A 230,686-nucleotide genomic window follows, 5' to 3' on the forward strand; every position below is an offset into this window, starting at 1 on the left:
CGTCGCGAAGCTGCTCGATCCACAGCTCGCGCTGTACGTCACCCGGCTGCGGGCCGCCCAGGAGGCCGGGGAGCTGCGCGCCGACGCCGACCCCCGGATCGCCCTGGAACTCCTCATCGGCCCGCTGATGCACCGCTGGCTGCTGCGGACCCTCCCGCTCACCCACGCCTACGCCGACGCGATCGTCGACTACACCCTCGGCGGGCTCACCCCGCGCCCGTGACCCCCGGGGGCCCGGCGAGAGTCCCGGGGTGCGCCGCCCATGGCCGGAGACGTCCGATATGGGGTGACATCGGGCGTGATGGTGCTCACTCGGTGCGGTGGTACACGGCCCCGCTGGTGAACTCTGGCCACCCGAACCGCAGGATGGTGCGACCATGGACAGGCAACGCTGAGGTGAACTGCTGAGGTGAGGGGATAGATGGGCGCCGATTCCGGCCGTTTCCGCGGCACAGAGAGCAGGATCTCCCAGTGGCTGCGGCGACGTCCCAAATCACCGGGGGCCGACACCGACGAGTCGGCCAGGGTCGGGCTGCTCCTGGCGGTCGCCGACGCGGGCATGCCCATCGCCCCCGCCGCCCACCCCCTCGGATACCGATGTTCGTGCGAACGCATCGGCTGTCCCACCCCCGCCCGACACCCCGTCTCCTTCGCCTGGCAGACGCAGTCGACCACCGACCGCGGCCAGATCGAGCGCTGGGCCGACAGCCAGCCCCTGGCCAACTTCATCACCGCCACCGGCATGATCCACGACGTGCTGGACGTCCCCCTCACCGCGGGACGCGGCGCCCTGGAGCGCCTTCTCGACGCCGGCATCGACGTCGGCCCGGTCGCCCAGTCCGGCGAGGACCGGATGCTCTTCTTCACCGCCACCCGGGGCACCCCCGAGGACGAGGACGAGTGGTGGCCCTGTGAGCTGGACTGCCACCCCGAGACCATGGACGCCCATCCGGGCCTGCGCTGGCACTGCCGGGGGAGCTACGTCCTGCTGCCGCCCGCCCGCCTCCCCGGTGAGCTCGACGTCCGCTGGGTGCGCGGCCCCGAGCACGAGCTGCCCGATCCGCTGACCCTGCTGGAGACCCTCACCGACGCCTGCGCGCGGTACGCGGGCAGCGCCGAGCAGAGCGAGCTGGACCACGACGCGATCGCCTGGCCGCTGAGCCGCTGAGCCGCTGTCCGCGTGCGACGGCGCCCGGGCCGGAGCCCGGGACCGTTTCGAGAGCGGGCCCGGAGTCCCGGACCGTCGGCGGCGTGGCGGCCCGCGCCGCTACTCGCCCTTCGCCGCGACCAGACCCGGCAGCCGGTTCAGCATCCGCACCTTGCCGCCGGAGCCGGAGCCGGACTCCGAGCCCGCCGCCCCCGCGCGCGGCGGGACGTGCACCAGCTGGCTGGAGATCCGCTCCTTGGTGAGACTGCTGTTCACCTCGCCGGTGAGCAGCGCCTTCACATCCGCGTTGACCTCGGGCCGCAGCCCCTTCGCCGCGGTCTGCCGCTCGAAGTGCTTGCTGCTGAAGAAGACCAGCGCCCCGCCGTCCTCGGTGCGCAGCCCGAGCGGCGCGAACGCCGCACGCGTCAGCGGCTGGTCGACGTACTGGTACGAGAACCCCGCCCGCCGCGTGGTGCGGCGCGTCTCGCGCCAGCCCGAGGTCGACGTGGAGGGCGTGAACACGTCGGGGGAGCCGTTCTGCAGATAGCCCGTGTACGAAGCGCTCAGCTCCGCGGGCGCCACGGCCAGCCCGTCGTCGTCGGGCTCCACCGGCGTGGCGAACCCGTCCTCGTCCCGGGCGAACTCCGGTACCCCCGACGACGGGACGACCGCCAGGTACGACGCCTTCCACAGCGCGTCGGGGCCCGACCGCACGAACACCACCAGCCAGCGGGTGTCCAGCTTCCCGCCGTCCTCGTCCCGGTTGGAGTCGGTGTCCGCGAGGAACCAGCGCGGCCAGCCCGCCTTCTTGGGAACGACGTACGTCGCGTCGTCCAGCACCAGCGGCTCGTGCGCCTTGTTGCCGTCGGGGTTGTACGTCCGGCGCGCCTTCAGCCCGGCCTGGTTGATCGCACCGAGCGAACCCGTCACCCGGTCCGCGTCCAGCGCGGGATCGAACGCCTTGTCCGCCGCGTTGTAGGCGTCGGTGAAGTCCTTCAGCGCCTGCGCGGCCTCCGGCTTCTTCGCCCCGGGCAGCACTTCCAGCTCCCCGTGCACCGTCACACAGCCGCTCGCCGTCAGGCACAGCACCGTCGCCGTCGCGAGCCCCGCCGTCAGCCGGCCCAGCCCAGGGTGTCTCGTCATCCGCTGCTTCCGCGCCTTCTGATCCGTCGCCCGCACTGACCGTCGAAACCCTACCGGGGGCGGCGGACGGCGTGCGGACGGGGACCGATACAGCGTCCACACCGTGACCTGGCGGCCGAGGCCGCGTCAGACCCCGCGCACCGGCACGATCAACGGCCTGCCCGTACGGGGGTGCGGGAAGACCTCCACCGGCTGGCGGTAGACCTCTCCGAGCAGTTCGCCGCTGAACACCTCGTCCGGCGGACCCAGTTCGGCGATCCGCCCCTCGTGCAGGACGGCGACGCGGTCGGCGTACGCCGCGGCGAGCCCGAGGTCGTGCAGCACGACCACCACCGCGTCCCCGGCGGCGGCCCGGTCCCGGCAGATCCGCAGCACCAGCTCCTGGTGGCGCAGGTCCAGGGCGGCGGTCGGTTCGTCGAGCAGCATCAGCGGGGCCCGCTGCGCCAGCACCCGGGCCAGCGCCACCCGGGCCTTCTCGCCGCCCGACAGCGCGGAGAACGGGCGGCCCGCGAACCGGGTCACCTCGGTGGCCGCCATCGCCGCAGCCACCGCGGCGTCGTCCTCGCCCTCCCGGTCCGTACCCGTCCAGGGCGCCCGCCCCATCCGTACGACGTCCTCCACCGGGAACGGGAAGGACAGCACGGCCGACTGCGGCAACACCGAGCGGCGCAGAGCCAGTTCGGGCGCAGACCAGCCGCCGGCCGGACGCCCGTCGATCCGCACCTCGCCGCTGCCGGCGGGCAGGTCGGCGGCCAGCGCCGCCAGCAGCGTCGACTTGCCCGCGCCGTTCGGCCCGACCAGCGCGACCACCTCACCGGCGTGGGCGGTCAGGTCGACGGAGTCCAGCACCAGCCGCTGCCCGAGCCGGACCGAAAGCCCGACCGCCGCGACGGCGGGGGAGCCGGGCGCCACGGGCGCAGGCAGCTCCCGGGGGCGTACCGCGAACAGGTCTCTCAGCGTCCTCATGCCCAACCACCTTGCTTACGACGGGTCCTGCGCAGCAGCCAGAAGAAGAACGGGCTGCCGAAAAGCGCGGTCAGCACCCCGAGCGGCAGCTCGGCCGGGGCCGCCACCGTACGGGCCGCGAGGTCGCCCGCCACCAGGACCAGGGCGCCGCCGAGCGCGCTGCCCGGGACGAGGAAACGGTGGCCGGGGCCGTTGGCCATCCGCAGCAGGTGCGGGACGAGCAGCCCGACGAAGGAGATGATCCCGGCGACGGCGACCGCGGCGGCCGTCAGCAGCGCCACCACCAGCACCAGCACGATCCGCAGCCGCTCCACGTCCACGCCCAGGTGCCGGGCCGGCCGCTCGCCGAGGGCCAGCAGGTCCAGCTTGCGGGCGTAGAACGGGGCGATGAGGAGCCCCGCCAGCGCGCACGGCAGTACGGCGAGCACCTTGGGCCAGGTCGCCTGGGAGAGCGAACCGAGCTGCCAGAAGGTGATCTGGGTGATCTGCGCGTTGTCCGCGAAGAAGATGAACAGGCCGATCAGCGCACCCGCGAAGGCGTTGACGGCGATGCCGGTGAGGATCAGCGTGACCACTTCGGTCCGGCCGCCGGACCGCGAGAGGGTGTAGACGAGCAGCACGGTGATGAGTCCGGCGACGAACGCGCAGACGGTGATGGTCCAGTTGCCGAAGAAGCTCAGGCCGAGCGCGATGGAGGCGACCGCGCCCACGGCCGCGCCCGCCGAGATGCCGATCACGCCGGGCTCGGCGAGCGGGTTGCCGAACACGCCCTGCATCAGCGCGCCCGCACAGCCCAGCGACGCGCCGACCAGCAGCGCGAGGGCGACCCGGGGGAGCCGCACGTTCCACAGGACGCTCTCGCCGACCCGGTCCAACTCCTGGCCGCCGAGCCCGATCCGGTGCTGCACGGAGGACAGGACGTCGCCGAGCGGAATGGAGTACGCGCCGATCGCCGCGGACAGCAGACAGCCGACGAGCAGGGCGAGGGCGAGTGCGGCGGTGAGGACGAAGGTCCTGCTCCGGGGGGACCGGGGCGCGGCGCCGTCCGCTCCGTCGCCCGGGGACTTCGGGCCGGTCCCGGCGCGTGCCTCGTGCGAGGTGGTCACCGGTCCGTCGTACGAGGTGGTCACCGGCCCGTGCCGCCCTTCGCGTACAGCTGCTCGACGATCTCGGCGAGCACCCGGTCGGTGCGCGGCCCGTAGTTGAGCAGCACCCCGTCGTCGACGGTGACGATCCGGCGGTCCATCCCGGCCGGGGTCTCCGCGATGCCGGGGATCTTCACCAGACCGTCCATGCCGCCGACCGACTCGAACCCCTTGGTCATCAGGAGGATCGCGTCCGGCGCGGCCTTGGCCAGCGCCTCGCTCGTGATGGCGGTGAAGTCCTTGTCCAGCCCCGACTCCTTGCCCGCGTCGACCGCGCCCGCCGCCTCCAGCAGTGAACCGGCCCCGGACTCGGCACCGCCCAGCAGATAGACGGAGGCCGAGCCGCGCAGATAGAGGAAGGCGACCCGGGGCTTCTCGCCGTCCTCGTGGTCCGGGATGGACTTCTGGACGGCGGCGATCCGGGCCTCGGTCCGCTCCTTGAGCTCCGTGCCCGCGGACGGTACGCCCAAGGCCTCGGCGACGGTGTCGATGCGGCGGCCGACGTCGGCGAGCTCCTTGGCGGGTTCGACGACGAGGAGCGGGATGCCCGCGTCGCGGATCTGGTCGATCGCCTCGGCCGGCCCGGTGGTGGTGTCGGCGAGGACGATCGTCGGCTTCAGCGAGAGGACGCTCTCCGCCGACACGTCGTGGGCCCGGGTCACCACGGGGAGCTTCTCGGCCTGTTCGAAGGTGGCGGTGATGTCCCGGGCGACCACCTGCTTGCCGAAGCCGAGGGTGAAGACGATCTCGCTCAGCGACCCGGTCAGCGGCACGATCCGGTCGGTGGAGTCGATGGTGACCTCCGTGCCGTCCGCCGAGCCGACCGTCACCGGCAGCTTCGGCGCGGGCGCCGCGGCCAGCGGCTCGACCCGGTCGACGTCGGCCTTGCTCCCGGCGGACTTCGGCGCCGAGTCGCTCCCTCCGCCTCCGCCGCAGCCGGTCAGGACCAGGGCGAGGGCGACCGCGGCGGTGAGGGCGGCGGTCGCCCTGCCCCGGGCCGTGCGACGGGGAGGAGTCCGTCCGGCGTCCGGGCCGTCGGAGCCCTGGGGGCTCCTCGTGGCGAAGGCCTGCGAGATGTGCACGGGGCACCGTCCTGTCGTTCTGCGGCGTGCGGTCGGCCGTTCGCCGGCAACGGCGTGACCGGAGGGGGTTCCGGCCGGGGCTGGGAATACCTTAGGTTAGCCTTACCTGAGCATCCAGTCCTCGGAGGGGTCCTCATGCCGTCGTCCAGATCCACCCGCGCGCTCGCCGTCGCGCTCCTCGCGGTACTGCTGGGGGCCCTGCTCCCCGCCGCCACCGCACAAGCGGCCGGCCGCACGGTGCAGGGCGGCCGACTGGACTGGGGCATCAAGTCCTCCTTCCAGAGCTATGTCACCGGGCCCATCGCGAGCGGCAGTTGGAGCCTGACCGGCGGCGCCGCCACGGTCGGCGGCAGCCAGTTCCGCTTCCACTCGGCCACCGGCTCCTACGACCCGGCCACCGGCGCGTTCGACTCCGGCTTCTCCGGCGGCGTGCACTTCACCGGCCACAAGAAGGCCGACGGCAGCAACGAGCTGGACCTCACGATCAGCCGCCCCACCATCCGGATCAGCGGCGGCAGCGGCATGCTCCACGCGGACATGGTCAGCAAGGAGCGGGGGACCGGGAAGGTCTCCAACCGCTCCCAGGTGCCGCTGGCCAGGCTCGGCCTCGGCGGGATCGACATGAAGGGCGGTTCCACCCCCATCGCCCTCACCAACGTCCCCACCACGCTGACCGCCGAGGGCGCCTCCGCGTTCGCCGGCTACTACACCGCGGGCACCCCGCTCGACCCGATCAGCCTCTCCGTCGACACCCGGGGCGCGGCCGCCCAGCCGAAGCCGTCCGCCCCGGAGAAGAAGAAGGACGAGGACGGGAAGGAGAAGGCGGCGAAGAAGGACGAGCAGAAGGCCGGCCGCTTCGAGGACGCCGCTGTCGACTGGGGCGTACGCCGCACCTTCCGCGAGTACGTCACCGGCTCCATCGGCCAGGGCGAGTGGACGCTCGCCGACGGCGCCCAGGACGGCGGCGCCCTGTTCCGCTTCCCCCGGGGCACGGGGACGTACGACGCGAAGAAGCAGACGCTGGACGCCGACTTCGGCGGCAGCATCCGCTTCACCGGCGCCCACGACCTCGACCTGAAGTTCGCCGGCGTCACCGTCGCCGTCGCCAAGGGCGAGGGCACCCTGTCGGCCGACGTCACCAGCGCCGGCACCACCACCGAGGACGTCCCCCTCATCACCTTCGCCGCCGAGGACTTCGCACCGAAGGACGGCCTCGCCGCCCTCACCGAGGCCCCCGCCACCCTCACCGCCGAGGGCGCCAAGGCGTTCGGCTCGATGTACAAGGCGGGCACCGCGATGGACCCGGTCTCGCTCGCCGTGGCCGTCGACGACCAGGCCCGACTGCCCGCGCTGCCGGACCTCGGCAGCGAGCCGACGGCCGCCGCCGAGCCCACGGAGAAGGCCGTCGAGGAGCCCTCCGCCGCACCGTCGGCGGCCTCCTCCGACTCCGGCCCGGGCGCCGGCACCTGGGCGGCCGTCGGCGGCGGTGTGCTGCTGCTCGTCGCGGCCGGGGCCTTCTTCGGCCTGCGCCGCCGCGGTGCCGCGCAAGGCCCCGACGCCACCCCGGGCCCCGACGCCCCCAAGACCTCCTGACCCGGCACCCATGAGCGCCTTATGGGTCGTCACCCCCTCCCCCCACGCCTCTCTTCCCCCTCCCCCCGTTCCGCAAGGAGACCCACCGACATGGCAGCAACCCGCCGCCCCATAGCCCTCGCCGCGGCCGTCGCCACGGCCGCCGTCCTGGGCGCGACCTTCGCCCTCCCCGCCCTCGCCGCCGACAACGCCTCCGGGGCCGCGCCCACGGCCGCCCCGAAGCTGGACCTGGTGGACGGCACGCTGGACTGGGGCATTCACGCGGACTTCCGCAAGTACGTGATCGGCCCCATCGCCCACGGCAGTATCACGGTCACGGACGGCGCCAAGCAGGACGCCGGGAACGGTGTGTTCACCTTCACCGGGGGCACGGGCACCTACGACACCGGGACGCACGAATCCCGGACCGCGTTCAAGGGCGGCGTCCGGTTCGAGGGCCACGAGGGCGTCCTCGACGTCAAGCTGAGCGACATCAAGGTCGGCACGGGCCGCCAGACCGGCACCATCACCGCCGACTTCAGCAGCAAGAAGCGGGACGGCTCCGTCGTCACCAAGAACGACGCCTCCATCGCCGCGCTCGACATGACGGCCGCCAAGCGGGGCGGCGGCGCGGGCGGTGCGATGGTCTTCTCCGACATCCCCGCCAAGCTGACCGCCGACGGCGTGGACGCCTTCGGCGGCTTCTACGCGGAGGGCTCCGCGCTCGACGCGGCGACCCTGACGGTCAAGACCGCCGCGCCCGACCCGGACCCGTCGAAGGACCCGAGCAAGGACCCGAGCGACGACCCGTCGAAGGACCCGTCCAAGGAGCCCTCCAAGGACCCGTCCAAGGACCCGAGCAAGGAGCCCTCCGAGGACCCGTCGAAGGACCCGTCCAAGGAGCCGACGACCGGCCCGTCGCCGTCCGCCTCCGAGACCGCCGCGCCCGTCAGCGGTCCGGTCGTCGACGGCACCCTGAACTGGGGCGTCAAGGAGAAGTTCCGCTCCTACGTCGTCGGTCCGATCGCGCGCGGCAAGGTCGAGACGAGCGGCGGCGCGACCACCGCGGGCGACGTCTACCGCTTCAGCGGGGCCACCGGTCACCTGGACGCCGACAAGAACACGCTGAACGCCGCGTTCCAGGGCCAGGTGCGCTTCCTCGGCCACGAGAAGGCCGGCGCGTACGAACTCGACCTCTCCCTCAGCAACCTGAAGGTCGACGTCGAGGGGACCTCCGGCAAGCTCGTCGCCGACGTCTCCTCCAAGGCGCTCCCGACCGGGACGAACCCGAACCCGAAGGTCAACAAGGCGACCGGCGTGGACTTCGCCGACCTGAAGGTGCCCGCGGGCGCGCTCGCCGCCAAGGGCGGCATCGTGAACCTCAAGGACATCCCGGTGACGCTCACCGAGGGCGGCGCCAAGGCGTTCGGCGGCTTCTACCAGCAGGGCGAGCAGCTCGACGCCCTCAACGCCGTGGTCTCCCTCGACAAGGACGCCCAGCTTCCGGGCGGCTCCACCGGTGGCTCCGGTTCCACGGGCGGTTCGGGCTCCACCGGCGGCTCCGCGGCGGGCGGTTCGACCACCGGCGGCGGTGGCACGGTCGGCGGCGGCTCCACCGGCGGTACGGTCGGCGGCTCCGGCGCCCTGGCCGCCACCGGCTCCGACGTCCCGACCGGCGCCCTGATCGCCGCCTCCGGTGTCGTCGTCGCGGCCGGCGCGGGCGTCGTGATCGCGGCGCGCCGCCGTCGCGACGCCACCGCCTGATCCACCCCGCACCACCCGCACGGCCCGGGGCCGTACCGGAAGCTCACCTCCCGGTACGGCCCCGCCGCCGTACCGCCGACTCCCGTCCCGCCGTCCGGCAGTGCTTGAATGCCCCCGTGAGCGACTACGACGTACCCCGGGGCATCGACGTCCTGCGCGTGTTCTGCGGACCCGACGGCCGGTACGGCAACGCGCTGGGCGTCGTACGCGACGGACGCGACCACCCCGACGAGGCCTCCCGGCAACTCCTCGCCCGGCGGCTGGGTTTCGCCGAGACCGTGTTCGTCGACGACCCGGAGCGCGGGCGGGTGGACATCCACACCCCGGGGCTCCGGCTGCCGTTCGCCGGACACCCGCTGGTGGGCGCCGCCTGGCTGCTGGACCTGGAGATCCTGGAGCTGGCGGTCGGGGACGTGTTCGCGCGCCAGGACGGGGAGTTCACCTGGATCACCGCCCGCCCGGAGTGGGTCCCGCCGCGCACGCTCCAGCAGTACGGGAGCGCCGCCGAGGTCGAGGCGCTGGAGGGCCCGCCGCCCGGCGAGGGATGGCTCTACGCCTGGGCGTGGGAGGACGAGGCGGCCGGGCGGGTCCGGGCGCGGGCCTTCCCCCGGCGCGGGCAGGAGGGCGGGATCGTCGAGGACGAGGCGACGGGCGCGGCGGCCCTGCTGCTCAGCGCGCGGCTCGGCCGGGCCCTGAACATCACCCAGGGCCGCGGCTCCCAGATCCTCACCGCCCCCGCGCCGGACGGCACGGTGGAGGTCGGGGGCCGCGTCCTGATGGCGGTCCGAGGCTGATCCCGCCACGGGAACCGGTCCCGGGGCGGCCCGTCCCGGGTTCGGACCCGCCGCGGCCCGGTCCCGCCGCGGAGCCGCCGTCCGTGCCCCGGACACGCGTGCGGCTCCACCGGAAGCCGGTGGAGCCGCAGGTTCAGGGGCGTGCGCGCCCGCGCGCCGTCACGCGCTGAGCGGGAAGACCTCGCCCAGTTCGCGGAAGACCGCGGTGTTCAGCGCGAAGGCCCGCTTGCACTCCTCGATGATGCGCTGCTTCTCCAGGTCGTCCGCGTTCACCGCGTCCAGCAGCTCGCGGTAACCCCGCTTGAACGCGGCCGGGTTGGTGATCTCCTCGAAGACGTAGAAGCGCACGCCGTCGCCCTTGCGCTCGAAGCCCCAGGTCTTCTCCGCCTTGTCGCGGATGATCTGACCGCCCGAGAGGTCGCCGAGGTAGCGGGTGTAGTGGTGGGCGATGTAGCCGGCGGGCCAGGTGCGCGCGCACTCCGCGACCCGGGCCGCGTACGCGGCGGTGGCGGGCAGCGGCTCGACCCCCTCGCGCCAGTCGGCCCCGCGCAGGTGTGCCAGGTCGCGCTCCAGCTCGGTGGAGCGCATCAGCTCCGGCTGTATGAAGGGACCGGCGACCGGGTCGTCGCTCAGCGCCTCCGCGCCCTCCTCCAGGGCCCGGTACACGAACCACAGCTGCTCGGTGTAGCGGGTGTAGGCGTCCACTCCCAGCCGTCCGCCGAGCAGGTCACTCATGAAGGTCGAGGTCTCGGCCTCGGTGTGCTGCTCGTGCGACGCGGTGCGGATGAGCGTCGAGAAGGGAGTGACGGTGGCGGTTGCGTCCAAGGCGGGCCTCCGGGGACCGAGGGGGACGGGAAGTCCAGAAAGAGACGGATATATCGGCAGAGGCCGCCGCAGCGGTGCGGCGGCGCGTGCCGATACGCCGATCCTCCTACTTAGGCTTACCTAAGTCAACTGGTTCCCGACTGCCTGTCGGTAAAAGGTTAGACGCAGGGAAAGGGGAGGGTCCTGTTATGTGCGTTATGGGGTGATTACGGGAGGGTGAGGATCTCCGCTCCGGTCTCCGTGACCACCAGCGTGTGCTCGAACTGCGCCGTCCGCTTGCGGTCCTTCGTCACCACGGTCCAGCCGTCCTCCCACATGTCGTACTCGTGGGTGCCCAGCGTCAGCATCGGCTCGATGGTGAACGTCATGCCCGGCTGCATCACCGTGGTGGCGTGCGGGCTGTCGTAGTGCGGGATGATCAGACCGGAGTGGAACGAGGAGTTGATCCCGTGCCCGGTGAAGTCGCGCACGACCCCGTAGCCGAACCGCTTCGCGTACGACTCGATGACCCGCCCGATCACGTTGATCTGGCGTCCGGGCCGGACCGCCTTGATGGCGCGGTTCAGCGACTCGCGGGTGCGCTCGACCAGCAGCCGGGACTCCTCGTCGACGTCGCCGCAGAGGTAGGTGGCGTTGTTGTCGCCGTGCACGCCGTTGATGTACGCGGTGACGTCCAGGTTCACGATGTCGCCGTCGCGCAGCACGGTGGAGTCGGGGATGCCGTGGCAGATGACCTCGTTGAGCGAGGTGCACAGCGACTTCGGGAACCCCCGGTAGCCGAGCGTCGAGGGGTACGCGCCGTGGTCGACCATGAAGTCGTGGGCGACCTTGTCGAGCTGGTCCGTGGTGACCCCGGGGGCGATGTGCTTGGCGGCCTCCTCCATCGCCTGCGCGGCGATGCGGCCCGCGACGCGCATCCGCTCCACGGTGTCGGCGTCCTGGACCTCCGGGCCGGTGTACGGCGTCGGGGCCGGCTTCCCCACGTACTCGGGGCGCCGGATGTTTCCGGGGACGGAACGGACGGGAGTGATCTCCCCTGGTACGAGAAGCGACTGGCCAGACATGCCAGCGAGTCTAACCAGCGGCCCCGGGGGCACTATGGCGACAAGGAAAGGAGCAGTCGATGGCCCTGTTCAAGAAGCGCACGGTCGGCAAGCCGGGCGAGTGGTACTACTGCCTGGAGCACAAGAAGGTCGAGGAAGGCCCGGAGTGCCCGGCGCAGAACCGGTTCGGCCCCTACACCTCCCGCGAGGCGGCCCAGCACGCGATGGACACGGCGCGCGACCGGAACCTGGAGTGGGACACCGACCCCAAGTGGCACGACGAGGACAAGGGCGACCGCTCCGGCCCGTCCGGCGATTGAGGACGTCCTTTCCAGCCCCCGCGGCGCTCGAGGAGCGGGGCGCGGGGCGGAGCCCCGGACCGGGTCACCCCTCCACCCGGGCCTCCCGCCTCCGCACCGCGTCCTCGTCCGTCTCCGAGTCGTACCGCACCAGCTTCGGCAGCGCGGCCGTCAACAGCACCACCGACGCCACGCACGCCACCCCGCCCGTCCAGATCGCCGACCGGGTGCCCGTCCAGCCCGCCATCGCCCCGGCCCGCACCTGGCCCAACTGCGGACCGACGCTGTACGAGAGCACCTCGATGCCCGCCAGCCGGCCCCGCAGCTCCTCCGGGATCGTCTGGTTCCAGATGGTCGCCCGCCCCAGCCCGCTCAGCATGTCGCCCGCCCCCGCGACGGCCAGGCAGAGCAGCACCACCCACACGCTGGAGAACCAGCCCGCCGCGGCGATGGCCAGCCCCCACGCCGCCGCACCGAACACCACGAACAGCCCGTGCCTGCGCACCCGGCTCGTCCATCCACTGGTCAGCCCCAGCACCAGCGAGCCGACCGAGCCCGCCGCGTACATCAGGCCCAGCGACCACTCCGCGTCCAGATCGTCCGCGAGGAACGGGAAGATCGTGTTCGGGAAGGCGAAGAACATCGCCGCCATGTCGATCGCGTACGTCCCCAGCAGCACCGGCCGGCTCCAGGCGTACCGCGCCCCCTCGACGATCCCGCGCAGCGACGGCTTCTGCGCGTCCCGCGCCGGCGGGGCGGGGGAGAGCCGCAGACAGAGCACGACGGAGGCGGCGAACGTGCACACCGTCACCCCGTACGCGGTGCCGTGCCCGGCGTACGCCACCACCAGACCGGCCAGCGCCGGTCCCGCGATGGCCCCGATCTGCCAGCGCAGCGAGTTCAGCGCGGCCGCCGCCGTCTGCTGCTCGTGCGGCACGATCCGGGCCATCAGGGAGTCCAGCGCGGGCCGCTGGAGCCCGGCGAGCGCGGACACCCCGCCCGCCACCACGTACAGCGGCCACAGCAGGGGCTCCGGGAGCAGGGCGTTCACCAGCAGGATCGCGGCGAGCACCCCGAGCCCCGCCTCGGTCAGCAGGATGACCCGGCGGCGGTCCACCGAGTCCGCGAGCGCCCCGCCGTAGAGCCCGAAGACCACCAGCGGCACCAGCTCCACCGCGCCCATCGCCCCGACCGCGAGCGGGGAGCCCGTGAGGTCCTTGATCTGGAGCGGCAGCGCGATGAGCGCCATGAAACTGCCGAAGTACGTGATCAGGCCCTGGACCCACAGCAGCCGGAAGTCCGGCGACGAGCGCCAGGGGGAGAGGTCCGGCAACAGGGCCCGGAACCGTGCCGACGCCGGTGAGGGGGACGGCGAGGGGGGCGAGGAGGGGGAGGGCGGGGGAGGTGCTGAGGTCACGAAGGGCCATGATCCGCACTGCCGGGCGTTTCGGGCAAGCCGATATTCCCCGACGCCCGCCGGGCCGGGCGCAGGGCCCGCCGACGCCCGCCGCCCGACGGCCCGCGCCCCTCCCTCACCCGAACGGAGGACCGCGCGGGGGCGGGTGGGGCGCCGGTGGCCGGTGGACCGGGAACGGCACCGGGACCCCGCAGCGACGGCCTCCCCGCGGCTACCTGGCAGTAGGGTCGGGCCCATGACTACACAGGACAGCGGCAGCGCGCCCAAGCCCCCCGCCAAGGACCCCTGGGACCTCCCCGACGTCTCCGCCCTCAGCGTCGGCGTGCTCGGCGGCACCGGCCCGCAGGGCCGCGGCCTCGCCTACCGGCTCGCCCGCGCCGGACAGAAGGTCACCCTCGGCTCCCGGGACGCCGGACGCGCCGCCGACGCGGCCGCCGAGCTCGGGCACGGTGTCGAGGGCACCGACAACGCGGAGTGCGCCCGGCGCAGCGACATCGTGATCGTCGCCGTGCCGTGGGACGGCCACGCCAAGACCCTGGAATCCCTGCGCGAGGAGCTGGCGGGCAAGCTCGTCATCGACTGCGTCAACCCGCTGGGCTTCGACAAGAAGGGCGCCTACGCCCTCAAGCCGGAGGAGGGCAGCGCCGCCGAACAGGCGGCCGCCCTGCTGCCGGACTCCCGGGTCACCGCCGCCTTCCACCACCTCTCGGCCGTACTGCTCCAGGACGAGTCCATCGAGGAGATCGACACCGACGTCCTCGTCCTGGGCGAGGCGCGGGCCGACACGGACATCGTGCAGGCGCTGGCGGGCCGCATCCCCGGAATGCGCGGCATCTTCGCGGGCCGGCTGCGAGGCGCCCACCAGGTCGAGTCGCTGGTGGCGAACCTGATCTCGGTCAACCGCCGCTACAAGGCCCACGCCGGACTGCGCGCCACCGACGTCTGACCGGCCCCGCCGGGCCCGTTCGGGGCACAACGGGGCATGGGGGACACTGGACGGGACCGCGACCCGTTCCCGACAGGAGCCGACCCCCATGCCCCGCATCGCTCTCTACGCCCTCGTCGTCTGCGTCCTCGCCGTCGTGGCGGCCGTGGTCTCCTTCACGCAGGGCAGCCTGCTCGGGATCGTCTGGGTGCTCGTCGCGGGGCTCTCGTCGAACATGACCTGGTTCTACATCCGCAGGCACCGGCTGGCCGTCGCCGCCGACGCGGGCTGAGCCCCGGGCCGCCGCACGGTCAGCCGACCGCGCAGCCCGGGTCCCGCTCCCCGAAGAGGCCACGCCAGAAGCGGTACAGGTCGTCACCGCAGTACCGCTGGTACTCCTCGACGCCCAGCCCGCGCAGCAGCGCGTGGACGGCGTCGAAGAACACGATGTTCACCTCCGGGATCCAGAGCAGCGCGAACACCGCGATCAGCCCGAACGGCGCGATCGGCTCCACCTGGCGGCGGACCTTGTACGACAGCCACGGCTCGATCACCCCGTACCCGTCGAGACCCGGGACCGGCAGGGAGTTCAGGATCGCCGCCGTCACCTGGAGCATCGCCAGGAACGCCAGCGCGTAACGGAAGGCGCGCGGCACCCCGTCGAGCGCGTCCAGCCAGAACGGCGCCGTGCACACCACCGCGAACGCCACGTTCGTCAGCGGGCCCGCCGCCGAGATCAGACTGTGCCTCCACCGGCCGTGGATCCGGCCGCGCTCGATGTACACCGCGCCGCCGGGCAGCCCGATCCCGCCCATGATCACGAAGATCACCGGCAGCACGATGCTGAGCAGCGCGTGCGTGTACTTCAGCGGATTGAGCGTCAGATAGCCCTTCGCCCCCACCGACAGGTCCCCGCTGTGCAGCGCGGTCCGGGCGTGCGCGTACTCGTGGAGGCAGAGCGAGACGATCCAGGCCCCGGTGACGAACAGGAACACCGCGAAGCCGGTGGCGTCCGCGAAACCCGTCCAGACCGCCCAGCCCGCGACCGCGGTGACGGCGGCGATGCCGAGGAAGACCGGGCTGACACTCCGGTCGCCGCGGGTGGCTGCGGTGGTCATCGGCGCTCGACTCCTGAGGTGGGGGCCGCGGAGCTGGCCGCAGCGCGTGATCGTACGGGTCCGACAGGGCTGGAACGCCGGAGACCGCTTGTGGAGTTCCACCCGGTCAACGCCGCGCGCCCCTCCGTCACGGACAATGGGCCCGTGCGCTACTGCATCCTCGGCACCACCCGGGCACTCCGCGACGACGGCACGGCCGTCTCCCTCGGCGGAGCGCGGTTGCGCGCCCTGCTCACCGTGCTCGCGCTGCGCCCCGGCCGGACCGTCCCCGCCGGAGTCCTCGTCGACGAGGTGTGGGACGGCGACCCGCCCGCCGACGCGGCCGGGGCCCTCCAGGCCCTGGTGGGGAGGGCGCGGCGGGCCCTGGGCCGGAGCGCCGTCGAGTCCGTGGCGGGCGGCTACCGGCTCGCCGCCCCGCCGGACGCCGTGGACCTGCACCGTTTCGACCGGCTGGCGGGGGAGGGCAGCCGGGCGCTGGAGGACGGCGACGCGCCGCGTGCCCTCGCCCTCCTGGGGGAGGCCCTCGCCCTGTGGCACGGGCCCGCCCTCGCCGATCTGCCCGACCGCGCGGCGGAGGCCTCCCGCTGGGAGGCCCGCAGGCTCGACGCCCGGCGCGCCCGGTTCGGAGCCCTCCTCGCCCTCGGGAGAGCGGGCGAGGCGCTGCCGGAGCTGGCCGTGCTCTGCGACGCCCACCCGCTCGACGAACCCCTCCAGGTCCTGCGCATCACGGCCCTGCGGGACGCCGGGCGGCCCGCCGAGGCGCTGGCCGCGTACGAGGAGGTCCGCGCCCTGCTCGACGACCGCCTCGGCACCGCCCCGGGCCCGGGGCTGCGCGCCCTGCACACCGAACTGCTCCACCAGGAGCCGCCGGCGCAGCCCGTGCCGTCCGCGCCGGGCCCGGCGCCCCGCCCGGACCCGGGCCACCCGCCCGCCCCGGGCACGGGCCGCACCCCGGCGACCCCGGCCCCCACCGGTCGGGACACCACCGGGGACACGCCCGTCACCGGGAACCTCCGGGCCCGGCTCACCAGCTTCGTCGGCCGCGACACCGACATGGCCGCCCTGCGCGAGGACCTCGGCCGCGCCCGGCTCGTCACCCTGCTCGGCCCCGGCGGCGCGGGCAAGACCCGGCTGTCCCAGGAGACCGCGGAGGCCGCCGCCGCGTCCTGGCCCGACGGCGTCTGGCTGGCCGAGCTGGCCCCCGTCGACGACCCGGACACCGTGCCCGAAGCCGTCCTGACCGCGCTCGGCGCCCGCGAGACCGTGCTGCGCGGGGCCGGCGCCGAGGAACTGCGGGCCACCGACCGCACCGCCGCCGACCCCCTCGTACGCCTCACCGAATACTGCGCCCCGCGCCGGATGCTGCTGCTCCTGGACAACTGCGAGCACGTCGTCGGGGCGGCGGCCGTGCTCACCGACCATCTGCTGGCCCACTGCCCGCACCTCACGGTCCTCGCGACCAGCCGCGAACCCCTCGGCGTGCCGGGCGAGTTCGTGCGCCCCGTCGACCCGCTGCCCGACCCGATGGCGCTGCGGCTGCTCGCCGAGCGCGGGGCGGCGGCCCGCCCTGGCTTCCGTACCGACGCCGACGAGGCGACCGCCGCCGCCTGCGCCGAGATCTGCCGCCGGCTGGACGGGCTGCCGCTCGCCATCGAGCTGGCCGCCGCCCGACTGCGGATGCTGACCCCGCGGCAGATCGCCGACCGCCTCGACGACCGCTTCCGTCTCCTCACCAACGGCAGCCGGACCGTGCTGCCCCGCCAGCAGACCCTGCGCGCGGTGGTCGACTGGTCCTGGGACCTGCTCGACGCCGCCGAACGCGCCGTCCTGCGCCGCCTCTCCGTCTTCGCCGGGGGCTGCACCCTCGGCGCCGCCGAAGAGGTCTGCGCCCTGCCCGCACCGCCCGACGGCACCGTCGTGGACCCCCTCGACGTCGCCGCGCTGCTCGGCTCCCTGGTCGACAAGTCGCTCGTCGTCGCCGCGCCCGGCGGGGACGGGGAGATGCGCTACCGGCTCCTGGAGACGGTCGGCGAGTACGCCGCCGAGCGCCTGGCGGAGGCCGCCGAACGCGACGCGGTCGCGCGCCGGCACCTCACCCACTACCGGGAACTGGCCCGGATCACCGGGCCCCGGGTGCGCGGCAGCGGCCAGAGCGGGGCCATCGCGCTCCTCCAGCGCGAGTACGAGAACCTGCGTTCCGCCCTCCGCCACGCCGTCGCCGTCCGGGACGAGCAGGAGGGCCTCTGCCTGGTGCTGTCGATGTCCTGGTACTGGATGATGCGCGACCTGAACGCGGACGCCCGCCACTGGAGCGCGGCGGTGGCCGCGCTGGGACCCGACCCCTTCGCCCCGCCCGGCGTCCGGGCCCCGTCGCTGCTGGAGCGGGCCACCGACCGGCCGCCGCCCTGGGCGCCGGAGCAGGTGGCGGAGGCCCGGCGCGGCGTGGGACTGATCCAACTGGTCAGCATGGACCACGCGATGGACGAGTGGCTGACGCCGCAGGGCCAGGAGCGGCTGCGCATCATCAGCCGCACCTACCGCCCCGGGCAGCCGCAGACCTGCCGTGCGCCCGGCTCGCTCTGGATGTTCTCGGTCCTGCTCACCGGTGAGCTGGACGAGCTGCGCGAACTGATGGACGAGACGGTCGTGGCCGCCCGGAAGTTCGGCTACGAGTGGGAGCTGGCGGCCGCGCTGGAGATGCGCGCCAAGATCCTCGCCAACCGTTCGGACTGGGCGGGCGACGCGCTGGCCGACGCGGACGAGAGCCTGGCGATCTTCACCCGGCTCGGTGACGACTGGGGCGCCGCCGAATCGCTCTCCTCCCGGGGCGAGGCCAACGAACGGGCGGGCCTCTTCACCGCCGCCACCGACGACTACCTGGCCGCGATCGGCTACGCGAAGAAGCTCGGGGCCCGGTCCCAGGTGGCGGTGTTGCGCGCCCGGTACGCGGGGGTCCTCACCGAACTCGACCGGTTCGACGAGGCCGAGGCCATCCTGCGCGAGATCGTCGACGGCGGCCGGTTCTCCGGCCACGAGGCGATGCCGACCGCCCGGCTGCACCTGGGCTTCCTGCTCGGACGGCAGCGGCGGGTGGCCGAAGCCCGTGAGCAACTGGTGCTCCTGCGCAAGGAGTTCAGCTCCCGCACGGTCGGCATCTTCGACGGGTTCGTGCTCGCGGTGCTGGCCTGGCTGGACAACCTCGACGGCGCGTACGCCTCCGCGCTCGACACCGCCATCACCGCGATGGGCCGCTCCCAGGACCGGCTCTCGGCCATGATGGCCCCGTACATGGCGTCCATGCAGCTCGTGACGATCGCGCGGGCCCTGGCGGGCCTCGACGCCGAGGGGGCCCCGGAGGCCGCCGCCCGGCTGCTCGGCCTCCAGGCGGAGCTGCTGCCCGCCGAACACGTACCGACCTCCCTGGAGCGCCAGACCCTCGTCGAGGCCGAGCAGGCCGTTCGCGCCCGGATCGACGACGCGGCGTACGCGGCGGCGTACGCGGAGGGCGGTGGCCTCACTCTCGACGAGGCCACCGCCCTGGCGGAGTCGTACCGGGGCGATCCTCCGGCCTAGGCCTGTCGTCGGACTGCCGTCGTCGCCCGAAGGGCCAGGCGGCAGTCCGACGGCAGGGCCTGGCGGCTCAGGACTTCTTGCGGAACTTGGCCACCGCCAGCGGAGCCATCACCAGCGTGATCCCGGCGGCCCAGGCGAGCGTCAACCAGACCGAGTTGCCGACCGGGTCGCCCTGCATGAGCGCCCGCGCCGCGTCCGCGAGGTTGGAGAGCGGGTTGTAGTCGGTGAAGGCCTGGAGCCAGCCCGGCATGGTCTGGGTCGGCACGAAGATCGAGGAACCGAACTGCAGAGGCATCAGCACGATCATCGCCATCCCCTGGACGGCCTGGGCCGTCTTCATGGTCAGCCCGAGCAGGATGAAGATCCACATGATGGAGGCGCCGAACACCGCCGACAGCGCGACGGCCCCGAGGAGCCCGAACACCGAGCCGTGCAGCTCCATGCCGACGACGAACCCCATGCCGAGCAGGATGAGCATGGCGACCATCAGCCGGCCCAGCTCGACCACGATCTTGGCGATGAGCACCGAGGACCGGGCGATCGGCATCGTCCGGAACCGGTCCATGACCCCCTTGCGGAAGTCGTCGTTGACGCCGGTCCCGACGGCCATGGCGATGTTCAGCCCCATCATCGCCATCAGCCCCGGCACCAGGTAGTTCACGTACTCCTGGCGGTCCCCGCCGAGGCTGGCGCCGACCGAGCCGCCGAAGACGTACACGAACAGCAGGATGAAGATGATCGGCATCAGAAGGACGTCGAACATCGACTCCGGGTCCTTCTTGATCTGGAGCAGATTGCGCCGCGCCAGGGCCCCGATGTGCCGCAGATTGGCCCGCAGGCCGATCCCGCCCTCGTCGGCCGCCGCCGGCTTCGACGGTGCGGAGCCCGCGGCCCCGGCGGGGGCGGGGGGCAGTGTGGTGGTGCTCATGCGGCGACCTCCTGGGGAGCCTGGTCGGACAGGGACGTGGTCTTGTCGCCGGTGATCGCGAGGAACACCTCGTCGAGGCTGGGCAGGGCGGTGGCGACATGGGCGAGGGAGAAGCCCCGGACGCCCAGCAGCCCGATGACGGCGGTCAGCTGCTCGTCGCTGAGGATCGGCACGTACAGCAGCCCCTCGTCCGGCACCGCCTGCGCACCGGCGACGCCGTCGAGGCCCGCCTCCCGGATCGCCTGCGCCATCGCGGCCAGCTCCGCCGGGTCCGAGGGCCGGATCTGGAGGGTGCGTCCGCCGACCTTCGCCTTCAGTTCGTCGACCCCGCCCCGGGCGATGATCTTCCCGCGGTCGATCACGGTCAGCTCCTTGGCGAGCTGCTCCGCCTCCTCCATGTACTGGGTGGTCAGCAGGACGGTCGCGCCCTCGGCGACCATCCGCTGCACCTCGTCCCAGACCTCGTTGCGGGTCCGGGGGTCGAGCCCCGTCGTCGGCTCGTCCAGGTAGAGCACGGCGGGGCTGCCGATCATGGAGGCGGCCAGGTCGAGCCGGCGGCGCATCCCGCCGGAGTACTCCATGCAGGCCCGCCTGGCGGCCTCGGTGAGCGAGAACCGCTCCAGCAGCTCGTCGGCGCGGGCCCGCGCCTTCTTCCGGGGCAGATCGAGCAGCCGCCCGATCATGTAGAGGTTCTCCCAGCCGGAGAGCTTCTCGTCGACCGAGGCGTACTGCCCGGTGAGGCCGATGGTGCGGCGGAGCTGCCGGGGCTGGCGCACCACGTCGAAGCCCGCGACGACCGCGTGACCGGAGTCGGGGGTGATCAGGGTGGACAGGCAGCGTACGAGGGTGGTCTTGCCGGCGCCGTTGGGGCCGAGCACCCCGAGGACGGTGCCCTCGCGGACGTCGAGGTCCACGCCGTCCAGAGCTTTGGTCTCGCCGTAGTGCTTGACCAGCCCCCGCACCTCGACGGCGTTGCGGCCGCTGCTGGGGTTCTTGTCGATTCGTTCCATGCCCACCAGCAGACCAGCGCCCACCGACAGCTCGCCGACAGGCCGCCGACACGGCCCCGAGCCGGGCGCCGGACGGGCGACAGCCCGCCGATGGGGGATGTCGGCGGGCTGTCGGTGGTGCGGGAAATGGCTGGTGGGCGCGGGTCGGACGCGCGCCGGAGGACCCGGAGGCCCGCGGGCCTGCCGGGGAGCGTCAGTGGAAGGTGTGCTCCGGCGCCGGGAACGTGCCGCCGACGACCTCGTCCGCGAACTCCTTCGCGGCGTCGCCGAGCACCTGGCGCAGGTTCGCGTACTGCTTGGTGAAGCGCGGCACCTTGCCGCCGGTCAGCCCGACCATGTCGGTGTAGACGAGCACCTGGGCGTCGGTCCCGGAACCGGCGCCGATGCCGACGGTCGGGATGTGCAGCGTACGGGTGACCTCGTCGGCCAGCTCGGCGGGGACCAGCTCCAGCACGACGGCGAACGCCCCCGCGTCCTGTACGGCCTTGGCGTCGCGCAGCAGCTGCTGGGCGGCCTCCTCGCCGCGCCCCTGGACCCGGTAGCCCATCGCGTTGACGGACTGCGGGGTCAGACCGATGTGGCCCATCACCGGGATGCCGGCCTCGACCAGCAGCCGGATCTGCTCGTGGGACCGCTCGCCGCCCTCCAGCTTGACCGCGCCGACACCCGCTTCCTTGATCAGCCGGGTGGCGTTGCGCAGGGCCTGGACGGGGCCCTCCTGGTACGAGCCGAAGGGCAGGTCGGCGACGACCAGGGCGCGCTTGGTGCCCCGGACGACGGCGGCGGACAGCAGGGCGATCTCGTCCATCGTGACGGGCACGGTGGTCTCGTAGCCGAGGTGGCAGTTGCCCATGGAGTCGCCGACCAGCATGACCGGGATGCCGGCCTCGTCGAAGACGGACGCGGTCATCGCGTCGTAGGCGGTGAGCATGGGCCACTTCTCGCCGCGCTCCGTGGCGGCGGCGATGTCGTGGACGGTGATGCGGCGGGTGGACTTCCCTCCGTACAGCGCCTTGCTGCTGTCGGCGGACGCACCTGCGGGGGAGGAGGTGCCCGTGGGGGAAGCGGTGGCGCCCGTGGGGGAGGGCGGATTCTGTGCAGCCTGAAGCGACATGGCCGGTGGCTCCTTCGTCATCTCGAGGCGCCCTGACGGCGTCCCCGGATCCCTTCCATGGTGGCATCCCGCCCGCCCGCTCGGGAAGTGGGCCCGCACGCGTGTCCGAACGGCGGCCACGGGGGAACCGGTGGGGAGCCGGAGGGGAAACCTTTAACAATACGAGACGGTCTCGTATCGAAATGAGGTTAGGATCGTCCCCATGCCCATACCGTCCGGCGCTCCCGCCGCCGCGCCCCGTGTTCCCGAGGCGATCCACCGCCGCCGCTGGTGGATCCTCGCCGTCCTCATGTTCAGCCTGCTCATCGTGGTGCTGGACAACTCGATCCTGAACGTCGCGGTCAAGACGATCGCGAGCCCCGCCCCCACCGGCATCGGCGCCACCCAGAGCGAGCTGGAGTGGGCGATCAACTCCTACACGCTCGTCTTCGCCGGGCTGCTGTTCACCGCGGGCCTGCTCGGCGACCGGATCGGCCGCAAGAAGGTCCTCCTCGCCGGCATCCTGGTCTTCGGCGTCGGCTCCGCGCTGGCCGCCTTCTCCACCTCGCCCGGCGAGCTCATCACCTGGCGCGCGCTCATGGGCTTCGGCGCCGCCTTCGTGATGCCCGCCACCCTCGCCGTCCTGATGAACGTCTTCGAGCGCGACGAGCAGCCCAAGGCCATCGGCATCTGGGCGGGCAGCGTCGGACTGGGCATCGCCATCGGACCGATCACCGGCGGACTGCTCCTGGAGCACTTCTGGTGGGGCTCGATCTTCCTGGTGAACGTCCCCGTCGTCGTGATCGCCCTCGTCGCCATGGTGATCCTGGTCCCCGACTCCCGTGACCCGAAGCCCGGCAAGGTCGACCCCGTGGGCGTCGCACTCTCCATCGTGGGCCTGGTGCTGCTGGTGTACGGGATCATCCGGGGCGGCGAACTGGCCGACTTCACCGACACCACCGTGCTGGTCGCCATCGTCGGCGGACTGCTGGTGCTGGCCGGATTCGTCTGGCACGAGAAGCGCAGCAGCCACCCGGCCATCGACATCACGTATTTCCGCGAGCCCGCGTTCGCCGCCGCCGTCGCGGCCATCGCCCTGGTCTTCTTCGCCCTCATGGGCGTGACCTTCTTCTCCGCCTTCTACCTCCAGAGCGTGCGCGGGTACACCGCCCTGGAGTCCGGCCTGCTGATCGTTCCGCTCGCCGCCGCACAGATGATCTTCGCGCCCCGGGCCCGGCTGGTCGTCGACCGCTTCGGCGCCCGCGCCGTCTGCACGGCCGGCATGCTGCTGGTGGCCGCCGGACTGGCGTCGTTCGCCCTGTTCGACGCCGGTACGCCGGTGTGGGTGATGTGCCTCGTCTTCTTCGTCCAGGGCACCGGGATGGCGCACATCATGCCGCCCGTCACCGTCGCCGTGATGCAGGCGCTGCCCCGCGAGAAGGCCGGTTCCGGTTCGGCGATCAACAACACGTTCCGCCAGGTCGGCGGCGCGCTCGGCATCGCGGTCCTCGGCTCGGTGCTCTCCACCGTCTACCGGGGCGACATCGAGGGGCACCTCGGCGCGGTCCCGGCCGGGGCCAGGGACGTGGCGGGCGAGTCCATCGAGGCCACCCTCGGCGTCGCCGAGAAGCTCGGCCCGGTGGCCGGAAAGCCTCTGGTGGCCGCCGCCAACGACGCGTTCATCGGCGCCATGCACGTGACCGCGCTCGGCTCGGCGGCCGTCGCCCTGATCGGCGCCGTCGTGGTCGGCCTGTTCCTGCCCGGCCGGACCCCGGCGGCGACCGGCGCCCCCGGGGCAGCGGAGGCCCCGCCGGTGAAGGAGAAGCTGCACCGCTGACGCGCGCACGGGGGGCCGGGGCGGGCGCGGGCACCGGGGCGGGCACACTCGCCCGCCCCACGGCGGCCGGCCCCACGGCGGCCCGCACCGGGGCGCTCCGCACCACGCTCGCCCGCCCCACGGCGGCCGGCCGGTGCGGCCGTCGCTCCGGCCGGTCGCCGGGTCGGCGAGAATCGGGGCGACGCGCGTACCGGGGCGACGGTCGCGGGCGCGGACGGGACGACGGCGCGGCGAGAGGCGGCTTCAGGTGCAAGGCCAGGACGGCGAGCGGGACCGGTGCGAGGCACGGGACGGTGACGGGCCGGGGGCGGCGGATCCGGAGCCCCGCCGCGGACGGCCCCGTTCCGCCGCCGCGGAACGGGCGATCCTGGACGCCGTGATCGCCCTCCTGGAGGCGGGCGAACCACTGGCGGGCCTCTCCATCGAGCGCATCGCGCGCACCGCGGGCGTCGGCAAGGCCACCATCTACCGGCGCTGGAGCGGGAAGGAGGAACTCTTCGTCGACGTCGTACGCGACATGGAGCCCACCGACCCGCCCGTCTCCGGCACCGCCGGACTCGCCGACCTGCGCGTGATGCTGGAATCGATGCGCACCCGGGGCCTCGCCCAGCGTTCCTCGGTGCTCCTGGTCAACATCTTCGCCCAGATGAAAAGCCACCCGAAGCTGTGGCAGGAGTACTCCGGCACGGTCATCGCCCCCCGGCGCGTCGCGATGCTGGAGGCGGTGCGCCGCGCCGTCGCCGCCGGTGAACTCCGGGACGACCTCGACGTGGAGCTGATCGACGACCTCTTCGTCGGCCCCATGCTCGTCCGCACGGTGCACCGCCCCGAAGCGCCGCTCCCCGAGGATCTCGTGGACCGCGTCATCGCCGCCCTGCTGGGAGGACTCGCCCCCGTACGAGTGTGACCGTTCTGTCACAGGCCCTCCCGCCCGGCCCCGCTCCGGAACCCGCCGTCCCGCCCCGGTCGTCCTGGTTTCCGTACGGTCGTGGGGACGTCGGGCGGGTCCCGGGGCCGAGGGCCGGAAAGACGCCGCTCATCGCCTAGGGTCGGGGGCGCGGCGATGTGCAGGGCAAGGCAGTGAGGACAGCGCGATGGTGCAGGCGTACGGAGCGGACACGGACCACGGCGGCGCGGAGCGGCCGGAGCCCGGCGGGTCCCGCTTCCGGAGCCTGCGGGACCGGCTGAGGAACGACCGGGGCGTCTGGCGGCGCGGGATCGTGCTCGCCCTCTGCTCGGTGCTGCTGACTCTGCTGATGGTCGTCCACGCGCAGATCCCCAACCGGCTCGGCAACCTCGGCAGCCTCGTCGAGACGTTCCTGCCGTGGGTCGCGATCTTCATCCCGGTGCTGCTGCTCCTCGGCCTGCTGCGGCGCTCGGCGACCGCCGTGATCGCCCTGCTGCTGCCGATCGTGGTCTGGCTCAACGTCTTCGGGGGCCTGCTCACCGACAAGTCCGGCGGCGGCGGCGACCTCACCGTCGCCACCCACAACGTCAACGCGGGCAACCCCGACCCCGACGGCACCGCGCAGCAGGTCGCCGGTTCCGGGGCGGACGTCGTGGCCCTCCAGGAACTCCCGGGCCGGCAGGTCTCCACGTACGAGAAGTCGCTGGCCGACCGCTACCCCTACCACTCGGTCCAGGGCACCGTGGGGCTCTGGAGCAAGTACCCGCTGGCCGACACCAAGCCCGTCGACATCAAGATGGGCTGGACCCGGGCGATGCGCTCGACGGTCGAAACCCCGCAGGGCGAGGTCGCGGTGTACGTGGCCCACCTGCCGTCCGTCCGGGTGAAGCTGCACGCCGGGTTCACCGCCAACCAGCGCGACGCCAGCGCCGACGCGCTCGGCGAGGCCATCGCGGACGAACGGGTGGAGCGCGTCGTCCTGCTCGGCGACCTGAACGGCACGATGAACGACCGCTCGCTGAACGCCGTCACCGCGCAGATGCGCTCCACCCAGGGCGCGGCGGGCGACGGCTTCGGATTCAGCTGGCCGGCCTCGTTCCCGATGGCCCGGATCGACCAGATCATGGTCAAGGGCGTCGAGCCGCTGGCCTCCTGGACCCTCGCGGCGACCGACAGCGACCACCTCCCGATCGCGGCCCGCGTGGAGCTGTGACCTGCGGGGGGCTGTGACCCGCGGGGGGCTGCGACCCGTGGGGGGAGGGGCTGCGACCTGCGGGGCGGGCCCGGTGGGGCGCCCGCAACGAGCCGTTCACCTGCCGGTGGGCGTCCCGGCACAAACGTCTGCGAGAATTTGTTCCGGTAACTTACATATGGCGTGAGCCGTTGTCCGGCACCCCGGGTGCCCTGGCAACGGCTTCCTGCTGCCCCGCCGCCGCGCGCCCCGGACCCCACTCGCACGAAAGGCCCCCTCCCCATGCCCCTGGCCCTCCTCGCCCTGGCCGTGAGCGCCTTCGGCATAGGCACGACGGAGTTCGTCATGATGGGGCTGCTGCCCAACGTGGCGGACGACCTGGGGACGTCCGTGCCCACCGCCGGACACCTCGTGTCGGCGTACGCGATCGGCGTCGTCCTGGGTGCGCCGCTGCTCACCGGCCTCGGCTCGCGGGTCCCGCGCAAGCGGATGCTCCTGCTCCTGATGGCGGTCTTCACCCTCGGCAACCTGGCCTCCGCGCTCGCCCCGGACTTCGGCTGGCTGATCGCGGGCCGCTTCCTCGCCGGCCTGCCGCACGGCGCGTTCTTCGGCGTCGGCGCGGTCGTCGCCGCCCGGCTGGTCACCGAGGGCCGCCAGGCGCGGGCGGTGGCGACGATGTTCCTCGGCCTGACCGTCGCCAACATCGTCGGCGTCCCCGCCGCGACCCTGCTCGGCCAGCACCTCGGCTGGCGGGCCACCTTCCTCGTGGTCGCGGCGATCGGCCTCGCCGCGATGGCGGCCCTCACCCGTCTGGTGCCCCACATCCCCGTCGAGGAGCACCAGGACGTCCGCCGCGAACTGCGCGCCCTCGGCAACCGTCAGGTGATCCTCGGCCTGCTCACCGCCGTCTTCGGCTTCGCCGGCGTCTTCGCGGTGTACGCGTACCTCTCGGCCATGACCACGAAGGCGATGGGCTTCGGCGAGTCCTCGGTCACCCTGGTCCTGGCCCTCTTCGGCATCGGGATGACGCTGGGCGCCCTGGCCGCGGGCCCCCTCACGGACCGGGCACTGCGCCCGACGCTGTACGGATCGCTCGGCGCGCTCGCGGTGGTCCTGGTGGTGTTCCCGTTCACGGTGCACGTCCCGTGGGCGGCGCTGGTGATGGTGGTGCTGCTGGGCGGAGTCGGCTTCATGACGACGACCCCGCTGCAGATGCTGGTGATGAACAAGGCGAAGGACGCCCCGACGCTGGCCTCCGCCTCCAACCACTCCGCGTTCAACCTGGCCAACGCGGGCGGCGCCTGGATGGGCGGCGTGGCGATCGCGGCGGGCTGGGGCTGGACGTCCCCGGCCCTGGTGGGCGCGGTGCTGGCCGTGTCCGGCCTGGCGATAGCGGCGACGGCGGGATTCCTGGACCGAGGAGAGGGGAAGGCGTCGCGGGTGGTGGCGGCCCACGGGGCCGGTGCGGCGTCCCAACCCACCCCGTCGGCCCACTCCAGCTAGCCCGGCACCCTCTTCAGTCCGCCCGGCGGCCACTCCAGCCCGTCCGGCGCGTGAGGACGGAACCGACACGCCGGACGGGCCGGGCACCCCACAAGGGAACCCGGCCCGCCCGGCGGGGCGGCCACCGGACGTCCCCGATAACCGCCTGCTCCGCTACGACGACTCGCGCCACCGATTGGTGATCGGCAGCCGCCGGTCCTTCCCGAACCCCTTGGGCGAGATCTTCGTCCCCGGCGGATACTGCCGCCGCTTGTACTCCGCCGCGTCCACCATCCGCAGCGTCTTCGCCACCAGCTCCGCGTCGAACCCGGCCGCCACGATGGCGTCGAGCCCCTGGTCCCGGTCGACGTACAGCTCCAGGATCGCGTCCAGGACCTCGTAGTCCGGCAGCGAGTCCGTGTCGACCTGCCCCGGCCGCAGCTCCGCGCTCGGCGGCTTGGTGATCGAGGCCTCCGGGATCGGCGGCGTCTGTCCCCGCTCCTCCGCCGCCCGGTTCCGCCACTTCGCCAGCCGGAAGACCGACGACTTGTAGACGTCCTTGATCGGCCCGTACGCGCCGACCGCGTCCCCGTACAGCGTGGAGTAGCCCACCGCCAGCTCGGACTTGTTGCCCGGCGCCAGCACGATCTGCCCCTCCTGGTTGGAGATGGCCATCAGCGTCGTGCCGCGCAGCCGCGCCTGGAGGTTCTCCTCGGCGAGCCCGGTGAGCTCCAGCGACTCCATGTACGCGTCGAACATCGGCTCGATCGGCACCGTGCGGAAGTTGAGCCCGGTCCGCCGCGCCAGCTCGGCCGCGTCGCCCTTGGAGTGGTCCGAGGAGTACTTCGACGGCATCGAGACGCCGTACACGTGCTGGGCGCCGAGCGCGTCGCAGGCGATGGCCGCGCAGATCGCCGAGTCGATGCCGCCGGAGAGCCCGATCAGCACGCTGCTGAAACCGTTCTTCGCGGCGTACGCGCGCAACCCGACGACCAGCGCGGAGTAGATCTCCTCCTCGTCGCCCAGCCGCTCCGCGTACCCGCCCGCCAGCTCCGGCTCGTACGCCTCCACGGGCCGGTCGGACAGCACCACATGGTCGATGCGCAGACCGTCGTCCACCACGCCCGAGGGCGCCTCGGCCCCGGCGGCCGGCAGCTCCAGATCGAGGATGACGCTGCCCTCGGAGAACTGCGGGGCGCGGGCGATGACCTCGCCCTCCTTGTCGACGACGATCGAGTCGCCGTCGAAGACCAGCTCGTCCTGGCCGCCGATCATCGCCAGATAGGCCGTCGTGCAGCCGGCCTCCTGGGCCCGCTTGCGGACCAGCTCCAGCCGGGTGTCGTCCTTGTCCCGCTCGTACGGTGAGGCGTTGATCGACAGCAGCAGCCCGGCGCCGGCGGACCGGGCGGCCGGGACGCGCCCGCCGTCCTGCCACAGGTCCTCGCAGATCGCGAGGGCCACGTCGATGCCGTGGACCCGGACGACGGGCATCGAGTCGCCCGGCACGAAGTACCGGAACTCGTCGAAGACGCCGTAGTTCGGCAGGTGGTGCTTGGCGAAGTTGAGCGCGATCCCGCCGCGGTGCAGCACGGCGGCGGCGTTGCGCGGGGAGCCGGCGGGCTGCCCGTAGCGCGCCGCGGCGTGCTCGGAGCGGTCCAGGTAGCCGACGACGACCGGCAGTTCGCCGAAGCCCTCCGCGTCGAGCCGGGCGGCCAGCGCGCGCAGCGACTGCCGCGAGGCCTCGACGAAGGACGACCGCAGGGCCAGGTCCTCGACGGGGTATCCGGTCAGCACCATCTCGGGGAACGCCACGAGGTGGGCGCCCTGCTCGGCGGCGTGCCGGGTCCAGTGGACGATCGCCTCAGCGTTGCCGGCGAGGTCGCCGACGGTGGAGTCGATCTGATTCAGTGCGAGGCGTAGTTGAGGCACGCCGCCCAGTGTAATCGTCTTTCTGACGCGATGTCCCGGCGGGCCGGGCAAAATCTGCCCGGCCCCACCGGAACCGCAGGTCGGCGCGGGTCACCGCGACGACCCGCTGGGTCAGCCGCGCGGCTCAGGCCCGGTAGCCGAGGACCGTCATCATCCCCGCCTCCGCGTGGTAGACGTTGTGGCAGTGGACCATCCACAGCCCCGGGTTGTCCGCGTCGAACTCCACCGTCAGCGACCGGTGCGGCAGCACGATCGCGGTGTCCTTGCGGGCCCCGGCGGCGTTCCCGCCGAGCGCGAAGGTGTGCCCGTGCAGATGGAGGGGGTGCCACATGGCCGTCCCGTTGTCGAAGACGACCCGTACCCGCTCGCCCGCCTCCACCGGCCGCCGGTGATCCGCGCTGTACGGCTGCCCGTCGAAGGCCCAGTCGTACCGGGCCATCCCGCCGGTGAGCCGGATCCGGATCGTCCGGTCCGGCGCGCGGGCGGCGAGCGCCACCGACGGGTCCGGCGCCAGCCGCCCCGCCTCCACCAGCTTCCCGTCCAGCTCCTTCGGCCGTACGGAGGCGCCGGGCGCGGCCCCGCTCCCCGTCCGCAGCACGGCAAGCGCCGACGCCTCCCTCTTCCCGGCCTTCTTCCCCTCCGCCAGCGCGGTGAGTGGGAAGACGCCGTCGCCGGCGGTGACGAGGACGTCGTACCGCTCGCCCATGCCCAGCAGCAGCGCGTCCCCGGTGGTGTGCCGGACCGGGAACCCGTCGGTGTGCGTCACGGTCATCCGGTGCCCGCCGAGCGCGACCCGGAAGGCGGTGTCGCCACCGGCGTTGATGATCCGCAGCCGGATGCGGTCGCCGGGCCGCGCGGAGAAGGACGACGGGTCCCGCGGCACCCGCCCGTTGACCAGGTAGTGCGGGTAGGCCACATCACCGGCGTCCCCGCCGAGCAGTTCGCTGGTGGCCCCCATCATCATCCGCGAGGGCCCGTCGCCGCTCGCGTCACCGTTCCCGTCCCCCTCGTCCTCCTCGCCCGACATGGTGTGCGCGCCGTGGTCCATCCCGCCGCCCATGCCCCCGGACAGCTCCTTGAGGACGGCGTCGGGAGTGGACCCGTCCACCCCGTCGACCCAGTCGTCGAGGACGACGACCCACTCCTTGTCGTACGCCAACGGCTCCTTCGGGTCCTCGACGATCAGCGGCGCGTACAGCCCCCGGTCCTGCTGGACGCCGGAGTGCGGGTGGAACCAGTACGTCCCCGGGTGCGGCACGGCGAACCGGTAGGCGAAGTCGGCCCCGGGCGCGATGTCCCGCTGGGTCAGCCCGGGGACCCCGTCCATGTCGTTGCGCAGGGCGAGGCCGTGCCAGTGCAGGGAGGTGGGCTGCGGAAGGTGGTTGGCCAGGGTGAGGGCGAGGGTGTGCCCGGCGGTCACCCGCACCTCGCGCCCGGGCAGCCGGTCCCCGTAGACCCAGGAGGCGACGGTGGTGCCGCCGCCCAGATCGAGCCGGGTCCGGGTGGCGGTGAGGGAGACCTTGCGTACGGGACCGGAGCCGCGCGCCGCCTCGGCCGCCTCGACCTCCTTGCCGTCGGGCGAGACGTACGTCCCGGAGTCCTGCGCGCCGCCGGGGGAGTGGCCCCCGCCGTGATCGCCGCCGGCGTCGGAACAGGCGGCGAGGGCTCCGGAGCCGGCGACGGCGAGAGCGGCGCCGAGCACGGCGCGTCGAGTGGGTTGCGTGGGCATGCCTGATACACCTCTGAAGAACGGAAGGGCTGTCGTGACCGTCCCCGTCACGGAGAACCTGACGGGGTGCGTCACGGGTGCGTCACGGGAAGGAGGGCGGAGGTGAGACGCCCACTCCTAAATACGCAGCACCGAAACGCTGGCCAGCACCGATATCCGGGGCGGCGGAATCGGCCGCAGGGCCCGCAGCGCCCCCGCACCCACCGGCGTACCGAGGGGCCGCCCGTCGGCGCGCAGCCCGAGCAGCCAGGAACCGAGGAGGGCGAGGCCCCAGGCGCCGAGGACGGCGAGGCAGACGGAGAGCGGATCCATGCCGCTCATGGGGACGCCGGAGCCGGGGGAGTCGTGCGACGGCTGCGACCGCTGGACTTCGCCGTCCATCACGGTCGGGGCCTGACCCGGGGCCGGTTCCTGGACGGGGCCCCGGGCCGTGTGCTCGCTCGCGGCGGGGGCCGAGGGCGCCGGGCCGGTGTGCTCCGCGGGATGCCCGACCGTATGCATGGTGACGATGCCGAACAGCAGAGCGGCGAGCAGCATCAGCTGCCCGTACGTTCCGCTCCCGCTCGTCCTGCCCGCCATGCCGGCCACCCTACCCCTGGCGGGTATACGACCGAGGGCGGGGGCGGCCCGGCACCGTTCCCCCACACCTCCGTCACTCCGCCGAAGCAGGGGCGGGGCGGGGTGCGGGGCGGCGCGGGTGCGGGAAGGACGCCGGGCAGCCTGCCGTACGGGTGCTCAGCCGCGCGCGTAGACCTTCTCGGCCCAGCCCGCGATCTGCTCCTCGGTGAGGTGCTGCGCGAGGTCGGCCTCACTGATCATGCCGACGAGCTTCTTGTTCTCGACGACGGGCAGCCGGCGGATGCGATGGGTCTGCATCTCCTCCAGGACCGCGTCCACATCGGCCTCCGCCTCGATCCAGCGGGGCGTGCCCTGCGCGAGATCGCCCGCCGTGACCTTCGCCGGGTCGTGCCCCTTGGCCACACAGCCGACGACGATGTCGCGGTCGGTGATGATGCCGACCATCCGGTCGGAGTCACCGTTGGCGGACACCGGAAGCGCGCCCACGTTGTGCTCGCGCATCAGCTGGGCCGCACGGTCGAGCGTTTCGTGGGCCGGGATCCAGCGGGCCCCGCTGTGCATGATGTCTTTGGCGGTCGTCATGGGGGATTTCCTCCTGCGTGCCGATGGCACTGCCGTACGGCCCCGAGCGCAACCCATCGTCACCGGCCCGCCGGGGCCGCGCGACCGCAATCACCCGTTCGGGTGTGCCGCCGCAAGGACGAAAGCTGACGTGCTTGCAGCCGGGACCGTTGCCCGGGACTGCCGCCCTGGGCCGGACCGCTTCCCCGTCCTGGTCCCGGGAACCCGCTCCTGGCGCAGGGTTCCCGGTCCGGGCCAGGTCGAGGGCCGCGGTTCCGACTGCGGCCCGGCCCGGCCCTGCCCGGCTTCGGCTCGGCTCAGGACCGGGGCGCGGCCTTCCGTTCGGCCAGCATGTCCCGCATCAGCCCCAGCTCGGACTGCTGGCCCTCGACCATGCCCCGGGCGAGCCGCTGCTCGGCCGGGACCGTGCACAGGGAGGCACAGGCCTCGGCCATGTCGACGCCGCCCTTGTGGTGGTCCGTCATCAACTGGAGGAAGAACACCTCGGCCTCCTCTCCGTCGAGACGGCCGAGCCGGGCGAGCTCGGAGCGGCTCGCCATGCCGGGCATGAGTACCCCGTCCGCGCCGGAACCCGCCCCGGCACCGGCGGAGCCGTGCCCACCGTGCTCGTGCCCGTCCTCGCCGGCCATCCACGCCATGGGCCGCTCGCCGCCCGGGGCGACCTTCGGCAACTCCCACAGGTCGAGCCAGCCCAGCAGCATGCCGCGCTGGTTGGCCTGGGTGTTGGCGATGTCGTAGGCGAGACGGCGCACGTCCTCGTCGTCCGTGCGGTCGCGCACGACGAACGACATCTCGACGGCCTGCTGATGGTGGACGGCCATGTCCCGGGCGAACCCGGCGTCGGCGGACGAGGCTCCCGGAACGGCGGCGGGTCCGCCCCCTGCCGCCGGGCCGTCCTCGTCGCCGCGCGCGGAGGCGACGGTGGCCGCCCCCGCGAAGACCAGGGCCAGGGCCACGGCGGCTCCGGCGGCCCGGCGGACACGCCGGGTCTTGCGCCGCTCCACGAGGGAGCGAGGATCCGCGCCCCCGACCTGGGGTTCCCCGGCCTCCGGCTTTCCGACCTGGGGTTCCACCGCCGCCCGTTCCCCGCCCGCCCGTTCCCCGCCCGCCCGTTCCCCGGCCGTCACCGCGGCACCGTGGCCAGCCCGCCGGTGCAGGGCGCGCCGGGCTCGGGGGTCTGCGCGCCCTGGACGTACTGGGCGAGGAACCGGTCCACCCGCTCGTCGTCGGCGGAGTCGACGGTGACCTGCTTGCCCCAGGCGCTGAGCATGATCGCGCCCTCCTGGCCGGCGTACGGGCTCATCAGCGTGAACGGGGTCTTCTTCACACGCTCGGTCAGCGCGGCGACGTCGGCTTCGGCGGCCTCGCCGTTGTAGGTGACCCAGACGGCTCCGTGCTCCAGGGAGTGCACGGCGTTGACGTCCGGGAGGGCCTTTTCGTATACGTCGCCGTCGCAGTTCATCCAGGACGGGTTGTGGTCGCCGCCGACCGGAGGCTTCATCGGATAGTCCACCGAGCCCGCCACGTGGTTGCGGCCGAGCTTCGCCGCGTCCCAGGACTTCAGCCCCTCGATGGCCCCGCCCGTGGCGTCGCCGTGGGAGTCGCCGTGCCCGCCCGGGTGCTTGCCGTCCTGGGCCGCCGAGGCGTTGTCGGACTTCTCGTTCGCCTCGGAGTTCTCCAGCAGCAGGTACGAGCCGAAGGTGACGAGACCGGCCACGACGGCGGCGCTCAGCCCTATGGCGATGGCCCGGTTGCGGGTGGCGCGGGCGCGCGGGTCGGGGGCCTGCGGCTGGGGGTACCGGGGGTCGAAGCTCATGTCGTCGAGTCCTTCTGCGAAGGGGCCGGGAGGAGCGGGACGGTCCGTGGACCGGGGCGCGTGGACGGGCGGAAAGCCGCGAGGGAAGGCGGGCCGAAAGCCGGCCACGGCTCGGCTGCCGCCCGCGTGCGCCACGGTCGCCGATCGTAGTGGGTGGCCGAGTGCTCTCTCTCACACCGTGTGCGTAATCTGGGGGAAATCCCGGGTCGCGATACTGGAGTGTCCCCCTACCCCGGGCGGTGGTGCACGGACCGTCTGAACTGCAAGGATGTGGCAATGGACAAGCAGCAGGAATTCGTCCTCAGGACCCTTGAGGAGCGCGACATCCGCTTCGTGCGGCTGTGGTTCACCGACGTCCTCGGGTTCCTCAAGTCCGTCGCCGTGGCCCCGGCCGAGTTGGAGCAGGCGTTCGACGAGGGCATCGGCTTCGACGGCTCGGCGATCGAAGGCTTCGCCCGGGTGTACGAATCGGACATGATCGCCAAGCCGGACCCGGGCACCTTCCAGATCCTGCCCTGGCGCGCGGAGGCCCCCGGCACCGCGCGGATGTTCTGCGACATCCTGATGCCGGACGGCTCCCCGTCCTTCGCGGACCCGCGCTACGTCCTCAAGCGCATCCTTGCCAAGACGTCCGACCTCGGCTTCACCTTCTACACCCACCCCGAGATCGAGTTCTTCCTGCTGAAGAACAAGCCGGTCGACGGCACCCGCCCGACCCCGGCGGACAGCTCCGGCTACTTCGACCACACGCCGCAGAACGTCGGCATGGACTTCCGCCGCCAGGCGATCACCATGCTCGAATCGATGGGCATCTCGGTCGAGTTCAGCCACCACGAGGGCGCCCCGGGCCAGCAGGAGATCGACCTGCGGTACGCGGACGCGCTCTCCACGGCGGACAACATCATGACGTTCCGTCTGGTGATGAAGCAGGTGGCGCTGGAACAGGGCGTGCAGGCGACGTTCATGCCGAAGCCGTTCTCGGAGTACCCGGGTTCGGGCATGCACACCCACCTCTCCCTCTTCGAGGGCGACCGCAACGCGTTCTACGAGTCGGGCGCCGAGTACCAGCTCTCCAAGGTCGGCCGCTCCTTCATCGCGGGCCTGCTGACGCACGCGGCGGAGATCTCGGCCGTCACCAACCAGTGGGTCAACTCCTACAAGCGCATCTGGGGCGGCTCGTCCCGCGCGGCCGGCGCGGGCGGCGAGGCCCCCTCGTACATCTGCTGGGGCCACAACAACCGCTCCGCCCTCATCCGCGTCCCGATGTACAAGCCCGGCAAGACCGGCTCGGCCCGCGTCGAGGTCCGCTCCATCGACTCCGGCGCCAACCCCTACCTCACCTACGCGGTCCTGCTCGCCGCGGGCCTCAAGGGCATCGAGGAGGGCTACGAACTCCCGGCCGGCGCCGACGACGACGTCTGGGCCCTCTCCGACGCCGAACGCCGCGCGATGGGCATCGAGCCCCTCCCGCAGAACCTCGGCGAGGCGATCTCACTGATGGAGAAGAGCGAACTGGTCGCCGAGACGCTGGGCGAACACGTCTTCGACTTCTTCCTCCGCAACAAGAAGCAGGAGTGGGAGGAGTACCGCAGCGAGGTCACGGCCTTCGAGCTGAAGAACCTGCTGCCGGTGCTGTAGCGCGCACGCACGTGACTGCGGGCCGCCCGGGGCCGTCCGGCCCGGATGGGCGGCCCGTGTGCACGGGAGGATGAGGGGGGCGGGGATCCATGGCCTGTTACACAGTCCCGAGGTGGCTCCCGGGGACCTTTGTGCCCGCCCCCCTTGACCGCGGACCTCGAAGGTTCTCTGACCGGCCTTCAACCACCGGACAACCTAGCAAGCGGCACTGACAAGGGCGGACGGCACGGGAATCGGGGTGGGGCGTCGGCCGAGGGAGTCGGCCGCGACAGTCGGTTCCCAGCAGCCTTCCGGGGAAGGTCACCCGCACCGGACTCCGGGCCCGATCAGGGTGCCGCGGCCCAGATGTGGAGGGGGCCGCTGACCGAGACGTCGTCCACCGCGCCGCCGGCGATGTGCTCGATCACCGCCATGGACACCGTGCCCTTGTCCGTCACGGAGCACAGCGCGGCACCCTCGACGAATCCGCGTTCCTCCCGGTCGGTGCGCTCCGACAGGGCCAGCGCGCCGAAACCGGTGCCCGCTGCGGCCCGGGAGGAATCGAACGACTTCGGGGCGTCGGCCCGGAGGAGGCCGACCCGGGTGTTGGGCAGCGCGCGCAACTGGTAGTCACCCAGGCCGGTGCAGGTGTCCGGCCAGTACAACAGCTCGGCCCCGCCGGGCTCCTGGACCGCGCCGTTGTTCTCGTCCTCGGTCCGGCTGGTGCCGTCGTCGAGGTCGACGAGCTGCTGTTCGTGCTGCGTGCACGGGACGGGCGCGAGGCCCCACATCGTGCTGAGGGCCTGCGCGTACCCGTCCGGCGCGGTGAGGTCGGCCTCCGGAGAGGCGGACGCGGAGGCGGATACGGAGGGTGCCTCGTCCGACGGGGCCGGCGGCCCAGGCTCCGGCTCCTTTGACGACGGCGTTCCGGACGCGCTGGGCGAGGCGGGCCGCGTGACACGGTCGGCGGTGTCGGGGGCGGGCGCGGCGGCGGGTCCGGAGTCGTTGCCCCCGAAGACCACGGTCACCAGGATCCCGACCAGGGGGATGGCTATGCCCCCGACCCACCAGGCCCACCGCGGAGGGTCGGTGCGCGGCGGTGAGGGAGGGTACGGGGGTGGTGGAGGCGTCCCCGGAGCTGCTGGTGTACTCATGTCCCCCTCCGATGAACCGACTTCGCGCTGCGGGCCAGCCTATCGATCAGCCGGTTCGCCGCACTCGGGTTTCGCATCGGTCCGGAGACGGTCATGGACTTCACGCGGTCACTCGCCATCGACAGGGGGAACGACGGGGCGGGTCCGGCGCGACACCGCCCGTGGTCGGCCCGGTCGGGGCGCGAGGGTGCGCCGGAGGAGAGGCCCGGTCGAGGAGGCCGCCTGCCTCCGCCGTTTCACGCGGGTGCCGCCCGTGTCGACGGGGTCGTTCCGGGCGGCCCGCGTCCCGGCGGCCCCGCCCGTTCCCCCCGTACAGGTCGAGCGTGACCTGGGGCGCTACACCGGCGGAGTCCCCCGCGGCGACGGTGCGGGGGGTGGGTTCGGGAGGGGAGGGCCCGGGTTCGGCGGTGTTTTCGGGGGGCCGCTGCCGTGTTTGCCGTCGTTCAGGACCTTGCGGGCCGTCAGGCCGTAGACGCCGAACGGCGGGAAGAGGTCGACGCGGCGCGGGTAGTCGCCCTCCGCGCACTCCTCGCAGAGCAGGTCGCGGCCGGCGGGGGTGTGGCGGGCGGCGGTGACCGGGGCGTTCCAGCAGGCCTCGCAGTCGAGGACGTCCTTCGTGGAGAGGGCGATCATCCGGTCCTCCCGGGTGGTGGTGGCGGTAACGCCCGGTGGGTCCTGCGCATCAGGTGCCTCCGTCTCGGATTGATGGGTGGCGACCCGGCCCGGCCGCGGCCCTGCCGAGGAATCGACGGCCGGGGCGGGGGTCCAGGGGTCCGCCCGGCCGTACGCCGTCGGCCCGCCGCCGCGCCGGCACGGTCCCGCGGAGCCCCGCGCCGAACCGGAGGAAGCCCCCGCCGACCCCGCGGGAGCCGCACCGGCCCCGCGGGATCCGGTAACGACCCCGCAGGAGCCCGCACCGTGTCTCATCGGCGGGTCTCCCGCCAGACGCGGACGAGCTTCGTGGCGTCGGGGCAGATCGTGCCGGTCCGGCACGCGGTGCAGGTCATGGTGTGGCCGAGCAGGGCGCGGTACGCCGTGTCCGGGGATTCGGTCGTGGTCACGTTCGCCTCTCCGCTGATCTCGGCCCACACGTATTCGGCGGTGCGGGTGCGGGTGTGCCCGTAGCGGTCCGCCGTGGCCAGGGCGGCGAGGACGGCCGCGTGGGCGGTCGTGCTCAATCCGGCGGGGAGATCGGCCTCGACGCGGAAGGCGTCCAGGTCGGCGGCCACACGCGGTTCGGTGCCCGTGGCGGCGGCGAGCATGCCGGTCAGCGCAGCGACCCGCGCTTGTGCAGAGCGCACACTTCTCCCCTGGTGGACCGAATGTCACTCCATGTAATGCTGAGTATTCAGCTTCAACCTGATGGGTTAGCTTTGTCAACAGCGACGCCCATATCGACGCCGAACACACGGAGCTGCTCAAATGCCACGTGATACGCCGTACTTGCAGGTGGCGGACAAGCTGCGGGCTCGCATCCGAGCCGGTGAATGGGCCGTCGGCGACAAGCTGCCCTCCCGGGCGCGGTTCGCGGAGGAGTACGGCGTCGGTCAGTCCGTGGCGCAGCGGGCCATGGAGCGCCTGATCATCGAGGGCATCCTCGAAGGCCGCGCCGGCTCCGGCACGTACGTCCGCCGCGCCCGCGAGCGCCGCCGCATGGTCCGCTCACGCCACCGCGAGCAGCGAGGCAAGAGCCCCTTCGCCTCGGACATGGCCGAGCTCGACCACGAGGCCGACTGGGAGTGCACCAGCACGGCCCGGGTCCCCGCCCCCGAAGACATCGCGGAACGCCTGGCGATCGAACCCGGCGACCTCTGTGTCGTGACCGACTACGAGTTCCTCGCCGACGGCCTGCCCGTACAGCTCGCCAAGAGCTGGGAGCCGATGGCCATCACCGACGGCACCCCGGTCCTGCTCCCCGAGATGGGTCCGCTCGGCAAGATCGGCGTGGTGGAGCGGATGCGGTCGATCGGGGTGGACATCGCCACCGGCATCGAGCTTCCCCGCCCGGCCCGCGCGACGCGGGAACAGGCCAATCTGCTGGGGATCTCCATCGGCGACCTCGTCATCGAGGTGGAGCGCACGTACTTCGACCGCGAGGGGCGTCCCGTGGAGACGGCCGACATCACCGTGCCGGACATCCGCTGGGAGATCGCCTACGAAATCCGCATCGACCAACCGGACCCCGACCAGCCGGACTCCTGAGCCGGGTGCCGAGGGGGCTCGAGGGGCGCCGCGCACGGACCGGCGGCGGGGTGCTCGGCGCCGGGGCGCGGTCGTGCGCGGCCCTCACGCGAACCCCCGCCCCATCTCGTCCAGGATCTCGTCGATCACCGCCGCCGGCTCGCGGGTCAGGTCCTCCTCGATCCACATGCGCATCGCGATCCGGAGCGAGGACAGGAAGCCCGCCGCCAGGACGATCGGGCGGACCGGGGCCGACGGCGGGCCGGGGCGGGCGGCGACCGCCTCGGCCAGGTCGCGCTCCAGGGCGGCGTGGTTGGCCAGCTGGCGGGCCAGCAGGGAGGGGTGACGCATCGCCAGGCGGGTGCGCACCGCCCACTCGCGCTCCGGGGGCGCCACGCGGTCCGCGAACTGCGCCACCGCCGCGCGCAGGGCCGGCCAGGCCGGCTCGTCGGCGGGGCGGTCCCGCACCGTGCGGACCAGGGCCCTGATCTGCTGCTCCTCGCCGTAGAGGAGGGCGTCCTCCTTGTTGGTGAAGTAGTTGGAGAACGTCCTGCGGGAGATCCCGGCCGCGTCCGCCACCGCCTCGACCGTCACCTGGTCGAAGCCGTGCTCCACCGTCAGGCGCAGGGTCGCCTCGTGCACGGCCTGGCGGGTGGCTTCCTTCTTGCGTTCCCGGAGTCCCGGTCCCGCGGTGCTGCTGTCCATGCGGGCATTATCCCCCGGAGGCGAGATTGTTGCGCAGTGGGCAAAATTGCCCAGTGTGCATGTATGGTGAAGTCTTCTCCCTCCCGTACCCGGCGCGCGCGGAAACCGTGACGACCGCCCCGTACGGGCCTCTCGTACGAACTTTCCGGAGGTTGCGCGTGAGCGCAGCAGACACCGCCACCGCCCCGGCCGGGGCCCCCGCCGCCGCACCCATGGACCACCGGCACGTCCTGCGGGCCCTGAGCGGACTGCTCATCGTGCTGTTCGTGGCGATGATCAGCAGCACCGTGGTCTCGGTCGCGCTCCCGCAGATCATCGGGTCCCTCGACGGCACGCAGTCGCAGTACACCTGGGTCGTCACCGCGACCCTGCTCGCCTCCACGGCCTCCACCCCGATCTGGGGCAAGCTCGCCGACCTGTTCAGCAAGAAGCTGCTGCTCCAGATAGCCATCGGGATCTTCGTCGTCTCGTCGGTCGCCTGCGGATTCGCCCAGTCCACCGAGCAGCTCATCGCGTTCCGCGCCGTCCAGGGGCTCGGTATGGGCGCGCTCCAGGTGCTCGTCCAGGTGATCATCGCCGCGATGATCAGCCCCAAGGAGCGCGGCCGGTACAACGGCTACCTCGGCGGTGTCATGGCCGTCGCCACCGTCGGCGGGCCGCTGCTCGGCGGGTTCATCACCGACGCCTCCTGGCTCGGCTGGCGCTGGTGCTTCTTCATCGCCGTGCCCTTCACGCTGGTCGCCTCCCTGATCCTCGCCCGCACCCTGCACCTGGCCGAAGTCCGCAGGCCCGAGACCAAGGTCGACTACCTCGGCGCGTCGCTGATCGCCGCCGGGGTCAGCCTCCTGCTCCTCTGGGTCACCTTCGTCGACACCGACTTCGACTGGATCTCCTGGCAGACCGGCCTGATGGTCGGCGGGAGCGTCCTCATCCTCGGCGCCGCCGTCCTCGTCGAGACCCGGGTCAAGGAACCCGTCGTCCCGATGCACGTCGTCCGCCGCCGCGACCCCGCCCTCGCCATCGTCGCCAGCCTCGCCGTCGGCATGGCCATGTTCGGCGGTGCGGTCTTCCTCGGCCAGTACTTCCAGATCGGACGCGGCTACTCGCCCACCGAGGCCGGACTCCTCACCATCCCGCTGATGGCGGGCGTCCTCGTCTCCTCGACCGTCGCCGGCCGCCTCGTCTCGAAGACCGGCAAGGTCAAGCCGTTCATCGTCGCGGGCGTGATCGTCCTCGCCCTCGGCTTCCTCGGGCTGTCCTTCATCGACCACCGGACCTCGCTCGTCCTGGTGTCGCTGGGGATGCTCGGCGTCGGCGTGGGCGTCGGCATGTCGATGCAGAACCTGGTGCTCGTCCTCCAGAACACCGTGCCCCTCAGCGAGATCGGCGCGGCCAGCGGGGCGATCACCTTCTTCCGCTCCCTCGGCGGCACCATGGGCGTCTCGGTGCTCGGCGCGGTCCTCGCCCACCAGGTCGCCACCAGGATCACCGACGGGCTGACGGCACTCGGCGTCGACCCGGCCGCCTCCGGCTCCAGCGGCTCCACCCTCAACGTGGCCGCCATGCCGCCCCAGGTCCAGGACATCGTCCGGGCCGCGTACGGGGAGGCGACCGGCCACATCTTCCTCATCTCGGCTGGCATCGCCGTGATCGGGGTGATCGCCTCCCTGTTCCTGACGCCCACCAAGCTGCGGGACAGCGTCGACCTGTAGCAGACGGCGAACGGCACCGGCATCCCGGACGACAGCCCGCTCCCGCGCCCCGTACGGGTGCGGGAGCGGGCTGTTGTAGGGTTACCACCCCCGTACGCCACGTGGTCACCCACCCCGTGTCCCACGGGGCCGACGAGATCGACCGAGGAGGTGAGCCCCATCACCGCTGGATCAGGCTGGGTGCTCACCCCGCGCGATCGCGTCGTACGACCGGCAGCAGCCGACCGGACGGCATAGGCCGGTCGCGGAGCGCCCATCGGTTTTCCCGAAAGGCTTCGCTCGTATGCCGGTTCACCCGTCGAGTCCCCTCTCCGCCACCGTCCTCGCCCTGCGCCGCGCCGGCTGCGTCTTCGCCGAGGACGAGGCCCGCCTCCTCCACGAGACCGCCGCCTCGGCCGACGAACTGTCCTCCCTCGTCGAGCGCCGCGCCGCCGGACTGCCGCTCGAACACGTCCTGGGCTGGGCGGACTTCCACGGCCGTCGCTTCGCCGTGGACCCCGGGGTGTTCGTGCCCCGCCGCCGTACGGAGTTCCTGGTCGCCCGGGCCGCCGCCCTCGCGCCCCGCCGGTCCGTCGTCGTCGACCTCTGCTGCGGTTCGGGTGCGCTCGGCGCGGCCCTCGCCGCCGTCTCGGACGCGGCCGAACTGCACGCCTGCGACGTCGAACCCGCCGCCGTGCGCTGCGCCCGGCGCAACATCGGCGACCTGGGACACGTCTACGAGGGCGACCTGTTCGCCCCGCTGCCCGCGACCCTGCGCGGCCGCGTCGACGTACTGCTGGCCAACGTGCCCTACGTCCCCACCGACGACGTCGAGCTGCTGCCCGCCGAGGCCCGCGTCCACGAACCGCGCGTCGCCCTGGACGGGGGCGGCGACGGCCTCGACGTCATGCGCCGGGTCGCCGCCGAAGCGCCCGCATGGCTCGCGCCCGGCGGCAGCCTGCTGGTGGAGGCGAGCGAGCGGCAGCGGGACACGGCGGTCGAGGTCCTGCGCGCCGCCGGGCTGAGCCCCCGGGTCCTGGTCTCCGAGGAGCTGTACGCCACGGTCCTCGTCGGGACGGCGGCGAACAGCCCCTCGGAGGATCGCCCGAAGCGGTAGCGCGTCTGGCCGTACGGCTCCCCCTTGCCGAAGCCGAACGCCGTACGGGGGTGGACCGCGAACACGTGGGCGTGGCCGCCCCCGCCCCGAATGCATCGGCACAGGACTAGGCTCAAAGAGCTGTGACGCCGGTACACGAAGCGGCCGAGCAGTTACGCAGATCGGTTCGGCTGGCAGGAGAGCACGGGATGACGACCGCGCCGGGGCGCAGAAGCAGTACGTTCACCAGGCTGCTGCGGCACGGATTCACCGACCCGTCCGCCGCGGACCAGCTCCTCGGCCTGGACGCCCTGACCTCCGTACGGTCCGACCCGGTCCTCCTGGAGGCGCTCGGGGCGACCGCCGACCCGGATCTGGCCCTGCGCGGCCTGGTCCGGATCGTGGAGGCCGAGGAGGAGAGCGAGCGCCAGGTGCTGCTCGACACGCTCATCACCGCCAAGCCCCTGCGCGACCGGCTCCTCGGCGTCCTCGGCGCGTCGGAGGCGCTCGGGGACCACCTGGCCCGGCACCCGCGCGACTGGCAGGCGCTCGTCACCTACGAGGCGGTCGACCTGCACCCCGGGGTCGCCGAGTTCGAACGCGGGCTCGCCGAAGCCGTCGACCCGGACTCGCTGCGGGTCGCCTACCGCAGGTGCCTGCTCACCCTCGCCGCCCGGGACGTGTGCGGGACGACCGGTCTCGCGCAGACCGCCGCCGAACTGGCCGACCTCGCCACCGCCACCCTCCGCGCCGCCCTCGCCATCGCCCGGACGGCCGCACCCGAGGACGCGGCCCGGTGCCGGCTCGCCGTCGTCGCCATGGGCAAGTGCGGCGGGCGCGAACTGAACTACGTCTCCGACGTCGACGTGATCTTCGTCGGGGAGGCGCGCGACGGGGTCGACGAGACCAAGGCCATGCAGGCCGCCACCCGGCTGGCCGCCCACATGATGCGGATCTGCTCCGAGACGACGGTCGAGGGCACCATCTGGGAGGTCGACGCCAACCTCCGCCCCGAGGGCCGCAACGGGCCGCTCGTGCGCACCCTCAGCTCCCACCTCGCCTACTACCAGCGCTGGGCCAAGACCTGGGAGTTCCAGGCCCTGCTGAAGGCCCGCGCGGTGGCCGGGGACCCCGAGCTGGGCGCGGAGTACGTCGCGGCGGTGTCGCCGCTCGTGTGGGGGGCCGCCGACCGGGAGAACTTCGTCCCCGACGTGCAGAAGATGCGCCGCCGCGTCGTCGACAACATCCCCGCCGACCGGATCGAGCGCGAGCTGAAGCTGGGCCCCGGCGGGCTCCGGGACGTCGAATTCGCGGTCCAGCTCCTCCAGCTCGTGCACGGGCGGAGCGACGCCTCCCTGCACAGCGGCTCCACCCTGGAGGCGCTGCGGGCGCTGGCCGAGGGCGGGTACGTGGGGCGCGCGGACGCCGCCCAGCTCGACGAGGCGTACCGCTTCCTGCGCGCCATGGAGCACCGCATCCAGCTCTACCGGCTGCGCCGCACCCACCTCGTCCCGGACGACGAGGCTGATCTGCGGAGGCTCGGCCGGTCGCTCGGCATGCGCACCGACCCGGTGGCCGAGCTCAACAAGGCCTGGAAGCGGCACGCCTCCGTCGTACGGCGGCTGCACGAGAAGATCTTCTACCGGCCGCTGCTGGACGCCGTCGCCCAGCTGGCCCCCGCCGAGTCCCGGCTCAGCGCCAAGGCCGCCGCGATCCGCCTGGAGGCCCTCGGGTACGCCGACCCGGCCGCCGCCCTGCGGCACCTGGAGGCCCTCTCCTCCGGGGTGACCCGCAAGGCCGCCATCCAGCGCACCCTGCTGCCCGTGCTGCTCGGCTGGTTCGCGGACTCCGCCGACCCGGACGCCGGGCTCCTCGGCTTCCGCAAGGTGTCCGACGCGCTCGGCAAGACCCCGTGGTACCTGCGGCTCCTGCGCGACGAGGGCGCCGCGGCGGAGAACCTCGCCCGGGTCCTGTCCGCCGGCCGCCTCGCCCCGGACCTCCTCATGCGGGCCCCGGAGGCGGTGGCGATCCTCGGCGACCCGGAGGGGCTCACGCCCCGCACCCGGGCCCACCTGGAGCAGGAGGTGCTGGCCGCGGTGGGGCGTGCCGGGGACGCGGAGTCGGCCGTCGCGGTGGTGCGCGGGGTGCGCCGCCGCGAGCTGTTCCGCACGACGGCCGCCGACCTCATCGGTTCGTACGGCACCGAGGACAACCCCGCCGAGCAGGACCACGGGGCCCTCGTCGACCGCGTCGGCTCGGCCGTCAGCGACCTCAACGCCGTCACCGTCGCGGGCGCGCTGCGGGCCGCGGTCCGCGAGCAGTGGGGCGACACCCTGCCGACCCGGTTCGCCGTCATCGGCATGGGCCGCTTCGGGGGGCACGAGCTGAGTTACGGCTCCGACGCCGACGTCCTCTTCGTCCACCGGCCGCGCGAGGGGGTGAGCGACGAGGAGGCGTCCCGGGCCGCCAACACCGTCATCGGGGAGATGCGGAGACTGCTCCAGCTGCCCACCGCCGATCCGCCGCTGCTGATCGACGCCGATCTCCGCCCGGAGGGCAAGAGCGGGCCGCTGGTCCGGACGCTGAAGTCGTACGAGGCCTACTACCGGCGCTGGTCGCTGGTCTGGGAGAGCCAGGCGCTGCTGCGGGCCGAACCGGTGGCGGGCGACGAGGAGCTGGGGCGCGACTTCATCGAGCTGGTCGACCCGCTGCGGTATCCGATGGAGGGGCTGGGCGAGGACGCCGTACGGGAGATCCGCCGGCTCAAGGCGCGGATGGAGTCCGAGCGGATGCCGCGCGGCGCGGACCCCACGCTCCACACGAAGCTGGGGCGGGGCGGGCTGAGCGACGTCGAGTGGACGGTGCAGCTGATGCAGATGCAGCACGGCTGGGCGGAGCCGGGGCTGCGCACGACGCGTACGCGCGAGGCGCTGGCCGCCGCGTGCGCGGCGGAGCTGATCCCGTTGGAGGAGGCGCAGACGCTGGACGAGGCGTGGGTCCTGGCGACGCGGGTCCGCAACGCGGTGATGCTGGTGCGGGGGCGGCCGGGCGACACGTTCCCGTCGGACCCGCGGGAGATGGCGGCGGTCGGGCGGTACCTGGGGTACGAGCCGGGGCACGTCGGGGACATGCTGGACGACTACCGGCGGATCACGCGGAGGGCTCGGGCGGTGGTGGAGGAGCGGTTCTACGGGGCGGCGACCTGAGGGTGTGCTCCCGGGGCCCGGCCCCGGGGCCCCTCGGGGCGCTGCACCGGCCCCGTTCCTCGGGCGCCGGAGGGGCTGGGGGGTGGGTGCTGCGACGGGGTTGCGTTCCCCGGGCCGCGGAGGGGTGTTTCGGGGCGCTGCCCCGGGCCCCGTTCCTCAGGCGCCGGAGCGGCTGGATTCGGGGGTCTTCTCCGGGTGCGGGACCGGTTCCGATGCCGGGCGTGGGAGTCTGGCGGCGCGCAGGGCGGTCAGGCGGCCCGGGCGGTCCGGTACCCACTTCGGCAGGCGGTGCGGCAGCGCGCCGTACCAGACGCGGGAGACCCCGTAACCGAACGCCAGACAGGCCATGCCGCCCACCGCGTCCAGCCAGAAGTGGTTGGCGGTGGCCACGATGACGACCAGCGTGAGCGTCGGGTAGAGCAGGCCCAGGATGCGGGCCCAGGGCGCACGGGCCAGGGCGAAGATCGTCAGGCCGCACCAGAGGGACCAGCCGATGTGCATCGACGGCATCGCCGCGTACTGGTTCGACATGTTCTTGAAGTTGCCCGAGGCCATCGAGCCCCACGTCTCGTGCAGGAGCACGGTGTCGATGAAGTTCGCGCCGTTCATCAGGCGGGGTGGCGCCAGCGGGTAGAGGTAGTAGCCGAGCAGGGCCACCGCCGTCGTCGCGAAGAGGACCAGCCGCGTCGCCGCGTAACGGCCCGGGTGGCGGCGGAACAGCCAGATGAGGACGCCGATGGTCACGACGAAGTGCAGCGTCGCGTAGTAGTAGTTCATCGACACGATCAGCCATGTCACGGAATTGACCGCGTGATTGACCGTTTCCTCGAAGGCGAGGCCCATGGACTTCTCCGCCGACCAGATCCAGTCCGCGTTGCGCAGTGCCTGGGCCTTCTGCTCCGGGACGGCGTTGCGCACGAGCGAGTACAGCCAGTAACTGACCGCGATGAGCAGGATCTCGAACCAGAGCCGGGGGCGGCGGGGCATCCGCAGGGCGCGGAAGCGGGCGAGCAGCCTGCCGGTCTTCCCGGAAGCCGGGGGAGTGGTGGGGGCGGGGGCGGTTTCGGAGGCCGCCCGGGCCGCGATGGGTGAAGGATCGGCCGTTGACCGGCCTTCGTGCGATGTCACCTGTGTTTCACCCATAGGCACAGAGTCTTCCATAGTGGTTCCCCTGCCCCCGATCATCCTCCGGTCGGGTTCGGGGCGCACATCCTGCGTCTCAAGGACGAGGGGCCGACCCTGAGCCGCCTGCGGGGCCCGAGGCCGTCGAGCCGCGAACCACCAGCTCAGGCATGAAGACGAACTCGCTGTGCGGTGCCGGGGTTCCGCCGATCTCCTCCAGGAGGGTCCGGACGGCGGCCTGGCCCATGGCCGTCACCGGCTGCCGGATCGTGGTCAGCGGCGGGTCCGTGAACGCTATGAGCGGCGAGTCGTCGTACCCCACGACCGAGAGGTCGCGCGGCACGTCCTTCGACAGCCGGCGCGCGGCCCGGATCGCCCCGAGCGCCATCATGTCGCTCGCGCAGACGACCGCCGTGCAGCCGCGCTCCATCAGGGCGGAGGCGGCGGCCTGACCGCCCTCCAGCGTGTACAGGGAGTGCTGGATCAACTCCTCCACCTCGTCCGGTGCGAGGCCCAGCTGCTCACGCATCGTGGCGTGGAAGCCCTCGATCTTGCGGAGCACCGGCACGAAGCGCTTGGGGCCGACCGCCAGACCGATACGGGTGTGGCCCAGCGCCACCAGATGCGTCACCGCGAGGCGCATCGCCGCCCGGTCGTCCGGTGAGATGAACGGCGCCTGCACCTTGGCGGAGAAGCCGTTCACCAGGACGAAGGGGACTCCCTGGCCGCGCAGTTGCTCGTAGCGCTGCATGTCGGCCGAGGTGTCCGCGTGCAGCCCGGAGACGAAGATGATGCCGGAAACGCCCCGGTCCACCAGCATTTCGGTGAGTTCGTCCTCGGTGGAGCCGCCGGGGGTCTGGGTGGCCAGCACCGGGGTGTAGCCCTGCCGGGTCAGCGCCTGTCCGATCACCTGCGCCAGCGCCGGGAAGATCGGGTTCTCCAACTCCGGGGTGATCAGGCCGACCAGTCCCGCGCTGCGCCTGCGCAGCCGCACCGGGCGTTCGTACCCCAGCACGTCGAGCGCCGCGAGGACGGATTCGCGGGTGGTCGCCGCCACTCCGGGCTTGCCGTTCAGGACCCGGCTGACCGTTGCTTCGCTGACCCCCGCCTGAGTTGCGATATCGGCAAGCCGTGCGGTCATGGGATGGGACTGTACCGGGCCCGTGTCGGATTGCCCACTGTGTGCGGGGTGGCGCCGGGGCGGGGGCCGGAGGGGGTTTTGGCAACGTCTTGCAAGGACTTGCGGCTGTGGATCGCGGGCTGCGGTCGGATCGTCGCACTGCGGATATCCCGTGCCCCGCCTGCCCCTGCCAGGCGTGAGTGACCCTCGTCAAGAGGCTTGACGGCAACCTTGAGGACACGCGAATGTAACGATCACCAGGGCTTGCAGAAATCTTCCGCAAGGTCTTTCGGTCGTCTTTCATCCTTGTTACGTTCACGTCGACCCGGCGCCGCGACGGAGCGGTACGGCAGTTGAAGGAGTTCAGATGCGACGTGGCATAACGGCCACCGCCCTGGTCGCGGCCCTGGCGCTCGCGGCGACCGCCTGCGGCAGCGACGACGAGTCCGGCGGCGGCAAGAGCTCGGGCGAGCTCTCCGGCACGGTGACCTGGTGGGACACCTCCAGCGTCGGCAGCGAGGACAAGGTCTTCAAGAAGCTGGCCGAGGGCTTCGAGAAGAAGCACCCGAAGGTCGACGTCAAGTACGTCAACGTGCCCTTCGGCGACGCGCAGAACAAGTTCAAGAACGCGGCCCAGGCCGGCGACGGCGCCCCCGACGTGATCCGCTCCGAGGTCGCCTGGACGCCGGACTTCGCCAACCTCGGCTACCTGGCCCCGCTGGACGGCACCCCCGCCCTGAAGGACCAGGACGACTTCCTGGAGCAGGCCGTCGCGTCCACCAAGTACGAGGACAAGACCTACGCCGTCCCGCAGGTCATCGACTCCATGGGCATCTTCTACAACAAGAAGCTGCTCAAGGAGGCCGGTGTCGAGGCGCCCGCCAACCTGGACGACCTCAAGGCCGCCGGCAAGAAGATCAAGGACAAGACCGGCAAGACCGGCCTCTACCTGCGCGGCGACGACCCGTACTACTTCCTCTCCTTCCTGTACGGCGAGGGCGGCGACCTGGTCGACGCCGGCTCCAAGTCCGTCTCCGTGGACAAGCCCGAGGGCGTCAAGGCGTTCAAGGCGGTCAAGGCCCTGGTCGACGACGGCACCGCGAAGACGGATGCCTCGGACGGCTGGGAGAACATGATGCAGGCGTTCAAGAACGGCGACGTCGCGATGATGATCAACGGCCCCTGGGCCGTCGCCGACACCCTGACCGGCAGCCAGTTCACGGACAAGGGCAACCTGGGCATCGCCCCGGTCCCGGCCGGCTCCGCCGCCCAGGGCGCCCCGCAGGGCGGCCACAACCTCGCCGTCTACGCGGGCTCCAAGAACCTCGACGCCTCCTACGCCTTCGTCGAGTACATGACCTCCGTGGAGTCCCAGGCCACCGCCGCCGGCGAGCTGAACCTGCTGCCCACCCGCACCTCCGCGTACGCCAAGAAGGAAGCGGTCGACAGCGAGATCGTCGGCTTCTTCAAGCCGGTCGTCGAGACCGCCGTCGAGCGCCCCTGGATCCCCGAGGGCGGCAGCCTCTTCGCCCCGCTCGGCATCGAGTACACCAAGGTCCTCACCGGCCAGACCACGCCGGAGAAGGCCGCCAAGGCCACCGGCGACGAGTACCGCAAGCTCCTGAAGGACTGGAAGTAACAGGAAGGTTGGCCGACTGATGGCTGTCCACACCAGCCAGTCGGTGGTGAAGGCCGCGGGCGGGAACACCGCCCGCGGCCGGAGCCGCGGTACTGGCACCCCACCACCGAAGCCCGGCCGGATCCGGCGGGCGCTGTCGGTCCACTGGTACGCCTGGGCCATGGTCGCCCCGGTCGTCGTCGTGATCGGCGTGATCATCGGCTACCCGCTGGTCCGCGGCATCTACCTCTCGATGACCGACGCCGACGAGCGCAACGTCGCCCGCTCCATCGGGGTCAACGAGATCCCCGCCACCTACGAGTTCGTCGGCGCGGACAACTACGTCGACGCACTGACCGGCTCGCAGTTCCTCGGCACGCTCGGCTGGACGCTGGTGTGGACCGTCTCCTGCGTGAGCATCACGTTCGTCCTCGGCATGGCCCTGGCGAACATCCTCAACCGCCGCATCGTCGGACGCTCCGCCTACCGCATGGCCCTCATCCTGCCCTGGGCCATCCCCGGCTTCGTCTCCGTCTTCGCCTGGCGCTTCCTCTACAACGAGGAGCGCGGTCTGCTCAACAAGATCCTCGGCGGCGCCGGCTTCGACGCCGTCCCGTGGCTCAACGACCCGACCTGGGCCAAGTTCGCGGTCATCGCCGTCAACGTCTGGCTCGGCATCCCGTTCATGATGGTGGCCCTCCTCGGCGGACTCCAGTCCATCCCCTCCGAGCAGTACGAGGCGGCCGAGATGGACGGCGCCTCCGCCTGGCAGCGCTTCCGCCACATCACGCTGCCCGGACTGCGCCCCGTCTCCACCACGGTGATCCTGCTCTCCACCATCTGGACCTTCAACATGTTCCCGGTGATCTTCCTGCTGACCCGCGGCGGACCCGGTGAGGCCACCCAGATCCTGGTGACCCAGGCGTACAAGTTCTCCTTCGAGATCAGCCCGCGCGACTACGCGCAGTCCTCCACCTGGGGCGTGCTGATCCTCGTCCTCCTGATGGTCTTCGCCGTCGTCTACCGGCGGGTCCTGCGCTCCCAGGGAGACAACTGGTGACCACCGCGACCGACACCCCCGCCCGGCACGCCGCCCCCGCCCGGAACGGCGCCCGCAAGGTCCGCCTGCGCGGCGAGCGCTCCCCGCTCGCCTCCGTGGCCCTGCACCTCACCCTGATCATCGCCTCGGTGATCGCGGTCTTCCCGGTGCTGTGGGTCCTGCTGACCTCGCTCAAGCCCGCCAAGTTCGCGACCACCACGGACTTCTTCCGCGAGACGACACTCGTCAACTACACGAACCTGATCCGCGACACGGAGTTCCTCAACTGGTTCGCCAACTCCGTGATCATCTCCGCGCTCTCCACGGTGATCGGCGTCTTCGTCGCCGCCACCACCGGATACGCGGTGAGCCGCTTCCGCTTCCCCGGCAAGCGCGGGCTGATGTGGACGCTGCTGATCACCCAGATGTTCCCGGTCGCCGTCCTCATCGTGCCGATCTACAACATCATGTCGAGCCTCGGACTGCTCAACCAGCCCACCGGACTCGTCATCACCTACCTCACCATCTCGGTGCCGTTCTGCGCCTGGATGATGAAGGGCTTCTTCGACACCATCCCGCGCGAGATCGACGAGTCGGGCGAGGTCGACGGCCTCACCCCGTTCGGCACCTTCTGGCGGCTCATCCTGCCGCTGGCCAAGCCGGGCCTCGCGGTCACCGCGTTCTACTCCTTCATCACCGCCTGGGGCGAAGTGGCGTACGCCTCCGCGTTCCTGGTCGGCGACGAGAACCTCACGCTGGCCGGCGGGCTCCAGAAGTTCGTCAACCAGTACGGAGCCCAGTGGGGCCCCATGACCGCGGCCTCCGTGCTCATCGCCATCCCGGCCGCCCTGGTTTTCCTCTTCGCCCAGAAGCACCTGGTCACCGGCATGTCCGCCGGAGCCGTCAAGGGCTGACACCACAAGGACGCCCAGCACCCGCACGCACCACCGCACCCGTCACGGCGGCGCCGGAAACCCCGACCCGGTCACCGGCGCCGCTCCCCACCCAGACACCCCAGGGACGACATGACCCAGCACCTCGCTGCCCCCTCCACCGGCACGTCCGACGACGCCCCGGGCCACCGCACCGGCTGGTGGCAGGACGCGGTGATCTACCAGGTCTATCCGCGGAGCTTCGCCGACGGCAACGGCGACGGCATGGGCGACCTCGCCGGCGTCACCGCCCGCCTGCCCCACCTGAAGGACCTGGGCGTCGACGCTGTCTGGCTCAGCCCCTTCTACGCCTCCCCGCAGGCCGACGCGGGCTACGACGTCTCCGACTACCGCGCCATCGACCCGATGTTCGGCAACCTGCTGGACGCCGACGCGCTGATCCGCGAGGCCCACGGCCTGGGCCTGCGCGTCATCGTCGACCTGGTCCCCAACCACTCCTCCGACCAGCACGAGTGGTTCAAGCGCGCCCTGGCCGAGGGCCCCGGCTCCGCCCTGCGCGAGCGCTACCACTTCCGCCCCGGAAAGGGCGCGGACGGCGAACTGCCGCCCAACGACTGGGAGTCCATCTTCGGCGGCCCCGCCTGGACCCGCACGGTGAACCCCGACGGCGCCCCCGGCGACTGGTACCTCCACCTCTTCGCCCCCGAGCAGCCCGACTTCAACTGGGAACACCCGGCCGTCGCCGACGAGTTCCGCTCCATCCTGCGCTTCTGGCTCGACATGGGCGTCGACGGCTTCCGCGTCGACGTCGCCCACGGCCTCGTCAAGGCCGAAGGGCTGCCCGACCTCGGCTCCCACGACCAGCTCAAGCTGCTCGGCAACGACGTCATGCCCTTCTTCGACCAGGACGGCGTGCACGCGATCTACCGCACCTGGCGCACCATCCTCGACGAGTACCCCGGCGAGAGGATCGCCGTCGCCGAGGCCTGGACGCCGACCGTCGAGCGCACCGCCAACTACGTGCGCCCCGACGAGATGCACCAGGCGTTCAACTTCCAGTACCTCGCCACCGCCTGGGACGCCGCCGAACTGCGCGAGGTCATCGACACCTCGCTCGCCGCCATGCGCCCGGTCGGCGCGCCCGCCACCTGGGTGCTCTCCAACCACGACGTCACCCGGCACGCCACCCGCTTCGCCAACCCGGCGGGCCTCGGCACCCAGATCCGCACCCCCGGCGACCGCGAGCTGGGCCTGCGCCGCGCCCGCGCCGCCTCCCTGCTGATGCTCGCCCTGCCCGGCTCCGCCTACGTCTACCAGGGCGAGGAGCTCGGCCTGCCCGACGTCACCGACCTGCCCGACGAGGCCCGCCAGGACCCCTCGTTCTTCCGCGCCGAGGGCCAGGACGGCTTCCGCGACGGCTGCCGCGTCCCGATCCCCTGGACCCGCGAGGGACGTTCGTACGGCTTCGGCGACGGCGGCAGCTGGCTCCCGCAGCCCGCCGGCTGGGGCGAGCTGTCCGTCGAGGCGCAGACCGGCGTGGAGGGCTCCACCCTGGAGCTGTACCGGGCCGCCATCGCCGCCCGCCGGGACCACCCGGGCCTCGGCGCGGGCACGGACGTCGAATGGCTGGACGGCCCCGAAGGCGTCCTCGTCTTCGCCCGCCCCGGCTTCGTCTGCACCGTCAACACCACCGGCGTCCCCGTCCGTATCGCCGCCCGCGGCCGGGTGCTGCTCGCCAGCTCCCCGGTGACCGTGGACGGCGCCGAGGCCGAGCTGCCCGCCGACACCACGGTGTGGTGGACGGTGTGACACTCCCCGCGCCCAGGACCACGGCAGCGCCCCGCCTCTCCGACATCGCCGGACAGGCGGCGGTCAGCGAGGCGACGGTCAGCCGGGTCCTGAACGGGAAGCAGGGCGTCGCGGACACCACGCGTCAGCGGGTGCTCGCGGCGCTCGACATCCTGGGCTACGAGCGGCCCGTACGGCTGCGGCAGCGCAGCGCCGGGCTGATCGGCCTGGTGACGCCCGAACTCACCAACCCGATCTTCCCGGCCTTCGCGCAGTCCGTCGAACAGGTGCTGGCCGGGCACGGCTACACCCCCGTGCTCTGCACCCAGCTCCCGGGCGGGGCCACCGAGGACGAACTCGTCGAGCAGCTCGTCGAGCGCGGCGTCGGCGGCATCGTCTTCCTGTCCGGGCTGCACGCGGACACCTCCGCCGACCCGGGACGGTACGCCGCGCTCACCGAGCGCGGTGTGCCGTTCGTCCTGATCAACGGCTACAACGAGCGCATCAGCGCCCCGTTCGTCTCGCCCGATGACAACGCTGCCGTACGGATGGCCCTCCAGCACCTCGCCGACCTCGGCCACCGCCGGATCGGGCTGGCCATCGGGCCGCAGCGCTACGTCCCCTCCCGCCGCAAGCGCGACGGGTTCGTGGAGGCGGCCGTCTCGGTGCTCGGCATGGACCGCACCGAGGCCGAACCGCTCGTCTGCTCCACCCTGTTCAGCGTCGAGGGCGGCCAGGTGGCGGCGGGCGCCCTGCTGGACGCGGGCTGCACGGGCATCGTCTGCGGCAGCGACCTGATGGCGCTGGGGGTGGTCCGCGCCGCCCGGGGGAGGGGCCTCGACGTGCCCCGTGACGTCTCGGTCGTCGGCTTCGACGACTCGCAGCTCATCGCGTTCACCGACCCGCCGCTGACCACGGTGCGCCAGCCCGTGCAGGCGATGGCGGCGGCCGCCGTGGGCGCGCTGCTGGAGGAGATCGGCGGGAGCCCGGTGCAGCGCACCGAGTACGTCTTCCAGCCGGAGCTGGTCGTACGGGGCTCGACGGCGGCGGTACGCAACGGCTGAACCGCGTGACGGTGGCGCGGGCGCCCGTACGGGAACGGACACGTACAGGAGAGGCACCAGGAGTCGGCCCAGGAAGGGCCGGCGGGGAGTTGTCGCGACTCCGGGTGCCTCTCTTGCCGTGACCGGCCCGGCCGGCCGGGCGCGTGGGGTCCGACGACGTGAAGCGGTGCCGGATCCCCCGGCCGACCGGACCGGAGTCGGGATGAAACGTAACAGGCTCGCAATATCTTGCGAAAGACCTTGCAGCGAGAAATCGTGAAGGGGTCGGCAAGAAATCTCCGCTGTTTCGCGGATGTGAGCGGGGGATGTCCAAAGGGTTGACCGGCGACGGGAGGGCTCGTACGGTCTGCTCCGCGGCAAGGTTTGCATTCTTGCAGCAAGAACCTTCACGAGCCTTGAGGGCACGGCGCGTTGCCGACTGAGGCTGCACCGTCATCCCCGCTTCCCCCACCCGCAGGAGGAAAGACATGGCCCGCAGATCCCTGTCCGCCGCGCTCGCCCTCGTGGCCGCCGCCGCGGCCGCCCTCGTCGTCCCCACCGGATTCGGCGCCGCCGGCACCGCGCGGGCCGCCGCCCCGGGCGACAAGGACGTCACCGCCGTGATGTTCGAGTGGAAGTTCGCGTCCATAGCCAAGGCCTGCACGGACACCCTCGGTCCGGCGGGCTACGGCTACGTCCAGGTCTCGCCGCCCCAGGAGCACATCCAGGGCGGCCAGTGGTGGACGTCCTACCAGCCCGTCAGCTACCGGATCGCCGGACGGCTCGGTGACCGGGCCGCCTTCGCCGCCATGGTGAACACGTGTCACGCGGCGGGCGTGAAGGTCATCGCGGACTCCGTCATCAACCACATGTCGGCGGGCAGCGGCACCGGCACGGGCGGCTCCTCGTACACCAAGTACGACTACCCGGGCCTCTACTCCGGCGCCGACATGGACGACTGCCGGTCCCAGATCGGGAACAACTACAACGACCGCGGCAACGTCCAGAACTGCGAGCTGGTCGGCCTCGCCGACCTGGACACCGGCGAGGAGTACGTACGCGGCAGGATCGCCGGGTACCTCAACGACCTGCTCTCGCTCGGCGTCGACGGCTTCCGGATCGACGCCGCCAAGCACATGCCCGCCGGCGACCTCGCGAACATCAAGTCCCGGCTGACCAACCCGAACGTCTACTGGAAGCACGAGGCGATCTACGGGGCGGGTGAGGCCGTCTCGCCCTCCGAGTACCTCGGCAGCGGAGACGTCCAGGAGTTCCGGTACGGGCGGAGCCTCAAGCAGGTCTTCCTCAACGAGAACCTCGCCCACCTGAAGAACTTCGGCGAGGGCTGGGGCTTCATGGAGTCCGGGAAGTCCGCCGTCTTCGTCGACAACCACGACACCGAGCGCGGCGGCGACACCCTCAACTACAAGAACGGCTCCGCCTACACCCTGGCCGCCGTCTTCATGCTGGCGTATCCCTACGGCTCCCCGGACGTCCACTCCGGCTACGAGTTCAGCGACCACGACGCCGGCCCGCCGAACGGCGGCCAGGTGAACGCCTGCTACAGCGACGGCTGGAAGTGCCAGCACGCCTGGCGCGAGATCTCCTCCATGGTCGGCTTCCGCAACACCGCACGCGGCCAGTCGGTCGGCAACTGGTGGGACAACGGGGGCGACCAGATCGCCTTCGGCCGGGGGAACAAGGCGTACGTCGCCATCAACCACGAGGGCTCCGCGCTCACCCGGACCTTCCAGACCTCGCTGCCCGCCGGCGACTACTGCGACGTCCAGTCCGGCAAGGGCGTCACCGTCAACGGCTCCGGCCAGTTCACCGCCACCGTCCCGGCCGGCACCGCCGTCGCCCTGCACACCGGCGCCCGCACGTGCGGGGGCGGCGGCTCGAACCCCGACCCGGGCCCCGGCAACGGCACCTCCGGCGCCTCCTTCGGCGTCAACGCCACCACCCAGCTCGGCCAGAACATCCACGTCACCGGCGACCAGGCCGCCCTCGGCAACTGGAACCCGGCGACCGCGCCGAAGCTCGACCCGGCGGCGTACCCCGTCTGGAAGCTGGACGTGAACCTGCCCGCCGGGACCACGTTCGCCTACAAGTACGTCCGCAAGGACGCGGCCGGAAACGTCACCTGGGAGAGCGGCGCCAACCGCACCGCCACCGTCCCGGCCTCCGGGAAGGTCACGCTGACCGCCGACGTCTGGCGCGGCTGACCACCCCTGGGGCCCGTCGTCGAACTCACGCCCTCCGGGCGATGACGGGAGTTCGACGACGGGCCCCGACCCCCAACGGGCCGGCGGCGACCGCCGCCGGCCCGCCCCTCGCCGGCCGCCCACCGCTCGGCCCCTGCCCGGCCGGCCGACCGGCCCGCCGCTCGACCCCCCGACCAAGCCCCAAGGAGCACCCTCCGTGTCCCGAACCATCCTCGGACGATGGACGGTGGCCGCCCTGTGCGCGGCGCTGCTGCCCGTCGTCCCGGCGGCCACCGCCGCCGCGTCACCCAGGCCGCCGGCCCCGCCCTCGGACGCCGAGCTGGCCCGGGAGCCGGCCCGGCACGACCTCACGCGCGAGCAGTTCTACTTCGTGCTGCCCGACCGCTTCGCCAACGGCGACACCGCCAACGACCGGGGCGGGCTGACCGGATCACGGCTGGAGCACGGCTACGACCCCACCGACAAGGGGTTCTACCAGGGCGGCGACCTCAAGGGCCTGACGCAGAAGCTGGACTACATCAAGGGCCTCGGCACCACGGCCATCTGGATGGCGCCGATCTTCAAGAACCGCCCCGTCCAGGGCACCGGCAAGGACGCCTCGGCGGGCTACCACGGCTACTGGATCACCGACTTCACCCAGGTCGACCCGCACTTCGGCACCAACGCCGACCTGGAGAAGCTGATCGACAAGGCCCACGCCAAGGGCATGAAGGTCTTCTTCGACGTCATCACCAACCACACCGCCGACACCGTCGACTACGCGGAGAAGGCCTACGGCTACAAGCCCAAGGGCGCCTTCCCCTACCTCGACAGCACCGGCCGCCCCTTCGACGACCGCGAGGGCGTGAAGAAGGTCGACCGGGACTCCTTCCCGTACACGCCGGTGCAGACCCCCGGCACGGGGAAGAAGGTGCCCTCCTGGCTGAACGACCCCACCATGTACCACAACCGGGGCGACTCGACGTGGGCCGGCGAGTCCAACGAGTACGGCGACTTCTCCGGGCTCGACGACCTGTGGACCGAGCGTCCCGAGGTCGTGGAGGGCATGGCGAAGATCTACGAGAAGTGGGTCCGCGACTTCGACATCGACGGCTTCCGCATCGACACCGTCAAACACGTCGACCTGGACTTCTGGACCCAGTGGGCCACCGCCCTCGACGACTACGCGGCGAAGCGCGGCCGGGACGACTTCTTCATGTTCGGCGAGGTCTACTCCGCCGACACCGAGGTCACCTCCCCGTACGTCACCCGGGGCCGCCTGGACTCCACGCTGGACTTCCCGTTCCAGGACGCCGCCCGGCAGTTCGCCTCCCAGGGCGCCCCCGCCGACAGGCTCGCCTCGGTGTACGGCAACGACTACCGCTACACCACCGACAAGGCCAACGCTTACGAGCAGGTCACCTTCCTCGGCAACCACGACATGGGCCGCATCGGGACCTTCCTCAAGCAGGACAACCCGAAGGCCGATGACGCGGAGCTGCTGAAGCGGGCCCGGCTCGCCAACGAGCTGATGTTCCTCGGCCGCGGCAACCCGGTGATCTACTACGGCGACGAGCAGGGCTTCACCGGCGCCGGCGGCGACAAGGACTCCCGCCAGACCCTCTTCGCCTCGAAGACCGCCGACTACCTCGACGACGACCAGCTCGGCACCGACCGGACGCACGCCTCGGACGCCTACGACACGCAGCACCCGGTCTACCGCTCCATCGCCGCCCTCTCGAAGCTCACCGAGGAGCACCCGGCGCTGCGCGACGGCACCCAGATCGAGCGGCTCGCGGACGGCTCCGTCTACGCCACCTCGCGCATCGCGAGCGAGCGCCCCCACGAGTACCTCGTCGCCTCCAACAACGGCACGACCCCGAAGGAGGTCCAGCTCGCCACCGAGTCGGCGGAGATGAACTTCCGCACGGTGTACGGCGGTTCCGGCACGGTCCGCAGCGGCAAGGACAAGAAGGTCACCGTCACCGTGCCCGCCCTCTCCAGCCTCGTGCTGAAGGCGGACCGGACCGTCGGCGCCCCCGCGGCCAAGCCCGCCCTCACGCTGAAGGCCCCGGCCGCCGGCGCCACCGGCACCGTCGAGATCGCGGCCGACGTGGACGGCGGCCGGCTCAACCGGGTCGTCTTCGCCGCCCAGGTCGGCAACGGGAAGTGGCAGACCCTCGGCACCGCCGACCACGCCCCGTACCAGGTCACCCAGTACCTCGACGAGACGGTGAAGGCGGGCACCCCGCTGCGCTACAAGGCCGTCGTCGTCGACCGGACGGGCCGCACCTCCAGTGCCCTCGCGGAGACCACCGCGGGAGCGACCCCTCCGAAGCCGAAGCCCGTCGCCGTCGAGCGCGACCGGGCGATCGTCCACTACCAGCGCCCCGACGGCGACTACGCGGGCTGGCAGCTGAAGTCCGGCGGCAGGACCGCCGAGTTCATCGGGCGGGATGCCTACGGCGCGTTCGCCTGGCTCGACCTGGAGAAGGGCACCGACTCCGTCCCGTACACCGTCGAGAAGAACGGCACGGCCGACGGACCGCCGCGGACGATCGACCTCGGCGCGACCGGACAGGTCTGGATCGAGCAGGGCGAGGACGGGCAGACGACCGAGGCTCCCGAGACCCCGCCGCAGGACACCACCAAGGCCGTCCTCAACTACCACCGCCCGGACGGGAACTACGACGGCTGGGGGCTGCACACCTGGACCGGCGCCCAGGATCCCACCGACTGGTCCAAGCCGCTGATGCCGGTGAAGAAGGACGCCTACGGGGTCACCTTCGAGGTGCCGCTCGTGGACGGGGCCACCACACTCAGCTACATCCTCCACAAGGGCGACGAGAAGGACCTGCCCAGCGACCAGTCCCTCGACCTCGCCACCTACGGCCACGAGGTCTGGATGCTCGGCGGCAGGCCCGGCTACCTCCTCCCGCAGACGGGCGGCGGCGCGGCCCCCGACCTGTCCCGGGCCGAGGCGCAGTGGATCGACGCGAACACCGTCGTCTGGAAGGTGAAGACCACCGACGCCACCAGCCAGCAGCTCGTCTACGCGCAGAAGGGCGGCATCTCCGTCGTGGACGGGGCGCTGTCCGACGAGGGGCGGTGGCTGCGGCTCCAGCAGGGTGAACTCAGCGACGCGCAGCAGGCGAAGTTCCCGCACCTGAAGGACTATCCGGCGTTCACCGTCGACGCCCGCGACCGCGACCGCGTCCGCGAATCCCTGCGCGGCCAGCTGATCGCGACCCAGCGCGCCGCCAACGGGGCCCTGCTCGCCGCCACCGGCGTACAGACAGCGGGAATTCTGGACGACCTGTACGGGAAGAAGGCGGCCTCCGCCGAACTCGGCCCGGTCTTCAGGAAGTCGACGCCCACCCTCTCCGTGTGGGCGCCCACCGCCCGGACCGTCTCGCTCGAACTCGACGGCCGCACCCACCCGATGAAGCGCGACGACCGCACCGGCGTCTGGTCGGTGACCGGGAAGAAGGACTGGCGCGGCAAGCCCTACCGGTACGCCGTGACCGTCTGGGCCCCCGCCGTCCAGAAGATGGTCACCAACAAGGTCACCGACCCCTACTCCACGGCCCTGACCGCCGACTCCGCCCGCAGCCTCGTCGTCGACCTCACCGACCCGAAGCTCGCCCCGCGCGGCTGGTCCGGTCTGAAGAAGCCCGCCGCCACCCCGCTGCGGGACGCCCAGATCCAGGAGCTGCACGTCCGGGACTTCTCCGTCACGGACCGCACGGCGAAGCACCCGGGGGAGTACCTGGCCTTCACCGACACCGGTTCGCAGGGCATGAAGCACCTGAAGAAGCTCGCCGACTCCGGCACGAGCTACGTCCACCTGCTGCCCGTCTTCGACATCGGGACGATCCCGGAGAAGAAGAAGGACCAGCAGAAGCCCGCCTGCGATCTCCACGTCTACGCCCCCGACTCCGAGGAGCAGCAGGCCTGCGTCTCCGAGGCCGCCGCCAAGGACGGGTTCAACTGGGGCTACGACCCCCTGCACTACACCGTCCCCGAAGGCTCGTACGCCTCCGACCCCGACGGCACCGAGCGCACCGTTGAGTTCCGGCAGATGGTCCAGGGCCTCAACCAGGCCGGGCTGCGCACGGTCATGGACGTCGTCTACAACCACACCGTCGCCTCCGGCCAGGACGACAAGTCGGTCCTCGACCGCATCGTCCCCGGCTACTACCAGCGGCTCCTGGAGGACGGCACCGTCGCCACCTCCACCTGCTGCGCCAACACCGCCCCCGAGAACACCATGATGGGCAAGCTCGTCGTGGACTCGATCGTGACCTGGGCGAAGGAGTACAAGGTCGACGGCTTCCGCTTCGACCTGATGGGCCACCACCCCAAGGACAACATCCTGGAGGTCCGCAAGGCGCTGGACCGGCTCACGCCCGCCAAGGACGGCGTCGACGGCAAGAAGATCATCCTGTACGGCGAGGGCTGGAACTTCGGCGAGATCGCGGACGACGCCCGCTTCGTCCAGGCCACCCAGAAGAACATGGCCGGCACCGGCATCGCCACCTTCTCCGACCGGGCCCGCGACGCCGTCCGCGGCGGCGGCCCCTTCGACGAGGACCCCGGCGTCCAAGGCTTCGCCTCCGGCCTCTACACCGACCCCAACTCCTCCCCGGCCAACGGCACCCGCGCCGAGCAGAAGGCCCGGCTGCTGCACTACCAGGACCTGATCAAGGTCGGCCTCACCGGCAACCTCGCCGACTACACCTTCACCGACACCTCCGGCCGCACCGTCAAGGGCTCCGAGGTCGACTACAACGGGGCGCCCGCCGGATACGCGGCCGCACCCGGCGACGCGCTGGCCTACTCCGACGCCCACGACAACGAGACCCTCTTCGACACCCTCGCCTTCAAGCTCCCGGCCGGCACGACGGCCGCCGAACGGGCCAGGGCCCAGGTGGTCGCCATGGCCGCCTCCGTCCTCTCCCAGGGCCCCTCGCTCTCCCAGGCGGGCACCGACCTGCTGCGCTCCAAGTCCCTGGACCGCAACTCCTACGACAGCGGCGACTGGTTCAACGCCCTGCACTGGGACTGCCGCGACGGCAACGGCTTCGGGCGGGGCCTGCCGCCCGCCGCCGACAACCGGGACAAGTGGGCGTACGCGAAGCCGCTCCTGGCCGCCACCGGCGCCATCGCCCCGAAGTGCGCCCAGATCGAGGGGGCTTCGGCCGCCTACCGCGACCTGCTCACCATCCGCTCCACCGAGAGGGAGTTCTCCCTGCGCACCGCCGGCCAGGTGCAGTCCGAGCTGTCCTTCCCGCTCTCCGGCACCACCGAGACCCCCGGCGTGATCACCATGCGCCTGGGCGGACTGGTCGTCGTCCTCAACGCCGCGCCGACCACCGCCGACCAGCGGCTCGCCGCGCCGGCGGGGAAGACGTACGCACTGCACCCCGTCCAGGCCGAGGGCGCCGACCCTACGGTCAAACGAGCCAGGTACGACGGGAAATCGGCCACTTTCACCGTCCCGGGGCGTACGGCGGCCGTCTTCACGCTGCGCTGACCTCCGACAGCACTACGGTGACGGCAGACGTCGGCAACGGAGCCGCGACAGCCGTCCTGGTGCACCGGGCCGGTCCCGCTCTCCCTCCCCGGGAGGCGGGGCCGGCCCGGTGCGTGCGGCAGGAGCCCCGCCCGGGGCGGCCGGCTCGCCGGCGCACCCTGCCCCAGCGCCCGGACGGTGATGATGACCACGGTGGGATACCTTCCCGACGAGACGAGCAGCTTCGTCGGGAGGCGGGCCGAACTGGCCCGGCTGGGAACCGCGTTGGCCACCCGGCGGATGACCACCCTGATCGGCCCCGGCGGCGTCGGCAAGACCCGGCTGGCGCTCCGGGCCGCCCGCGCCGCCGCCGACCGCTACGCGGACGGCGCCTGGTGGGCCGACCTCTCCCCGCTCTACGACGACGGGCTGTTGCTCCCCACCGTCTCGGACGCGGTCGGCCTCGCCGACCACACCCTGCGGATGCCCGTCGAGGCCCTCTGCGAATGGCTCGGCGACAAACGCCTCCTGCTGGTCCTCGACTCCGCCGAACACCTCCGCGCCTCCTGCTCCCATCTGCTGGCCGAGATCCTGACCACCTCGTCGGGGCTGACCGTCCTGGTCACCAGCAGGCAGCCGCTCGGCACCCGGGGCGAGTACGTCGTCGAGGTGCCGCCCCTCCCGGTCGACGGCGCACCCGACGCCCTCCAGCTGTTCGCCGACCGGCTGCGTGCCAGCGACCCCGGGGCCGGCCTCGACGCCCCGGGCGACGAGGCGGCGGCCACCGAGATCTGCCGCCGCCTCGAAGGCATCCCGCTCGCCATCGAGCTGGCCGCCGCGGGCATCGGACGGCACAGCGTGGCCCAGCTCGCCCACCGCATCGGCAGCCGCTTCGACGCCCGCAGCGCCGGCTTCGGCGTGCCCGGCCGGGGCGGCGGCCTCGCCCTCGCCCCGGGCCTCGGAACCCCCGGTCCCGGCGCACCGGGCGCGATCGGGGCCGACGGGGCGGAGGGCGGCCCGGACACGGCCCGCCTCGACCTCCTCGCCGACGCGACGGTGTGGCCCCGCCGCCACCGCACCCTGCGCACCGCCATCGGCTGGTCCCACGAGCTGTGCACCCCGCTGGAGCGCCTCCTGTGGGCCCGCCTCACCCCGCTGCGGACCGACTTCGACGCGGCGGTCGCCCGCGAGGTCTGCGCGGGCGGCCCGCTCACCCCGGACGAGGTGGACCGGGCGCTCCAGGGACTCGTCGCCCAGTCCGTCGTCCAGCGCGACGGCGACCGCTACCGGATGCTCGACACGCTGCGCGAGTACGGCCGGATGTGGCTCACCGAGCTGGGCGAGGCCCGCGCCGCCGCCGACCGGCACGCGAGCAGCTTCCTCGGCCTCGCCCGCCGCGCCCACGACGGCTGGACCGGCCCGGACCAGGTGTCCTGGTACCACAAGGTGTCCGACACCCACCTCGACCTGTGCGCCGCCCTGGAGCACCTGCTCGTCCACGACGTCGGCGGGGCCCAGGAGATGGCGGGGCGCGTCGGCTTCTTCTGGGCCTGCTGCGGCCACCTCTCCGAGGCCCGGAGCTACGCCCAGCGCGCCCTGGACGCCGGCCCCGTCGACGGCCCCCACCGGACCAGGCTGCAATGGGTCCTCGGCGTCGCGGCCCTGCTCCAGGGCGACTTCGCGACCGCCGAGAAGTACGGCGCGCTCTGCACGGCCACCGCCGTGTACGACCGGGACGAGGAGGGCATGCTCGGCGCCGCCTATCTCTCCGGCCTCACCCAGCTGATGACCGGGGAGCCCGAGGAGGCGCTGGAAGCGGCCGGGCGGGTGCTGCGGATGACCTCCGGCGTCCCGGTGGACTCGGCCCACCGGCTGCGGTGCCGCCTCATCACCGTCTTCGCGCTCACCGCGCTCGGCCGGCTCACCGAGTCCGAGGCGGCGGCCACCGCGCTGCGCCGGGCCTGCGAACGGGGCGGCGAGTTCTGGACCCGCTCCTACGCGGACTACCAGCTCGCCCTGATCGCCCTGCTCCAGGGCCGGCCCGCGGCCTCCGCCGCGCACGCCCGGTCGATGCTGGCCGGCAAGCACCGGCTCCGTGACAGCTTCGGCATCGCGCTGGGCCTGGACATCCTGGCGGCTGCCATCGCCGCCCAGGGCGCGGGCGCGCAGGCCGCCCGGGTCTACGGCACCGGACACGCGTACTGGCGCATGGTCGGCCATCCCCAGCGCGGTACCCCCGAGCTGGGACCGGTCCGCGAGAGGTGCGAGCTCCAGGCGCGGGCGGCCGTCGGCGACGAGGCGTACCAGCGCGCCTTCGAGCGGGGCCAGTCGGACAACGCGGAGGTCGGTCTCGCCGCCGCGCTCCGCACCGAGCTACAGCTCTGACCCCCGGCGCGGGCCGGGGCCGCCGCACGGATGGAGTCCCCGGACTACCCACACCCCGGACCATGTGAGTAAGGTTAGGCATACCTAAGTAGTTGCTTGGGTTCCGCCGACCCTCCTGGAGAACTCGGATGCGTCTTTCCCGCCCCCGCGCCACGCAGCCGACCCGCGCCGAGCGCGTCCGGTCGATCCTGACCGTCGCCCACTCCATGACGGTGGTCAGCGACGGAGTGCACACCGAAGTCCGCCGCCTCGACGGCACGGGCGCGATGGGCCACATCCACCTGCACGCCCCCGACGACGGCGGCCACGCGCCCAGCGCCGAGCGCGTCCCGGCCCGCCTGGAGTTCACGGACATCGCCCCCACCCCCGTACGCGACCGGCTGCGCGCCCGCGTCACGGTCACCGGGCTGCTCGCCGCCCCGTACGCCACCGACACCGAGCAGTCCACCTGCATGGAGTTCGGGCAGGCCGTCCTGGAGGACGCCGAGGGGCGCACCTTCGTCACCCTGGAGGAGCTCGAAGAGGTGGAGACCGACCCGATCGCCGCCTGCGAGGCGGGCATGCTCACCCACCTCGTGGACGACCACGCCGAACTCGTCCCGCTGCTCCTGCGCCTCGTCCACCCCCGCCCGGAGCGCGGCATGACCCGGGCCGTGCCGCTGGCGATGAACCGCTACGGGGTGACCCTGCGGCTCGAATACCCCAGCACCCACGAGGACGTCACCCTGCCGTTCCCCCGCCCGGTCACCGAGATCGACCAGGCGGGCCCGCAGATCCACGCCCTGCTGGCCGCCGCCCGCCGCGTCTCCCACCGCAACGGCCTGCCCGCCTGAGCGGTCCTACGGTTTCGGCAGCCGCTGGGCCGGGACCGCCGGCACATCCGGCGCGAACGCGGAGAGCCGGGCGAGCAGCTCCCCGAACGGGCCGTCCGCCGGCTCCTGGGACAGCACCCGCAGCACGATGCCCGCCATCTCCCGGTCGTACGCGGCGCTGACCGCGGCCAGTGCCGCGAAGTCGTGCACGAGCTGCGTCTCCAGCTCGGCGCGCGGGATGCGCCGCCCGTCCAGCCAGATCAGCGCCGTCGACTCGGCGAGCGACACCCAGGAGCGGACCACCAGCTCCAGCCGGGCCGGCGGGTCGCTCACGCCGAGGTGCGTGATGATCTGCTCGTACGCGGCCTGCCGCACCTCGTCGATCATCGCGCTGGCCGTCGAGGAGCCGACCGCCGGACCGCCCCGCATCAGCGCCGAGAAGCCGGGGCCGTGCTCGTCGACGAAGTCGAAGAACCGTCCCATCACCCGGAGCAGCCGCGCGCCCAGCGGCCCCTCCAGCGGCTCCAGGAAGCGGGCCGCCAGCTCGTCCGCGGCCCGCCGCAGCGCCGCCTCGTACAGGCTCTGCTTCCCGGGGAAGTAGTGGTACACCAGCGGACGGGAGATGCCCGCGGCCGCGGCGATCTCGTCGATCGACACCTCCTCGGGCGAGCGACGGCTGAACAAGTCCAGCGCGACGCCGATCAGTTGCTGCCTGCGCTCGTCGACGCCCATCCTGCGCCGCACCCCGGTCGTCATACGGACAGCCTATCCGGGGCGCCCGTGCGGGGCGGGTGCGCGTGCGGTCGCCGGCCCGGCCCGGGCGCGAAGTCCCCCTCCCCCCCCCCAACCGGTTACCGACCGGGCGGTCTTGAACGACGGGTCCGGCCGCCCGTCTCCTCCCGCCGAGCCGGAAGAGGTCTTTTCGGCCGACGGGCCGCGCTCCCCGTGCCCGGGTCCAGCCGGTGAACGGCGATATCGCGCCCCGCGTTGAGGGATCCGCGAGGAACACGGGGCCCGGGGCCGGTCTTTGCGTAGGCTGTACACCGGACCAGCCGGTCTGTTTTCTCGTGTGCGCGGTCGCTGTCGTACTCCTGGAGCACGGTCCCGGGACGCGGGCGGCACGGTGTGCGGTGGAGGGGCGAGATGTCACGGTCAGTGGGATGCGGATGAACGGCCGCGCGGGGGCGGCGGCATGGGTGGACGAGAGCCTCGGCGACCGGGAAGGCTGTCAACGCCGGGACGGCACTGCCGGGTCCGAGGGGCGAGAGCGGCGCTGTCGGCTCCCGTGACCCCGTACGGCACCCGGGACTGAACTCCTGCCCGCCGCGGAGCGAACCGCCCCGGCGTGGCACCGCGGTCGCCGCTCCGACGCGCGCACCACACAGGCCGATCACCATCAGACTTCGCCGGGCCCTGACGAGGGACCGGCGCTCCCTACCGGGCGAGGCATGAACACACAAGACACCGAAACCGAAGCGGTGCCCGCGGAAGGCGGACCGCGTTTCCGGATACTCGGTCCGCTGGAGGCGTCCGTCGACGGACGCCGACTCGCGCTCGGCGGGGCGGTCCAGGAGCGCGTGCTGTCCGTACTCCTCCTGGAGTCGGGCCGCGTGGTCCCCCTGCCCCGTCTCGTCGAGGCGGCCTGGGGCGAGGACCCGCCGACGACCGCCTCCCACCAGGTCCGCAAGGCCGTCTCGGAGCTGCGGCGACGCATCCCCGGGGACGCGGTCATCTCGACCGAGGGCAGCGGCTACCGCATCACCCTGGCCACGGCACAGCTCGACCTGCTGGAGTTCAACGACCGGATCCAGGCGGCCGAGCACGCCCTGCGGGAGAACCGGCGCCCCGACGCCGTCCGCGAACTGGAAGCCGCCCTGGCGCTGCGGCGCGGGGCGGTCCTCTCCGGCCAGGGCGGCTCGGTCATCGAGGCGGCGGTCACCGTGCTGGAGGAACGTTGCCTGGTGGCCACCGAGGAGTGCTTCACCCTGCGACTGGAGTCGGGCGCCGGCGGCGAACTGGTCGCCGACCTGCGGAACGTCGTCGCGGAGCACCCCCTGCGCGAGACCTTCCACGGCCACTTGATGCTCGCCCTGTACCGCAACGGGCGCAAGGCCGAGGCGCTGGGGGCCCACGCCCGGGTCCGCGAGATCCTCGCCGACCAACTCGGGGTCGATCCCGGCCCCCCGCTGACCAGGCTCTACGAGAAGATCCTGCACGACGACCCCGGACTGATGCCGACGGAGCGCCCCCGGCCCCCGGCCGAACGGCAGGACCGGGGAACCCCGGCCCCCCAGGTCTGCACCCTGCCGCAGGCGCTGCCGGACTTCACCGGCCGCACCAGGGAGGTGACCGAACTGCTGGACTGCGTCGACGTGGCCGGCGCCTCCGACGACCGGTCCGCGCGGGTCGTGGCCATCGACGGCATGGGCGGCTCCGGCAAGACCTCGCTCGCCGTGTGGGCCGCCCACCGGCTCGCCGACCGGTACCCCGACGGCCAGCTCTACGTGGACCTGCGCGGCTTCACCCCGGGGGAGCAGGCGCCGATGTCACCCGGCACGGCGCTCGGTCAACTGCTGCGCGCGATCGGCGTCGACGACGACCGCATCCCCGGTGACGTGGAGGCCAGGGCCTTCCTGTGGCGCGCCACCGTCACCGGCCGCCGACTGCTGCTGCTCCTGGACAACGCCGCCCGGGCCGAACAGGTCATGCCGGTGCTCACCGCGTCCCCGGGGTGCCTCGTCCTGGTCACCAGCCGTTCCCGGCTGGTGGACCTCGACGGCGTCAGCTGGGTCTCCGTGGGACTGATGACCCCCCAGGACAGCGCGGCCCTGGTCGCGGCGACCCTCGGCGCGGACCGGGTCGAGGCCGAGCCCGAGTCGGCCGCCGAACTCGCCGAACTCTGCGGGCATCTGCCCCTGGCCCTGCGCATCGCCACCGCCCGGCTGCGCAACCGGTCCTCGTGGACCCTGCGCTACCTCGCGGAACGCCTCCGCGACGAGACCCGAAGACTCGACGAGCTGCGCTCACCCCAGCGCAGCGTCGCCGCGACCCTCCACCTGTCCTACATGGCGCTCGACGAGCGGCAGCGCGCCGCCTTCCGCACCCTCGGACTCCACCCGAGCACCGGCATGGACGTCCACTCGACCGCGGCCCTGCTCGGCACCGACCTCCACGACGCCGAGTCGACCCTGGAGTTCCTGCTGGACATGAGGCTGGTCCAGCAGCCGGTGGTCGGCATCTACACCCTGCACGACCTGGTGCGCAGCTACGCCCGCAGCCTCTCCGACACCACGACGGCGGGGCAGGACGCGGCGGCCGCCGAACGGCTGCTCGGCTACTACCTCGCGGCGACGGACACCGCCTGCCAGGTCCTCTTCCCCGGCCGGGAACAGCGCGACACCGGCATCCCCGCCCACGAGGGCGCCCTGCCGGGCTGGCCGGACGGGGAAGCGGTCCGGGCCTGGTTCGACCGGGAGCACAGCGGACTGCTGGCCGCCGTCTCGCTGGCGGAACTGCACGGCCTGCACCGCCACACCGTGTGCCTCGCCCGCAACCTCAGCTTCCACCTCAACGCGCGCGGACAGTTCGACGACCTGTGGGACGTCGGGCGGACGGCGCTCGCCGCCGTCCGGGGGCTCGACGATCCCCAACTGCTCTGCGTCACCCTGTCGAACCTCGGGGTGGCCTGCTGGAAGGTGGGCCGGTTCGAGAGCGGCCTGGAAGCCGCCCAGGAGGCCCGGGAGGTCGCCGTGGCCCTGGGGGACCGGCACATCCAGGCGCACAGCGAATCCATCATCGGCCTCCTCGCCTCCATGCTCGGCCGCTACGAGGAGGCGCTGGTCCTGCTCGTGGCCGCCGTCTCCCGGTCGGCGGCCCTGGGCGCCAGCCGGGCCGAGGCCGAGGGGCGGTCCACCCTGAGCACGCTGTACGGGAACTGGGGCCGGTACGCCGAGGCCGCGGAGGAGGCCGCCCGCGCCCTGGAGATCAGCCGCGCCATCGGCTACCACGGCAACCAGGTCATGTCGCTGACCGATCTCGCCTTCGCCCAGGTCGGTCTCGGGGAACTGGCCGCGGCCGACGCGAACCTGGCCGAGGCGCGGCGGCTGAGCGAGACGCGGACGGCCCAGGGAGACGTCGGCCTGGTGCTCGCCCTGTCCGCCCGGGTGGCACACGCCCGGGGAAGGACGGCCGAGGCCGAGGAGTTCGCGGTCCGCGCGCTGGAGTTGGCCCGCTCCGGTGCGACGCCGGTGCGCCTGACCGAGGTGGAGAACCTCGTCGGGCACCTGCGGTCGGAGGCCGGGGCGTACGAGTCGGCCCTCGAACTGCACCGCCACGCCCACCGGTCCGCCGTGAACATGGGCTTCCGCTCCGAGGAGGCGTCCGCGCTGACCGGCCTCGCGCGGGCTCTGGAGGCCCTCGGCGACGAGGAGTCCGCCCGGGAGCACCGTACGGAGGCGGCCCGGCTCTACGCGGCCATGGGAGTCCGGGACCCGCTGATCGTCGCCGCCTGAGCACCGGGGGGTCAGGGCTTGACCGGCGGCGTGGCGGGACCGGCGTTGTTGGCCAGGACCACCGTGGCGCCGGCGGGTCCGGCCTCGGGCGCGTCGTGCACGGCGGCGACGGTGAGCGCGAGCCCGGTCATCACGAGGGCCGCGAGGACACCGGCGGCGTGGCGGGCGGTGCGGGCCTGGAAGCTGTTCTGGTTCGCGTTCACGGCTGGCTCCTACGGTGTCGGGAGGTCGGGGAGAGCGGCCCGGGTACCGGCCCGCTCTCGATGAATCCCAAGGTGCCGGGAGCCGCTCCCGGAGCGTTACCGCCTCATTCCCGGGCCCAGGGAAGCGACCAGGAACGGCGTCCGGGCCATCTCCACCGGACGGGGACCCGCGGCGGTGAGCGCCACGCTCGTCCGCATTCCTCCCGACTCCTGCCCGATCAGATCGAGGGCGCCGCGGACCCTCTCCCGTACGTCCGCCCACAGCGTCTCCCCGACCGGGGCCGCGGACGCGGGCCACGCGATGTCGAGGAGGAGGTGCATCCCCCCGACGGACACCGTGTCGACCCGGCACACCGGGGCCGCCGTCACGTCCGGCGGGCCGGGGCGCCGATCGACGTCCTCGCCCAGGAGCCGTCGCAGTTCGGTCCCCGCCGGCGGCCACGCCCCGGCGTGCGCGGGCGGCGGGGCGAGGCCCCGCACCACGGCGAGCAGGGCCGGTTCGGCGTCCTCGCCGGACAGGACGAAGTCGAAACCGGAGCCCTCGTCCGCGGCCAGCTCCCGCAGGGCCCGCACCGGGTCCCGGCGGACCAGGGTCCGCTCCGGCGGCACACAGCCCCGGCCGCCGGAGGCCGCGCCCGCTCCGGCGCGGCGCAGCGCCCACGGTTCCAGCCCGGTGTCCGCCACGGCGCGGACGAGCTCGGTGTGGGGAGTCAGCACGAGGACTCGACAGGGCTTACGCATCGGGGAGTTCTCCTACGGTGTCCGGCCGGGCCGGACGGATGGGGGGTACCGGCGCGGTGGCCGCCGGCGGGCCGTCGGCGGGGCGGGCGGTCATCGGGCCATCGCCTCGACCGGGCGGGCCGCGCGCCCCCGGGCCGTCTCGGCCCGGACGACGTCCGACAGCCGCCGGACGCCCTCCCCGACCCGGCTCACGGAGGGGTAGGAGTAGGAGAGCCGCAGATGGCGCTCACCGCCCCGGGTGTGGAACCCGGTCCCGGGTACGTAGGCCACCCCGCCCTCGACCGCGCGGGGCAGCATCGCCCGCGCGTCCACGCCCTCGGGCAGGGTCAGCCAGACGAAGAAGCCCCCGGCGGGCACCGTCCACGACACCCCGTCCGGCATGGTCGCCGCCAGCTCGGCCAGCATCGCGTCGCGCCGGTCGCGGTACAGGGCGCGGGCGGCGTCGATGTGCCCCCGCCAGGACGTCGTGGTCAAGAAGCGGCTCACCGCGCGCTGGGCGAGCTGCGAGTGGGAGAGCATCGCGCTCTCCGCGGCGAGCACCAGCTTGCCCGTGACGGTGCGCGGGGCGCGGACCCAGCCCACCCGGAGGCCGGGCGCGAGGGTCTTGGAGAACGAGCCCAGATAGACCACCCCCTCCGGCGCGTCGGCGCACAGCGCCCGCTGCGGCTCCGCGTCGAAGTGCAGCAGCCCGTACGGGTTGTCCTCGACGATCAGCACCCCGGCGCGGCGGCAGACCTCGACGACCTCCCTGCGCCGCTCCGCGCCGAGGACCCGGCCGGTGGGGTTCTGGAAGGTCGGCACCGTGTAGTAGAATGCGGCCGGCCGGCCCTCCGCGGCGAGCAGCGCGAACGTGTCGGCCAGCGCCTGGGGGACCACCCCGTGCGCGTCCATCGCGACCTCCACGACCCGGGCCTGGTGGGCGGCGAAGGTACTGAGCGCCGTCACGTAGGTGGGGCCCTCGGTCACCACGCTGTCCCCCGGGTTCACGAAGACGCGGGTCACCAGGTCGAGCGCCTGCTGCGATCCCATGGTGACCAGGACGTCGTCCGGCGACGCCTCGACGCCCTCGGCCGCCATGACCGCGCACACCTGCTCGCGCAGCTGCGGATCGCCCTGCGCGGAGCCGTACTGCAGGGCGCTCGCCCCTTCGGCGGCGATGACGTCCCCGAGGACCGCGCCGAGGGCCGCCACGGGCAGGGCGTCGGGGCTGGGCATGCCCCCGGCGAGGGAGACGACGTCGTCCCGGGCCGCCATCGAGAACAGCGCCCGGGTCTCGGAGGGCACCATGGCGTGCGCGCGGTCGGCGAAGCGCGGGGGCGGCCGGTGGGCCGGGTCGGTCGCGGGGAGCGGCTGGAAAGAGAGCATGACGTCTCCTGGAGAGGGCGGGGTGGGGCGGGTCGGCAGTCCTTCGGCGGGGCGGCCGTCCTTCAGACGGATGCCAGCTCCTGGCGCGGTTCGGCCGTGTCCGGCGCCGGGTCCTCGGTCCGTGGACGGAAGCGGAGCGCGGCCCAGACGCCGCAGGCCGCGAACGGCACCATCAGGGCGGCGATGGTGAGGAAACCCGCCTCGACCGACTGCCGGGAGGCCAGCCCCACGGCGGGCATCAGCGCGGCGGTGCCCAGGCCGATCGCGAGGAGTCGCAGGGAGGCCATCTTCGCCTTGTCCAGCGGGCCGGCCTGCTGCTGGAGGAGGGTCAGCAGGGTGGTGATGCCGTTCAGGTTGGCGACGCCGGCCAGGAAGAAGCCGGCGTAGTACGCGGCCGGGGCGGTCGTGAAGGCGAGCCCCAGGGCGATCGCCACCTGGAGCGACATCCAGACCGGCAGCAGGGACGGACGGACCGTCCAGCGGGTGAAGAAGGTCGCCGCGATCATGCCGACGCCCAGGGACCCCTGAAGGGTCGACGCCGCCCAGGACTGCCCGCCGGGCCAGGCTTCGACGAGCGGCACGACCAGGGTGGAGAGGCCGTAGGAGTACACGAAGTCCCCCGCGCACATCAGGACCATGCCGAACACCACGGTCTCGTGGCGGTGCCGGCGGAACAGGCCCGCCCAGTCCCGCAGCAGGTCCGGCAGGGCCGAGCGCAGGGTGGTGTTCCGCAGCCGTCCCGCCGACTCCCGGCGCGATGTCCGCAGCCGGGAGACCACCAGGGCGGCCGTCAGGGAGACGGCCACGTCGACCAGCAGGGCCTGGGTGGCCGTACCGACCATCAGGACCAGCCCGAGCGCGGCCATGCCGGTCAGGCTGCCCGCCTGGAACGCGATGCCGATCAGGCTGTTGAAGGCCACGGCGCGACCGCCGGCGATGTGGTGCGCGGTGAACTTGAAGAACGCGGTGCGCTGCACGTTGTCGAAGACCGCGAGGAAGACGGCGGCCGTGCCGACCACGGCCACCAGGCCGTCGTCGCTGACGGTGAGGGCGACCATGATGACGCCGACGGTCGCGGCCCGCAGGACGCTGCACAGCACGTAGACGGATCTGGAGTCGAAGGCGTCGACCAGCGGCCCGGAGAAGGGGAGCACCGCCACCGCCCCGAGCCCCTGGAGGGCGAAGATCATGGCGAACGTCTGGGAGTCGCCGGTCTGCTGGAACAGCGTCTGCCCCAGCGCCAGGGTGTACAGGCCCACACCGACGCTCGACAGGAGCATCGAGCCGAGCATGGTGCGCGCCGTGGTGTCCCGCAGGATCATGACGCCACCACCCGGACGGTCGCCTTGCCGGTGTTCCGGCCGTCGAGCATGCCCAGGAAGGCGTCGACGACCCCGTCGAACCCCTCGGTGACCGTATGCCGGTCGATGACCGTCCCCGCGGCGAGCGCGGGCAGCAGAAGCCGCTCCAACTCCTCCTGCGCGTCACGGTGGTTGCGGACGAGGAACCCTTCGAGCCGGATACTCTTCCCGACCAGGTCGAACAGGTTGCGCGGGGCCGGCGGCGGCTCGCTCGCGTCGTACTGCGCGATCGCGCCGCACCAGGCGATCCGGCCGTACTCCCGCATCGCGCCGATCGCGGCCTCCAGGTGCTCACCGCCCACGTTGTCGATGTACACGTCGATGCCCTCGGGCGCGGCCTTCGCCAACTGCTCGGCGAGCCGGCCCTCACGGTGGTCGAACGCGGCGTCGAAGCCCAACTCCTCCACGAGGAAACGCACCTTGGCCGGGGACCCGGCGCTGCCGACCACGCGGCCCGCGCCCATCAACCGGGCCAACTGCCCGGCCGCGCTGCCCACGCCGCCGGCCGCCGCGGAGACGTACACCGTCTCGCCCGGCTCGATCCGGGCGATGCGGGTGAGCGCGACGTACGCGGTGAGACCCGTGCCTCCGAGGATGCCCAGATAGGCCTCGGCCGGAACGCCGGGGGCCTGCGGCAGGACGCGTACCTCCTCGGGCCGGACGACCGCGTGGGTACGCCAGCCCTGGCGGTGGAAGACGAGGTCGCCCTCGGTCAGACCGTGCGTCCGGGAGGCGGTCACCCGGCCGATGGACCGGCCCTCCAGGGGGGCCGCCAGCGCCCAGTCGCCGTCCATGTTCTCCCGCATGTAGGGGTCGACGGAGAGCAGGACGTTCTCCACCAGGGCGGTGCCCGGGCCGGGGGCGGGAACCGGCCCGTCGACGAAGCGGAACTCGGCGCCGGTGGGCCGGCCCGACGGGCGGCTCACCTGCTGAACGGAACGTGCGGTCTGTGGCATGGGGTGCTCCAGGGTGACGTGAACGCGGGGGGAGGGCGGAGAGGGGGCGGGGGCGGTTCAGTTCAGTCGGCGGTCCAGCGTGGTCCGGATCTTCCCGCTGACCGGATTCCGTGGGAGCGCCCCCTCGGGGTGGCACTCGACCACGAGCTCGAACATCCGAAGCCCGTCGTCGTACAGATGGGAGTCCCCGAGTACCGGGAACGCGGCGACCAGGGCGGACCGCACCACATCCTCGTCCAGGTCCTCCCGCGACTCGGTGCGCAACACCAGCGTCTCGGTGCCCGAACGCGTCACCAGCTCCGCCTGGAGCTGCGACACCCGGAACTCCTCCAGCGCGGCGAGGAGGTCGCCGTGGTAGACCGTCGCCGACTTGAACTTCAGGAGCCCGTCACTGCGGCCGAGGTACTCCAGCACCCGGCCCGGGATCCCGCAGGGGCAGTCGTACGACGTCAGCCGGCCGATGTCCCCGATCCGGTACCGGATGAGCGGGCCCTCGAACTTCTGCATCGCGGTGATCAGCAGGTGTCCGGTCTCGCCGTCGGGCAGCGGGACGCCGTCCTCGTCGACGACCTCGACGAGGTTGTAGTCGTCGTTGACGTGGTGCAGCGTCCCGCCGAGCCGGTCGCACTGATAGCCGATCTGCGCACCGTCGTTGGCCGCCAGGATGCTGGTGATGGACCGGGTGCCGAGCTCGTCGCGCAACCACTGCTTGTCGGACTCGGTCATGGGAGTGCCGCCGTAGACGACCTTCTCCAGCCGCAGGGAGGGATCGCGTCGCCGCGCCTCCCGGAGCAGCGGGAGCACCAGGGCGGGCTGGCCCAGCAGGACGTTCACCGAGAAGTCGCGGACCAGCGTCAGCATCAGGTCCGCGGTGACCTGCTGCCCGGCGGAGAAGGCCTCCACCGGCATCCGGGACAGCTCACTGGCCGTCGTCATGAGGCCGCCGTAGAGACCCCCGCCGACCAGGGCGTTGAGGACCCGGTCCCCGTTGCCGATGCCGAGCGCCCGCAGCAGCGGGATCGCCTCGCGGACCATGTTCTCCCAGTCGGTGCGCGCGTACACGATGTACCGCGGGTCCCCGCTGGAGGCCCCGCTGCGCAGCACCTCCCCGCTGGGCAGCGCCCCGCTGGACAGCTCCGGGCTCCGCGGCAGCGACTTCGCCTCCAGGGTCTCCTTCTCCAGTACGGGCAGCCGTCCCAGGTCGGCGACCCCGTCGATCCGCGGCAGGTCGCGGTAGTGGGGCGTGCGGCGGGCCATCCCGACCAGGTAGCGGAGCCGGGCGTCCCTGCGGGACGCGCTCTCGGGGTCCGCGCGGCGCGCGGCGTCCAGCGTGGTGCCGGCCAGGTAGGTGGAGGTGAACAGCTCCCGGAACCACGGCGCGCGGCAGTCGATGTCCGCCACGGGCGCCCGCGGCCCGTCCTGCCCGGACGCCGGCCGGATGCGGACGGACGGCGTCCCGGGACGCCCGGCCGCCGCGAACAGCTCCCCCGAGGGGGCCGTCGCGCCGTCGGAGGACACCACCAGATCGGGGACCCGGACCACGACGCCCGCGACAGCGGCGCCGGGCATCGCCGTCGAGGCCGCGGGCAGCGGGAACCCCGGCCCGCGCACCACCTCGAACACGGCCTGCCACAGGGCGGGCCGCGAGGTCCGGACCGTCACCGCGTTGCCCGTCGCCCAGGACAGCAGGAGCCCGCGCAGGGTGTTGCCGGCCCGGTCGTCGTCGAGGACGACATGGCCCACCGGCTCGTGCTCCCAGACGTCGTCGGTGTCGACGAGCGGTCGCCAGGGGAACTGGCTCAGCCCCCCGAGCCCCTCGTCGAGGGCCTGGGCCAGGGCGTCGCCGTCCAGCAGCGGCCCCAGTTCGAGCAGGTCGGCCTCCTTCAGCAGCCGGGCCACCGGGGAGGAGGCGTCGTCGGCCAGATCGCGCTGGAGGCTGCTCACGGCCAGCAGCAGATCGGTCGGGTAGTGGCGCGTCATGCCGCACTCCCCGACCCGGCCGGGACGCGGGCCGCGGTGGTGACGGTGATGCCGGCCGCGCAGGCCCGCAGGAAGCGGCCCAGCTCCTCGGCATCGTGGTGCGAGGCCTCGATGAACACGGGGCACTCCCATTCCTGGTAGGTGATGTGATCGGGCAGCGGACGATCGGCGGGCAGGACGTACAGCCGGTCGACGCACGGGTGGTCCGCCAGGCCGTCCGGGAGGACGATCTCGGCCGGTCCGGCCGGGAGATGGTGGCCCGGGAAGGCCAGCCAGCCGTGGTAGCGGCCACTCGGCGCGGACGTCGGCGGAGGCTCCAGCCCCAGGCGTACGGCGATCTCGTGGGAGGGCAGGTGGACGCCGTGACGCCGCTCGTGGGCCGTGACCACACCGGCTCCGCCGACCCGGTTGGCGACCTCCAGGAAGACGAGCTCGTCGTCGGCGGTGTGGAACGCCTCCAGGTGGACACAGCCGTCCTCGATGCCGAGGGCGAGCGCCACCTCCCGCGCGAGAGCGCGGTGCGCTTCGGTCAGCGCCGTCTGGTGCGAGCCGAGCGGTGTGCCGTCGGCGTACTCGACCGGCTTGTTGACGTACCGGCTGGCCGACAGCTCCAGGAACCTTCCGTCCCGCATCAGCCCGTCCAGGTGCAGGATGTCGCCCTCGACGTACTCCTCCAGCTGGTAGGCCGCCGGGTCGGGCAGCCTGCGGTACGCGCTGAGCGCCGCGCGGGCGGTCTCCAGCACCACGACCCCCTCGCTGGAGGCGCCCGAGCGGGGCTTGAGCACCGTCTTTCCGCTCCACGGCAGCGGGCCGCAGGCGGGCGGCGCGCTCACGAAGCGCGGGTGGCGGATCCCGGAGCCGACCAGCGCCTCCTTCATCCGGACCTTGTCCCGGACGAGCTCGACCCGGGCCTCCGAGGGGCCGGGCAGCCCCAGGTGGCGGCGGACGCGCACCGCCTCCAGGATCCCGAACTCCGAGAGCGACAGCACCTTCTCGTAGCCGTCGGACGGATGGACCCGGGCCGTCACCCCGGCCACCAGGTCGTCGTCCTCACCCAGCGGGACCAGCGTGCACCGCAGACCGCCGGGGACCTCCCGCAGCGCCGCCGGCCGGCCGATGTAGGTCACGTCGTGCAGAGCGTGGTCGATGCCGCGGTGGTAGGAGATCTTGCGGTACGGCACCTGGTGGATCACGAGAATTTTCATCCGGAATACTCCAAGGCTGTGATGCCCCAGCTGAACCCCATGGCGCTGGTGGCCAGCAGGATCAGGTCCCCCTCGCGGAGCTTCTTCTCCGCCAGCAGGTCGTTCAGGGCGATCAGGGTGTCGGCTCCGCCCATGTGACCGAGCCGTCCGTAGTTGAAAACGCTGCGTTCCGCGGGGATGCCCAGGGTCGCCAACAGGCGTTCGTGCATCCCCTTGTCGCCCTGGTTGATCAGGAACCAGGCGACGTCGCCGACCTCGCGCCCGGCCGCGGCCAGCGCCTCGCCGGCCAGCCGGCCGAAGTTCTCCACGTAGGCGGCGCCGAGCCCCCGCCGGTGCGGACCGCGCCGGATGACGACCCGGCCGTCGCGCCACTCGCCCCGGTAGTAGTCCGACCAGCTGGGATCGGTGCGCATGGCCGAGTGGAGGACCCGGAAAGCGCAGCCGTCATCCGCCAGCAGAACCGCCGCGCCCGCATCACCGAAATTGAACAGCGCCTTGGAATCCGGGTCACCGTAGTCCACCATCCTGCTCAGCCGGTCGCCGAGGAGAACCAGCGTGTACGTGCCCGGCGAGGCCGCGACGGAGTCGGCCGCGAGGCGGATCGCGGTCAGGCCGGCGTTGCAGAAGTTCGTGATCTCGTAGCAGTGCGCGTTCCTGATGCCCAGTTCGTCGGCGACCGAGGCGGCCGGCGACCAGAACGGGGTGTCCCAGACGCCGGAGCCCGCGTAGATCACCTCGCGGACGGCCGAGCGGTCGGTCCCCAGCCGCTCCAGCAGCCGGGCGGCGGCCCGCGACGCCAGCCCCGCCGACGTCTCGTGCTCGGCGAGGACCGGGAACGACCGCGTGTGGGTGATGGCCGCGAGGTCCGCGACCGGGACGCCCGACACCTGGTGCATGTCCCGGACGTCCACCGTCGCGGACGGGAAGCAGACGTCGAAGTCGACTATGCCGCCCACGGTTCCCTCGCCCCGATGCTCACGCGGTGCACGGTGCGGTCGACGCCGGGCTCCACCGCGGTGGCCGCGTGGTAGGTGAGCTCGCACTTCCAGATCACCAGGTCGCGCGGGGTCCACCGGTGCTCGTAGACCCGTGCGGGGTCCTGGATCAGCCGGTCCAGGAGGGCGAAGAACTCCTCGTTCTCGTTCGCGTCGAAGCCGATCACCCGCTCCATGTACTCCGGCGCGCCGTACACGTAACGGCGGCCCGTGGTGGGATCGGTCTTGATCAGCGGGTGCTCGACGGGCGGGTGCTGCTCCTCCACCAGGGCCTTGAACTCCGCTATGGACAGTCCGGCGTGCTCGGGCGAGATCCGCTGGCGCTTGGCGACGGTGTGCACCGCCGTGCGGCCCTCGACCTTCAGCTTCCACTCCTTTGGCAGCCGGTCGTAGACGTCCGCCGCGTTGGCGTAGAGGGTGTGGCCGCTGGTCCCGGGGACATCGATGCCGTGCAGCATCGTGTAGGGCGGCGCGGACCGCTGGTAGGAGGAGTCCTGGTGCCAGAAGTTGCCGACCCGGGCGACGCCGATCGCCAGGTTGTTCTTCTTGGCGTTGGAGGAGATCATGATCTCCTCGTGGTCCGGGTGCCGGTACTTCGCCATCAGGAACGGCACGGGGCGCCCGAGCCGGCCGGCCAGGTCGATCTGCTGCTCCGGGGTGATGTCCAGGGAGCGGACGACGACCAGCTCCCGCTCGTGCAGCAGCGTGGTCAGCTGCTCCCAGAGCGCGGGGTCCCGGAGGTCCTCGAAGGTCGCGCCGGTGACCTCGGCGCCGATGAAGGGCGTGAGCTCGCCGATCCGGATGCCGGTGGCGCCGTCGGTGGCCGTGTGGGTTCGGGTCATGGTCATGCGACTCGTGTCTCCTTGAGGTCGAGTTGAGCGTCGTGGGGGAGGGGCGTTCAGCTGGGGTCGTCCGCGAGGCACCGCGCGAGCGCCTCGACGAACCCCTCGATCTGCGCTTCCGTACGGAAGGGCGCGACGGTCACCCGGAAGCGCTCGCCGCCCTTCGGAACGGACGGGAAGTTGATGGGCTGCACGTAGACGGAGTGCTCGTCGAGCAGCCGGCGGGAGACGCGTTTGACGCGGTTCCCGCCCGGCACCAGGATCGGGACGAGGTGGGTGGGCGCCGGGACGTGGGCGATGCCCGCCTCGGTGAGCCGCCGGCGCATCAGTTCGGCGTTGGCGTGCAGCCGCTCCCGCATCCCGGCGCCCTCGGGGCTCCGGATCACGGACAGGCTCGCCAGGGCGGCGTCCAGGGAGGCCCGGGGGATGGTCGTGGTGAAGATGAAACCCGGTGCGTGGGAGCGCGTGTAGTCCAGCGGCACGTCCGGGCCGGCCACGTACCCGCCGGTGGCGCCCACCGCCTTGCCGAACACGCCCTGGACGAAGGTGGCCCGGCTCTCGCCGATCTCCTCGCAGACACCGGCTCCGGTGGGCCCGAGGACGCCGATCGCGTGGGTCTCGTCCAGATAGGTCTGCGCGTGGTACCGCTCGGCCAGGTCGCAGATCTCACGGATGGGCGCCACATCGCCGTCCATCGAGTACACCGACTCGAAGACGATCAGCTTGGGGCGGTCCAGGGGCTGTGCCGCGAGGGCGAGTTCGAGGTCGGTCAGGTCGTTGTGCGCGAAGACGTACTTGTCGTTGCCGGATGTCCGCACGCCCTCGATCAGCGAGCGGTGGTTGAGCGCGTCCGAGAACACCATGGTCCTGGGCTCGGCGCGCAGGAGGGTGGTCAGCGTCTCCACGTTGGCCACGTAGCCGCTGTTGAAGACCAGCGCCCGCTCCTTGGCGTGCCACCCGGCCAGCAGCGTTTCCAGCTCCACATGGGCCTCGCTCGTCCCCGCGATGTTGCGGGAGCCGCCGTTGCCGGTGCCGTGGCGCAGGGTGGAGGCGATCTGCGCCCGCATCACGTCGGGGTGCTGGCTCATGCCCAGGTAGTCGTTGGTGCACCACACCTGGATGCGGCGCCCCTGGTGGAGGGCGTGTCCCCGGTCCTCGGCGAGGTAGGAGCAGGCGACGAAGTCGCGGTACAGCCCATCCGCCCTGAGCTTGTCGAGACCGGCCCGGAGGCCGGCGTAGGTATCCGCGGTACTCGTGGCGTCCGCGGGAGGAGGGGCGAGAGTGGAGATCACGGTGGTGCCCTCTCGGGTCGGGTGACTCGGTTGAGGAACACCATGAAGGCCACCGTTCCCGATCCGTTCCCGGCCCGCTCCTGCCCGGTCTCCCGACCCGCCCCCGCCCCTGCCGCCCCCGCCTCCCCGTGCCCGTCTCCGCCCGGCCCCGGTTCCGTTCGGTCCCGGTCCAGGCCCCCGGGCCCTCAGCCCCCGGGGAGCCCGACGGCCGTACGGCGTGGGTCAGAGGTCCAGGACCAGCCGTCCGCCCCGGCACCGCGAGACGCAGATCAGCATCGAGTCGCCCCGCTCGTCGTCGGTCAGCAGATCGTCCCGGTGGTCGATCTCGCCCTCCAGGACCCGCTGTTGGCAGGTCCCGCAGAACCCCTGCTCGCAGGAGTACGCGACATGGGGCGCCGCCGTGCGGACGGCGGCCAGCACCGACTGCCCGGCCGCCACCGGCACCGTGCGCCCGCTGCGCCGCAACTCCACCTCGAACGGCCCGGATCCGGGGCCCGCCGCGTCCCCCGCCGCGGCCGAGAACCGCTCCAGGTGCAGGGGGCGCCCCGCCGGGAGCGCGGCGGCCACGGCGTCCGTCAGCAGTTCGGGCCCGCAGCAGTAGACCGCCGTGCCCGGAGCGAGCTCCGCCAGCGCCCCGGCCACATCCGGGTGCCCCGTCTCGTCCTGGGCGACGACCGTGACCCGGTCGCCGTCCGCGCCGAGCTTCTCGATCTCCTCCAGGAACGGCATCGACGCCCGCGACCGGCCCCCGTACAGCAGCCGCCAGTCGGCCCCCGAAGCGGCCAGCGACCGCAGCATCGGCAGGACCGGGGTGATGCCGATCCCGCCGACGACGAAGACGTACGCCGGAGCCTCGGTCAGCGGGAAGCGGTTGCGCGGCCCGCGCACCTCGATCTCCAGGCCCTCCCGGAGCTGTTCGTGCACCTCCCGCGAACCGCCCCGGCCGTCCGCCACCAGCCGGGTCGCCACCGTGTACGCGCCGGTGTCCTCCGGGTCGCCGCAGAGCGAGTACTGCCGCACCAGGCCGGACGGCAGCACCAGGTCCAGGTGGGCCCCCGGCTCCCAGCGCGGCAGCCCGGCCCCCTCCAGCCGGAGCCGTACGACCCCCTCGGCGACCTCGCTCCGTTCGGTGATCAGCAGCCGGCGGACCGCGGTCGCGCGCCGCTGCGAGTGGCCCGATACCGGCTCGGGCAGGGCGGGCAGCGGCCACAGCGGTGACCGGGCGATCCGGCGCTTCAGGGCCCGCCGGGTGAGCAGGGCGGCGCCGGACACCAGCACGACGGTCCGCAGACGGGGCAGTGCCACGGTTCAGGCCCCCTTCGTGGTCTCGGTCTCGGCGGCGAGCGCGGCGGGGGAGCGGGTCAGGTACTCCACGGCCTGGGCCGTACTGCCCTCCTGCGAGGGGTGGTAGGACCGGCTGAGATAGCTCGGCACGGACCGCAGGATCGCGCCGGTGCTGGGCAGCGTGCCCCGCTTCCCGCTCGCGTGGAACGCCTTGAACGAGGCCTTGCCGTCCAGCAGGGTGGGGTCGTTCTCCATGAAGAAGCGGGTGCCGCGCTGCCAGAGGAACACCAGCGCGGAGAAGGCCGCCGCCCAGGTGCGCACCCGCCGCCGGTACCCGCCGTCCACGTGCATGAAGACGTCGAAGGCCACCGATCGGTGCTCGACCTCCTCCGCCCCGTGCCAGCGCAGCAGATCGAGCATCGTGGGATCCGCCCCCCGGCGGTCCAGCGCGTCGGCGTTGAGGATCCAGTCGCCGAGGAACGCGGTGTAGTGCTCGATCGCCGCGATCGTCGCCACCCGCTCCATCAGCCACCACTGGGAGGCCCGTCCCGGCGGCAGGGTCCGGTCCCCGAGCAGCTTCTCGAAGAACCAGTCGACCTGCGCGGTGTACGGGGTCGGGTCGAGGCCCAACTCCCGCAGATGCGGGAGCACATCGTCGTGGGCCTGCGAGTGGACGGCCTCCTGGCCGATGAACCCGATGACGTCCTCGCGCAGTCGGTCGTCGTGGATGTACGGGAGTATCTGCCGGTAGACGTGGATGAACCAGCGTTCCCCGGCCGGGAGCAGCAGATGGAGCACGTTGATGGTGTGCGTGGTGAACGGGTCGCCCGGCACCCAGTGCAGGGGGGTCTTCTCCCAGGCGAAGGACACCTTGCGGGCCTTGAGGGGCGTCCGCTCCGACGCGACCGCCGCAGGCTGCGTGTTAGACATGGTGTCAATGTACTGACGGGTATGCGGCGGGACCAGAGGCGTGCGGGGATTTCCGCACCGCTCCGGAACGCCGCGCGCGATGATCGGTGGATGACGAAACCCGTGCAGGCCAGGTCCTTCGACGCCATCGCCGCCGCCTACGACGCCCACCGCCCCTCCTACCCGCCCGCCCTGTTCGACGCCGTCGAGGAGCTGGCGGGGCTGCCGCTCGCCGGGGCCCGGGTCGCGGACGTCGGGGCGGGGACCGGCCTCGGCACGGCGCGGCTGTGCGAGCGCGGGGCCCGGGTCACGGCGGTGGAGCCGGGCGACGGGATGGCCGAGCAGTTCCGCCGGGGGCTGCCGGACGTCTCCCTGGTCCGGGGCGACGGGAACGACCTGCCGCTGCGGACCGGTTCCATGGACCTGATCACGTACGCCCAGGCCTGGCACTGGACCGATCCGGCGCGTTCGATACCCGAGGCCCGCCGGGTGCTGCGGCCCGGCGGGGCGCTGGCGCTCTGGTGGAACGACGGCGACCCCGCCGTGGAGTGGCTCGTCGACCAGGAGAACCGGATGCGGGTCTTCTTCGGGGTGGAGGTTCCCGCCGCCCCGTCCCACCGGGCCCGCTTCCGGGCCGCGCTGCCCGACGGGCTCGACTTCCGCACCCGGCAGGTGGCGTGGAGCCGCCGCGTACCGGTCGACGCCCACATCGCCAACCTCGCCACCCACTCCGACTTCCTGATCGGCGACCCGGTCGAGGTCGGCGACTTCTTCGACCGCGAACGGGCCCTGCTGACCGCGCTGTTCCCGGGCGGCGAGGTCGAGGAGGCCTACCTCGTGAGTCTGGCCGTAGCCCATCCCTGAGCCCGTTCCCGGGGGCGGGAGGCGCGACGTCCCGCGCGGGCGGGGCGGCCGGCCGCCCTGGAGCAGCTCTCCGGGCGACGGCCCCCGGTGGTGCGTTCCGGCCGGACGCGGCGGGCTGGTTCACGGGCCGACCGGAGCCGGGGGTCCCGGCCGCGTGCGACGGAGCCGGGAAGCCTCGGCCCCGTACGCGGATACGCTCAGCCGCGGTCCAGATACGCCAGCACCGCCAGCACCCGGCGGTTGTCGTCGTCCGACGGCGGCAGGCCGAGCTTGCCGAAGATGTTCGACGTGTGCTTGGCCACCGCCCGCTCCGTGATCACCAACTGCGCGGCGATGGCGGCGTTCGACCGGCCCTGGGCCACCAGCTCCATCACCTCCCGCTCGCGCGGGGTGAGGACGCCCATCGGCCTGTCCTGCGAACGGCGCGACAGGAGCTGGGAGATGACCTGCGGATCCATCGCCGTACCACCGGCCGCCACCCGCCGCACGGCGTCGATGAACTGGTCCGCGTCGAAGACCCGGTCCTTCAGCAGATATCCGATGCCGCCGTCGCCGTCCGCCAGCAACTCCCGCGCGTACAACTGCTCCACGTGCTGCGAGAGCACCAGCACCGGCAGACCCGGCCGGGCCCGGCGGGCGGCCAGGGCGCACTGGAGGCCCTCGTCCGTGTGCGACGGCGGGAGCCGGACGTCGACGACGGCGACGTCCGGCTCCAACTCGGCCAGGGCCTTGCTCAGTTCGGGTCCCGTCTCCACAGCCGCGGCGATCTCGAAGTCGTACGCCTCCAGCATCCGCACCAGGCCGTCGCGCAGCAGGAAGAGATCTTCGGCTAGGACAACTCGCAAGGAATCTCCATGGTCACCATGGTGGGACCGCCCGCGGGACTGCTGACGGCCAGGACGCCGTCGAATGTACCCAGTCGCCGTTCGATTCCGCTCAGCCCCGAACCCGACCCGACGACGGCACCGCCCCCGCCGTCGTCCGTCACGGAGATCCGGAGCATCCCCTCCGCGTGGTGCAGGTCCACGTACACCCGCTCGGCCCGCGCGTGCTTCACCGCGTTCGTCAGGGCCTCGCTGACCGCGAAGTACGCCGCCGACTCCACCGGGGCGTCCGCCCGGCCCGGCAGCTCCACCGTCACCTCGGAGGCGACCGGCAGCCGCAGGGCCAGCGCCTTCACCGCGTCGCCGAGGCCCCGCTCCGCGAGGACCGGCGGGTGGATGCCCCGGACCAGGTCCCGCAGCTCCGTCAGCGCCTCCGCCGACGACTCCCGGGCCATCGCCAGCATCTTCTTCGCCCGCGCCGGGTCCTTCTCGATCAGCGCCTCGATCGTGCCCAGGTTCATGCCCATCGCGACCAGCCGGGCCTGCGCCCCGTCGTGCAGGTCCCGCTCGATGCGCCGCAGCTCGGACGCGGCGGTGTCCACGGCCTCGTGCCGGGTCTCGGTGAGCCGCCGGACCCGCTGCGCCAGCTCCTGGTCCCGGGTGGGCGCCAGCAGGGTGCCGGCGAGCAGGAAGTGTGCCCGCAACAACGGCCCTGAGGTCCGCAGCCCGATGTGGAAGATCGCGATCCCGAGTGCGAGGGCCGCGATGCCCGAGGTCTGGCTGTCCACCGGGACGACCCCGTACCAGTACGGATCGTCCCGGAACACCCGCCACAGGCCCGCCGCCAGGACCAGCCCCTCGACCGGGTAGATCATCAGGGCCGCTGCCAGGATCGCGAGGACGGTACCCGCGGTCATGTCGACCAGAAGCCACTGCAGGTCCCGCCGGGTCGCGGGATCCCTCAGCATCAAGGTGGTGCGCTCCACCTGGCCGGTGACGCCCGCCCGCAGGCCCTTCGGGAGAGGCCGGTACGGGACCGGGATCCGCACACCCGACCAGGTCATCGCCCACAATCGCCGCTGATTGGCGTGCTTGCGTACGGCCTCCAGCACCGTCGGGGTGCTGAGAACGCCGATGCCGAGCGGGATGAAGGCGACCGAGAGCATCGCGAGCACGAACAGGGTGATGGACACCGGCAGCCCGACCACGGACAGGAACAGCCCCCGCCCCGCCGCCAGCGCCGCCGGCCGCAGCCGCCCCGAGAACACCGTCATCGCGCACCCTCCCCCTCACCGGAGCCGGGCCGGCGCCCGCTCACGGAGCCAGTCTCACCCGGCCCCGCCCCGCCGCGTCAGCCGGTTCGCCACCCGCCGGGGGTGTACCTGGCACCACCCCCGACCCGCAGCGCGACTGGCGTACTCCGCGCGGCCTTTCGCGGCTGCCGAGCCTGGAGGCCGACGGGCCGGCCGGAGCCGTGGGCGCGCCGGCCCCGGCGGCCCAGCGGCTCTGAGACGCCCGGACGGCCCCGGACCACGGTGAGGAGGAACCGTGGTCCGGGGCCGCCGGACGTTCCGGGGAGGACCGAGCCGGTCAGGGCGTGTACTTGTACCCGACCCGCCGGACCGTCTGGATCGAACGGCGGTACTCCGCACCGAGCTTCCGGCGCAGCCGGGCGACATGGACGTCGACGGTGCGCCCGTCGCCCACATGCCCGTAGCCCCACACCGTCGTCACCAGCTGGTCGCGGGTGTGCACCCGGTGCGGGTGCGCCACCAGATGCGACAGCAGCTCGAACTCCAGGTACGTGAGGTCGAGGTCGACACCGTCGACCGAGGCGGTACGCCGGGTGGCGTCGATCCGGACCGGGCCGCCGGGCGCTCCGTCGTCGGCCGCCCGGTCGGGCTCCGGCTGCTGGGTGAACGGCGAGCCGCCCGGCCGGAGCCGGGAGGCCGCGACGGCCCCCGCGAGCGCCGCCGGCTGCTGGTCGGCCGGCACGAGCACCAGATAACCGATCATCGGCGGCTGGCCGGGCAGCGTGGGCAGGGTGTGCTGGGGCGCGGGCAGCCAGGTGGCCCCGGGCGGAAGGAAGTCCGCCACGTCGGCGGGCCCGGCGACCTCGTCACGGTCGACCGCGCGCAGCCGGTGACGGTTCGGGTGGGCGGGGAGGGAGCGGGCGGTGGGACGGGCCGCAGCGGGCGCCGGGGACGCCGCGGTGGCGGCGGACGCGGCGGAGAAGGTACGGGTGTTCGCCATGAGGGTCAGCTCTTTCGCGCGAGGAGTCGTCAGGGACGGACTTGCGTCGTGCGCGCGGACCGAAGGCCGGGGTGAGCGGCTTTAGTGGGCCCGCGCGTTCCGCGCGCGGCAACACACCCGGTCGAAATCATGGTGCTGACGGGAAGGCCAGAACGGTTCGAGGTCGCTGCGACCCGACGCGATGTGCTGGTAGCTGGCCATGTGCTCCATTGAAGCAGACATCGCGGCCGTGCAGCAGACTCCTCTCACCCGTCGATACGGACCCTTTGCGTTACGTTCCTCACGCCCGGCCCGGCGCCACGCGTGCGAGGAGGGGCCCGCCGGCGAACCGGCGGGCCCCTCCTCGCGTGACCGGCGGCGGGATCAGACCTGGCCGGCCTTCTCCAGCGCGGTGCAGCAGGTGTCGACGATCAGCCGGGTGACGACGTACGGGTCGACGTTGGCGTTGGGGCGGCGGTCCTCGATGTAACCCTTGCGGTCCTGCTCGACCTGCCACGGGATGCGGACCGAGGCGCCGCGGTTGGAGACGCCGTAGCTGTACTCGTTCCACGGGGCGGTCTCGTGCAGACCGGTGAGCCGGTCGTCGATGCCCGCGCCGTAGTTCTTCACGTGGTCCATCGGCTTGGAGCCCTCGCCCAGCGACTCGCACGCGGTGATGATCGCGTCGTAGCCCTCGCGCATCGCCTCGGTGGAGAAGTTGGTGTGCGCGCCCGCGCCGTTCCAGTCGCCCTTGACCGGCTTCGGGTCCAGGGTGGCGGAGACGTCGAAGTCCTCGGCGGTGCGGTAGAGCAGCCAACGGGCCACCCACAGCTGGTCGGAGACCTCCAGCGGGGACAGCGGGCCCACCTGGAACTCCCACTGGCCGGGCATGACCTCGGCGTTGATGCCGGAGATGCCCAGACCCGCCGCCAGGCAGTTGTCGAGGTGCTTCTCGACGATCTCGCGGCCGAAGATCTCGTCCGCGCCGACCCCGCAGTAGTAGCCGCCCTGCGCCGCCGGGAAGCCGCCCTCGGGGAAGCCGAGCGGCCGGTGGCCGTCGAAGAAGGTGTACTCCTGCTCGATGCCGAAGATCGGGGCCTGGCCCGCGAACTGCTCGGCGACCGGACGCAGCGCGGCCCGCGTGTTGGACTCGTGCGGCGTCATGTCGATGTTGAAGACCTCGCACAGGACGAGGACGTCGTCACCGCCGCGGATCGGGTCCGGACAGGTGAAGACGGGCTTCAGCACCCGGTCGGACGCGTGGCCCTCGGCCTGGTTGGTGCTGGATCCGTCGAATCCCCAGACGGGCAGAGCCGCCACGTCGCCCGACGGCGCGCCGTCCATGATCTTCGTCTTGGAACGGAGCTTGGCGGTCGGCTCGGTGCCGTCTATCCAGATGTACTCAGCCTTGAACGTCACGGACGCCATCCTTTGCGGGTGCAGCGGTCTATGCGTCGCAGCTTGGCAAGACGCGATTTCCCGTCCGTTGCCCGGATGTGAACCCGGTGTTACCGAGGTTTCCTGCGGTTTTCCGCGGTGTGCGGGCAGTCTCGGACGCCGCCCTTGAGCAGGGCCGAGAACCCGGCGGCCCGCAGCCGGCGCACCAGCTCCCGGCGGTCCGACCCCAGCGCGGCGGCCGCCCGGTCCAGCTCCCAGTCGGCCCCGGCCAGGGTCCGCAGCAGATGGCCCCGGCGGATCTGCGCGTCGGAGAGCCGGAACGTCTTGAGGTAGGCGACCTGCCCCTTGTGGCCGGTGATCGTCTCCCCGATGTGCTGCCCGCCCGAGTCCCGGACGAACGGCGGCAGAAAGCGCCACAGGGTGAAGGACCCCATCCGGTACACCCGGTCGAACGCGTACGAGCTGTCCAGCAGCTCCCGGGCGAACAGGGTGTCGTGCGCCCGCGCCCACGCCCGCTCCTGCGCCCGCGCCGCCGACCGCAGCCCGTCGAGGTCACGGATGTGCTCCTCGCCCCCGATCCGCACCGGCACCCGGGGCACCGGCGCCCCGTACAGCGCGTACTGGTGCACCAGCTCCCCGTACAGGTCCTCCACCAGCGAGGCGTGCAGGAGGCGGTAGTCGTCCGGGTGCGGGACGACGAAGGCGGCGGCGAGCGCGTCGGACACGTACACCATCACCCCGCACTGGCCCGGGTGGATCTCGAAGATCCGCAGCGCGTCCGCGAGCCCGCGCACCGACCGCCCGAGGTAGGCGTCCTCCGCGCGCGGTGAGAGCCCGTCGCGCAGCGCCGTCCGCGACCACTCCTCCCACGCGGTCGACGGACCGCCGAAGTGCAGCGCGAGATACCCCTCCAGCGCCAGGTGGAGCGGCAGGAACCGCAGCCGGTCACCGGGCCGCCGCCTGGCCATCCGGTGGTGCGGCAGCGCCGGCAGCGGAACGGCCCGGGGCGCGTCGTCCCCGCCGAACTGGGTGCCGTACGCGGCCGACCGCCGGCCCGCCGCCGGGTCCGTGCCGTCCCCGCCCGACCAGTCGGCGACCAGACCGTGCGGAATGTAGGAGACGTAGCGGGCCCGCGGCCCGAGCTCGACGATCCCCGCGCCGAGCCCCTCGTACACCTCGCGGTGCAGCCGCAGACCCTCCACCGGCGCCTCGCGGACCAGCGGGACGAGACGGACACCGCCCCACACCTGCGAGGGCCGGGCGGTGAGCCCGGTCAGCTCCAGCCGGTTCACGCGGCCACCCCGCACGGCTCCAGCCCGTTCACGCCGCCACTCCCCCTTCGCCGCCCGCTCCCGTGAACCGGGCCACCCGCCGGTCCAGATACGCGTACAGCTCCGTCGTCCCCGTACGCCCCTCCGCGAACCGGGCGATCTCCACCAGCGCGGGCAGGTCCTCCGCGTCCCGGATCCCGGCCGTCGCCACCCCGGCCGCCAGCCCCCGCACCGCGAAACCCTCCGCGTCGTATACGGGGTTGACGTGCACCACCGCCGTCCGCCGGGCCGGATCCAGCCGCGCGCGCCACACCCGCAGCACCTCGCCCGCCAGACCCTCCGGAGCGTTGTCCCAGCCGTCCGACACGATCACCAGCCGGTCCGGAGCAGCCCCGTCGGCCCCCGGCTCCAGCGCGTCCAGGATCCGCATGCCCAGCGGGGTCGGCCCCCACGGCCGTACGAGCAGCGCGTCGCCCGCCCCCGAGGTCCACAGCCCCCGGTACGCCCCCGGCGCGGCGAGCACCTCCAGCAGGTGGTGGCAGGCCAGCGCCACGGCGAGCGGCCGACGCCGCTTCTGCCCCGAACCGGACGAGGAGAAGCTGTCGTCCAGCACCGCGTGCACCCGCCCCCAGCTCCCCGCGTGCCCGCCCGCCGCCCGGCGGGCCGCCGCGCGCAGGGCGCCGGTCAGCTCGGCGCGCCGCTCGGCACGCTGCTCGAAGCCCAGCGACAGCACGTACAGGGCGAGCCGGGTCAGCGGCATCACGGTGAGATCCGCCTTCGGCGCCGGGGCGCCGTGCCGTCCGGCCGCCGCCCGCCGCTCCTGGGTGCGCAGCCGCTCCAGCCGGGTCATCCCGGGCGCGGCCCGCTTCAGGAACACCTCGCGCTTCATCCCGTGCTTCGCGGCGAACCCCTCCGCCACCGTGAACGGCAGCTCGGCCACGGCCCCCTGCTCGTAGTGGGCGCGCCGCCAGGCGTCGAGCAGCCCGTGCTCGTAGCGCGGCAGCCGGCCGGGCCGGAACAGGAACGCCCCGACCTCGGCGAGCGGCCCGCCCCCCTCCGGGCAGGGCAGATGGATGTGGCGGGCGACGGTCTTCAGCCCCGCCCGGTACTTCACCGCGTCATGGCCCAGGTCCGGCCGGGCCGCCAGCCAGTCCCGCATGATCGCCCGGGTGCGCCGGTTGTTGACCTTGCCGCGGCGCAGCTCGCCGAAGAGGCGGTAGACGCGCGGCGGCGGCAGCAGCGCCAGCCGGGCGGCGATCAGCCGGCCCTCGGCGCGCAGCTCCCCGGGGCTCGCCTCGCCCGCCGTCTCCAACAGCCGGCGCACGATCAGGGCCGCGTTGTGGTGGTTGATGTCCAGGGCCAGCGAAGCGGCGTACACCCGGCGGTAGTTGACCCGTACGTAGGTGTGCAGGAAGTCCAGGGACAGCTGCTGCTCGGCGGCGCCCGAGCGGAACTCGCGCTGCCCCGTCGCGGTGATCGCCGCGTTCACGAAAAGCAGGACGTCCTCGGCGGCGACCAGGTCGGCGACGCGGCCCTCCGTGCGCACGGTCCCGTCGGCGCCCACGGGCACGGGCGCGGACGCTCGTACGGACTTCGGTGCGTTCATGGGATCCCCCGGGAGCGGCAGAGAGGCCGGCCGGGGAATGGAGGCGCGAACAACGAAATCATCGCTTCATAGGCACGTCTCGGAAGTCGCACCGGAGTCCCGCGGCCGGCCCCGGAAACGTAACGGGGCGGGGCCGCTCCGCGCCACCGCATTCGGGCGCCGGCGGCCTCCGGGCGCGAAGGGCGCCGGCTCCCCGCACGGCCGGCCGGCCCACCCGGCACACTGGCCCCATGGACTCACCTGCCGGTACCACCGCCCCCCTCCGCATCGGCCTCCTCGGCACCGGACCCTGGGCGCGCAACACCCAGGCCCCCGCGCTGGCCGCCCATCCCGGCGTCGAACTGAGCGGGGTGTGGGGGCGCAGGGCCGAGGCGGCGGATGCCCTCGCCGCCGCCCACGGGACCCGCGCGTACACCGGCGACGAGGGCGTCGACGCGCTCCTGGAGGCGAGCGACGCGGTGGCCTTCGCGCTGCCGCCGGACGTGCAGGCCCCGCTCGCGGTCCGCGCCGCCGAGGCGGGCTGCCACCTCCTGATGGACAAGCCGGTGGCCACGACGGTGGAGGGGGCCCGCGCGGTGGCCGGGGCGGCGGAGAAGGCGGGCGTGGCCTCGGTCGTCTTCTGCACGCTCCGGTTCGCGCCCGAGACCTCCGCGTGGATCGCCGAACAGGCCGCCGTGGGCGGCTGGTTCACGGCTCGCGCCCAGTGGCTGGGATCGCTCTACGCGGCGGGTTCGAGCAGCGAGTACGCGGACTCCCCGTGGCGGCGCGAGAAGGGCGGCCTGTGGGACGTCGGCCCGCACGCGCTCTCCGTACTGATCCCCGTCCTGGGCGACGTGCGGCACCTGACCGCCGGCCGGGGCCCGGCCGACACCACCCACCTGATCCTGCGCCACACCTCCGGCGCGTCCAGCACGGTGACCCTCGGACTCAGCGCCCCGCCCGGCGCGGCGGGCGTCGAGATCGAGTTCCGGGGCGAGCGGGGCACGGTGTCCGTCCCCGGCTGGGACGGGGCGGAGACGGCGTTCCGGGGCGCGGTGGACGCCCTGGCCGAAGCGGTACGCACCGGGGTGCCGCACCCCTGCGACGCGCGCTTCGGCCTCCACCTCACGGAGCTGCTCGTGGCGGCGGAGACGCAGGCGCAGGCGGACTGACCGGCGACGGCACCCGGACGGGGCGACCGACGACTCCGGGGCCTCCGGGCGGGCGGGGCCCCGCTCCACCCCGCCGGGTCACCCCGGCGGCAGGGCCCGGCACAGGGCCTCCAACGCCTCCGGGTAGGCGTACTCGGCGGGCGTCGCGTACCCGATGACGAGCCCGTCCCGCGGTTCCCCGCCCGGTCCCGCGCCCGGATGCAGGTAGTCGGCGAGGCCCTCCACCGCCAGCCCCTGCCAGGCCGCCGCCCGGACCGCCGACCGCTCGGTGCCCGGCGGCAGCTCCAGCACCGCGTGCAGACCCGCCGCGATCCCGGTGACCCGGACGTGCGGGGCCCGCCGCTCCAGAGCCGCCACCAACTGGTCCCGGCGGCGGCGGTGGCGCTGCCGCATCCGCCGGACCTGCCGGTCGTACGCGCCCGACGCGACGAAGTCCGCGAGCGTCAGCTGCTCGGTGGCGCTGGAGAACTGCTCGCGCTCGCCCTTCGCCGTGACGACCGGGCCCACGAGCCGCTGGGGAAGCACCATCCACCCGATCCGCAGAGTGGGGGAGAGGCTCTTGCTCACCGACCCCACCAACACCACATGCTCGGGATCGAGCCCTTGCACGGCGCCGACGGGCTGCCGGTCGTAGCGGAACTCCCCGTCGTAGTCGTCCTCCACGACGAGCCCGCCGGTGGCCCGGGCCCAGTCGACGACGGCCGCCCGGCGCCCGGGGTGGAGCGGCCCGCCGGTGGGGAACTGGTGGGCGGGCGTGAGGAGTACGGCACGGTCGCGGCGGGTGAGCCCGTCGACCCGGGCGCCGTCCGCGTCCACGCCGAGCGGCCGGGTGCCGACCCCGTGGGAGGCGAGCAGCGCGCGGTGGAAGGGCAGGCCGTACTCCTCCGCCGCCCAGGGGCCGCCCACCACCTCCGCCAGCAGCCGCAGCCCGTGCGCGGCCCCCGAGCACACCACGATCCGGTCCGGCGCGGCCCGCACCCCGCGCACCCGGGCCAGATAACCGGCCAGGGCCCGCCGCAGCTCGGGCCGCCCGTGCGGATCACCGGGCCCGAACGCGTCGTCGGGGGCGGCGGCCAGCGCCCGCCGCGCCGACGCCACCCAGGCGGTGCGCGGGAAGACCGAGGGGTCCGGCTGCCCCTGGACCAGGTCGTGGACCGGCCGGGCGGCGCGCTCGGGGGTACGCGGCCGATGCGCCGGGGTCACCGGGACGGCCCGCTCGGCGACCCGCGTCCCCGACCCCTGCCGGGCGGCGAGCCATCCCTCCGCGACCAGTTCCGCGTAGGCGTCGGCGACCGTGTTGCGGGCCAGGCCCAGATCGGCGGCGAGGGAGCGGTAGGGCGGCAGCCGGGCGCCGGGCGCGAGCCGCCCGCTGCGCACGGCCTCGCGCAGCGCGTCCATCAGCAGGGCCCGGCGGTTACCGGTGCCGGAGAGCTCCAGGGGCAGATCGCTGCCCAGGACCTCCGCCGAATTGACCCATGAATTCATCACAGAAATGCACCCCGTGCCCAGTCGCCCGTCGCTCTAGATTCGTACCCATGACGACGACGGAGATCAAGACGAACGACCGCATCACCACCCCCGCCACCACCGTCCGGCCCAACCCGGCCACGGACCGGATCGACTTCGCGAAGAGGGCCCCGAAGGTCTTTCGGGCCGTGATCGGCCTGGACGCGGCGGCCCGCGAGGGCCTGGACCCGGCCCTGGTCGAACTGGTCCAGATCCGCGCCTCCCACCTGAACCGGTGCGCGTACTGCCTGCACATGCACACCACGGACGCGCGGAAGGCGGGCGAGAGCGAGGACCGCCTGCACCTGGTCGCGGTCTGGCAGGAGGCGGAGCACTTCTTCACGGACCGGGAACAGGCCGCCCTGGCCCTCACCGACGCGGTCACGCGCATCGGCGACGCGGGCGTGCCGGACGAGGTCTACGGCCGGGCGGCGGCCCACTTCGACGAGGAGGAGCTGGCCCACCTGCTGGCCCTGATCCTCACGATCAACACCTGGAACCGCATCGCCCTGGCCACCGCCAAGCGCGCGGGCACGGACGAACGCTGAGCTGGTGACCCGCGCCCCGGGGCGCACGCCCCGCACGGCGCCGGTCACGACGGAGCGGCCCCACCCCCGCCCCGGACCGCCCGGTCACGCGATCAGACACCGCGCCCCAACGCGTCCCGCACCGCCTCCTCGCTCCGCGCCACCACGGCCGTACCGTCCTCGGCGGTGATGATGGGGCGCTGGATCAGCTTCGGGTGCTCGGACAGCGCGGCGATCCACCGCTCCCGGGAACCGGCCTCCCGCGGCCACTCCTTCAGCCCCAGCTCCTTCGCCGCCGCCTCCTGCGTCCGCGTGATGTCCCACGGCTCCAGCCCGAGCCGGTCCAGCACGGCCCGGATCTCCTCGGGCGAGGGCACGTCCTCCAGGTAGCGGCGGACGGTGTAGTCGGCCCCTTCCGCGTCGAGCAGGGTGAGCGCGCCGCGGCACTTCGAACAGGCCGGATTGATCCAGATCTCCATGGGGCCAAGGTTACGCGAGGGACTGCCGAAATGGCCTCTGGCCAGGGGCGATTGTCAGTGAGGGGCAGTAAAATGGAGGGAGTTCGTGAGGGTTCCACCACGCTGCCAGGAGGATGCCGAATGGCTGTTGCCGCAGTCACGACCGAGCCGCTCGACCGACAGCTCCCGATGCCCTTCCACCCGCCGCTTCCCACCCCGCCGCCGAAGAAGCGACTGCCCGCGGGCCGCCCCCGCGAGTGGTACGTCTCCCACAACCGCCGGCTCAAGGCCATGCGCCTGGCCATCGCCCTGCTCGACAGCGGGGTCTACCAGCCCTCCAGCGCCGGCAACCACCGGATACGGGTCACCGCCGAGCGCCTGGGCATCCACCCGCCGTCCGACACCACCTGCCGCATGGTCCGCGCCCTGATCCGCTACGGCCGCTGACGTGAACTGACCCGACCCGACTGCCGATCGCCCGTGCCCCCCGCCGTTCCGTCCGGCCGGGGGCGCCGGGCTGCCCGGCAAGTCCCTGCGGGACGATGGACCCGACCGCGCGGAAACGGGTGAAGGGGCGTCACCATGGCAGCCGATCTCTGGACGTCGGCCCTCTCGCTCGCCGGGGTCGCGCTGGGAGGCGGCCTGACGGCTCTCGCCCAGCGGGCCACCCAGCGCTCGGCGGAACGCGTCGAGGAACGCCGCCAGGCCGTCGCCACCACGGAGAGCCGACGGGCCGAACAGATAGGCGTGCTCAAGGAGTTCGTCGCCTGCGCCCAGGCAGCGGAACGGGCCGCCTACAGCCGCCCCGACCCGTGGGGCGACGACGAGGGCGGCTGGATGACGCGGACGGGCCCGGTCATGACCGCGCTGTGGACCGCGTCCGGCAACGTCACGCTCCTGTGCGACGAGGCCCTGCGCGAGCCCGTGACGACCTATGGCCACGCCCTCAACGCGGCGGTGTGGCGTGACATCGGGGGCATCGAGGTCAACGAGCACCTGGAGGCGGCCAAGACCGCGTTCATGGACGCGGCACGGGGGAGCCTCGCCGGCTCCTGACCGGCCGCGCGTACGCGAGGTGGGCTCCGGACCCGCGCATGGGCGAGATCGGGCTCAACGCCGCCATGGCCGGCCACCCGGCGTACCGGTCGTCCCGCTCGGCGGTGACGACGCTGCCGCGCCGAGATGACCGACCTGGCCCCCGGGACGGTCACCGTCCCGGTCAAGGAGGCCCTGGGCATGGCCGCCGCCGTGACGCTGCACCCGGAGGAGGCCCGGGACCGGCCGATCCTGCCGCTCGCGCACCTCTCCTCGATCAGGCCCGCCTGACACGGGGGAGCGCCGCCCCCGGCGGGGCGGCGCTCAGGGGGTGCCGAAGTCGAGCGCCGTCCCGTACAGCCGGGACACCTTGAGCCGGACGACCACCCGCCGTTCGGCCACCAGCTGTTCCAGGAAGGCGGCCCGGTCCGCCGCCGGAACGGGCCCGGGGGCGATGTCCAGCAGCTCACGGCCGACCGCGTCTCCCGCGACGGTGGTGACGTCGGAGATCTCGGCCTCGCCCTCGGCCACGGCGAACGACCACACGTCACCGCCCGGCACGTGCAGGGCCGCGCGCGGGTCCCGCCGCAGGTGCGTGACCTTGACCCGGTCGGCGGTACTGGAGAACCGCAGGAAGCGCGCCGCGGCGTCCCAGTGGTAGGCCATGGTGGTCAGGTGGGGATGACCACTGCGCTTGTTGGTGGCGAGCGTGCCGAACTGCTGCGTGCCCAGCAGCGCGGACAGCTCGTCCTCGGACAGGGTGCGGGGTTGTGGGCCTTGACTCATGTGCAGGCCAACTCCCGCCCACGGCAACGGTATTCCGCGCGGCACACCCGTGAGCGCACGGCGGCGCCCCACCCCTGCCGGCGGAAAGCCGACGTGACACGCCGAACACCAGTCGGAAAACTCCTCGAACGGCGCCCGGACTGCCTCTAGGGTGACCGGGTGGCAACCCAGGTGATCGTGCTGAACGGCGGTTCCAGCTCCGGCAAGTCCGGCATCGTCCGCTGCCTCCAGGCGGAGCTGCCGGACCCGTGGCTCGCCGCCGCGATCGACACGTTCGTGGACGCGCTGCCGCCGTCCCTGCGCACGACGGAGGCGGGCATCACGTTCGCCGCGGACGGCGGCGTGGCCGTCGGCGAGGAGTTCAAGAGGCAGGAGGCGGCCTGGCGCGCGGGGGTCGCCGCGACGGCCCGGGCGGGAGCGAAGGTCATCGTCGACGACGTGTTCCTGGGCGGCCCGGCCTCCCAGGAGCCGTGGCGCGAGGCGCTGACGGGCCTGGACGTCCTCTGGGTGGGCGTCCGCTGCGAGGGCACGGCGGCGGAGGCCCGCGAGGTCGCGCGAGGGGACCGCCCGAGGGGCATGGCGGCGGCGCAGGCCGAGAAGGCGCACCTGGGCGTGGAGTACGACGTGGAGGTGGACACGACACACACGGAGGCCCTGGCCTGCGCCAGAACGATCGCCGCCCACCTCACCTGACCGCACCGACACCACATCACCGCAACCGGGCCCCCGCACGGGCCGCCGAGAGAGTGGAGAGCGATGACCGACCTGTGGACCGGCGAGAGGGTACGCCTGCGGGGCGTCGAACCCCAGGACTGGGAGGGCTTCCGGGCCCTGGCCCTGCACACCGTGGACGCCCGCAACGCCGACGTGGTCGAGCCGCCCCGCTCGGACGAGAGCTTCCGCGCCCGGGCCACCGAGCGCGCCGGCCGCACCCCGGACCCGGCCTCGTACCAACTGGTCATCGAGACCCGCTTCGAGCACGCCTTCGTCGGCGCGGTCTCGGTCGGCGAGACCGACGCCCGGGCGGGCCGCTTCCGCACGGGCATCGAGGTCACCCGGGAACACCGCCGCCAGGGCTACGCGGCCGAGGCCTCCGAACTGGTCCTCACCTACATGTTCGCCGAACAGCGCAGCCACAAGTGCGAGGTGGAGGTCTACGCCTTCAACGACGCCTCCCTGGCCCTGTACCGCAAACTGGGCTTCGTGGAGGAGGGCCGCCTGCGCCAGCACGAGTTCTTCGCGGGCGCGTACCACGACGTGGTCGTGCTGGGCATCACGGCGGACGAGTACTGGGCGGGCCGGGCACGGCCGTCGCTGCGGTGAGGCCGGGGCCCCGTCGGGCCGGCCCTCGTCCGGTGCGGGTTCCGCGACGGGCGGCCGGTGGCCGAATCGGCCGGATGTCCGCCACGTCGACGAGGAGCGCTCCGCGCCACCGGTCATGACGGCGGCCGGAGGGCTGCCTCGCACGGCGAGGGCCGCCCCTCCCGAAGGAGGCGGCGGCCCTCGTCGCACCGGACGCCGCCGAGCCCGGTCTCCGGGCGGACGGCGCTCTTTCGCCATACGCCCCTAGAGGTCGAAGTACAGCTCGAACTCGTGCGGGTGCGGGCGCAGCTGGATCGGGGCGATCTCGTTCGTGCGCTTGTAGTCGATCCACGTCTCGATCAGGTCCGACGTGAAGACGCCGCCCGCCTGGAGGTACTCGTTGTCCGCCTCCAGGGCGTCGAGCACGGCCGGGAGGGACGTCGGGACCTGCTGGACGTTGGCGTGCTCCTCGGGAGCCAGCTCGTAGAGGTCCTTGTCGATCGGCTCGGCCGGCTCGATCTTGTTCTTCACGCCGTCCAGGCCCGCCATCAGCAGCGCCGAGAACGCGAGGTACGGGTTCGAGGACGGGTCCGGGGCGCGGAACTCGACGCGCTTGGCCTTCGGGTTCGAGCCGGTGATCGGGATGCGCATCGCGGCGGAACGGTTCCGCTGCGAGTACACCATGTTGACCGGGGCCTCGAAGCCGGGGACCAGGCGGTGGTAGGAGTTCACCGTCGGGTTGGTGAAGGCCAGCAGCGACGGGGCGTGCTTCAGGATGCCGCCGATGTAGTAGCGGGCCATGTCCGAGAGGCCGGCGTAGCCCTGCTCGTCGTAGAAGAGCGGCGAGCCGCCCTGCCACAGCGACTGGTGCACGTGCATGCCCGAGCCGTTGTCGCCGAAGATCGGCTTCGGCATGAAGGTCGCGGTCTTGCCGTTGCGCCAGGCGACGTTCTTCACGATGTACTTGAAGAGCATCAGGTCGTCGGCGGCGGCGAGCAGCGTGTTGAACTTGTAGTTGATCTCCGCCTGGCCGGCCGTGCCGACCTCGTGGTGCTGGCGCTCGACCTGGAGGCCGTTCTTGTCCAGCTCCAGGGAGATCTCGGCCCGCAGGTCGGCGAAGTGGTCCACCGGCGGGGCCGGGAAGTAACCGCCCTTGTAGCGGACCTTGTAGCCGCGGTTGTTCTCGACCGCACCGGTGTTCCAGGCGCCGGCCTCGGAGTCGATGTGGTAGAAGCTCTCGTTCGCCGACGTCTGGAAGCGGACGTTGTCGAAGACGTAGAACTCGGCCTCGGGGCCGAAGTACGCGGTGTCCGCGATGCCGGTCGAGGTGAGGTACGCCTCGGCCTTCTTGGCGATGTTGCGCGGGTCGCGGCTGTACTGCTCGCCCGTGATCGGGTCGTGGATGAAGAAGTTGATGTTGACGGTCTTGTCACGGCGGAAGGGGTCCACCCGCGCCGTCGACAGGTCCGCGCGCAGCGCCATGTCCGACTCGTGGATGGCCTGGAAGCCGCGGATCGACGAACCGTCGAAGGCCAGTTCCTCGGCCGGGTCGAAGGTCGCTGCCGGGATCGTGAAGTGCTGCATCACCCCGGGCAGGTCGCAGAACCGGACATCGATGAACTTGACGTCGTTGTCCGCTACGTACTTCTGCACTTCGTCGGCGTTCTGGAACATCCAACTCCTCCTACTCCCGGCCCGGGAGGGACGGGGTTGTGTAGCTCGTGGTGCGGCCAGTGCGGTGGCGCACGCTGGACCCGACCATAGGCAGGCGTGATTTCTCAAGCGTGACCCATTTGTTTCGCCCAAGTTAACCGGGGCGGTGGCGGGCGGCATCTCCGCGAGTGTTTCCGGTGCCCCGCCCGGCCCGGGGCAAACATGGGCGCAGTACCGTGGACGGGTGGACAACAGGCAAGCAATCGGATCGTGGCTCTCGGGGCCCCGCGCGGCGGCCGAGGAGATGGGCGCCGACTTCGGCTACCGGGGCAAGGGCCTCGGGCTGCCCGAGGAGGGGCCCGGCTCGGTCGCTCCGCTCGGCCGGCGCTTCGGAGCCCTCTTCATCGACTGGACGCTCTGCATGCTGATCGCATACGGGCTCCTCGCTCGCGGTGACCAGCAGGCGGCAGGGAACTGGGCGCTCGGGGTCTTCCTCGTGCTGAGCCTCCTGACCGTCGGCACCATCGGCTGCACGCCCGGGAAGCGCCTCCTGGGCGTACGGGTGGTCGCCGAGGACGGCGGGCGGCTCGGCTTCGTGCGGGTCGCCGTGCGGACCGTCCTGCTCCTCCTCGTCATCCCCGCACTGGTCTGGGACCGTGACGGGCGCGGACTGCACGACCGGCTGTCGCGTGCCGTGCAGGTCCGGATGTGACACCTCCGGGGCGGCCGGGCGGGACGCCCCGTAGGGACGGGTGTGACGCCCCCGCTGCGGACATGGGAAACGGGGCGGCCCCGGGACCGTTCACCGGTCCGGGGCCGCCCCGTTTCACGTCTGTCGCCGTGGTCAGCGCATCTTTCCGCCGCGTGGCATCCGCATGCCCTTGGGCATCGGGCCCTTCGGCAGCGGCATGTTGCTCATCAGGTCGCCCATCGCGCGCAGCCGGTCGTTGGTGGACGTCACCTGCGGGCCGGTCAGGACGCGGGGGAGCTTCAGCATCTTGGTGCGGACCTTCTTCAGGGGCACCTGGCCCTCGCCGTTGCCGACGATGATGTCGTGCACCGGCACGTCCACCACGATGCGGGCCATCTTCTTCTTCTCGGACGCCAGCAGGCCTTTCACCCGGTTCGGGTTGCCCTCGGCCACCAGGACGATGCCGGCCTTGCCGACCGCCCGGTGGACGACGTCCTGGCTGCGGTTCATCGCCACCGCGGGGGTGGTGGTCCAGCCGCGTCCGATCCGGTCCAGGACGGCGGCCGCCGCACCGGGCTGGCCCTCCATCTGACCGAAGGCCGCTCGTTCGGCGCGTCGGCCGAAGACGATCGCCATCGCGAGGACGGCCAGGACGAAGCCCAGGATGCCCAGATAGACCGGGTGGCCGATCGCGAAGCCGATGCCGAGGAGGACACCGAACGTGACGATTCCCACACCCGCGACGACAAGACCGATCTTGCTGTCGGTCCGCCTGGTCATCTTGTAGGTCAGGGCGATCTGCTTGAGCCGCCCTGCGTTCTCGGCGCTGTCCGCGCCTTCAGATTTTGCCTTCCTCGCCATGTACTGAAGTTTACGTGGCGGGGGAGCGAGCCAGGAACGTGGGAGCGGTCCGGGAACGCGGGAGCGAGCTAGGAGCGGTGGTCGGCCACGGCTTCCAGGACGTGCTGGGCCTCCACCCGGTCCTTGGCGCGGCGGCGGTCCTCCAGGACGGCCGTCCAGGCGTTGCGGCGTGCGGTGCGCTGGCCGCTGCTCAGCAGCAGCGACTCGACGGCGCGCAGGGCGGTGGTGACGGACGGAAGGGCGTGGGCGCGGACCGGTGCGGCCTGCATCGTGGTGTTCCCCCTCGGAATGGATGCGCCCTCGGGGCGCGGATGAGTGCGGGAAGCAGTGGCGGCGGCGGCCGGAGTCGCTGCCGCACGTGTACCCAGGGTCACTGCTCGGTGTTACCAGCGCATGACCGGACGGTCAAACACCAATGAAGCCTTGATTCCGGCCCAGCGCACGCCGAAGCGGTCCGTACGCGTCCCCGACCTGCGGGGAGCGTCCGGACCGCTTCGACGGTGCCGCTACTGCTCGGTGGGCGCTCGTGAGCGGATTCACACGGCCTGTGCGGCCTGGGCGCTCCCGGCGGCGGCGACGCCGCGCGCCTCCATCGCCTGCTGGAAGAGGCGTCCCGCGCGGTACGAGGACCGCACCAGCGGACCCGACATCACGCCGGAGTAGCCGATCGCGTCGGCCTCGTCCTTCAGCTCCACGAACTCGTGCGGCTTCACCCAGCGCTCGACCGGGTGGTGCCGTACGGAGGGGCGCAGGTACTGCGTGATCGTGATGAGCTCGCAACCCGCGTCGTACAGGTCCTGGAGCGCCTCGCTGACCTCCTCGCGGGTCTCGCCCATGCCGAGGATCAGGTTCGACTTGGTGATCAGACCGGCCTCGCGGGCCCGGGTGATGACCTCCAGGGAACGCTCGTAACGGAAACCGGGGCGGATCCGCTTGAAGATCCGCGGCACCGTCTCCACGTTGTGCGCGAGCACCTCGGGGCGCGAGGAGAAGACCTCGGCGAGCTGCTCGGGCTCCGCGTTGAAGTCGGGGATCAGCAGCTCGACCTTGGTCGCGCCCGCCTCCCGCTCCGCGGTGAGCGTGTGGATCTGGCGCACGGTCTCGGCGTACAGCCAGGCGCCGCCGTCCTCCAGGTCGTCGCGGGCGACGCCGGTGATGGTGGCGTAGTTCAGGTCCATCGTGACGACCGACTCGCCGACGCGGCGGGGCTCGTCGCGGTCCAGCGCCTGCGGCTTGCCCGTGTCGATCTGGCAGAAGTCGCAGCGCCGGGTGCACTGGTCGCCGCCGATGAGGAAGGTGGCCTCGCGGTCCTCCCAGCACTCGAAGATGTTGGGGCAGCCCGCCTCCTGGCAGACCGTGTGCAGCCCTTCGCCCTTCACCAGCTGCTGGAGCTGCTTGTACTCGGGGCCCATCTTCGCCCGCGTTTTGATCCACTCGGGCTTGCGCTCGATGGGGGTCTGGCTGTTCCGGACCTCCAGGCGCAGCATCTTGCGCCCGTCGGGTGCGACAGCGGACACTCCGGCTCCCCTTTGCTCTCTGCTGCGTTGGATTCGCGTCGGGTTCGCGTGGGATGCGCGAGCGATGCGCGAGGGACTCGCTTTGGATTCTTTGGCTGACACCAGGGTACGCCCGTACATCAAACGGTCGTACGCCTGCCCAACCTGCGCCCGACGGGGCCTATTCCCCGGCCGGTGGCGCCGCTCGGCGCTACTGACCGGTAGGGCGGTCGTCCGGCCCGTGGGCCCCGGGTCGTGTCCGGACAGTCTCGTCCGGCCCGCGATGCTGTGCGGACACTTCCTAGGCCGGGGCCGGGGCCGGGGCCGCGGCCTTCGGCTGCTCGACCGCGCGCGGCGCGAGCTCCGCGTTCTCCAGGATGTCCCGCAGATGCCTCTCGGCGACCGGCAGCACCTCCTCGACGGTGACCTCCCGGCCCAGCTCGGCGCTGAGGGACGTCACCCCCGCGTCGCGGATGCCGCACGGCACGATCCGGTCGAACCAGGTGTTGTCCGGGTTCACGTTGAGGGCGAAGCCGTGCATCGTGACGCCCTTGGCGACCCGGATGCCGATCGCGGCGAGCTTGCGGTCCTCGCGGCGCTGGCCGGCGTTGGACGGGGCGTACTCGGGGCCGTTCAGCCGCGGGTCGAACTCCTCGTCCTGGAGCCTCGGGTCGAAGTCCAGCGAGAGGCCGCCCAGCGCCTGGCGCCGCTCGACGGGGTCGCCGAGCACCCACACGCCGCTGCGGCCCTCGATCCGGGAGGTCTCCACGCCGAAGTCGGCGGCCGTGCGGATCAGCGCCTCCTCCAGCCGGCGGACGTGCGCGACGACGTCGACCGGGCGCGGCAGCTTCTGGATCGGGTAGCCGACGAGCTGCCCGGGGCCGTGCCAGGTGATCTTCCCGCCGCGGTCCACGTCGACGACCGGGGTGCCGTCCAGCGGGCGCTCGCTCTCCGCCGTGCGGCGCCCCGCGGTGTAGACGGGCGGGTGCTCCAGGAGCAGACAGGTGTCCGGCACCCGGTCCTCGAACCGGTCCGCGTGCACCTCGCGCTGCTTCTGCCAAGCCTCCGTGTACTCGACGGCCTGTTCGCCGAAGCCCAGACGGACGAACCGCAGTTCGCTCACCGATGCCTCCCTCTGTTGGTCCCGTGTGCCCGGAGGGGTGTCCCCGGGGTGACGGAACCCCGCACTGATCGCGCCCGCGTCCACTGTACGACCGTCGTCCGAACAGCCCCCCGGCAGGTGCGGGGGCCGGCCCCCGTCCCGCCCGCGGCCCGGCGGCTGTCGTCCACGGGTCGGACGTTTCCGTCAGCTCCGCCCGGAATCCTCACACGATCGGATGAACGTGGAGCAAAGGGTGGCTGTGTCCGCTCCGGTGGCCGCTAAATTCGCGCCGTTCCCATGAGGGCTGCCCGTCCGGCCCCGAAGGCAGGAGACCGTACAGCTGATGTCGGAACGACCCCCGCAGCGCACGCCCAACCGCCGACTCGCCTCACTCATCGCCGAAGCCGGCTTCTCGCACGCCGGCCTGGCCCGCCGGGTCGATCAGCTCGGCCTCGAACACGGCCTCGACCTGCGGTACGACAAGACCTCGGTCACGCGCTGGCTGCGGGGGCAGCAGCCGCGCGGCACCACGCCCGCGCTGATCGCCGAGGTGTTCACCCGCCGGCTCGGGCGGCGGCTCTCGGCGCAGGACCTCGGACTCGACGCCTGCGCGCCCGTCTACGCGGGTCTGGAGTTCGCGGCCACCCCCGCCGAGGCGGTCGACATCGTCAGCGGCCTCTGGCGCAAGGACTCCGGCACCCACACCGAGCTGCGCAAGATCGCCTTCACCCCGGCCGGACTCGTGGTGCCCAGCCGCGACTGGCTGATCGGCCGTGCCGACGAATGGGTGGCCCGGGACGGCGCCGCCGCCCGCCGGGCCGGGGGAGAGGCCGGGAGCACCTCGCCCGCCCGCCCGGACGGGGCCCCGCGCACCGAGCCCCGGGGACTCCCGCGCCCGGCCGCCGGGCCGCCGCGGCCCGCGCCCCCGGGCCCGGCCGCCACGCATCCCGGCTCCGCACACCCGCCCGCCGCGCATCCGCCCGTCGCCGGGACGTCGCCCGGGGGCGGGGCGCTGCCCGTCGTCCCGCGCCAGCGCCAGACCGACCGCGGCCCCGGCCAGCGGGTCGGCGGCGGGGACGTCGCCGCGCTGCGCTCGGTCGGCGAGCTGTTCCGCACCCTCGACCACGCCTACGGCGGCGGCCACGCCCGGCAGGCCCTCGTGCGGTATCTGGAGCACGAGGCCGAGCCGATGCTCCGGGGGACCTACGGCGAGGCCACCGGACGGCGGCTGTTCGCCGCGGTGGCCGACCTGACCCGGCTGGCCGGCTGGACCTCGTACGACATCGCCGCCCACGGCCTGGCCCAGCGGTACTTCGTCCAGGCGCTGCGGCTCGCCCAGGCCGCCGGGGACCGGGGATACGGCGCCTACGTGCTCATCACCATGAGCCGCCAGGCCGTCTACCTCGGGCACGGCAGGGAGGCCGTCCAGCTGGCCCGCGTGGCCCAGCAGGGCGTCGGCTCGGCCGCCCCGCTCCTCGTCCAGGCGCTGCTGCACGCGGTCGAGGCGCGCGGACACGGCGTGCTCGGCGAGGCGCGCTCCTGCACCGCCGCCCTGACCCGCGCCGAACACGCCCTGGAGACCGCGCGCCCCGGCGACGAGGTGCCGCACTGGGCCCGCACCTTCGACGAGGCGCAGCTCGCCGACGAGCTGGGCCACTGCCACCGCGACCTCCAGCAGTACCGGGCCGCCGCCCAGCACGCCGAGCGCTCGCTCCAGCTGCGCGCACCGGCCTACGCCCGCAGCAGGCTGTTCTGCCGGGTGGTCCTCGCCTCGGCCCGGCTGGGTCTGGGCGAGCTGGACCAGGCCTGTCTGCTGGGCGCCGAGGCGGCCCAGCAGGCGGCCGAGATGCGCTCGGTGCGCGCCACGGAGTACGTACGCGCCTTCGAGCGCAGCCTGGAGCCCTACCGGGACGCCGTCGCCGTACGCGGCTACCGCGACCGGGTCGCCGCCCTCGGCTGACCCGGCCGCGGGCGCCGTCGGGGCGCGGCCGGATCACCTCACGCGGCCTCCGGCAGGCGCGGGCTCCCCTCGTGCGTGCCCGGCACCGCCAGATCGGTCAGGATCGCCTCGGCCGCCCGCCGCCCCGAGTGCAGCGCGCCCCGGACCGAGCTCGTGTCGCGGTGGTCGCCGCACACGTACAGCCCGGCCAGCACCCGCACCGGGCGGCGCGGATCGTGCGGGGCCGCCATCGCCGGCACCGCCTCCGGATCGTGGTGGGCCGCCAGCAGCTCCCAGCCGTCCGTCGCCACCCCGTACAGCGCGGCCAGGTGCGCCCGCACCGAGCGGTCCAGGTCCGGGGGCGGGGCCCCGAGCACCGTCGAGGTGATCAGCGTCCGGCCCTCCGGCGCCCGCGAGGGGTCGACCTCGCTCATCACCGCGGTGTACGCCACCGGGCCCGAGCGGTCGCCGTCCAGCACCAGCGACCTCCCCGCGGGCGGCGGGGCGGGCGCGGTGTGGTGAAGGACCGTCACCGGGTGGAAGGACGGCACCCGCAGACCGGGCAGCAGCTCGGCCGCGGCCCCCGCGCCGGTCGCCAGCAGCAGGGAGCGGCACCCCAGCTCACCGTGCTCCTTGGTGCGTACGGAGGTGATGTCGGCGGCCGTGACGTGCACCCCGGTCCGGACCGTGCCCGGCGGCAGCGCCGCCGCCAGCAGCTCGGGCAGCGCGGACGACCCGCCCGCCGGCACGCACAGCCCGCCGCGCGCGTAGTCCCGCAGGGCGAGATCGGCGCACCGGCTCGACGAGGTGAGGGCGGGGTCGTTGAGCAGGGCCGTGAGGAGGGGGCGCAGGACGCCGTCCACCGTACGGGCGGGCAGGCCCACGCCGGGCAGGGCGTCGGCCGCCGACCGCTCCGGGCGGGCCAGCAGCCGGGCCGCGGGGGTGACCGCCAGCCGATGCAGAGCCGCGCCCAGCCGGGCCCGGTCGATCGCGCCGGTCACCACGGCCCCCCGGCCGCCCCCGCGCGCCGGGGCGCCCTGCTCGTGGCCGTACGCGCTCTGCGCGGCCCGGGGCCCCCGGGCGGTCCGGAGGGCCCGGGGGGCGCTCGAACGGGTGCGTACCGCCTTGAGTGCGCCCCTCGCGCTCCGTATGTCACCGGTGAGCTGGCGGCGGCCCTCGCTGTGGACCAGGACGCCCGGCGCGAACTCCCGCAGCTCCGGAGTGCCGAGCCCCGGGGTGCCGGTCAGCTCGGGCCAGGAGGTGCAGAGGAGCGGGCCGAACCGGTCGAGCCGGAACCCGTCCATCTCGTCGGTGGTGAGCCGGCCGCCCACCCGGGGCTCGGCCTCCAGGACACGGACGCCGAGCCCCGCCCGGACGAGCAGGTGGGCCGCTGAAAGGCCGGCGATCCCGGCCCCGATGATGACCACGTCTGCGTGGTGTGCCGTGCTGCGCACGTGCCCCTCCCCGAGTCGGTGCGACTGGTGGGGGGCTCTTGCCCCCAACAGGCCCCCGGAATGCCGGAGTTCGTAACGAGGCTAGGAGGATGGCTGATACTGGGTCAGACGCGCGTGCCGGGGAGCACCGGTGCACCGGGGTCGCACACGCGCCCCCGGTGCGACCGGCCGGGCCCGTCGAACCCCGCCCGTCCCCGGGCGCGCCGGTCGGTCCCCGCGCGGCGGCGGTCAGCGCAGTGCGGCGCGGATCGCCCCGTCGATGCCGGGGAACGCGAACGAGAAGCCGGAGTCCAGCAGCTTCGCCGGGATCACCCGCTGGCTGCCCAGCACGTCCTCCGCGAACTCACCGAGCGCGAGCCGCAGCGCGGGCGCCGGCACGGGGAACAGCGTCGGGCGGCGCAGCACCCGCCCCATCGCGGCGGTCACCTCGGCGTTGGTGACCGGCTTCGGCCCGGTCAGGTTCACCGGGCCGGTCAGCGCCTCGGTGTCCAGGATGTGGCGCAGCGCCGCGACATGGTCGTGCAGCGCGATGAAGCTCCAGTACTGACGGCCGTTGCCCAGCTTTCCACCGATCCCCGCCCTGAACAGCGGGAACAGCCGCCCCCAGGCCCCGCCCTCGCGGCCGACGACCAGCCCGGTCCGCGCGTGCACCGTGCGGACGCCCGCTTCCTCGGCGGCGCCGGTGGCCGCCTCCCACTCCTCGCAGACCGAGGGCAGGAACCCGTCCCCGGGCGGCGCGTCCTCGTCCACCGGGCGGTCCCCGGTGTCGCCGTAGAAGCCGATGGCGGACCCGGCGAGCAGCACCCGGGGCGGGGTGTCGAGCGAGGCGACGGCCTCGGCGACGGCTGCGGTCCCCAGGACCCGGCTGTCCCGGATCTCCCGCTTGTAGGCGTCGGTCCAGCGGTGGTCGCCCACCCCGGCCCCGGCCAGGTGCACCACGGCGTCGCAGCCGACGAGGCCGGCCACGTCCACGTAACCGCGCTTGGGGTCCCACTCGACCTCGTCGCCGGTTCTGGCGGGGCGGCGCACCAGGCGGGCCACCTCGTGCCCGTCGGCGCGCAGCGAGCGGACCAGCGCCGCTCCGATGAGTCCGGACGATCCGCTGACGGCGATACGGGAGCTCGGCATGGGCCCATCCTGCCCCAAGAAACGCCTCGAACACCGGCGGCACCGCGTGACAAAGTGACCCCATGGCCGTACTCACCCTCCGTCCCGTCCGCACCGCCGCGCCCGCCGACGACGACCAGCTCGCCGAGCTCGACCGGTCCACCTGGTCGACGCTGCACGCGGTCCTGCCGAAGCCCGTGCCCCCGTTCGACCCCTTCTTCGGGGAGCGGTATCCGCCGCAGGACTTCCTCGTGGTGGAGGCGGACCCCGGGACGGAGGGCGGCGCGCCCCGGATCGCCGGGTACATCCGGCTCGTCCCGCCCACCCCCCTCGCCGCCAACGCCCACGTGCGCCAGATACGGGGCCTCGCCGTGGCGACCTGGGCGCGCGGGGCCGGTGTGGGGCGGACCCTGGTGCGGGCCGCGTGCGCCGAGGCCCGCCGCCAGGGCGCCAACCGGATCACGCTGCGGGTGCTCGCGCACAACGACCCCGCCCGCGCCCTGTACGCCTCCGAGGGCTTCGCCGTCGAAGGGGTGCTGCCCGGGGAGTTCTTCCTGAACGGCCGTTACGTCGACGACGTCTGCATGGGACGCTCGCTCGGCCCCGCCTGAGCGCCGGGGTCACCGGGGCCCGAAGCGGTCCCACAGCTCGGGGAAGCGGGCGGCGAGCGCCTGATCGTCCTCGAAGTCGACGGGGGAGCCCAGCGGCTCCGTGGCCTGCGGCGGCAGCCCCAGGTCCGGCGCGACCACACCGGTGAGCTGCTCGTACGCCTCGTCGGCCGCGTAGCCCAGCTCCTCGCCGTCCCCGTCGATCCGCTCGTCGAAGTCGTCCAGCAGCTCCGCCAGGCCGTCCGGATCGTGCAGCGCCCCCTCGAAGACCTCCCGGCCCTGGCCGATCAGCCAGCAGCGGAAGTAGTCGAACGCGTCGTCGCTCGCCCCGCCCAGCAGCACGGCCGCCGCGCCCCACAGATCCCAGGCGTAGGCGCGGTTGTAGCGGGCCTCGAAGTGCCGGGCGAAGTCCAGCACGGAATCGGGATCGAGCTGCGTCAGCCGTTCCACCAACAGGTCGGCGTGGTCCTCGGGGTCGCCCTCGGCGGCCTCGCGGGTGCTGTCGATGATCTCCCAGAATTCCGTTTCGTCCATCACGGGTCCAGCATCCAGCCTGCCGGGGGCTCCCGCACGCGCAGACACCGAATTGAAGCCTTTCAGCGATACAGCTCGCGCAGGCGTTCGGCGGCGTCCGCGAACCGGGTCCGCAGCGACTCGGGCGCCAGGACCTCCAACTCCGGCCCCAGCGAGAGAAGCTGGCCGTAGGCCACGTCCAGTGATTCCACCGGCAGCGTGAGGGTGCGCCGGCCGTCCGGACCCGGCTCCGAGGCCTCCGCGAGCGCCGCCGCGGCCGCCGCCCGGTCGCCGGTGTACGCCAGCATCCGGGACCCGCGCTCGGACACCCGTACGGTCACCTCGGTACGCAGCAGGGACCGGGCGAACCCGGCCGCCCGCTCCGCCCAGAACCCGGGCAGGTCGAAGGCCTCGTCCCGGTCGAAGCGCTCGTCGGCCGCCTCCACGGCGGTGAAGCGGTCGATCCGGTAGACCCGGAAGTCCTCACCCGCCCGGGCGCAGAGGTACCAGATCCCGGCCTTGAGGACGAGACCGTACGGAGCGAGCTCCCGCGCCACCTCCGTACCGGCGTGGTCGCGGCCCCCGCCCCGGCGGTAGCGGACCCGCACCAGCCGGTCGTCCCAGACCGCGTCGGCGATCACGGGCAGCAGTTCGGGGGTCTCCGGCTCGTGGTACCAGGAGGGCGCGTCCAGGTGGAAGCGCCGGGCGGCGGACGACGAGGCGTCGCGCAGGGAGGGCATGAGCGCCGCCGACACCTTGAGGCGGGCGGCCGACGCCGCGTCCTCCAGGCCCATCTCGCGCAGCGCGGCGGGCAGCCCGGAGAGGAACAGCGCCTCCGCCTCGTCCCGGGCGAGGCCGGTCAGCCGGGTCCGGTAGCCGCCGACCAGCCGGTACCCGCCGGCCCGGCCGCGCTCCGCGTACACCGGGACGCCCGCGTCGGAGAGGGCCTGCGCGTCCCGGGTGACCGTACGCTCCGACACCTCCAGTTCGGCCGCCAGCTCGGCGGCGGTCATCGCGGGGCGGGCCTGCAGGAGCAGCACCATCTTGATCAGCCGGGCAGCACGCATGGGCCCATTGTGGCGGCAGGGCGGGACCACCCCACACCGAGACCCCCGGCCGCCGGGCAGGCGCGCTGTCGGGCGCGCCCGCCCGGTGACCGGGGGTTCGGCGGGGTCTCGCGGGAGCGGGGATCAGATCCCGTAGCGCTCCCGGGCCTCCTTGACCGCGGAGGCCGGGACCTCGCCGCGCTTGGCGAGCTGGGCCAGCGAGGCCACCACGATCGACTGGGCGTCGACGCCGAAGTGGCGGCGGGCCGCGTCGCGGGTGTCGGAGAGGCCGAAGCCGTCCGTGCCGAGCGAGGACCAGTCCTGCTCCACCCACTGGCTGATCTGGTCCGGGACCTGGCGCATCCAGTCGCTGACCGCGAGCACCGGACCCGGTGCTCCGGCGAGCGCCTGCGTCACGTACGGGACCTGCACCTCACCGCGGAGCAGCGCCTCGTCGGCCGCCAGCGCGTCGCGGCGCAGCTCGCCCCACGAGGTGGCGGACCAGACGTCGGCCGTGACGCCCCAGTCGGCGGCCAGCAGCTCCTGGGCCTGAAGGGCCCAGTGGATCGCCGTACCGGAGGCCAGCAGCTGGAGGCGCGGCGCGTCCGCCTTCGCGGGCGTGCCCTCCTTGAAGCGGTACAGGCCCTTGACGATGCCCTCCTCGACGCCCTCGGGCATCGCGGGCTGGGGCTTCGGCTCGTTGTAGACCGTCAGGTAGTAGAAGACGTCCTCGGCGTCGGGGCCGTACATCCTCCGCAGGCCGTCCTTGACGATCACCGCGACCTCGTACGCGAAGGCCGGGTCGTAGTTGAGCGAGGCCGGGTTGGTGGCCGCGATCAGGTGCGAGTGGCCGTCGGCGTGCTGGAGGCCCTCGCCCGTGAGGGTCGTGCGGCCCGCCGTGGCGCCGACGATGAAGCCCTTGCCGAGCTGGTCGGCGAGCTGCCACATCTGGTCGCCGGTCCGCTGCCAGCCGAACATCGAGTAGAAGATGTAGAACGGGATCATCGTCTCGCCGTGCGTCGCGTACGACGTGGCGGCGGCGATGAAGTCGGCCATGGCCCCGGCCTCGGTGATCCCCTCGTTGAGGATCTGGCCGTCCTTGGCCTCCTTGTAGTACATCAGCTGGTCGCGGTCGACCGGGTCGTACGTCTGACCCAGCGGCGAGTAGATGCCGGCCGACGGGAAGAGGGACTCCATACCGAAGGTACGGGCCTCGTCCGGGACGATCGGCACCCAGCGCCTGCCGGTCTCCTTGTCCCGCATCAGGTCCTTCACCAGGCGGACGAACGCCATGGTGGTGGCCATCTCCTGCTTGCCGGACCCCTTGTACAGGGCCTTGAACGCGCGCTCCTCGGGCTGCGGCAGCGGCGCGGACGCGTGCATCCGGCGGGCCGGGGCGGGACCGCCGAGGGCCGCGCGGCGCTCCTGGAGGTAGCGGACCTCGGGGGAGTCGGCGCCGGGGTGGCCGTAGGGGACGAGACCGTCCTCGAAGGCGCTGTCGGGGATCGGGAGGCCGAGCAGCTCGCGCATGCCCTTGAACTCGTCGATCGACAGCTTCTTCATCTGGTGGTTGGCGTTCTTGGACTCGAAGCCCTTGCCGAGCGTGTAGCCCTTGACCGTCTGGGCCAGGATCACGGTCGGCGCGCCCTTGTGCTCGATCGCCGCCCGGTACGCCGCGTAGACCTTGCGGGCCTCGTGGCCGCCGCGCGAGGTGTAGAAACACTCGGCGATCTTCGCGTCGGTGAGCAGCTTCGCCAGCTCGACGAGGGCGGGCTCGGCGCCGAAGAAGTGCTCGCGGATGTAGGCGACGTCGCGGGTGGCGTACGTCTGGAACTGCGCGTCCGGGACCTCGCGCAGGCGGCGCAGCAGCGCACCCTGGGTGTCCAGCTGGAACAGCTCGTCCCAGGCGTTGCCCCAGAGCGTCTTGACGACGTTCCAGCCGGCCCCGCGGAACTGCGCCTCCAGCTCCTGGACCACGCGGAAGTTGGCGCGGACCGGGCCGTCGAGGCGCTGGAGGTTGCAGTTGATGACGAAGGTCAGGTTGTCGAGCTGCTCACGCGAGGCCAGCGCGAGGGCCGCCGTCGACTCGGGCTCGTCCATCTCGCCGTCGCCCAGGAAGGCCCAGACGTGCGAGTTGGCGGTGTCCTTGATGTTGCGGTTGGCCAGATAGCGGTTGAAGCGCGCCTGGTAGATCGCCGAGAGCGGGCCGAGGCCCATCGACACGGTGGGGAACTCCCACAGCCAGGGCAGCCGCCGCGGGTGCGGGTAGGAGGGCAGGCCCTCGCCACCGGACTCCTGGCGGAAGTTGTCGAGGTGCTGCTCGTTCAGCCGGCCGTCGAGGAACGCGCGGGCGTAGATGCCGGGGGAGGCGTGGCCCTGGATGTAGAGCTGGTCGCCGGAGCCGTCCCCCTCCTTGCCGCGGAAGAAGTGGTTGAAGCCGGTCTCGTACAGCCAGGCCGCCGAGGCGAAGGTGGCGATGTGGCCGCCGACCCCGTACCGGGCGCCCCGGGTCACCATCGCGGCCGCGTTCCAGCGGTTCCACGCGGTGATCCGCGACTCCATCTCCAGGTCGCCGTCGAACGCGGGCTCGGCGGCGGTCGGGATGGTGTTGACGTAATCGGTCTCCAGCAGCTTGGGCAGCGCGAGACCGGCGCCCTCGGCGTGCTGCAGCGAGCGGCGCATCAGGTACGCGGCGCGGTGCGGGCCGGCAGCCTTGGTGACGGCGTCCAGGGAGGCCGCCCATTCGGCGGTCTCCTCGGGGTCACGGTCCGGGAGCTGGTCGAGCTCGCTCGGAAGCTTTCCTACGGGGTCGGTCATGATCGCCGCCTTCCGGAGAGGAGGGGGGTGGAGAAGGCTCTATCTGGCAGGACAGAGCGATGGGGCCGGTGGGCCCGCGGATGAACTGTAAGGCGCTGATCGATGATCGATCAAAGGATTGAAGGCAAAACTTCTCGATACGAAGAAAAGTGGCATGGGGTGCCTCGAAACAGGGCACGGAGTGACGCGAAATAGCGTGCAAATAGGGCGCTGACCTGCACGGACGAGCAGGTGGGCCGCCAGATGATCGGAGTCCGGCAGGCAGGGTCAGGCGCGGGGCGCGCAGCCCAGCACATGCGCCTTCACCAGGGCTCCGATCCCCGGGTCCTCGGCGAGGAACGCGTCGATGAGCGCCTGGTGCTCCTCCGCGTACGACTTCTGCACCGTGCCCAGCCAGCGGATCGACAGGGCCGTGAACACCTCGATGCCCAGACCCTCCCAGGTGTGCAGCAGCACCGCGTTCCCGGCCGCCCGCACCATCTCCCGGTGGAAGCCGACCGTGTGCCGCACCTGGGCCTCGCCGTCGGCCAGCCGGTCCGCCTCGTACAGCGCGGCCACGTGCGGCTCCAGCGCCGAGCAGTCCCGGCCGAGCCGGGGGGCCGCCAGCTCCGCCGCGATCTGCTCCAGGCCGGCCCGGACCGGGTAGCTCTCCTCCAGGTCGGCGGCGGTGAGACTGCGGACGCGGACGCCCTTGTTGGGGGCCGACTCGATCAGCCGCAGTGTCTCCAGCTCGCGCAGCGCCTCGCGCACGGGCGTCTGGCTGACCTCCAGCTCGGTGGCGATCCGGCGCTCCACGATCCGCTCGCCCGGCTTCCAGCGCCCGCTGACGATCCCCTCCACGATGTGCTCGCGGATCTGTTCGCGCAGCGAGTGGACGACGGGCGGGGTCATGGAGGGCTCCTTCAGGGCAGACCGGTGCTGCCTACATCATCACGGCGGCGGTAGGCCTTCCGTGGTGTTTAGACAATACGGCGGCGCCCCCGCCCGGAAGGGTTCCGGGCGGGGGCGCCGCTGGTGAGGCTGGTTACAGCCGGAGCGTTCAGAGGCCGAGCTCGACCTCGAACTCACCCGCCTCCAGGATCGCCTTGACCGACGTCAGGTAGCGGGCGGCGTCCGCGCCGTCCACCAGACGGTGGTCGTAGGAGAGCGAGAGGTACGTCATGTCGCGCACCGCGATGGTCTCGCCGAGGTCCGGGTGGTCGATGACCACCGGGCGGCGGACCGTGGCGCCGATGCCCAGGATGGCGGCCTGGTTCGGCGGCACGATGACCGTGTCGAACAGGGCGCCGCGCGAACCGGTGTTGCTGATGGTGAAGGTGGCGCCGGACATGTCGTCCGGCGTCAGGCCGCCACCGCGCGCCTTGCCCGCGAGCTCCGCGGTCTTCTTGGCGATACCGGCGATGTTCAGGTCGCCCGCACCCTTGATGACCGGGGTCATCAGACCCTTCTCGGCGTCCACGGCGATGCCGATGTTCTCCGAGTCGAAGTACGTGATGGTGCCCTCGTCCTCGTTGATCCGGGCGTTGACGACCGGGTGGGCCTTCAGCGCCTGGGCCGCCGCCTTCACGAAGAACGGCATCGGGGACAGCTTGACGCCCTCACGGGCGGCGAACGCGGCCTTGGCCTGGTTGCGCAGCTTCATCAGCTTGGTGATGTCGACCTCGAGGACCGTGGTCAGCTGGGCCTGCGAGTGCAGGGCCTTCATCATGTTCTCGCCGATGACCTTGCGCATCCGGGTCATCTTGACCGTCTGACCGCGCAGCGGGGAGGCCTCCAGCTTCGGCGCGGCCTTGGCGGCGGCCGGAGCGGCGGGTGCCGGGGCAGCCGCCGCGGCCTTGGCGGCCTCCGCGGCGGCGACGACGTCCTGCTTGCGGATGCGGCCGCCGACGCCGGTGCCCTTGACCGCGCTCAGGTCCACGTTGTTCTCGGACGCGAGCTTGCGGACCAGCGGCGTGACGTACGCGCCGTCGTCACCGGAGGGCGCGGCCTGGGCGGCCGGCGCCGGGGCGGCGGGGGCGGGCTGCGCCGGAGCCGGGGCGGCGGGAGCCGCCGGGGCCTGCGCCGGAGCCGCGGGGGCGGCCGGAGCGGCGGGGGCCGGGGCGGGGGCCGCGGGGGCCTCCTGCTTCGGCGCCTCGGCCTTGGGGGCCTCGGCCTTCGGGGCCTCCTGGGCCGGGGCGGCGGGCTGCGCCGGAGCGGCGGCCGGGGCGGCGGGCTGCGCCGGAGCGGCGGCCGGGGCCGAGCCCGGGGCGCCGATGACGGCGAGCTTGGCGCCGACCTCGGCGGTCTCGTCCTCGCCGACCACGATCTCCAGCAGCACACCGGCGACCGGGGCGGGGATCTCGGTGTCGACCTTGTCCGTGGAGACCTCCAGCAGCGGCTCGTCCTCGGCCACCTCCTCGCCGACCTCCTTGAGCCAGCGCGTGACGGTGCCCTCGGTGACGCTCTCGCCGAGCGCGGGGAGGGTGACGTCGGTGCCCTCGGCGGAACCGCCGGAGGCGGCCGGGGCCTCGGCCTGGGGGGCCTCCTGGGCCGGAGCGGCGGGCTCCTCGGCGGCGGGGGCCGGAGCCTCGGCGGCCGGGGCCTCCTCGGCGGCGGGGGCCGCGGCCTCGGCCTCGGCCGGAGCGCCCGAGCCGTCGTCGATGACGGCCAGCTCGGCGCCGACCTCGACGGTCTCGTCCTCGGCGACCTTGATGGACGACAGAACGCCGGACGCGGGGGCCGGGATCTCGGTGTCGACCTTGTCGGTCGAGACCTCGAGCAACGGCTCGTCGGCCTCGACGCGCTCGCCCTCGGCCTTCAGCCAACGGGTGACAGTGCCCTCGGTGACGCTCTCGCCGAGCGCCGGAAGGGTTACGGAAACCGACATGGTTTCAGTTGCTCCTTACGAAATTGCGGAAGTGGTCGGTCGTCGCGCCCGGGACCGGGGGATCAGTCGTGGGCGTGGAGAGGCTTGCCGGCCAGCGCCAGGTGAGCCTCGCCCATCGCCTCGTTCTGCGTCGGGTGTGCGTGGATGAGCTGGGCGACCTCGGAGGGCAGCGCCTCCCAGTTGTAGATCAGCTGGGCTTCGCCGACCTGCTCGCCCATGCGGTCGCCCACCATGTGGACGCCGACCACGGCACCGTCCTTGACCTGGACGAGCTTGATCTCGCCCGCGGTCTTCAGGATCTTGCTCTTGCCGTTGCCCGCGAGGTTGTACTTGAGGGCGACGACCTTGTCCGCGCCGTAGATCTCCTTGGCCTTCGCCTCGGTGATGCCGACGGAGGCGACCTCGGGGTGGCAGTACGTCACCTTGGGCACGCCGTCGTAGTCGACCGGGACGGTCTTCAGGCCGGCCAGCCGCTCCGCCACCAGGATGCCCTCGGCGAAGCCGACGTGGGCGAGCTGGAGGGTGGGGACGAGGTCGCCCACGGCCGAGATCGTCGGGACGTTGGTCTGCATGTACTCGTCGACCAGGACGTAGCCGCGGTCCATCGCGACGCCCTGCTCCTCGTAACCGAGGCCCTGCGAGACGGGGCCGCGGCCGATCGCGACGAGGAGGATCTCCGCCTCGAAGGTCTTGCCGTCGGCGAGCGTCACACGGACGCCGTCCTGCGTGTACTCGGCCTTGTCGAAGAAGGTGCCGAGGTTGAACTTGATGCCGCGCTTGCGGAACGCGCGCTCAAGAAGCTTGGAGCTGTTCTCGTCCTCGACCGGGACGAGGTGCTTGAGGCCCTCGACGATCGTGACCTCGGTGCCGAAGGACTTCCACGCCGAGGCGAACTCGACGCCGATGACGCCGCCGCCCAGGACGATCGCGGACTTCGGGACGCGGTCCATCTTCAGCGCGTGGTCCGAGGAGATGATCCGGTTGCCGTCGATCTCCAGGCCGGGCAGCGACTTCGGCACGGAGCCGGTCGCCAGCAGCACGTGGCGGCCCTGGACGCGCTGGCCGTTCACGTCCACCGAGGTGGGGGAGGAGAGCTTGCCCTCGCCCTCGATGTAGTGGACCTTGCGCGAGGCGATGAGACCCTGGAGACCCTTGTACAGGCCCGAGATCACGTCGTCCTTGTACTTGTTGACGGCCTCCATGTCGATGCCCTCGAAGGTGGCCTTCACGCCGAACTGGGCCGACTCGCGGGCCTGGTCCGCGATCTCGCCCGCGTGCAGCAGCGCCTTCGTGGGAATGCAGCCGTTGTGCAGGCAGGTGCCGCCGACCTTGCCCTTCTCGATCAGGGCGACGTCCAGGCCCAGCTGCGCTCCGCGCAGGGCCGCGGCGTAACCGCCACTGCCACCGCCGAGGATCACTAGGTCGAAAACGGTGCTGGCGTCGTTCGCCACGTCACGTCCTCCATGCATGTGCGCCGTACGCCGGGCCCCGTCGCTGGGGTGTGACCGGCCGGTCGGCTGGTGTGCGGCCGCTTTTGTCTTCGGCCCTGTGGTGGGGGCCCTGTCCTGCCGAGAACCCATCTTCGCACTTGTCGACGGTGGGCGGGACGCGGGGCCCGGGTCCGGAACGGATGATCGTCCGTTCCGGAGGGTTACTGCTGCGTAGATACCTACGGATTCGGGCGGTGTTCGTCGAGAGCGAAACCCGCCCGCCCTCCGACGTCCCTCCGTCCCGTGCCGGTCATCCTTGCCGCTTCCGCTCGGAGAACACGTACGGCCCCGGACCTATGCCCGGGGCCGTACGCGACGGAAGGCGGGACCTCAGCCGAGGTCGCCGGCGGCGGTGCGCTCGGCGAGCCGCACCAGGGTGCGGACCGCGGAGCCGGTGCCGCCCTTGGGGGTGTAGCCGTACGGCGCGCCCTCGTGGAAGGCCGGGCCCGCGATGTCCAGGTGCGCCCAGGCGATGCCCTCGCCCACGAACTCCTTCAGGAACAGGCCGGCCACCAGGCCGCCGCCCATCCGCTCGCCCATGTTGGCGATGTCGGCGGTGGGGGAGTCCATGCCCTTGCGCAGGTCGGCGGGGAGCGGCATCGGCCAGGACGGCTCGCCGACCTCCTCGGCGATCTCGTGGAGCGAGGTGCGGAAGGCGTCGTCGTTGGCCATCACACCGAAGGTGCGGTTGCCGAGCGCCAGCACCATCGCGCCGGTCAGGGTCGCCACGTCGACGATCGCGTCCGGCTTCTCCTCCGAGGCGCGGGTCAGCGCGTCGGCCAGGACGAGCCGGCCCTCGGCGTCGGTGTTCAGGACCTCGACGGTCTTGCCGCTGTACATGCGCAGCACGTCACCGGGGCGGGTGGCGTTGCCGGAGGGCATGTTCTCGGCCAGCGCCAGCCAGCCGGTGACATTGACCTTGAGACCCAGGCGGGCGGCCGTGACGACGGCGGCGAACACGGCGGCGGCGCCGGCCATGTCGCACTTCATCGTCTCGTTGTGGCCGGCCGGCTTGAGCGAGATGCCGCCCGAGTCGTAGGTGATGCCCTTGCCCACCAGGGCCAGGGTCTTCTCCGCCTTCGGGTGCGTGTAGGCGAGCTTCACCAGGCGCGGGCCCCGCGAGGCGCCCTGGCCGACGCCGAGGATGCCGCCGAAGCCGCCCTTGACCAGGGCCTTCTCGTCGAGGACCTGGACCTTGACGCCGTGCTCCTTGCCTGCGGCGGTGGCCACGGCGGCGAAGGACTCGGGGTACAGGTCGTTCGGCGGGGTGTTGACCAGGTCGCGCGCCCGGTTGATCTCCTCGACCAGGGCCAGGGAGCGCTCGACGGCGGCCTTGTAGGCCTTGTCGCGCGGCTTGGCGCCGAGCAGCGCCACCTCCGCGAGCGGCAGTTTCGGGCCATTGCCCTTGGACTTCGCGTCCTTGGGGGCGAGCTTGTTCTCGCCGCCCTGGTAGGCGGTGAAGGCGTACGCGCCCAGCAGCGCGCCCTCGGCGACGGCGGCGGCGTCCTCGACGGAGGCGGCGGGCAGCGCGAAGCCGGCCTTCTTGGAGCCGGTCAGCGCACGGGCCGCGGTGCCCGCGGCGCGGCGCAGCGCCTCGGCGTCGTAGGCGTCCTCCTTGTCCGGGACCGGACCGAGGCCGACCGCGACGACGACCGGGGCCTTGAGGCCGGACGCGGCGGGCAGCTTGGTCAGTTCGCCCTCGGCACCGGTGGCACCCAGGGTCGCGAGGACGGCGGCGAGCTTGCCGTCGAACGCCTTGTCCACGGCCTCGGAGCCGGGTGCCAGGACCGGTCCCTTGACGCCCTTGGCGACGCCGACGACGAGTGCGTCGGCGCGCAGCGTCGCCGCACCGGCAGTGCTGAGAGTGAGAGCAGTCACGGTGGTGAATTCTCGCTTCCGTTGAGTTCGAGTTCGGTCGAGGGGTGGGCCGACCGTGCCCGGCGCATCGTAGACGCCCCGACGATGTGCCGGGAATGAGCCTACGCGCGCGGTTCCTGCTCCGTGACGGCGGCGGGGCCTCCCGCGCCCTCTCCGACCGCCGGGGCGGTCCGGAACGGCCCCCGGGAGGCGTGCCGGCCGACGCCCCTCCGTCAGCTCCCGACGGCCAGCGCCACCAGGGCCGCCGTCGCCGCCGTCTCCTCGACGCCCCCGAAGACGTCCCCGGTGACCCCGCCGAACCGCCGCACGCAGTGCCGCAGCAGCAGTTCGCCCGCGGCGAGCGCGACCAGCGCGGCGAGCGCGTGGCGCAGCGCCCCGTACGGGCCCAGCGGCGCACCCGCCGCCGCGCACAGCGCCACCGTCACCACGGCCGCGAGCAGCGCCCGCCCGGCCGGGACGGTGGACGCCACCACCGCGCCGAGTCCCTCCGGCCGCGCCGCCGGGACGCCCTGACGGGACGCCTGGGTCAGCGCGAGACGGGCGGCCGTGCCCGCGACGACCGCCCCGACGGCCCCGTGCGCCCAGCCCTCCCCGTACAGCTCGAAGAGGACGGCGACCTGGGCCAGCAGGACCAGCAGCAGCGTGATGACACCGAACGGCCCAATGTCGGACTGCTTCATGATCCGCAGCGCGTCCTCGGCGGGCTTCCCGCTGCCGAGGCCGTCCGCCGTGTCCGCCAGGCCGTCCAGGTGCAGCCCCCGGGTGAGGGCGGCGGGCACCGCGACGGAGGCGACGGCGGCGAGCAGCGGCCCCGAGCCCGCCAGCAGCGACAGGGCGCCGAGGGCCCCGGCGAGCGCCCCCACGACGAGCCCGGCGAGCGGGGCGCGGAGCATGCCGGAGCGGGCGGTCGCCCGGTCCCAGCGGGTCACGCGGACGGGCAGCACGGTCAGGGTGCCGAAGGCGAAACGTATGCCGTGGCTGTTCAGGGAGGTCACCGCGCGCAGGCTAGCCGCTGCGCCCCGCCGATAGATTGGGCGAAACGCGCCAATCACCGCGAAACCTGACGTACCGGGAGTGGGTGGCATGGGTCACTGGTGGCACGACAACATCGCGGAGCCGGGCAAGCTCCCGCTGCTCCTCGCGCTGGCCGCCTTCGTCCTCACCTTCGCGATCACACGCACCATCACCCGCATGATCCGCGCCGGGAAGGGCCCGTTCCGCAACATCACCCCCGGTGGGGTGCACATCCACCACGTGGTGCCCGGGGTCGTCCTCTCCGTCGTCGGCGGGTTCGGGGCGGTGGCCGGCGGACGGCACGGGGTGGCCGCCGGGGTGTTCGCGGTGATCTTCGGGGTGGGGGCCGGCCTGGTGCTCGACGAGTTCGCCCTGATCCTGCATCTGGACGACGTGTACTGGACCGAGGAGGGCCGCCAGAGCGTGGAGGTGGTCGTGCTGACCGTCTCCCTGGTGGCACTGGTCCTGGCGGGCTTCTCGCCGCTCGGCGTCGACGACGTCAGCGACGAGGAGGAACAGGGCAGGCTCAGCCTCATCACCACCTACGTGATCAACTTCTGCTTCGTCCTGATCGCCCTGTTCAAGGGCAAGCTGCGGATGGCGGTGCTGGGCACCCTCGTCCCCTTCGTCGCCCTGGTCGGCGCGGTCCGGCTGGCCCGCCCCACCTCGCCCTGGGCCCGGCGCTTCTACCGCCACCGCCACCGGGCCCGCTCCCGGGCACTGCTGCGGGCCTACCACCACGACGTGCGCTGGGCCGGGCCGCGCCGGAAGTTCCAGGACCTCATCGGCGGCGCCCCGGACCGCGTCCCGCCGCCGCCCGCGCCCCGGTCCTGAACCCGCCGCCCGAGCCGCTCCCGCACGTGGCACACCGCCAGGACGACGGCGATGGCGGCCAGATGCTCACGGCCCGCCAGGTTGTCCTTGACGAGCACCTCCACGACCATCGCGAGGACCACCAGAGCCCCGGTGAACCGGGCGCGATGCCGGTGGCAGACGTACACCGCGAGCCCCACGACGGCCGCCGAGGGCCCGGTGTCCACCACCCGCGCGTCGGCGGCGGGCAGCCCGAGGAACACCTCCGGTCCGAGTGCGACGCCGATCCGCGCGTACAACGTCCCGGCCACCGTCGCCAGATACGCCACCGCGAGCGTGCGCCACCGCCCCAGGCACACCTCCGCGACGCCGAACACCAGCAGGATCTGGGCCAGCGCGCCCCACACCGGAAGGTCGGGCGCGGCCACGAACGGGGACAGCGGGGTGCGCGCGAGGGCCGACCAGAGCGGGTCCTCCGCCCGTACGGCTCCGAGCAGCCGCACCGGCCGGTGGCCCCAGTCCTGGACCTGCACCACCTGCACGGACGCGGTCAGCGCCACCGCGACCGCCGTCAGCGCGAGCGCCCGCGGACCGCGTCCGGCGAGCCCCCGCCGTACGGTCGTGAACAGCGGGCCCCACTCCCGGGCCGCCGCCCGGCGCAGGGCGGGGAGAGGGCTCACCCGCTCATCGCGAACAGCATGGAACGGCCCCCGGTCGGTCGGTGCGCGGCATCGGCGAGGACGCGCGCCGAGCGGCGGTCCCCCCACGAAGACGGACCGGGCCGGGGCGGAGTTGAGCGGCACCCGAGTGACACCGGTCTCGTCGGCTCGCCCGCTCGCCCGCTCGCCCGCTCGGCCGGGAACGGGGAGCCGGGCCCCGGGGCGCCGGAGCCTCAGACTCCGTCGAGAGCCGCCGCCTGCGTCCCCGGCCCCGGCTCCTCGCCGTCCACGGCCGTCTCCGGTTCCCGCTCCGGCAGTTCGGCGGCCAGCGCCGCCGCAGCCCGCACCAGCGGCAGGGCCAGCAGCGCACCGCTGCCCTCGCCCACCGTCACGCCGTGGTCCAGCAGCGGGGTCAGCGCCATCCGGTCCAGCGCCTTCGTCTGCGCGGGCTCCCCGCTGACCTGGCCGGCCAGCCACCAGTCCGGCGCCCGGAACGCCGCCCGCTGCGCCACCAGCGCACAGGCCGCCGAGACGACCCCGTCCAGGATCACCGGCATCCGGCGCACCGCGCTCTGCAGCAGGAAGCCCGTCATCGCCGCCAGGTCGGCGCCGCCCGACGCGGCGAGCAGCTCCAACTGGTCGCCGAGCACCGGCCGGGCCCGGCGCAGGGCGTCCCTGATCGCCGCGCACTTGCGCATCCAGGCCAGGTCGTCGATGCCCGCGCCGCCGCGACCGGTCACCACGGAGGCGTCCGTTCCGCAGAGCGCGGCCACGAGCGTGGCCGCGGCCGTGGTCCCCCCCACGCTGAGGTCGCCGAGCACCACCAGATCCGTGCCGGAATCCGCCTCCTCGTCGGCGATGGCCATCCCCAGGCGGACCGCCTGCGCGGCCTCCTCCGCGCTGATCGCGTCCTCGACGTCGATCCGCCCCGAACCCCGCCGCACCCGGTGCCGCACCACGGACTCGGGCAGCAGCTCCGGATCGCAGTCCAGGGAGACGTCCACGATCCGCATCGGCACGGAGAAGCGCCGCGCCAGCACCGAGACCGGGCTCGCCCCGTCGAGGGCGGACCGCACCAGCTCGTACGCGCCCCCCGCGGGCCGGCCGGAGACGCCCAGTTCCGCCACCCCGTGGTCACCGGCGAAGATCACCAGACGCGGCTGCTCGATGGCCCTGACCGGCACGGACTGCTGCGCGGCGCTGAGCCACTCGCCCAGCTCGTCGAGCCGTCCGAGCGCCCCCGGGGGGACGGTCAGCCGCTCGCGCCGCTCCTCGGCATCGCGCCGCACACCCCCGTCGGGGCGTTGGATCAGGTCGGAGAAGTCGTCCAGGTTCACGGAGGTCTGCCTCGCGGGTCGTCACGTCGGGTCCGGTCGGGGGAACCCGGCGGCGGGTCCCAGGGCGTGTCCGGCGGATCAGGACCGGACAGGCCCCAGCCGGAACAGTACCGGTCGGCCCACCCCCGAGAACCGTGCCGTGAACCGGGAGCGGGGCGGGCGGCCGGACCGCGCGCGGCAGCCGCCCCTCACCCCCGCAGCACCAGCACCTGCCCCGCCACCACCAGCAGCACCTGCTCGCACTCGGCCGCGACCGCCGCGTTCAGCCGCCCCAGCTCGTCCCGGAACCGCCGCCCCGCCGCCGTCGCCGGCACCACCCCGGACCCCACCTCGTTGGTCACCAGCACCACCGGCCGCCGGGTCCCGCGCACCGCGGCGACCAGCTCCGCGACCCGCTCCCGCAACGCCGCCTCGCCGCCGCCCCGCCACCGCTCGTCCTCCCAGGCCTCCACCCGGTCCATCGCGTCGGTCAGCCACAGCGACAGGCAGTCGATCAGCAGCGGCGGCCCGTCCGCCCCCAGCAGCTCCACGAGCTCGCAGGTCTCCTCGGTCCGCCAGGCGCCGGGCCTGCGCTCCCGGTGCAGTCCGATCCGGGCCGCCCACTCAGGGTCCCCGTCGCGACGGCCCCCGGTCGCCACGTACACCACCTCCGGGAACGTCTCCAGGCGCTGCTCCGCCTCCAGCGACTTCCCCGACCGCGCGCCCCCCGTGACCAGCACCCGGCGCGGCACGTCCGCCGCCGCCCGGTAGCCGCCCACCACCAGCGTCGTCCCGTCCGGTACCGCCCGGGCCCCGGCCGCCGCCAGCCGGCGGTCCAGCGCCGGGCCCGCCGGGGCGTCGTGGTCCAGGTGGACCGCGATCACCTCGGTGGCCGGCCCGACCGCCCCGGCCGACCGCAGCCGGGCCACCGCGTCGGGCCGCCCGATCACGTCGAGGACGGCCATGTCCAGGGGGCGCTCCACCCGCTCGGGCAGGCCGGAGGGGGCCGCCCCCGGCGGCAGGTACAGCAGCCGCTCGCCCTCCGGGGCCGTCACCTCGTACCCGGTCCCCGGCGCGTCCATCGCCACCGCCCGCACCCGGTGCCCGCTGATCAGCGTCAGGACCTGGCCGTCCGGCACCCGGCCGGCCGGCGGCAGCAGGGCGGGCAGTTCGACGGCGGGCCCGTCGTGCGGGTGCGTCAGCAGCACCTGCCGGACCGCGCCCAGCGAACGCCCCGCACGGGCGGCGGCGAACACCGCCCCGGGGGTGAGGTCCAGCAGCAGCGCGTCATCGACGAGCAGCGCGGTCGCGGCCCGCGCCCACGGGCCGCGGGCCGAGGCGCAGGCGGCGCAGGGGCAGGAGGGGCGCGGCAGCCCGTCGGGGGCTCCGGTGCCGAGCAGAGTCAGTTCCACACCTTGATCCTCCCGTGTCCCCGCGCGAGGTGCGCGTCCGGCTACGCTTCGGGAAGCAACGTGACTCATGGAGGCTGGCATGGCGTGGACGTGGCGGTTCGAGAAGTCCGACGGTACGGAGACGGAGCCGGCGCTGCAGCCGGAGGAGTTCACCACGCAGGGCGACGCGGAGTCCTGGATCGGTGAGTTCTGGAAGGAGCTCCTGGAGGGCGGCGCCGCCCAGGTGACGCTCCTCGAGGACTCCACCAAGATCTACGGCCCGATGAGCCTGCAGGCCGACGGCGCCTGACCCACGGGGCCCCGGGGCGAAGCGGGCGGCGGAAGGGCGGGTGGTCCGGGGACTCCCCGCACCACCCGCCCTTCGGGCGTCTTGCGCCCGGCTCTCCCCGTGCGCGGCCGGGCCTTTGCCGCTCCGCGTCCGTCCGCCACGGCGGGCAGCCCGGCCCTCCCCGCGCGGTCGGACCCTCCCGCGCTCTCAGATCTCCCCGAGCGTGACCTCCGCCGTCCGGCTGTCGCCGTCGCGCGTGTACGTCACGGTCACCTTCTGGCCCGGCTCGTCGCCCGCCAGCGCCTCGGAGAGCGAGGTGATCGTGGTGACCTCGCTGTCCCCGATCTTCGTGATGGTGTCCCCGGGCCTCAGCCCCGCGTCGTCCGCCGCGCCGCCCCGGTCCACGCTGACCAGCGCCACCCCGGCCGGGCGGTAGCTGTCGTCGACGACCGTGCGCCCCGTGATGTTCAGCGCCGCCCGGCCCGAATCGGTGACCCTGCCGTCCTTGATGATCTGGTCGGCGACCGTCTTCACCATCGAGACGGGGATCGCGAAGCCGATGCCCGGCGCCGCGCTGTCGCCCATCTGCGGGTCGGTCGCCGCGAGGGTCGGAATGCCGATCACCTGGCTGTCCAGGTTGACGAGCGCCCCGCCGCTGTTGCCCGGGTTGATCGCGGCGGACGTCTGCACCATGTTGGCGATCGTCGCCCCCGTGCCGCCGCCCGTCCGGCCCTCGCTCACGGTCCGGCCGAGCGCGGAGACGATGCCCTGGGTGACACTGCTGGACAGGCCGAGAGGCGAGCCCATCGCCAGGACGATCTGCCCGACCTCGACCTTCTCCGCGTCGCCGAACTTCGCGGCCCGCAGCCCGTCCGGCACCTCGTCGAGCTTGATCACCGCCAGGTCCTGCTCCGGATAGGAGGAGACCAGCGAGGCGCTCAGCACCGCCTCCCCGGTGGCGACGCTGACCTTGAACTTCTTCTCGTCACCGACCACATGGGCGTTGGTGACGATGTGCCCCCTGTCGTCGTACACGATCCCGGAGCCGAGCCCCTCCGAGGCGTCGATCTGCACCACCGACGGCAGCACGTCGTTGATGACGTCCTGGTAGGCGTTCTCCAGGTCGTCGGGGGCGCGCTTCGCCGAACCCTGAGCCGTACCGGACGCACTGGCTTCGGGGGCCAAAGCCGCCGGACTCGTACCGGAGCAGCCGCCCGCCAGGGCGATGGCGCAGACGGCCGCGGACAGGGGAAGCAGCAGCCCGCGCGCCCGGCCGCGGAAAGGGGATACGTCCATATCCGGAGTCTGGGGCCCGCCCCGTCCGGATGCCCGAACTGATGAGCCGAACGGGCCCGGCCCCGTGACGCGACCCGCGTCAGCCGCGCACGCCGCACAGGTGCAGCAGCGCCGCCACACCCCGGTAGGGGTCGGTCCGCCCGGCCCGGTCCTCCAGGGTCAGGACCCGCTCCAGCTCCTCGGCCGGCAGCTCCACGTCGTTGCCGACGTTGTCCGTGAAGACCCGCACCCCGTACCAGGCGTGCAGCGGCGCGGCGATCCCCGCGAGCGTGGCCCGCAGCGCGCCGAGCCGGTCGGCCCGCACGGTGAGGCCGAGGCGGTTGGTGTACGTCGCGGTGTCGAAGGCCGTCAGTGCCGCGCCGAAGTCACCCGCGAGCCCCGGGCGCATCGCGAGGGCGTCCGCGTTCCGTACGAGCAGGGAGAGCAGCCCGCCGGGGGCCAGCATCCGGGCGAGCCCGGCCAGCATCGGGTCCGGCTCCTCGACGTACATCAGGACGCCGTGGCACAGCACCACGTCGAAACTGCCGGGCAGGAAGTGCACCCCGGTGTCCCGGCCGTCGCCCTCGATGAGCCTGACCCGCTCCCGGATGCCCTCCGGCTCGGTCTCCAGGGACGCGCGGGCCGCCGCCAGCATCGCGTGGTTCGACTCCAGGCCGGTCACCGAGTGACCGGCCCGCGCCAGACGCAGCGCCTGGGTGCCCTGGCCCATGCCGACGTCCAGCACGCGCAGCCGCTGACCCACCGGGAAACGCCCGGCTATCTGCTCGTCCAGCTGGCGCGCGACCAGCTCCTGGCGGACCTGGTTGCGTACGCCGCCGAGACCCGCCAGCCACGCCGAGGAGGCCCCGGTGAAGCCGGAGGCCTCCGTGCTCAGGGCCGCTCTCCGCGCTTGACCTGCGGCTTCGGGAGCCGCAGTCGACGCATCTGGAGCGTGCGCATCAGGCCGTAGGCCACGGCTCCGCGCTTCGGCGTGTCCGGGAACCGCTCGCGCAGCTGCTTCTTCAGCCGCAGCGAGAGACCGATCGAGTCGATCACGATCAGGATGATCACGCCGAGCCAGAGCAGCAGCGAGATGCTCTGGATGTTCTGCACCTGGATCACGCTGAGGATCAGGATGATCACGGCGAGCGGCAGGAACCACTCGGCGATGTGGAAGCGCGAGTCCACGTAGTCGCGGACGAAGCGCCGGACCGGGCCCTTGTCGCGGACCGGGAGGTAGCGCTCGTCGCCCGAGGCGAGCGCCTCGCGCTGCCTGGCCAGGTCGGCGCGGCGCGCTTCGCGCTGGCGCTTCATGGCCGCCTTGCGGTCGGTCGGCGCGCCGGACGCGGCACGGCGGCGCTGCGACTGGGCCTCGCTGCGCTTGGGGGTGGGGCGACCCTTGGGAGCCTGCGGGTCGCGGGGCTGCTGGGAGAGGTCCGCCGTCACCTTGTCGGTGGGGGCCTTCTCTGTCTTGGCACGGCTACGGAACACAAAACCCAAGGGTACGGGGTCGGCGCGCGGGCCCGGAGACCCGGGCGGGAACGATCCGGCAACGGACGGCGTCCTCGGATGTGTCCCGACGGTGCGATACGGGTGTCAACCACCCGTTCCCGCACCCGTCACCAGGATGTCCCGGGTCCCCGCCTACACCCTGGGCGGGAGTGTTCACGGGGCGCACTCGTCCTTGGGGAGGAGCACATCGACGTCCGAACAGTGCGGTAATAGAGACAGGGCCCGTACTGTGGGTTCTATCGGGAGTGCTGGAGCTCAGTCCGTCAGAAGGGGGCGCGCGAAGCCCATGAGCGGTGTCATGAAGCGTATGGGGATGATCTTCCGCGCGAAGGCAAACAAGGCCCTTGACCGGGCCGAGGATCCGCGCGAGACCCTCGATTACTCGTACCAGAAGCAGCTGGAGCTGCTGCAGAAGGTGCGCCGCGGCGTCGCCGACGTGGCGACGTCCCGCAAGCGCCTGGAGCTGCAGCTGAACCAGTTGCAGGGCCAGTCGTCCAAGCTGGAGGACCAGGGCCGCAAGGCGCTGGCGCTGGGCCGCGAGGACCTGGCGCGCGAGGCGCTGTCCCGGCGCGCCGCGCTCCAGCAGCAGGTCACCGACCTGGAGACGCAGCACGCGACGCTGCAGGGCGAGGAGGAGAAGCTCACCCTCGCGGCCCAGCGGCTCCAGGCCAAGGTCGACGCCTTCCGCACGAAGAAGGAGACCATCAAGGCCACCTACACGGCGGCCCAGGCCCAGACCCGGATCGGCGAGGCCTTCACCGGCATCTCCGAGGAGATGGGCGACGTCGGCCTCGCCATCCAGCGGGCCGAGGACAAGACGCAGCAGCTCCAGGCGCGGGCCGGCGCCATCGACGAGCTGCTCGCCTCCGGCGCCCTGGACGACCCGACCGGCACGGCGAAGGACGACATCGCCGCCGAACTGGACCGGATCTCCGGCGGCAGCGACGTGGAGCTGGAGCTGCAGCGCATGAAGGCCGAGCTGGCCGGTGGTTCCTCGTCCTCGCAGCAGGCCATCGAGGGCGGCGCACAGGACGGCGCTCAGCAGTCGCAGCAGTCGTCCCCGCACAAGTTCGACAAGCAGTGAGGGCAGCGTCATGATCGTACGGATCATGGGGGAGGGCCAGGTCAAGCTGGCCGACAGTCACTTCGTCGAACTGAACGAGCTCGACGATGTTTTGCTCAAGGAGATGGAGAGCGGCGACGGCCCCGGCTTCCGCTCGACCCTCCACGCGCTCCTGGACAAGGTGCGAGAGCTCGGCACTCCGCTCCCGGACGACTCCCTGGAGCCGTCCGAGCTGATCCTGCCGGCGCCCGACGCCACCCTCGAAGACGTCACCGCCATGCTCAGCGACGAGGGGCTCATCCCCAACTGAAGGCCACGGGCCGGCCCCCGGCGGGCCCGTGGATCGCCGCACCGGCACCCCGCACCCCTGCCCCGCGCCCGGTCCGCCGGACGCGGGGCAGGGGTGCTCCGGGACCTTCCCCGCGAAGGCTCCCGTCCCCGTGCGGGGGCCGCGTACCGTAGCTGGACGTGACCACCCTCTCGTCCGGCTTCGCGCGCGCCCGCCGCTGGCTCCGGGACCACCCCCTCGCGTTCGACGCGGCCCTCGCCCTCGGCGCCCTCGTCGCGATGATCGCCGGCTCGTTCGCGGACCCGGGCACCGGACACGGGCCGACCTTCGGCACCCGCACCCCCGGGCCGCTCAGCGTGGTCCTGATGGTCCTCGCCGCCGTGGCCCTGGTCCTGCGGCGCCGGCGTCCGATGGCGGTGCTCGCCGCCACCGGGACCCTCTCGGCGACCGAGTACATCCTGATGGACCCGCCCGCCCCGGTCGTCATGAGCACGGTCATCGCCCTCTACACCGTCGCCTCGCGCACCGACCGCCCCACCACCTGGCGGGTCGGCCTGCTGACCATGGGGGCGCTGACGGCGGCCTCCATGGTCTTCGGCTCGACGCCCTGGTACAGCCAGGAGAACCTCGGTGTGTTCGCCTGGACCGGGATGGCCGGGGCCGCCGGGGACGCGGTGCGCAGCAGACGCGCGTTCGTCGACGCCATCCGGGAACGCGCCGAGCGCGCCGAGCGCACCCGCGAGGAGGAGGCCCGCCGCCGGGTCGCCGAGGAGCGGCTGCGGATCGCACGGGACCTCCACGACGTCGTCGCTCACCACATCGCCCTGGTCAACGTCCAGGCCGGGGTGGCCGCCCACGTCATGGACAGACGCCCGGACCAGGCCAAGGAGGCGCTCGCCCACGTCCGCGACGCCAGCCGCTCCGCGCTCAACGAACTCCGGGTCACCGTCGGCCTCCTGCGCCAGCAGGGCGACCCCGAGGCGCCGACCGAACCGGCCCCCGGGCTCGCCGTGCTCGGCGAGCTGGTCGACACCTTCCGCAACGCCGGGCTCCCCGTCGAGGTGGCCGGCTCCGACCACGGCGAGCGGCTGCCCGCCGCCGTCGACCTGGCCGCGTACCGGGTCATCCAGGAAGCCCTGACCAACGTCCGCAAGCACGCGGGCGCCGGGGCCAGGGCCGAGGTGAGCGTCGTACGGGTGGGCGCCACCGCCGAGGTCACCGTCCTCGACAACGGCCGGGGGTGCGCCGCCCGGCCGCCCGGAGCCGACGACGACCCGGAGAGCGGCCGTCACGGCCTGGTCGGCATGCGCGAACGCGTCACCGCCCTCGGCGGGGCCCTCACCGCGGGCCCTCGGTACGGCGGCGGTTTCCGGGTCCATGCGATCCTTCCGGTCGAGGCCCGCACGGGTGAACCGGAGCGGCCGGGCACAGCGGGCGGAACGGGGCTCTGCCGATGACCCAGCCGACACCGGCGCCGGAACCGACGACCGGACCGCGGCAGGCCCCCATCAAGGTGCTGCTCGCCGACGACCAGGCGCTGCTGCGCAGCGCGTTCCGGGTGCTGGTGGACTCCGAGCCGGACATGGTGGTGGTCGGCGAGGCCGCCGACGGGGCCCAGGCCGTCGACATGGCCCGCGCCTCGGGCGCCGACGTGGTGCTCATGGACATCCGGATGCCGGGCACCGACGGACTCGCCGCCACCCGCATGATCAGCGCGGACCCCGAGCTGTCCGCGGTGCGGGTGGTCATGCTCACCACCTTCGAGGTCGACGAGTACGTGGTCCAGTCGCTGCGCGCCGGAGCATCCGGCTTCCTGGGCAAGGGCGCGGAGCCGGATGAGCTCCTCAACGCCATCCGGATCGCCGCGGCGGGCGAGGCGCTGCTCTCGCCGGCGGCGACCAAGGGGCTCATCGCCACGTTCCTGGCCCAGGGCGGCAGTTCGGGGGAGGGGCCGGACAGCGCGGAGTACGCGGAGCGGCTGGCGGCGCTCACCGGCCGGGAACGCGAGGTGCTGGTGCAGGTCGCGGGCGGCCACTCCAACGACCGGATCGCCGAGCGGCTCGCGGTCAGCCCGCTCACCGTCAAGACCCATGTGAACCGGGCGATGGCGAAGCTGGGAGCCCGGGACCGGGCCCAACTGGTGGTCATCGCCTATGAATCGGGCCTGGTGCGACCCCGGGCGGAGTGACCGGACGGAGGTTCGGCGTACAGCGGCGTACTCCACCTGCGGTATGCGCGGCATAAGAAAGCAGCCCGGGGGGCGACGTTTCGGGGGCGCGGAGCGGAGATCGTAGGACTGGGCTGGAGGTGTGGGTCCCTGACGTCTTCCCCCTCCCCGCCCCCTGCCGCGTACGCCACAGAAGAGAGACCCACCCATGTCCTGGCTGTCCAGATTCAGCCTCGCGCAAAGGGCCCTGATCGGGCTGATCTCGATCGTCGCGCTGGTCTTCGGCGCGATAGCGATCCCGCAGCTCAAGCAGCAGCTGCTGCCCACCATCGAACTGCCGATGGTCTCGGTGCTGGCGCCCTACCAGGGTGCGTCTCCCGATGTGGTCGAGAAGCAGGTCGTCGAGCCGCTGGAGAACTCCCTCAAGGCCGTCGACGGCGTCGAGGGCATCACCTCCACCGCCAGCGAGGGCAACGCCCTCATCATGGCGACCTTCGACTTCGGCGACGAGGGCACCAAGCAGCTCGTCGCCGACATCCAGCAGGCGGTCAACCGGGCCCGCGCCCAGCTGCCCGACGGCGTCGACCCGCAGGTCGTCGCCGGCTCCACGGACGACATCCCGACCGTGGTCCTCGCCGTCACCTCCGACAAGGACCAGCAGGTCCTGGCCGACCAGCTCGACCGCACGGTCGTCCCGGCCCTCCAGGACATCGAGGGCGTCGGCCAGGTCACGGTGGACGGCGTGCGGGACCTCCAGGTCTCCGTCGTCCCCGACGACAAGAAGCTCGCCGGGGCCGGCCTCGACGCGGGCACGCTCGCCCAGGCCCTCCAGGCGGGCGGCGCCACCGTGCCGGCCGGCGCCTTCTCCGAGTCCGGCAAGAGCCGCACCATCCAGGTCGGCGGCGCCTACACCTCGCTGCAGCAGATCGAGGACCTCCCGGTCGTCGCCAAGAACCCGGCGGGCGCCGGGGACCGGCCGGGCGAGCCGGTGCGCCTCGGCGACGTCGCCGAGGTGAAGCAGGAGCCGTCGACGGCGGTCTCCATCACCCGCACCAACGGCAGGCCCAGCCTCGCCGTGATGGCGACGATGGACAAGGACGGCAGCGCCGTCGCCATCTCGGACGCGGTCAAGGACAAGCTCCCCGACCTCCGCAAGGACCTCGGCGAGGGCGCGGAGCTGACCGTGGTCTCCGACCAGGGCCCCGCCGTCTCCAAGTCGATCTCGGGCCTCACCACGGAGGGCGCGCTCGGCCTGGTCTTCGCCGTCGTCGTGATCCTGGTCTTCCTCGCCTCGATCCGCTCGACGCTGGTCACCGCGGTCTCCATCCCGCTCTCGATCGTCCTCGCGCTGATCGTCCTCTGGACCCGCGACCTGTCGCTCAACATGCTCACGCTCGGCGCGCTCACCATCGCCATCGGCCGGGTCGTCGACGACTCGATCGTGGTCCTGGAGAACATCAAGCGCCACCTCGGCTACGGCGAGGAGCGCCACGCGGCGATCATCAACGCGGTCAAGGAGGTCGCCGGAGCGGTCACCTCCGCCACGCTCACCACCGTCGCGGTCTTCCTGCCCATCGGGCTGGTCGGCGGCATGGTCGGCCAGCTGTTCGGCTCGTTCTCGCTGACCATCACCGCGGCGCTGCTGGCCTCGCTCCTGGTCTCGCTGACCGTCGTGCCGGTGCTGTCGTACTGGTTCCTGCGCGCCCCCAAGGGCACCCCTGAGGACGCGGCGGAGGCCCGCCGCCTCGCCGAGGAGAAGGAAGCGGCCAGCAGGCTCCAGCGGATCTACGTCCCGGTCCTGCGCTTCGCGACCCGCCGCCGGGTCACCAGCCTCGTCATCGCCGTGGCCGTGCTCCTCGGCACCTTCGGGATGGTCCCGCTGCTGAAGACGAACTTCTTCGACGCCGGCGAGCAGGAAGTCCTGAGCGTCAAGCAGGAACTCGCCCCCGGCACCAGCCTGGAAGCCGCCGACCAGGCGGCCCGCAAGGTCGAGAAGGTCCTCGCGGGGGACAAGGGCGTCAAGGACTACCAGGTCACCGTCGGCTCCTCCGGCTTCATGGCCGCCTTCGGCGGCGGCACCGGCGCCAACCAGGCCACGTACCAGGTCACCCTGAAGGACGCCGCGGACTACGAGGACGCCCAGGACCGCATCGACGAGGCCCTCGGCAAGCTCGACGGCATCGGCGACACCACCATCGCCGCGGGCGACGGCTTCGGCTCCCAGGACCTGAGCGTCGTGGTCAAGGCCGCCGACGGGGACATCCTGAAGAAGGCGTCCGAGGCGGTCCGCGCCGAGGTCGACACCATCAAGGACGTCACCGACGTCCAGAGCGACCTGGCGCAGAGCGTCCCGCGCATCTCGGTCACCGCCAACGACAAGGCGGCCGCCGCCGGATTCGACTCCGCCACGCTGGGCGGCATCGTCGCCGGAGCCGTACGCGGCACGCCCGCCGGCACCGCGACGCTGGACGACACCGAGCGCGACGTCGTCATCCGGTCCGCCACCCCGGCCGCCACCATGGCCGAGCTGAAGGCCCTGCCGCTCGGCCCGGTCGAGCTCGGCGACATCGCCGACGTCGAGGTCGTCCCCGGACCGGTCTCGATGACCAGGATCGACGGACAGCGCTCGGCGACGATCACGGCCAAGCCCGTCGGCGACAACACCGGCGCGGTCAGCACCGATCTCGCCAAGAAGATCGACGCCCTGGACCTCCCGGACGGCGCCACCGCCACCATCGGCGGCGTCACCGAGGACCAGAACGAGGCCTTCGCGCAGCTCGGCCTCGCCATGCTGGCGGCCATCGCGATCGTCTTCATGCTGCTGGTGGCCACCTTCCGGTCGCTCGTCCAGCCGCTGATCCTGCTGGTCTCCGTCCCGTTCGCGGCGACCGGCGCGCTGGCCCTCCTGCTCATCACGGGCACCCCGCTGGGCGTCCCCGCGATGATCGGCATGCTGATGCTCATCGGCATCGTGGTCACCAACGCGATCGTGCTGATCGACCTGATCAACCAGTACCGCGCCCAGGGCCTCGGGATCGTGGAAGCCGTCATCGAGGGCGGCCGCCACCGCTTCCGCCCGATCCTGATGACGGCACTCGCCACCATCTTCGCCCTGCTCCCGATGGCGCTCGGCGTCACCGGCGAGGGCGGCTTCATCTCGCAGCCGCTGGGCGTCGTGGTGATCGGCGGTCTGATCAGCTCCACGCTGCTGACCCTGCTGCTGGTGCCGACGCTGTACGCGATGGTCGAGCTCCGCAAGGAGCGCCGCGCCGGGAAGAAGGCGGCCAAGCGCGCCGCGAAGGCGGGCGTCCCGTCCCCGGCCGAGCCGGACGAGGCCCGCGAGGCCGAGCCGGCGAAGGCCTGACACGACGCCTGGGGCCCGCCCCGCGCACCCGCGCGGGGCGGGCCCCAGGCGCGGCCGGCTCCGGGCGGAAGGCGTCAGGGGGCGCCCGCGGTGGCGGTCGCACGTCTCCCGGGCCGCCTCGACCGCGGGGACGGACGCGCCGGGCCGCCTCCGGGCGCACGGGAGAGCCCCGGTGGGCCGACCTGCGGCCTACCGGGGCTCTCGGGAGCTCGCGCCGCGCTACGGCAGCGCCAGCATCCGCTCCAGCGCGAGCTTCGCGTACTTCTCCGTCTCCGGGTCGACCTCGATGCGGTTGACCAGCTTGCCCTCGGCCAGCGACTCCAGGGTCCAGACCAGGTGGGGCAGGTCGATGCGGTTCATCGTCGAGCAGAAGCAGACCGTCTTGTCGAGGAAGACGATCTCCTTGTCCTCCGCGGCGAAACGGTTCGCCAGCCGGCGGACCAGGTTCAGCTCGGTGCCGATGGCCCACTTCGAGCCGGCCGGGGCCGCCTCCAGGGCCTTGATGATGTACTCCGTCGAGCCCACGTAGTCCGCGGCGGCGACGACCTCGTGCTTGCACTCCGGGTGCACCAGCACGTTGACCCCGGGCATCCGGGCCCGGACGTCCTCGACCGACTCGACCGAGAAGCGGCCGTGGACCGAGCAGTGCCCGCGCCACAGGATCATCTTCGCGTCGCGCAGCTGCTCGGCGGTGAGCCCGCCGTTCGGCTTGTGCGGGTTGTAGAGGACGCAGTCGTCCAGGCTCATCCCCATGTCCCGCACGGCCGTGTTGCGGCCCAGGTGCTGGTCGGGGAGGAAGAGGATCTTCTCGCCCTGCTCGAAGGCCCACTCCAGGGCCCGCTTCGCGTTCGACGACGTGCAGATCGTGCCGCCGTGCCTGCCGGTGAAGGCCTTGATGTCGGCGGACGAGTTCATGTACGAGACGGGCACCACCCGGTCGGCGACGCCGGCCTCCGTCAGCACGTCCCAGCACTCGGCGACCTGCTCGGCGGTGGCCATGTCGGCCATCGAGCAGCCGGCCGCCAGGTCGGGCAGGACGACCGCCTGGTCGTCCGTGGTCAGGATGTCCGCGGACTCGGCCATGAAGTGGACGCCGCAGAAGACGATGTACTCGGCCTCCGGGCGCGCGGCCGCGTCGCGGGCCAGCTTGAACGAGTCGCCGGTGACGTCCGCGAACTGGATGACCTCGTCGCGCTGGTAGTGGTGGCCGAGGACGAACACCTTGTCCCCGAGCTTCTCCTTCGCGGCGCGGGCGCGCTCCACCAGGTCCGGGTCGGACGGGGAGGGCAGGTCGCCGGGGCACTCGACGCCGCGCTCGCTCCTCGGGTCGGCCTCGCGGCCGAGCAGCAGCAGCGCGAGCGGTGTCGGCTGTACGTCCAGGGGCTGGGCCGTGGTCACGTCACGCACCCTTTCTAGTCTGCGAACTCGAGATCACTCCGCACGCTTCCGCGGAGCGCTTCGGCTAACGCGCCTTTTCGTCTATTTGACGCTATCTATCATAGCCGCTTCGTGTCAGTTTGACGATGCCGATAGCGTCGATGTGACGCATCCCCCGGGCGACCGGGTGTGCGAGCATGAAAAGGAACAGACAAGCGCTTGGCCCGGAATGAAAACGCGGGTCTGGCGGTTGAACCGTCGGCAAGCAGTCCGTACAACCCGGGAGAGAAGCAGATGTCCGTATCGGACGAGACCACCACCGTGAGCGACGGCATCCTCCTGTCCGACGCCGCCGCCGCCAAGGTCAAGGGCCTGCTGGAGCAGGAAGGCCGCGAGGACCTGGCGCTGCGCGTCGCCGTCCAGCCCGGCGGTTGCTCGGGCCTGCGCTACCAGCTCTTCTTCGACGAGCGTTCGCTCGACGGTGACGTCGTGAAGGACTTCGACGGCGTCAAGGTCGTCACCGACCGGATGAGCGCCCCGTACCTGGGCGGCGCCTCCATCGACTTCGTCGACACCATCGAGAAGCAGGGCTTCACCATCGACAACCCGAACGCCACCGGCTCCTGCGCCTGCGGCGACTCCTTCAGCTGAGCCGAGGGCGGGAACACACGGCATACGGAGGCGGCCCCGGGATCATCCCGGGGCCGCCTCCGTTCGTCATTCCGCTCAGCCGCGCGGCACCGTGCCGCCCGACGCCGCGTCGACCACCGCGCGGTCGCCCAGCGGCTCCTGGAGCGTCACCGTCCGGGTCAGCTCCTTGGCGATCGCGATGCAGGCCTTCTTGCCCTCCTGCGGCTTCTCCGTCACCGAGATCGCCACCTGACCCGCGCTCTCCTCCGCGCTCGCCGTGTACGTACTGCACACGCCGCCCCAGAACGTCACCTCAAGGGTCCGCCCGTCCGCTCCGTACGACGTCACCTTCCGCTCCCCGGAGGGCGTCGTCGGCGGCTCCGGCTGCTCGATGAACTCCGGGTCCACGGCGACCTGCGTGACCGTGTTCTCCGGGCCGCCCGGGGCCTGGCGGACCGTGAACAGCCAGGACGGCACCAGCGTCGGCCGGCCGTCCACGTGGTTCAGCGCCAGGCCGAACACCGCGTCCTCGACCGTCTGCTCGACCGGCGCCCGCTTCCCGTTCGACGGCACGCACTGCGGATCGGCGGGAGGCTTCGGCCCGCCCTCCAGCGGTACGGGAGTGGCGCAGCCGCCGATGTCCCGGCCGCCGTCGCCCTTGCCCCGGCTCGCCGCGTTCAGCTGCTTCAGCGCCTCGTCCGCGCCGACCGCCGGATAGGCGTCGCCCTTCTCCAGCGCCTTCAGGTGCCCGCTGCCGCCGGTCACCTCGCCGTCCGGGCCCACCTGGACACCGGTCGACCAGCCGTAGGTCGGGAGCCCGTCGATCTTCGGATCGGCGTTCACCACGCGGACATCGCCCATGAGCTGGCCCGCGTTCAGCGCGGCGTCGTCCTGTCCGACCGCCTTGAGCACCGGGATCGCGGCCGCCTTCGCCGCCTTCTCGCTCACCGGGTCACCGCCCGGCTCCGAGGCCCCGTTCGCACACATCGTCCCCGGCTCGCAGGGCTTGGCCGGGGTGGTCCGGGCGAACGTCCAGGTGCCCGGGGCCTGCTTCGCCACCTTCAGCAGCGCCCCGGGGCCGTCGTCGTCGCCGACCACCCAGGACGTCCCCTCGGCGCGCGGCGAGCCCGGGATGCCCAGCGCCTTCGCCAGCCGGGCGACGTCGGCCGAGGCCACCGTGCCCCTCGCCTCGTGGACCGCCGCCTCGTCCGGGCCGTCGGGCAGCTCGCCCGACGCCCGGTAGACCACGGGCGGACCGCCCGGGTCCGGTTCGCCGGGGGCGATGCCCGGGGGAAGGGAGTCCGAGGACGAGGACGTGTCGCCCGGGCCGTCACCGGCGGGAGCGTCCAGGGCCAGGGGCCGGGCCTCGCCCCGCGCCGATGAGCCGCTGTCCGCCGTGCCGCCGTCGCCCGAGGCGGTCGAGGCCCAGTACGCCCCACCGCCCCCGGCCAGCAGCACGGCCGCGGCCACCGAGGCCACCGCGAGCGGCGGACGCCGCCGCCGGGGGCCGGTCGCGTCGTTGTCGGGTCGCTCGGTGCTCACCGGATCGCTCCTTCGACTGCGTTGCCGTCGCGGCGCCAACCGCGTGTCCCCGGACGGGGACACCGGTGGGACGGGGCCGAGGAGCGTGCGGTTCCCGCGGCCGGGGCCGCCCGGAGGCGACGGGACGGCCTTCGGCACGGAAAAGGCCGAAACGCGATGGCGTCCGTCCGGCCGAGACCGGTGTGCCTCAGTCGCCGTACTCGGACATCGCGTCGATCAGCCGCGCCGACGCGGGCGGGACCGTCACCCCGTTGATCAGGGACGGCTTCACCGGGGCCGGGGCGCTTTTCGCCGCCGCCGTCCAGTGCGGCGCCATCCGCGCGCAGTCGCCGCGCAGTGCGGCCAGGCTCGATTCCGACTCGGGCAATGCGGTGTGCTTCGACATATCCGCACCGTAACCACGGTCGAGCTCAGGTAGAAAGACCTACTATCGGGTAGTTTCCCCTTTTCCCGGCCGTCGCCTCACCCGGTAGCGTGAACTGTCACGTCGTCCCGGAGGGCGCACTCACGGCCCTTCGCCTTCCGCAGGAGCAGCCTCCCCGTGCGTATTGCAGTCACCGGCTCGATCGCCACCGACCACCTCATGACCTTCCCCGGCCGCTTCGCCGACCAGCTGGTCGCGGATCAGCTGCACACGGTCTCCCTCTCCTTCCTGGTCGACAACCTCGACGTCCGCCGGGGCGGTGTCGCCGCCAACATCTGTTTCGGGATGGGGCTGCTCGGCACCCGCCCGATCCTGGTCGGCGCCGCCGGCTCGGACTTCGACGAGTACCGCGCCTGGCTCGACCGGCACGGCGTCGAGACCGGCTCGGTCCGTATCTCCGAGGTCCTGCACACCGCCCGCTTCGTCTGCACCACCGACGCCGACCACAACCAGATCGGCTCCTTCTACACGGGCGCGATGAGCGAGGCCCGCCTCATCGAGCTCCAGAGCGTCGCCGACCGCGTCGGCGGCCTCGACCTCGTCTCCATCGGCGCCGACGACCCCGAGGCGATGCTCCGCCACACCGAGGAGTGCCGCTCCCGGAACATCCCCTTCGCCGCGGACTTCTCGCAGCAGATCGCGCGGATGGACGGCGAGGAGATCCGCATCCTCCTCGACGGCGCCACCTACCTCTTCTCCAACGAGTACGAGAAGGGGCTCATCGAGTCCAAGACCGGCTGGAGCGACGAGGAGATCCTCGCCAAGGTCGGCCACCGCGTCACCACCCTCGGCGCCCGCGGTGTCCGGATCGAGCGCGTCGGCGAGCCGGTCATCGAGGTCGGCTGCCCCGAGGAGGACACCAAGGCCGACCCCACCGGCGTCGGCGACGCCTTCCGCGCGGGCTTCCTCTCCGGCCTGGCCTGGGGCGTCGGCCTGGAGCGCGCCGCCCAGGTCGGCTGCATGCTCGCCACCCTGGTCATCGAGACCGTCGGCACCCAGGAGTACACCCTGCGCCGCACCCACTTCATGGACCGCTTCACCAAGGCGTACGGCCACGAGGCCGCCGCCGAGGTCCGGCAGCACCTGGCCTGATCAGGAGAGCCGGCGGACCACGTGGGCCGAGCCGCGGTCCGCCGGCTCCTCGCCCACGTACTCCTGGCCCCGCATCTCGCACCAGGCCGGGATGTCCAGGCGCGCCGCCTCGTCGTCGGCGAGCACCGTCACCGTGGCGCCCACCGCTACCTCCCCGATCACCTTTGCGAGCTCGATCACCGGGACCGGGCAGCGCCGGCCCAGCGCGTCGACCACCAGGGACGCGGCGGGCCCGGGGGAGAGGGGGGCCGGAACCGGGGCGCCCAGCCGCTCCCGGACCTCGGCGACCACCCCGGGCAGGACCTCCAGGAAGCGGTCCACGTCCGCCCCGGCCGTGCCCGGCGGCAGCGACACCCGGACGTTGCCCTCCGAGAGGACCCCCATCGCCCTGAGCACATGGCTGGGGACCAGCGTGCTGCTCGTGCAGGACGAACCGGACGAAACGGAGAACTCCCTCCGGTCCAGCTCGTGCAGCAGGGTCTCCCCGTCGACGTAGAGGCACGAGAAGGTGACCAGGTGCGGCAGCCGCCGCACCGGATCGCCCACCACCTCGACGTCCGGGACCCGCTCGGCCACCACGCTGCGGATCCGGTCCACCAGAGCCCGCAGCCGCCCCGACTCCGCCGCGGCCTCGTTCCGGACCGCGCGCAGCGAGGCCGCCGCCGCCACGATCGCCGGCAGGTTCTCGAAGCCCGCCGCCCGCCCCGACTCCCGCTCCCCGGCCGGACCCTGGGCGGCGAACCGCACCCCCTTGCGGACCGCGAGCAGCCCCACCCCGGCCGGGCCGCCCCACTTGTGCGCGCTCGCCGTCAGCAGCGACCAGCCCTCCTGGACCGGCCCCCAGCCCAGCGACTGGGCCGCGTCCACCAGCAGCGGCACCCCGGCGTCCGCGCACCGGGCGGCGACCTCGGCGACCGGTTGCTCGGTGCCCACCTCGTGGTTGGCCGACTGGAGGCAGGCCAGCGCGGTGTCCGCCCGCAGCGCCCCGCCGTACACCGCCGGGTCCACCGCCCCCGTGCGGTCCACCGGGACCTCGGTGAACGAGCCGCCCGCCGCCTCGTGGGCCGCAGCCGAATGGAGCACCGACGAGTGTTCGACCGCCGACAGGGCCAGATGGCGGCCGACACGCCGACGCCCCGAAAGAGCCCCGGCAATTCCCGCGTGCACCGCCGTCGTCCCGGACGAGGTGAAGACCAGCTCGTCGGGGCGGCAGCCGACGGCCTCCGCGGCGGCCTCCCGGGCCGCGTCCAGGAGCAGCCTGGCCCGCCGCCCCTCCCGGTAGAGGCGGGCGGGATCGGCCCAGCCCTCGTCAAGCGCGGCAAGCAGGGCCTGACGTGCGACGGGGTGCAGGGGGGCGGCGGAGGCGGCGTCGAAGTAGGGCACCCGGCCACGCTAGCCCGCACCCGGCCCCACCCGGCCGGGGGTCGTTCCTCCGGGGCGGGCGAGTGGCCGTCAGATGGGGGCCGGAGGCCCGGATTCCACCCCATGGGCGTGTCGGGCGGCGCGTTGGGCACCCTCCCCGCGCGACCCCAAATAGCGTCCAGTAGGGTTTGGTCCGCATAAACATCCAAACCCCTGCCCGCGTCAGGGCCGGCGACCGACCAGAGACATACGGGCGCGCCGACCGTGCGGGCGAGACTCTCGGGAAGGCGCTACGTGAGTCCCAACGGCTCCGACCGCTCGTCGCGGCGCCCGATGCGGCGGAAGCTGCCGCAGGTGCTGACTGCGGGCCTGGTCCTGGCGACGGCCTCCGGTTGTTCATACAACTGGGAGGATTTCCCCCGCCTCGGAATGCCCACTCCGGTTACGGAAGAGGCCCCTCGGATCCTCTCCCTCTGGCAAGGCTCGTGGGCGGCAGCGCTCGTCACGGGTGTCCTTGTCTGGGGACTGATCCTCTGGAGCGTCTTCTTCCACCGGCGTAGCCGGACCAAGGTGGAGGTACCTCCGCAGACCAGGTACAACATGCCCATCGAGGCGTTGTACACAGTGGTTCCCCTCATCATCGTCTCGGTGCTTTTCTACTTCACCGCACGTGATGAGTCGAAGCTCCTCGAGCTCTCCGACAAGCCCGCCCACACGATCAACGTGGTCGGCTTCCAGTGGAGCTGGGGCTTCAACTACATCGAGAAGGTGGACGGCCAGCCCGCGGCGGGCCCCGAGATCCCCAAGGAACTCGACGCCATCCCCGACCGGTTCCACAAGGACTTCCCCGAGGGCGCCGGCGGCGTCTACGACGTGGGCATCCCCGGAACCCGCAACCCGCAGAACGGCAACCCGGGTCCGACCCTGTGGCTGCCGAAGGGCGAGAAGGTCCGTTTCATCCTCACTTCGCGGGACGTCATCCACTCCTTCTGGGTGGTGCCGTTCCTCATGAAGCAGGACGTCATCCCGGGCCACACCAACGCGTTCGAGGTCACTCCCAACCGGGAGGGCACCTTCATGGGCAAGTGCGCCGAGCTCTGCGGCGCCGACCACTCCCGAATGCTCTTCAACGTCAAGGTCGTCTCCCCGGAGCGTTACCAGCAGCACCTCAAGGAGCTGGCTGAGAAGGGTCAGACGGGCTACGTGCCGGCGGGCATCGCGCAGACGGACCCGGCCAGGAATGCGGAGAAGAACCAACTGTGAGCATCCTCAACGAACCTCAGGGTGCCGCTCCGGCAGACGACTCGTACGAGGACGAGCTGCCCGTGCGGCGCAAGCAGCCGGGAAACATCGTCGTGAAGTGGCTGACCACCACCGACCACAAGACGATCGGTACGCTCTACCTGGTCACGTCGTTCGTGTTCTTCTGCATCGGCGGACTCATGGCGCTCTTCATGCGCGCCGAGCTGGCCCGTCCGGGCACGCAGATCATGTCGAACGAGCAGTTCAACCAGGCGTTCACGATGCACGGCACGATCATGCTGCTGATGTTCGCGACGCCGCTGTTCGCCGGATTCGCGAACTGGATCATGCCGCTGCAGATCGGCGCGCCCGATGTGGCGTTCCCGCGGCTGAACATGTTCGCGTACTGGCTGTACCTCTTCGGCTCGCTCATCGCGGTGGCCGGCTTCCTCACCCCGCAGGGTGCGGCTGACTTCGGCTGGTTCGCCTACTCCCCGCTCTCGGACGCGGTCCGTTCGCCGGGCGTCGGCGCCGACATGTGGATCATGGGTCTGGCCTTCTCCGGCTTCGGCACGATCCTCGGCTCGGTCAACTTCATCACCACGATCATCTGCATGCGCGCACCCGGCATGACGATGTTCCGCATGCCGATCTTCACCTGGAACGTCCTGCTGACCGGTGTCCTGGTCCTGCTGGCCTTCCCGGTCCTCGCCGCCGCGCTCTTCGCGCTGGAGGCGGATCGTAAATTCGGTGCGCATATCTTCGACGCGGCCAATGGCGGCGCATTGCTCTGGCAACACCTCTTCTGGTTCTTCGGCCATCCAGAGGTGTACATCATCGCGCTACCATTCTTCGGAATCATTTCCGAGGTCATCCCGGTATTCAGCCGCAAGCCGATGTTCGGCTACATCGGCCTGATCTCCGCGACGATCGCCATCGCCGGCCTCTCCGTGACGGTGTGGGCGCACCACATGTACGTCACGGGCGGTGTGCTGTTGCCGTTCTTCTCCTTCATGACGTTCCTCATCGCCGTCCCGACAGGCGTGAAGTTCTTCAACTGGATCGGCACGATGTGGAAGGGGTCGTTGTCCTTCGAGACACCGATGCTCTGGGCCGTCGGCTTCCTGATCACCTTCACCTTCGGTGGTCTGACCGGCGTCATCCTCGCCTCGCCCCCGATGGACTTCCACGTCTCGGACTCGTACTTCGTCGTCGCGCACTTCCACTACGTCATCTTCGGCACCGTGGTCTTCGCGATGTTCTCCGGATTCCACTTCTGGTGGCCGAAGTTCACCGGCAAGATGCTGGACGAGCGACTCGGCAAGATCACCTTCTGGACGCTGTTCGTGGGCTTCCACGGCACGTTCCTGGTGCAGCACTGGCTCGGTGCCGAGGGCATGCCGCGTCGTTACGCGGACTACCTCGACGCCGACGGCTTCACGGCGCTGAACACGATCTCGACGATCTCCTCGTTCCTGCTCGGCCTGTCGATGCTTCCGTTCTTCTACAACGTCTGGAAGACCGCGAAGTACGGCAAGAAGATCGAGGTCGACGACCCGTGGGGTTACGGCCGTTCGCTGGAGTGGGCGACCTCCTGCCCGCCGCCGCGGCACAACTTCCTCACGCTGCCGCGGATCCGTTCCGAATCCCCGGCGTTCGACCTGCACCACCCGGAGATCACCGCGCTGGAGCAGCTCGGCCATGACTCCGAGTCGGACAAGGCCCTCGCCGGCGGCAAGGAGGCAGGCAAGTGAAGATCCAGGGACAGATGTTCATCTGGCTGAGCGTCTTCATCCTCGCCATGGCCGTCGTGTACGGCGTGTGGTCCAAGGAGCCGGTCGGCACCACGGCCCTCTTCCTGGCCTTCGGGCTGTCCATCATGATCGGCTTCTACCTGGCCTTCACGGCCAACCGGGTCGACGCCATGGCCCAGGACAACAAGGAAGCGGACGTCGCCGACGAGGCGGGCGAGCTGGGGTTCTTCTCCCCGCACAGCTGGCAGCCGCTCTCCCTGGCGGTCGGCGGCGCCTTCGCCTTCATGGGCGTCGTCTTCGGCTGGTGGCTGATGTACTTCTCCGCCCCCCTGCTCCTGATCGGCCTCTTCGGCTGGGTCTTCGAGTACTACCGGGGCGAGAACCGCACCCAGTGACACCGCACCCCGTGGCACCGCACCCCCGGTGACACGCGCTACACCACGAAGGGCCCGCGTCGCCGACAGCGACGCGGGCCCTTCGCTCGTTTGCAGTCACTGAACGCGCTGGAACGGATGAATCTTCTTAGCGTGGACGGCATGAACCACACGCCGCGCATCCGCACCGTAGTGAGCTGCACCCTGCTGGTCGCCACCCTCGCCGCGGGTGCGACCGCCTGTGGCTCGCCCGACGGCCACCCGCTCTCGACGAAGCCGTTCGACGCGAGCGACCAGGTCTCCTTCAACGGCCCCTCCACCAAGGAGAAGGCCGACCCCGACAAGCCGCTCGAAGTCACCGTCAAGGGTGACGACGGGCGCATCAGCGACGTCAGCGCCGTGGACACCGGCGGCCGGCACCTCGCGGGGGAGCTCTCCGCCGACGGGAGGCGCTGGCGCTCCACCGCCCCGCTGGCGGCCGGCACCGGATACACCGTCAGGGTCGCCACGGAGGACGGCGACGGCGCCCCGGGCGTCCGTACGCTCTCCTTCGACACCTCGTCGCCCAAGAAGCTGCTGAAGGTCGCCTTCGGCCCGGAGGCGGGCACCTACGGCGTCGGACAGCCCATCACGGCGGAACTCAGCGCTCCGATCACCGACAAGGCGGCCAGGGCCACCGTGGAGCGCGCCCTGAAGGTCCGCTCCACCCCGGCGACCACCGGCTCCTGGTACTGGGTCGACGACAAGAAGCTCCACTACCGCCCGAAGGAGTACTGGCCCGCGAACGCCACCATCGAGGTCCGCTCCAACCTGGCGGGCATCAAGGTGACCAACGCGCTCTACGGAGCCGAGGCCAAGGCCCTGAAGCTCACCACGGGCGACCGGATCGAGGCCATCACCGACGCGGCGGACCACAGCCTGACGGTGTACCGCAACGGGGAAGTGATCAACACCATCCCGGTCACCACCGGCAAGCCCGGCTTCTCCACCCGCAACGGGGTCAAGGTGGTGCTCGCCAAGGAGCAGTTCGTCCGCATGCGCGGGGAGAGCATCGGCATCGCCGCCGGCTCGTCGGAGTCGTACGACCTGCCGGTCTACTGGGCCACCCGGGTGACCTGGAGCGGCGAGTACGTCCACGCCGCGCCCTGGTCCACCGGCTCCCAGGGCAACGCCAACGTCAGCCACGGCTGCACCGGCATGAGCACCGACAACGCCGAGTGGTTCTTCGACACCGTGCGCGAGGGCGACATCGTCAAGGTCGTCGGCAGCGAGGGCGAGGACATGGACCCGTTCGGCAACGGGTTCGGCGACTGGAACCTCTCCTGGGAGAAGTGGCAGAAGGGCAGCGCCCTCCACGAGGGGGCGCCGGACAGCCCGCAGACGCTCCAGGCCGCCCGGCTGCGTCCCCACGTCTGATCCGGGAAGGGGAAGGTCCCGTACGGCGCCGGACGCCCCTCAGCGGGCCGTGGGGGCCCCTCAGGCCCCCACGGCGAGCCGCTGCCGTAGCAGCGCCGCCAGCGCGTCGGCGAACTCCACCGGGTCCACCGGGAGGGTCACGGCGGCCTCCGCCCGGCTCCAGGTGGCCAGCCAGGCGTCCTGCGGGCGGCCGATCAGCAGCAGCACCGGCGGGCAGCGGAAGATCTCGTCCTTGATCTGGCGGCAGACGCCCATGCCGCCGACGGGGGCCGTCTCCCCGTCCAGCACGCAGACGTCGACGCCGCCGCCGTCCAGCGCCTTGAGGACGGCCGGGAGCGTCGCGCACTCCAGGAACTCCACCGGTGGGACGTCCGCGGCAGGCCTGCGACCGGCTGCCAGCCTCACCTGCTCGCGGATGTTGGCGTCGTCGCTGTAGACCAGGACCGTGGCGGTCGCCTGCATTGTTCCTCCGTGACATCGACGTCGTCGGGGCTCTCGGGGCATGCACCGATGCGCGGATCGTACTCCGCCCGACCGGCCGTCAGCACCGGTAATGACGACCTTCGGATGGGCCGTTCGGCGCAGGGTGAGACCCCTGCGGACGGTACGGACACACCGAACGGCACCCCCCGGGGTGAGGGCGGGATAAGCGACCGACATAATGTCGGTCGTGGCGACAGCAACGACAGTAGAAACCGGGCACGCGCACCCGTCGGTCAATCGGCCGAACCTCACCAGCGTCGGAACCATCATCTGGTTGAGTTCCGAGCTGATGTTCTTCGCGGCCCTCTTCGCGATGTACTTCACCCTGCGATCGGTGATGGGACCCGATTACTGGAAGGAGATGTCCGATCATCTGAACTTCCCGTTCTCGGCGACGAACACCACGATCCTGGTGCTCTCCTCACTCACCTGCCAGCTCGGCGTTTTCGCAGCCGAGCGGGGCGATGTGAAGAAGCTCCGCACCTGGTTCATCATCACGTTCGTGATGGGTGCGATCTTCATCGGCGGCCAGGTCCTGGAGTACACCGAGCTGGTCAAGGACGCGGGGCTCTCCCTGTCCTCCGACCCGTACGGCTCGGTGTTCTACCTGACCACCGGCTTCCACGGTCTGCACGTGACAGGCGGTCTCATCGCCTTCCTGCTGGTCCTCGGCAGAACGTACGCGGCCAAGAGGTTCACCCACGATCAGGCCACCGCCGCCATCGTCGTGTCCTACTACTGGCACTTCGTCGATGTCGTATGGATCGGCCTGTTCGCAACGATCTACATGATCAAGTAACCGGGCTCGCACCCGCCCACCATCGACGCAGAAGATCCTGACACCGGGGTAATCCGTGAAAAAGCTCTCCGCACGACGACGCCATCCGCTGGCGGCGGTCGTCGTACTACTCCTCGCGCTGGCGGCTACCGGGGGGCTGTACGCCGCGTTTGCGCCTGCGGGCAAGGCGCAGGCCGATGAAACCGCCCAGTCCCTCGCCATCGAAGAGGGCAAGAAGCTCTACGCCGTAGGCTGCGCCAGCTGCCACGGAACCGGCGGTCAGGGCACCACCGACGGGCCGTCCCTCGTGGGCGTGGGCTCCGCCGCCGTCGACTTCCAGGTCGGTACGGGCCGTATGCCCGCGCAGCAGCCGGGCGCCCAGGTACCGAAGAAGAAGGTCATCTACAGCCAGGCGGAGATCGACCAGCTCGCGGCGTACGTCGCGTCGCTCGGCGCCGGTCCCATCACGCCGACCGACAAGCAGGTCGACCCCGCGGGCGCCGACGTCGCCAACGGTGGCGAACTGTTCCGCACCAACTGCGCCCAGTGCCACAACTTCACCGGTAAGGGCGGAGCCCTGACGGAGGGCAAGTACGCCCCCGACCTCGAAGGCGTGAGCCCGAAGCACATCTACGAGGCCATGCAGACCGGCCCGCAGAGCATGCCCTCCTTCCCCGACACGACGATGCCGGAGCAGGAGAAGAAGGACATCATCGCGTACATCGAGACCGTGAACGGTGACGAGACGGAGAGCCCCGGCGGCCTGGCCCTCGGCGGTCTCGGCCCGGTCAGCGAAGGTCTGTTCGCGTGGGTCTTCGGACTCGGTGCGCTCGTCGCCGTCGCCGTTTGGGTCGCGGCCCACACCGCTAAGGCCAAGAAGTCATGAGTAGCCAACAGATTCCAGAAGACAACCTGCCCGTGGTGCAGGAGACCGCGCACGGCGCGGTGGAGCGTCACGACGACCCGTTCGCCGACCCGGGACTGCCGGCCCACAAGCCGCGCATCCAGGACCTCGACGAACGCGCCGCGAAGCGCTCGGAGCGCGCCGTCGCGCTGATGTTCACCCTCTCGATGCTGGCGACGGTGGGCTTCATCGCCTCCTACGTCATCTTCCCGGTGGACAAGATCGTCTACATCTGGCCGTTCGGCCACGTGAGCGCGCTCAACTTCTCCCTGGGTCTCACCCTGGGTGCGGCGCTCTTCTTCATCGGCGCCGGGGCCGTCCACTGGGCGCGCACCCTGATGTCCGACGTCGAGGTCGCCGACGACCGTCACCCGATCGAGGCCACGCCCGAGGTCAAGGCCCAGGTCCTGGCCGACTTCCGGGCCGGTGCCGAGGAGTCCGCGATCGGCCGGCGCAAGCTGATCCGCAACACCATGTTCGGCGCGCTGGCCCTGGTGCCGCTCTCCGGCGTGGTCCTGCTGCGCGACCTCGGTCCGCTGCCGGAGAAGAAGCTCCGCACCACCCTGTGGGCCGAGGGCAAGCAGCTCATCAACATGAACACGATGAAGCCGCTGCGCCCCGAGCACATCACCGTCGGGTCGCTGGCCTTCGCCATGCCCGAGGGGCTCGACCCGGAGTCGCACGACTTCCAGACGCAGATGGGCAAGGCGGCCCTGATGATCGTCCGTATCGAGCCGGACGACATCAAGGACAAGCGCCAGCGTGACTGGGCCCACGAGGGCATCGTCGCGTTCTCCAAGATCTGCACCCACGTCGGCTGCCCGATCAGCCTGTACGAGCAGCAGACGCACCACGTGCTCTGCCCGTGCCACCAGTCCACCTTCGACCTCTCCGACGGCGCTCGCGTCATCTTCGGTCCGGCCGGCCACCCCCTTCCGCAGCTGCGGATCGGTGTCAACAGCGAGGGCAACCTCGAGGCGCTCGGCGACTTCGACGAGCCCGTCGGTGCTGCCTTCTGGGAGCGCGGATGAGTACTGCGACGAAAAACCCCTCCGCCGCCGGACCGGCGAGCGGGCGCAAGGCTCCGGCCGGCGAGCGGGTGGCCGACTGGGCGGACGGCCGGCTGGGCATCTACGGCCTCGCCAAGGCCAACATGCGCAAGATCTTCCCGGACCACTGGTCCTTCATGCTCGGTGAGGTCGCGCTCTACAGCTTCATCATCATCATCCTCACGGGTGTGTATCTGACGCTGTTCTTCCAGCCGAGCATGGGCGAGATCGTCTACCACGGTCCGTACGAGCCCATGCAGGGCATCCGGATGTCCGAGGCCTACGCCTCGACCCTGAAGATCAGCTTCGAGGTCCGCGGTGGTCTGCTCGTCCGGCAGATCCACCACTGGGCCGCGCTGATCTTCCTGGCCGCGATGTTCGTGCACATGATGCGCGTCTTCTTCACGGGCGCGTTCCGCAAGCCGCGCGAGATCAACTGGCTGTTCGGCTTCCTGCTGTTCGTGCTCGGCATGTTCACCGGGTTCACCGGCTACTCCCTGCCGGACGACCTGCTCTCCGGTACGGGTGTCCGCTTCACCCAGGGCGCGATCCTGTCCGTGCCGATCGTCGGTACGTACATCTCGATGTTCCTGTTCGGCGGCGAGTTCCCCGGCCACGACTTCGTGGCCAGGTTCTACTCGATCCACATCCTGCTGCTGCCGGGCATCATGCTCGGCCTGCTGGTGGCGCACCTGATCCTGGTCTTCTACCACAAGCACACGCAGTTCGCGGGTCCCGGCCGGACCAACAAGAACGTCGTCGGCATGCCGCTGCTGCCCGTGTACATGGCGAAGGCCGGAGGGTTCTTCTTCCTCGTCTTCGGCATCATCGCGGCCATCTCGGCCATCGCCACGATCAACCCGATCTGGGCCATCGGCCCGTACCGGGTGGACCAGGTGTCCACCGGCGCCCAGCCCGACTGGTACATGGGCTTCGCCGAGGGTCTGGTCCGTGTGATGCCGGGCTGGGAGATCAACCTGTGGGGCCACACGCTCGCCCTGGGCGTGTTCATCCCGCTGGTCGGCTTCGGCGTGGTCCTCACCGCGATCGCGGTGTACCCGTTCATCGAGTCCTGGGTCACCGGCGACAAGCGCGAGCACCACATCCTGGACCGCCCGCGCAACGCCCCGACCCGTACGGGCTTCGGCGTCGCCTGGATCACGGCGTACTTCATCGGCCTCGTCGGCGGTGGAAACGACCTGTGGGCCACGCACTTCCACCTGTCGATCAACTCGATCACCTGGTTCGTCCGGATCTTCTTCTTCGTCGGACCGGTCATCGCGTTCATCGTCACCAAGCGGATCTGCCTCGGCCTCCAGCGCCGCGACCGGGAGAAGGTGCTGCACGGTCGCGAGACCGGCATCATCAAGCGCCTGCCGCACGGTGAGTTCGTCGAGATCCACGAACCGCTCAGCCCCGAGCAGCTGCACACGCTCACGGCGCACGAGCAGTACCAGCCGCTCGACCTCGGCCCCGCGGTCGACGAGAACGGCGTCAAGCGCAAGATCTCCCCGGTGCAGAAGCTGCGCGCCAAGCTCAGCAAGGGGTACTTCGCCGACGGGAACCAGATCCCCAAGGCGACCCCCGAGGAGTACAAGGAGATCAGCGAGGGCCACGGCCACCACTGATCCCCTGAACTGATCGCCACCGTGAGAGCCCCGTCCATTCGCTGGACGGGGCTCTTTGCGGTCCGCCCGGCTGGATAGGGTGGAGCCATCTTTCCTGACCGGCTGTGGACCCTGGAGCGGACCATGAACGTTGTGACCCCGAACGGCGGCGACAGCGTGGCGGCCCGTTCCTGGCCCGGCCTCCTGAACCCGCTCCTGCGCGGCGAGGACCTCAGCGCCGAGGAGACCGCCTGGGCCATGGACCGCATCATGAGCGGCGAGGCCACCGACGCGCAGATCGCCGGGTTCGCCGTCGCGCTGCGGGCCAAGGGCGAGACCGTCGACGAGGTCACCGGACTGGTCCGCGCGATGTACGCCCATGCCAACACCATCGAGGTGCCGGGCCGGACCGTCGACATCGTCGGCACCGGCGGCGACCTCGCCAAGACGGTCAACATCTCGACCATGTCCGCGATCGTCATCGCCGGCACCGGCGCCAAGGTCGTCAAGCACGGCAACCGGGCCGCCTCATCCGCGAGCGGCTCCTCCGACGTCCTGGAGAAGCTCGGCGTCAACCTGGAGCTGACCCCGCGGCGGGTCGTCGAGGTCGCCGAGGCGGCGGGCATCACCTTCTGCTTCGCCGTGAAGTTCCACCCCGCCCTGCGGTACGCGGCCAAGGCCCGCAAGGAGCTCGGCGCGCAGACCACGTTCAACATCCTGGGCCCCCTCACCAACCCGGCCCAGGTCCGTTCCCAGGCGGTCGGCGTCGCGGACGCCCGGATGGCGCCCATCGTCGCGGGCGTGCTGGCCGACCGGGGCAACTCGGCGCTGGTCTTCCGCGGTGACGACGGGCTCGACGAGCTGACCACCACCGCCACCTCCCGGGTCTGGGTGGTGCGCGACGGCGTGGTCCGCGAGGAGCCCTTCGACCCGCGCGACGTGGGGCTGCCGATCGTCCCCGTCGAGGCGCTGCGCGGCGCCGACGCCTCGTACAACGCCGATGTGGCCCGCCGGCTGCTGGACGGCGAGGCCGGCGCGGTACGGGAGGCGGTCCTGCTCAACTCGGCGGCGGCGCTGGTCGCCCTGGACCCGGGGACCGGCACGCTGACCGAGCAGCTCGCGGCGAAGATCCTCGTCGCGGCCGAGGCCATCGACTCGGGGGCCGCCAAGCAGGCCCTGGAGCGCTGGATCGCCGCCAGCAACGCCTGAGCGAGCCGCAGAGGCGCACCGTGTGACACAGGGCGCGGTCCGGATGCCGGACCGCGCCCTTGCGCGTGTGGCCACGTATGGCAAGATGCTGGGCAGGTCATGAGTGACAGCGACTACGGCCCCGGCCCGCTGTCCGGCAACCCTCCGTCCGTGGCGGGGTGCCCCGGGTGAAGACCAGGCCGCAGGCAGCGAGGTCTGCGGCAAGCGCGGGCCCCTCGGCATCCAGCGGATGCCAGCCCCCGGGGTCCTGGTCCCTAGGGAGTCTTCTGTGAGCAAGCGAATGCGCTAGGGCTGACCGCCCTCCTTCAGCGCACCCTCTTTCCTTTCCTCTCCCGCGCTGCCGCGTACCTCGCCGGCGCTGGATTTCGCCTGCCTTCTACGGGAGTTCGCCATGTCTGTCCCCACCGCTGCCCTTGACTCGTCGGTTTGTGCCCCGCTGCCCGTCCTGGGACAGAACGTCACGGTTCCGCTCGTCACCGGCGGTGAGGTGACCTACGCCGCGCTCGACTACGCCGCCAGCGCCCCGGCCCTCCAGCGGGTCTGGGACGACGTCGCCGCGTACGCCCCGTACTACGGCAGCGTCCACCGCGGCGCCGGCTACCTCTCGCAGCTCTCCACCGACCTCTTCGAGAACAGCCGCCGCACGGTCGCGGAGTTCCTCGGCTGCCGCGCCGACGACCAGGTCGTCTTCACCCGCTCCACGACCGACTCCCTCAACCTGCTGGCCGCCGCGATCCCCGCCGGCTGCCAGGTCTTCGTCTACGAGACCGAGCACCACGCGTCCCTGCTGCCCTGGCGCGACGCGCGGGTCACCTACCTCGACGCGCCCCGCACCCCGGGCCAGGCCGTCGAGACGCTGGAGCGCGCACTGGCCGACCGCGACCCCTACGGCCCCGCGCTCGTCTGCGTCACCGGCGCGTCCAACGTGACCGGCGAGCTGTGGCCGGTGCGGGAACTGGCCGCCGCCGCCCACGCGCACGGGGCCCGCATCGTCCTGGACGCCGCGCAGCTCGCCCCGCACCACCCCGTGGACATCGCCGAACTGGACGTCGACTGGGTCGCGTTCTCCGGCCACAAGCTGTACGCGCCCTTCGGCTCCGGCGTCCTCGCCGGCCGCGCCGACTGGCTCCAGTCCGCCGAGCCGTACCTCGCCGGCGGCGGCGCGTCCCGCAAGGTCGCCCGGCGGGCCGACGGCGGCGTGGACGTCGACTGGCACACCACGGCCGCCCGCCACGAGGCCGGTTCGCCCAACGTCATCGGCGTCTACTCCATCGCCTCCGCCTGCAAGGCGCTGACCGAGGCGGGCTTCGACAGCCTCGTCGCCCGGGAGCAGGAGCTGGTGTCCCGGGTCCGCGAAGGGCTCGCCGAGGTGCCCGAGGTGCGGGTGCTCTCGCTGTTCGGCGACGACGCCCCCCGGGTCGGCGTCATCTCCTTCGTGGTGCGCGGCTGGAACAGCTCGCACTTCGCCGCCGCCCTCTCCGCCGAATACGGCATCGGCGTCCGCGACGGCCTCTTCTGCGCCCACCCGCTCGTGCGCACCCTGCTCGGCAGCGACCCGCAGGACCCGGGGGAGTGCGGCGCACCCGAGGCCGAGCCGGGCGAGCGGTCCCTCAACGCCATCCGCGTCAGCTTCGGGGCCGGTACCCCCGACGAGCACATCGACCGCTTCCTGCGCGCGGTGACCGAGCTGGTCCGCGAGGGCGCCCGGTGGAACTACCGCACCGAGGACGGCCGCTGCGTCCCGGACCGCGGCGAGGCCGCACAGGTCTGACGACGCCGGCGTCGCGCGAACACGTCGGCCGGGAGCGGGCGCACGGCCCGCCCCCGGCCGAAGGACGCCGGAGCTACGCGTCGAGACCGATGGCGAAGGCCGCTTCCAGGTCGTGCTGGGAGTACGTACGGAACGCCACGTGGGTGTCGGTTCCCTCGACGCCCGGGATCTTGCTGATCCGGCCGGGGATGACATCGGCGAGGTCGTCGTGCCTGGCGACCCGGACCATGGCGATCAGGTCGTAGGTGCCGGTGACGGAGAAGACCTCGCTGACGCTGTCCAGCGCGGCGATGGCCTCGGCGATCTCCGGAATCCGGTCCACGCTGGTCTTGATGAGCACGATCGCGGTGATCACGGCTGGCTGTCTCCCTCGGTGGCTGGAACCTTCACTCTAGTCCTACGCCCATGGAGCACCCAGGCGCAGAGGAACCCGGCCGCGAACCCCGCCACGTGTGCCAGGTACGCCACCCCCGGACCGCTGCCCGCCCCCCGCGCCGCCGCCCACTGGAGCCCGAACCAGAAGACCAGCACGATCCACGCGGGGAAGCGCAGCGGCAGGAAGAAGAGGAACGGGAACAGGCTGGTCACCCGCGCCTTCGGGAACAGGTACAGGAATGCGCCGAGCACCGCGGAGATCGCCCCCGACGCCCCGACCAGCGTCTGTTCGGAGTCCGCGTGCGCCGCCGCGTAGCAGACCAGGGCCGCGTAGCCGCAGCCCACGTAGAAGACGGCGAACCGCACCCTCCCCATGCGCTCCTCGACCATCGCGCCGAACACGTACAGGAACAGCAGGTTGCCCAGCAGGTGCAGCCAGCTGCCGTGCACGAACAGCGCGGTGAACGGTGTGATCAGGGCGTGCGCGGAGCCCTCCCACAGCTCGGCGGGGATCACCCCCCACCGCTCGAAGTACCCGGCCTGCGCGGCGAGCAGCGTCTCCTCGCTCCGACGGGCGGCGCCGCCGAACCCGGAGAGCGGGCTGATCAGGAAGATCACTCCGCAGACGGCGATCAGCCCGTACGTGACCGGGGCGCCGCTCGACGCCGCCGCGTGCCGGATCCTGCCCGCCGTGGTCCGCCAGTCGGCCTGCCGCCCGTCGATCATGTTCAGAGCATGACGTACCGGTGGAGAACCGGACGGAGCGCCTCGCCGTGCCGATGCCTATACGCGAGGCCGTAGGGTTACGCCAGGACTTCCGCAGTTCGACGGCGCACCGCGAGATCCTTGACGTAGACAGGTGGAGTCGCGGCGGCGCGCCCGGCGCGGGCTCCTGGAGACGACGAAAGAGGACGCAACGATGACGACGGTTCCCCTGCCGACCGACTCGACCCGCTGGCGCTGCACCCTGTGCGGCAACCTCACGCGCTTCGACGTGACCCGTTCCTCCAAGGTCGTGGAGTACGTGCACCTCGACCTGGCCGGTGAGTCGAGTGTCGAGGAGCGGGAGGTCGTCAGTGAGACCATCGAGTCGGTCCGCTGTCGTTGGTGCAACGCGGTGGACCAGATCGAACTGGTGGACAGGCCGGGCGCCGCTTCCTGAGGAAGCGCGCCCATCACATATCTATGGGGTGACGGACGGTGGATCAGCCGACCAGCGGCGCCGGACCGGCCGATGAGGCCGACGGCGGCGCAGAGGCGCTCGGCCGTCCGCTGCCCGAGGGTGTGCGACGGCGGGTGATCGCGCTGGTCTCGGACGCCTTCGGCGGACTGACCGTCGCCGAACTCCCCGCCCAGCTACGGCAGTACGCGCGGTTCACCCCGACCCGGCGGGCGAAGTTCGCGGGGAACGCGATGGCCGCCGCGCTGGAGAGCGACGCCGTGTTCCGGCAGCGGATCGGGGAGCGGCTCGGCCAGTCCCAGCCCGAGCTGACCGGCGCCCTGGAGGCGGGCTCGCCGCCCGCCGCCGCCGATCCCCTCGACGTGGCCGCGGCCGCCTACGTGCTGCGCCCGGTCGGCTGGGTCAAGCTGGTCGAGTCGGCCGGCGAGGAGGTCCAGCGCGCCGACGCGGAGCGGGCCGACGAGGAGACCCGGCGCGAACTGGAGCACCTGCGCGAGGAGCTGGAGCGGGCCCGCTCCCACACGCGCGCCGAGACCGAGCGGCTGCGCACCGAGCTGGAGGCGGCCCGCAAGGAGACCGAGGCGCTGCACCGCAAGCTGCGCAGCGCCCTGAGCGAGGTGAAGCGCGGCGAGGCGGCCCTGCGCCGCAGCTCCGCCGAGACCGACACCGTACGCGCCGAGTCGGCCGCCCAGCTCTCGGCCGCGGAGAGCGAGTCGCGCCGGCTCAAGGGGCGGCTGGGGGAGGCCGAGGCGGCCCTGGAGGCGAGCCGCCGGGCCGCGCGCGAGGGCCGCTCGGTGGAGGACATGCGGCTGCGGCTGCTCCTGGACACGGTGCTGGACGCGGCCTCGGGGCTGCGGCGGGAGCTGGCGCTCCCCCCGGCGACCACGCATCCCGCCGACACCGTGGACGCGCTGGAGCCGGGCCGGATGTCGCCCAAGGACATTGCCGCGCGCGCTCTTTCGGAGACCGATCCGGCGCTGCTCGACCAGCTCCTCGCCCTGCCGCAGGCGCACCTCATCGTGGACGGCTACAACGTCACCAAGACCGGCTATCCCCAGATGCCGCTGGAGAAGCAGCGGTTGCGGCTGCTGGGCGGGCTCTCGGTGCTCGCGGCGCAGACCGGCGCCGAGATGACCTGCGTCTTCGACGGGGCCGAACTGGCCGCCCCGGTGCTGCTGGCCCCGCCCCGGGGTGTCCGGGTGCTGTTCAGCAAGCCCGGTGTCACGGCCGACGAGGTGATCCGTCAACTGGCCCGCGCGGAACCGCCGGGACGTCCCGTGGTGGTCGTCTCCACCGACCGGGAGGTGGCGGACGGTGTGGCCAAGGCCGGTGCGCGACCGGTCGCGTCCGTCTTGCTCCTCAAGCGCCTTTCGCGCGTCTAGCTGGATATGCGCGACATGTGTGGCATGCCGGATTCCTGGGAACGTACCGTCAAGTCGCCGCTACACGCGGTGGGGTGAGAGTAAAGAAGTGCTGGGTGTGACGAGAAAAATCCTGCGAGGATTTGAACTGATCACAAGATGGTCACTAAGGTCAGGCCTCGAACCTTCGCACGGTTGATCACCCATTGGGGGTGACGGCGAAGGAACCGCCGAGTCCGTCATGTGCACGGAGCCGGGGAATCTTTCCCCCACAGCCCGGTAGGCGGCTCTGAGGAAGAAGGAGCTCGCCTCCGTGGCGTCCCACCGTCGTCCCAAGCAGCCGAGCCGCGCCCGTGTGACCGTGCTCACCGCGACCGCCGCCGCGGCCGTGGCCCTGACCTCCCAGGCCGCCCACGCCGACCCCAAGCCGAGCAAGAGCGAAGTCAAGGCGAAGGTCGACAAGCTCTACCACGAGGCCGAGGCCGCCACCGAGAAGTACAACGGCGCCAAGGAGCAGCAGGACAACCTGAAGAAGGAAGTCGACGCGCTCCAGGACAAGGTCGCCCGCGGCCAGGCGGAGCTCAACACCCTGCGCACCGAACTCGGTTCGATCGCCACCGCGCAGTACCGCTCCGGCGGCATGGACCCCTCCGTGGCCCTCTTCCTCGCCTCGGACCCGGACAGCTTCCTCGACCAGGCCTCCGCGCTCGACCAGCTGACGGTCAAGCAGACGGAGTCGCTGCAGAAGATCCAGTCCAAGCAGCGCACCCTCGCCCAGCAGCGCAAGGAAGCCCAGGACAAGCTCGGCGACCTCGCCGACGTCCGCAAGGCCCTCGGCGAGAACAAGAAGAAGTACCAGGGCAAACTGGCCGACGCCCAGCAGCTCCTCAACACGCTGACCCAGGCCGAGCGGGCCAAGATGCAGCAGGAGGAGCAGCGCGCCAGCCGCGCCGCAAGCGACCGGGTCGAGCTCGGCAACGAGTCCCCCGCGTCCGGCCGCGGAGCCGCCGCACTGGCCGCCGCCGCCACGCAGATCGGCAAGCCCTACGTCTCCGGTGGCTCGGGCCCCAACTCCTACGACTGCTCCGGGCTGACCCAGTGGGCCTTCGCCCAGGCCGGCGTCTCCATCACCCGGACCACGTTCACCCAGCACAACGACGGCACGAAGATCGGCCGCAGCCAGCTCAAGCCGGGCGACCTGGTCTTCTTCAACAACCTGGCGCACGTCGGCTTCTACGCCGGCAACAACCAGATCCTGCACGCCCCGAAGCCGGGCACCGTCGTCCGCTACGAGTCGATGGACTACATGGGCACCTTCCAGTTCGGCGTCCGCATCTGACGCCACGGCACGCCCGCGGCGCGCCCGAACGAGGGAATCGCCGCACACCGTACTGACGCCCCCGCCCCGCCGGAGACCAAGGTCACCGGCGGGGCGGCCGCGTCCGTCCCCTACGCCGCCACCGGCGCGGTCTTTTGCCGGTGCGTAGTCGCCCGATTACTGTCTGGCTGCCGCGCAGCTCCCGGTCACCGTCCGCCCGTCCCGGGCGGCAGGGGCTGCGCACGACCGCGTCAGCGGAAGGGAGTGCGGCTACCCGTGGTGTCCCATCGCCGTTCCACACCGTCCGGCTTCACCAGAGGCGTCCGCGTCACGGTCATCTCGGCGGCCGCCGCCACCGCGGCCGCGACGCTGACCGGGGCACCGGCGAGCGCCGACCCCCAGGACACCCGGGAGAGCGCCAAGGCCGCCGTCGACCGCCTCTACGGCGAGGCCGAGCGGGCCACCGAGCGCTACAACGAGGCCGCGGAGCGCGTGGACCGGCTGCGCGGCGAGGCGGAGCGCTCCCAGGACGCCACGGCCCGGGGCCAGGAACGCGTCAACCGGATGCGCGACGCGCTCGGCTCGATGGCCGGCGCGCAGTACCGCGCCGGGGCCGTCGACCCGGCGCTCGCCCTGCTGCTCTCCGGCGACCCGGACACCTACCTGGAGCGGGCCGCCGCCCTCGACCGGGCCGGCGCCCGCCAGGCGATGACCCTGGACAAGCTGCGGCACGCGCAGCGCAGACTCGCCCAGACCCGCGCGGAGACCACCCGCGCCCTGGCCGAGCTGGAGCGCAACCGCGCCGCCGTCACCCGCCACAAGCATGCCGTCGAGTCCAAGCTCCGCGCGGCCCGCCGACTGCTGGACTCGCTGCCGCCCGAGGAGCGCGCCACCTTCGACCGGGCCTCCCGCTCCGGCCGCGGGGAAGCGCCCGACCTCTCCGGCGTCGCCCCCGGCTCGGGCCGCGCGATGTCCGCCGTCGCCGCCGCCCACCGGGCGCTCGGAAGACCCTACGTGTGGGGCGCCAACGGGCCCTCGGGATTCGACTGTTCCGGCCTGATGCAGTGGGCCTACGCCCAGGCCGGGGTGAGCCTGCCCCGCACCTCCCAGGCCCAGCGCTACGCGGGCCGCATGGTGCCCCTCTCCCAGGCCCGGCCCGGCGACCTGGTCGCCTACCGGGCGGACGCCAGCCACATCGGCATGTACGTCGGCAACGGGCAGGTCATCCACGCCCCCTACCCGGGCGCCCCGGTCCGCTACGATCCGGTCGGCATGATGCCCGTCTCCTCGGTGACCCGGATCTGACCGTACGATCGGCAGGGTGGCCGTACGAGGACGTGACGCGCGAGGGGGACGCCCCCGGGGCCGGTGGCGCCCGGCGGCCCCGCTGCTCGCCGTGCTCCTGACGGCGTCCGCCTGCACGGTCACCGCCGACCCGGACACCACCCTCACCACCGGCGCCCTCGACGCCACCCTGGAACGCCGCGCGGCGGCCGTCCTCGCCCACGATCCGGCGGGCTACGTCGAGGGCCTCGCGCCGGACGCCGCGAAGCTGCGGGCCGCCCAGCGCACCGAGCTGGACCGGCTCGCCGACGTACCCCTGAAGTCCTGGACGTACGACGTCAAGGACATCACCGAGCAGGACGGGCAGTGGGCCACCGCCGAGGTGGAGCTGCGCTACCGGATCGACGGCTACGACACCGCCCCGGTCGTCACCCGCCGCGTCCTGGAGCTGATGCGCGACGGCGACCGCTGGTACATCACCGAGGACCGGCCCGCCAAGGGCGCCTCCGGGCAGCTGTGGCAGCAGGGGGACGTGGAGGTCGTCCGAGGCGCCCACAGCATCGTCCTGGGCGTCGGACGGGGCGAGGAGGAGCTGCGGCAGATCGCCGACACCGTGGACCTCGCCGTACCGGCCGTGTCGGACGCCTGGCCGCGCCCCTGGAACCGGCGGGTGGTGGTCCTCGTCCCGGACTCCGTCGAGTCCATGGCGGGGCTGCTCGGCTCGCCGGAGTCCAGCTACCGGGGCATCGCCGCCGTCACCACCGGCGAGGTCGGCGGCACCGGGGAGCGCCCGGCCATCGCCGACCGGGTGATCGTCAACCCGCAGGCGTACGCCACCCTCGGCAGTTTCGGGCAGCGGATCGTCCTGACCCATGAGACGACCCATGTCGCCACCCGGACCAGCACCTCCACCGCCACCCCCGTCTGGCTCTCCGAGGGGTTCGCCGACTGGACCGCCTACCGGGGCGAGGACCGCGCCGCCGACACGATCGCCCCGGAGCTGGCCGAGGCCGTCCGCAGCGGCCGGACCCCCGCCGGGCTCCCCGCCGACCCGGACTTCGGCTTCGACGGCGACCCGGCGAAGCTCGCGGGGGCCTACGAGGGCGGCTGGCTGGCCTGCGAGCTCATCGCGGAGCGCTGGGGCAAGGAGAAGCTGATCGCCTTCTACGAGACGGTCGGGGCGCACGACGGGCGGAAGGGGGCGGTGGAGCAGGCCCTGAAGGCGGTGCTCGACACCACCCCCGGGCAGTTCACCGCCGACTGGCGCGACTACCTCGCCACCCGGCTCGGCTGACTCTCCACCGCGCCCGGGGCCGCCTCCGTGCCCGGTCTCCCCGGCACCGTCGACCGCCACAGCCGCCGTGCCGCGATCAGCGAGGCCGCCACCAGCAGCCCGTTCCGTACGACCAGGAGCGTCACCCCCCACGCGTCGCTCGCCACCACACGGCCGAAGCCGATCGGGAACTCCAGCAGCGTCACCCCCGCCGCCACCAGCACCAGAACCGCGGGCAGGGTCATCGCCGTCCCCCGGAACACCAGGCACACCGCCGCCAGACCGACCAGCCACACCATGTACTGGGGGCTGATCACCCGGCTGGTCACCGTGAACAGCAGCACCGCCGTGAACGCCGCCTCGGCCGGGGTGCGCACCGCGAAGAGGCGCGCCCGCAGCCGCCACAGCAGCAGCCAGCCCAGCGCCAGGACCGCGAGCCCCAGCGCCAGCGTCGACACCAGCTCCACCCGCGGCCCGACGAACTCCATCGAGCCGTAGCGCAGCTCCACCCGCCCCTCCCAGCCGAACCGCCGCGCGAGGTGGAAGACCAGCGCCCCCAGCGACTCGATCTCGGTGCCCCGGTCCCGCTGGAAGGCCAGGAACGCGAACGCCCCGGGCATCCACAGCGCGAAGGCCGCCGCGAGCCCCGCCGCGCTCAGCGCCGCCGAGGTCCAGGCCGCCCGGGTCGGACGCCCCTTGCGCACCCCCACCAGCAGCAACGCGGGCCACCCCTTGAGCAGCGCCCCGAACGCGGCCAGCGCCCCCAGCGCCCGGGGCCTGCGCACGCCCGCCAGCAGCGCCGCCACCGCGACCGCCGTCACCATCAGGTCGTAGCGGGCGTAGACCGTCGGGCCCAGCAGCGGCACCCCCGCGATCCACACCCAGGCGCCCGCCGCCCGTATGCCCGGCCGCCGGCCCGCGTACAGCAGCAGCCCCAGCACCAGCGCGTCGCAGACCAGCACCAGCACGAAGAACGCGGTCGCGTACTCCCAGAACGGCAGCAGGGCCGGGGAGAGGACCGCCAGGGCGGCCCCGGGCGGGTACTGCCAGGTGACGTCGTCCAGCGGGTACGTGCCGGTCAGCAGCACCTCGTACCAGCCCCGGTAGATCACCGACACGTCCACCGTGACGTCCGGGCCGGGCACGGTGACCACCTTGAACACGCAGGCCAGCAACCCGGCCCGGGTCAGCGCCCACACCGCGTACGGCCACGGTCCGGCGCCGGCCGTTGCTCGTCCCGTCGTCATCGCGGCCCTCGTCGTCGCTCGTCTCCGGTCGGCCCCCCGGCGGCTCATGATGCCGTCGGGAGAGTGCCTCAGCGGTGAAGCGCGGCCGTTCGGTACTGTCGGCGACGATGGACAAGACCTTGATCGTGACCAACGACTTCCCGCCCCGCCCCGGTGGCATCCAGGCGTTCCTGCACAACATGGCGCTGCGCCTGGATCCCGAGAGGGTCGTCGTCTACGCCTCCACCTGGAAGCGCGGCGAGGAGGGCGCGGCGGCCACCGCCGCCTTCGACGCCGAGCAGCCGTTCCCCGTGGTCCGCGACCGGACGACGATGCTCCTGCCGACCCCGCGCGTCACCGGCCGGGCCACCGAACTGCTGCGCGAACACGGCTGCACCTCCGTCTGGTTCGGCGCCGCCGCCCCGCTCGGCCTGATGGCCCCCGCGCTGCGCCGCGCGGGGGCCCGGCGGCTCGTCGCCACCACCCACGGCCACGAGGCCGGCTGGGCGCAGCTGCCCGCCTCCCGACAGTTGCTGCGGCGGATCGGCGAGGGCACCGACACCATCACCTACCTCGGTGAGTACACCCGCTCCCGGATCGCCGGGGCCCTCACCCCCGAGGCCGCCGGGCGCATGGTCCAACTGCCGCCCGGCGTCGACGAGAAGACCTTCCACCCGGCGTCCGGCGGGGACCGGGTCCGGGCCCGCCTCGGACTGTCCGACCGCCCCGTGGTCGTCTGCGTCTCCCGCCTGGTGCCGCGCAAGGGCCAGGACACGCTGATCCTGGCCATGCCCGCGATCCTCGCGCGGATCCCGGACGCGGTGCTGCTGATCGTCGGCGGCGGACCCTACGCCGAGGACCTTCGGCGGCTCGCTGCGGAGACCGGGGTCCAGGACTCGGTGCGCTTCACCGGCCCGGTGCCCTGGGCCGAGCTGCCCGCGCACTACGGGGCCGGGGACGTCTTCGCGATGCCCTGCCGCACCCGGCGGCGGGGGCTCGACGTGGAGGGCCTCGGGATCGTCTACCTGGAGGCGTCCGCGACCGGGCTGCCCGTGGTGGCCGGCGACTCCGGCGGCGCCCCGGACGCGGTGCTCGACGGCGAGACCGGATGGGTGGTGCGCGGCGGCAGCGCCGAGGAGTCGGCGGACCGGATCGTGACGCTGCTCGGCGACCCGGAGCTGCGGCAGCGGATGGGGGAGCGGGGCCGGGCCTGGGTCGAGGAGAAGTGGCGCTGGGACCTGCTGGCCAAGAAGCTCAGAACACTGCTGTGAGCGCGCGGAGGGGCCCGCACCCGATCATCGGGCGCGGGCCCCTCCGTCCACGTGACACCGCCGTGGGCGACGTACCGCTCAGGCGCGGTAGATCGACTCCACCTCGTCCGCGAAGTCCTTCGCCACCACGTTCCGCTTCAGCTTCAGCGACGGCGTGATGTGGCCCGCCTCCTCGGTGAACTGGGCGGGCAGGATGCGGAACTTGCGCACCGACTCGGCCTTGGAGACCGCCGCGTTGCCGTCGTCCACCGCCCGCTGCACCTCGGCCAGCAGCTCCGCGTCCTCGCGCAGCGACAGGGCCGTCGAGCCGGCCGGCTTGCCGTGCTCCTCGGCCCAGCGGCCCAGGAACTCCTCGTCCAGCGTGACCAGCGCGCCGACGAACGGACGGCCGTCGCCGACCACCATGCACTCCGCGACCAGGGCGTGCGCCCGGATCCGGTCCTCGATCACCGCAGGGGCGACGTTCTTGCCGCCCGCCGTCACGATGATCTCCTTCTTGCGGCCGGTGATCGCCAGGTAGCCGTCCTCGTCGAGCGTGCCGATGTCCCCGGTGTGGAACCAGCCGTCGGCCAGCGCCTCGGCCGAGGCCGACTCGTTCTTCCAGTAACCGGTGAACAGGTGCTCGCCGTGCAGCAGCACCTCGCCGTCGTCCGCGATCCGCACGACCGAGCCGGGCAGCGGCTGGCCGACCGTACCGATCTTCGGCCGGTCCCACGGGTTGAACGCGGTCGCCGCGCAGGTCTCGGTCAGGCCGTAGCCCTCCAGGACCGTGAAGCCGATGCCCCGGTAGAAGTGGCCGAGCCGCTCGCCCAGCGGCGCGCCGCCCGAGATCGCGTACTCGCCCCGGCCGCCGAGGACGGCGCGGAGCTTGCCGAAGACCAGCTTGTCGAACAGCTTGTGCTTGAGCTTCAGCCCCAGGGCCGGGCCCTGCGGGGTGCTCAGCGCCCGGCTGTAGGCGATGGCCGTGTCGGCCGCCCGGTCGAAGATCTTGCCCTTGCCGTCCGCCTGCGCCTTGGCGCGGGCCGCGTTGTAGACCTTCTCGAAGACCCGGGGCACGCCCAGGATCAGCGTCGGCCGGAACGAGGCCAGCTCGTCCGTGAGGTTCTTGATGTCCGGCACGCAGCCGAGCCTGATCGGGGCCATCACCGCGGCCACCTCGACCAGCCGGCCGAAGACGTGCGCGGCGGGCAGGAACAGCAGCACCGAGCACTCGCCCGTGCGGAAGAGGGGCTTCAGCCGCTCCACCACGTTGCCGCACTCCGCGAAGAAGCTGCGGTGGGTGAGCACACAGCCCTTGGGGCGGCCCGTGGTGCCCGAGGTGTAGACGATCGTCGCCGGGTCGTCGGCCTTGGCGCTGCGGGTGCGCAGGTCCATGGTCTCCTCCGAGACCTCGGCCCCCGCCCTGCCCAGCGCGTCCACCGCGCCCGCGTCGATCTGCCAGACGTGCTCCAGCTCCGGCAGCGCGTCCCGCACGGAGGCCACGGAGGCGGCGTGCGCGTCGCTCTCCACGAGGACCGCCACCGCACCGGAGTCGCCGAGGATCCACTGCACCTGCTCGGCGGAGCTGGTCTCGTACACCGGTACGGTCACCGCACCCGCGCTCCAGATCGCGAAGTCCAGCAGCACCCACTCGAAACGGGTGCGCGACATCAGGGCGACCCGGTCGCCGGGCTGCACGCCCGAGGCGATCAGGCCCTTGGCGGCGGCTCTCACCTCGGCCAGGAACTGCGTGGCGCTGACGTCCGTCCAGACGCCGGCCACCTTGCGGCTCATCACCGCGACGTCGGGATGCTGAGCGGCATTGCGGCGGATGAGATCCGTCAGGTTGCCGTCCGTCGGGACCTCGTACAGGGCCGGAAGGCTGAACTCGCGCAAGACTGCTGCTCCTCATCGGGCTCCGGTGCCACGGCTCTGTGTGACGCACCGGCTGCGGTCCAAGATTGGCAGGTGCTCAGTGGGGTGAGCACGACTGGACTGCCCGGACGTTACCCACCGGTACTCGGTTCCGGATAGGGGGTTCCGGCCAGATGTCTTATGCATCACACATATAAATGGCCCTTTCGCGCACAGTAGTCCACCGCCGTCCCGACGTGGAAGTAACCGCAGGTCCGGACGGTCTACCAGCGGCGGAGGCGGCCCCCTAGGGTGATCCCATGCGAGGCAGCGAACCGGACAGCCGGCGCCGGGCCGGGCGAGCGAACCGGATCCACGTGGTCAGCGACGTACACGGGAATACCGAGGCGCTGGCCCGCGCCGGGGACGGCGCGGACGCCCTGATCTGCCTCGGTGACCTGGTGCTTTTCCTCGACTACGCCGACCACTCGCGCGGCATCTTCCCCGACCTGTTCGGCAGGGAGAACGCCGACCGCATCGTCGCCCTGCGCACCGCCCGCCGCTACGACGAGGCCCGCGCCTTCGGCCGCGAGCTGTGGGCCGGCCGCGACCGCAACACCGAGATCCTCGGCGCGGTGCGCAAGCAGTACGCCGAACTCTTCGCGGCCTTCCCCACACCGACGTACGCCACCTACGGCAACGTCGACGTCCCCGACCTCTGGCCCGAGTACGCCCGCCCCGGCACCACCGTGCTCGACGGCGAACGCGCCGAGATCGGCGGCCGGGTCTTCGGCTTCGTCGGCGGCGGCCTCAGGACCCCGATGAACACCCCGTACGAGATCGGCGACGAGGAGTACGCCGCCAAGGTCGAGGCGCTCGGCGAGGTCGACGTCCTCTGCTCCCACATCCCGCCCGAGGTCCCCGAGCTGACGTACGACACCGTCGCCCGCCGCTTCGAACGGGGCAGCACCGCCCTGCTGGAGGCGATCCGCGCCACCCGCCCCCGGTACGCGCTTTTCGGCCATGTTCACCAGCCGTTGGTCCGCCGGATGCGCATCGGGACCACCGAGTGCGTCAACGTCGGCCACTTCGCCTCGACCGGAACACCCTGGGCGCTCAGCTGGTGACCGCGGGCCGCCGGGCCGTGGACCGGAGCGCCCCGGGCACGCGATAGCCTGCACAGCGGCAGGCTCCTGCCGAACGCGACCGGTAACACCGCACTGGAGGGCCACGGCGATGGCTGAACACACCAGCTCGAGCATCACGATCGAGGCGGCGCCGGCCGACGTCATGAGCGTGATCGCCGACTTCGCCCGCTACCCGGAGTGGACCGGCGAGGTCAAGGAGGCCGAAGTCCTCTCCACCGACGACCGGGGCCGCGCCGAGCAGGTCCGCCTCGTCCTGGACGCCGGAGCGATCAAGGACGACCACGTCCTCGCCTACACCTGGAACGGCGAGAACGAGGTCAGCTGGAGCCTGGTCAAGTCCCAGATGCTGCGTTCCCTGGACGGCACCTACGCGCTGGCCCCGCTCGGCGGCGGCGAGCGCACCGAGGTCACCTACCGGCTCGCCGTCGACGTCAAGATCCCGCTGCTCGGCATGATCAAGCGCAAGGCCGAGAAGGTCATCATCGACCGCGCCCTCGCCGGCCTGAAGAAGCGCGTCGAGTCCGCACCGGGGAACTGAGGGCCGTGCGCACGGTCCTGGTCACCGGCCCCGGCGGCGCGGGCCGCACCACCGCCGCCGCGGCCACCGCCCTGGCCGCGGCGGCGAGCGGCCACCGCACCCTGCTGGTCTCCGCCGAGGCCGTGCCCGGCTTCCCGGCAGCCCCGGAGCCGACCCGGGCCGCCGACGGCCTCGACCACGCACGCATCGACTCCGGCGAGCACTTCCGCGCCGAACTCACCGAGCTCCAGAACCGCGCCTCCGGAGTCCTGGACCTGCTCGGCGCCGGCCGCCTCGACGGCGAGGAGCTCACCGAACTCCCCGGCTCCCCGCAGCTCGCCCTGCTGCACACCCTGCGCCGGGCCGCCGAGGGCGACTGGTCCGGCTACGACACCCTCGTCGTCGACCTCCCGCCGCTCGCCGAAGCCCTGGCCCTGCTCGCCCTGCCGGAACAGCTGCGCCGCTACCTGCGCCGGCTGCTCCCCGCCGAACGCCAGGCCGCCCGCGCCCTGCGCCCGGTCCTCGCCCAGCTCGCCGGGGTCCCGATGCCCGCGCAGTGGCTCTACGAGGCCGCCGCCCGCAAGGACGCCGAGCTGGCCGCCGTCCAGGCCCTGATCGAGGACGGGGCCACCACGCTCCGCCTGGTCGCCGAGCCGGGCCCGGCCGGCGAGGACGCCCTGCGCACCGCACGCACCGGCCTCGCCCTGCACGGACTGAGCGCCGACCTGCTCGTCGCCTCCCGGGTCCTGCCCCGGCACTCGCCCGACCCCTGGTTCGCCGCGCTCGCCGCCCAGCAGGAGAAGTGCCTGGACCACTGGCACCAGGACCTGGCCCCGGACCTCCCCGTGCACGAGGCCGCCCACCTGGGCCGCGACCCGCAGGGCCCGGACGACCTGGCCGCGCTGGAGATACCCGCCCCCGACACCCGGACGCCCGGCCGGGCCGGGGACCCCTGGTGGATCGAGGAGGACCCGGACGCCGAGGACGGGGCCCGCACCCTCACCTGGTGCCTGCCGCTGCCCGGGGCCGTCAAGAAGGACCTGCGCCTGGTCCGCCGGGGCGACGAACTCCTCCTGACCGTCGGCCCGTTCCACCGGATCGTGACGATCGCCTCCGCACTGCGCCGCTGCTCCGTCTCCGGCGCGGCCCTGGCCGACGGGGTGCTGCGGGTGCGGTTCACGCCGGATCCCGCCCTGTGGCCGCGCACCTCCTGAACGGCCTGCGGCCATTCGGGTAACGTCGGTGGTACGTGTACCGCAGGCCGACCGTCGGCCGCCCCGCGTCGCAGGAGTCCGCCATGAGTGAAGCCACCGATCGTCCCGTCGACGGCGACGCGTGGGCCGACGCCTGCGCCGAGGACCTCGCGGCCGAGAAGGCCCGCCGCCGGGCCCAGTACGGCCCCCGGCCCGGATCCGCCGCCGAGGAACTGCGCAAGCTGGTCGACGCGGTCGCCGACAAGGTCTCCACGCTCCAGACCCCCCTGCTGGGCGCCGCCGCCCAGGGCGCGGTCCAGCAGGCCGTCCGGCAGGCGAAGGCCGCGGTCGAACCGGTCATCGAACGCAACCCGCAGTTCTTCGACCACCTCGCCGCCGCGGGCAGCGAACTGCTGGCCGCCTACCGCTCCGCGGTCGAGGGCCAGGAGAGCCGCTGGACCCGCACCACCGAGGGAGCCTCGGGCGGCGCCCGTCCCGCCGACCCCGCCGAGAAGGTCGCGGACGACCCGACCGACCCCCGGGACGAGGGCCCCTCCGGCACCGAACGCATCGACCTGGACTGACCGGACGACCGGCCCCGGCCGACCGGACACATCGGCCGGGACCGACCGGCCCCGGCCGGGCAGGGCCCCGCCTCGGGTACGGTTGCCCCTAGCGGGGCTCGACCGGAACTGAGGGATTCATGGGACTCACCATCGGCGTCGATATCGGCGGCACGAAGATCGCGGCTGGAGTGGTCGACGAAGAGGGCCGGATCCTCTCGACGTTCAAGGTGGCGACTCCGCCGACGGCCGAAGGCATCGTCGACGCGATCTGCGCGGCGGTCGCCGGGGCGAGCGAGGGTCACGACGTGGAGGCCGTCGGCATCGGCGCCGCCGGTTACGTCGACGACAAGCGCGCCACCGTCCTCTTCGCACCGAACATCGACTGGCGCCACGAGCCGCTCAAGGACAAGGTCGAGCAGCGCGTCGGCCTGCCCGTCGTCGTCGAGAACGACGCCAACGCCGCGGCCTGGGGCGAATACCGCTTCGGGGCCGGCCAGGGCCACGACGACGTCATCTGCATCACGCTCGGCACCGGCCTCGGCGGCGGCATCATCATCGGCAACAAGCTGCGCCGCGGACGCTTCGGCGTGGCCGCCGAGTTCGGCCACATCCGGGTCGTCCCGGACGGTCTGCTCTGCGGCTGCGGCAGCCAGGGCTGCTGGGAGCAGTACGCCTCCGGCCGCGCGCTCGTCCGGTACGCCAAGCAGCGCGCCAACGCCACCCCCGAGAACGCCGCCGTCCTGCTCGGTCTCGGCGACGGCTCGGTGGACGGCATCGAGGGCAAGCACATCAGCGAGGCCGCCCGCCAGGGCGACCCGGTGGCCGTCGACTCGTTCCGCGAGCTGGCCCGCTGGGCCGGCGCCGGACTGGCGGACCTCGCCTCGCTGTTCGACCCGTCCGCGTTCATCGTCGGCGGTGGCGTGTCGGACGAGGGCGAGCTCGTCCTCGACCCGATCCGCAAGTCGTTCCGACGCTGGCTGATCGGCGGCGAATGGCGCCCGCACGCCCAGGTGCTCGCCGCCCAACTCGGCGGCAAGGCCGGGCTCGTGGGCGCGGCCGACCTGGCCCGCCAGGGCTGACCGCCCCTTCCGTACGACGCACGGACGCCCGCCGCCGCCCTCCGGGGCGGCGGCGGGCGTCCGTCGTATCGTGGCCCGCATGGTCCTGACGCCCCTGCCCGTCTCCCGTACCGAGCCGGACGGTTCAGCCGTCATCAGAGTGCTGAGCTACAACGTCCGGTCGCTGCGCGACGACACCGCCGCGCTGGCCCGCGTCATCCACGCCTGCGCGCCCGACCTGGTCCTCGTCCAGGAGGCCCCGCGCTTCTTCCGCTGGCGCAAGGCCGCCGCCCGGCTCGCCAAGGCCAGTGGCCTGGTGGTGCTGAGCGGCGGGGCCACCGCCGCCGGACCGCTGCTGCTCTGCTCGCTGCGGGTGACCGTCGAACGCACCGAGGACGTCCTGCTGCCGCTCACCCCCGGCCTGCACCGCAGGGGCTTCGCCACCGCCGTGGTGCGGATCGCCGGGGCCCGGCTCGGGGTGCTGAGCTGCCATCTGAGCCTCCAGCGCGACGAACGCCTCGCCCAGGCCGGTCTGTTGCTGGAACGGCTGGCGTCGATGGGCGTGGAGCACGCCGTGGCGGGCGGCGACCTCAACGACGTACCGACCGGGAAGGCGTTCCGGCACCTGGCCGGACCCCTTCAGGACTGCCGGGCCGTCGCTCCGTGGGGCGGCGACCTGACGTTCCCGCAGGACGGACCCCGCAAGCGCATCGACGCCGTCTTCGCGACCCCGGGCATCGAGGTGCTCGGCTGCGGTGTGCCGAGCGGGCTGGACGGCGTGGGCGAGGACGACCTGAGGGCGGCCACGGACCATCTGCCGGTCCTGGCCGCCCTCAGGGTGCCCGAGGATCACACGACCGCGCCGCGCCCCGGGTCGCCGTAGGTGTCGTCATCGTCGTCGTGCGGCATCCGGGCCACCAGGGTGGCGAAGCCGCCGAGGAAGCCGCCGATGCAGAGCGTGGTGAGCCACCACGTCATCTCCCAGCGGAGCAGCACCGCGACGAGCATCAGGACCGGCCCGCCGATCACCGCGAGCCAGGCGAACTTCGCCGTGACGTCGGCCTCCGGCAGCGGCGGCGGCTCCGGGGGCACGAAGTGGCCCTCCTCCCCGTCGTCCGGCTCGCCGACGCCGTCGTCCTTGGACTCGGGCAGCTCGTAGTCGCGGGGGCCGGCGACACCGGGCGCGAAGACCACGGAGCTGCCGAGCGGCTTCTTCTCCGGCGGCTTCGGAGGCGTCTTGCCCGAGCCCTTGTCCGCCGGATCACCGGTGGAGCCGTCCTGCGGCCCCACCACATTGCGCTGGTCGTCCTCCAGCAGCGCCAGGTCCTCGACGGACTTGAACGGCTTGGCGCCCGGCGGGTCCGGCGGCTCCTCCCCGTACCCCGCGACGATGGCGGCCCACGCCGCGTCCTCGTCGATCGCCCTCTCCTGCTCCGCTCCCTCGGCCCCCGCCGGCTTCGTCCCCTCCGGGACGGCCGCGGGCTCCGTGGGGCGCGGCTCGCGCTCCTCGTCGCTTCCTGTGCGTTCCGCGTCGTGCTCAGCCACCGGACGTGCTCCCCTTCATCCCGACGCTCGGTGCGAGACGGCCGATGAACCGGTAGCTCTCATCGAAGATCCGCTCCGCATCATGGTCCAACGTCGCCACGTGGTAGCTCTGTTCCAACAGGATCTCCGAGACGTCCGTGGAGGAGATCCGGCTCAGGATCCGGGCGCTGTCCGCGGGCGGCACGACATGGTCCTGCGGGCTGTGCAGCAGGACCACCGGCTGGGTCACCTGGGGCAGCTCCCCGTCGACCAGCCGGAAGAACCTCCGCACCGAGTGCGCGGCGTGCAGCGGCACCCTGTCGTAGCCCACCTCGTGCGAGCCCGGGAGCGCGATGTCGTCGGCCAGACCCTTCGTCGTCCGCACCAGATGACGGGCCACCGGCAGCGCGTACGCCGAGAGGCCGTGCACCTTGTTGGCCGGGTTGACCAGCACCAGACCGCTGATCGCCTCCCCGTGCTTGGCCGCGAGCCGCAGGGACAGGGCGCCGCCCATGGAGAGTCCGAAGACGAAGACGCGCTCGCACGTCTCCCGGAGGACCCGCAGCTCCCGGTCCACCTCCGCGTACCAGTCCTGCCAGCCGGTGACCGCCATGTCCTCCCAGCGGGTCCCGTGGCCCGGCAGCAGCGGCAGCGAGACCGTCAGCCCGCGCTCGGCGAGATAGTCCGCCCAGGGGCGCAGCGACTGCGGGGATCCGGTGAAGCCATGACAGAGGAGGACGCCGACCTCTCCGCCCTCGTGGCGGAACGGCTCGGCTCCAGGGAGGACCGGCACCAGGGTCTCCTGTTCGTCGGACGGGGCGGACGGGCACCTGGGGGAGTGCTTGACGGATGACTTCACCGTACGCGACCGGACCGACACCGACCAGGGCCGTCACGGCCCCCGGGGCCGCCCCGCGCGGCCCGCCCGGGCGGCCGTTCCGCCCCCGCCGGGCAGGGGCGGGGCCCACCGCACAGGTTAAGGTCTCCACGACAGCACACAGGAGGCACAAGAGTTGATCTACGGCGCAATGAAGTTCTCCATCGGCGGGTCCCTGAAGCTCGCCTTCCGGCCGTGGGTGGAGGGCCTGGAGAACATCCCCGAGCGCGGTCCGGCGATCCTCGCGAGCAACCACCTGTCGTTCTCCGACTCGTTCTTCCTCCCGGCCGTCCTGGACCGCAAGGTCACGTTCATCGCCAAGGCCGAGTACTTCACCGCCCCCGGGGTCAAGGGCAAGCTCACCGCCGCCTTCTTCAAGGGCGTCGGCCAGCTCCCCGTCGACCGCTCCGGAGCGCGCGGCGCGGGCGAGGCGGCGATCAGGGCGGGCATCCAGGTCGTCGAGAGCGGCGGCCTCTTCGGCATCTACCCCGAAGGCACCCGCTCGCCCGACGGCCGCCTCTACCGGGGCAAGCCCGGCGGCCTGGCCCGGGTCGCGCTGGCCACCGGAGCGCCCGTGATCCCGGTCGCCATGATCGACACCGAGAAGATCCAGCCGCCCGGCAAGGTGGTGCCCAAGCTGATGCGGCCGGGCATCCGGATCGGCAGGCCGCTGGACTTCAGCCGCTACCAGGGCATGGACGGCGACCGCTTCATCCTGCGCTCGGTGACCGACGAGGTCATGTACGAGATCATGAAGCTCTCCGGCCAGGAGTACGTGGACGTCTACGCCACCGCCGCCAAGCGCCAGATCGCCGACGAGGCGAAGGCCAGGGCCGAAGAGGCCAAGCGCGACCGGAAGCAGGCCGCCGCGAGCGACGAGAACGGAACGGAACGGTCCGGCGCGTAACCGCGTCGTTCACCGTCCGGGGGGTGGGGGGCCATGGCCAGGCGTGAGCGGGTCGTACGGATGTCGGTCGAGCTGCCGCTGTGGCGCGCGCTGACCGGCTACCGCGTCCTGACGATGATCTACGCGGTGCTGCTCGCGATCTTCGGCAAGGACAACCACGGCCAGCAGAGGTTCGAGCGGCCCTGGGTGGCCGTGGCGTATCTGGCCTTCCTCTGCGTCTGGACGCTCGCCACCCTCCCCAAGGTCCGCTCGGCGGCGAACTGCACCAAACGCTTCCTCGTCGCGGACCTGGTCGTCGCGCTGACCGGCATCCTGCTCACCCCGCTCGCCGACGTCGACTCCCAGTCGTTCGACGGCCCGACCCTGCCGTCGATCTGGACGGCCGGCGCGGTCCTCGCCTTCGCCATCAAGGGCGGCTGGCGGTGGGCGGCCTTCGCCTCCACGTTCGTCGCCGCCGCCAACATCATCCAGCGCGGCGAGCCCAGCCGGGACACCTACCACAACGTCCTGCTGGTCTGGGTCGCCTCCATCGCCATCGGATACGTCGTCGAGGTCGCCCGCGCCAGTGAACGCACCCTGGCCCGCGCCCTGGAGATCGAGGCCGCCACCCGCGAACGCGAACGGCTCGCCCGCGACATCCACGACAGCGTGCTCCAGGTCCTCGCCATGGTCCAGCGCCGGGGCACGGCCATCGGCGGCGAGGCGGCCGAGCTGGGCCGGCTCGCCGGGGAGCAGGAGGTCGCCCTGCGCACCCTGGTCTCCAGCGGACTGGTCCCCCCGACCCGGGTCTCCGAGGACGCCGCCGACGGAGCCGTGGTCCGCACGGTCGATGTGGACGACGACGAGGGCCCCGTCGACGGGGGCGACTGCGACCTGCGCACCCTCCTCGCCCCGCACGCCGGATCCCGTACGAGCTTCGCGGAGCCGGGCGCCCCGGTGCTGCTCCCCGCCGCCGCGGCCCGGGAGCTGGCCGCGGCCGTCAGCGCCGCCCTGGACAACGTACGGGTGCACGCGGGAGCCGACGCCCAGGCGTGGATCCTGGTCGAGGACGAACCGGACGAGGTGATCGTCACCGTCCGGGACGACGGCCCCGGCATCCCGGAGGGGCGGCTCGCCCAGGCGGAGGGGGAGGGGCGGCTCGGGGTCGCGCTGTCCATCCGGGGCAGGCTGCGCGACCTGGGCGGCACGGCAGAGCTGATCTCGGTGCCCGGACAGGGCTGCGAGGTCGAGTTGAAGGTTCCCAGAGCACCGAAGGTTTCCCGGGGGAAGGCAGGATCGGCCCGATGAGCACCCAGAACACACCGCAGGACGAGCAGGGGGCCGCGGACCGGCCCATCAGGGTCATGGTCGTCGACGACCACCCCATGTGGCGCGACGCGGTCGCCCGCGATCTGACCGAATCCGGGTTCGACGTCGTCGCGACCGCCGGGGACGGCCCGCAGGCGGTCCGCCGGGCCGGGGCCGTGAGCCCGGACGTCCTGGTCCTCGACCTGAACCTCCCCGGCATGCCCGGCGTCCAGGTCTGCAAGGAGCTCGTCGGCTCCCACCCGGGCCTGCGGGTCCTGGTCCTGTCCGCGAGCGGCGAGCACGCCGACGTCCTGGAAGCGGTGAAGTCCGGGGCCACCGGCTACCTGCTGAAGTCCGCCTCCACCCAGGAGCTGACCGACGCCGTCCGCTCCACCGCGGCCGGCGACCCGGTCTTCACCCCGGGCCTGGCGGGCCTGGTCCTCGGCGAGTACCGCCGGCTCGCCTCCGACCCCGCACCCGTGGCGTCGAACGAGCCCAAGGCCCCGCAGCTCACCGACCGGGAGACCGAGGTGCTGCGGCTGGTCGCCAAGGGACTCTCGTACAAGCAGATCGCCGAACGCCTGGTCATCTCGCACCGCACCGTGCAGAACCACGTGCAGAACACCCTCGGCAAGCTCCAGCTGCACAACCGGGTGGAGCTCGTGCGGTACGCCATCGAGCGCGGCCTCGACGACGTCTGACCGGCGGGTCCGCGGGCGGAGCCGTATATTCGCGTTGTCCGGTTCCGCCCGCGGAAACAGATCGGGAGTGCCCGTGGAAATCCTGGCCTTCGGTGTGCAGTCCGACGAGAAGCCCCTGATCGAGAAGGCCTTCGAGGGGCTGCACGAGGTCCGCTGTCTGGACGTCTTCCTGAACCGGGACACCGCCCCCATCGCGGCCGGCTACGAGATCGTGTCCACGAGCGTCAACGCCGACCTCGGCGCCCAGGTGCTCCAGACGCTCGCCGCCGGCGGCACGCAGCTGATCGCCCAGCGCTCCACCGGCTTCAACAACATCGACCTGGAGGTCGCCGAGCGCCTGGCCCTGCGCGTCGCCCGGGTCTCCTACTACTCCCCGTACTCGGTCGCCGAATTCGCCTGGACGCTCGCCATGGCCGCCAACCGGCGCATCATCCGCGCCGCGAGCCGCACCCGCGACTTCGACTTCCGCCTCGACGGACTGCTCGGCCGGGACATGCGCGGCCGGACCGTCGGGGTGCTCGGCACCGGCAAGATCGGCGAGGCGTTCACCCGGATCGCCCACGGCTTCGGCATGAAGCTGCTCGGCTGGGACGTGGCGGAGAACCCGGCCTGCGTCGAGCTGGGCATGGAGTACGTCGACAAGGAGCGGCTGTTCGCCGAGGCCGACCTGATCAGCCTGCACGTGCCGCTGCTGCCCTCCACCCACCACATCATCGACGAGGCCGCCCTCAAGGCCATGAAGGACGACGCGATCCTCGTCAACTCCAGCCGCGGCGGCCTCATCGACACCGCCGCCCTGGTCACCGAACTGCGCGCGGGCCGCTTCCTCGGCGTCGGACTCGACGTGTACGAGGCGGAGGCCGGGCTGTTCTTCCTCGACAAGTCCCTGGAGGGCGTCGACGACGACACCCTCGCCCGGCTGGTGACCTTCCCCAACGTCATCGTCACCTCCCACCAGGCGTACTACACCGAGGACGCGGTGGGCCAGATCATCGACGCGACCGTCAAGAACGTCACCGACTACCTGGCCCGCCGCCACAGCGAGAACGTCCTCGTGCCGAGGGCGTGACGCCGGCCCTCGGAGGCCGTCGGGCAACCTCGGGGCGGGCGGCCTCTCAGCCCGGCACCACCGGCAGCCCCGCCAGCAGCTCCGTCACGATCACCGAACCCCGCACCGTCAGCACCGACTCGGGGTGGAACTGCACCGAGGCGAAACCGGGACCGCGCAGCGCGTGCAGCTCACCGCTCTGCTCGTCACGGCTCACCTCGATCCCGTGCGCGGCCAGCTCGACGGCGGCCGGACCGTCGCACCGCGCGGTGAAGCTGTTGTAGAAGCCCACCGTCTCCGGCCGGCCGAACAGCTCGATCCGGGTCTGCGCCCCCTGGTACGGCACGGCCTTGCGCACGATCTCCAGACCCAGCTCCGCCGCGATCAGCTCGTGCCCGAGGCAGACCCCCAGCAGCCCGTGCCGGTGGTCCCGCACCAGCTCGGCGGCGATCTCCCGCAGCAGCCGCATCTTGGGGTCGGCGAGCTCCCCCGGGTTCCCCGGGCCCGGACCCAGCACCACCGGCCCCCGGTGCGCCCGGACCACCTCGCGCAGCCCCGGCTCGTCGTAGCGGCGCACCGAGACGTCGAGCCCCGACGACCGCAGCAGGTGGGCCAGCATCGCGGTGAACGTGTCCTCGCCGTCCACCACCAGCGCGTGTCCCGAAAGATCCCGGGTGCGCTCCTGCATCCGCAGCCAGAACGGCGCGAGCCCGCCGCGCCGGTCGTCCAGCGCCGCCTGCACCCGGGGGTCGGAGGCCAGCCGCGGGCGGTCCGCCTCCGCCCCGGGCCGGGCCGGCCGCACCCCCAGCGCCGCCAGCACCCCGGCCGCCTTGGCATGGGTCTCGGCGACCTCGCCCTCCGGGTCCGAGTGGCGTACGAGCGTGGCCCCGACCGGCACCTCCAGCGAACCGTCGGGGGCGATGTCGGCGGTACGGATCAGGATCGGCGAGTCCAGGGTCTGCGCCCCGTTCGCGTCCCGGCCCAGCAGCGCCAGCGCGCCCGCGTAGTAGCCGCGGCCCCCGGACTCGTACCGCTCGATGACCCGGCACGCGTTCTGCACCGGGGAGCCGGTGACGGTCGCCGCGAACATCGTCTCGCGCAGCACGTCCCGCACGTCCAGCGAGGACTTCCCGCGCAGCTCGTACTCGGTGTGCGCGAGGTGGGCCATCTCCTTGAGCCGGGGGCCGACCACCACCCCGCCCATGTCGCCGACGGTGCACATCATCTTCAGCTCCTCGTCGACCACCATGGACAGCTCCTCGCTCTCCTTGCGGTCCGCGAGGAACGCCAGCAGGCTCTCCGCGGTGGGCCCCCCGGCCGGGTAGCGGTAGGTCCCGCTGATCGGGTTCATCACGACCGTCCCGCCGGACATCCGCACATGCACCTCCGGGCTCGCCCCCACCAGCGTCCTGGCTCCGGTGTGCACCACGAACGTCCAGTACGCGCCCCGCTCGCCCGCCAGCAGCCGCCGGAACAGCGCCAGCGCGTCCGCCCTCCCGAACCCGGGGATCTCGCCCCGGAAGGTCCGCCGGATCACGAAGTTCGCGCCCTCGCCCCGCCCGATCTCGTCCCGGATCACCCGCCGCACGATGTCCGCGTACTCCGCGTCCTCCACGTCGAAGCCCCGGTCCGCCACCCGCACGTCATGGGCGGGCAGCGCCGCCAGCAGCTCCGCGAGCTCCAGCTCGTGCGTCTCGTCGGCGACCAGCACGCTCAGCGGGGTGCCGTCGTCGCGGACGTCGAAGCCGCGCTCGGCGATCTGCCGGAACGGCACCAGGGCCAGCGCGGGCGCCGGGCCCACCGGCAGGTCGGCCAGCCGGTCGACCTCCCGCACCCCGCCGATCAGCAGCTCGACGTGATCGTGGTCACGGCCGGGCGTTCCGCGGCGCAGCAGGGCGAACGGCGGGGCGTCCTCGGACAGCAGCCGGCGGATGAGACCGGAGGCGGAGCGGGATGCGTTCTGCGACATGGGAGCAGGTTCCTTCCGGACGGCCCCGCACGGAATTCCGTACGGGGTTCACAGGGGGAGGAACGGCTCCGCAACGCAGAAAGGCCGCCCCTCGGGCGGCCTTCGCGAAGTGTCAGCGCGATGGATCAGCGGGCCGCCGGATGAGCGGTCCACCACCAGTTCTGGATCGAGGTCTCGATCGGTCGCGTCGACATGCCCCGACCCTAGCGGACCGGTCCGGGCATCGGAGCGCGTGTCTCATCTGTTGAGCGCACGGCTGGACGCCTCTTCCGACCCCGTAATGTTGTGCTCGTGACCGTGAACGCCAATACCTCCGTCGCCGGTGGCAACACCTGGCGAGACCTTCCCGCGGCGCAGCAGCCCGAGTACCCCGACTCCGAGGCCCTGCGCGATGTACTCGCGGACCTCGCGTCGTATCCGCCGCTCGTCTTCGCGGGCGAGTGCGACCAGCTGCGCGCCCGTCTGGGAGCCGTCGCCAAGGGCGAGGCGTTCCTGCTCCAGGGCGGCGACTGCGCCGAGGCCTTCGACGCCGTGTCCGCCGAACACATCCGGGCCAAGCTGAAGACGCTGCTCCAGATGAGCGCCGTCCTGACCTACGCGGCCTCCGTGCCCGTGGTGAAGGTCGGCCGCATCGCCGGGCAGTACTCCAAGCCGCGCTCCAAGTCGACCGAGACCCGCGACGGCGTGACCCTGCCGACCTACCGCGGCGACTCGGTGAACGGCTTCGCCTTCACCGAGGAGGCCCGGGTCCCGGACCCGCAGCGGCTGAAGCAGATGTACCACGCGTCCTCCTCCACGCTGAACCTGGTGCGCGCCTTCACCACCGGCGGTTACGCCGACCTGCGCCAGGTCCACGCCTGGAACCAGGACTTCGTGAAGTCGTCCCCCTCCGGGCAGCGCTACGAGGCGCTGGCCCGCGAGATCGACAACGCGCTGAACTTCATGAAGGCGTGCGGCACCGACCCGGCCGAGTTCAAGGCGGTCGAGTTCTACGCCTCGCACGAGGCGCTGCTGCTGGACTACGAGTCGGCGCTGACCCGTACCGACTCGCGCACCGGTGAGCTGTACGACACCTCCGCCCACATGGTCTGGATCGGTGAGCGCACCCGGCAGATGGACGGCGCGCACATCGAGTTCGCCGCCCGGATCCGCAACCCGATCGGCATCAAGCTCGGCCCGACGACCACCGTCGACGAGGCGCTCGGCTACATCGACCGCCTCGACCCCGAGCGCGAGCCGGGCCGGCTGACCTTCGTCGTCCGGATGGGCGCCGACAAGGTCCGCGACAAGCTCCCCGAGCTGGTCGAGAAGGTCACCGCCTCGGGCGCGACCGTCGCCTGGGTGACCGACCCGATGCACGGCAACACCTTCGAGGCGGCGTCCGGCCACAAGACGCGCCGCTTCGACGACGTCCTGGACGAGGTCAAGGGCTTCTTCGAGGTCCACAAGGCCCTCGGCACCCACCCGGGCGGCATCCACGTGGAGCTGACCGGCGACGACGTCACCGAGTGCGTGGGCGGCGGCCACGAGATCTTCGTGGACGACCTCCACCAGCGCTACGAGACGGCCTGCGACCCCCGCCTCAACCGCAGCCAGTCCCTCGACCTGGCCTTCCTCGTCGCCGAGATGTACCGCGACCAGTAGGGGCCTCGGCCGGACAGACCCGTGGGGCACGGATCCATGTGATCCGTGCCCCACCGTCGTATCCGGGCTTTTCCACCGGTTGCCCGGCGGGTAAGGTTAGGTTAGCCTCACCGTGGAAATCGGAGCGGCGCCCGTGACCGACCCGCAGGGAGGTGAACCGCATGTACGTCTGTTCCTGCTTCGGCATCACGGAGGCACAGGTCAAGAAGCATGCGGACGCCGGAGCCTGCACACCCCGGCAGATCGCGTCGGCCTGCAAGGCCGGGACGGACTGCGGCGGATGTGTGCGCCGCATCCAGGCGCTGCTGGGCCGGGGCGACTGCGCCCGCCGCGAGCTGCTCGACCAGCGACAGGAACCCGCCGCCGTGAGCGCGCTCGGGGACGTACGCCTCCCGGAAGCCGCCTGACGGTCCGCTCTGCGGCTGTCAGCTCTCCGGCTGTTCGATCAGCTGGGCGATGTAGAGCGGCTCACCGAGCTTCTCGACCAGCTCCAGCTGGGTGTCGAGATAGTCGATGTGGTGCTCCTCGTCCTCCAGGATCGACTCGAAGATGTTCGCGGACGTGATGTCGCCCTTGCCGCGCATCACCTCGATACCGCGCTTGAGGCGGTCGATCGCCTCCACCTCGACCTGGCGGTCCGCCTGGAACATCTCGGTGACCGTCTGGCCCACCCGCACATGGAAGAGGCGCTGGTAGTTCGGCAGTCCGTCGAGGAACAGGATCCGGTCGGTGAGGATCTCGGCGTGCTTCATCTCGTCGAAGGATTCGGCCCGGGTGTATTTCGCGAGCTTCGTCCACCCGAAGTTCTCCTGCATCTTGGCGTGCAGGAAGTACTGGTTGATGGCAGTCAATTCGGCGGTCAGCTGCTCATTGAGAAACTCAAGGACCTCGGGGTCGCCCTGCATGGCAAAGGCTCCTTCCAACCGGTGATCGATCTGGCGAGTTGGCGAGATCCTCGCACCGCGCCCGGCAGCCGTCCAGTAAGTGCACGCTTAGTATGAGTTGCCCGTATGGGGTACTCCCTGGTCATGACCACCCCTGCCTGTCTGTCACCATGGAGGCATGGGTCAGCCGGAAAGCCGGGAAAACCGCGAGACAGAACAGCCCGAGCTTCCGCCGGGACAGCGACTGCAACGCGGATGGCCGGTCACCCACTACGGGCCCGTTCCCAAGTTCAAGCCCGACCGCTGGGAATTCCGCGTCTTCGGGGCCACCGCCGACGGCGACAAGCACTGCTGGAACCACCAGGAGTTCTCGGCGCTGCCCTTCTCCTCGGTCGTCGCCGATCTGCACTGCGTGACGAAGTTCAGCATGCTCGGCGCCGAATGGGGCGGAGTCCCCGCCCGTACGGTCCTCGAACTGGCACCGCCCGCCCCCGACGCCACCCATGTGATGGTCTGGGCCGAATACGGCTTCTCGTCGAACCTGCGGCTCGACGACTTCGCCTCCGAGCGCACCCTGTTCGCCACCCACAAGGACGGCGAACTCCTCACCGCCGAGCACGGTTTCCCGCTCCGCCTCGTCGTCCCGCACCTGTACGCCTGGAAGGGCCCCAAATGGGTCCGGGGCATCGAGTACATGACGGCGGACCGGCGCGGATTCTGGGAGGAGCGGGGCTACCACAACATCGGTGACCCCTGGTCCGAGCAGCGCTACTCCTACCAGGAGGAACCGGGGGACGGCCCGGAGCTGTAGCGCTCCTGCGGCCGCGGTGGCTCTCTTGCGGCCGTCGGCCCCCTGGGGAGTGTCCGCACGGTATCGCCGGCCGCCCGTCGGGCCGGACGAGACGGTGCGGATACGACAGGGCCTAGCCGCGGCGGCCCTTCCGCAGCTCCTTCAGCCGGGCCACGTCCGCCGCGTGCCCCTCCTTGCCGCCGGGCGTCTCGATGATCAGGGGTACGCCCGCCGTCGCCGGATGCGCGAACAGCTCCCGGAACGGCTCCACCCCGATGTGACCGGCGCCGATGTTCTCGTGCCGGTCCTTGTGGGCGCCCACGACGTCCTTGGAGTCATTGGCGTGGATCAGCTTGAGCCGCCCCTCGCCGACCGTCTCCACCAGCAGGTCGAGCGTCTGCCGCATCCCCGAGGGGCCGGCCAGGTCGTGTCCGGCGGCGTAGATGTGGCACGTGTCCAGGCAGATCCCCAGCTTCGGGTGGGAGTCCAGCGCCTCGAAGTACGGGCCGAAGTCCCAGGTCCGCGAGCAGAGCGAGGAGCCCTGGCCGGCCGTCGACTCCAGCAGCAGGTCCGGGGAGTCGTCGTGGGTCAGCTCGTCGAGCAGCGGGCGCATGTGCTCGCGCACCTGCGCCAGCGCTGTGGCGCGCGGCCGTCCGCCGGTCGCCGAACCGGTGTGCACCACCACGCCGAGCGCGCCGATCTCGCGGGCCCGCCGCAGCGAGTGGCGCAGGGACTCCACGGACTTCTCGACCGTCGCCTCCGTGTGCGAGCCGAAGTTGATCAGATACGGGGCGTGGACGTACGCCGGGATCGAGGCGGCCTCGCACCCGGCCCGGAACAACTCGTCCTGCGCCGGGTTCCCGGCGGGCGTGGCCCAGCCGCGCGGATTGGCCACGAAGACCTGCACGGTCTCCGCGGCGAGCTCCCGGGCGTACTCCAGGCCGACCTTGGCCAGGCCGCCGGCGACCGGAACGTGTCCGCCCACCGGGTTGCGCGGCGTATGCATCTGGTTCTAGAACCCCTTGGTCTTGATCGTGATCGTGGCCCCCTCGGGGGCCTGCTCGCCGCCGTCCACGGACTGGCTGGCGATCGTGTCGCTGAAGGAGAGGAACGGGCGGTCGACCTTCACGTCGAAGCCCGCCTCCTCCAGGGTGCTCCGCGCCTCGTCGACGTCCCGGCCGGTGACGTCCGGGACGTCCAGCATCCGGGGGCCCTTGGAGACGGTCAGCTCGATGGTGTCGCCCTCGGCGGCCTCGGCCCCTCCGCCGGGGGACTGCTCGGCCACATCGCCCTCCGCCTCGGCGGAGTGGACCCGGCCCGGAAGCACCTCGGCCTTCAGCCCCTCGGCCTCCAGCTCGGCGGTGGCCTCCTCGGCGGAGAGCCCGGTGACGTCCGGGACGTCGATCGGGGCCCCCTTGCTGACGACGAACGCCACGGCCGTGTCCGGGTTGCGGTCCGTGCCCGCGCGGGGATCCGTGCGGATCACCTCGCCGCGGGCCACGTCCTCGCTGAACTCCCTGGTCACCATCCCGGGGACCAGGCCCACCTTCTTCAGGGAGCGCCGGGCGTCCGCGAGGGAGCGGCCCGCGACATCGGGCACCCGCACGATCTCCGGCCCCCGCGAGACGACGAGCTTCACCGAGCCGTTGCCCCGGATCCGGTCGCCCGATGCGGGGTCGCTGCTGACGACCGAGCCCCGCTCGACGGTGTCGCTGAAGACCCGCTCCACGCCCTTCAGCCCGAGCCCCTCGTCGGACAGCCGCTTCTCGGCGGTCTGCTGGGTCTGGCCCAGCAGCGAGGGGACCCGGGTGAACTGCCCGGAGTTGATGTACCAGACGCCCGTGCCGATGCCGAGCGCCAGCAGGACGGCGGTGAGGATCGTGACCAGCCTGCGGTGCGGCCCGCCGATGGGGCCGCGGCGGGCGGTCCCGCGCCGGGGAGCGGCCGGGTCCGCGGGCGGCATCTCCAGGCGGCTGGTGCGGTGCACCCCGTCGCCGTCCGCCGGGAGGGCCCGCGGGAGCACGCTCGTACGGTCGTCCGCGCCGTCGTGGGTGTCCGACAGCGCCCCCGGCGGTACGGCGTCCAGCTCGGCGTCGGTCAGCGAGGCGCGGGCCTCCCGCGCCTCGCCCAGCAGCAGCACCGCGTCGTGCGGGCGCACCTCCGGATTGCGGGCGGTCGCGCTCGCCACCAGGCTGTCCAGCGCGACCGGGAGGCCCGGCACGACGGCGGACGGGGCCGGGACGTCGGAGTTGAGGTGCAGATAGATGACCTGGGCGGCGTTCTCGCCGGTGTGCGGTTTGACGCCGGTCAGCATCTCGTAGAGCACGACCCCGCAGGCGTACACGTCACTGCGGGTGTCGGCGCTGCCGTGCTCGATCTGCTCGGGGGCCAGGTACGACACGGTGCCCAGCAGGGAGCCGGTCGTGTCGGTCGCCGTGCCGACCGCCCTGACCAGGCCGAAGTCGGCGACCTTCACCCGGCCGTCGTCCCCGATCAGGACGTTCTCCGGCTTCATGTCGCGGTGCACGAACCCGGCCCGGTGCGCGGCGCCGAGCGCGGCCAGGACCGGCTCCAGGATGTCCAACGCGGCCCGGGGCTGGAGGGCCCCGCGCTCGCGCAGCACGTCGCGCAGCGTGCAGCCCGCCACGTACTCCATCGCGAGGTAGACGTAGGCGCCCTGGGCGCCCTGGTCGAAGACCGCGACGACATTGGGGTGCGCCAGGCGGGCCACCGACTTGGCCTCCCGGATGAAGCGCTCGACGAACGAGACGTCGGTGGCGAGCGCCGGGTGCATCACCTTGAGGGCGAGCACCCGGTCCAGGCGGGTGTCCACGGCCCGGTAGACCGTGGCCATCCCGCCGACGGCGATGCGCGCCTCAATGCGATACCGGCCGTCGAGCAGCTGCCCGACGAGAGGGTCCTGGAGGGTCGTGTCCACCCCGAGAGTCTACGAGCCGCCGCCGACACCCCGGGCGGGCCGGGGCACTCCCGGGGCCGTTCTGCAGCCGATCCGTGACAGGGACACGTCCCAGGTGGGGGGCGCATCCAAGCCCCTCCGGCGTTTGAGGAGCGGGGGGCTCGGGGGGCGGCGCCCCCGACGGCGTACCGCCGCTCAGAACGCCGGCCGCTCCGGATCCAGCACGGCCCGCCCGGCCACCGGCGAGGACGCCTCGGCGAAGTGGCGGCGCGGAATGCGGCCCGCCCGGTACGCGAGCCGCCCGCCCTCCACCGCGTGACGCATCGCACCCGCCATCAGCTCCGGCTCCTGGGCCCGGGTCACCGCCGAGGCGAGCATCACGGCGGCGCACCCCAGCTCCATCGCCTGGGCCGCGTCCGAGGCGGTGCCGGCCCCGGCGTCGAGGATCACCGGCACCCCGGCCCGCTCCACGATCAACTCGAAGTTGTGCGGGTTGCGGATGCCGAGCCCGGAGCCGATGGGGGAGCCGAGCGGCATGATCGCCGCGCACCCCACGTCCTCCAGCTTCCGGGCCAGGACCGGATCGTCGTTGGTGTAGGGCAGCACCGTGAACCCGTCGTCGACCAGGACCTCCGCCGCGTCCAGCAGCTCGATCGGGTCGGGCAGCAGGGTCCGCTCGTCGGCCACCACCTCCAGCTTCACCCAGTCGGTGCCGAGCGCTTCCCGGGCCAGCCGGGCGGTCAGCACCGCCTCGCCCGCGGTGAAGCAGCCCGCGGTGTTCGGCAGGACCCGGATGGAGAGCCGCTCCAGCACCGAGAGCACCGACCCCTGCACGGTCGGGTCGAGACGGCGCATCGCGACCGTCGTCAGCTCGGTGCCCGACGCGATCAGCGAGCGCTCCAGAACCTCCAGGCTCGGGGCCCCGCCGGTGCCCATGATCAGCCGGGAGCCGAAGGCGGCGGGCCCCAGCGTGAAGACGTCGTCCGACATGGTCAGCCCCCCTGTACGGCGGTCAGGACCTCGACGCGGTCGCCCTCGCCGAGCGTGGTGGCGGCCCACTGGCCGCGCGGGACGACGCTCTCGTTGACGGCGGCGGCGACCCCGGAGCGGGCCGGGGTCAGCGTGGCGACGAGGGCGCCCAGGTCCGTCCCGGCGGGGACGGCACGGGCCTCCCCGTTCACCGAGACGGTGACGGTTGCGGCGGACGCGGGTACGGCGTGCTGCTGGGTCATGCGGGCTGCTCCTGGAGTGCGGGGGCGGCGGGTTCGAAACGGCCGGGGGTGAAGGGGCGGGCCGTCGCGGGCAGCTCGCCGGTGGTCAGGACGTCGGCCATCGCGTCTCCGGTGACGGGCGTCAGCAGGACGCCGTTGCGGTGGTGGCCGGTGGCGAGCAGCAGACCGGGCAGGGCGGTCGGACCGAGCAGCGGGGCGTTGTCGGGCGACGCGGGACGCAGTCCGGCCCGGGTCTCGGTGAGCGGCAGCTCGGTGATGCCCGGCACCAGCTCGTGGGCGTCGCGCAGCAGTTCGTACACCCCGCCGGCCGTGACCGTGGTGTCCCACCCCATCTCCTCGCTGGTGGCGCCGACGACCAGCTCGCCGTTCTCCCGCGGCACGAGGTAGAGGTGGCCGCCCCGCACCACGGCGCGCACCGTGCGGCTGAGGAAGGGGGCGTACGCCCGGGGCACGGTGAGCCGGAGCACCTGGCCCTTGACCGGGCGGACCGGCGGCACGAGCTCCGGCGGGAGCCCGGCGAGCCGGCCGCTGAGACTGCCCGCGGCGAGCACGACCTGATCGGCCGCGAACTCCGTACCGTCGCCGAGGAGCGCCCCGGCGGCCCGGCCCCCGGTGACGGTGAGCCGCTCGGCGGTCGTCCTGCGGAACGCCACCCCCGCCCGTTCGCACGCGGTCAGCAGGGCCGCGGCGAGACGGCGGGGGTCCACCTGGTGGTCTCCGTCGACCCGGAGGCCGCCCCGCACGCCCGGGGCCAGCATCGGCTCCAGGCGGCGGCACTCACGGCCGCTCAGCCAGACCGACTCCAGCCCCGAACGCTCCTGGAGGGCGTGCAGTTCGCGCAGATGCGCCCGGTCGTCGGAGTCCAGCGCCACCGCGAGCGTGCCGCAGGTCCGGAAGCCGGTGTCACGGCCGCTCGCCTCCTCCAGTTCGGCGACGAACGAGGGATAGCGGGCGGCGGAGGCGAGGTTGAGCCCGAGCAGCATCTGCTCGCCGTAGTGCAGTTCGGTGACGGCGGCCAGCATGCCCGCCGCGACCTGGGCCGCCCCGCCGCCCGGTGCGGGGTCCGCCACCGTGACGCGCAGCCCGCGCTGGGCGGCCCGCCACGCCGTGACCAGGCCGATGACGCCGCCCCCGATGACGAGGACATCGGATCCGGAGCTTCTCTCCGAGACGCACATGAGTGTCCAGCCCCTCCCTTCGCCGGCATGACCCGGAGCAGGTTCGTACGGTCGGAGGCCGTCCAGCCTCCCTCTCAGCCCGGTGCGTCCGGGCTCCCGCGAGTGTTCTACCTTGGCCACCCTAGGCCCTGTCGTCAAACTGCCGCCTGCCCCGCGGGGCCGCCCTCCGGGCGACGACGGCAGTGCGGCGACCGGCCCCGCCCCGCCGTCCCCGGCCAGCAGAGGAGCGCCCCCATGGCCCGTTCGCTCGACGGACTCGTCCTGTCACCCGTCGCCGACCAGGCCCCGGGCCAGGTCGGCACCCGCACCCGCTTCACGTACCACGAGGCCGACGGCCGGATCTGGGCCGAGTACGCGGGCGGCGACGTGGTGCGCGGCCACCTCGTCGGCACCCGCGACGGGGACGCGCTGGACTTCCGTTACGTGCAGCTCAAGCAGGACGGGACGACCTCGTCCGGGCACTGCCTCTCCACGGTCGTCGAACTGGCCGACGGCCGGGTGCGCCTGGAGGAGCGGTGGGCCTGGGAGTCCCAGGAGGGCAGTGGCGCCAGCGTGGTGGAACAGCTTCCCTCCTGAGCTCCCTCCCGCGTCCCCGACCCCTTCGGGGGGCCTTTCCCGGGCCCCTCCCCGCACCCCTCTGTCTGACGGCCAGTCAGTTGATTAAGGTGGACGGGTGAGCGAGCAGACGGAACAGCGGGCGGCGCGGCGGGTCCGGCACGTGGTGGTCGTCGGGGCGGGCATGGCGGGCGTGCAGAGCGCCGTGGCCCTGCGCGAGGCGGGCTTCACCGGCGCCGTCACCCTGATCGGCGCCGAACCCCACCAGCCCTACGACCGCCCGCCGTTGTCGAAGGCCGTCCTGCTGGGCAAGGCCGAGGACTCCGCCTTCGACGTCGACTTCGAGGCGCTGGACATCACCCTGCGCCTCGGCCTGGACGTCACCGCCCTGCGCGCCGCCGACCATGTGCTGGACACCGCCGACGGGCCGGTACCCTACGACGCCCTCGTCCTCGCGACCGGCGCGGAGCCCCTGACCCTGCCCGGCGCCGAGGGCGTGCCCGGCGTCCATCTGCTGCGCACCCTCGACGACGCCGCCCGGCTGCGGCCCGTTCTGGAGCGGCGGCACGACGTGGTCGTCGTCGGGGCGGGCTGGATCGGCGCGGAGTTCGCCACCGCCGCGCGCGCCGCGGGCTGCGCCGTCACCGTCGTCGAGGCCGCCGCCCGCCCGCTCGCCGGCGCCCTGCCCGCCGAGGTGGCCGCCCCGATGGCCGCCTGGTACGCCGACAGCGGCGCCGAACTGCTCACCGGTACCCGGGTCGAGCGCGTCGAGGAGGGGACCGTCGTCCTCGACGACGGCCGGGTCCTGCCGGCCGGGGCCGTGGTCGTCGGCATCGGCGCGCGCCCCGCCACCCGCTGGCTCGCGGGCTCCGGGATCGCGCTCGGCCCGGACGGCTCGGTCACCGCAGACAGCGCGCTGCGCACCTCGCTCCCCGATGTGTACGCGGTCGGCGACTGCGCCTCCTTCCCCTCCGCCCGCTACGGGACCCGTCTGCTGGTCCACCACTGGGACAACGCCCTCCAGGGCCCGCGCACCGCGGCCGCCGCGATCATGGCGGCCGAGAGCGGCGGCCCGCTCCCCGTCCACGACCCCGTCCCGTACTTCTGGTCCGAGCAGTTCGGCCGCTTCGTGCAGTACGCCGGCCACCACGCGGACGCCGACACCCTGGTGTGGCGCGGTGACGGGGCGGACGCCGCCTGGTCGGTGTGCTGGCTGCGCGACGGGGCGCTGGTGGCCGTGCTGGCCGTGGGCCGCCCGCGCGACCTCGCCCAGGGCCGCCGGCTCATCGAGTCGGGGGCCGCCCTCGACCCGGAGAAGGCGGCCGACCCCGCCGTGCCACTGAAGTCCGCCGCCCTCTGACGGACCCGGGAACCGCCGGGGCAGCCCCCCGTACGGTCGGGCCCGGCTACCGGCTGTCGGTCCCGGATGGCACGCTTGTCCCTGTGACCGAGATTGACGCAAAGACCGATGCTCTCGTCCCCGCCTGGCTCCACCTGCCCGACATCGCGGAAATGCTCGATGTCCAGGTGACGCGCGTACGGCAGCTGGTCAAGGAGGGCCAGCTCATCGCCGTACGCCGTGGTGAGAACCGGGCGCTCCAGGTGCCCGCCGCCTTCATCGACGGCGACAAGGTGGTCAAGGGCCTCTCCGGCACCCTGACCCTCCTGAGGGACGACGGCTTCTCCGACGAAGAGATGCTGGAGTGGCTCTTCACTCCGGACCCGACCCTGCCCGGCACCCCCGCGCAGGCGCTGAGCGAGAATCGCGGGACGGAGGTGAAGCGCCGCGCCCAGGCGCTCGCCGTCTGACCGACACGACAGGAAGCGGTGCACGGACCGCCCGGAGCGGCCCGTGCACCGTCACGACCACGGGGGAGTCCCACCCATGTCCACGCCTCGCGAGCAGCTGTCCGACGCCCGGCTCTACCTGTGCACGGACGCCCGTACGAGGCAGGGCGACCTCCCCGCCTTCCTGGACGCCGTGCTCGCCGCCGGGGTCGACATCGTCCAGCTCCGGGACAAGGGCATGGAGGCCGCCGAGGAGCTGGAGCACCTCGCCGTGTTCGCCGACGCCTGCCGTCGGCACGGCAAGCTCCTCGCGGTGAACGACCGCGCCGACGTCGCCCACGCCGTCGGCGCCGACGTGCTCCACCTCGGCCAGGGAGACCTCCCGGTCCCCGCCGCCCGGGCGATCATCGGCTCCGACCGGCTGATCGGCCGCTCCACGCACGCCGAGGCCGAGGTCGACGCGGCGCTCGCCCAGGACGGTGTGGACTACTTCTGCACCGGCCCCTGCTGGCCCACCCCCACCAAGCCCGGCCGCCACGCCCCCGGCCTCGACCTCGTGCGCTACACCGCCTCCCTCGGCGGGGCGCGGCCCTGGTTCGCGATCGGCGGGATCGACACCGGCAATCTGGACCAGGTGCTGGACGCCGGAGCCCGCCGTGTCGTCGTCGTGCGGGCCGTCACCGAGGCCGACGATCCCGCCGCCGCCACCGCCGAGCTGGCCCGACGCGTCAGGGCCCGCGCGCTCTGACGCCCCGCGGGTCGATGTGGGGCATCTCGGGCATCTGTCCGAGGGGTGGACAACAGTCCGGCAAAACGAGACAAAGTTGGTTGCTCCGGTTGGGGGAGTGTCCACCCCCTGGTTAACCTCCCCTTATGGCCCTCGGAACAGCTTCCACCAGGACGGATCACGCACGCACCGTGCGTGACCTGCTGGCGACCGGCAAGACGTCGTACTCCTTCGAGTTCTGGGCTCCCAAGACGGAGAAAGGCGAGCGCAACCTCTGGAACGCGCTGCGCCGCGTCGAGGCGGTCCGTCCCAGCTTCGTCTCCGTGACGTACGGCGCCGGCGGCTCCACCCGTGCCGGGACGGTCCGGGCCACCCAGCAGATCGCCGCCGACTCCACCCTCACTCCGGTCGCCCACCTCACCGCCGTGAACCACTCCGTCGCCGAACTGCGCAACATGATCGGCCAGTACGCCGACGCGGGCATCAGGAACATCCTCGCGGTCCGGGGCGACCCGCCGGGCGACCCGATGGGCGAGTGGGTCGAGCACCCGCAGGGAGTGAAGTACGCCGCCGACCTCGTCCGTCTCATCAAGGAATCGGGCGACTTCTGCGTCGGCGTGGCGGCATTTCCCGAAATGCACCCCCGGTCGTCCGACTGGGAGACGGACATCGGACATTTCGTGGACAAGTGCCGGGCGGGTGCGGATTACGCGATCACTCAGATGTTCTTCCGCCCGGAGGACTATCTCCGGATGCGTGACCGCGTGGTCGCCGCGGGTTGCGAAACGCCGGTGATCCCCGAGGTCATGCCCCTCACCAGCGTGAAGCAACTGGAAAAGTTCTCCCAGCTCAGCAACGCGACCGTGCCCGCGTCGTTGAAAGAGCGCATCCTCGCAGCCAAGGACGATCCGGCCGCTGTACGCTCCATTGGCATCGAGTTCGCAACGGAGTTCTGCGCGAAGCTGCTGTCCGAGGGTGTGCCCGGACTGCACTTCATCACGCTCAACAACTCGACGGCTACGCTCGAAATCTACGAGAAACTCGGACTGCACAAGCAGTCGTGACCGGTCGTACCCGCCGCCGAAGCGGCTACGGCCGAAGGAGGGGGCGGGCGTGGGCTGGACGGTCCTCTACATCGCTTTCGGTCTGGTGGCCCTGTGGCTGCTCGGCGAGGTGCTGTTGCAGTACAAGGCGCGACTGCGCTGGCGGCTCCTCGCCTTCGGCGGCTTCCTCGGCGTGGTCATCGGGGTGCTGCTGGCCTCCGTCCCGGTCATCGTCGTCGGGACGCTCGCCTTCGCCACCGGCCAGACCTTCGTGACCCTGTCCTTCCGGCGCGGCTTCTCCACCGGCTGGGCCATAGGAGGCAGTCCGGGGGAGAGCCGCCGGCGCAGGGGCGGCGGCGAGGGCGCCGCCGTGAAGGAGCCCACGCTGGAGGTCTCCGACCTGGAGGTCACCGCACCCGGGTACGACCAGGCCCCGCCCGCCCCGACCGCGCCGCCCGCCCCGTCCGTCTACGAGCCGGAGCCCCTGCCCGAAGACACCGGCCAGTACGGCGTCTACGGGAGCACGGGCCACGACGCGAACGGCGGCGCGGGCCAGGACCACGGCCAGGAGGCCGACCCCTCGGCCCAGCCGCAGTACGCCGCGTACGACCCGTACACCGGCTACGAACAGCCCCCGGCCCAGGACCCCTACGCCGGAACGTACGACTACGGCACCGGTCAGCAGAGCTACGCCGCCTACTCCGACCCGTACATCGGCACCACCAACGGAGCCCCCTCCTACGGCGGTTACGACGCCTACGGCCAGGGCGGCGGCGACGGCTACGACAGCCAGGGCGGGCAGCAGGCCTATCCCGACCCCTATGCCCAGGGGTATGTCGCGGACACCCCGCCCGGCGGCGTCTGGGTCCCGCAGCAGCGCGACACCGAGCAGTACCCCCCGATGCCCCCGGAGCAGCCCGCGACACCCGGTCCGTACGGCAACAACGGCCACGACACCGGCCAGAACGAGCAGTACCGCTACTGAGGCCGCGCCGCTGCCGGGGAACGGGCCCGTCGGCAGCGGCACACGCCTCCGCACCCCCCGCTCACCGGGAGCCGCGGAAGCCGTCCCCCTCCACCACGAGCCCGGCCACCAGCGTCCCCGACATCCCGGCGTGCGCGAGCCCGCCGCCCGGGTGCGCCCAGCCGCCCGCGAGATACAGCCCGGGCAGCCGGGTGAGGTTGCCCGGGTGCAGATAGGCCCCGTCGGCCCCGGCGAGCGCGGGCGGCGGCACCGCACCGCCCTCGGCCCCCGTCTCCGCCTCGGTCTCCGCCGGCGTGCGGACCTCGGTGTGCAGGATCCGCTCCCGCAGCCCCGGAACGGCCGCCGACGCCCGCTCCACCAGGACATCGGCGAACCGCTGCCGCACCCCGGCGTCCCGCCAGTCGACCGGCCCCCGCGGAGCCACCGTCGCGGTGAGCGTCACCGCCTCGTGCTCCGGGTCCGGGCGCGTCGCCGGATCGTCGGGGCGGAGCACCCACACCGTGGGGTGGGCGGCGACCCGGCCCCCGAACACCGCCTCCCGCTCCGCCGCCCCGTCCGCGCTGTGCACCACCGTCCGGTGCACCGCGTCCGCCTCCCGGGCCCCGCGCAGCGACAGCAGCACCGTGAACCGGCCCGCCGCGCCCGCGCCGGAGCCCGGCCGGACCGTCACATCGCCCGGCCCCCAGGCCTGCTGACCCGGCACCAGGCCCGCACGCGGCCGGACCCCGAGCACCACCCGGTCGGCCTCGGCCACCTCACCGCCCAGCAGCTCCACGCCGGCCGCCCGGCCCTCCTTCTCGACGACCCGGACCACCTCGGCGCCGAAGACGAACCGCACCCTGCGGGCCACGCACCGCTCGTACACCGCCCGCGCCAGCTCGCGCATCCCGCCCATCACGTACCAGCTGCCGAAGGTCTGCTCCATGTACGGCAGCAGCGCGGCGCTCGCCGGGGCGGTACGCGGGTCGAGGCCGTGCGACAGCGCGTACCCGTCGAGCAGGGCGGCGAGCCGGGCGTCCGCCAGCTCCCACGCGCCGATCTCCGCGACCGTGGCCGCCTGCCGGGAGCCGCGCAGCAGGCGGCGCTGCCGCACCGCCGGATAGGGATCGCGCCCCAGCACCTGGTGGTCGGCCCGCAGGGGCTCCTCCAGGAGCGGCCGGCGGGAGCGGTCCCAGGCGTCCCGGGCCCGGTCCATGAAGTCGCTCCAGCGCGCCCCGGCGCCCGTGCCGAGGGCGTCGTCCAGGGCGGTGGCGGCCCCGGCCCGGGAGGCGTTGGGCAGGGACACGGCCGTGCCGTCGGCGAAGAGATGGCGGCTCGCCGGATCGACCTGCGTCAGGGTCACGGACTGCTCCAGCGACTCCTTGCCGGTCTTCACGAAGAGGTCCCGCTGGACGGCGGGGAGGTGCAGCAGCCCGGGGCCGGTGTCGAAGACGAAGCCCTCGTGCTCATGACGCCCGACCGAGCCGCCGTAGCTCGCGGACCGCTCGTAGACCGTCACCGTCTCGCCCGCCACGGCCAGTCGGGCAGCCGCCGCCATCGCGCCCGTCCCGGCGCCGATCACCGCAATTCGTGCCATGCCGGTGACTTTATCGACCGGCGCCGACAGCTCAGCCGGGAGGCCAGTGCCCACCCGTCCCGGCCAGCCGTTTCTCCTCGCGGCGCTGGGCCCGGCGGCGCAGGAAGCGGCGGATCCGCGAGGCGAGGAAGAGCACCGTGACGATCCCGAGGACCAGCAGCACGGCCGCGATCACGGCGGCCGCCACCGGGTTGAACAGGGCGAACGTGACGACCCCGGCGACCCCGAGGTCCTCGGCGACGCTCATCCCGACGTTGCTGAAGGGCTCCGGGGAGGTGTTGACGGCCATCCGCGTGCCGGCCTTCACCAGATGGCTCATCAGCGCCGTGGACCCGCCGATCGCCCCGGCCGCCAGCTCCGGCAGCGAACCGCTCTCCCCGGCCAGCAGCGCGGCGATCACCGCCCCGGCCAGCGGCCGGATCACGGTGTGCGCGGTGTCCCAGACCGAGTCCACGTACGGGATCTTGTCCGCGACCGCCTCGCAGAGGAACAGCACACCGGCCACGATCAGGACGTCGGTGCGCTGGAGCGCGGCGGGCACCTCGTCGGAGACGCCCGTCGCGCCGAACAGGCCGAGCAGCAGGACCACCGCGTACGCGTTGATCCCGCTCGCCCAGCCGCTTGTGAACACCAGGGGGACGACCGACACGCAGGCGATCGTATCGACCCCGCGCGCGCCCGGGGAGGGTTCGGTGCTGGGCCCTGAGTATCCGTACTCAGGGACGGAGATGAGTAGCTGTGCGGATAGGCCCCCACCTGCGAGGACGGCAGAGTGATGACCACGGAAGGGGCGCTGCGCCAGGACCGCCGGCACGGGGCGGCGGAACGGTGCGGTTCCCCTGACGCAACGGGGGTGCACGACGGAGGCCCGGGGACCACGGGGGATACGGGGTCACGGGGAACGGGCGTCCGGAAGCACGGAAGACGCCGGTCCGGTGAGGTTCGCGGGGGATGCGAACTCCAGCGGCCGGCGTCTTCGGCTCTCCCGCCGACGGGTTTCCCGTTTCCCGGTGACGTGCCGGACGCGCGGCCTCAGTGCCCGCTGACCCGCCCGTGGAGCAGCAGCGACAGCGCCGAGTGGACCTCGTCGATCGAGCGCTCCGGCTGGAACGCCTGCCAGTCCAGCGCCGCCACCAGCACCATCCCGACCAGCGCGGCGGCCGTCAGCGGGATGTCGATCTCCTCGCTCAGCTCTCCGCTGCCCACGGCGTCCCGCAGGACGTCCTCGACCACCGCGACGGCCTCCTGACGCACCACCAGCAGCGTGGACTGCCAGGCGCGGTTGGTGCGCCACAGCTCGGCCACGTACAGCTGGGTGAAGGCCGGGTAGCGGTCGATGAAGGCGAGCCCGGCCCGGATCATCGCGTCCAGCGCCTCGACCCGGGTGCCCCCGCGCTCCTCGGACTCCTCGGCGGCGGCCCGCAGCGAGACGGTGAGCAGCCCCACGCCGTGCCGCAGCAGCTCCTCGAACAGCTCGGTCTTGCTCTTGAAGTTGTAGTAGACCGTGCCCTTGGCGACCCCGGCCCGCTCGGCGATCTCGTCGACGGTGGTCGCCGAGAACCCCTTCTCGGCGATCAGCGTCACCGCCGCCTCGTAGAGCTTCTGCCGGGTGGCCTGGCGGCGCGTGGTGCCACTGCTTTCCATGAGGCCGATTCTTTCAGGCCCCACCGCGCTCGCGGGCGCGGCTCCCGGCGCGCTCACAGGCTCAGCTCCGGGTGCAGCCGGCTCAGGCTCCACACCTGCTTGCGGCGGGCGGTGAACGCGGTCAGGGCCAGCGCGCCGACGGTGAAGGCCCCCAGCACCGCGCAGCCCAGCCAGACCGGGCCGAGCGGGCCGCCCGTGATCAGCCTGCGCAGCCCCTCGACGACGTACGTCATGGGGAGGTACGGGTGGATCGCGCCGAAGAAGCCGGGACTGGTCTGGACGGGGTAGGTGCCCCCGGCCGAGGTCAGCTGGAGCATCAGCACCACCAGCACCAGGATCCGCCCGGCCGCCCCGAAGCAGGCGTTCAGCCACTGCACGATCGCGGCGAAGCAGCAGGTCACCAGGGCCAGGAAGCCGATCGTTCCGGCGGCGTTCGCCATCTGGAGGCCGAGGCCCCAGTGCAGGACGGCCATCAGGGCGCCGACCTGGAGCGTGCCGATGGCGGCGACCGGGAGCCAGCCGGCGAGCGCGATCCGCCACGAGGAGGCCCCGGCGGCCAGCGCCCGCCTGTTGAGCGGCTGGATCAGCATGTACGCCACCATCGCGCCGACCCAGAGGGAGAGCGGGATGAAGTACGGGGCGAAGCCGGTGCCGTAGTTGGGGGCCTCGTGCAGCGACTTGGAGGCCAGCTGGACGGGGTCGGCCATGACCCCGGTCCGCGCGTCGCGGTCCTTCTCGTCGTAGTCCGGGATCCGGCCGACGCCGTCGTTGAGGCCCTGTGCCAGCTCGGCCGAGCCGTCACCGAGCCGGAACAGCCCGCCGTCCAGGTTCTCCGCGCCGGTCTTCAGCTTGCCGACGCCGGTGTCCAGGTCGCTGGAGCCGGTCTGCGCGGCGCCGAGGCCCGTGTGCAGCGCCTGCGCGCCCTTGGCGACCTTCTTGGCACCGGTGTTGAGCTCGTTGACCTTGGCCACGGCCGTCTCCAGGTCGTCGTCCAGCGTCGGGGCGCGCTGGGCGAGCGCCTCGGCCTGCTTCTGGAAGGTGACCAGCTGGTTGCTCAGCTTCTTCAGATCGCCGTTCTGGCCGGCGACCAGGGTGTTCACATCGGCGGCGATCTTCGCGGCGTCCTCGGCCGCGACCGTGGCGCGCTCCAGCGGCGGGCAGGCCGCGGCGTCGGGCTCCTCGGCCTCCTCGCACTGGGTCCGGTGGATCCCGGCCAGCTCGTCGGCGGCCTTGCGGGCGCCGGACGCGGCGGTGGGCGCGGTCCTCACCAGCACGTCGAGGTTGTGCCGTACGGCCCCCGAGGTGTCGGCGACCAGCCGGGCGGTGTCCTGGATGGACTTCCCGTTCTCCTTGAAGAACGGGCGTACGTCACCGGCGATCCCGTTGACCTTGTCGGCCAGCACCTGGGTGCCCCCGGCGACCTGCTGGGAGCCCGTCGCGAGGTCGCGGGAGCCCTGGTTCAGCTTCACGATCCCGTCGGAGAGCTTCTTGCTGCCGGCCTTGGAGTCCTTGAGGCCGTCCGCGAGGTCCTTGGAGCCCTGCTTGGCCTTCGAGATGCCGCCCTTGAGGTCGTCGGCGCCCTTGGCCGCCTCGGCGGTCCTGTCGTGCAGATCGGAGAAGTTGATGAAGATGCGGTCGAGGAAGCCCCGGGAGGCGTTCGTGGAGGCGGCGTCGCGCACCTCGGCGAAGACCGTCCGGGAGATCTGCCCGACGATGTAGTTGTTCGCGTCGTTCGTCCGCACCTGGAGCGCGCCGGTCTCGGGGGAGTCCCCGCCGCTGGACGCGATTTTCCGGCTGAAGTCCGAGGGCATCGTCAGGGAGAGGTAGTACGTACCCTCCTCGACGCCCTTCTCGGCCTCGGCGGAGCTGACCTCGTGCCACTCGAACACCTTGGAGTCGAGCAGCTTCTCGCTGATGTCGTCCCCGGCCACGACGCGCTTCCCGTCACTGGTGGCCCCCTTGTCGTCGTTGACGAGGGCGACGGGCAGCTTGTCGAGCTTCCCGTAGGGGTCCCAGAAGGAGTACAGGTACAGGGCGCCGTAGAGCAGGGGCAGGAGCAGCAGCGCCACCAGCGCGGCGGCCGGCAGCCTCCCCCGCCCGAACCGCTTCAACTCAAGCGCGGCCAGCTTCGGCGAACGCATCGGCCGTCTCCTCATCGGTGGTGGATTCCTCGGTGGCGGGCGCGGTACGCACGACCAGGGCGCCCTCGGGGGCCTCGCTGCACACGGCGAGCACGGTCGTCCCGGCGTCGGCCACGGAGCGCAGCAGCTCCCAGGCCCGGTCGCGTTCGGCGTTCGAGAGCTTGAGGTCGGTGTCGTCGACGGCGAGCAGCCGCGGCTCGCCGATCAGCGCCAGCGCGACGGACAGCCGCAGGGCCTCCAGCCGTTCCAGGTCCCGTACGGAGGTGCGTCCCGCCTTGGGCAGCGCGGCCAGGTCGAGGCCCGCGGCCTCCAGGGCCCCGTCGACCCGGGCCCGGGCCGCCGCCCGGCGCTCGGCGCGCGGGCGCAGCAGGGTGCGCAGGGAGGCGCCGTAGCGGCCCTGGAGGAGGGCGCGTTCGCCCAGGTGCTCGGCGACGGTGAAGGCGGGATCCAGTTCGCTGACGCCCGGGACCGGGCCCAGGGCGGCGATCCGGCGGACGGCGTCGGCCTGCGCGGGCAGCCGGAACCCACCGGTCCTCGCGTGGCCTCCGGTGGGGCGCATCCGGCCGGTCAGGGCGAGCAGCAGGCAGGTGCGCCCCGATCCCGACGGCCCCTCGACCGCCACCAGCGATCCTGGCTCGGCACTGAACGTCACGTCCCGGAAGACCCGGCCGCGCGGTCCCTCCAGTCCGAAGTCCTCGGCGGCGACAGCCGCGCCGTGCGGGCTCTCCACAGACCCTCCCCTTTTGAACTGACCAGTCAGTGCAAAAAGGTAGTCCGAACTCGCGCTCGAAGCAAAGTGGCAGGTCGGGCTGGGTAGAAGGCTGATTGTCAGTGGTGCCCGCCACCATGGACACAGACGGCCACGGAGCCGTCACACGACGACAGGAGGTTCGTCATGGCCAGCTCGTCCGCAGCAGCCGCCCCGCGGCGCCGCGCAGTCAGCCCTGCCCCCTCACTGACCGGTGCGTCCAGCGATGTCCACCCCGTCCTTCGCCGTGCCTCGGCGCCGCCCGCCGCGCTCGACCTGCTGGCCAAGGCCCGCTCCGGGCTGGAGGAGGCCGCGGTGCTCCACGAGCCCAACGAGCGGTATGCCACCGCCCACCTCGCCGCCCTGCGCACCGCGGCGGCCGTGCTGGCCGCCCGTGGCCGCCCCGAGACGAACAAGCGCCGCCGCGAGCCCATCCGGAGCGCGTGGGAAGTCCTCCCGGAGACCGCCCCCGAGCTCACCGAGTGGAGCGACCTGTTCGCCGCGGGGGCGGAGCGCCGGGCCCGCGCGGAGGCGGGCATGCCGGGCGCGGCCAGCGCGCAGGACGCCGATGAGGTCCTGCGCGACGCGGCCATGTTCCTGCGCCTGGTGGAACGGCTGCTGGTGCTCCAGCCGGTCCTTCCGCAGCCCCGGCGGGAGCCCTCCGGCGGCGGGTGAGCTGCCCGGCGGTGCGAGGCAATAGGGTGGTGACCGCTCACCTCACCACCCGCACTGTCCACGCACCGCCGTCCCCGGCGGCACGCTGCCGAGGAGTCATCTGCCGTGTCGGACCAGCCGCGCCCCCGCGCCTCCCTCCGTACCGCCGTGGTCTGGGAAGTCCTCAAGGACGCTCTGGACCGTCAGGTCGAGGCGACCGGCCGGGAGGCCCTGGACGTTCTGGACACCGGCGGCGGCACCGGGAACTTCGCCGTGCCCGCGGCCCGGCTCGGCCACCGGGTCACCGTCGTCGACCCCAGTCCCAACGCCCTCTTCGCGCTGGAGCGCCGAGCGGCCGAGGCCGGGGTCGCCGACCGGGTCAGGGGAGTCCAGGGCGACATCCTCGGGCTGTTCGACGTCGTGGAGCGCGACGGCTTCGACGCGGTGCTCTGCCACGGCGTCCTGGAGTACGTCGACGAGCCCGCCGAGGGCGTGCGCAACGCGGTCGAGGCGCTGCGGCCCTCCGGCGCGCTCAGCCTGCTGGCCGCCGGCCTGGGCGGAGCCGTCCTGGCCCGCGCGCTCGCCGGGCACTTCACGGAGGCCCGGCAGGCGCTCGACGACCCGGCGGGCCGTTGGGGCGACGGGGACCCGGTGCCCCGCAGGTTCACCGCCGAGCAGCTCTCCGACCTGGTCTCCTCGGCCGGTCTGGAGATCGCCGCGGTGCACGGGGTCCGGGTCTTCGCCGACCTCGTGCCGGGCGTCCTGGTGGACACCGAGCCCGGCGCCATGGAGGCGCTCCTCAAGCTCGAAGCGGCCGTCGCCGAGCAGCCCGCGTTCCACTCGGTCGCCACACAGCTCCACGTTCTGGGCGAGAAGCGCCGCTGATCAGCAACGCAAGCGCGGACGGAGTGGGACTCAGGACCCCCGTACCGGGCGTACGCCCCGTATGATCGGGTGACACCATCCGGCATGGCGGATCGGTCGTCGGGGAATCTACGCCTCAACAGCCGAGCCGACATAGCGGTCCGGACTGGCTGAGCGCTAGAGGGCGGGTTTCACGGGGGCGAATCCCTGCCTATCCTGGAAGGGCCGCATACCGGTCGCCCCCGCGGCCGACGACGAGGAGGATCCCGTGCCGCTCTCGGAGCACGAGCAGCGCATGCTCGAGCAGATGGAGCGAGCGCTGTACGCCGAAGATCCCAAGTTCGCGACAGCGCTCGAGGGAAGCGGACTGCGTACGTACACCCGGAAAAGGGTCTACCAGGCGGTCGCTGGCTTCCTGGTGGGTATCGCGCTCCTCATGGCCGGAATGGTCGCCCAGCAGATCTGGATCAGCGTGGTGGGATTCCTCGTCATGCTCGGCTGTGCCGTGCTCGCGGTCACCGGATGGCGCAAGGCGCCCAAGCCCGGTGAACAACAGCCGGCCGTCGCAGGCAGCGGGGACAGCGGCGCGAGCCGCCGACCTAGACAACGCCGGTCCATGATGAACCGCATCGAGCAGCGGTGGCAGCGCCGCCGCGACGAACAGGGCCAGTAGAGGCCCCGGCCCCGGTTCTTCTCCACCGGGCCGGGCGCCGGCAGGACGCAGGACACCGATGGGTGAGGGGCGGCCGCGTTTTTCGCGGCCGCCCCTCACCCATCGTCCGACAGCGCTCGCCCTTCCGGCCCGACCGCGTCTCCCGCTGACCCTGCCCCTGCCCCGAGCGCTCCTTCGGCCCGGTCATCGGCGCCGACGGCACAGGGCCTGCGGTGCGGACCCGGGAAGGGGTCCGCACCGCAGGCCCTGGCGTGCGTCGAGCTGCCCCCGACCGCTCAGCCGGGCTGACGGGTGAGGCGGCGCAGCCGGGCCGCCCAGCGGCCGGCTCCCCGGCGGCCCGCCCATCGCTCACCGAGCGCCGCCCGGCGCTCGGTCAGGGCCCACATCACCCGGACGGACGATCGGGGCAGGAGTGTCGCCCGCAGCCGGGTGGAGCGGCCGGCCGACGCCCGCAGGCCCGCCCGCACCGTCTGCGCGTCCTCGGCCAGTCCGGACACGGGGCGCGGCTCGGGGGCGTACAGCACCTGCTCCACCGCGCCGGCGATCCGGTGCACCGCCTCGGCCGCCGTGGTGTCGAGGCGGCCCAGCCGCACGATCCTGGCCGCCGCCTTCCGGGGCGTCAGCGACTCGTCCGGGGCGATGCCGTGGTCCCAGGCCGTGTCGGTGAGCTCCCGCCAGGCGGCCAGCGTCCGCGCGGCGGCGTCCGCGGGCGTCCGGCCCCCGGAGCCCAGCCGGCGGTTCCGCGTCCGGGTCCGCCACAGCAGCGGTGACAACGGCAGGACCAGCACCAGGACCGCCGCGAGGATCACCAGCAGCACCGTCCCGGCCGGGGTGCCCCGGTCGGTCGGCAGCGCGGCTCCCGGATCCTGCGAGGGCCCGCATCCGCCTTCCTGGCGCAGCTGCGGCGGGCAGCTGTCCTCGGCGGAGGGCGCCGCCGACGGCTCGTCGGAGGTCTCCGCGGAGGGCTCGGCCACGTCGCCGGTGCTGTCCGTGGGCACCTCGGGACGGGTCCACGAGGGCGTGCTGCCCCGGCTCGGCGTGGGCTCGAAGCGGGTCCACCCGACCCCCTCGAAATACAGCTCGGGCCAGGCGTGCGCGTCGCGCAGCCCGACCGAGATCGCCCCGTCCCCCCTCATGGTCCCCGGGGTGAAGCCCACCGCCACCCGGGCCGGGATGCCCAGCGTCCGGGCCATCGCGGCCATCGAGAACGAGAAGTGGACGCAGAAGCCCTCCTTGTCGCGGAGGAACCGGGCGATGGCGGACGACCCCGTCCCCGAGGTGACCGTCGTGTCGTACGTGAAGCCGCCGTCGGACGCGAACCAGTCCTGGAGCTTCACGGCCTGCTCGTAGGCGTTCGACGTGCCCCGGGTGACCTGTTCGGCGGTCTCGGCGACCACCTCCGGCAGGGAGCCGGGAACCTGGGTGTACTCGCGGACCAATTCCGGGGGCGGCGGTCCGGCGGCCGCGAGCTGGTCCGCCGTGGGTTCGACGACCAGGCTGCCGACCTCGTACTGCGCGCCGCGCGTGGTCTGCCCGTCGTCGCCGACCAGGGTGCGGCCCTCGGGCTCGTACCGCCAGCGACCGCCCACGCGGACCTCGCTGGCCGGGTAGGGGAGCGGCAGATAGGTCTGCTGGTAGGAGCGCGACGCGGAGATGTTCGTCCGGACCTCGGTGACGGAGACGTCCCTGCCGAGGCCGGTGGGCTGCGGGAGGCGGTCGGGAACGTCCGTCAGCCGCCGGGTGGAGGAACGCCACTCGCTGCCGTTGAACTCGTCCAGGGCCAGGATCCGGAGGTAGAGACTCTGCGGGTCCTCGATGTTGCTGCGGTACGTCATCACCTCCCGGTTGTCCGGCTGGTTGAGGTTGTTCTGCAGCGAGACCAGCGGATTCACCGCGGAGATGGTGCCGCCGCCGCTGCCCCGGCCGGTCCCCGGGCCGTCGCCGCTCAGCAGGCCGCTGTCCAGGGCCGGCAGCGCCAGGGGCGCCACCAGCGCGATGCCGAGCGCGAACACACCGATCCGCCGCCCGGTCCGGACGGGGGAGGAGCCGCCGCGCGCCCCCGCCAGCCCGTCGGCCAGCCCGCCCGCGCTCCGAGCGGCGCCACCGAAGACACGGCCCCACTGGGAGAGCCGGTCCCGGCCCTCCGCCAGCAGGAGCAGCAGATAGCCGGAGGCGGCCAGCAGAAACCACAGCCACCCCGCTCCGCCGTCGGAGAGACCGGCCGCGACCGAGTACAGGGCGAGGAGGGGCAGTCCGGCCGGGGCCGCGCTGCGGAAGGTCACCGCCAGGGCGTCCACGGCGAGACCGATCAGGACCACCCCGCCGACCACCATCAGCTTGATGCCGTCGGTCATCGGGGCCGGGATGGCGTACGTGCCGACGTCCTCCCCGCCCGCCACCAGCAGCTCACCGAGCCGCATGAGGGCCCCCGGCCCGGGCACCACCCCGAACAGGGCGTGGTCCCGGACGAACACCAGGGTCAGCAGCAGCAGGGTGACCAGCGTCTGGACACCGATGGTCAGCGTCCTCGCCAGCGGGACCCGGCGCGCGAGGGCGCCCACCCCGCTCTGGACGCCGAGCAGCACCGCCGCCTGGAGCAGCCAGCCGACCCCCTCCACCAGCGGGATCAACGCCCCCGCCGCCAGCAGCGTCGCCGCGTAGGCGCACAGCGCCAGCCTGGCCCGCCCGCTCATGACCATCTCCCCGTGAAAGCTGTCGAGCCGCCGCCCGTGGCCGACGGCGAATCCGTGCGCATGCCGCCCGCCAGCTGCCACAGCGCGGGCAGTTCGGCCCCCGGCTCCACCGGCACCGCGGTCCAGCCCGACTCGCGCAGCCGTCGCAGCCGCTCCTCGGCCCGCCCCGCCCCGTCCTCGTCGCCGGCCCAGGCGGCGCTGTCCAGGACGAAGGCGACCCCGGCCCCGGCGCGCTGCCGCATCCGGGCCGCGACCGCTGCCTGTTCCTCGTCCAGATCGCCGAAGAAGGCGATGAGCAGTCCCTCGTTGCCGCCGCGCAGCACGTCGTGGGCGCGCGAGAGCCCCCCGCCGTCGGAGTGGCCGACCACGGCGAGCGTGTCGAGCATCAGGCCCGCCGCGTCCGCGGACTCCTGGGTCGAGCCGGCGAAACCGCCCGACCCCTCGCCGGGCACCGCGTTCCCGTCGTCCGTGAGCAGCCGTACGGCGAAGCCGCGCTCCAGCATGTGCACGAGCGCCGAGGCCGCCCCGGAGACCGCCCACTCGAAGGCGGAGTCGGGCCCGGCGCCCTGGTAGGCGATGCCCCGGGTGTCCAGCAGGACCGTGCACCTGGCCCGCTGCGGCTGCTCCTCGCGGCGCACCATCAGCTCGCCGTGGCGCGCGGTGGAGCGCCAGTGGACCCGGCGCAGGTCGTCGCCGTGCCGGTAGCCGCGCGGAATGATGTCGTCCTCACCGGCCAGCGCGAGGGACCGCTGCCGCCCGTCGCCGTATCCGGAGGCCTCGCCCGCCAGCCGCAGCGCGGGCAGCGGCACCGTGCGCGGGATGACGACGAGGGTGTCGTACGCGCTGAAGGAACGGGTCAGCTCGCACATCCCGAACGGGTCGCTGAGCCGCAGCTGCAAGGGCCCCAGGGGATAGCGTCCGCGCAGGTCGGAGCGGACCCGGTAGGACACCTCGCGCCGGCCGCCCGCCTCCACCCGGTCCAGGACGAAGCGGGGGCGCGGGCCCAGCACGTACGGAACGCGGTCCTGGAGCATCAGCAGCCCGGTGGGCAGCCGGGAGACGTTCTCCATCCGCAGGTGCACCCGGGCCTCCGCGCCCGCGGGCACGCGCGACGGCGAGAGCCGCCGGGTGCCCGTCACCCGGTAGCGGGTGCGGTAGAGCACGGTCACACAGACGAGGGGCAGCACGGCCAGCAGCAGCCCGACCCGCAGCAGATCGCCCTGGCCCAGGACGTACGCGCAGACGGCGGCGGCGAGACCTGCGGCCAGGAACGAGCGTCCCCGGGTGGTCAGCCCGCCCAGCGCCGCCCGGAGGCCGCCCTTCCTGTCGCCGTCCTCCACGGCGCCGGGCTCGCCGGCCGCCATCACAGCCGCCGTGCCCCGGGCTGCTGCTGGTGGTACAACGGGCGGCCCGGCTCCTGCCCGCCCGGCGCGGGAGGCGCGGTGCCGCCGGCCGAGGTCGGTACGGGGGTGCGCTGGATGATCTCCAGGACCACCTGCTCCGCCGTGCGGCGGTTGAGCTGGGCCTGGGCGGTGGGCAGCAGCCGGTGCGCGAGCACCGGCGTGGCGAGCGCCTGGACGTCGTCCGGGAGGGCGTAGTCGCGCCCGCTGAGCGCGGCGGAGGCCTTCGCGGCGCGCAGCAGGTGCAGTGTCGCCCGCGGGGACGCGCCGAGTCTGAGGTCGGGATGGCTCCGAGTGGCCCCGACGAGCTCCACGGCGTAGCGCCGCACGGCGTCGGCGACGTGCACCGTGCGGACGGCGTCGATCAGCTTCACGATGTCGTGGGCGTGGGCCACCGGCTGGAGGTCGTCCAGCGGGGAGAGGCCGCCGTGCACGTCGAGCATCTGGAGCTCGGCCTCCGGGCTGGGGTAGCCGATGGAGACGCGGGCCATGAAGCGGTCGCGCTGGGCCTCGGGCAGCGGGTAGGTGCCCTCCATCTCGACCGGGTTCTGGGTGGCCACCACCATGAACGGGTCGGGCAGTTCGTAGGAGTGCCCGTCGACGGTGACCTGGCGCTCCTCCATCGACTCCAGCAGCGCCGACTGCGTCTTCGGCGAGGCGCGGTTGATCTCGTCGCCGATCACGATCTGGGCGAAGATCGCGCCCGGCTTGAACTCGAAGTCCCGCCGCTGCTGGTCGAAGATCGACACACCGGTGATGTCCGAGGGCAGCAGGTCCGGGGTGAACTGGATCCGTCGCACCGAACAGTCGATGGACCGCGCCAGCGCCTTGGCCAGCATGGTCTTGCCGACCCCGGGGACGTCTTCGATGAGGAGGTGCCCCTCGGCGAGGAGCACCGTCAGCGACAGCCGTACGACCTCGGGCTTGCCCTCGATCACCGCCTCCACCGACCTGCGCACCCGCTCCGCTGTGGTGGTCAGATCCGTGAGGCTCGCTCGATCGTCATAGGTCGTCACCCGGCCCTCCTCGGCCCTTTTGCGCAGGGGCCGTCGCGCGTACCCGCGCGGCCCACCCCGAAAAATCGGACACTCCGCCGGAAGGCCCGGGGATGTCACACCCGCATTCTTGTTGCCGTTACCGCTTCGTGTCACTCGCCTGTGGATAAGTGGGTGTGAAATGTCAGCGTCTGTCACGATTTCGGCGCCGCGAGGCAGGGTGACGCGTGCGTGAGGTGCGGCGGAGGGCCGGGAACCGGGGCGAGTGCGTTCAGGAAACGGAGTCGATCTCGCGCAGCAGGCCGGTGGTCACGTCGAAGACGAACCCGCGCACGTCGTCGGTGTGCAGCAGGAACGGCGAGGTGCGCACCCGCTGCATCGACTGGCGCACGTCCTGGTCGGCGTCCGAGTAGGCCTCGACCGCCCAGACCGGACGCTGGCCCACCTCGCGCTCCAGCTCCTGCCGGAAGTCCTCGGTGAGGGACTCCAGGCCGCAGTTGGTGTGGTGGATGAGGATCACGCTGCGGGTGCCGAGCGCCCGCTGGCTGATGGTCAGCGAGCGGATCACGTCGTCGGTGACCACACCGCCCGCGTTGCGGATGGTGTGGCAGTCGCCGAGCTCCAGGCCGAGCGCCGCGTGCAGGTCGAGACGGGCGTCCATGCAGGCGACCACGGCGACCTGGAGGACCGGGCGCGCGTCCATGCCCGGGTCCCGGAAGTCCTTCGCGTACCCGGCGTTCAGCGCGACGAGCCGGTCGGTGACCTGGCCCCCCTCGCGGACCGCGGCAGCGGTGGACGTCACGGACTCGGCGGGGGAGTGAGCAGAAGTCGACATGGCTACGACGTTAGCCTTCCCACCTGGCTCGGGCGTGCAGTGAGAGCGGACAAAAAACGTCAACTCGGCTTGTTGTGAGCTAACCCACAGAACTCGCCGGGACGCACCCGTTCGGGTGGGCCGGCCGCATCCGAACGGGTGGCGCGACTCGCTGCCCGGTTCGTTGATCGCGAATCGATCGAATGGCAGGGTGGACTAAAGTAACGCGAAGTCACCCACCACTTCCGCACCCACCGCCCCGCCGCAACCCCCGCACCTTCCGCGTATTCCGTAGGTCCTCCGAGATGTGCGGCGTACGTGCGACCCGGCCCTCTCCCGCTCCCGGTCGGCCGACGCCCCTTCCCCGGCGCCGGCGGACCTCCCCTTCGGAGCGGGCGGGGACCAGGACGTACGTGCCGGCCGCGCGGGACAGAGCCTGAGAGGGCGCCTTGAGCCAGACCCGACACGTCCCCGTGATGCTCCAGAGGTGTCTGGACCTGTTGGCCCCGGCTCTCCAGGACCCGGCCCACCCGGAGCCCGTGGTCGTCGACTGCACCCTCGGCCTCGGCGGTCACAGCGAGGCGCTGCTCGCCTCCTTTCCCACCGCCCGGCTGATCGCCCTGGACCGCGACAAGGAGGCGCTCCGCCTCTCCGGCGAACGACTCGCCCCCTACGGCGACCGCGCCACCCTCGTCCACGCGGTCTACGACGAACTCCCCGAGGTCCTCGCGCGGCTCGGAATCCCGAAGGTCCAGGGCGTGCTGTTCGACCTCGGCGTCTCCTCCATGCAACTGGACGAGGCCGACCGCGGATTCGCGTACGCCCAGGACGCCCCGCTCGACATGCGTATGGACCAGTCCACCGGCATGGGCGCCGCCGAGGTGCTCAACACCTATCCGCCCGGCGAACTGGTCCGGATCCTGCGCGCGTACGGCGAGGAGAAGCAGGCCAAGCGGATCGTCTCCGCCGTCGTCCGCGAGCGGGAGAAGGAGCCCTTCAGCAACAGCGCCCGGCTCGTCGAGCTGATCCGCGACGCGCTGCCCCAGGCCGCCAAGCGCACCGGCGGCAACCCCGCCAAGCGGACCTTCCAGGCCCTGCGCATCGAGGTCAACGGCGAGCTGAGCGTCCTGGAACGGGCCATTCCGGCCGCCGTCGACAGCCTCGACGTCGGCGGACGCATCGCCGTGCTGTCCTACCACTCGCTGGAGGACCGGCTGGTCAAGCAGGTCTTCGCGGCCGGCGCCGCCAACACCGCGCCCCCCGGGCTGCCCGTCGTCCCCGAGCGCTACCAGCCCCGGCTGAAGCAGCTCACCCGCGGCGCCGAGCTGCCCACCGAGCAGGAGGTCGCCGAGAACCGGCGCGCCGCCCCCGCCCGGCTGCGGGGCGCCCAGCGCATCCGCGCGGAGGAGCGATGAGCACCGGGACCGGACGCCGCGGCGGGGGAGCCGTGCGGTGAGCAAACCGGCCGCACCGCTGAGGGGGCGGGCCGCCCGGCTCGCCCGGCTCATGCCGTCCACCGGGCCCAGCACCGCCGCCCGCACCCCTTTCGTCCTGCTGGTCGTCCTGCTCCTGGGCGGCGGGCTCATCACCCTGCTCCTGCTGAACTCCGCGCTCAACGAGGGGTCGTTCAGGCTCAGCGAGCTGAAGCGGGAGACCACCGAGCTCACCGACGAGCAGCAGGCCCTCCAGCGCGACGTCGACAGCCGCTCCCAGCCCGACGCCCTGGAACGCCGCGCCCGCGAGCTGGGCATGGTGCCCGGCGGCAGCCCCGCCTTCCTGAACCCCGACGGCACGGTCCGCGGCAACCCCACCGAGGCCACCGCCCCGCCGTCGCCGAGCCCCAGCCCCACGCCGAGCACCGGCGCCCCGGCCGACGCCGGGGCCCCCGCCGCCGGGACCCCGGCCGGGCCCTCCGGCTCCGTACCGCCCTCCGGGGCCGTCCCCGCCACCGAGCCCGACCCCGCAACCGCCTCCGCGGCGGAGATCACCCCGCCCCCGACGAGCCCCGGCAGGTGACGCAGTGCCGCCCAAGGAACCGCCGCGCCGCCGCGTACCCGGCCCGGCCCGCCCTCGTGGCGGGGGATCAGGATCCGGCCGCTCCGGCGCCCGCCCGCCGGCCCGCCGCCCCCGTCCCGCCCCGGGGCGCACCACCCGGCGCGGCACCGCGCCGCGCTCCCTGCGCCTCGGCAGCCCCCGCCCCCGGCTGCGGCTCGTCAGCCTCGGGCTGACGCTGGTCATGCTGGCCTTCGTGGCCCGCCTGCTCCAGGTCCAGGCCGTCGACGCCAGCGCGTACGCGGCCAAGGCCGAGAAGAACCGCTACCTGGAGTACACCGTCGCCGCCGAGCGCGGCGAGATCACCGACCGCAAGGGCGTCGCGCTCGCCACCAGCGTGGACGCGCACAACATCACGGCCGACCCCAAGCTGTTCACGCCCGAGGAGAGCAACGCGCCCGACGCGCCCCAGCAGGCCGCCGCCCTGCTCGCCCCGATCCTCGGCAAGGACGTCGCGAAGCTGACCGAGCAGCTCTCCGCCAAGACCCGCTACACCGTCCTCGCCTACCGGCAGACCCCCCAGGTCTGGAAGCAGATCAAGGACCTCAAGACCGTCTTCGCCGAGAAGGCGTCCGAGGACAGGCTCAAGGGCGGCCCCGGAGCCAACGTCCTGGCCGGCGTCCTCCAGGAGCCGACCACCAAGCGCGTCTACCCCAACGGGGACCTCGCCGCCGGGATACTGGGCTTCGTCAGTGACAGCGGCAAGGGCGGCGGCGGCCTCGAATCGCAGCTCGACAAGGAACTCGCCGGCAAGGACGGGAAGATCCGCTACGCCCAGGCCGGGGGCCGCCGGGTCCCCACCGCGGGCAGCAGCGAGATCCCGGCCGTGCCCGGCTCCGACATCGAGCTGACCATCGACCGCGACATCCAGTGGGCCGCCCAGAAGGCCATCAGCGACCAGGTCGAGAAGTCCAAGGCCGACCGCGGCTACGTCATCGTGCAGAACACGCGGACCGGCGAGCTCCTGGCCATGGCCAACGCCCCCGGCTACGACCCCAACGACCTCTCCGAGGCGACCTCCGCCTCCCTCGGGAACGCGGCCCTCCAGGACGTGTACGAACCGGGCTCCACCAGCAAGGTCATGTCGATCGCGGCCGTGCTGGAGGAGGGGGCCGCCACCCCCGGCACCCATGTCACCGTCCCCAACCGGCTGCACCGGGGCGACCGCCTCTTCAAGGACGACGTCGACCACCCCACCTGGTACCTCACGCTGAACGGAGTGCTCGCCAAGTCCAGCAACATCGGCACCATCCTGGCGACCGGTCAGCTCGGCAAGACCCAGGCGGAGTCCAACCAGGTCCTCTACTCCTACCTGCGCAAGTTCGGCCTCGGCTCCCGGACCGGGCTCGGCTACCCGGGGGAGTCCCCGGGCCTGCTGGCCCACCCCGAGGACTGGTCGACCTCGCAGCAGTACACGATCCCGTTCGGCCAGGGCCTCTCCATCAACGCCGTCCAGGCCGCCTCGGTCTACTCCACGGTCGCCAACGGAGGCGTACGGGTCGCCCCCACCCTCGTACGGGGAACCAAGGGATCCGACGGCCGCTTCACCCCGGCCGAGGCGCCCGAGGAGAACCGCGTGGTCAGCGAGAAGACCGCCAAGACCCTGGCGACGATGCTGGAGTCCGTCGTCGACGACCGGGAAGGGACCGGCACCAAGGCGGCCATCCCCGGCTACCGGGTGGCCGGCAAGACCGGCACCGCCAACCGCGTCGACCCGGTCCGCGGCGTCTACAAGGGCTACACCGCCTCCTTCGCGGGCTTCGCCCCCGCCGACAACCCGCAGATCACCGTCTACTGCGCGATCCAGAACCCCACCAAGGGAAGCTACTTCGGCGGCCAGATCTGCGGCCCGATCTACAAGCAGGTCATGGAGTTCGCTCTCAAGACGCTCCAGACCCCACCGTCCGGCAGCGAGCCGCCCCGGCTGCCGGTGTCCTTCAAACCCGGCGAGTGAACACGGGGATGCGCGAGCATCCCCTCCAAGGGAACCCTCAGTGACAACCATCACCCCCGACCCCGGGAACCGGAACGAGAACCACCGGAACCAGGGTCCCTCGCTTCGCGAGACGCCGCACCGGCCCGGTACGCTCACCGCCGTGCCCCACGCTGATCAGTCCCAAACCTCTCAGAAGGACGCGCCTGTGACCTACCCGGGAGCGCCCCGACCGGACCGGCTCCGGCCCACCCCCCTCGGCGAGCTGGCAGACCGGCTCGGCGTCGAAGCGGCCGGGACCGGTGAGGTCACCGGCATCACCCACGACTCACGGGCCGTGCGACCCGGAGACGTGTACGCGGCCCTGCCCGGCGCCCGCTTCCACGGCGCCGACTTCGCGGCCCAGGCCGCCGGACTCGGCGCCGCGGCCGTCCTCACCGACCCCGCCGGCGCCGAACGCGCCGCGGCCACCGGCCTGCCGGTGCTGGTCACCGAGGACCCGCGCGCCGTCATGGGCGAGCTGGCCGCCGACATCTACGGGCGGCCCGGCATCGGCCTCCTCCAGCTCGGCATCACCGGAACCTCCGGCAAGACCACCACCGCCTACCTCGTCGAGGGCGGACTGCGGGCCGCTGGACGCCCCACCGGGCTCATCGGCACCGTCGAGATGCGGATCGGCGACGAGCGCATCAAGTCCGAGCGCACCACCCCCGAAGCCACCGACCTCCAGGCGCTGTTCGCCGTCATGCGCGAACGCGGCGTCGAGGCCGTCGCGATGGAGGTCTCCAGCCACGCCCTGGTGCTCGGCCGGGTCGACGGCTGCGTCTTCGACGTCGCCGTCTTCAACAACCTCAGCCCGGAGCACATGGAGTTCCACTCCGGCATGGAGGACTACTTCCAGGCCAAGGCCCAGCTGTTCACCCCCGAACGCAGCCACCGCGGCGTCGTGAACTTCGACGACGAGTACGGCCGCAGGCTCCTGACCGAGTCCGGCGTGCCGGTCACCAGCTTCTCCGCCGAGGGCCACCCGGACGCCGACTGGCACGCCGAGGACGTCGAGGTCGGACCCCAGGACAGCACCTTCACCGCCGTCGGCCCGAAGGGCGAGCGGATCACCGCCCGCGCCCCGCTGCCCGGCCCGTTCAACGTCGCCAACACCCTCGCCGCGATCGTCACGCTCGCCGTCGCCGGCGTCGACCCGCAGATCGCCGCGGACGGCATCGCCGCCGTCCCCGGGGTCCCCGGCCGACTGGAGCGGGTGGACGCCGGACAGCCCTACCTCGCCGTCGTCGACTACGCGCACAAGACCGACGCCGTCGAGTCCGTCCTGCGCTCCCTGCGCAAGGTCACCGAGGGCAGGGTGCACATCGTCCTCGGCTGCGGCGGCGACCGCGACACCACCAAGCGCGGACCGATGGGCGCGGCGGCCGCCCGGCTCGCCGACACCGCCGTCCTGACCTCCGACAACCCCCGCTCCGAGGACCCCCTCGCGATCCTCGCCGCGATGCTCTCCGGCGCCGCCGAAGTGCCCGTCCACGAGCGCGGCGACGTGCTCGTCGACGCCGACCGCGCCTCGGCCATCGCCGCCGCGGTCGCCCGCGCCGAACCGGGCGACACCGTCCTCGTCGCCGGCAAGGGCCACGAACAGGGCCAGGACATCCACGGGGTGGTACGCGCCTTCGACGACCGCAAGGTCCTGCACGCAGCCATCGAGCGGTCCCTGACGCGCCCCGGCGCCGCGGATCGCGCACCTCACCTCGAGAACAACAGTCAGGGATGACCAAGTGATCACCCTTTCCCTCGCCGAGATCGCCGAAATCGTCGGCGGGCAGTCGTACGACATACCGGATCCGGCAGTCACCGTGACCGGACCCGTCGTCATCGACTCCCGCGAGGTCGCGCCGGGCAGCCTGTTCGCCGCGTTCGCCGGCGAACGGGTCGACGGCCACGACTACGCCCGGCGCGCCGTCGAGGCGGGCGCCGCGGCCGTCCTGGCGGCCCGCCCCGTCGGCGTCCCGGCGATCGTCGTGGAGGACGTCGTCGGCGCCCTCGGAGCCCTCGCCCGTGCCGTCGTGGAACGCCTCGGCACCACCGTCGTCGGCCTCACCGGATCCGCCGGCAAGACGTCCACCAAGGACCTGATCGCGCAGCTCCTCCAGCGCAAGGGCCCGACCGTCTGGACGCCCGGCTCCCTCAACAACGAGATCGGCCTGCCGGTCACGGCGCTGACCGCCACCGCCGAGACCGAGCACCTGGTCCTGGAGATGGGGGCCCGCGGTATCGGCCACATCCGCTATCTGGCCGATCTCACCCCTCCTCGCATCGGTCTCGTCCTGAACGTCGGCTCCGCGCACCTCGGCGAGTTCGGCAGCCGGGAGGCCATCGCCCAGGCCAAGGGCGAGCTGGTCGAGGTCCTGCCCGAGGACGGCTGCGCCGTGCTCAACGCCGACGACCCGCTCGTCCGCGCCATGGCTTCGCGCACCCGGGCCCGCGTCCTGCTTTTCGGAGAAGCCCCGGAAGCGGACGTACGGGGCGAGAAGGTCAGGATGACCGCCGACGGGCGGCCCGCCTTCGAGCTCCACACACCCACCGGGTGCAGCGACGTGACCATGCGCCTGTACGGTGAGCACCACGTGTCGAACGCGCTCGCCGCGGCCGCCGTCGCCCATGAGTTGGGCATGTCCGTGACCGAGATCGCCGAGGCGCTCTCGGAGGCGGGCACCCTCTCCCGCTGGCGCATGGAGGTCACCGAGCGCGGGGACGGTGTGACGATCGTCAACGACGCCTACAACGCGAACCCCGAATCCATGAGAGCCGCACTGCGTGCGCTGGCCGCCATGGGCCAGGCCCGAGGGGCCGACGGGGGGCGCACCTGGGCGGTGCTCGGTCAGATGGCCGAGCTCGGTGACGCGTCGCTCGCCGAGCACGACGCGGTCGGACGGCTCGCCGTCCGGCTCAACGTCAGCAAGCTCGTCGCTGTCGGGGGGAGAGAAGCCTCCTGGCTGCAACTGGGCGCATATAACGAGGGTTCGTGGGGTGAGGAGTCGGTGCACGTGTCCGACGCACAGGCGGCCGTCGACCTGTTGCGCAGTGAACTGCGCCCGGGAGACGTCGTGCTGGTGAAGGCGTCCCGGTCGGTCGGCCTGGAGAAGGTCGCCCAGGCACTGCTGGAGAACTCGACCGAGGGCGAGGTCGCCGGCCGATGAGGCAGATCCTCTTCGCGGGGGCCATCGGGCTCTTCCTGACCCTGGTCGGTACTCCGCTGCTGATCAAGCTGCTGGCCCGCAAGGGATACGGGCAGTTCATCCGGGACGACGGCCCGCGCACGCACGGCAGCAAGAAGGGCACGCCCACGATGGGCGGCATCGCCTTCATCCTGGCGACGATCGTCGCGTACCTTCTCGCGAAGGTCATCACGGGTGAGGACATCCGCTACTCCGGCCTCCTCGTGCTGTTCCTCATGGCGGGCATGGGCCTCGTCGGGTTCCTCGACGACTACATCAAGATCGTCAAGCAGCGTTCGCTGGGTCTGCGGGCCAAGGCGAAGATGGCCGGACAGCTGATCGTCGGTATCGCCTTCGCGGTGCTGTCGCTCCAGTTCCCCAACTCCATGAACTACACCCCGGCCTCCACCCGGCTCTCGTTCGTCGAGGACTTCGGCTGGTCGATCGGCCCGGTGCTGTTCTGCGTCTGGGCGCTGTTCATGATCCTCGCCATGTCCAACGGCGTGAACCTCACCGACGGCCTCGACGGTCTGGCCACCGGCGCCTCCGTGATGGTCTTCGGCGCCTACACCTTCATCGGCCTCTGGCAGTTCCAGGAGTCCTGCGCCAACGCGGACAACCTGACCAACCCGAGCGCCTGTTACGAGGTGCGCGACCCGCTCGACCTCGCCGTCGTCGCCGCCGCACTGATGGGCGCCTGCTTCGGCTTCCTGTGGTGGAACACCTCGCCCGCCAAGATCTTCATGGGCGACACCGGCTCGCTCGCCCTCGGCGGGGCCCTCGCGGGCCTGGCGATCCTCTCCCGCACCGAGTTCCTCCTCGCCATCCTCGGCGGCCTCTTCGTGATGATCACCATGTCCGTGGTCATCCAGGTCGGTTCGTTCAAGATGACCGGCAAGCGGGTCTTCCGCATGGCACCGCTCCAGCACCACTTCGAACTCAAGGGGTGGTCGGAAGTCCTTGTCGTGGTCCGCTTCTGGATCATCCAGGGCATGTGCGTGATCGTCGGCCTCGGCCTCTTCTACGCGGGATGGGCAGCCAAGAAGTGAGCAGCACCGTGGACTGGCAGGGCAAGCACGTCACCGTCGCCGGGCTCGGCGTCAGCGGGGTCCCCGCGGCCCGCGCCCTGCACGAGCGCGGCGCGCTCGTCACCGTCGTCAACGACGGCGACGACGAGCGCGCCCGCGCGCAGGCGGCCGAACTGGAGGCGCTCGGCGTCACCGTGCGCCTCGGCGACGGCGCCACCCTGCCGCCGTCCACGGAACTCGTCGTCACCGCCCCCGGCTGGCAGCCGGACAAGCCCCTCTTCCTGGCTGCCGCCGAGGCGGGCATCCCGGTCTGGGGCGACGTCGAGCTGGCCTGGCGGCTGCGCGGCGACGACGGCAGGAAGCCCGCCCCCTGGCTCGCGGTCACCGGCACCAACGGCAAGACCACGACCGTGCGGATGCTGGCGTCGATCCTCCGGGCGGCGGGTCTGCGCACCGAGGCCGTCGGCAACATCGGCGTATCGCTGCTGGACGCGGTGGTGGGCGAGACCGAGTACGACGTCCTCGCCGTCGAGCTCTCCAGCTACCAGCTGCACTGGGCGCCCTCCCTGCGCGCCCACTCCGCCGCCGTCCTCAACCTGGCCCCCGACCACCTCGACTGGCACGGCTCGATGGAGGCGTACGCCGCCGACAAGGGCCGCGTCTACGAGGGCAACACCGTGGCCTGCGTCTACAACGTCGCCGACCCGGCCACCGAGGACCTGGTCCGCGAGGCCGACGTCGTGGAGGGCTGCCGCGCCATCGGCTTCACCCTCGGCGCCCCCGGCCCCTCGCAGCTCGGCGTGGTCGACGGGATCCTCGTCGACCGGGCGTTCGTCGCCGACCGCCACAAGCAGGCGCAGGAGCTGGCCGAGGTCTCCGACGTCGACCCGCCGGCCCCGCACAACATCGCCAACGCCCTCGCGGCCGCCGCACTCGCCCGCGCCTTCGGCGTGCAACCGGCCGCGGTCCGCGACGGGCTGCGCGCCTTCCGGCCGGACGCCCACCGCATCGAACACGTCGCGGACCTCGACGAGGTCCGTTACGTGGACGACTCCAAGGCGACCAACACCCATGCCACCGAGGCCTCCCTGGCCGCCTACGACTCGATCGTCTGGATCGCGGGCGGACTGGCCAAGGGCGCGACCTTCGACGAGCTGGTCATCGGCGCGGCGAAGCGGCTGCGGGGGGTCGTGCTGATCGGCGCCGACCGGGCGCTGATCCGTGAAGCCCTGACGCGACACGCCCCCGAAGTCCCGGTGGTCGACCTCGACCGGACCGACACTGGGGCGATGTCCGAAGCGGTCGCGCGGGCGGCCGAGCTCGCCCGGCCGGGCGATACGGTACTGCTGGCCCCGGCCTGTGCCTCGATGGACATGTTCACCAACTACAACAAGCGGGGCGAGGCGTTCGCGGACGCGGTCCGCGCACGCGCCGACGAGAGCGCCTGACCGACCGGGCCTCCGCGCCCGGGGTGCACGGGCCCCGGGCACGAGCAGTGGAGGGGACAGCGACAATGCCGGCCGACGAGAGATTCGCCGTACGGCGGGACCGCGCACGGGCCTCGGTTCCCCGCCCCCTCGCCGCGGCGCCCGCACTCTCCGGGCTACCCCTGACCGGCGGGCTCGCCCTGCGCGGCCGCCTCGCCACCGGAGCCCGCCGCCCCGAGACGCCCCGCGGCTTCGGACGCGGCGGCCCGGCGCCCCGCCCCCCGCGCACCGGGCGCGGCGGCGGACCGCGCCGAACCTACGAGCGGGCACGACGGGCCTGGGACCGGCCCCTGACCGCCTACTACGTGATCCTCGGCTCCAGCCTCCTGATCACGGTGCTGGGCCTGGTGATGGTCTACTCCGCCTCGATGATCAAGGCGCTGGACATCAGCAAGCCCGCGACCTACTTCTTCGGAAAGCAGTTCCTCGCCGCCGTCATCGGGGGCGCTCTGATGCTCCTCGCCGCCCGGATGCCCGTGAAGCTCCACCGGGCGCTGGCCTACCCGATACTGATGGTCACCGTCTTCCTGATGGTCCTGGTCCAGGTGCCGGGGATAGGGATGTCGGTCAACGGCAACCAGAACTGGCTCTACCTCGGCGGCCCGTTCCAGCTCCAGCCCAGCGAGTTCGGCAAGCTGGCCCTCATCCTGTGGGGAGCGGACCTGCTGGCCCGCAAGCAGGACAAGCGGTTGCTGACGCAGTGGAAGCACATGCTGGTGCCGCTCGTGCCGGTCGCCTTCATGCTGCTCGGGCTGATCATGCTCGGCGGCGACATGGGAACCGCGATCATTCTCACCGCGATCCTGTTCGGTCTGCTCTGGCTGGCGGGGGCTCCCACCCGGCTGTTCGCCGGGGTGCTCGGCTTCGCCGCCGTCATCGCGTTCCTGCTGATCAGGACCAGCCCCAACCGGATGTCCCGGCTCGCCTGCATGGGGGTGAGCGAACCCGATCCGGAGGGCGGCTGCTGGCAGGCCGCACACGGGATCTATGCTCTGGCGTCCGGCGGATGGTTCGGTTCCGGACTGGGTGCGAGTGTGGAAAAATGGGGTCAACTGCCGGAACCCCACACCGACTTCATCTTCGCCATCACCGGTGAGGAACTGGGTCTGGCGGGGACGCTGTCCGTGCTCGCCCTCTTCGCGGCCCTAGGCTATGCGGGTATCCGCGTGGCCGGACGCACGGAGGACCCCTTCGTGAGGTTTGCCGCGGGAGGCGTGACCACGTGGATCACGGCCCAGGCCGTGATCAACATCGGTGCGGTGCTCGGCCTGTTGCCGATCGCCGGGGTTCCGCTCCCGCTGTTCTCCTACGGGGGGTCGGCCCTGCTGCCGACGATGTTCGCGGTCGGGCTGATGATCGCCTTCGCACGGGAGGACCCAGCCGCCAAGGCGGCCCTGGCCATGCGGAAGCCCCGGGTGAGATGGAAGACGATGAGACGGCGCGTCAAGAAGCGTCCGTCCGGAGAGCGGTGAATTTCGGTGCATGTCGTACTCGCCGGCGGGGGGACCGCCGGACACATCGAGCCCGCGCTTGCCCTCGCAGACGCCCTGCGCAGGCAGGACCCGACCGTGGGAATCACTGCCCTCGGCACGGAACGCGGCCTGGAGACCAGGCTCGTACCCGAGCGGGGGTACGAGCTCGCCCTCATCCCCGCCGTACCGCTGCCCCGTAAGCCCACCCCCGAGCTGATCACCGTCCCGGGCCGGCTGCGCGGCACCATCAAGGCGGCCGAGCAGGTCCTGGAGCGCACCAAGGCGGACTGCGTGGTGGGCTTCGGCGGCTACGTCGCGCTGCCGGGCTATCTGGCCGCCAAGCGGGCCGGTGTGCCGATCGTGGTCCACGAGGCCAACGCCCGCCCGGGCCTGGCCAACAAGATCGGCTCCCGGTACGCCCACGGGGTCGCCGTCTCCACCCCGGACAGCAAGCTGCGCGGCGCCCGCTACATCGGCATCCCGCTGCGCCGCACCATCGCCACCCTGGACCGCGCCCGGGTCCGCCCGGAGGCCCGCGCCTCCTTCGGCCTCGACCCCAACCTGCCCACGCTGCTGGTCTCCGGCGGCTCGCAGGGCGCGCGCCACCTCAACGAGGTGGTCCAGCGGGTGGCGCCGCTGCTCCAGCGCTCCGGGATCCAGATCCTCCACGTGGTCGGGCCGAAGAACGAATTGCCGCGGATCGACAACATGCCCGGGATGCCGCCCTACATCCCGGTACCGTACGTGGACCGGATGGACCTCGCGTACGCCGCGGCCGACATGATGCTCTGCCGCGCGGGCGCGATGACCGTCGCCGAACTCTCCGCCGTCGGGCTCCCCGCCGCCTACGTCCCGCTGCCCATCGGCAACGGCGAACAGCGGCTCAACGCCCAGCCGGTGGTCAACGCCGGCGGCGGCCTGCTGGTGGACGACGCGGCGCTCACCCCGGAGTGGGTGCAGGGCAACGTCCTGCCGGTACTGTCGGACCCCCACCGGCTGTACGAAATGTCCCGCGCCGCCGCCGAGTTCGGCCGGCGCGACGCCGACGACCTGCTCGTCGGCATGGTGTACGAAGCGATTGCCGCGCGCCGCTAGGCGCCCGGCGCGATGCGGTGCGGACCCGGGGCGGGCGCCCCGGGTCCGCCGAAGGAGCGAGCGTGGCCGGACCGACGACCGCCCAGCCCGGCGCACCGGGACGGGCGGACCCCTCCGCCCACCCGCCGCACGGCGGCCCCGAGGAGCCCCGGATCGGCCGCCGCACCCTGCTGATCCTGATCGGCGTCGCCGTCGCCCTGCTCACCGCTTTCGTGATCTGGGTGCTCTACGGATCCTCCTGGCTCCGCGTCGAGAAAGTTGGCACGAGCGGCGTCGAGGTCCTGACCCGCGAAGAAGTGGAAGCGGTTGCCGCCGTACCGGTCGGCGCCCCGCTGGTCTCCGTGGACACCGACGCCATGGAGCGTCGGTTGCGCCAGAAGTTGCCTCGTATCGACACAGTTGATGTCGTTCGGTCATGGCCGGACGGCATCGGCCTTAAGGTGACCGAACGGAAGCCGGTCCTGCTGGTCGAAAAGGGCGGCGCGTTCGTGGAAGTGGATGCCGAGGGTGTGCGCTTCGCCACGGTGGACAAGGCGCCGAAGGGCGTACCCCTCCTGGAGCTGACGCCCGAACCGTCCGCGAGCCTGCGCCGCTTCGGCGGTGACGGTCTGTTGCGGGAAGCGGTCCGGGTCGCCGGTGACCTGCCGGCAGGTGTGGCGAGGGACACCCGGGTCGTCCGGGTCGCCTCGTACGACGCGATCTCCTTGCGGCTCACCCGGGATCGCGTGGTGACCTGGGGGAGCGGCGAAGACGGGGCGGTGAAGGCGCGTGTCCTCGCCGCACTCATGAAAGCCGCCCCCAAAGCGGGACAGTTCGACGTAAGTGCTCCCACCGCTCCGGCGGTATCGGCGAGTTGACGCCTGTTTGTGCTGGCCAGCACCCTGGTTGGTCAGCGCTACGGGTGATCACATAGGGTGAAAAGAAAAACGGGAGGTTCGGCGTGTTCGTTGAACGTGCGCCACTTGTCGACTTAGTGTCCTGTTCGGAAGAGTCCAGAAAGCAGACACACTGGTAACCCTAAACTTCAACGTTAGGGTTTGGGTCGGCGTTCGGACCGTCCCCATCGACATCAGTCGTCGCCGCGGAGCTACCGCGGAGCGACGACACGTAACTCGAGGCGAGAGGCCTTCGACGTGGCAGCACCGCAGAACTACCTCGCAGTCATCAAGGTCATCGGTGTCGGCGGCGGTGGTGTCAATGCCATCAACCGAATGATCGAGGTCGGTCTCAAGGGCGTCGAGTTCATCGCGATCAACACGGACGCACAAGCCCTGTTGATGAGCGACGCCGACGTCAAGCTCGACGTCGGCCGTGAACTCACCCGGGGCCTCGGCGCCGGGGCGAACCCGGCCGTCGGTCGTAAGGCGGCAGAGGACCACCGTGAGGAGATCGAGGAGGTCCTCAAGGGGGCCGACATGGTCTTCGTCACCGCCGGAGAGGGCGGCGGCACCGGCACCGGCGGCGCACCCGTCGTCGCCAACATCGCGCGCTCGCTCGGCGCCCTGACGATCGGCGTGGTCACCCGCCCGTTCACCTTCGAGGGCCGGCGACGCGCGAACCAGGCGGAGGACGGCATCGCCGAACTCCGCGAAGAGGTCGACACCCTCATCGTCATTCCCAACGACCGCCTGCTGTCCATCTCGGACCGCCAGGTCAGCGTGCTCGACGCGTTCAAGTCGGCCGACCAGGTGCTGCTCTCGGGTGTCCAGGGCATCACCGACCTCATCACCACCCCTGGGCTGATCAACCTCGACTTCGCCGACGTCAAGTCGGTCATGTCCGAGGCCGGATCGGCGCTCATGGGCATCGGCTCGGCGCGCGGCGACGACCGCGCGGTGGCGGCGGCGGAGATGGCGATCTCCTCGCCGCTCCTGGAAGCCTCCATCGACGGCGCCCGCGGCGTCCTCCTCTCCATCTCCGGCGGCAGCGACCTCGGCCTGTTCGAGATCAACGAGGCCGCCCAGCTGGTGAGCGAGGCCGCGCACCCCGAGGCCAACATCATCTTCGGCGCCGTCATCGACGACGCCCTGGGCGACGAGGTCCGGGTCACCGTGATCGCGGCCGGCTTCGACGGCGGACAGCCGCCGGCCCGCCGGGAGAACGTCCTCGGCGCGAACAGCAACAAGCGCGAGGAGCCGGCCGCTCCGGCCAGGTCCTCCGCCGAGTCCACGCGCCCGACGGGCGGACTCGGCTCCGTACCCCCGCGCGAGGAGAGCCCGGCTCCGGCCGAGCCCGCCCCCGCGACGGCTTCGGGCGAGAGCTCGCTCGGGCCGGTCTCGCCGCCGCACGTCCCGCCGGCCCGTCCCTACCAGGACACCCAGGCCGAAGAGCTGGATGTTCCGGACTTCTTGAAGTGATAGTCCAACACCGGACGGCACCCGTCACGGGCAGCGCTCATTTCGCCTTCACCGACCGGTGGGGCGGAGTGAGCGCCGCTCCGTACGGTGAGCTCAACCTCGGCGGCGCGGTCGGCGACGACCCCGCCGCCGTCGGCGCGAACCGGGAACGCGCGGCCCGCCACCTCGGTCTCGACCCGGCCCACGTCGTCTGGATGAACCAGGTGCACGGCCGGGACGTCGCGGTGGTGGACGGACCCTGGGGCGCGGACGCGGAGATTCCGGCCGTGGACGCGGTGGTGACCGCCCGGCGCGGACTGGCGCTCGCGGTCCTGACCGCCGACTGCACTCCCGTTCTTCTCGCCGACCCGGTCGCCGGCGTCGTCGGGGCGGCGCACGCCGGGCGGCCGGGACTGGTCGCGGGAGTCGTTTCGGCGGCGGTCGAGGCCATGGTCGCGCTCGGCGCACACCCCTCCCGGATCACGGCGCACACCGGGCCGGCCGTCTGCGGCCGGTGCTACGAAGTGCCCGAGGAGATGCGGGCCGAGGTCGCCGGGGCCGTCCCCGGCACCTGGTCCGAGACCAGCTGGGGGACCCCGGCGGTCGACGTCACCGGCGGAGTCCACGCCCAGCTCGCCGCCCTCGGCGTGACGGACCGGCACGCCTCGCCGTTCTGCACCCTGGAATCGGGCGACCACTTCTCGTACCGCCGCGACCGCACCACCGGGCGGCTCGCCGGATATGTCTGGTTGGACTGATAGGGCATGACGGACCGTAAGGCTGAACTCGCCGCGAATCTGGCGCAGGTGGAGGAAAGGATCGCCTCCGCCTGTGCCGCGGCCGGTCGCAAGCGCGAGGAAGTGACCCTGATCGTGGTCACCAAGACCTACCCCGCGAGCGATGTGCGGATCCTGCACCAACTCGGTGTGCGCCATGTCGCGGAGAATCGTGACCAGGACGCCGCCCCCAAAGCCACCGCTTGTGCGGATCTTTCGCTGACATGGCACTTTGTCGGGCAATTGCAGACGAACAAGGTTCGGTCGGTGATCGGTTATGCCGATGTCGTGCAGTCGGTCGACCGCGCCAAGCTGGTCACCGCCCTCTCCGCCGCCGCGGTGCGCGGGGAGCGCGAGCTCGGCTGCCTCATCCAGGTCGCCCTGGACGCCGAGAGCGGCGAGCGGGGTGAGCGCGGCGGCGTCGCGCCGGACGGGGTGGCGGAGTTGGCGGCCGCGATCGGCGCGGCGCCCGGGCTGCGGCTCGACGGACTGATGACCGTGGCCCCGCTGGCCGGTGAGTTCGCCGGCCGGCAACGGGCCGCGTTCGACCGGCTGATGGAAATCTCATCCCGCCTGCGCGCAGGTCATCCGGCTGCGAACATGGTCTCCGCAGGTATGAGCGGGGACCTGGAGGACGCGGTGGCGGCCGGAGCGACACATGTACGCGTCGGTACGGCGGTACTCGGAGTCCGACCCCGGCTCGGGTAACGTCGCGAAGCAAGTCGGACCACAGCAGAAAATATGGTCATTACCGCTCACAGCGGGCAGACCACAGTGGATCGCGGGCACTTGGTGACGAATGCCGATCCACCACAGAGCGGAGGACTCGGAGCATGGCCGGCGCGATGCGCAAGATGGCGGTCTACCTCGGCCTCGTGGAGGACGATGGGTACGACGGTCCGGGGTTCGACCCCGATGACGAATTCGAACCTGAGCCGGAGCCCGAGCGCGACCGGCGGCGGCATCAGCCCCCCCACCAGGCGGAGCGGGAACGCGAGCGCGAGCGCGAAAGGGACGAACCGGTACGAGTGGTGCAACCGCCCGCCCCGCGCGAGCCGGTTCAGCTCCCCGCGGAAAGCGTGCGACCCGCCCGGATCGCCCCCGTGGCATCCATCACACCTGAACGCCCGAACATGGAGAAGAACGCACCGGTGATCATGCCCAAGGTCGTGTCCGAGCGGGAGCCGTACCGCATCACCACGCTGCACCCCAGGACCTACAACGAGGCCCGTACCATCGGGGAACACTTCCGTGAGGGCACTCCGGTGATCATGAATCTCACGGAGATGGACGACACGGACGCGAAGCGACTTGTCGACTTTGCCGCAGGACTCGTCTTCGGTCTCCATGGCAGCATTGAACGCGTGACGCAGAAGGTGTTCCTGTTGTCGCCTGCTAACGTCGATGTCACGGCGGAGGACAAGGCCCGCATCGCAGAGGGCGGATTCTTCAACCAGAGCTGAGAACACGACACCGGGAACAACCCGGCCGAGAGGCCGGTGCCGGCCACGGGCCGGAGCTGACGAGAGCCAGGGGAGAGGGAACAGCGAGACATGGGCGTCGCACTGGATGTGGTCTATATCGCGCTGATGTGTTTCCTCATCGTGCTGATCTTCCGGCTGGTCATGGACTATGTCTTCCAGTTCGCACGTTCATGGCAACCCGGCAAGGCGATGGTGGTCGTACTTGAGGCCACCTACACTGTCACCGATCCACCGCTCAAGCTTCTGCGGCGGTTCATCCCGCCGCTGCGTCTCGGGGGCGTGGCACTCGACCTGTCCTTCTTCGTTCTGATGATCATCGTCTACCTCCTGATCAGCGTTGTGGTCAGGTTGTGAGCGATACGGTCCTGCCGACTGCCGACGACTACGTAGAGGTGAAGAAGAGATGCCGTTGACCCCCGAGGACGTGCGGAACAAGCAGTTCACGACCGTCCGCCTCCGAGAAGGCTATGACGAGGACGAGGTCGATGCCTTTCTCGACGAGGTCGAATCGGAGCTGACCCGTCTGCTCCGTGAGAACGAGGACCTGCGCGCCAAGCTGGCCGCCGCGACGCGTGCCGCCGCGCAGAACCAGCAGCAGCAACAGCAGCAGGGTATGCGCAAGCCTCCGGAGCAGCAGGACCGCCCCGGTGCCCCCGTTCCCGCCGCCATATCAGGACCGCCGCAGCAGCAGCCTCCGCAGATGGGTCCGCCCCAGCTGCCCGGTGGCGCGCCGCAGCTGCCCGCAGGTCCCAGTGGCCACGGCCCCCAGGGCGGCCATGGCCCCGGTCCGCAGGGCCCGCACGGCCCCGGCCCGATGCAGGGCGGCCCGATGGGCGGCCCGATGGGCGGCCCCATGGGTCAGCACCCCCAGCAGCAGCAGATGCAGCAGATGCAGCCGCCGCAGATGCAGCAGCAGGGGCAGGGCCCCGGTGGCGACAGCGCCGCCCGTGTCCTCTCGCTCGCCCAGCAGACCGCCGACCAGGCGATCGCGGAGGCCCGTTCCGAGGCCAACAAGATCGTCGGCGAGGCGCGCAGCCGTGCCGAGGGCCTGGAGCGCGACGCGCGTGCCAAGGCCGACGCCCTGGAGCGGGACGCGCAGGAGAAGCACCGCGTGGCGATGGGCTCGCTGGAGTCGGCCCGCGCGACGCTGGAGCGCAAGGTCGAGGACCTGCGCGGCTTCGAGCGCGAGTACCGCACGCGGCTGAAGTCCTACCTGGAGAGCCAGCTGCGTCAGCTGGAGACCCAGGCGGACGACTCGCTCGCCCCGCCGCGGACCCCGGCAGCCGCCTCGCTGCCGCCGTCCCCCTCGCTGGCCCCGGCCGGTGCGGGTGCGATGGGTCACTCCATGGGCGGCTCCAACCACGGTGGCCACGGCGGCCAGCAGATGGGTGGCGGCCAGTCCGGCATGGGCGGCGCGCCGTCCTACGGTGGCCAGCAGCAGATGTCGCCCGCGATGACGCAGCCGATGGCGCCGGTGCGGCCGCAGGCGCCGCAGCCGATGCAGCAGGCGCCCTCGCCGATGCGCGGGTTCCTGATCGACGAGGACGACAACTGAGCGGTTCGCGCTCGCTGAGCGCGTAGCCGTCGGCAGGCAGAGGGCCGGGCCCCGGGATTCTCCCGGGGCCCGGCCCTTTGGCGTGGGCGGGGGCCGTCGCGGTGGTGGGGTGCGCCTGCGGTGGGTCTGTTCCCCTGGCCCGCCCCTTCCCGAGACCGGGGCGCCGCCCGGGTCCCTTCGCCCTCGAGCGCCGGGTGCGCCCCGGACCCCGCTCCTCGATCGCCGGAGGGGCCGGCCGGGCGGCGGAGCCCCTGAAGCGGGTACGCGAAAGGGCCCGGCCGGAACGTGTCCGGCCGGGCCCTTCGGGCGTGCGGGCTCCTCCTACCGCTTGCGCAGGCGGAACGTCAGCGCCAGGCCCTCGTCCTCGAACGTCTCGCCGTAGCCCGCGTCCGCCTCGCCCTCCGCGTAGTCCGGGGCGAGCACCTCCTCGGAGATGAGGGGGGCGTGCTCGGTGAGGGCCTCCACCGTCGCGGGGGACGTGGAGGTCCAGCGGACGGCGATGCGGTCCGCGACGTCCAGGCCGCTGTTCTTGCGGGCCTCCTGGATCAGGCGGATCGCGTCACGGGCCAGGCCCGCGCGGCGCAGTTCCGGGGTGATCTCCAGGTCCAGGGCGACCGTCGCGCCCGCGTCCGATGCGACCGACCAGCCTTCGCGCGGGGTCTCCGTGATGATGACCTCGTCGGGGGAGAGGGTGATCCGCTCGCCGTCGACGTCGACCGAGGCCGTGCCCTCGCGCAGGGCCAGGGACAGCGCGGCCGCGTCCGCGTTCGCCACCGCCTTGGCCACCGCCTGGACGCCCTTGCCGAACCGCTTGCCCAGGGCGCGGAAGTTGGCCTTCGCCGTCGTGTCGACCAGGGAGCCGCCGACCTCCGAGAGCGAGGCCAGCGACGTGACGTTCAGCTCCTCGGTGATCTGGGCGCGCAGTTCGGGGGAGAGGGCGCTGAAGCCCGTCGCCGCCACCAGCGCGCGCGACAGCGGCTGACGGGTCTTCACGCCCGACTCGGCGCGCGTGGCCCGGCCGAGCTCCACCAGGCGGCGTACCAGCGCCATCTGCGTGGAGAGCGTCGGGTCGACCGCCGACAGGTCGGCCTTCGGCCAGGTCGACAGGTGCACCGATTCCGGGGCGTCCGGCGTCACCGGAGCGACCAGGTCCTGCCAGACCCGCTCCGTGATGAACGGGACCAGCGGGGCCATCAGGCGCGTGACCGTCTCGACGACCTCGTGCAGCGTGCGCAGCGCCGCCTTGTCGCCCTGCCAGAAGCGGCGGCGCGAGCGGCGTACGTACCAGTTGGAGAGGTCGTCCACGAACGCCGAGAGCAGCTTGCCGGCGCGCTGGGTGTCGTAGCCCTCCATCGCGACGGTCATCTGGTCGACCAGCGCGTTCAGTTCGCTCAGCAGCCAGCGGTCCAGGACCGTGCGGTCCGCCGGGGCCGGGTCCGCCCCGGAGGGGGCCCAGCCCGACGTGCGCGCGTACAGGGCCTGGAAGGCGACCGTGTTCCAGTAGGTGAGGAGCGTCTTGCGGACGACCTCCTGGATCGTGCCGTGGCCCACGCGCCGCGCCGCCCACGGGGAGCCGCCCGCCGCCATGAACCACCGCACCGCGTCCGCCCCGTGCTGGTCCATCAGCGGGATCGGCTGGAGGATGTTGCCCAGGTGCTTGGACATCTTGCGGCCGTCCTCGGCGAGGATGTGGCCCAGGCAGACCACGTTCTCGTAGGACGACTTGTCGAAGACCAGGGTGCCGACCGCCATCAGCGTGTAGAACCAGCCGCGGGTCTGGTCGATGGCCTCCGAGATGAACTGCGCCGGGTAGCGGTTCTCGAAGACCTCCTTGTTCTGGTACGGGTAGCCCCACTGCGCGAACGGCATCGAACCCGAGTCGTACCAGGCGTCGATGACCTCCGGGACGCGGTACGCCTCCAGCTGGCAGTTCTGGTGCGTGCAGGTGAAGGTGACCTCGTCGATGAACGGGCGGTGGGGGTCGAGGGACGACTGGTCCCGGCCCGTCAGCTCGGTCAGTTCGGCGCGTGAGCCCACGCAGGTGAGGTGGCCGTCCTCGCAGCGCCAGATCGGCAGCGGCGTGCCCCAGTAACGGTTGCGGGAGAGCGCCCAGTCGACGTTGTTGTTGAGCCAGTCGCCGAAGCGGCCGTTCTTGACCGAGTCCGGGAACCAGTTGGTCTTCTCGTTCTCCTGGAGGAGCCGGTCCTTGATCGCTGTCGTGCGGATGTACCAGGAGGGCTGCGCGTAGTAGAGCAGCGCCGTGTGGCAGCGCCAGCAGTGCGGGTAGCTGTGCTCGTAGGGGACGTGGCGGAAGAGTCTGCCCCGCGCGTCCAGGTCCGCGGTGAGCGCCTCGTCGGCCTTCTTGAAGAAGACGCCGCCGACCAGGGGGAGATCCTCCTCGAAGGTGCCGTCCGGGCGGACCGGGTTGACGACCGGCAGGCCGTAGGAGCGGCAGACGACGAGGTCGTCGGCGCCGAACGCGGGGGACTGGTGGACCAGACCCGTACCGTCCTCGGTCGTGACGTACTCGGCGTTGACCACGTAGTGGGCCTCCGCCGGGAAGTCGACCAGGGTGAAGGGGCGCTCGTAGGTCCAGCGCTCCATCTCGGCGCCGGTGAACGACCGGCCGGTCGCCTCCCAGCCCTCGCCCAGCGCCTTCTCCAGGAGGGGTTCGGCGACGACGAGCTTCTCCTCGCCGTCCGTCGCGACGACGTAGCGGACCTCGGGGTGGGCGGCGACCGCCGTGTTGGAGACCAGCGTCCACGGCGTGGTCGTCCAGACCAGGAGGGCCGCCTCGCCGGCCAGCGGGCCGGAGGTGAGCGGGAAGCGGACGAAGACCGAGGGGTCGACGACCGTCTCGTACCCCTGGGCCAGCTCGTGGTCGGAGAGGCCGGTGCCGCACCGCGGGCACCAGGGGGCGACGCGGTGGTCCTGGACCAGCAGGTCCTTGTTGAAGATCTCCTTGAGCGACCACCACACGGAGTCCACGTACTCCGGGTCCATGGTGCGGTACGCGTCGTCCAGGTCGACCCAGTAGCCCATGCGGGTCGTCAGCTCGGCGAACGCGTCGGTGTGCCGGGTCACCGACTCACGGCACTTGGCGTTGAACTCGGCGATGCCGAACGCCTCGATGTCCTTCTTGCCGTTGAAGCCCAGCTCCTTCTCCACCGCGAGCTCGACCGGCAGGCCGTGGCAGTCCCAGCCGGCCTTGCGGCCCACGTGGTAGCCCTGCATGGTGCGGAAGCGGGGGAAGACGTCCTTGAAGACGCGGGCCTCGATGTGGTGGGCGCCCGGCATGCCGTTGGCGGTGGGCGGACCCTCGTAGAAGACCCACTCGGGGCGGCCCTCGGACCGCTCCAGGCTCTTGGCGAAGACCTTGTTCTCCTGCCAGAAGTCCAGAACGGCGTGTTCCAGCGCGGGCAGGTCGACCTGGGCGGGTACCTGGCGGTACTGCGGCGATGTCATGTGCGGCTTCCTCCGGCGGACGTCTTCCACTTCCGTCGGAGGGACGAGAGCGTCTCGGCTCCCGCGGTACCACCCTCCTTGGCCCCGGGCACAGGCCCATGGCCCCCTCATTGGGGTCGCGATGCCGGGTCTAGTGGCCTTGGGGGCGACGGGCGGGGCCCATCGGTCAAGACGTTCTTCCGGCGGCTCCGGGGTGATCTTCGCGGCGCGCTCGCCCCCGGGCTCCCACCGTCCCCGGGTCGCTGCTGGCTGCGTACGGCGCTACTCGTCCCATCCAAGCCTCTCGCTGGGGCCAGTGTACGGGCCCGTACGGGCGACGGCCGACCGGTTATCGGCGGCGCGCGGGCGTGACCCGAGTGGCGGGACGGGGGAGAAGGACTTCCCGGCGGGGCCCGAGGGCCGGATTACCGGACGGGGAGCTGGGAACAACGGAGGCAGGCGCGCCACGACCGGATGCGGGGAGGGGCGAGAAGGCGGCGTGCCCCGTTGCCGCGGGGCTGGAGTCGATTTATCGTCCCAGCACGATTCGCGAGCAAGATCACAATATGTGAAGGGGCCGCGGCCATGGTGGCGAAGAAGACGGCGGAAGAGTCCGCGGCCGAGCACGACGGCACCGACGCGTCGCCGGCCGAGCAGGCGCCCGCGCCCGCGAAGCGGACGGCGAAGAAGACCGCCGCCAAGAAGACGACCGCGAAGAAGACCTCAGCGAGGAAGGCGTCCGCCAAGAAGACGGCGGCGAAGAAGACCCCCGCCGGGAAGATCGCGGCCAAGAAGGCCTCGGACGAGGCCACGGAGGCGGCCCGGGCCGCCGAGCAGACGGGAGACCGCACGGTGGTAGCCAAGAAGAGCGCGAGTCGTCGGGCAGCGGGCGCACAGGCCACGGCCCCCGTGCCGCCGGCCCGCGCCGCCGCCCCCGACGAGCTGGCCGTACGGCCCGGGGAGGACCCCTGGACACCCGAGGAGGTCGCCGAGGCGCGCACCCTGCTGACGAGCGAGACGCTGCGGCTCCGCAGCGAGCTGGAGGCCTCCGGTGCGGCGCTCGCCGGGCTGATGCGGGACTCCGGCGACGGGGCGGGCGACGACGAGGCCGACACCGGCACCAAGAACATCACCCGCGAGCACGAGCTGTCGCTCGCCGCCAACGCCCAGGAGATGCTGGAGCAGACCGAGCGGGCGCTCGCCCGGCTGGAGGCCGGAACGTACGGGCTCTGCGAGATCTGCGGCAAACCGATCGGAAAGGCGCGTATGCAGGCCTTCCCCCGGGCCACGCTGTGCGTCGAGGACAAGCAGAAGCAGGAGCGGCGCGGCTGATCCGCACAGGTGTGTCGTACCCTCATCCTCAGGCAGGCACCTAGGTTGAGGGACTCACGTGGCAGAGGCGGAGCGCATCATCGGTATGCCGGAAAACCCCGATGTCGACGGCACGGACGAGGGCGGCAGCACCGCCGCCGACGCGGCCGTGAACGCGGGCCGGGGCAAGCGCAAGATCCTCGCCCTGCTGAGCGTGGCCGTCGTGGCCTATCTCCTCGACCTGGGCAGCAAGATGCTCGTGGTCGCGAAGCTGGAGCACCAGCCGCCGATCGACATCATCGGGGACTGGTTGCAGTTCCGGGCGATCCGGAACCCGGGCGCCGCGTTCGGCATCGGCGAGGCGTTCACGGTGATCTTCACCATCATCGCCACCGGAGTGATCGTCGTGATCTTCCGGATCGCCCGCAAGCTCTACAGCCTGCCGTGGGCCATCGCCCTGGGGCTGCTCCTGGGCGGTGCGCTCGGCAACCTCACCGACCGCATCTTCCGGGCGCCCGGCGTGTTCGAGGGCGCGGTGGTGGACTTCATCGCCCCCAAGAACTCCGCCGTCTTCAACCTCGCCGACTCCGCCATCGTGTGCGGCGGCATCCTCATCGTGATCCTCTCCTTCAAGGGCCTGGACCCCGACGGGACCGTGCACAAGGACTGACCGGGCCGCGCGGGGAGCGTTCCGCGCAAGGCATACTCGACAGGTGAGTACGCACCCCGAGATCCGCACCCTGCCCGTACCCGACGGCCTGGAGGGCGAGCGCGTCGACGCCGCCATCTCCCGGATGTTCGGTTTCTCCCGCACCAAGGCCGCCGAGCTGGCCGCGGCCGGGAAGGTCCAGGTGGACGGCTCGGTGGCCGGGAAGTCCGAGCGGGTCCACGGAGGCGCCTGGCTGGAGGTCGAGATGCCGGGGGCCCCCGCCCCCGTCCAGATCGTCGCCGAGCCCGTCGAGGGCATGGAGATCGTCCATGACGACGACGACATCGTCGTCATCATGAAGCCGGTCGGCGTCGCCGCCCACCCCAGCCCCGGCTGGACCGGCACCACCGTCATCGGCGGCCTCGCCGCCGCCGGTTACCGGATCTCGACGTCCGGCGCCGCCGAGCGCCAGGGCATCGTCCACCGGCTCGACGTCGGCACCTCCGGCCTGATGGTCGTCGCCAAGTCCGAGCGCGCCTACACCCTGCTCAAGGCCCAGTTCCGCGACCGGGTCGTCGACAAGAAGTACCACGCCCTCGTCCAGGGCCACCCGGACCCGATGAGCGGCACCATCGACGCGCCCATCGGGCGTCACCCCAACCACGACTACAAGTGGGCGGTCACCGCCGAGGGCAAGCCGTCGGTGACCCACTACGACCTGATCGAGGCCTACCGGGCCGCCAGCCTCCTCGACATCAAGCTGGAGACCGGCCGCACCCACCAGATCCGGGTCCACATGTCCGCCCACCGCCACCCCTGCGTCGGCGACCTCACCTACGGCGCCGACCCGACGCTGGCCAAGCGCCTCGGCCTGACCCGCCAGTGGCTGCACGCCGTCCGCCTCGGCTTCGAGCACCCGAGCGACGGCAGCTGGGTGGAGTTCTCCAGCACCTACCCGGCCGACCTCCAGCACGCCCTCGACACCATCTCCGCGGAGAGCCAGTGACCTCCGCCCCCGCCCCGTACAGCACCCGCAGGGCCGTCGAGGAGGGCGACCTCCAAGCCTGCTTCCAGGTCCGCAAGGAGGTCTTCGTCGGCGAGCAGAACGTGCCCGAGGAGCTGGAGTACGACGCCCACGACGCGACCGCGGTGCACGTCCTCGCCGTCACGGCGGACGGCACCGCGCTCGGCACGGGCCGGCTGCTGCACGGCGCCGACGCCGCGGGGAAGACCGGCGGCGACCCCGCCGTCGGCTCCCTCGGCCGGCTCGCGGTGAGCCGGGAGGCCCGCGGCCACGGGGTCGGCGCCGCCCTGGTGCGGGCCATCGAGGACGAGGCGCGCGCCCTGGGCCTGGCCGCCGTCGACCTGCACGCCCAGACGCACGCCCTCGGCTTCTACGAGCGGCTCGGATACCTCGCGTACGGCCCCGAGTTCCCCGACGCGGGCATGCCGCACCGGGCCATGCGACGGGAGATCCGCCCGGCCTGAGTGCCGGAAGCGGCGCCGTCGGCCCGGTGCCGGGGGGTATCGGTCGAAACGCACACCCCGCGTGGCAGGGTGGAGCCCTGTTCGGCCGCTCGTGACCCGCCGGACCCGCACGCT

General features: G+C 72.5%; 200 protein-coding genes, 2 pseudogenes and 2 riboswitches. Of the genes and pseudogenes, 106 read left to right on the forward strand and 96 right to left on the reverse strand.

The genetic code is table 11. The features are described 5' to 3' along the window. On the forward strand, positions 1-223 hold a 223-nt coding region (locus DTB53_RS22985; RefSeq protein WP_172595288.1), incomplete at its 5' end, for a TetR-like C-terminal domain-containing protein. A gap of 198 nt (positions 224-421) precedes the next feature. Continuing rightward, positions 422-1,168 carry a bifunctional DNA primase/polymerase gene (locus tag DTB53_RS22990; protein WP_012381184.1) on the forward strand — a complete coding sequence of 249 codons (747 nt, stop codon included), beginning with the start codon at positions 422-424 and terminating at the stop codon, positions 1,166-1,168. Positions 1,169-1,267: 99 nt separating this feature from the next. On the opposite strand, the gene DTB53_RS22995 is transcribed toward DTB53_RS22990, so the two are convergent. From DTB53_RS22995 to DTB53_RS23010, 4 genes are all read right to left on the reverse strand, one after another. After that, positions 1,268-2,290 carry an SCO2278 family lipoprotein gene (locus DTB53_RS22995; protein ID WP_012381185.1) on the reverse strand — a complete coding sequence of 341 codons (1,023 nt, stop codon included), beginning with the start codon at positions 2,288-2,290 and terminating at the stop codon, positions 1,268-1,270. Between the two features lie 126 nt (positions 2,291-2,416). After that, positions 2,417-3,256: a heme ABC transporter ATP-binding protein gene (locus DTB53_RS23000; protein ID WP_003969506.1), complete on the reverse strand. Its 840-nt coding sequence runs from the start codon at positions 3,254-3,256 to the stop codon at positions 2,417-2,419. Next, positions 3,253-4,362 carry a FecCD family ABC transporter permease gene (locus tag DTB53_RS23005; RefSeq protein WP_042498786.1) on the reverse strand — a complete coding sequence of 370 codons (1,110 nt, stop codon included), beginning with the start codon at positions 4,360-4,362 and terminating at the stop codon, positions 3,253-3,255. The genes DTB53_RS23000 and DTB53_RS23005 overlap by 4 nt, the downstream gene beginning before the upstream one ends. 20 nt (positions 4,363-4,382) lie before the next feature. Beyond that, on the reverse strand, positions 4,383-5,483 hold the full coding sequence (locus tag DTB53_RS23010; RefSeq protein ID WP_042497303.1) for a heme/hemin ABC transporter substrate-binding protein: 1,101 nt from the start codon (positions 5,481-5,483) through the stop codon (positions 4,383-4,385). A 135-nt stretch (positions 5,484-5,618) separates the two neighbouring features. Between DTB53_RS23010 and DTB53_RS23015 the strand changes: the two genes are divergently transcribed. The 3 genes from DTB53_RS23015 (at position 5,619) to DTB53_RS23025 (ending at position 9,613) form a co-directional block, all read left to right on the forward strand. Beyond that, on the forward strand, positions 5,619-7,076 hold the full coding sequence (locus tag DTB53_RS23015; protein WP_012381188.1) for an HtaA domain-containing protein: 1,458 nt from the start codon (positions 5,619-5,621) through the stop codon (positions 7,074-7,076). Positions 7,077-7,166: 90 nt separating this feature from the next. Further along, a complete protein-coding gene (locus DTB53_RS23020) occupies positions 7,167-8,819 on the forward strand; it encodes an HtaA domain-containing protein (RefSeq protein ID WP_012381189.1) in 1,653 nt (550 codons plus the stop codon). A 116-nt stretch (positions 8,820-8,935) separates the two neighbouring features. Beyond that, positions 8,936-9,613 (forward strand): PhzF family phenazine biosynthesis protein, encoded by a 678-nt coding sequence (locus DTB53_RS23025; protein ID WP_012381190.1) that lies wholly within the window; start codon positions 8,936-8,938, stop codon positions 9,611-9,613. Between the two features lie 159 nt (positions 9,614-9,772). On the opposite strand, the gene DTB53_RS23030 is transcribed toward DTB53_RS23025, so the two are convergent. Continuing rightward, positions 9,773-10,438, reverse strand: coding sequence for a biliverdin-producing heme oxygenase (locus DTB53_RS23030; protein ID WP_003969514.1), 666 nt, complete (start codon positions 10,436-10,438; stop codon positions 9,773-9,775). A gap of 206 nt (positions 10,439-10,644) precedes the next feature. Then, positions 10,645-11,502 carry a type I methionyl aminopeptidase gene (gene map, locus DTB53_RS23035; RefSeq protein ID WP_012381191.1) on the reverse strand — a complete coding sequence of 286 codons (858 nt, stop codon included), beginning with the start codon at positions 11,500-11,502 and terminating at the stop codon, positions 10,645-10,647. A gap of 59 nt (positions 11,503-11,561) precedes the next feature. Between map and DTB53_RS23040 the strand changes: the two genes are divergently transcribed. Beyond that, entirely contained in the window at positions 11,562-11,801 is a 240-nt protein-coding gene (locus tag DTB53_RS23040) for a hypothetical protein (RefSeq protein ID WP_012381192.1), read from the forward strand. Between the two features lie 64 nt (positions 11,802-11,865). Here the strand turns inward: DTB53_RS23040 and DTB53_RS23045 are convergent, their stop codons facing one another. Next, a complete protein-coding gene (locus DTB53_RS23045; protein WP_012381193.1) occupies positions 11,866-13,113 on the reverse strand; it encodes an MFS transporter in 1,248 nt (415 codons plus the stop codon). 319 nt (positions 13,114-13,432) lie between these two features. Here DTB53_RS23045 and npdG point away from each other — a divergent pair, with 319 nt between their 5' ends. After that, entirely contained in the window at positions 13,433-14,143 is a 711-nt protein-coding gene (gene npdG, locus DTB53_RS23050; RefSeq protein WP_003969519.1) for an NADPH-dependent F420 reductase, read from the forward strand. A gap of 88 nt (positions 14,144-14,231) precedes the next feature. Then, positions 14,232-14,414 (forward strand): hypothetical protein, encoded by a 183-nt coding sequence (locus DTB53_RS23055; RefSeq protein ID WP_003969520.1) that lies wholly within the window; start codon positions 14,232-14,234, stop codon positions 14,412-14,414. Positions 14,415-14,433: 19 nt separating this feature from the next. On the opposite strand, the gene DTB53_RS23060 is transcribed toward DTB53_RS23055, so the two are convergent. Then, positions 14,434-15,240, reverse strand: a complete 807-nt coding sequence (locus tag DTB53_RS23060) for a site-2 protease family protein (RefSeq protein WP_003969521.1) — start codon at positions 15,238-15,240, stop codon at positions 14,434-14,436. Between the two features lie 144 nt (positions 15,241-15,384). Between DTB53_RS23060 and DTB53_RS23065 the strand changes: the two genes are divergently transcribed. Next, positions 15,385-18,813, forward strand: coding sequence for an AfsR/SARP family transcriptional regulator (locus DTB53_RS23065; RefSeq protein WP_042498791.1), 3,429 nt, complete (start codon positions 15,385-15,387; stop codon positions 18,811-18,813). A gap of 67 nt (positions 18,814-18,880) precedes the next feature. On the opposite strand, the gene DTB53_RS23070 is transcribed toward DTB53_RS23065, so the two are convergent. From DTB53_RS23070 to panB, 3 genes are all read right to left on the reverse strand, one after another. Beyond that, positions 18,881-19,741 carry an ABC transporter permease gene (locus tag DTB53_RS23070; RefSeq protein ID WP_012381195.1) on the reverse strand — a complete coding sequence of 287 codons (861 nt, stop codon included), beginning with the start codon at positions 19,739-19,741 and terminating at the stop codon, positions 18,881-18,883. Then, on the reverse strand, positions 19,738-20,751 hold the full coding sequence (locus tag DTB53_RS23075) for an ATP-binding cassette domain-containing protein (protein ID WP_030700825.1): 1,014 nt from the start codon (positions 20,749-20,751) through the stop codon (positions 19,738-19,740). Before DTB53_RS23075 ends, DTB53_RS23070 begins: the two co-directional genes overlap by 4 nt. A 193-nt stretch (positions 20,752-20,944) precedes the next feature. Then, positions 20,945-21,865 (reverse strand): 3-methyl-2-oxobutanoate hydroxymethyltransferase, encoded by a 921-nt coding sequence (gene panB, locus DTB53_RS23080; RefSeq protein ID WP_012381196.1) that lies wholly within the window; start codon positions 21,863-21,865, stop codon positions 20,945-20,947. A 202-nt stretch (positions 21,866-22,067) separates the two neighbouring features. Between panB and DTB53_RS23085 the strand changes: the two genes are divergently transcribed. The 4 genes from DTB53_RS23085 to DTB53_RS23100 all read left to right on the forward strand — a co-directional run bounded on the left by DTB53_RS23085 (position 22,068) and on the right by DTB53_RS23100 (position 27,283). Continuing rightward, positions 22,068-23,681: a DHA2 family efflux MFS transporter permease subunit gene (locus DTB53_RS23085; RefSeq protein ID WP_012381197.1), complete on the forward strand. Its 1,614-nt coding sequence runs from the start codon at positions 22,068-22,070 to the stop codon at positions 23,679-23,681. Between the two features lie 247 nt (positions 23,682-23,928). Continuing rightward, positions 23,929-24,588 carry a TetR/AcrR family transcriptional regulator gene (locus DTB53_RS23090; protein ID WP_012381198.1) on the forward strand — a complete coding sequence of 220 codons (660 nt, stop codon included), beginning with the start codon at positions 23,929-23,931 and terminating at the stop codon, positions 24,586-24,588. 187 nt (positions 24,589-24,775) lie between these two features. Further along, positions 24,776-25,801 (forward strand): endonuclease/exonuclease/phosphatase family protein, encoded by a 1,026-nt coding sequence (locus DTB53_RS23095; protein ID WP_012381199.1) that lies wholly within the window; start codon positions 24,776-24,778, stop codon positions 25,799-25,801. A 261-nt stretch (positions 25,802-26,062) separates the two neighbouring features. Continuing rightward, a complete protein-coding gene (locus DTB53_RS23100; RefSeq protein ID WP_012381200.1) occupies positions 26,063-27,283 on the forward strand; it encodes an MFS transporter in 1,221 nt (406 codons plus the stop codon). A gap of 153 nt (positions 27,284-27,436) precedes the next feature. Here the strand turns inward: DTB53_RS23100 and DTB53_RS23105 are convergent, their stop codons facing one another. From DTB53_RS23105 to DTB53_RS23130, 6 genes are all read right to left on the reverse strand, one after another. Next, a complete protein-coding gene (locus DTB53_RS23105; RefSeq protein ID WP_003969530.1) occupies positions 27,437-29,191 on the reverse strand; it encodes an NAD+ synthase in 1,755 nt (584 codons plus the stop codon). A 124-nt stretch (positions 29,192-29,315) separates the two neighbouring features. Further along, complete coding sequence (locus DTB53_RS23110; RefSeq protein ID WP_012381201.1) at positions 29,316-30,920, reverse strand: multicopper oxidase family protein; 1,605 nt, start codon at positions 30,918-30,920, stop codon at positions 29,316-29,318. Positions 30,921-31,037: 117 nt separating this feature from the next. Continuing rightward, positions 31,038-31,499: a hypothetical protein gene (locus tag DTB53_RS23115; protein ID WP_012381202.1), complete on the reverse strand. Its 462-nt coding sequence runs from the start codon at positions 31,497-31,499 to the stop codon at positions 31,038-31,040. Between the two features lie 156 nt (positions 31,500-31,655). Continuing rightward, positions 31,656-32,081 (reverse strand): CBS domain-containing protein, encoded by a 426-nt coding sequence (locus DTB53_RS23120; RefSeq protein WP_003969533.1) that lies wholly within the window; start codon positions 32,079-32,081, stop codon positions 31,656-31,658. Between the two features lie 296 nt (positions 32,082-32,377). Next, a complete protein-coding gene (locus tag DTB53_RS23125) occupies positions 32,378-33,085 on the reverse strand; it encodes a DUF305 domain-containing protein (RefSeq protein WP_012381204.1) in 708 nt (235 codons plus the stop codon). A gap of 119 nt (positions 33,086-33,204) precedes the next feature. Next, entirely contained in the window at positions 33,205-33,897 is a 693-nt protein-coding gene (locus DTB53_RS23130) for a thioredoxin-like domain-containing protein (protein ID WP_003969535.1), read from the reverse strand. Positions 33,898-34,173: 276 nt separating this feature from the next. Between DTB53_RS23130 and glnA2 the strand changes: the two genes are divergently transcribed. After that, complete coding sequence (gene glnA2 / locus DTB53_RS23135) at positions 34,174-35,535, forward strand: gamma-glutamylpolyamine synthetase GlnA2 (RefSeq protein WP_003969536.1); 1,362 nt, start codon at positions 34,174-34,176, stop codon at positions 35,533-35,535. Positions 35,536-35,861: 326 nt separating this feature from the next. Here glnA2 and DTB53_RS23140 read toward each other — a convergent pair whose 3' ends face one another. The 3 genes from DTB53_RS23140 to DTB53_RS23150 form a co-directional block, all read right to left on the reverse strand. Then, positions 35,862-36,668: a hypothetical protein gene (locus DTB53_RS23140; protein ID WP_063744774.1), complete on the reverse strand. Its 807-nt coding sequence runs from the start codon at positions 36,666-36,668 to the stop codon at positions 35,862-35,864. 336 nt (positions 36,669-37,004) lie between these two features. After that, complete coding sequence (locus DTB53_RS23145; protein ID WP_003969538.1) at positions 37,005-37,301, reverse strand: hypothetical protein; 297 nt, start codon at positions 37,299-37,301, stop codon at positions 37,005-37,007. 290 nt (positions 37,302-37,591) lie between these two features. Beyond that, positions 37,592-37,930 carry a hypothetical protein gene (locus tag DTB53_RS23150; protein ID WP_012381206.1) on the reverse strand — a complete coding sequence of 113 codons (339 nt, stop codon included), beginning with the start codon at positions 37,928-37,930 and terminating at the stop codon, positions 37,592-37,594. Between the two features lie 160 nt (positions 37,931-38,090). Here DTB53_RS23150 and DTB53_RS23155 point away from each other — a divergent pair, with 160 nt between their 5' ends. Next, positions 38,091-38,870, forward strand: a complete 780-nt coding sequence (locus DTB53_RS23155) for a GntR family transcriptional regulator (protein ID WP_012381207.1) — start codon at positions 38,091-38,093, stop codon at positions 38,868-38,870. An 84-nt stretch (positions 38,871-38,954) separates the two neighbouring features. On the opposite strand, the gene DTB53_RS23160 is transcribed toward DTB53_RS23155, so the two are convergent. After that, positions 38,955-39,554, reverse strand: coding sequence for an acyl-CoA-like ligand-binding transcription factor (locus DTB53_RS23160; protein ID WP_003969541.1), 600 nt, complete (start codon positions 39,552-39,554; stop codon positions 38,955-38,957). 212 nt (positions 39,555-39,766) lie between these two features. Here DTB53_RS23160 and DTB53_RS23165 point away from each other — a divergent pair, with 212 nt between their 5' ends. Together DTB53_RS23165 and DTB53_RS23170 are read left to right on the forward strand one after the other, a co-directional pair. Further along, entirely contained in the window at positions 39,767-41,266 is a 1,500-nt protein-coding gene (locus tag DTB53_RS23165; RefSeq protein WP_012381208.1) for an MFS transporter, read from the forward strand. 283 nt (positions 41,267-41,549) lie between these two features. Next, entirely contained in the window at positions 41,550-42,362 is an 813-nt protein-coding gene (locus DTB53_RS23170; protein WP_012381209.1) for a putative protein N(5)-glutamine methyltransferase, read from the forward strand. Here DTB53_RS23170 and DTB53_RS37535 read toward each other — a convergent pair. Continuing rightward, positions 42,353-42,448 (reverse strand): annotated as a pseudogene (locus tag DTB53_RS37535) (pyridoxamine 5'-phosphate oxidase family protein); the annotation flags it as partial. The gene DTB53_RS23170 and the pseudogene DTB53_RS37535 sit on opposite strands and share 10 nt — an antisense overlap. 102 nt (positions 42,449-42,550) lie before the next feature. Here DTB53_RS37535 and DTB53_RS23180 point away from each other — a divergent pair. Continuing rightward, entirely contained in the window at positions 42,551-45,547 is a 2,997-nt protein-coding gene (locus tag DTB53_RS23180) for a bifunctional [glutamine synthetase] adenylyltransferase/[glutamine synthetase]-adenylyl-L-tyrosine phosphorylase (RefSeq protein WP_003969544.1), read from the forward strand. A 156-nt stretch (positions 45,548-45,703) separates the two neighbouring features. Here the strand turns inward: DTB53_RS23180 and DTB53_RS23185 are convergent, their stop codons facing one another. Continuing rightward, positions 45,704-46,708, reverse strand: coding sequence for a phosphatase PAP2 family protein (locus DTB53_RS23185; protein WP_075025199.1), 1,005 nt, complete (start codon positions 46,706-46,708; stop codon positions 45,704-45,706). A 58-nt stretch (positions 46,709-46,766) separates the two neighbouring features. Next, on the reverse strand, positions 46,767-47,810 hold the full coding sequence (locus DTB53_RS23190; protein ID WP_003969546.1) for a LacI family DNA-binding transcriptional regulator: 1,044 nt from the start codon (positions 47,808-47,810) through the stop codon (positions 46,767-46,769). 346 nt (positions 47,811-48,156) lie between these two features. Here DTB53_RS23190 and DTB53_RS23195 point away from each other — a divergent pair, with 346 nt between their 5' ends. From DTB53_RS23195 to DTB53_RS23235, 9 genes are all read left to right on the forward strand, one after another. Continuing rightward, on the forward strand, positions 48,157-49,428 hold the full coding sequence (locus DTB53_RS23195) for an extracellular solute-binding protein (RefSeq protein WP_003969547.1): 1,272 nt from the start codon (positions 48,157-48,159) through the stop codon (positions 49,426-49,428). Between the two features lie 19 nt (positions 49,429-49,447). After that, the gene (locus tag DTB53_RS23200; protein ID WP_003969548.1) at positions 49,448-50,467 is read left to right on the forward strand and encodes a carbohydrate ABC transporter permease; all 1,020 of its coding nucleotides are present in this window, start codon (positions 49,448-49,450) and stop codon (positions 50,465-50,467) included. After that, a complete protein-coding gene (locus tag DTB53_RS23205) occupies positions 50,464-51,360 on the forward strand; it encodes a sugar ABC transporter permease (RefSeq protein WP_012381211.1) in 897 nt (298 codons plus the stop codon). The genes DTB53_RS23200 and DTB53_RS23205 overlap by 4 nt, the downstream gene beginning before the upstream one ends. A gap of 111 nt (positions 51,361-51,471) precedes the next feature. After that, positions 51,472-53,148 (forward strand): glycoside hydrolase family 13 protein, encoded by a 1,677-nt coding sequence (locus tag DTB53_RS23210; protein WP_012381212.1) that lies wholly within the window; start codon positions 51,472-51,474, stop codon positions 53,146-53,148. Next, positions 53,133-54,191, forward strand: coding sequence for a LacI family DNA-binding transcriptional regulator (locus tag DTB53_RS23215; RefSeq protein ID WP_030700849.1), 1,059 nt, complete (start codon positions 53,133-53,135; stop codon positions 54,189-54,191). Before DTB53_RS23210 ends, DTB53_RS23215 begins: the two co-directional genes overlap by 16 nt. A 467-nt stretch (positions 54,192-54,658) precedes the next feature. Then, positions 54,659-56,395: a carbohydrate-binding module family 20 domain-containing protein gene (locus DTB53_RS23220; protein WP_003969552.1), complete on the forward strand. Its 1,737-nt coding sequence runs from the start codon at positions 54,659-54,661 to the stop codon at positions 56,393-56,395. A 196-nt stretch (positions 56,396-56,591) separates the two neighbouring features. Further along, complete coding sequence (gene pulA, locus DTB53_RS23225) at positions 56,592-61,910, forward strand: pullulanase-type alpha-1,6-glucosidase (protein WP_012381213.1); 5,319 nt, start codon at positions 56,592-56,594, stop codon at positions 61,908-61,910. A gap of 180 nt (positions 61,911-62,090) precedes the next feature. Continuing rightward, positions 62,091-64,274 (forward strand): ATP-binding protein, encoded by a 2,184-nt coding sequence (locus tag DTB53_RS23230; RefSeq protein WP_042497315.1) that lies wholly within the window; start codon positions 62,091-62,093, stop codon positions 64,272-64,274. Between the two features lie 128 nt (positions 64,275-64,402). After that, positions 64,403-65,107 carry a DUF2470 domain-containing protein gene (locus tag DTB53_RS23235; protein ID WP_003969555.1) on the forward strand — a complete coding sequence of 235 codons (705 nt, stop codon included), beginning with the start codon at positions 64,403-64,405 and terminating at the stop codon, positions 65,105-65,107. A gap of 6 nt (positions 65,108-65,113) precedes the next feature. Here DTB53_RS23235 and DTB53_RS23240 read toward each other — a convergent pair whose 3' ends face one another. Further along, entirely contained in the window at positions 65,114-65,842 is a 729-nt protein-coding gene (locus DTB53_RS23240) for a TetR/AcrR family transcriptional regulator (RefSeq protein ID WP_012381215.1), read from the reverse strand. A gap of 692 nt (positions 65,843-66,534) precedes the next feature. Between DTB53_RS23240 and DTB53_RS23245 the strand changes: the two genes are divergently transcribed. Continuing rightward, positions 66,535-69,597 carry an AfsR/SARP family transcriptional regulator gene (locus DTB53_RS23245; protein WP_012381216.1) on the forward strand — a complete coding sequence of 1,021 codons (3,063 nt, stop codon included), beginning with the start codon at positions 66,535-66,537 and terminating at the stop codon, positions 69,595-69,597. 11 nt (positions 69,598-69,608) lie between these two features. On the opposite strand, the gene DTB53_RS23250 is transcribed toward DTB53_RS23245, so the two are convergent. The 12 genes from DTB53_RS23250 to DTB53_RS23305 all read right to left on the reverse strand — a co-directional run bounded on the left by DTB53_RS23250 (position 69,609) and on the right by DTB53_RS23305 (position 82,751). Then, complete coding sequence (locus DTB53_RS23250) at positions 69,609-69,800, reverse strand: hypothetical protein (RefSeq protein WP_012381217.1); 192 nt, start codon at positions 69,798-69,800, stop codon at positions 69,609-69,611. 96 nt (positions 69,801-69,896) lie between these two features. Further along, a complete protein-coding gene (locus DTB53_RS23255) occupies positions 69,897-70,541 on the reverse strand; it encodes a hypothetical protein (protein ID WP_012381218.1) in 645 nt (214 codons plus the stop codon). A 90-nt stretch (positions 70,542-70,631) separates the two neighbouring features. After that, positions 70,632-71,906, reverse strand: a complete 1,275-nt coding sequence (locus tag DTB53_RS23260) for an aminotransferase-like domain-containing protein (protein WP_012381219.1) — start codon at positions 71,904-71,906, stop codon at positions 70,632-70,634. Positions 71,907-71,968: 62 nt separating this feature from the next. Further along, a complete protein-coding gene (locus tag DTB53_RS23265; RefSeq protein WP_012381220.1) occupies positions 71,969-73,228 on the reverse strand; it encodes an MFS transporter in 1,260 nt (419 codons plus the stop codon). After that, a complete protein-coding gene (locus tag DTB53_RS23270) occupies positions 73,225-74,223 on the reverse strand; it encodes an NADP-dependent oxidoreductase (RefSeq protein WP_012381221.1) in 999 nt (332 codons plus the stop codon). Before DTB53_RS23270 ends, DTB53_RS23265 begins: the two co-directional genes overlap by 4 nt. Positions 74,224-74,280: 57 nt before the next feature. Continuing rightward, positions 74,281-76,203 (reverse strand): phenylacetate--CoA ligase family protein, encoded by a 1,923-nt coding sequence (locus DTB53_RS23275; protein WP_012381222.1) that lies wholly within the window; start codon positions 76,201-76,203, stop codon positions 74,281-74,283. After that, a complete protein-coding gene (locus DTB53_RS23280) occupies positions 76,200-77,408 on the reverse strand; it encodes an ATP-grasp domain-containing protein (protein WP_012381223.1) in 1,209 nt (402 codons plus the stop codon). The genes DTB53_RS23275 and DTB53_RS23280 overlap by 4 nt, the downstream gene beginning before the upstream one ends. Next, entirely contained in the window at positions 77,405-78,364 is a 960-nt protein-coding gene (locus tag DTB53_RS23285) for a 3-oxoacyl-ACP synthase III family protein (protein WP_003969566.1), read from the reverse strand. Before DTB53_RS23285 ends, DTB53_RS23280 begins: the two co-directional genes overlap by 4 nt. Further along, on the reverse strand, positions 78,352-79,251 hold the full coding sequence (locus DTB53_RS23290; protein WP_012381224.1) for a TauD/TfdA dioxygenase family protein: 900 nt from the start codon (positions 79,249-79,251) through the stop codon (positions 78,352-78,354). The genes DTB53_RS23285 and DTB53_RS23290 overlap by 13 nt, the downstream gene beginning before the upstream one ends. Positions 79,252-79,301: 50 nt before the next feature. Beyond that, positions 79,302-80,537 (reverse strand): 5-aminolevulinate synthase, encoded by a 1,236-nt coding sequence (gene hemA / locus DTB53_RS23295; RefSeq protein ID WP_012381225.1) that lies wholly within the window; start codon positions 80,535-80,537, stop codon positions 79,302-79,304. 222 nt (positions 80,538-80,759) lie between these two features. Further along, the gene (locus DTB53_RS23300) at positions 80,760-81,842 is read right to left on the reverse strand and encodes a PDR/VanB family oxidoreductase (RefSeq protein WP_012381226.1); all 1,083 of its coding nucleotides are present in this window, start codon (positions 81,840-81,842) and stop codon (positions 80,760-80,762) included. A 3-nt stretch (positions 81,843-81,845) separates the two neighbouring features. Then, positions 81,846-82,751 (reverse strand): metal-dependent hydrolase, encoded by a 906-nt coding sequence (locus DTB53_RS23305; RefSeq protein ID WP_012381227.1) that lies wholly within the window; start codon positions 82,749-82,751, stop codon positions 81,846-81,848. A 90-nt stretch (positions 82,752-82,841) separates the two neighbouring features. Between DTB53_RS23305 and DTB53_RS23310 the strand changes: the two genes are divergently transcribed. After that, positions 82,842-83,594 (forward strand): class I SAM-dependent methyltransferase, encoded by a 753-nt coding sequence (locus DTB53_RS23310; protein ID WP_003969571.1) that lies wholly within the window; start codon positions 82,842-82,844, stop codon positions 83,592-83,594. 197 nt (positions 83,595-83,791) lie between these two features. On the opposite strand, the gene DTB53_RS23315 is transcribed toward DTB53_RS23310, so the two are convergent. The 6 genes from DTB53_RS23315 to DTB53_RS23340 form a co-directional block, all read right to left on the reverse strand. Then, positions 83,792-84,439, reverse strand: coding sequence for a LuxR C-terminal-related transcriptional regulator (locus DTB53_RS23315; RefSeq protein ID WP_012381228.1), 648 nt, complete (start codon positions 84,437-84,439; stop codon positions 83,792-83,794). Beyond that, complete coding sequence (locus DTB53_RS23320; RefSeq protein WP_012381229.1) at positions 84,424-85,692, reverse strand: sensor histidine kinase; 1,269 nt, start codon at positions 85,690-85,692, stop codon at positions 84,424-84,426. The genes DTB53_RS23315 and DTB53_RS23320 overlap by 16 nt, the downstream gene beginning before the upstream one ends. Before the next feature lie 316 nt (positions 85,693-86,008). Then, positions 86,009-86,671, reverse strand: a complete 663-nt coding sequence (locus DTB53_RS23325; protein WP_003969574.1) for a winged helix-turn-helix domain-containing protein — start codon at positions 86,669-86,671, stop codon at positions 86,009-86,011. A 363-nt stretch (positions 86,672-87,034) separates the two neighbouring features. Further along, on the reverse strand, positions 87,035-88,069 hold the full coding sequence (glnII, locus tag DTB53_RS23330; RefSeq protein WP_003969575.1) for a glutamine synthetase: 1,035 nt from the start codon (positions 88,067-88,069) through the stop codon (positions 87,035-87,037). Between the two features lie 89 nt (positions 88,070-88,158). Next, on the reverse strand, positions 88,159-89,340 hold the full coding sequence (locus DTB53_RS23335) for an ARPP-2 domain-containing protein (protein WP_042497319.1): 1,182 nt from the start codon (positions 89,338-89,340) through the stop codon (positions 88,159-88,161). A 28-nt stretch (positions 89,341-89,368) separates the two neighbouring features. Continuing rightward, positions 89,369-90,925 (reverse strand): hypothetical protein, encoded by a 1,557-nt coding sequence (locus DTB53_RS23340; RefSeq protein ID WP_012381231.1) that lies wholly within the window; start codon positions 90,923-90,925, stop codon positions 89,369-89,371. A gap of 230 nt (positions 90,926-91,155) precedes the next feature. Between DTB53_RS23340 and DTB53_RS23345 the strand changes: the two genes are divergently transcribed. Beyond that, positions 91,156-92,076: a Gfo/Idh/MocA family protein gene (locus DTB53_RS23345; RefSeq protein ID WP_012381232.1), complete on the forward strand. Its 921-nt coding sequence runs from the start codon at positions 91,156-91,158 to the stop codon at positions 92,074-92,076. Positions 92,077-92,154: 78 nt separating this feature from the next. On the opposite strand, the gene pdxR is transcribed toward DTB53_RS23345, so the two are convergent. Beyond that, positions 92,155-93,561 (reverse strand): MocR-like pyridoxine biosynthesis transcription factor PdxR, encoded by a 1,407-nt coding sequence (gene pdxR / locus DTB53_RS23350; RefSeq protein WP_042497322.1) that lies wholly within the window; start codon positions 93,559-93,561, stop codon positions 92,155-92,157. Between the two features lie 50 nt (positions 93,562-93,611). Here pdxR and DTB53_RS23355 point away from each other — a divergent pair, with 50 nt between their 5' ends. Continuing rightward, a complete protein-coding gene (locus tag DTB53_RS23355) occupies positions 93,612-94,130 on the forward strand; it encodes a carboxymuconolactone decarboxylase family protein (protein ID WP_012381234.1) in 519 nt (172 codons plus the stop codon). A 92-nt stretch (positions 94,131-94,222) separates the two neighbouring features. Here DTB53_RS23355 and DTB53_RS23360 read toward each other — a convergent pair whose 3' ends face one another. Further along, on the reverse strand, positions 94,223-94,588 hold the full coding sequence (locus tag DTB53_RS23360; protein WP_012381235.1) for an arsenate reductase family protein: 366 nt from the start codon (positions 94,586-94,588) through the stop codon (positions 94,223-94,225). 120 nt (positions 94,589-94,708) lie between these two features. Here DTB53_RS23360 and DTB53_RS23365 point away from each other — a divergent pair, with 120 nt between their 5' ends. From DTB53_RS23365 to DTB53_RS23375, 3 genes and pseudogenes are all read left to right on the forward strand, one after another. Beyond that, a complete protein-coding gene (locus tag DTB53_RS23365) occupies positions 94,709-95,014 on the forward strand; it encodes a hypothetical protein (RefSeq protein ID WP_003969582.1) in 306 nt (101 codons plus the stop codon). Positions 95,015-95,149: 135 nt separating this feature from the next. Next, entirely contained in the window at positions 95,150-95,623 is a 474-nt protein-coding gene (locus tag DTB53_RS23370) for a hypothetical protein (protein ID WP_012381236.1), read from the forward strand. A gap of 38 nt (positions 95,624-95,661) precedes the next feature. Continuing rightward, positions 95,662-95,848: pseudogene (locus tag DTB53_RS23375) on the forward strand (M55 family metallopeptidase); the annotation flags it as partial. Positions 95,849-95,926: 78 nt separating this feature from the next. Here DTB53_RS23375 and DTB53_RS23380 read toward each other — a convergent pair. Continuing rightward, entirely contained in the window at positions 95,927-96,388 is a 462-nt protein-coding gene (locus DTB53_RS23380) for a pyridoxamine 5'-phosphate oxidase family protein (protein WP_012381238.1), read from the reverse strand. Between the two features lie 159 nt (positions 96,389-96,547). Here DTB53_RS23380 and cpt point away from each other — a divergent pair, with 159 nt between their 5' ends. Further along, on the forward strand, positions 96,548-97,081 hold the full coding sequence (cpt, locus tag DTB53_RS23385) for a chloramphenicol phosphotransferase CPT (RefSeq protein WP_012381239.1): 534 nt from the start codon (positions 96,548-96,550) through the stop codon (positions 97,079-97,081). A gap of 63 nt (positions 97,082-97,144) precedes the next feature. Then, positions 97,145-97,711, forward strand: a complete 567-nt coding sequence (locus tag DTB53_RS23390; RefSeq protein WP_012381240.1) for a GNAT family N-acetyltransferase — start codon at positions 97,145-97,147, stop codon at positions 97,709-97,711. A 243-nt stretch (positions 97,712-97,954) separates the two neighbouring features. On the opposite strand, the gene glnA is transcribed toward DTB53_RS23390, so the two are convergent. Further along, on the reverse strand, positions 97,955-99,364 hold the full coding sequence (gene glnA / locus DTB53_RS23395; protein ID WP_003969588.1) for a type I glutamate--ammonia ligase: 1,410 nt from the start codon (positions 99,362-99,364) through the stop codon (positions 97,955-97,957). Positions 99,365-99,647: 283 nt separating this feature from the next. On the opposite strand from glnA, the gene DTB53_RS23400 reads away from it, so the two are divergent. Further along, positions 99,648-100,055, forward strand: a complete 408-nt coding sequence (locus tag DTB53_RS23400; protein ID WP_030700883.1) for an RDD family protein — start codon at positions 99,648-99,650, stop codon at positions 100,053-100,055. Positions 100,056-100,187: 132 nt separating this feature from the next. Here DTB53_RS23400 and DTB53_RS23405 read toward each other — a convergent pair whose 3' ends face one another. The 4 genes from DTB53_RS23405 to lipB all read right to left on the reverse strand — a co-directional run bounded on the left by DTB53_RS23405 (position 100,188) and on the right by lipB (position 103,514). Then, positions 100,188-100,895, reverse strand: a complete 708-nt coding sequence (locus DTB53_RS23405; RefSeq protein WP_012381241.1) for a DUF4191 domain-containing protein — start codon at positions 100,893-100,895, stop codon at positions 100,188-100,190. A 68-nt stretch (positions 100,896-100,963) separates the two neighbouring features. Next, positions 100,964-101,164 carry an SCO2195 family GlnR-regulated protein gene (locus DTB53_RS23410; protein WP_003969591.1) on the reverse strand — a complete coding sequence of 67 codons (201 nt, stop codon included), beginning with the start codon at positions 101,162-101,164 and terminating at the stop codon, positions 100,964-100,966. 267 nt (positions 101,165-101,431) lie between these two features. Further along, a complete protein-coding gene (lipA, locus tag DTB53_RS23415; RefSeq protein ID WP_003969592.1) occupies positions 101,432-102,412 on the reverse strand; it encodes a lipoyl synthase in 981 nt (326 codons plus the stop codon). Between the two features lie 280 nt (positions 102,413-102,692). Continuing rightward, positions 102,693-103,514, reverse strand: coding sequence for a lipoyl(octanoyl) transferase LipB (lipB, locus tag DTB53_RS23420; RefSeq protein WP_012381242.1), 822 nt, complete (start codon positions 103,512-103,514; stop codon positions 102,693-102,695). Positions 103,515-103,836: 322 nt separating this feature from the next. Here lipB and DTB53_RS23425 point away from each other — a divergent pair, with 322 nt between their 5' ends. Further along, positions 103,837-105,453, forward strand: a complete 1,617-nt coding sequence (locus tag DTB53_RS23425) for an NsdA family TPR-like regulatory protein (protein ID WP_012381243.1) — start codon at positions 103,837-103,839, stop codon at positions 105,451-105,453. Between the two features lie 38 nt (positions 105,454-105,491). Here the strand turns inward: DTB53_RS23425 and DTB53_RS23430 are convergent, their stop codons facing one another. After that, positions 105,492-106,886, reverse strand: a complete 1,395-nt coding sequence (locus tag DTB53_RS23430) for an FAD-dependent oxidoreductase (protein WP_012381244.1) — start codon at positions 106,884-106,886, stop codon at positions 105,492-105,494. A gap of 228 nt (positions 106,887-107,114) precedes the next feature. Then, positions 107,115-108,014 (reverse strand): TIGR01777 family oxidoreductase, encoded by a 900-nt coding sequence (locus tag DTB53_RS23435; RefSeq protein ID WP_003969596.1) that lies wholly within the window; start codon positions 108,012-108,014, stop codon positions 107,115-107,117. Between the two features lie 62 nt (positions 108,015-108,076). Between DTB53_RS23435 and DTB53_RS23440 the strand changes: the two genes are divergently transcribed. Then, positions 108,077-108,604 (forward strand): GNAT family N-acetyltransferase, encoded by a 528-nt coding sequence (locus tag DTB53_RS23440; protein WP_003969597.1) that lies wholly within the window; start codon positions 108,077-108,079, stop codon positions 108,602-108,604. Positions 108,605-108,613: 9 nt separating this feature from the next. On the opposite strand, the gene DTB53_RS23445 is transcribed toward DTB53_RS23440, so the two are convergent. From DTB53_RS23445 to DTB53_RS23480, 8 genes are all read right to left on the reverse strand, one after another. Then, the gene (locus DTB53_RS23445) at positions 108,614-109,135 is read right to left on the reverse strand and encodes a DUF4240 domain-containing protein (protein WP_003969598.1); all 522 of its coding nucleotides are present in this window, start codon (positions 109,133-109,135) and stop codon (positions 108,614-108,616) included. 62 nt (positions 109,136-109,197) lie between these two features. Continuing rightward, positions 109,198-110,181: a helix-turn-helix transcriptional regulator gene (locus tag DTB53_RS23450; protein ID WP_003969599.1), complete on the reverse strand. Its 984-nt coding sequence runs from the start codon at positions 110,179-110,181 to the stop codon at positions 109,198-109,200. Between the two features lie 123 nt (positions 110,182-110,304). Next, positions 110,305-112,977, reverse strand: a complete 2,673-nt coding sequence (gene aceE, locus DTB53_RS23455) for a pyruvate dehydrogenase (acetyl-transferring), homodimeric type (protein WP_003969600.1) — start codon at positions 112,975-112,977, stop codon at positions 110,305-110,307. 267 nt (positions 112,978-113,244) lie between these two features. Next, positions 113,245-113,868: a GntR family transcriptional regulator gene (locus DTB53_RS23460; protein ID WP_003969601.1), complete on the reverse strand. Its 624-nt coding sequence runs from the start codon at positions 113,866-113,868 to the stop codon at positions 113,245-113,247. A gap of 148 nt (positions 113,869-114,016) precedes the next feature. Further along, positions 114,017-115,843, reverse strand: a complete 1,827-nt coding sequence (gene sucB / locus DTB53_RS23465) for a 2-oxoglutarate dehydrogenase, E2 component, dihydrolipoamide succinyltransferase (RefSeq protein ID WP_012381245.1) — start codon at positions 115,841-115,843, stop codon at positions 114,017-114,019. 62 nt (positions 115,844-115,905) lie between these two features. Next, a complete protein-coding gene (gene lpdA, locus DTB53_RS23470; RefSeq protein ID WP_003969604.1) occupies positions 115,906-117,294 on the reverse strand; it encodes a dihydrolipoyl dehydrogenase in 1,389 nt (462 codons plus the stop codon). 369 nt (positions 117,295-117,663) lie between these two features. After that, positions 117,664-119,211, reverse strand: coding sequence for a leucyl aminopeptidase (locus DTB53_RS23475; RefSeq protein ID WP_012381247.1), 1,548 nt, complete (start codon positions 119,209-119,211; stop codon positions 117,664-117,666). Positions 119,212-119,423: 212 nt separating this feature from the next. Continuing rightward, the gene (locus DTB53_RS23480; RefSeq protein WP_012381248.1) at positions 119,424-120,206 is read right to left on the reverse strand and encodes an adenosylcobinamide-GDP ribazoletransferase; all 783 of its coding nucleotides are present in this window, start codon (positions 120,204-120,206) and stop codon (positions 119,424-119,426) included. 88 nt (positions 120,207-120,294) lie between these two features. On the opposite strand from DTB53_RS23480, the gene DTB53_RS23485 reads away from it, so the two are divergent. Continuing rightward, positions 120,295-121,059, forward strand: coding sequence for a hypothetical protein (locus DTB53_RS23485; RefSeq protein WP_012381249.1), 765 nt, complete (start codon positions 120,295-120,297; stop codon positions 121,057-121,059). On the opposite strand, the gene DTB53_RS36915 is transcribed toward DTB53_RS23485, so the two are convergent. From DTB53_RS36915 to DTB53_RS23500, 3 genes are all read right to left on the reverse strand, one after another. After that, a complete protein-coding gene (locus tag DTB53_RS36915; RefSeq protein WP_042497333.1) occupies positions 120,957-121,718 on the reverse strand; it encodes a hypothetical protein in 762 nt (253 codons plus the stop codon). The genes DTB53_RS23485 and DTB53_RS36915 overlap by 103 nt on opposite strands. A 212-nt stretch (positions 121,719-121,930) precedes the next feature. Continuing rightward, positions 121,931-123,034: a nicotinate-nucleotide--dimethylbenzimidazole phosphoribosyltransferase gene (cobT, locus tag DTB53_RS23495; protein WP_012381251.1), complete on the reverse strand. Its 1,104-nt coding sequence runs from the start codon at positions 123,032-123,034 to the stop codon at positions 121,931-121,933. Between the two features lie 188 nt (positions 123,035-123,222). Continuing rightward, complete coding sequence (locus tag DTB53_RS23500) at positions 123,223-124,425, reverse strand: bifunctional adenosylcobinamide kinase/adenosylcobinamide-phosphate guanylyltransferase (protein WP_012381252.1); 1,203 nt, start codon at positions 124,423-124,425, stop codon at positions 123,223-123,225. A 79-nt stretch (positions 124,426-124,504) separates the two neighbouring features. On the opposite strand from DTB53_RS23500, the gene DTB53_RS23505 reads away from it, so the two are divergent. Next, the gene (locus tag DTB53_RS23505) at positions 124,505-124,714 is read left to right on the forward strand and encodes a hypothetical protein (protein WP_042497336.1); all 210 of its coding nucleotides are present in this window, start codon (positions 124,505-124,507) and stop codon (positions 124,712-124,714) included. 186 nt (positions 124,715-124,900) lie between these two features. Here DTB53_RS23505 and DTB53_RS23510 read toward each other — a convergent pair whose 3' ends face one another. From DTB53_RS23510 to DTB53_RS23520, 3 genes are all read right to left on the reverse strand, one after another. Next, positions 124,901-125,989, reverse strand: a complete 1,089-nt coding sequence (locus DTB53_RS23510; protein WP_012381254.1) for a S1C family serine protease — start codon at positions 125,987-125,989, stop codon at positions 124,901-124,903. 79 nt (positions 125,990-126,068) lie between these two features. Further along, the gene (locus DTB53_RS23515; protein WP_012381255.1) at positions 126,069-126,731 is read right to left on the reverse strand and encodes a class I SAM-dependent methyltransferase; all 663 of its coding nucleotides are present in this window, start codon (positions 126,729-126,731) and stop codon (positions 126,069-126,071) included. A 128-nt stretch (positions 126,732-126,859) separates the two neighbouring features. Continuing rightward, positions 126,860-127,459, reverse strand: a complete 600-nt coding sequence (locus DTB53_RS23520; RefSeq protein WP_003969615.1) for a DUF3043 domain-containing protein — start codon at positions 127,457-127,459, stop codon at positions 126,860-126,862. A gap of 319 nt (positions 127,460-127,778) precedes the next feature. Here DTB53_RS23520 and DTB53_RS23525 point away from each other — a divergent pair, with 319 nt between their 5' ends. The 5 genes from DTB53_RS23525 (at position 127,779) to DTB53_RS23545 (ending at position 134,363) form a co-directional block, all read left to right on the forward strand. Beyond that, positions 127,779-128,564: a PspA/IM30 family protein gene (locus DTB53_RS23525; protein ID WP_042497340.1), complete on the forward strand. Its 786-nt coding sequence runs from the start codon at positions 127,779-127,781 to the stop codon at positions 128,562-128,564. A 10-nt stretch (positions 128,565-128,574) separates the two neighbouring features. After that, complete coding sequence (pspAA, locus tag DTB53_RS23530) at positions 128,575-128,853, forward strand: PspA-associated protein PspAA (RefSeq protein ID WP_003969617.1); 279 nt, start codon at positions 128,575-128,577, stop codon at positions 128,851-128,853. A gap of 158 nt (positions 128,854-129,011) precedes the next feature. Next, positions 129,012-130,289 (forward strand): sensor histidine kinase, encoded by a 1,278-nt coding sequence (locus DTB53_RS23535; protein ID WP_012381258.1) that lies wholly within the window; start codon positions 129,012-129,014, stop codon positions 130,287-130,289. Then, entirely contained in the window at positions 130,286-131,020 is a 735-nt protein-coding gene (locus DTB53_RS23540) for a response regulator (protein WP_012381259.1), read from the forward strand. Before DTB53_RS23535 ends, DTB53_RS23540 begins: the two co-directional genes overlap by 4 nt. Before the next feature lie 187 nt (positions 131,021-131,207). Further along, entirely contained in the window at positions 131,208-134,363 is a 3,156-nt protein-coding gene (locus tag DTB53_RS23545; protein WP_012381260.1) for an efflux RND transporter permease subunit, read from the forward strand. Between the two features lie 219 nt (positions 134,364-134,582). Here DTB53_RS23545 and nadA read toward each other — a convergent pair whose 3' ends face one another. Continuing rightward, entirely contained in the window at positions 134,583-135,770 is a 1,188-nt protein-coding gene (gene nadA, locus DTB53_RS23550; RefSeq protein ID WP_012381261.1) for a quinolinate synthase NadA, read from the reverse strand. Positions 135,771-136,034: 264 nt separating this feature from the next. Between nadA and DTB53_RS23555 the strand changes: the two genes are divergently transcribed. Further along, the gene (locus DTB53_RS23555) at positions 136,035-136,391 is read left to right on the forward strand and encodes a HesB/IscA family protein (RefSeq protein WP_003969624.1); all 357 of its coding nucleotides are present in this window, start codon (positions 136,035-136,037) and stop codon (positions 136,389-136,391) included. A gap of 75 nt (positions 136,392-136,466) precedes the next feature. Here DTB53_RS23555 and DTB53_RS23560 read toward each other — a convergent pair whose 3' ends face one another. Together DTB53_RS23560 and DTB53_RS23565 are read right to left on the reverse strand one after the other, a co-directional pair. Then, entirely contained in the window at positions 136,467-137,912 is a 1,446-nt protein-coding gene (locus tag DTB53_RS23560) for a hypothetical protein (protein WP_042497346.1), read from the reverse strand. A gap of 187 nt (positions 137,913-138,099) precedes the next feature. Beyond that, positions 138,100-138,297 (reverse strand): hypothetical protein, encoded by a 198-nt coding sequence (locus DTB53_RS23565; protein WP_003969626.1) that lies wholly within the window; start codon positions 138,295-138,297, stop codon positions 138,100-138,102. 156 nt (positions 138,298-138,453) lie between these two features. On the opposite strand from DTB53_RS23565, the gene DTB53_RS23570 reads away from it, so the two are divergent. Beyond that, on the forward strand, positions 138,454-139,428 hold the full coding sequence (locus DTB53_RS23570) for a carbohydrate kinase family protein (protein ID WP_003969628.1): 975 nt from the start codon (positions 138,454-138,456) through the stop codon (positions 139,426-139,428). Here DTB53_RS23570 and DTB53_RS23575 read toward each other — a convergent pair whose 3' ends face one another. Beyond that, a complete protein-coding gene (locus DTB53_RS23575) occupies positions 139,429-140,811 on the reverse strand; it encodes a cysteine desulfurase/sulfurtransferase TusA family protein (RefSeq protein ID WP_012381263.1) in 1,383 nt (460 codons plus the stop codon). A gap of 273 nt (positions 140,812-141,084) precedes the next feature. Between DTB53_RS23575 and ctaC the strand changes: the two genes are divergently transcribed. The 4 genes from ctaC (at position 141,085) to DTB53_RS23595 (ending at position 145,576) form a co-directional block, all read left to right on the forward strand. Then, complete coding sequence (ctaC, locus tag DTB53_RS23580) at positions 141,085-142,053, forward strand: aa3-type cytochrome oxidase subunit II (RefSeq protein WP_012381264.1); 969 nt, start codon at positions 141,085-141,087, stop codon at positions 142,051-142,053. Next, positions 142,050-143,786: an aa3-type cytochrome oxidase subunit I gene (gene ctaD / locus DTB53_RS23585; RefSeq protein WP_003969631.1), complete on the forward strand. Its 1,737-nt coding sequence runs from the start codon at positions 142,050-142,052 to the stop codon at positions 143,784-143,786. Before ctaC ends, ctaD begins: the two co-directional genes overlap by 4 nt. Beyond that, complete coding sequence (locus DTB53_RS23590; protein ID WP_003969632.1) at positions 143,783-144,181, forward strand: cytochrome c oxidase subunit 4; 399 nt, start codon at positions 143,783-143,785, stop codon at positions 144,179-144,181. Before ctaD ends, DTB53_RS23590 begins: the two co-directional genes overlap by 4 nt. Positions 144,182-144,322: 141 nt before the next feature. Beyond that, a complete protein-coding gene (locus DTB53_RS23595) occupies positions 144,323-145,576 on the forward strand; it encodes a L,D-transpeptidase (protein WP_012381265.1) in 1,254 nt (417 codons plus the stop codon). Positions 145,577-145,636: 60 nt separating this feature from the next. On the opposite strand, the gene DTB53_RS23600 is transcribed toward DTB53_RS23595, so the two are convergent. Continuing rightward, a complete protein-coding gene (locus DTB53_RS23600) occupies positions 145,637-146,038 on the reverse strand; it encodes a DNA-binding transcriptional response regulator (protein WP_003969634.1) in 402 nt (133 codons plus the stop codon). Positions 146,039-146,237: 199 nt separating this feature from the next. On the opposite strand from DTB53_RS23600, the gene ctaE reads away from it, so the two are divergent. The 6 genes from ctaE to DTB53_RS23630 all read left to right on the forward strand — a co-directional run bounded on the left by ctaE (position 146,238) and on the right by DTB53_RS23630 (position 153,377). After that, complete coding sequence (gene ctaE, locus DTB53_RS23605; protein ID WP_003969635.1) at positions 146,238-146,858, forward strand: aa3-type cytochrome oxidase subunit III; 621 nt, start codon at positions 146,238-146,240, stop codon at positions 146,856-146,858. A 55-nt stretch (positions 146,859-146,913) separates the two neighbouring features. Next, complete coding sequence (qcrC, locus tag DTB53_RS23610; protein ID WP_012381266.1) at positions 146,914-147,723, forward strand: cytochrome bc1 complex diheme cytochrome c subunit; 810 nt, start codon at positions 146,914-146,916, stop codon at positions 147,721-147,723. After that, on the forward strand, positions 147,720-148,772 hold the full coding sequence (gene qcrA / locus DTB53_RS23615) for a cytochrome bc1 complex Rieske iron-sulfur subunit (protein WP_003969637.1): 1,053 nt from the start codon (positions 147,720-147,722) through the stop codon (positions 148,770-148,772). The genes qcrC and qcrA overlap by 4 nt, the downstream gene beginning before the upstream one ends. Then, positions 148,769-150,418 carry a cytochrome bc1 complex cytochrome b subunit gene (gene qcrB, locus DTB53_RS23620; protein ID WP_003969638.1) on the forward strand — a complete coding sequence of 550 codons (1,650 nt, stop codon included), beginning with the start codon at positions 148,769-148,771 and terminating at the stop codon, positions 150,416-150,418. Before qcrA ends, qcrB begins: the two co-directional genes overlap by 4 nt. A 123-nt stretch (positions 150,419-150,541) precedes the next feature. Further along, the gene (gene trpD / locus DTB53_RS23625) at positions 150,542-151,606 is read left to right on the forward strand and encodes an anthranilate phosphoribosyltransferase (RefSeq protein WP_012381267.1); all 1,065 of its coding nucleotides are present in this window, start codon (positions 150,542-150,544) and stop codon (positions 151,604-151,606) included. A gap of 95 nt (positions 151,607-151,701) precedes the next feature. Beyond that, positions 151,702-151,819: riboswitch (SAM riboswitch) on the forward strand. A gap of 178 nt (positions 151,820-151,997) precedes the next feature. Next, positions 151,998-153,377, forward strand: coding sequence for an aminotransferase class V-fold PLP-dependent enzyme (locus DTB53_RS23630; protein WP_012381268.1), 1,380 nt, complete (start codon positions 151,998-152,000; stop codon positions 153,375-153,377). 73 nt (positions 153,378-153,450) lie between these two features. On the opposite strand, the gene DTB53_RS23635 is transcribed toward DTB53_RS23630, so the two are convergent. Both DTB53_RS23635 and DTB53_RS23640 read right to left on the reverse strand, forming a co-directional pair. After that, a complete protein-coding gene (locus DTB53_RS23635) occupies positions 153,451-153,732 on the reverse strand; it encodes an Lrp/AsnC family transcriptional regulator (protein ID WP_003969641.1) in 282 nt (93 codons plus the stop codon). Beyond that, the gene (locus DTB53_RS23640; protein WP_012381269.1) at positions 153,729-154,478 is read right to left on the reverse strand and encodes a rhomboid family intramembrane serine protease; all 750 of its coding nucleotides are present in this window, start codon (positions 154,476-154,478) and stop codon (positions 153,729-153,731) included. The genes DTB53_RS23635 and DTB53_RS23640 overlap by 4 nt, the downstream gene beginning before the upstream one ends. A gap of 193 nt (positions 154,479-154,671) precedes the next feature. Here DTB53_RS23640 and DTB53_RS23645 point away from each other — a divergent pair, with 193 nt between their 5' ends. From DTB53_RS23645 to DTB53_RS23665, 5 genes are all read left to right on the forward strand, one after another. Then, a complete protein-coding gene (locus DTB53_RS23645) occupies positions 154,672-154,914 on the forward strand; it encodes a hypothetical protein (protein ID WP_003969643.1) in 243 nt (80 codons plus the stop codon). Positions 154,915-154,952: 38 nt separating this feature from the next. Further along, positions 154,953-156,314, forward strand: a complete 1,362-nt coding sequence (locus DTB53_RS23650) for an NYN domain-containing protein (RefSeq protein WP_012381270.1) — start codon at positions 154,953-154,955, stop codon at positions 156,312-156,314. A gap of 292 nt (positions 156,315-156,606) precedes the next feature. Beyond that, positions 156,607-157,632 carry a C40 family peptidase gene (locus DTB53_RS23655; RefSeq protein ID WP_012381271.1) on the forward strand — a complete coding sequence of 342 codons (1,026 nt, stop codon included), beginning with the start codon at positions 156,607-156,609 and terminating at the stop codon, positions 157,630-157,632. A gap of 255 nt (positions 157,633-157,887) precedes the next feature. Further along, positions 157,888-158,916: a C40 family peptidase gene (locus DTB53_RS23660; protein WP_012381272.1), complete on the forward strand. Its 1,029-nt coding sequence runs from the start codon at positions 157,888-157,890 to the stop codon at positions 158,914-158,916. Between the two features lie 16 nt (positions 158,917-158,932). Further along, the gene (locus DTB53_RS23665; protein WP_106431721.1) at positions 158,933-160,189 is read left to right on the forward strand and encodes a hypothetical protein; all 1,257 of its coding nucleotides are present in this window, start codon (positions 158,933-158,935) and stop codon (positions 160,187-160,189) included. On the opposite strand, the gene DTB53_RS23670 is transcribed toward DTB53_RS23665, so the two are convergent. Continuing rightward, positions 160,165-161,415 (reverse strand): glycosyltransferase 87 family protein, encoded by a 1,251-nt coding sequence (locus tag DTB53_RS23670; protein WP_012381274.1) that lies wholly within the window; start codon positions 161,413-161,415, stop codon positions 160,165-160,167. The two genes, DTB53_RS23665 and DTB53_RS23670, sit on opposite strands and share 25 nt — an antisense overlap. Before the next feature lie 107 nt (positions 161,416-161,522). Here DTB53_RS23670 and DTB53_RS23675 point away from each other — a divergent pair, with 107 nt between their 5' ends. Then, positions 161,523-162,665, forward strand: coding sequence for a glycosyltransferase family 4 protein (locus tag DTB53_RS23675; protein WP_012381275.1), 1,143 nt, complete (start codon positions 161,523-161,525; stop codon positions 162,663-162,665). Positions 162,666-162,743: 78 nt separating this feature from the next. Here DTB53_RS23675 and DTB53_RS23680 read toward each other — a convergent pair whose 3' ends face one another. Next, positions 162,744-164,540 (reverse strand): AMP-dependent synthetase/ligase, encoded by a 1,797-nt coding sequence (locus DTB53_RS23680; protein ID WP_012381276.1) that lies wholly within the window; start codon positions 164,538-164,540, stop codon positions 162,744-162,746. 278 nt (positions 164,541-164,818) lie between these two features. Between DTB53_RS23680 and DTB53_RS23685 the strand changes: the two genes are divergently transcribed. The 6 genes from DTB53_RS23685 to DTB53_RS23710 all read left to right on the forward strand — a co-directional run bounded on the left by DTB53_RS23685 (position 164,819) and on the right by DTB53_RS23710 (position 169,863). Beyond that, complete coding sequence (locus DTB53_RS23685) at positions 164,819-165,625, forward strand: metallophosphoesterase family protein (RefSeq protein WP_003969651.1); 807 nt, start codon at positions 164,819-164,821, stop codon at positions 165,623-165,625. A 109-nt stretch (positions 165,626-165,734) separates the two neighbouring features. Continuing rightward, entirely contained in the window at positions 165,735-166,184 is a 450-nt protein-coding gene (locus DTB53_RS23690; protein WP_003969652.1) for an SRPBCC family protein, read from the forward strand. A 5-nt stretch (positions 166,185-166,189) separates the two neighbouring features. Then, a complete protein-coding gene (locus DTB53_RS23695; RefSeq protein ID WP_012381278.1) occupies positions 166,190-167,377 on the forward strand; it encodes an ArsA family ATPase in 1,188 nt (395 codons plus the stop codon). 83 nt (positions 167,378-167,460) lie between these two features. After that, the gene (locus DTB53_RS23700; RefSeq protein WP_003969654.1) at positions 167,461-167,940 is read left to right on the forward strand and encodes a DUF5304 domain-containing protein; all 480 of its coding nucleotides are present in this window, start codon (positions 167,461-167,463) and stop codon (positions 167,938-167,940) included. Between the two features lie 119 nt (positions 167,941-168,059). Further along, entirely contained in the window at positions 168,060-169,001 is a 942-nt protein-coding gene (locus DTB53_RS23705) for an ROK family glucokinase (RefSeq protein ID WP_003969655.1), read from the forward strand. Positions 169,002-169,080: 79 nt separating this feature from the next. After that, positions 169,081-169,863 (forward strand): endonuclease/exonuclease/phosphatase family protein, encoded by a 783-nt coding sequence (locus tag DTB53_RS23710; protein ID WP_032773631.1) that lies wholly within the window; start codon positions 169,081-169,083, stop codon positions 169,861-169,863. On the opposite strand, the gene DTB53_RS23715 is transcribed toward DTB53_RS23710, so the two are convergent. Further along, complete coding sequence (locus tag DTB53_RS23715) at positions 169,830-170,525, reverse strand: hypothetical protein (protein ID WP_003969657.1); 696 nt, start codon at positions 170,523-170,525, stop codon at positions 169,830-169,832. The two genes, DTB53_RS23710 and DTB53_RS23715, sit on opposite strands and share 34 nt — an antisense overlap. Then, positions 170,518-171,297 carry an alpha/beta hydrolase gene (locus DTB53_RS23720; protein WP_003969658.1) on the reverse strand — a complete coding sequence of 260 codons (780 nt, stop codon included), beginning with the start codon at positions 171,295-171,297 and terminating at the stop codon, positions 170,518-170,520. Before DTB53_RS23720 ends, DTB53_RS23715 begins: the two co-directional genes overlap by 8 nt. Positions 171,298-171,532: 235 nt before the next feature. Between DTB53_RS23720 and DTB53_RS23725 the strand changes: the two genes are divergently transcribed. The 4 genes from DTB53_RS23725 (at position 171,533) to DTB53_RS23740 (ending at position 175,345) form a co-directional block, all read left to right on the forward strand. After that, positions 171,533-172,288: a lysophospholipid acyltransferase family protein gene (locus DTB53_RS23725; RefSeq protein ID WP_172595289.1), complete on the forward strand. Its 756-nt coding sequence runs from the start codon at positions 171,533-171,535 to the stop codon at positions 172,286-172,288. A gap of 33 nt (positions 172,289-172,321) precedes the next feature. Further along, complete coding sequence (gene macS, locus DTB53_RS23730) at positions 172,322-173,575, forward strand: MacS family sensor histidine kinase (protein ID WP_012381281.1); 1,254 nt, start codon at positions 172,322-172,324, stop codon at positions 173,573-173,575. Beyond that, a complete protein-coding gene (locus tag DTB53_RS23735; protein ID WP_003969661.1) occupies positions 173,572-174,276 on the forward strand; it encodes a response regulator in 705 nt (234 codons plus the stop codon). Before macS ends, DTB53_RS23735 begins: the two co-directional genes overlap by 4 nt. Before the next feature lie 73 nt (positions 174,277-174,349). Next, positions 174,350-175,345 (forward strand): 2-hydroxyacid dehydrogenase, encoded by a 996-nt coding sequence (locus DTB53_RS23740; protein ID WP_012381282.1) that lies wholly within the window; start codon positions 174,350-174,352, stop codon positions 175,343-175,345. 46 nt (positions 175,346-175,391) lie between these two features. Here DTB53_RS23740 and DTB53_RS23745 read toward each other — a convergent pair whose 3' ends face one another. Together DTB53_RS23745 and DTB53_RS38020 are read right to left on the reverse strand one after the other, a co-directional pair. Next, positions 175,392-177,293 (reverse strand): phenazine-specific anthranilate synthase component I, encoded by a 1,902-nt coding sequence (locus DTB53_RS23745; protein ID WP_012381283.1) that lies wholly within the window; start codon positions 177,291-177,293, stop codon positions 175,392-175,394. A 125-nt stretch (positions 177,294-177,418) separates the two neighbouring features. Next, positions 177,419-177,487, reverse strand: a complete 69-nt coding sequence (locus tag DTB53_RS38020; RefSeq protein ID WP_106431784.1) for a trp operon leader peptide — start codon at positions 177,485-177,487, stop codon at positions 177,419-177,421. Positions 177,488-177,590: 103 nt separating this feature from the next. On the opposite strand from DTB53_RS38020, the gene DTB53_RS23755 reads away from it, so the two are divergent. Both DTB53_RS23755 and DTB53_RS23760 read left to right on the forward strand, forming a co-directional pair. Beyond that, a complete protein-coding gene (locus DTB53_RS23755; RefSeq protein ID WP_032773684.1) occupies positions 177,591-178,937 on the forward strand; it encodes a class II 3-deoxy-7-phosphoheptulonate synthase in 1,347 nt (448 codons plus the stop codon). A 161-nt stretch (positions 178,938-179,098) separates the two neighbouring features. Continuing rightward, positions 179,099-179,344 carry a (2Fe-2S)-binding protein gene (locus tag DTB53_RS23760; protein WP_003969665.1) on the forward strand — a complete coding sequence of 82 codons (246 nt, stop codon included), beginning with the start codon at positions 179,099-179,101 and terminating at the stop codon, positions 179,342-179,344. 18 nt (positions 179,345-179,362) lie between these two features. On the opposite strand, the gene bfr is transcribed toward DTB53_RS23760, so the two are convergent. Beyond that, entirely contained in the window at positions 179,363-179,842 is a 480-nt protein-coding gene (gene bfr / locus DTB53_RS23765; protein WP_003969666.1) for a bacterioferritin, read from the reverse strand. Positions 179,843-179,999: 157 nt separating this feature from the next. On the opposite strand from bfr, the gene DTB53_RS23770 reads away from it, so the two are divergent. Further along, complete coding sequence (locus tag DTB53_RS23770; RefSeq protein ID WP_003969667.1) at positions 180,000-180,632, forward strand: sulfite oxidase-like oxidoreductase; 633 nt, start codon at positions 180,000-180,002, stop codon at positions 180,630-180,632. A 112-nt stretch (positions 180,633-180,744) separates the two neighbouring features. Here DTB53_RS23770 and DTB53_RS23775 read toward each other — a convergent pair whose 3' ends face one another. The 5 genes from DTB53_RS23775 to thiO form a co-directional block, all read right to left on the reverse strand. Continuing rightward, on the reverse strand, positions 180,745-181,617 hold the full coding sequence (locus tag DTB53_RS23775) for a deoxyribonuclease IV (protein WP_012381285.1): 873 nt from the start codon (positions 181,615-181,617) through the stop codon (positions 180,745-180,747). A gap of 6 nt (positions 181,618-181,623) precedes the next feature. Beyond that, positions 181,624-183,549 carry a Stk1 family PASTA domain-containing Ser/Thr kinase gene (pknB, locus tag DTB53_RS23780; RefSeq protein ID WP_012381286.1) on the reverse strand — a complete coding sequence of 642 codons (1,926 nt, stop codon included), beginning with the start codon at positions 183,547-183,549 and terminating at the stop codon, positions 181,624-181,626. Positions 183,550-183,723: 174 nt separating this feature from the next. Continuing rightward, on the reverse strand, positions 183,724-184,518 hold the full coding sequence (locus tag DTB53_RS23785; protein ID WP_003969671.1) for a thiazole synthase: 795 nt from the start codon (positions 184,516-184,518) through the stop codon (positions 183,724-183,726). A gap of 2 nt (positions 184,519-184,520) precedes the next feature. Continuing rightward, positions 184,521-184,760 carry a sulfur carrier protein ThiS gene (gene thiS, locus DTB53_RS23790; RefSeq protein ID WP_012381287.1) on the reverse strand — a complete coding sequence of 80 codons (240 nt, stop codon included), beginning with the start codon at positions 184,758-184,760 and terminating at the stop codon, positions 184,521-184,523. Then, on the reverse strand, positions 184,757-185,938 hold the full coding sequence (gene thiO / locus DTB53_RS23795) for a glycine oxidase ThiO (protein WP_012381288.1): 1,182 nt from the start codon (positions 185,936-185,938) through the stop codon (positions 184,757-184,759). Before thiO ends, thiS begins: the two co-directional genes overlap by 4 nt. Further along, positions 185,936-186,048: riboswitch (TPP riboswitch) on the reverse strand. Its footprint overlaps the gene before it by 3 nt. A gap of 124 nt (positions 186,049-186,172) precedes the next feature. Between thiO and DTB53_RS23800 the strand changes: the two genes are divergently transcribed. From DTB53_RS23800 to DTB53_RS23825, 6 genes are all read left to right on the forward strand, one after another. After that, positions 186,173-186,514 (forward strand): avidin-fold protein, encoded by a 342-nt coding sequence (locus DTB53_RS23800; RefSeq protein ID WP_012381289.1) that lies wholly within the window; start codon positions 186,173-186,175, stop codon positions 186,512-186,514. A 97-nt stretch (positions 186,515-186,611) separates the two neighbouring features. Then, positions 186,612-187,853: an NAD(P)/FAD-dependent oxidoreductase gene (locus tag DTB53_RS23805; protein ID WP_003969676.1), complete on the forward strand. Its 1,242-nt coding sequence runs from the start codon at positions 186,612-186,614 to the stop codon at positions 187,851-187,853. Between the two features lie 83 nt (positions 187,854-187,936). Further along, positions 187,937-188,302, forward strand: coding sequence for an Rv2175c family DNA-binding protein (locus DTB53_RS23810; protein ID WP_003969677.1), 366 nt, complete (start codon positions 187,937-187,939; stop codon positions 188,300-188,302). A gap of 76 nt (positions 188,303-188,378) precedes the next feature. Continuing rightward, on the forward strand, positions 188,379-189,029 hold the full coding sequence (thiE, locus tag DTB53_RS23815) for a thiamine phosphate synthase (protein ID WP_042497358.1): 651 nt from the start codon (positions 188,379-188,381) through the stop codon (positions 189,027-189,029). A gap of 125 nt (positions 189,030-189,154) precedes the next feature. Continuing rightward, a complete protein-coding gene (gene metF, locus DTB53_RS23820) occupies positions 189,155-190,072 on the forward strand; it encodes a methylenetetrahydrofolate reductase [NAD(P)H] (protein WP_003969680.1) in 918 nt (305 codons plus the stop codon). Between the two features lie 49 nt (positions 190,073-190,121). Next, complete coding sequence (locus DTB53_RS23825) at positions 190,122-191,036, forward strand: hypothetical protein (protein WP_003969682.1); 915 nt, start codon at positions 190,122-190,124, stop codon at positions 191,034-191,036. Between the two features lie 61 nt (positions 191,037-191,097). Here DTB53_RS23825 and DTB53_RS23830 read toward each other — a convergent pair whose 3' ends face one another. From DTB53_RS23830 to DTB53_RS23850, 5 genes are all read right to left on the reverse strand, one after another. Continuing rightward, the gene (locus DTB53_RS23830) at positions 191,098-192,612 is read right to left on the reverse strand and encodes a phytoene desaturase family protein (protein WP_012381291.1); all 1,515 of its coding nucleotides are present in this window, start codon (positions 192,610-192,612) and stop codon (positions 191,098-191,100) included. Positions 192,613-192,643: 31 nt separating this feature from the next. Beyond that, positions 192,644-193,261, reverse strand: coding sequence for a DUF4126 domain-containing protein (locus DTB53_RS23835; protein WP_012381292.1), 618 nt, complete (start codon positions 193,259-193,261; stop codon positions 192,644-192,646). 383 nt (positions 193,262-193,644) lie between these two features. Continuing rightward, positions 193,645-194,256: a TetR/AcrR family transcriptional regulator gene (locus DTB53_RS23840; protein ID WP_012381293.1), complete on the reverse strand. Its 612-nt coding sequence runs from the start codon at positions 194,254-194,256 to the stop codon at positions 193,645-193,647. Positions 194,257-194,309: 53 nt separating this feature from the next. After that, a complete protein-coding gene (locus DTB53_RS23845; protein WP_042497369.1) occupies positions 194,310-196,397 on the reverse strand; it encodes a YhgE/Pip family protein in 2,088 nt (695 codons plus the stop codon). Further along, positions 196,369-197,127 carry an ATP-binding cassette domain-containing protein gene (locus DTB53_RS23850; RefSeq protein WP_012381295.1) on the reverse strand — a complete coding sequence of 253 codons (759 nt, stop codon included), beginning with the start codon at positions 197,125-197,127 and terminating at the stop codon, positions 196,369-196,371. The genes DTB53_RS23845 and DTB53_RS23850 overlap by 29 nt, the downstream gene beginning before the upstream one ends. 165 nt (positions 197,128-197,292) lie before the next feature. On the opposite strand from DTB53_RS23850, the gene DTB53_RS23855 reads away from it, so the two are divergent. The 3 genes from DTB53_RS23855 to DTB53_RS23865 all read left to right on the forward strand — a co-directional run bounded on the left by DTB53_RS23855 (position 197,293) and on the right by DTB53_RS23865 (position 199,336). Continuing rightward, positions 197,293-197,820, forward strand: coding sequence for an SAV_6107 family HEPN domain-containing protein (locus DTB53_RS23855; protein WP_003969688.1), 528 nt, complete (start codon positions 197,293-197,295; stop codon positions 197,818-197,820). Positions 197,821-197,925: 105 nt separating this feature from the next. Next, positions 197,926-198,684: a methyltransferase gene (locus tag DTB53_RS23860; protein ID WP_003969689.1), complete on the forward strand. Its 759-nt coding sequence runs from the start codon at positions 197,926-197,928 to the stop codon at positions 198,682-198,684. 247 nt (positions 198,685-198,931) lie between these two features. Further along, complete coding sequence (locus tag DTB53_RS23865) at positions 198,932-199,336, forward strand: SCO2097 family morphological protein (RefSeq protein WP_003969691.1); 405 nt, start codon at positions 198,932-198,934, stop codon at positions 199,334-199,336. A 275-nt stretch (positions 199,337-199,611) separates the two neighbouring features. Here the strand turns inward: DTB53_RS23865 and DTB53_RS23870 are convergent, their stop codons facing one another. The 4 genes from DTB53_RS23870 to DTB53_RS23885 all read right to left on the reverse strand — a co-directional run bounded on the left by DTB53_RS23870 (position 199,612) and on the right by DTB53_RS23885 (position 205,259). After that, positions 199,612-202,029: a transglutaminase TgpA family protein gene (locus DTB53_RS23870; RefSeq protein ID WP_012381296.1), complete on the reverse strand. Its 2,418-nt coding sequence runs from the start codon at positions 202,027-202,029 to the stop codon at positions 199,612-199,614. Then, on the reverse strand, positions 202,026-203,393 hold the full coding sequence (locus DTB53_RS23875; RefSeq protein ID WP_042497373.1) for a DUF58 domain-containing protein: 1,368 nt from the start codon (positions 203,391-203,393) through the stop codon (positions 202,026-202,028). The genes DTB53_RS23870 and DTB53_RS23875 overlap by 4 nt, the downstream gene beginning before the upstream one ends. Then, a complete protein-coding gene (locus DTB53_RS23880; protein WP_003969694.1) occupies positions 203,393-204,445 on the reverse strand; it encodes an AAA family ATPase in 1,053 nt (350 codons plus the stop codon). Before DTB53_RS23880 ends, DTB53_RS23875 begins: the two co-directional genes overlap by 1 nt. A 250-nt stretch (positions 204,446-204,695) precedes the next feature. After that, complete coding sequence (locus DTB53_RS23885) at positions 204,696-205,259, reverse strand: beta-class carbonic anhydrase (protein WP_003969695.1); 564 nt, start codon at positions 205,257-205,259, stop codon at positions 204,696-204,698. 428 nt (positions 205,260-205,687) lie between these two features. On the opposite strand from DTB53_RS23885, the gene rsmH reads away from it, so the two are divergent. The 16 genes from rsmH to DTB53_RS23970 all read left to right on the forward strand — a co-directional run bounded on the left by rsmH (position 205,688) and on the right by DTB53_RS23970 (position 223,680). Further along, entirely contained in the window at positions 205,688-206,653 is a 966-nt protein-coding gene (rsmH, locus tag DTB53_RS23890; protein ID WP_012381298.1) for a 16S rRNA (cytosine(1402)-N(4))-methyltransferase RsmH, read from the forward strand. Positions 206,654-206,690: 37 nt separating this feature from the next. Further along, positions 206,691-207,254 (forward strand): cell division protein FtsL, encoded by a 564-nt coding sequence (gene ftsL / locus DTB53_RS23895; RefSeq protein WP_012381299.1) that lies wholly within the window; start codon positions 206,691-206,693, stop codon positions 207,252-207,254. Between the two features lie 4 nt (positions 207,255-207,258). Further along, positions 207,259-209,244 (forward strand): peptidoglycan D,D-transpeptidase FtsI family protein, encoded by a 1,986-nt coding sequence (locus DTB53_RS23900; RefSeq protein ID WP_003969699.1) that lies wholly within the window; start codon positions 207,259-207,261, stop codon positions 209,242-209,244. Positions 209,245-209,284: 40 nt separating this feature from the next. Further along, complete coding sequence (locus DTB53_RS23905) at positions 209,285-211,003, forward strand: UDP-N-acetylmuramoyl-L-alanyl-D-glutamate--2,6-diaminopimelate ligase (protein WP_003969700.1); 1,719 nt, start codon at positions 209,285-209,287, stop codon at positions 211,001-211,003. Between the two features lie 4 nt (positions 211,004-211,007). Continuing rightward, on the forward strand, positions 211,008-212,429 hold the full coding sequence (locus DTB53_RS23910; RefSeq protein WP_012381301.1) for a UDP-N-acetylmuramoyl-tripeptide--D-alanyl-D-alanine ligase: 1,422 nt from the start codon (positions 211,008-211,010) through the stop codon (positions 212,427-212,429). Then, a complete protein-coding gene (mraY, locus tag DTB53_RS23915; RefSeq protein WP_003969702.1) occupies positions 212,426-213,496 on the forward strand; it encodes a phospho-N-acetylmuramoyl-pentapeptide-transferase in 1,071 nt (356 codons plus the stop codon). Before DTB53_RS23910 ends, mraY begins: the two co-directional genes overlap by 4 nt. Further along, complete coding sequence (gene murD / locus DTB53_RS23920; RefSeq protein WP_042497379.1) at positions 213,478-214,923, forward strand: UDP-N-acetylmuramoyl-L-alanine--D-glutamate ligase; 1,446 nt, start codon at positions 213,478-213,480, stop codon at positions 214,921-214,923. Before mraY ends, murD begins: the two co-directional genes overlap by 19 nt. A 65-nt stretch (positions 214,924-214,988) precedes the next feature. Next, complete coding sequence (gene ftsW, locus DTB53_RS23925) at positions 214,989-216,434, forward strand: putative lipid II flippase FtsW (RefSeq protein ID WP_012381303.1); 1,446 nt, start codon at positions 214,989-214,991, stop codon at positions 216,432-216,434. A 6-nt stretch (positions 216,435-216,440) separates the two neighbouring features. Continuing rightward, on the forward strand, positions 216,441-217,529 hold the full coding sequence (gene murG, locus DTB53_RS23930; RefSeq protein ID WP_003969705.1) for an undecaprenyldiphospho-muramoylpentapeptide beta-N-acetylglucosaminyltransferase: 1,089 nt from the start codon (positions 216,441-216,443) through the stop codon (positions 217,527-217,529). A gap of 62 nt (positions 217,530-217,591) precedes the next feature. Next, on the forward strand, positions 217,592-218,386 hold the full coding sequence (locus DTB53_RS23935; RefSeq protein WP_012381304.1) for a cell division protein FtsQ/DivIB: 795 nt from the start codon (positions 217,592-217,594) through the stop codon (positions 218,384-218,386). 276 nt (positions 218,387-218,662) lie between these two features. Then, positions 218,663-219,886, forward strand: coding sequence for a cell division protein FtsZ (ftsZ, locus tag DTB53_RS23945; protein WP_003969707.1), 1,224 nt, complete (start codon positions 218,663-218,665; stop codon positions 219,884-219,886). Further along, positions 219,883-220,623 carry a peptidoglycan editing factor PgeF gene (gene pgeF, locus DTB53_RS23950; RefSeq protein WP_012381305.1) on the forward strand — a complete coding sequence of 247 codons (741 nt, stop codon included), beginning with the start codon at positions 219,883-219,885 and terminating at the stop codon, positions 220,621-220,623. The genes ftsZ and pgeF overlap by 4 nt, the downstream gene beginning before the upstream one ends. A 6-nt stretch (positions 220,624-220,629) precedes the next feature. Then, complete coding sequence (locus tag DTB53_RS23955; protein WP_012381306.1) at positions 220,630-221,349, forward strand: YggS family pyridoxal phosphate-dependent enzyme; 720 nt, start codon at positions 220,630-220,632, stop codon at positions 221,347-221,349. 125 nt (positions 221,350-221,474) lie between these two features. Beyond that, on the forward strand, positions 221,475-222,104 hold the full coding sequence (locus DTB53_RS23960; protein WP_003969711.1) for a cell division protein SepF: 630 nt from the start codon (positions 221,475-221,477) through the stop codon (positions 222,102-222,104). A gap of 90 nt (positions 222,105-222,194) precedes the next feature. Then, entirely contained in the window at positions 222,195-222,479 is a 285-nt protein-coding gene (locus tag DTB53_RS23965) for a YggT family protein (protein WP_003969712.1), read from the forward strand. A 49-nt stretch (positions 222,480-222,528) separates the two neighbouring features. Next, positions 222,529-223,680, forward strand: coding sequence for a DivIVA domain-containing protein (locus DTB53_RS23970; protein ID WP_012381307.1), 1,152 nt, complete (start codon positions 222,529-222,531; stop codon positions 223,678-223,680). Positions 223,681-224,001: 321 nt separating this feature from the next. Here the strand turns inward: DTB53_RS23970 and ileS are convergent, their stop codons facing one another. Continuing rightward, entirely contained in the window at positions 224,002-227,145 is a 3,144-nt protein-coding gene (ileS, locus tag DTB53_RS23975; protein WP_012381308.1) for an isoleucine--tRNA ligase, read from the reverse strand. Between the two features lie 564 nt (positions 227,146-227,709). Between ileS and DTB53_RS23980 the strand changes: the two genes are divergently transcribed. From DTB53_RS23980 to DTB53_RS23995, 4 genes are read left to right on the forward strand one after another with little or no spacing between them, the layout of a single operon-like run. Beyond that, positions 227,710-228,456 carry a TraR/DksA family transcriptional regulator gene (locus DTB53_RS23980; RefSeq protein ID WP_003969716.1) on the forward strand — a complete coding sequence of 249 codons (747 nt, stop codon included), beginning with the start codon at positions 227,710-227,712 and terminating at the stop codon, positions 228,454-228,456. Positions 228,457-228,514: 58 nt separating this feature from the next. Beyond that, the gene (gene lspA / locus DTB53_RS23985; protein WP_003969717.1) at positions 228,515-229,105 is read left to right on the forward strand and encodes a signal peptidase II; all 591 of its coding nucleotides are present in this window, start codon (positions 228,515-228,517) and stop codon (positions 229,103-229,105) included. 43 nt (positions 229,106-229,148) lie between these two features. Beyond that, positions 229,149-230,090, forward strand: coding sequence for an RluA family pseudouridine synthase (locus DTB53_RS23990; RefSeq protein ID WP_003969718.1), 942 nt, complete (start codon positions 229,149-229,151; stop codon positions 230,088-230,090). Next, positions 230,087-230,572, forward strand: a complete 486-nt coding sequence (locus DTB53_RS23995) for a GNAT family N-acetyltransferase (RefSeq protein WP_012381309.1) — start codon at positions 230,087-230,089, stop codon at positions 230,570-230,572. Before DTB53_RS23990 ends, DTB53_RS23995 begins: the two co-directional genes overlap by 4 nt. Positions 230,573-230,686: the final 114 nt, after the last annotated feature.

Origin of the sequence: Streptomyces griseus (assembly GCF_900460065.1) — a bacterium.
GTDB classification, from domain to species: Bacteria; Actinomycetota; Actinomycetes; order Streptomycetales; family Streptomycetaceae; genus Streptomyces; species Streptomyces griseus.

Excerpts from the sequence above, each read along its gene's own strand:
- DTB53_RS23325 (WP_003969574.1), bottom strand. The coding sequence starts at position 86,671 with ATGGCGAACACCCGTACCTTCTCCGCCGCGTCCGCCGCCACCGCGGCG.
- DTB53_RS23800 (WP_012381289.1), top strand. The coding sequence starts at position 186,173 with ATGGCCCGTTCGCTCGACGGACTCGTCCTGTCACCCGTCGCCGACCAG.
- DTB53_RS23855 (WP_003969688.1), top strand. The coding sequence starts at position 197,293 with ATGGCCAGCTCGTCCGCAGCAGCCGCCCCGCGGCGCCGCGCAGTCAGC.
- DTB53_RS22990 (WP_012381184.1), top strand. The coding sequence starts at position 422 with ATGGGCGCCGATTCCGGCCGTTTCCGCGGCACAGAGAGCAGGATCTCC.
- DTB53_RS23020 (WP_012381189.1), top strand. The coding sequence starts at position 7,167 with ATGGCAGCAACCCGCCGCCCCATAGCCCTCGCCGCGGCCGTCGCCACG.
- DTB53_RS23000 (WP_003969506.1), bottom strand. The coding sequence starts at position 3,256 with ATGAGGACGCTGAGAGACCTGTTCGCGGTACGCCCCCGGGAGCTGCCT.
- DTB53_RS23555 (WP_003969624.1), top strand. The coding sequence starts at position 136,035 with ATGTCCGTATCGGACGAGACCACCACCGTGAGCGACGGCATCCTCCTG.
- DTB53_RS23435 (WP_003969596.1), bottom strand. The coding sequence starts at position 108,014 with ATGCCGAGCTCCCGTATCGCCGTCAGCGGATCGTCCGGACTCATCGGA.
- DTB53_RS23120 (WP_003969533.1), bottom strand. The coding sequence starts at position 32,081 with ATGACGACCGCCAAAGACATCATGCACAGCGGGGCCCGCTGGATCCCG.
- sucB (WP_012381245.1), bottom strand. The coding sequence starts at position 115,843 with ATGTCGGTTTCCGTAACCCTTCCGGCGCTCGGCGAGAGCGTCACCGAG.
- DTB53_RS23245 (WP_012381216.1), top strand. The coding sequence starts at position 66,535 with ATGAACACACAAGACACCGAAACCGAAGCGGTGCCCGCGGAAGGCGGA.
- DTB53_RS23355 (WP_012381234.1), top strand. The coding sequence starts at position 93,612 with ATGACGACGACGGAGATCAAGACGAACGACCGCATCACCACCCCCGCC.
- DTB53_RS23525 (WP_042497340.1), top strand. The coding sequence starts at position 127,779 with ATGAAGCGTATGGGGATGATCTTCCGCGCGAAGGCAAACAAGGCCCTT.
- DTB53_RS23095 (WP_012381199.1), top strand. The coding sequence starts at position 24,776 with ATGGTGCAGGCGTACGGAGCGGACACGGACCACGGCGGCGCGGAGCGG.
- DTB53_RS23155 (WP_012381207.1), top strand. The coding sequence starts at position 38,091 with ATGCCACGTGATACGCCGTACTTGCAGGTGGCGGACAAGCTGCGGGCT.
- qcrA (WP_003969637.1), top strand. The coding sequence starts at position 147,720 with ATGAGTAGCCAACAGATTCCAGAAGACAACCTGCCCGTGGTGCAGGAG.
- DTB53_RS23370 (WP_012381236.1), top strand. The coding sequence starts at position 95,150 with ATGGCAGCCGATCTCTGGACGTCGGCCCTCTCGCTCGCCGGGGTCGCG.
- DTB53_RS23115 (WP_012381202.1), bottom strand. The coding sequence starts at position 31,499 with ATGGCGGGCAGGACGAGCGGGAGCGGAACGTACGGGCAGCTGATGCTG.
- DTB53_RS23845 (WP_042497369.1), bottom strand. The coding sequence starts at position 196,397 with ATGCGTTCGCCGAAGCTGGCCGCGCTTGAGTTGAAGCGGTTCGGGCGG.
- DTB53_RS23735 (WP_003969661.1), top strand. The coding sequence starts at position 173,572 with ATGAGCACCCAGAACACACCGCAGGACGAGCAGGGGGCCGCGGACCGG.
- DTB53_RS23645 (WP_003969643.1), top strand. The coding sequence starts at position 154,672 with ATGACGACGGTTCCCCTGCCGACCGACTCGACCCGCTGGCGCTGCACC.
- pspAA (WP_003969617.1), top strand. The coding sequence starts at position 128,575 with ATGATCGTACGGATCATGGGGGAGGGCCAGGTCAAGCTGGCCGACAGT.
- DTB53_RS23700 (WP_003969654.1), top strand. The coding sequence starts at position 167,461 with ATGAGTGAAGCCACCGATCGTCCCGTCGACGGCGACGCGTGGGCCGAC.
- DTB53_RS23290 (WP_012381224.1), bottom strand. The coding sequence starts at position 79,251 with ATGACCATGACCCGAACCCACACGGCCACCGACGGCGCCACCGGCATC.
- DTB53_RS22995 (WP_012381185.1), bottom strand. The coding sequence starts at position 2,290 with ATGACGAGACACCCTGGGCTGGGCCGGCTGACGGCGGGGCTCGCGACG.
- DTB53_RS23310 (WP_003969571.1), top strand. The coding sequence starts at position 82,842 with ATGACGAAACCCGTGCAGGCCAGGTCCTTCGACGCCATCGCCGCCGCC.
- DTB53_RS23425 (WP_012381243.1), top strand. The coding sequence starts at position 103,837 with ATGTCGGAACGACCCCCGCAGCGCACGCCCAACCGCCGACTCGCCTCA.
- DTB53_RS23510 (WP_012381254.1), bottom strand. The coding sequence starts at position 125,989 with ATGGACGTATCCCCTTTCCGCGGCCGGGCGCGCGGGCTGCTGCTTCCC.
- thiO (WP_012381288.1), bottom strand. The coding sequence starts at position 185,938 with ATGTGCGTCTCGGAGAGAAGCTCCGGATCCGATGTCCTCGTCATCGGG.
- DTB53_RS23040 (WP_012381192.1), top strand. The coding sequence starts at position 11,562 with ATGGCCCTGTTCAAGAAGCGCACGGTCGGCAAGCCGGGCGAGTGGTAC.
- DTB53_RS23710 (WP_032773631.1), top strand. The coding sequence starts at position 169,081 with ATGGTCCTGACGCCCCTGCCCGTCTCCCGTACCGAGCCGGACGGTTCA.
- DTB53_RS23170 (WP_012381209.1), top strand. The coding sequence starts at position 41,550 with ATGCCGGTTCACCCGTCGAGTCCCCTCTCCGCCACCGTCCTCGCCCTG.
- DTB53_RS23100 (WP_012381200.1), top strand. The coding sequence starts at position 26,063 with ATGCCCCTGGCCCTCCTCGCCCTGGCCGTGAGCGCCTTCGGCATAGGC.
- DTB53_RS23085 (WP_012381197.1), top strand. The coding sequence starts at position 22,068 with ATGCCCATACCGTCCGGCGCTCCCGCCGCCGCGCCCCGTGTTCCCGAG.
- DTB53_RS23960 (WP_003969711.1), top strand. The coding sequence starts at position 221,475 with ATGGCCGGCGCGATGCGCAAGATGGCGGTCTACCTCGGCCTCGTGGAG.
- DTB53_RS23685 (WP_003969651.1), top strand. The coding sequence starts at position 164,819 with ATGCGAGGCAGCGAACCGGACAGCCGGCGCCGGGCCGGGCGAGCGAAC.
- DTB53_RS23545 (WP_012381260.1), top strand. The coding sequence starts at position 131,208 with ATGTCCTGGCTGTCCAGATTCAGCCTCGCGCAAAGGGCCCTGATCGGG.
- DTB53_RS23410 (WP_003969591.1), bottom strand. The coding sequence starts at position 101,164 with ATGCAGGCCGCACCGGTCCGCGCCCACGCCCTTCCGTCCGTCACCACC.
- DTB53_RS23345 (WP_012381232.1), top strand. The coding sequence starts at position 91,156 with ATGGACTCACCTGCCGGTACCACCGCCCCCCTCCGCATCGGCCTCCTC.
- glnA2 (WP_003969536.1), top strand. The coding sequence starts at position 34,174 with ATGGACAAGCAGCAGGAATTCGTCCTCAGGACCCTTGAGGAGCGCGAC.
- ileS (WP_012381308.1), bottom strand. The coding sequence starts at position 227,145 with ATGACATCGCCGCAGTACCGCCAGGTACCCGCCCAGGTCGACCTGCCC.
- npdG (WP_003969519.1), top strand. The coding sequence starts at position 13,433 with ATGACTACACAGGACAGCGGCAGCGCGCCCAAGCCCCCCGCCAAGGAC.
- DTB53_RS23265 (WP_012381220.1), bottom strand. The coding sequence starts at position 73,228 with ATGATCCTGCGGGACACCACGGCGCGCACCATGCTCGGCTCGATGCTC.
- DTB53_RS23235 (WP_003969555.1), top strand. The coding sequence starts at position 64,403 with ATGCGTCTTTCCCGCCCCCGCGCCACGCAGCCGACCCGCGCCGAGCGC.
- DTB53_RS23980 (WP_003969716.1), top strand. The coding sequence starts at position 227,710 with ATGGTGGCGAAGAAGACGGCGGAAGAGTCCGCGGCCGAGCACGACGGC.
- DTB53_RS23360 (WP_012381235.1), bottom strand. The coding sequence starts at position 94,588 with ATGGAGATCTGGATCAATCCGGCCTGTTCGAAGTGCCGCGGCGCGCTC.
- ctaE (WP_003969635.1), top strand. The coding sequence starts at position 146,238 with ATGTCGGTCGTGGCGACAGCAACGACAGTAGAAACCGGGCACGCGCAC.
- aceE (WP_003969600.1), bottom strand. The coding sequence starts at position 112,977 with ATGACCGACCCCGTAGGAAAGCTTCCGAGCGAGCTCGACCAGCTCCCG.
- map (WP_012381191.1), bottom strand. The coding sequence starts at position 11,502 with ATGTCTGGCCAGTCGCTTCTCGTACCAGGGGAGATCACTCCCGTCCGT.
- DTB53_RS23460 (WP_003969601.1), bottom strand. The coding sequence starts at position 113,868 with ATGACCCCGCCCGTCGTCCACTCGCTGCGCGAACAGATCCGCGAGCAC.
- DTB53_RS23305 (WP_012381227.1), bottom strand. The coding sequence starts at position 82,751 with ATGTCTAACACGCAGCCTGCGGCGGTCGCGTCGGAGCGGACGCCCCTC.
- DTB53_RS23540 (WP_012381259.1), top strand. The coding sequence starts at position 130,286 with ATGACCCAGCCGACACCGGCGCCGGAACCGACGACCGGACCGCGGCAG.
- DTB53_RS23505 (WP_042497336.1), top strand. The coding sequence starts at position 124,505 with ATGGCGTGGACGTGGCGGTTCGAGAAGTCCGACGGTACGGAGACGGAG.
- DTB53_RS23965 (WP_003969712.1), top strand. The coding sequence starts at position 222,195 with ATGGGCGTCGCACTGGATGTGGTCTATATCGCGCTGATGTGTTTCCTC.
- DTB53_RS23670 (WP_012381274.1), bottom strand. The coding sequence starts at position 161,415 with ATGACGACGGGACGAGCAACGGCCGGCGCCGGACCGTGGCCGTACGCG.
- DTB53_RS23150 (WP_012381206.1), bottom strand. The coding sequence starts at position 37,930 with ATGCTCGCCGCCGCCACGGGCACCGAACCGCGTGTGGCCGCCGACCTG.
- DTB53_RS23275 (WP_012381222.1), bottom strand. The coding sequence starts at position 76,203 with ATGACGCGCCACTACCCGACCGATCTGCTGCTGGCCGTGAGCAGCCTC.
- macS (WP_012381281.1), top strand. The coding sequence starts at position 172,322 with ATGGCCAGGCGTGAGCGGGTCGTACGGATGTCGGTCGAGCTGCCGCTG.
- DTB53_RS23180 (WP_003969544.1), top strand. The coding sequence starts at position 42,551 with ATGACGACCGCGCCGGGGCGCAGAAGCAGTACGTTCACCAGGCTGCTG.
- DTB53_RS23380 (WP_012381238.1), bottom strand. The coding sequence starts at position 96,388 with ATGAGTCAAGGCCCACAACCCCGCACCCTGTCCGAGGACGAGCTGTCC.
- DTB53_RS23745 (WP_012381283.1), bottom strand. The coding sequence starts at position 177,293 with ATGTCGCAGAACGCATCCCGCTCCGCCTCCGGTCTCATCCGCCGGCTG.
- thiS (WP_012381287.1), bottom strand. The coding sequence starts at position 184,760 with ATGACCCAGCAGCACGCCGTACCCGCGTCCGCCGCAACCGTCACCGTC.
- DTB53_RS23070 (WP_012381195.1), bottom strand. The coding sequence starts at position 19,741 with ATGAGCACCACCACACTGCCCCCCGCCCCCGCCGGGGCCGCGGGCTCC.
- DTB53_RS23970 (WP_012381307.1), top strand. The coding sequence starts at position 222,529 with ATGCCGTTGACCCCCGAGGACGTGCGGAACAAGCAGTTCACGACCGTC.
- DTB53_RS23725 (WP_172595289.1), top strand. The coding sequence starts at position 171,533 with ATGAAGTTCTCCATCGGCGGGTCCCTGAAGCTCGCCTTCCGGCCGTGG.
- DTB53_RS23160 (WP_003969541.1), bottom strand. The coding sequence starts at position 39,554 with ATGGACAGCAGCACCGCGGGACCGGGACTCCGGGAACGCAAGAAGGAA.
- murD (WP_042497379.1), top strand. The coding sequence starts at position 213,478 with ATGGGCAGCCAAGAAGTGAGCAGCACCGTGGACTGGCAGGGCAAGCAC.
- DTB53_RS23450 (WP_003969599.1), bottom strand. The coding sequence starts at position 110,181 with ATGCGTGCTGCCCGGCTGATCAAGATGGTGCTGCTCCTGCAGGCCCGC.
- DTB53_RS23165 (WP_012381208.1), top strand. The coding sequence starts at position 39,767 with ATGGACCACCGGCACGTCCTGCGGGCCCTGAGCGGACTGCTCATCGTG.
- DTB53_RS23705 (WP_003969655.1), top strand. The coding sequence starts at position 168,060 with ATGGGACTCACCATCGGCGTCGATATCGGCGGCACGAAGATCGCGGCT.
- DTB53_RS23675 (WP_012381275.1), top strand. The coding sequence starts at position 161,523 with ATGGACAAGACCTTGATCGTGACCAACGACTTCCCGCCCCGCCCCGGT.
- DTB53_RS23255 (WP_012381218.1), bottom strand. The coding sequence starts at position 70,541 with ATGCGTAAGCCCTGTCGAGTCCTCGTGCTGACTCCCCACACCGAGCTC.
- DTB53_RS23195 (WP_003969547.1), top strand. The coding sequence starts at position 48,157 with ATGCGACGTGGCATAACGGCCACCGCCCTGGTCGCGGCCCTGGCGCTC.
- mraY (WP_003969702.1), top strand. The coding sequence starts at position 212,426 with ATGAGGCAGATCCTCTTCGCGGGGGCCATCGGGCTCTTCCTGACCCTG.
- DTB53_RS23280 (WP_012381223.1), bottom strand. The coding sequence starts at position 77,408 with ATGAAAATTCTCGTGATCCACCAGGTGCCGTACCGCAAGATCTCCTAC.
- DTB53_RS23240 (WP_012381215.1), bottom strand. The coding sequence starts at position 65,842 with ATGACGACCGGGGTGCGGCGCAGGATGGGCGTCGACGAGCGCAGGCAG.
- DTB53_RS23260 (WP_012381219.1), bottom strand. The coding sequence starts at position 71,906 with ATGCTCTCTTTCCAGCCGCTCCCCGCGACCGACCCGGCCCACCGGCCG.
- DTB53_RS23760 (WP_003969665.1), top strand. The coding sequence starts at position 179,099 with ATGTACGTCTGTTCCTGCTTCGGCATCACGGAGGCACAGGTCAAGAAG.
- panB (WP_012381196.1), bottom strand. The coding sequence starts at position 21,865 with ATGTCGCTTCAGGCTGCACAGAATCCGCCCTCCCCCACGGGCGCCACC.
- DTB53_RS23190 (WP_003969546.1), bottom strand. The coding sequence starts at position 47,810 with ATGACCGCACGGCTTGCCGATATCGCAACTCAGGCGGGGGTCAGCGAA.
- pdxR (WP_042497322.1), bottom strand. The coding sequence starts at position 93,561 with ATGAATTCATGGGTCAATTCGGCGGAGGTCCTGGGCAGCGATCTGCCC.
- DTB53_RS23840 (WP_012381293.1), bottom strand. The coding sequence starts at position 194,256 with ATGGAAAGCAGTGGCACCACGCGCCGCCAGGCCACCCGGCAGAAGCTC.
- DTB53_RS23875 (WP_042497373.1), bottom strand. The coding sequence starts at position 203,393 with ATGGCGGCCGGCGAGCCCGGCGCCGTGGAGGACGGCGACAGGAAGGGC.
- DTB53_RS23830 (WP_012381291.1), bottom strand. The coding sequence starts at position 192,612 with ATGGCACGAATTGCGGTGATCGGCGCCGGGACGGGCGCGATGGCGGCG.
- DTB53_RS23595 (WP_012381265.1), top strand. The coding sequence starts at position 144,323 with ATGAACCACACGCCGCGCATCCGCACCGTAGTGAGCTGCACCCTGCTG.
- metF (WP_003969680.1), top strand. The coding sequence starts at position 189,155 with ATGGCCCTCGGAACAGCTTCCACCAGGACGGATCACGCACGCACCGTG.
- DTB53_RS23445 (WP_003969598.1), bottom strand. The coding sequence starts at position 109,135 with ATGGACGAAACGGAATTCTGGGAGATCATCGACAGCACCCGCGAGGCC.
- thiE (WP_042497358.1), top strand. The coding sequence starts at position 188,379 with ATGTCCACGCCTCGCGAGCAGCTGTCCGACGCCCGGCTCTACCTGTGC.
- DTB53_RS23200 (WP_003969548.1), top strand. The coding sequence starts at position 49,448 with ATGGCTGTCCACACCAGCCAGTCGGTGGTGAAGGCCGCGGGCGGGAAC.
- DTB53_RS23885 (WP_003969695.1), bottom strand. The coding sequence starts at position 205,259 with ATGTCGACTTCTGCTCACTCCCCCGCCGAGTCCGTGACGTCCACCGCT.
- bfr (WP_003969666.1), bottom strand. The coding sequence starts at position 179,842 with ATGCAGGGCGACCCCGAGGTCCTTGAGTTTCTCAATGAGCAGCTGACC.
- DTB53_RS23485 (WP_012381249.1), top strand. The coding sequence starts at position 120,295 with ATGGGTCACTGGTGGCACGACAACATCGCGGAGCCGGGCAAGCTCCCG.
- DTB53_RS23075 (WP_030700825.1), bottom strand. The coding sequence starts at position 20,751 with ATGGAACGAATCGACAAGAACCCCAGCAGCGGCCGCAACGCCGTCGAG.
- DTB53_RS23340 (WP_012381231.1), bottom strand. The coding sequence starts at position 90,925 with ATGAACGCACCGAAGTCCGTACGAGCGTCCGCGCCCGTGCCCGTGGGC.
- DTB53_RS23210 (WP_012381212.1), top strand. The coding sequence starts at position 51,472 with ATGACCCAGCACCTCGCTGCCCCCTCCACCGGCACGTCCGACGACGCC.
- DTB53_RS23055 (WP_003969520.1), top strand. The coding sequence starts at position 14,232 with ATGCCCCGCATCGCTCTCTACGCCCTCGTCGTCTGCGTCCTCGCCGTC.
- DTB53_RS23690 (WP_003969652.1), top strand. The coding sequence starts at position 165,735 with ATGGCTGAACACACCAGCTCGAGCATCACGATCGAGGCGGCGCCGGCC.
- qcrB (WP_003969638.1), top strand. The coding sequence starts at position 148,769 with ATGAGTACTGCGACGAAAAACCCCTCCGCCGCCGGACCGGCGAGCGGG.
- DTB53_RS23775 (WP_012381285.1), bottom strand. The coding sequence starts at position 181,617 with ATGCATACGCCGCGCAACCCGGTGGGCGGACACGTTCCGGTCGCCGGC.
- DTB53_RS23140 (WP_063744774.1), bottom strand. The coding sequence starts at position 36,668 with ATGAGTACACCAGCAGCTCCGGGGACGCCTCCACCACCCCCGTACCCT.
- DTB53_RS23060 (WP_003969521.1), bottom strand. The coding sequence starts at position 15,240 with ATGACCACCGCAGCCACCCGCGGCGACCGGAGTGTCAGCCCGGTCTTC.
- trpD (WP_012381267.1), top strand. The coding sequence starts at position 150,542 with ATGAACGTTGTGACCCCGAACGGCGGCGACAGCGTGGCGGCCCGTTCC.
- DTB53_RS23270 (WP_012381221.1), bottom strand. The coding sequence starts at position 74,223 with ATGCCACAGACCGCACGTTCCGTTCAGCAGGTGAGCCGCCCGTCGGGC.
- DTB53_RS23145 (WP_003969538.1), bottom strand. The coding sequence starts at position 37,301 with ATGATCGCCCTCTCCACGAAGGACGTCCTCGACTGCGAGGCCTGCTGG.
- ftsW (WP_012381303.1), top strand. The coding sequence starts at position 214,989 with ATGCCGGCCGACGAGAGATTCGCCGTACGGCGGGACCGCGCACGGGCC.
- DTB53_RS23770 (WP_003969667.1), top strand. The coding sequence starts at position 180,000 with ATGGGTCAGCCGGAAAGCCGGGAAAACCGCGAGACAGAACAGCCCGAG.
- DTB53_RS23400 (WP_030700883.1), top strand. The coding sequence starts at position 99,648 with ATGGGCGCCGACTTCGGCTACCGGGGCAAGGGCCTCGGGCTGCCCGAG.
- DTB53_RS23955 (WP_012381306.1), top strand. The coding sequence starts at position 220,630 with ATGACGGACCGTAAGGCTGAACTCGCCGCGAATCTGGCGCAGGTGGAG.
- DTB53_RS23130 (WP_003969535.1), bottom strand. The coding sequence starts at position 33,897 with ATGAGCTTCGACCCCCGGTACCCCCAGCCGCAGGCCCCCGACCCGCGC.
- glnA (WP_003969588.1), bottom strand. The coding sequence starts at position 99,364 with ATGTTCCAGAACGCCGACGAAGTGCAGAAGTACGTAGCGGACAACGAC.
- DTB53_RS23630 (WP_012381268.1), top strand. The coding sequence starts at position 151,998 with ATGTCTGTCCCCACCGCTGCCCTTGACTCGTCGGTTTGTGCCCCGCTG.
- DTB53_RS23230 (WP_042497315.1), top strand. The coding sequence starts at position 62,091 with ATGATGACCACGGTGGGATACCTTCCCGACGAGACGAGCAGCTTCGTC.
- DTB53_RS23440 (WP_003969597.1), top strand. The coding sequence starts at position 108,077 with ATGGCCGTACTCACCCTCCGTCCCGTCCGCACCGCCGCGCCCGCCGAC.
- DTB53_RS23185 (WP_075025199.1), bottom strand. The coding sequence starts at position 46,708 with ATGGAAGACTCTGTGCCTATGGGTGAAACACAGGTGACATCGCACGAA.
- DTB53_RS23600 (WP_003969634.1), bottom strand. The coding sequence starts at position 146,038 with ATGCAGGCGACCGCCACGGTCCTGGTCTACAGCGACGACGCCAACATC.
- DTB53_RS23870 (WP_012381296.1), bottom strand. The coding sequence starts at position 202,029 with ATGAGCGGGCGGGCCAGGCTGGCGCTGTGCGCCTACGCGGCGACGCTG.
- DTB53_RS23390 (WP_012381240.1), top strand. The coding sequence starts at position 97,145 with ATGACCGACCTGTGGACCGGCGAGAGGGTACGCCTGCGGGGCGTCGAA.
- DTB53_RS23015 (WP_012381188.1), top strand. The coding sequence starts at position 5,619 with ATGCCGTCGTCCAGATCCACCCGCGCGCTCGCCGTCGCGCTCCTCGCG.
- DTB53_RS23565 (WP_003969626.1), bottom strand. The coding sequence starts at position 138,297 with ATGTCGAAGCACACCGCATTGCCCGAGTCGGAATCGAGCCTGGCCGCA.
- DTB53_RS23365 (WP_003969582.1), top strand. The coding sequence starts at position 94,709 with ATGGCTGTTGCCGCAGTCACGACCGAGCCGCTCGACCGACAGCTCCCG.
- DTB53_RS23405 (WP_012381241.1), bottom strand. The coding sequence starts at position 100,895 with ATGGCGAGGAAGGCAAAATCTGAAGGCGCGGACAGCGCCGAGAACGCA.
- DTB53_RS23785 (WP_003969671.1), bottom strand. The coding sequence starts at position 184,518 with ATGTCGGACGACGTCTTCACGCTGGGGCCCGCCGCCTTCGGCTCCCGG.
- DTB53_RS23320 (WP_012381229.1), bottom strand. The coding sequence starts at position 85,692 with ATGACGGTGTTCTCGGGGCGGCTGCGGCCGGCGGCGCTGGCGGCGGGG.
- DTB53_RS23640 (WP_012381269.1), bottom strand. The coding sequence starts at position 154,478 with ATGATCGACGGGCGGCAGGCCGACTGGCGGACCACGGCGGGCAGGATC.
- DTB53_RS23220 (WP_003969552.1), top strand. The coding sequence starts at position 54,659 with ATGGCCCGCAGATCCCTGTCCGCCGCGCTCGCCCTCGTGGCCGCCGCC.
- DTB53_RS23110 (WP_012381201.1), bottom strand. The coding sequence starts at position 30,920 with ATGCCCACGCAACCCACTCGACGCGCCGTGCTCGGCGCCGCTCTCGCC.